Origin of the sequence: Isoptericola jiangsuensis, from assembly GCF_002563715.1 — a bacterium.
In the GTDB taxonomy this organism is placed as follows: Bacteria; Actinomycetota; Actinomycetes; order Actinomycetales; family Cellulomonadaceae; genus Isoptericola; species Isoptericola jiangsuensis.
The window spans coordinates 1991979-2215595 of record NZ_PDJJ01000001.1; the positions used below are offsets into that span (position 1 = coordinate 1991979).

General features: G+C 74.7%; 225 protein-coding genes, 1 tRNA gene, 3 pseudogenes and 2 riboswitches (2 of these 231 running past the window's edge). Of the genes and pseudogenes, 90 read left to right on the forward strand and 139 right to left on the reverse strand.

Translation table 11 applies throughout. The annotated features are described in order from the left end of the window. The 4 genes from opcA to tkt all read right to left on the reverse strand — a co-directional run. Positions 1 to 273 carry the 5' portion of a glucose-6-phosphate dehydrogenase assembly protein OpcA gene (gene opcA / locus ATJ88_RS08990; protein ID WP_098463538.1) on the reverse strand. The gene continues 663 nt to the left of window position 1, outside the view, so only the first 273 of its 936 coding nucleotides appear in the window; it begins with the start codon at positions 271 to 273; the stop codon falls past the left edge of the window. Between the two features lie 25 nt (positions 274 to 298). Next, a complete protein-coding gene (zwf, locus tag ATJ88_RS08995; RefSeq protein WP_098463539.1) occupies positions 299 to 1840 on the reverse strand; it encodes a glucose-6-phosphate dehydrogenase in 1542 nt (513 codons plus the stop codon). Between the two features lie 43 nt (positions 1841 to 1883). Then, positions 1884 to 3002 carry a transaldolase gene (gene tal, locus ATJ88_RS18555; protein ID WP_098463540.1) on the reverse strand — a complete coding sequence of 373 codons (1119 nt, stop codon included), beginning with the start codon at positions 3000 to 3002 and terminating at the stop codon, positions 1884 to 1886. Between the two features lie 110 nt (positions 3003 to 3112). Further along, positions 3113 to 5278 carry a transketolase gene (gene tkt / locus ATJ88_RS09005; RefSeq protein WP_098463541.1) on the reverse strand — a complete coding sequence of 722 codons (2166 nt, stop codon included), beginning with the start codon at positions 5276 to 5278 and terminating at the stop codon, positions 3113 to 3115. A 341-nt stretch (positions 5279 to 5619) separates the two neighbouring features. Here tkt and ATJ88_RS09010 point away from each other — a divergent pair, with 341 nt between their 5' ends. The 13 genes from ATJ88_RS09010 to ATJ88_RS09070 all read left to right on the forward strand — a co-directional run bounded on the left by ATJ88_RS09010 (position 5620) and on the right by ATJ88_RS09070 (position 17660). After that, a complete protein-coding gene (locus ATJ88_RS09010; protein ID WP_098463542.1) occupies positions 5620 to 6588 on the forward strand; it encodes a heme o synthase in 969 nt (322 codons plus the stop codon). Between the two features lie 79 nt (positions 6589 to 6667). Then, on the forward strand, positions 6668 to 7621 hold the full coding sequence (gene xerD / locus ATJ88_RS09015; RefSeq protein ID WP_098463543.1) for a site-specific tyrosine recombinase XerD: 954 nt from the start codon (positions 6668 to 6670) through the stop codon (positions 7619 to 7621). A gap of 104 nt (positions 7622 to 7725) precedes the next feature. Next, complete coding sequence (locus ATJ88_RS09020) at positions 7726 to 8634, forward strand: ParA family protein (protein WP_098463544.1); 909 nt, start codon at positions 7726 to 7728, stop codon at positions 8632 to 8634. Then, positions 8618 to 9532: a segregation and condensation protein A gene (locus tag ATJ88_RS09025; RefSeq protein WP_211287487.1), complete on the forward strand. Its 915-nt coding sequence runs from the start codon at positions 8618 to 8620 to the stop codon at positions 9530 to 9532. The genes ATJ88_RS09020 and ATJ88_RS09025 overlap by 17 nt, the downstream gene beginning before the upstream one ends. Further along, positions 9529 to 10245: an SMC-Scp complex subunit ScpB gene (gene scpB, locus ATJ88_RS09030; RefSeq protein WP_098463546.1), complete on the forward strand. Its 717-nt coding sequence runs from the start codon at positions 9529 to 9531 to the stop codon at positions 10243 to 10245. The genes ATJ88_RS09025 and scpB overlap by 4 nt, the downstream gene beginning before the upstream one ends. Positions 10246 to 10345: 100 nt before the next feature. Next, the gene (locus ATJ88_RS09035; RefSeq protein ID WP_098463547.1) at positions 10346 to 11155 is read left to right on the forward strand and encodes a pseudouridine synthase; all 810 of its coding nucleotides are present in this window, start codon (positions 10346 to 10348) and stop codon (positions 11153 to 11155) included. Between the two features lie 62 nt (positions 11156 to 11217). Further along, a complete protein-coding gene (gene cmk, locus ATJ88_RS09040; RefSeq protein WP_098463548.1) occupies positions 11218 to 11919 on the forward strand; it encodes a (d)CMP kinase in 702 nt (233 codons plus the stop codon). Positions 11920 to 12018: 99 nt separating this feature from the next. Next, entirely contained in the window at positions 12019 to 13530 is a 1512-nt protein-coding gene (gene der / locus ATJ88_RS09045; RefSeq protein ID WP_098465230.1) for a ribosome biogenesis GTPase Der, read from the forward strand. Between the two features lie 155 nt (positions 13531 to 13685). Then, a riboswitch (FMN riboswitch) is annotated at positions 13686 to 13817 on the forward strand. Between the two features lie 129 nt (positions 13818 to 13946). Further along, positions 13947 to 15053, forward strand: coding sequence for a bifunctional diaminohydroxyphosphoribosylaminopyrimidine deaminase/5-amino-6-(5-phosphoribosylamino)uracil reductase RibD (gene ribD, locus ATJ88_RS09050; protein ID WP_098463549.1), 1107 nt, complete (start codon positions 13947 to 13949; stop codon positions 15051 to 15053). Then, complete coding sequence (locus ATJ88_RS09055) at positions 15054 to 15689, forward strand: riboflavin synthase (RefSeq protein WP_098463550.1); 636 nt, start codon at positions 15054 to 15056, stop codon at positions 15687 to 15689. Continuing rightward, a complete protein-coding gene (locus ATJ88_RS09060; protein WP_098463551.1) occupies positions 15686 to 16963 on the forward strand; it encodes a bifunctional 3,4-dihydroxy-2-butanone-4-phosphate synthase/GTP cyclohydrolase II in 1278 nt (425 codons plus the stop codon). The genes ATJ88_RS09055 and ATJ88_RS09060 overlap by 4 nt, the downstream gene beginning before the upstream one ends. Then, on the forward strand, positions 16960 to 17454 hold the full coding sequence (gene ribH, locus ATJ88_RS09065) for a 6,7-dimethyl-8-ribityllumazine synthase (RefSeq protein WP_098463552.1): 495 nt from the start codon (positions 16960 to 16962) through the stop codon (positions 17452 to 17454). Before ATJ88_RS09060 ends, ribH begins: the two co-directional genes overlap by 4 nt. A 132-nt stretch (positions 17455 to 17586) precedes the next feature. Beyond that, a tRNA-Pro gene (locus tag ATJ88_RS09070) sits at positions 17587 to 17660 on the forward strand. A 196-nt stretch (positions 17661 to 17856) separates the two neighbouring features. Here ATJ88_RS09070 and ATJ88_RS09075 read toward each other — a convergent pair. The 10 genes from ATJ88_RS09075 to ATJ88_RS18330 form a co-directional block, all read right to left on the reverse strand. Then, positions 17857 to 18456, reverse strand: a complete 600-nt coding sequence (locus ATJ88_RS09075; protein ID WP_098463553.1) for a hypothetical protein — start codon at positions 18454 to 18456, stop codon at positions 17857 to 17859. 36 nt (positions 18457 to 18492) lie between these two features. Further along, the gene (locus tag ATJ88_RS09080; protein WP_141538640.1) at positions 18493 to 21012 is read right to left on the reverse strand and encodes a hypothetical protein; all 2520 of its coding nucleotides are present in this window, start codon (positions 21010 to 21012) and stop codon (positions 18493 to 18495) included. A gap of 5 nt (positions 21013 to 21017) precedes the next feature. Beyond that, the gene (locus tag ATJ88_RS09085) at positions 21018 to 22199 is read right to left on the reverse strand and encodes a hypothetical protein (protein WP_098463555.1); all 1182 of its coding nucleotides are present in this window, start codon (positions 22197 to 22199) and stop codon (positions 21018 to 21020) included. Between the two features lie 166 nt (positions 22200 to 22365). Next, positions 22366 to 23106 carry an AfsR/SARP family transcriptional regulator gene (locus ATJ88_RS09090; RefSeq protein ID WP_211287489.1) on the reverse strand — a complete coding sequence of 247 codons (741 nt, stop codon included), beginning with the start codon at positions 23104 to 23106 and terminating at the stop codon, positions 22366 to 22368. A 213-nt stretch (positions 23107 to 23319) separates the two neighbouring features. Next, positions 23320 to 23514, reverse strand: a complete 195-nt coding sequence (locus ATJ88_RS09095) for a hypothetical protein (protein ID WP_098463557.1) — start codon at positions 23512 to 23514, stop codon at positions 23320 to 23322. Between the two features lie 2 nt (positions 23515 to 23516). Next, positions 23517 to 24521, reverse strand: coding sequence for a peptidoglycan-binding protein (locus tag ATJ88_RS09100; protein ID WP_098463558.1), 1005 nt, complete (start codon positions 24519 to 24521; stop codon positions 23517 to 23519). Then, entirely contained in the window at positions 24518 to 25987 is a 1470-nt protein-coding gene (locus ATJ88_RS09105; RefSeq protein ID WP_098463559.1) for a hypothetical protein, read from the reverse strand. The genes ATJ88_RS09100 and ATJ88_RS09105 overlap by 4 nt, the downstream gene beginning before the upstream one ends. After that, positions 25984 to 27363, reverse strand: coding sequence for a CHAT domain-containing protein (locus ATJ88_RS09110; RefSeq protein ID WP_098463560.1), 1380 nt, complete (start codon positions 27361 to 27363; stop codon positions 25984 to 25986). The genes ATJ88_RS09105 and ATJ88_RS09110 overlap by 4 nt, the downstream gene beginning before the upstream one ends. Further along, on the reverse strand, positions 27360 to 28712 hold the full coding sequence (locus tag ATJ88_RS09115; RefSeq protein ID WP_098463561.1) for a hypothetical protein: 1353 nt from the start codon (positions 28710 to 28712) through the stop codon (positions 27360 to 27362). Before ATJ88_RS09115 ends, ATJ88_RS09110 begins: the two co-directional genes overlap by 4 nt. A gap of 30 nt (positions 28713 to 28742) precedes the next feature. Beyond that, a complete protein-coding gene (locus tag ATJ88_RS18330; protein ID WP_098463562.1) occupies positions 28743 to 30035 on the reverse strand; it encodes a hypothetical protein in 1293 nt (430 codons plus the stop codon). 173 nt (positions 30036 to 30208) lie between these two features. On the opposite strand from ATJ88_RS18330, the gene ATJ88_RS09125 reads away from it, so the two are divergent. The 5 genes from ATJ88_RS09125 (at position 30209) to ATJ88_RS09145 (ending at position 34561) form a co-directional block, all read left to right on the forward strand. Beyond that, positions 30209 to 30664 carry a Fur family transcriptional regulator gene (locus tag ATJ88_RS09125; RefSeq protein WP_098463563.1) on the forward strand — a complete coding sequence of 152 codons (456 nt, stop codon included), beginning with the start codon at positions 30209 to 30211 and terminating at the stop codon, positions 30662 to 30664. Between the two features lie 66 nt (positions 30665 to 30730). Then, complete coding sequence (gene katG, locus ATJ88_RS09130) at positions 30731 to 33007, forward strand: catalase/peroxidase HPI (protein WP_098463564.1); 2277 nt, start codon at positions 30731 to 30733, stop codon at positions 33005 to 33007. Positions 33008 to 33135: 128 nt separating this feature from the next. Beyond that, on the forward strand, positions 33136 to 33426 hold the full coding sequence (locus tag ATJ88_RS09135; protein ID WP_098463565.1) for a DUF1905 domain-containing protein: 291 nt from the start codon (positions 33136 to 33138) through the stop codon (positions 33424 to 33426). 78 nt (positions 33427 to 33504) lie between these two features. Next, positions 33505 to 34113, forward strand: coding sequence for a dihydrofolate reductase family protein (locus ATJ88_RS09140; protein ID WP_098463566.1), 609 nt, complete (start codon positions 33505 to 33507; stop codon positions 34111 to 34113). A 73-nt stretch (positions 34114 to 34186) separates the two neighbouring features. Further along, positions 34187 to 34561 carry a DUF2200 domain-containing protein gene (locus tag ATJ88_RS09145; RefSeq protein WP_098463567.1) on the forward strand — a complete coding sequence of 125 codons (375 nt, stop codon included), beginning with the start codon at positions 34187 to 34189 and terminating at the stop codon, positions 34559 to 34561. 10 nt (positions 34562 to 34571) lie between these two features. Here ATJ88_RS09145 and ATJ88_RS09150 read toward each other — a convergent pair whose 3' ends face one another. From ATJ88_RS09150 to ATJ88_RS09165, 4 genes are all read right to left on the reverse strand, one after another. Further along, positions 34572 to 35135, reverse strand: coding sequence for a dienelactone hydrolase family protein (locus ATJ88_RS09150; RefSeq protein ID WP_098463568.1), 564 nt, complete (start codon positions 35133 to 35135; stop codon positions 34572 to 34574). Positions 35136 to 35302: 167 nt separating this feature from the next. Next, on the reverse strand, positions 35303 to 36607 hold the full coding sequence (locus ATJ88_RS09155; RefSeq protein ID WP_211287490.1) for a glycosyl hydrolase family 18 protein: 1305 nt from the start codon (positions 36605 to 36607) through the stop codon (positions 35303 to 35305). 181 nt (positions 36608 to 36788) lie between these two features. Then, complete coding sequence (locus tag ATJ88_RS09160; protein WP_098465232.1) at positions 36789 to 37229, reverse strand: ScoMcrA-related endonuclease; 441 nt, start codon at positions 37227 to 37229, stop codon at positions 36789 to 36791. An 80-nt stretch (positions 37230 to 37309) separates the two neighbouring features. Further along, positions 37310 to 37591 (reverse strand): hypothetical protein, encoded by a 282-nt coding sequence (locus ATJ88_RS09165; RefSeq protein ID WP_141538641.1) that lies wholly within the window; start codon positions 37589 to 37591, stop codon positions 37310 to 37312. A 149-nt stretch (positions 37592 to 37740) separates the two neighbouring features. On the opposite strand from ATJ88_RS09165, the gene ATJ88_RS09170 reads away from it, so the two are divergent. The 4 genes from ATJ88_RS09170 to ATJ88_RS09185 all read left to right on the forward strand — a co-directional run bounded on the left by ATJ88_RS09170 (position 37741) and on the right by ATJ88_RS09185 (position 41128). After that, the gene (locus ATJ88_RS09170) at positions 37741 to 38334 is read left to right on the forward strand and encodes a DUF998 domain-containing protein (protein ID WP_098463570.1); all 594 of its coding nucleotides are present in this window, start codon (positions 37741 to 37743) and stop codon (positions 38332 to 38334) included. A gap of 39 nt (positions 38335 to 38373) precedes the next feature. Then, positions 38374 to 38814: a hypothetical protein gene (locus ATJ88_RS09175; RefSeq protein ID WP_098463571.1), complete on the forward strand. Its 441-nt coding sequence runs from the start codon at positions 38374 to 38376 to the stop codon at positions 38812 to 38814. A 69-nt stretch (positions 38815 to 38883) separates the two neighbouring features. Then, positions 38884 to 40287, forward strand: coding sequence for a copper resistance CopC/CopD family protein (locus ATJ88_RS09180; RefSeq protein ID WP_098463572.1), 1404 nt, complete (start codon positions 38884 to 38886; stop codon positions 40285 to 40287). 124 nt (positions 40288 to 40411) lie between these two features. Further along, the gene (locus tag ATJ88_RS09185) at positions 40412 to 41128 is read left to right on the forward strand and encodes a hemerythrin domain-containing protein (protein ID WP_098463573.1); all 717 of its coding nucleotides are present in this window, start codon (positions 40412 to 40414) and stop codon (positions 41126 to 41128) included. 15 nt (positions 41129 to 41143) lie between these two features. On the opposite strand, the gene ATJ88_RS09190 is transcribed toward ATJ88_RS09185, so the two are convergent. Next, positions 41144 to 41992 (reverse strand): LLM class F420-dependent oxidoreductase, encoded by an 849-nt coding sequence (locus ATJ88_RS09190; RefSeq protein ID WP_211287491.1) that lies wholly within the window; start codon positions 41990 to 41992, stop codon positions 41144 to 41146. A gap of 125 nt (positions 41993 to 42117) precedes the next feature. On the opposite strand from ATJ88_RS09190, the gene ATJ88_RS09195 reads away from it, so the two are divergent. Then, positions 42118 to 42744 carry a YitT family protein gene (locus ATJ88_RS09195; protein ID WP_141538642.1) on the forward strand — a complete coding sequence of 209 codons (627 nt, stop codon included), beginning with the start codon at positions 42118 to 42120 and terminating at the stop codon, positions 42742 to 42744. Positions 42745 to 42808: 64 nt separating this feature from the next. On the opposite strand, the gene ATJ88_RS09200 is transcribed toward ATJ88_RS09195, so the two are convergent. Further along, entirely contained in the window at positions 42809 to 43903 is a 1095-nt protein-coding gene (locus ATJ88_RS09200) for a pectinesterase family protein (protein WP_098463575.1), read from the reverse strand. A 145-nt stretch (positions 43904 to 44048) separates the two neighbouring features. Between ATJ88_RS09200 and ATJ88_RS09205 the strand changes: the two genes are divergently transcribed. From ATJ88_RS09205 to thiD, 6 genes are all read left to right on the forward strand, one after another. Next, entirely contained in the window at positions 44049 to 44537 is a 489-nt protein-coding gene (locus tag ATJ88_RS09205; RefSeq protein ID WP_098463576.1) for a MarR family winged helix-turn-helix transcriptional regulator, read from the forward strand. After that, complete coding sequence (locus tag ATJ88_RS09210) at positions 44534 to 44962, forward strand: organic hydroperoxide resistance protein (protein WP_098463577.1); 429 nt, start codon at positions 44534 to 44536, stop codon at positions 44960 to 44962. The genes ATJ88_RS09205 and ATJ88_RS09210 overlap by 4 nt, the downstream gene beginning before the upstream one ends. 130 nt (positions 44963 to 45092) lie before the next feature. Next, positions 45093 to 47522, forward strand: coding sequence for a glycoside hydrolase family 3 protein (locus ATJ88_RS09215; RefSeq protein ID WP_098463578.1), 2430 nt, complete (start codon positions 45093 to 45095; stop codon positions 47520 to 47522). A 192-nt stretch (positions 47523 to 47714) separates the two neighbouring features. Beyond that, positions 47715 to 49115 carry a hemolysin family protein gene (locus ATJ88_RS09220; protein ID WP_098463579.1) on the forward strand — a complete coding sequence of 467 codons (1401 nt, stop codon included), beginning with the start codon at positions 47715 to 47717 and terminating at the stop codon, positions 49113 to 49115. Further along, positions 49112 to 50122, forward strand: a complete 1011-nt coding sequence (locus ATJ88_RS09225) for a CNNM domain-containing protein (protein WP_098463580.1) — start codon at positions 49112 to 49114, stop codon at positions 50120 to 50122. The genes ATJ88_RS09220 and ATJ88_RS09225 overlap by 4 nt, the downstream gene beginning before the upstream one ends. A gap of 75 nt (positions 50123 to 50197) precedes the next feature. After that, a riboswitch (TPP riboswitch) is annotated at positions 50198 to 50290 on the forward strand. Then, on the forward strand, positions 50282 to 51133 hold the full coding sequence (thiD, locus tag ATJ88_RS09230; RefSeq protein ID WP_098463581.1) for a bifunctional hydroxymethylpyrimidine kinase/phosphomethylpyrimidine kinase: 852 nt from the start codon (positions 50282 to 50284) through the stop codon (positions 51131 to 51133). It overlaps the preceding riboswitch by 9 nt. Positions 51134 to 51148: 15 nt before the next feature. Here the strand turns inward: thiD and ATJ88_RS09235 are convergent, their stop codons facing one another. Beyond that, positions 51149 to 52558: a hypothetical protein gene (locus ATJ88_RS09235; protein WP_098463582.1), complete on the reverse strand. Its 1410-nt coding sequence runs from the start codon at positions 52556 to 52558 to the stop codon at positions 51149 to 51151. 157 nt (positions 52559 to 52715) lie between these two features. Here ATJ88_RS09235 and ATJ88_RS09240 point away from each other — a divergent pair, with 157 nt between their 5' ends. Next, positions 52716 to 54575, forward strand: coding sequence for an ABC transporter ATP-binding protein (locus ATJ88_RS09240; RefSeq protein ID WP_098463583.1), 1860 nt, complete (start codon positions 52716 to 52718; stop codon positions 54573 to 54575). Next, positions 54572 to 56428, forward strand: a complete 1857-nt coding sequence (locus tag ATJ88_RS09245) for an ABC transporter ATP-binding protein (protein ID WP_098463584.1) — start codon at positions 54572 to 54574, stop codon at positions 56426 to 56428. Before ATJ88_RS09240 ends, ATJ88_RS09245 begins: the two co-directional genes overlap by 4 nt. A gap of 13 nt (positions 56429 to 56441) precedes the next feature. On the opposite strand, the gene ATJ88_RS09250 is transcribed toward ATJ88_RS09245, so the two are convergent. After that, positions 56442 to 57392, reverse strand: a complete 951-nt coding sequence (locus ATJ88_RS09250; RefSeq protein WP_098463585.1) for a LysR family transcriptional regulator — start codon at positions 57390 to 57392, stop codon at positions 56442 to 56444. Positions 57393 to 57483: 91 nt separating this feature from the next. Here ATJ88_RS09250 and ATJ88_RS09255 point away from each other — a divergent pair, with 91 nt between their 5' ends. From ATJ88_RS09255 to ATJ88_RS09265, 3 genes are all read left to right on the forward strand, one after another. Continuing rightward, on the forward strand, positions 57484 to 58479 hold the full coding sequence (locus ATJ88_RS09255) for a threonine ammonia-lyase (RefSeq protein ID WP_098463586.1): 996 nt from the start codon (positions 57484 to 57486) through the stop codon (positions 58477 to 58479). A gap of 9 nt (positions 58480 to 58488) precedes the next feature. Beyond that, on the forward strand, positions 58489 to 59109 hold the full coding sequence (locus ATJ88_RS09260; RefSeq protein ID WP_098463587.1) for an L-threonylcarbamoyladenylate synthase: 621 nt from the start codon (positions 58489 to 58491) through the stop codon (positions 59107 to 59109). Between the two features lie 62 nt (positions 59110 to 59171). After that, positions 59172 to 60578, forward strand: coding sequence for a UTP--glucose-1-phosphate uridylyltransferase (locus ATJ88_RS09265; protein WP_098463588.1), 1407 nt, complete (start codon positions 59172 to 59174; stop codon positions 60576 to 60578). Here the strand turns inward: ATJ88_RS09265 and ATJ88_RS09270 are convergent. Then, complete coding sequence (locus tag ATJ88_RS09270) at positions 60556 to 61245, reverse strand: IMPACT family protein (protein WP_098463589.1); 690 nt, start codon at positions 61243 to 61245, stop codon at positions 60556 to 60558. The two genes, ATJ88_RS09265 and ATJ88_RS09270, sit on opposite strands and share 23 nt — an antisense overlap. A 71-nt stretch (positions 61246 to 61316) precedes the next feature. Between ATJ88_RS09270 and ATJ88_RS09275 the strand changes: the two genes are divergently transcribed. Continuing rightward, positions 61317 to 62000: a site-specific integrase gene (locus ATJ88_RS09275; protein WP_141538643.1), complete on the forward strand. Its 684-nt coding sequence runs from the start codon at positions 61317 to 61319 to the stop codon at positions 61998 to 62000. Positions 62001 to 62061: 61 nt separating this feature from the next. Here the strand turns inward: ATJ88_RS09275 and ATJ88_RS09280 are convergent, their stop codons facing one another. The 7 genes from ATJ88_RS09280 to ATJ88_RS09310 are packed head-to-tail and all read right to left on the reverse strand — an operon-like array spanning position 62062 to position 68031. Further along, positions 62062 to 62742 carry a GNAT family N-acetyltransferase gene (locus ATJ88_RS09280; RefSeq protein ID WP_098463590.1) on the reverse strand — a complete coding sequence of 227 codons (681 nt, stop codon included), beginning with the start codon at positions 62740 to 62742 and terminating at the stop codon, positions 62062 to 62064. Further along, complete coding sequence (locus tag ATJ88_RS09285) at positions 62739 to 63299, reverse strand: hypothetical protein (protein WP_098463591.1); 561 nt, start codon at positions 63297 to 63299, stop codon at positions 62739 to 62741. Before ATJ88_RS09285 ends, ATJ88_RS09280 begins: the two co-directional genes overlap by 4 nt. Further along, the gene (locus ATJ88_RS09290) at positions 63296 to 64690 is read right to left on the reverse strand and encodes a DUF58 domain-containing protein (protein ID WP_098463592.1); all 1395 of its coding nucleotides are present in this window, start codon (positions 64688 to 64690) and stop codon (positions 63296 to 63298) included. Before ATJ88_RS09290 ends, ATJ88_RS09285 begins: the two co-directional genes overlap by 4 nt. Next, positions 64687 to 65673, reverse strand: a complete 987-nt coding sequence (locus ATJ88_RS09295) for an AAA family ATPase (RefSeq protein ID WP_098463593.1) — start codon at positions 65671 to 65673, stop codon at positions 64687 to 64689. The genes ATJ88_RS09290 and ATJ88_RS09295 overlap by 4 nt, the downstream gene beginning before the upstream one ends. Next, on the reverse strand, positions 65670 to 66155 hold the full coding sequence (locus tag ATJ88_RS09300; RefSeq protein ID WP_098463594.1) for a hypothetical protein: 486 nt from the start codon (positions 66153 to 66155) through the stop codon (positions 65670 to 65672). The genes ATJ88_RS09295 and ATJ88_RS09300 overlap by 4 nt, the downstream gene beginning before the upstream one ends. After that, a complete protein-coding gene (locus tag ATJ88_RS09305; RefSeq protein WP_098463595.1) occupies positions 66152 to 66850 on the reverse strand; it encodes a DUF4129 domain-containing protein in 699 nt (232 codons plus the stop codon). Before ATJ88_RS09305 ends, ATJ88_RS09300 begins: the two co-directional genes overlap by 4 nt. After that, positions 66847 to 68031 (reverse strand): DUF3866 family protein, encoded by a 1185-nt coding sequence (locus ATJ88_RS09310; RefSeq protein WP_245852287.1) that lies wholly within the window; start codon positions 68029 to 68031, stop codon positions 66847 to 66849. Before ATJ88_RS09310 ends, ATJ88_RS09305 begins: the two co-directional genes overlap by 4 nt. A gap of 34 nt (positions 68032 to 68065) precedes the next feature. Here ATJ88_RS09310 and ATJ88_RS09315 point away from each other — a divergent pair, with 34 nt between their 5' ends. The 10 genes from ATJ88_RS09315 (at position 68066) to ATJ88_RS09360 (ending at position 79879) form a co-directional block, all read left to right on the forward strand. Beyond that, positions 68066 to 69103: a helix-turn-helix transcriptional regulator gene (locus ATJ88_RS09315; protein WP_098465235.1), complete on the forward strand. Its 1038-nt coding sequence runs from the start codon at positions 68066 to 68068 to the stop codon at positions 69101 to 69103. Further along, positions 69096 to 70070: a helix-turn-helix transcriptional regulator gene (locus ATJ88_RS09320; RefSeq protein WP_098463596.1), complete on the forward strand. Its 975-nt coding sequence runs from the start codon at positions 69096 to 69098 to the stop codon at positions 70068 to 70070. The genes ATJ88_RS09315 and ATJ88_RS09320 overlap by 8 nt, the downstream gene beginning before the upstream one ends. A gap of 10 nt (positions 70071 to 70080) precedes the next feature. Continuing rightward, a complete protein-coding gene (locus ATJ88_RS09325; protein ID WP_141538644.1) occupies positions 70081 to 70443 on the forward strand; it encodes a hypothetical protein in 363 nt (120 codons plus the stop codon). Between the two features lie 117 nt (positions 70444 to 70560). Continuing rightward, complete coding sequence (gene tatA / locus ATJ88_RS09330; protein ID WP_098465236.1) at positions 70561 to 70866, forward strand: Sec-independent protein translocase subunit TatA; 306 nt, start codon at positions 70561 to 70563, stop codon at positions 70864 to 70866. 11 nt (positions 70867 to 70877) lie between these two features. Next, entirely contained in the window at positions 70878 to 71651 is a 774-nt protein-coding gene (gene tatC / locus ATJ88_RS09335; RefSeq protein WP_245852290.1) for a twin-arginine translocase subunit TatC, read from the forward strand. A 19-nt stretch (positions 71652 to 71670) separates the two neighbouring features. Then, complete coding sequence (locus ATJ88_RS09340) at positions 71671 to 72726, forward strand: diacylglycerol/lipid kinase family protein (protein WP_098465238.1); 1056 nt, start codon at positions 71671 to 71673, stop codon at positions 72724 to 72726. A 9-nt stretch (positions 72727 to 72735) separates the two neighbouring features. Further along, a complete protein-coding gene (locus ATJ88_RS09345; RefSeq protein WP_098463598.1) occupies positions 72736 to 75573 on the forward strand; it encodes a DEAD/DEAH box helicase in 2838 nt (945 codons plus the stop codon). Between the two features lie 73 nt (positions 75574 to 75646). Further along, a complete protein-coding gene (locus tag ATJ88_RS09350) occupies positions 75647 to 77293 on the forward strand; it encodes an amidohydrolase (RefSeq protein ID WP_098463599.1) in 1647 nt (548 codons plus the stop codon). A 1-nt stretch (position 77294) separates the two neighbouring features. Then, positions 77295 to 79124 (forward strand): apolipoprotein N-acyltransferase, encoded by a 1830-nt coding sequence (gene lnt / locus ATJ88_RS09355; RefSeq protein ID WP_098463600.1) that lies wholly within the window; start codon positions 77295 to 77297, stop codon positions 79122 to 79124. Next, positions 79121 to 79879 carry a polyprenol monophosphomannose synthase gene (locus ATJ88_RS09360; protein WP_098463601.1) on the forward strand — a complete coding sequence of 253 codons (759 nt, stop codon included), beginning with the start codon at positions 79121 to 79123 and terminating at the stop codon, positions 79877 to 79879. Before lnt ends, ATJ88_RS09360 begins: the two co-directional genes overlap by 4 nt. A 145-nt stretch (positions 79880 to 80024) precedes the next feature. On the opposite strand, the gene ATJ88_RS09365 is transcribed toward ATJ88_RS09360, so the two are convergent. Next, entirely contained in the window at positions 80025 to 80369 is a 345-nt protein-coding gene (locus ATJ88_RS09365) for an RNA polymerase-binding protein RbpA (protein ID WP_068204838.1), read from the reverse strand. Between the two features lie 321 nt (positions 80370 to 80690). Between ATJ88_RS09365 and ATJ88_RS09370 the strand changes: the two genes are divergently transcribed. The 4 genes from ATJ88_RS09370 (at position 80691) to ATJ88_RS09385 (ending at position 83979) form a co-directional block, all read left to right on the forward strand. Then, positions 80691 to 81851: an LLM class flavin-dependent oxidoreductase gene (locus ATJ88_RS09370; protein ID WP_098463602.1), complete on the forward strand. Its 1161-nt coding sequence runs from the start codon at positions 80691 to 80693 to the stop codon at positions 81849 to 81851. Next, on the forward strand, positions 81848 to 82468 hold the full coding sequence (locus ATJ88_RS09375; protein WP_098463603.1) for an FMN reductase: 621 nt from the start codon (positions 81848 to 81850) through the stop codon (positions 82466 to 82468). Before ATJ88_RS09370 ends, ATJ88_RS09375 begins: the two co-directional genes overlap by 4 nt. A 66-nt stretch (positions 82469 to 82534) precedes the next feature. Then, positions 82535 to 83557: a UDP-glucose 4-epimerase GalE gene (gene galE / locus ATJ88_RS09380; protein ID WP_098463604.1), complete on the forward strand. Its 1023-nt coding sequence runs from the start codon at positions 82535 to 82537 to the stop codon at positions 83555 to 83557. A 140-nt stretch (positions 83558 to 83697) separates the two neighbouring features. Continuing rightward, positions 83698 to 83979 carry a hypothetical protein gene (locus ATJ88_RS09385; protein ID WP_098463605.1) on the forward strand — a complete coding sequence of 94 codons (282 nt, stop codon included), beginning with the start codon at positions 83698 to 83700 and terminating at the stop codon, positions 83977 to 83979. Positions 83980 to 84157: 178 nt separating this feature from the next. Here ATJ88_RS09385 and ald read toward each other — a convergent pair whose 3' ends face one another. Next, positions 84158 to 85270, reverse strand: coding sequence for an alanine dehydrogenase (ald, locus tag ATJ88_RS09390; RefSeq protein ID WP_098463606.1), 1113 nt, complete (start codon positions 85268 to 85270; stop codon positions 84158 to 84160). Between the two features lie 133 nt (positions 85271 to 85403). On the opposite strand from ald, the gene ATJ88_RS09395 reads away from it, so the two are divergent. Beyond that, the gene (locus ATJ88_RS09395) at positions 85404 to 85961 is read left to right on the forward strand and encodes an Lrp/AsnC family transcriptional regulator (RefSeq protein ID WP_098463607.1); all 558 of its coding nucleotides are present in this window, start codon (positions 85404 to 85406) and stop codon (positions 85959 to 85961) included. Positions 85962 to 85975: 14 nt separating this feature from the next. Here ATJ88_RS09395 and ATJ88_RS09400 read toward each other — a convergent pair whose 3' ends face one another. Both ATJ88_RS09400 and ATJ88_RS18560 read right to left on the reverse strand, forming a co-directional pair. After that, positions 85976 to 87094, reverse strand: a complete 1119-nt coding sequence (locus tag ATJ88_RS09400; RefSeq protein ID WP_098463608.1) for a DNA-binding protein — start codon at positions 87092 to 87094, stop codon at positions 85976 to 85978. A 463-nt stretch (positions 87095 to 87557) separates the two neighbouring features. Then, on the reverse strand, positions 87558 to 89009 hold the full coding sequence (locus ATJ88_RS18560; RefSeq protein ID WP_211287492.1) for a tyrosine-type recombinase/integrase: 1452 nt from the start codon (positions 89007 to 89009) through the stop codon (positions 87558 to 87560). A gap of 94 nt (positions 89010 to 89103) precedes the next feature. On the opposite strand from ATJ88_RS18560, the gene ATJ88_RS09410 reads away from it, so the two are divergent. After that, on the forward strand, positions 89104 to 89595 hold the full coding sequence (locus tag ATJ88_RS09410; protein WP_098465240.1) for an NUDIX hydrolase: 492 nt from the start codon (positions 89104 to 89106) through the stop codon (positions 89593 to 89595). Further along, positions 89592 to 90434, forward strand: a complete 843-nt coding sequence (locus ATJ88_RS09415; protein WP_098463609.1) for a DUF3626 domain-containing protein — start codon at positions 89592 to 89594, stop codon at positions 90432 to 90434. The genes ATJ88_RS09410 and ATJ88_RS09415 overlap by 4 nt, the downstream gene beginning before the upstream one ends. Positions 90435 to 90449: 15 nt before the next feature. On the opposite strand, the gene ATJ88_RS09420 is transcribed toward ATJ88_RS09415, so the two are convergent. The 4 genes from ATJ88_RS09420 to ATJ88_RS09435 form a co-directional block, all read right to left on the reverse strand. Next, the gene (locus ATJ88_RS09420) at positions 90450 to 90980 is read right to left on the reverse strand and encodes a DinB family protein (protein WP_098463610.1); all 531 of its coding nucleotides are present in this window, start codon (positions 90978 to 90980) and stop codon (positions 90450 to 90452) included. A gap of 64 nt (positions 90981 to 91044) precedes the next feature. Continuing rightward, positions 91045 to 91527: a GNAT family N-acetyltransferase gene (locus ATJ88_RS09425; RefSeq protein ID WP_245852291.1), complete on the reverse strand. Its 483-nt coding sequence runs from the start codon at positions 91525 to 91527 to the stop codon at positions 91045 to 91047. Then, positions 91524 to 92336: an alpha/beta fold hydrolase gene (locus ATJ88_RS09430; RefSeq protein WP_098465242.1), complete on the reverse strand. Its 813-nt coding sequence runs from the start codon at positions 92334 to 92336 to the stop codon at positions 91524 to 91526. The genes ATJ88_RS09425 and ATJ88_RS09430 overlap by 4 nt, the downstream gene beginning before the upstream one ends. A 106-nt stretch (positions 92337 to 92442) precedes the next feature. Further along, complete coding sequence (locus ATJ88_RS09435) at positions 92443 to 93297, reverse strand: phosphotransferase (protein ID WP_098463611.1); 855 nt, start codon at positions 93295 to 93297, stop codon at positions 92443 to 92445. A 112-nt stretch (positions 93298 to 93409) separates the two neighbouring features. Here ATJ88_RS09435 and ATJ88_RS09440 point away from each other — a divergent pair, with 112 nt between their 5' ends. The 5 genes from ATJ88_RS09440 (at position 93410) to ATJ88_RS09460 (ending at position 98505) form a co-directional block, all read left to right on the forward strand. Next, on the forward strand, positions 93410 to 93829 hold the full coding sequence (locus ATJ88_RS09440; protein ID WP_098463612.1) for an META domain-containing protein: 420 nt from the start codon (positions 93410 to 93412) through the stop codon (positions 93827 to 93829). Between the two features lie 167 nt (positions 93830 to 93996). Then, positions 93997 to 95019 (forward strand): alcohol dehydrogenase AdhP, encoded by a 1023-nt coding sequence (gene adhP / locus ATJ88_RS09445; protein WP_098463613.1) that lies wholly within the window; start codon positions 93997 to 93999, stop codon positions 95017 to 95019. A 131-nt stretch (positions 95020 to 95150) separates the two neighbouring features. Then, a complete protein-coding gene (locus tag ATJ88_RS09450) occupies positions 95151 to 95594 on the forward strand; it encodes a helix-turn-helix transcriptional regulator (protein WP_098463614.1) in 444 nt (147 codons plus the stop codon). 10 nt (positions 95595 to 95604) lie between these two features. Beyond that, positions 95605 to 96015: a VOC family protein gene (locus tag ATJ88_RS09455; protein WP_098465243.1), complete on the forward strand. Its 411-nt coding sequence runs from the start codon at positions 95605 to 95607 to the stop codon at positions 96013 to 96015. A gap of 117 nt (positions 96016 to 96132) precedes the next feature. Beyond that, complete coding sequence (locus ATJ88_RS09460) at positions 96133 to 98505, forward strand: excinuclease ABC subunit UvrA (protein ID WP_098463615.1); 2373 nt, start codon at positions 96133 to 96135, stop codon at positions 98503 to 98505. 57 nt (positions 98506 to 98562) lie between these two features. Here ATJ88_RS09460 and ATJ88_RS09465 read toward each other — a convergent pair whose 3' ends face one another. Genes ATJ88_RS09465 through ATJ88_RS09475 form a run of 3 tightly spaced genes read right to left on the reverse strand, consistent with a single transcriptional unit; the run spans position 98563 to position 99872 of the window. After that, positions 98563 to 99009, reverse strand: coding sequence for an SRPBCC family protein (locus ATJ88_RS09465; RefSeq protein ID WP_098463616.1), 447 nt, complete (start codon positions 99007 to 99009; stop codon positions 98563 to 98565). Between the two features lie 3 nt (positions 99010 to 99012). Beyond that, entirely contained in the window at positions 99013 to 99417 is a 405-nt protein-coding gene (locus ATJ88_RS09470; RefSeq protein WP_098463617.1) for an ArsR/SmtB family transcription factor, read from the reverse strand. Then, entirely contained in the window at positions 99414 to 99872 is a 459-nt protein-coding gene (locus ATJ88_RS09475; protein ID WP_098465244.1) for an SRPBCC domain-containing protein, read from the reverse strand. The genes ATJ88_RS09470 and ATJ88_RS09475 overlap by 4 nt, the downstream gene beginning before the upstream one ends. Before the next feature lie 1262 nt (positions 99873 to 101134). On the opposite strand from ATJ88_RS09475, the gene ATJ88_RS09480 reads away from it, so the two are divergent. Both ATJ88_RS09480 and ATJ88_RS09485 read left to right on the forward strand, forming a co-directional pair. Beyond that, complete coding sequence (locus ATJ88_RS09480) at positions 101135 to 102247, forward strand: tyrosine-type recombinase/integrase (protein ID WP_098463618.1); 1113 nt, start codon at positions 101135 to 101137, stop codon at positions 102245 to 102247. Positions 102248 to 102251: 4 nt separating this feature from the next. Next, positions 102252 to 103532: a phospholipase D-like domain-containing protein gene (locus tag ATJ88_RS09485; protein ID WP_245852294.1), complete on the forward strand. Its 1281-nt coding sequence runs from the start codon at positions 102252 to 102254 to the stop codon at positions 103530 to 103532. 70 nt (positions 103533 to 103602) lie between these two features. Here the strand turns inward: ATJ88_RS09485 and ATJ88_RS09490 are convergent, their stop codons facing one another. The 8 genes from ATJ88_RS09490 to clsA all read right to left on the reverse strand — a co-directional run bounded on the left by ATJ88_RS09490 (position 103603) and on the right by clsA (position 109333). Then, the gene (locus tag ATJ88_RS09490) at positions 103603 to 104190 is read right to left on the reverse strand and encodes a MerR family transcriptional regulator (RefSeq protein ID WP_098463619.1); all 588 of its coding nucleotides are present in this window, start codon (positions 104188 to 104190) and stop codon (positions 103603 to 103605) included. 185 nt (positions 104191 to 104375) lie between these two features. Continuing rightward, a complete protein-coding gene (locus ATJ88_RS09495; protein WP_098465246.1) occupies positions 104376 to 104882 on the reverse strand; it encodes a bifunctional nuclease family protein in 507 nt (168 codons plus the stop codon). Between the two features lie 107 nt (positions 104883 to 104989). Then, the gene (gene ftsR, locus ATJ88_RS09500) at positions 104990 to 105733 is read right to left on the reverse strand and encodes a transcriptional regulator FtsR (protein WP_245852295.1); all 744 of its coding nucleotides are present in this window, start codon (positions 105731 to 105733) and stop codon (positions 104990 to 104992) included. After that, on the reverse strand, positions 105730 to 106206 hold the full coding sequence (locus ATJ88_RS09505; protein ID WP_098463620.1) for an FHA domain-containing protein: 477 nt from the start codon (positions 106204 to 106206) through the stop codon (positions 105730 to 105732). The genes ftsR and ATJ88_RS09505 overlap by 4 nt, the downstream gene beginning before the upstream one ends. A gap of 100 nt (positions 106207 to 106306) precedes the next feature. After that, on the reverse strand, positions 106307 to 107548 hold the full coding sequence (locus tag ATJ88_RS09510) for a DUF881 domain-containing protein (protein WP_245852297.1): 1242 nt from the start codon (positions 107546 to 107548) through the stop codon (positions 106307 to 106309). Further along, positions 107545 to 107877 (reverse strand): small basic family protein, encoded by a 333-nt coding sequence (locus tag ATJ88_RS09515; RefSeq protein WP_098463622.1) that lies wholly within the window; start codon positions 107875 to 107877, stop codon positions 107545 to 107547. Before ATJ88_RS09515 ends, ATJ88_RS09510 begins: the two co-directional genes overlap by 4 nt. Beyond that, positions 107874 to 108698: a DUF881 domain-containing protein gene (locus tag ATJ88_RS09520; protein WP_098463623.1), complete on the reverse strand. Its 825-nt coding sequence runs from the start codon at positions 108696 to 108698 to the stop codon at positions 107874 to 107876. The genes ATJ88_RS09515 and ATJ88_RS09520 overlap by 4 nt, the downstream gene beginning before the upstream one ends. A gap of 32 nt (positions 108699 to 108730) precedes the next feature. After that, positions 108731 to 109333: a cardiolipin synthase ClsA gene (clsA, locus tag ATJ88_RS09525; protein ID WP_098463624.1), complete on the reverse strand. Its 603-nt coding sequence runs from the start codon at positions 109331 to 109333 to the stop codon at positions 108731 to 108733. A 261-nt stretch (positions 109334 to 109594) separates the two neighbouring features. Here clsA and ATJ88_RS09530 point away from each other — a divergent pair, with 261 nt between their 5' ends. Next, positions 109595 to 111430 carry a DEAD/DEAH box helicase gene (locus tag ATJ88_RS09530; protein ID WP_098463625.1) on the forward strand — a complete coding sequence of 612 codons (1836 nt, stop codon included), beginning with the start codon at positions 109595 to 109597 and terminating at the stop codon, positions 111428 to 111430. A 103-nt stretch (positions 111431 to 111533) separates the two neighbouring features. Here ATJ88_RS09530 and ATJ88_RS09535 read toward each other — a convergent pair whose 3' ends face one another. From ATJ88_RS09535 to rpe, 4 genes are all read right to left on the reverse strand, one after another. Continuing rightward, on the reverse strand, positions 111534 to 111992 hold the full coding sequence (locus ATJ88_RS09535) for a PH domain-containing protein (RefSeq protein WP_245852300.1): 459 nt from the start codon (positions 111990 to 111992) through the stop codon (positions 111534 to 111536). A gap of 2 nt (positions 111993 to 111994) precedes the next feature. After that, the gene (gene hisG / locus ATJ88_RS09540) at positions 111995 to 112843 is read right to left on the reverse strand and encodes an ATP phosphoribosyltransferase (RefSeq protein ID WP_098463626.1); all 849 of its coding nucleotides are present in this window, start codon (positions 112841 to 112843) and stop codon (positions 111995 to 111997) included. A gap of 70 nt (positions 112844 to 112913) precedes the next feature. Continuing rightward, positions 112914 to 113177, reverse strand: coding sequence for a phosphoribosyl-ATP diphosphatase (locus tag ATJ88_RS09545; RefSeq protein ID WP_098463627.1), 264 nt, complete (start codon positions 113175 to 113177; stop codon positions 112914 to 112916). A 158-nt stretch (positions 113178 to 113335) separates the two neighbouring features. Then, on the reverse strand, positions 113336 to 113998 hold the full coding sequence (rpe, locus tag ATJ88_RS09550; protein ID WP_098463628.1) for a ribulose-phosphate 3-epimerase: 663 nt from the start codon (positions 113996 to 113998) through the stop codon (positions 113336 to 113338). Positions 113999 to 114038: 40 nt separating this feature from the next. On the opposite strand from rpe, the gene ATJ88_RS09555 reads away from it, so the two are divergent. Continuing rightward, on the forward strand, positions 114039 to 114575 hold the full coding sequence (locus ATJ88_RS09555; protein ID WP_098463629.1) for a GNAT family N-acetyltransferase: 537 nt from the start codon (positions 114039 to 114041) through the stop codon (positions 114573 to 114575). A gap of 154 nt (positions 114576 to 114729) precedes the next feature. Here ATJ88_RS09555 and ATJ88_RS09560 read toward each other — a convergent pair whose 3' ends face one another. Together ATJ88_RS09560 and ATJ88_RS09565 are read right to left on the reverse strand one after the other, a co-directional pair. After that, positions 114730 to 116010, reverse strand: coding sequence for a type II toxin-antitoxin system HipA family toxin (locus ATJ88_RS09560; RefSeq protein ID WP_098463630.1), 1281 nt, complete (start codon positions 116008 to 116010; stop codon positions 114730 to 114732). After that, complete coding sequence (locus ATJ88_RS09565) at positions 115997 to 116245, reverse strand: helix-turn-helix domain-containing protein (protein ID WP_098463631.1); 249 nt, start codon at positions 116243 to 116245, stop codon at positions 115997 to 115999. The genes ATJ88_RS09560 and ATJ88_RS09565 overlap by 14 nt, the downstream gene beginning before the upstream one ends. Before the next feature lie 134 nt (positions 116246 to 116379). Here ATJ88_RS09565 and ATJ88_RS09570 point away from each other — a divergent pair, with 134 nt between their 5' ends. Then, positions 116380 to 117195 carry a hypothetical protein gene (locus ATJ88_RS09570; protein ID WP_098463632.1) on the forward strand — a complete coding sequence of 272 codons (816 nt, stop codon included), beginning with the start codon at positions 116380 to 116382 and terminating at the stop codon, positions 117193 to 117195. 12 nt (positions 117196 to 117207) lie between these two features. Here ATJ88_RS09570 and ATJ88_RS09575 read toward each other — a convergent pair whose 3' ends face one another. From ATJ88_RS09575 to ATJ88_RS09700, 27 genes and pseudogenes are all read right to left on the reverse strand, one after another. Then, positions 117208 to 118713 (reverse strand): RsmB/NOP family class I SAM-dependent RNA methyltransferase, encoded by a 1506-nt coding sequence (locus ATJ88_RS09575; RefSeq protein WP_098463633.1) that lies wholly within the window; start codon positions 118711 to 118713, stop codon positions 117208 to 117210. Next, on the reverse strand, positions 118710 to 119651 hold the full coding sequence (gene fmt, locus ATJ88_RS09580) for a methionyl-tRNA formyltransferase (RefSeq protein ID WP_098463634.1): 942 nt from the start codon (positions 119649 to 119651) through the stop codon (positions 118710 to 118712). The genes ATJ88_RS09575 and fmt overlap by 4 nt, the downstream gene beginning before the upstream one ends. A 59-nt stretch (positions 119652 to 119710) precedes the next feature. Beyond that, the gene (locus ATJ88_RS09585) at positions 119711 to 120340 is read right to left on the reverse strand and encodes an HAD family hydrolase (RefSeq protein ID WP_098463635.1); all 630 of its coding nucleotides are present in this window, start codon (positions 120338 to 120340) and stop codon (positions 119711 to 119713) included. Beyond that, positions 120340 to 122502 (reverse strand): primosomal protein N' family DNA-binding protein, encoded by a 2163-nt coding sequence (locus ATJ88_RS09590; protein ID WP_098463636.1) that lies wholly within the window; start codon positions 122500 to 122502, stop codon positions 120340 to 120342. The genes ATJ88_RS09585 and ATJ88_RS09590 overlap by 1 nt, the downstream gene beginning before the upstream one ends. 43 nt (positions 122503 to 122545) lie before the next feature. After that, a complete protein-coding gene (gene metK, locus ATJ88_RS09595) occupies positions 122546 to 123751 on the reverse strand; it encodes a methionine adenosyltransferase (RefSeq protein WP_098463637.1) in 1206 nt (401 codons plus the stop codon). Positions 123752 to 123826: 75 nt separating this feature from the next. After that, positions 123827 to 125056 (reverse strand): bifunctional phosphopantothenoylcysteine decarboxylase/phosphopantothenate--cysteine ligase CoaBC, encoded by a 1230-nt coding sequence (coaBC, locus tag ATJ88_RS09600; protein ID WP_098463638.1) that lies wholly within the window; start codon positions 125054 to 125056, stop codon positions 123827 to 123829. Positions 125057 to 125162: 106 nt separating this feature from the next. After that, a pseudogene (rpoZ, locus tag ATJ88_RS09605) lies at positions 125163 to 125426 on the reverse strand (DNA-directed RNA polymerase subunit omega); the annotation flags it as partial. A 94-nt stretch (positions 125427 to 125520) separates the two neighbouring features. Then, positions 125521 to 126195, reverse strand: coding sequence for a guanylate kinase (gmk, locus tag ATJ88_RS09610; protein ID WP_098463640.1), 675 nt, complete (start codon positions 126193 to 126195; stop codon positions 125521 to 125523). After that, positions 126188 to 126499 carry an integration host factor, actinobacterial type gene (gene mihF / locus ATJ88_RS09615; protein ID WP_068204820.1) on the reverse strand — a complete coding sequence of 104 codons (312 nt, stop codon included), beginning with the start codon at positions 126497 to 126499 and terminating at the stop codon, positions 126188 to 126190. Before mihF ends, gmk begins: the two co-directional genes overlap by 8 nt. Before the next feature lie 175 nt (positions 126500 to 126674). After that, positions 126675 to 127553, reverse strand: a complete 879-nt coding sequence (pyrF, locus tag ATJ88_RS09620) for an orotidine-5'-phosphate decarboxylase (protein ID WP_281255247.1) — start codon at positions 127551 to 127553, stop codon at positions 126675 to 126677. Continuing rightward, entirely contained in the window at positions 127550 to 130915 is a 3366-nt protein-coding gene (carB, locus tag ATJ88_RS09625; protein WP_098463641.1) for a carbamoyl-phosphate synthase large subunit, read from the reverse strand. The genes pyrF and carB overlap by 4 nt, the downstream gene beginning before the upstream one ends. After that, entirely contained in the window at positions 130915 to 132195 is a 1281-nt protein-coding gene (gene carA, locus ATJ88_RS09630; RefSeq protein ID WP_098463642.1) for a glutamine-hydrolyzing carbamoyl-phosphate synthase small subunit, read from the reverse strand. Before carA ends, carB begins: the two co-directional genes overlap by 1 nt. Beyond that, complete coding sequence (locus ATJ88_RS09635) at positions 132192 to 132755, reverse strand: PH-like domain-containing protein (protein ID WP_098463643.1); 564 nt, start codon at positions 132753 to 132755, stop codon at positions 132192 to 132194. Before ATJ88_RS09635 ends, carA begins: the two co-directional genes overlap by 4 nt. Then, positions 132752 to 134068 carry a dihydroorotase gene (locus tag ATJ88_RS09640; RefSeq protein WP_098463644.1) on the reverse strand — a complete coding sequence of 439 codons (1317 nt, stop codon included), beginning with the start codon at positions 134066 to 134068 and terminating at the stop codon, positions 132752 to 132754. The genes ATJ88_RS09635 and ATJ88_RS09640 overlap by 4 nt, the downstream gene beginning before the upstream one ends. Next, positions 134065 to 135054: an aspartate carbamoyltransferase catalytic subunit gene (locus ATJ88_RS09645; protein WP_098463645.1), complete on the reverse strand. Its 990-nt coding sequence runs from the start codon at positions 135052 to 135054 to the stop codon at positions 134065 to 134067. The genes ATJ88_RS09640 and ATJ88_RS09645 overlap by 4 nt, the downstream gene beginning before the upstream one ends. Further along, positions 135051 to 135665: a bifunctional pyr operon transcriptional regulator/uracil phosphoribosyltransferase PyrR gene (gene pyrR / locus ATJ88_RS09650; RefSeq protein ID WP_098465250.1), complete on the reverse strand. Its 615-nt coding sequence runs from the start codon at positions 135663 to 135665 to the stop codon at positions 135051 to 135053. Before pyrR ends, ATJ88_RS09645 begins: the two co-directional genes overlap by 4 nt. A gap of 157 nt (positions 135666 to 135822) precedes the next feature. Further along, the gene (gene nusB / locus ATJ88_RS09655) at positions 135823 to 136239 is read right to left on the reverse strand and encodes a transcription antitermination factor NusB (protein WP_098463646.1); all 417 of its coding nucleotides are present in this window, start codon (positions 136237 to 136239) and stop codon (positions 135823 to 135825) included. A 1-nt stretch (position 136240) separates the two neighbouring features. Next, entirely contained in the window at positions 136241 to 136804 is a 564-nt protein-coding gene (gene efp, locus ATJ88_RS09660) for an elongation factor P (RefSeq protein WP_098463647.1), read from the reverse strand. Positions 136805 to 136905: 101 nt separating this feature from the next. After that, positions 136906 to 137277 carry a hypothetical protein gene (locus ATJ88_RS09665; RefSeq protein ID WP_098463648.1) on the reverse strand — a complete coding sequence of 124 codons (372 nt, stop codon included), beginning with the start codon at positions 137275 to 137277 and terminating at the stop codon, positions 136906 to 136908. Beyond that, the gene (locus ATJ88_RS09670; RefSeq protein WP_245852307.1) at positions 137270 to 138019 is read right to left on the reverse strand and encodes a hypothetical protein; all 750 of its coding nucleotides are present in this window, start codon (positions 138017 to 138019) and stop codon (positions 137270 to 137272) included. The genes ATJ88_RS09665 and ATJ88_RS09670 overlap by 8 nt, the downstream gene beginning before the upstream one ends. 60 nt (positions 138020 to 138079) lie before the next feature. Then, complete coding sequence (locus tag ATJ88_RS09675; RefSeq protein ID WP_098463649.1) at positions 138080 to 138535, reverse strand: type II 3-dehydroquinate dehydratase; 456 nt, start codon at positions 138533 to 138535, stop codon at positions 138080 to 138082. A 71-nt stretch (positions 138536 to 138606) separates the two neighbouring features. Further along, positions 138607 to 138960 (reverse strand): iron chaperone, encoded by a 354-nt coding sequence (locus tag ATJ88_RS09680; RefSeq protein WP_098463650.1) that lies wholly within the window; start codon positions 138958 to 138960, stop codon positions 138607 to 138609. 91 nt (positions 138961 to 139051) lie between these two features. Continuing rightward, positions 139052 to 139303 (reverse strand): hypothetical protein, encoded by a 252-nt coding sequence (locus ATJ88_RS09685; protein WP_098463651.1) that lies wholly within the window; start codon positions 139301 to 139303, stop codon positions 139052 to 139054. Between the two features lie 4 nt (positions 139304 to 139307). After that, positions 139308 to 140489, reverse strand: coding sequence for an inorganic phosphate transporter (locus tag ATJ88_RS09690; RefSeq protein ID WP_098463652.1), 1182 nt, complete (start codon positions 140487 to 140489; stop codon positions 139308 to 139310). Positions 140490 to 140550: 61 nt separating this feature from the next. Continuing rightward, complete coding sequence (locus ATJ88_RS18770) at positions 140551 to 141252, reverse strand: MFS transporter (RefSeq protein ID WP_281255262.1); 702 nt, start codon at positions 141250 to 141252, stop codon at positions 140551 to 140553. Beyond that, positions 141219 to 141923 (reverse strand): annotated as a pseudogene (locus ATJ88_RS19110) (MFS transporter); the annotation flags it as partial. The pseudogene ATJ88_RS19110 and the gene ATJ88_RS18770, both read right to left, overlap by 34 nt. A 70-nt stretch (positions 141924 to 141993) precedes the next feature. Continuing rightward, positions 141994 to 142881 (reverse strand): oxygenase MpaB family protein, encoded by an 888-nt coding sequence (locus tag ATJ88_RS09700; protein ID WP_098463653.1) that lies wholly within the window; start codon positions 142879 to 142881, stop codon positions 141994 to 141996. A gap of 74 nt (positions 142882 to 142955) precedes the next feature. On the opposite strand from ATJ88_RS09700, the gene ATJ88_RS09705 reads away from it, so the two are divergent. Next, positions 142956 to 143936, forward strand: a complete 981-nt coding sequence (locus ATJ88_RS09705) for an alpha/beta hydrolase (RefSeq protein ID WP_245852310.1) — start codon at positions 142956 to 142958, stop codon at positions 143934 to 143936. Then, positions 143933 to 144721: a glycerophosphodiester phosphodiesterase family protein gene (locus ATJ88_RS09710; RefSeq protein WP_098463655.1), complete on the forward strand. Its 789-nt coding sequence runs from the start codon at positions 143933 to 143935 to the stop codon at positions 144719 to 144721. Before ATJ88_RS09705 ends, ATJ88_RS09710 begins: the two co-directional genes overlap by 4 nt. A gap of 3 nt (positions 144722 to 144724) precedes the next feature. Here ATJ88_RS09710 and aroB read toward each other — a convergent pair whose 3' ends face one another. The 11 genes from aroB to ATJ88_RS09765 all read right to left on the reverse strand — a co-directional run bounded on the left by aroB (position 144725) and on the right by ATJ88_RS09765 (position 156110). After that, positions 144725 to 145867 carry a 3-dehydroquinate synthase gene (gene aroB, locus ATJ88_RS09715; protein ID WP_098463656.1) on the reverse strand — a complete coding sequence of 381 codons (1143 nt, stop codon included), beginning with the start codon at positions 145865 to 145867 and terminating at the stop codon, positions 144725 to 144727. After that, positions 145864 to 146385, reverse strand: a complete 522-nt coding sequence (locus ATJ88_RS09720; RefSeq protein WP_098463657.1) for a shikimate kinase — start codon at positions 146383 to 146385, stop codon at positions 145864 to 145866. The genes aroB and ATJ88_RS09720 overlap by 4 nt, the downstream gene beginning before the upstream one ends. Next, on the reverse strand, positions 146382 to 147599 hold the full coding sequence (aroC, locus tag ATJ88_RS09725) for a chorismate synthase (protein ID WP_098463658.1): 1218 nt from the start codon (positions 147597 to 147599) through the stop codon (positions 146382 to 146384). Before aroC ends, ATJ88_RS09720 begins: the two co-directional genes overlap by 4 nt. Before the next feature lie 75 nt (positions 147600 to 147674). Beyond that, positions 147675 to 148556 (reverse strand): shikimate dehydrogenase, encoded by an 882-nt coding sequence (locus tag ATJ88_RS09730; protein WP_098463659.1) that lies wholly within the window; start codon positions 148554 to 148556, stop codon positions 147675 to 147677. Beyond that, the gene (gene mltG, locus ATJ88_RS09735) at positions 148556 to 149710 is read right to left on the reverse strand and encodes an endolytic transglycosylase MltG (protein ID WP_098463660.1); all 1155 of its coding nucleotides are present in this window, start codon (positions 149708 to 149710) and stop codon (positions 148556 to 148558) included. The genes ATJ88_RS09730 and mltG overlap by 1 nt, the downstream gene beginning before the upstream one ends. 37 nt (positions 149711 to 149747) lie before the next feature. Beyond that, complete coding sequence (gene ruvX / locus ATJ88_RS09740; protein ID WP_098463661.1) at positions 149748 to 150251, reverse strand: Holliday junction resolvase RuvX; 504 nt, start codon at positions 150249 to 150251, stop codon at positions 149748 to 149750. Next, complete coding sequence (gene alaS / locus ATJ88_RS09745) at positions 150244 to 152940, reverse strand: alanine--tRNA ligase (RefSeq protein WP_098463662.1); 2697 nt, start codon at positions 152938 to 152940, stop codon at positions 150244 to 150246. Before alaS ends, ruvX begins: the two co-directional genes overlap by 8 nt. 77 nt (positions 152941 to 153017) lie before the next feature. Further along, complete coding sequence (locus ATJ88_RS09750; protein WP_141538645.1) at positions 153018 to 153380, reverse strand: hypothetical protein; 363 nt, start codon at positions 153378 to 153380, stop codon at positions 153018 to 153020. Beyond that, the gene (locus ATJ88_RS09755) at positions 153377 to 153751 is read right to left on the reverse strand and encodes a DUF948 domain-containing protein (protein ID WP_098463664.1); all 375 of its coding nucleotides are present in this window, start codon (positions 153749 to 153751) and stop codon (positions 153377 to 153379) included. Before ATJ88_RS09755 ends, ATJ88_RS09750 begins: the two co-directional genes overlap by 4 nt. A gap of 103 nt (positions 153752 to 153854) precedes the next feature. After that, a complete protein-coding gene (rpsD, locus tag ATJ88_RS09760; protein WP_098463665.1) occupies positions 153855 to 154481 on the reverse strand; it encodes a 30S ribosomal protein S4 in 627 nt (208 codons plus the stop codon). A 240-nt stretch (positions 154482 to 154721) separates the two neighbouring features. Then, positions 154722 to 156110 (reverse strand): replication-associated recombination protein A, encoded by a 1389-nt coding sequence (locus ATJ88_RS09765; RefSeq protein WP_098463666.1) that lies wholly within the window; start codon positions 156108 to 156110, stop codon positions 154722 to 154724. A gap of 189 nt (positions 156111 to 156299) precedes the next feature. Here ATJ88_RS09765 and ATJ88_RS09770 point away from each other — a divergent pair, with 189 nt between their 5' ends. Together ATJ88_RS09770 and ATJ88_RS09775 are read left to right on the forward strand one after the other, a co-directional pair. Beyond that, positions 156300 to 158072: an SLC13 family permease gene (locus tag ATJ88_RS09770; protein WP_170023580.1), complete on the forward strand. Its 1773-nt coding sequence runs from the start codon at positions 156300 to 156302 to the stop codon at positions 158070 to 158072. A gap of 49 nt (positions 158073 to 158121) precedes the next feature. Further along, positions 158122 to 159594 (forward strand): annotated as a pseudogene (locus tag ATJ88_RS09775) (FAD-dependent monooxygenase); the annotation flags it as partial. A 12-nt stretch (positions 159595 to 159606) separates the two neighbouring features. Here ATJ88_RS09775 and ATJ88_RS09780 read toward each other — a convergent pair. Both ATJ88_RS09780 and aspS read right to left on the reverse strand, forming a co-directional pair. After that, on the reverse strand, positions 159607 to 160449 hold the full coding sequence (locus ATJ88_RS09780; RefSeq protein ID WP_245852313.1) for a GNAT family N-acetyltransferase: 843 nt from the start codon (positions 160447 to 160449) through the stop codon (positions 159607 to 159609). Beyond that, positions 160446 to 162245 (reverse strand): aspartate--tRNA ligase, encoded by a 1800-nt coding sequence (gene aspS, locus ATJ88_RS09785; protein WP_098463669.1) that lies wholly within the window; start codon positions 162243 to 162245, stop codon positions 160446 to 160448. Before aspS ends, ATJ88_RS09780 begins: the two co-directional genes overlap by 4 nt. A 257-nt stretch (positions 162246 to 162502) precedes the next feature. Between aspS and ATJ88_RS09790 the strand changes: the two genes are divergently transcribed. Together ATJ88_RS09790 and ATJ88_RS09795 are read left to right on the forward strand one after the other, a co-directional pair. Further along, positions 162503 to 162994 (forward strand): pyridoxamine 5'-phosphate oxidase family protein, encoded by a 492-nt coding sequence (locus tag ATJ88_RS09790; protein ID WP_098463670.1) that lies wholly within the window; start codon positions 162503 to 162505, stop codon positions 162992 to 162994. Positions 162995 to 162998: 4 nt separating this feature from the next. Next, complete coding sequence (locus ATJ88_RS09795) at positions 162999 to 163469, forward strand: PPOX class F420-dependent oxidoreductase (protein WP_098463671.1); 471 nt, start codon at positions 162999 to 163001, stop codon at positions 163467 to 163469. A gap of 3 nt (positions 163470 to 163472) precedes the next feature. Here the strand turns inward: ATJ88_RS09795 and ATJ88_RS09800 are convergent, their stop codons facing one another. Next, positions 163473 to 165170, reverse strand: coding sequence for a M16 family metallopeptidase (locus ATJ88_RS09800; protein ID WP_098463672.1), 1698 nt, complete (start codon positions 165168 to 165170; stop codon positions 163473 to 163475). Beyond that, complete coding sequence (locus ATJ88_RS09805) at positions 165167 to 166123, reverse strand: DUF4132 domain-containing protein (protein WP_098463673.1); 957 nt, start codon at positions 166121 to 166123, stop codon at positions 165167 to 165169. Before ATJ88_RS09805 ends, ATJ88_RS09800 begins: the two co-directional genes overlap by 4 nt. Before the next feature lie 296 nt (positions 166124 to 166419). On the opposite strand from ATJ88_RS09805, the gene ATJ88_RS09810 reads away from it, so the two are divergent. Next, positions 166420 to 166731, forward strand: coding sequence for a DUF1330 domain-containing protein (locus ATJ88_RS09810; protein WP_098463674.1), 312 nt, complete (start codon positions 166420 to 166422; stop codon positions 166729 to 166731). 27 nt (positions 166732 to 166758) lie between these two features. Here ATJ88_RS09810 and ATJ88_RS18335 read toward each other — a convergent pair whose 3' ends face one another. Then, positions 166759 to 168915 (reverse strand): intein-containing Rv2578c family radical SAM protein, encoded by a 2157-nt coding sequence (locus ATJ88_RS18335; RefSeq protein WP_170023581.1) that lies wholly within the window; start codon positions 168913 to 168915, stop codon positions 166759 to 166761. Then, positions 168912 to 169514, reverse strand: coding sequence for a hypothetical protein (locus ATJ88_RS09825; RefSeq protein ID WP_098463675.1), 603 nt, complete (start codon positions 169512 to 169514; stop codon positions 168912 to 168914). The genes ATJ88_RS18335 and ATJ88_RS09825 overlap by 4 nt, the downstream gene beginning before the upstream one ends. Before the next feature lie 135 nt (positions 169515 to 169649). Here ATJ88_RS09825 and ATJ88_RS09830 point away from each other — a divergent pair, with 135 nt between their 5' ends. Next, positions 169650 to 170093 (forward strand): VOC family protein, encoded by a 444-nt coding sequence (locus ATJ88_RS09830; RefSeq protein ID WP_342744844.1) that lies wholly within the window; start codon positions 169650 to 169652, stop codon positions 170091 to 170093. A gap of 60 nt (positions 170094 to 170153) precedes the next feature. Here ATJ88_RS09830 and hisS read toward each other — a convergent pair whose 3' ends face one another. Together hisS and ATJ88_RS09840 are read right to left on the reverse strand one after the other, a co-directional pair. Then, a complete protein-coding gene (hisS, locus tag ATJ88_RS09835) occupies positions 170154 to 171551 on the reverse strand; it encodes a histidine--tRNA ligase (protein ID WP_098463676.1) in 1398 nt (465 codons plus the stop codon). 60 nt (positions 171552 to 171611) lie between these two features. Then, complete coding sequence (locus tag ATJ88_RS09840; RefSeq protein WP_098463677.1) at positions 171612 to 172361, reverse strand: MBL fold metallo-hydrolase; 750 nt, start codon at positions 172359 to 172361, stop codon at positions 171612 to 171614. Between the two features lie 145 nt (positions 172362 to 172506). On the opposite strand from ATJ88_RS09840, the gene ATJ88_RS09845 reads away from it, so the two are divergent. The 4 genes from ATJ88_RS09845 (at position 172507) to ligD (ending at position 176932) form a co-directional block, all read left to right on the forward strand. Next, positions 172507 to 173304 (forward strand): peptidylprolyl isomerase, encoded by a 798-nt coding sequence (locus tag ATJ88_RS09845; RefSeq protein WP_098463678.1) that lies wholly within the window; start codon positions 172507 to 172509, stop codon positions 173302 to 173304. Beyond that, positions 173301 to 175049, forward strand: coding sequence for a DUF349 domain-containing protein (locus tag ATJ88_RS09850; protein WP_211287493.1), 1749 nt, complete (start codon positions 173301 to 173303; stop codon positions 175047 to 175049). Before ATJ88_RS09845 ends, ATJ88_RS09850 begins: the two co-directional genes overlap by 4 nt. Before the next feature lie 107 nt (positions 175050 to 175156). Further along, positions 175157 to 175786 (forward strand): hypothetical protein, encoded by a 630-nt coding sequence (locus tag ATJ88_RS09855; RefSeq protein ID WP_098463679.1) that lies wholly within the window; start codon positions 175157 to 175159, stop codon positions 175784 to 175786. A gap of 72 nt (positions 175787 to 175858) precedes the next feature. After that, a complete protein-coding gene (gene ligD, locus ATJ88_RS09860; protein ID WP_098463680.1) occupies positions 175859 to 176932 on the forward strand; it encodes a non-homologous end-joining DNA ligase in 1074 nt (357 codons plus the stop codon). A gap of 55 nt (positions 176933 to 176987) precedes the next feature. On the opposite strand, the gene ATJ88_RS09865 is transcribed toward ligD, so the two are convergent. The 19 genes from ATJ88_RS09865 to thrS form a co-directional block, all read right to left on the reverse strand. Next, on the reverse strand, positions 176988 to 178130 hold the full coding sequence (locus ATJ88_RS09865; RefSeq protein ID WP_098463681.1) for an ATP-dependent DNA ligase: 1143 nt from the start codon (positions 178128 to 178130) through the stop codon (positions 176988 to 176990). Positions 178131 to 178177: 47 nt separating this feature from the next. Continuing rightward, positions 178178 to 180559, reverse strand: a complete 2382-nt coding sequence (locus tag ATJ88_RS09870; protein ID WP_170023582.1) for a RelA/SpoT family protein — start codon at positions 180557 to 180559, stop codon at positions 178178 to 178180. Positions 180560 to 180561: 2 nt separating this feature from the next. Then, a complete protein-coding gene (locus ATJ88_RS09875; RefSeq protein WP_098463682.1) occupies positions 180562 to 181137 on the reverse strand; it encodes an adenine phosphoribosyltransferase in 576 nt (191 codons plus the stop codon). 3 nt (positions 181138 to 181140) lie between these two features. Continuing rightward, complete coding sequence (secF, locus tag ATJ88_RS09880) at positions 181141 to 182241, reverse strand: protein translocase subunit SecF (protein ID WP_098463683.1); 1101 nt, start codon at positions 182239 to 182241, stop codon at positions 181141 to 181143. After that, a complete protein-coding gene (gene secD / locus ATJ88_RS09885) occupies positions 182241 to 184166 on the reverse strand; it encodes a protein translocase subunit SecD (RefSeq protein ID WP_245852318.1) in 1926 nt (641 codons plus the stop codon). The genes secF and secD overlap by 1 nt, the downstream gene beginning before the upstream one ends. Before the next feature lie 81 nt (positions 184167 to 184247). After that, complete coding sequence (gene yajC, locus ATJ88_RS09890; RefSeq protein ID WP_245852320.1) at positions 184248 to 184676, reverse strand: preprotein translocase subunit YajC; 429 nt, start codon at positions 184674 to 184676, stop codon at positions 184248 to 184250. Between the two features lie 60 nt (positions 184677 to 184736). Then, positions 184737 to 185834 (reverse strand): Holliday junction branch migration DNA helicase RuvB, encoded by a 1098-nt coding sequence (ruvB, locus tag ATJ88_RS09895; RefSeq protein WP_098463685.1) that lies wholly within the window; start codon positions 185832 to 185834, stop codon positions 184737 to 184739. Beyond that, complete coding sequence (gene ruvA, locus ATJ88_RS09900) at positions 185827 to 186435, reverse strand: Holliday junction branch migration protein RuvA (RefSeq protein WP_098463686.1); 609 nt, start codon at positions 186433 to 186435, stop codon at positions 185827 to 185829. The genes ruvB and ruvA overlap by 8 nt, the downstream gene beginning before the upstream one ends. Continuing rightward, positions 186432 to 187025 (reverse strand): crossover junction endodeoxyribonuclease RuvC, encoded by a 594-nt coding sequence (gene ruvC / locus ATJ88_RS09905; RefSeq protein WP_098463687.1) that lies wholly within the window; start codon positions 187023 to 187025, stop codon positions 186432 to 186434. The genes ruvA and ruvC overlap by 4 nt, the downstream gene beginning before the upstream one ends. A gap of 154 nt (positions 187026 to 187179) precedes the next feature. Continuing rightward, positions 187180 to 187944 (reverse strand): YebC/PmpR family DNA-binding transcriptional regulator, encoded by a 765-nt coding sequence (locus tag ATJ88_RS09910; RefSeq protein ID WP_098463688.1) that lies wholly within the window; start codon positions 187942 to 187944, stop codon positions 187180 to 187182. Continuing rightward, the gene (gene pdxT, locus ATJ88_RS09915) at positions 187928 to 188584 is read right to left on the reverse strand and encodes a pyridoxal 5'-phosphate synthase glutaminase subunit PdxT (protein WP_098463689.1); all 657 of its coding nucleotides are present in this window, start codon (positions 188582 to 188584) and stop codon (positions 187928 to 187930) included. Before pdxT ends, ATJ88_RS09910 begins: the two co-directional genes overlap by 17 nt. Before the next feature lie 34 nt (positions 188585 to 188618). Next, the gene (locus ATJ88_RS09920) at positions 188619 to 189200 is read right to left on the reverse strand and encodes an NUDIX hydrolase (protein WP_098463690.1); all 582 of its coding nucleotides are present in this window, start codon (positions 189198 to 189200) and stop codon (positions 188619 to 188621) included. After that, entirely contained in the window at positions 189197 to 190120 is a 924-nt protein-coding gene (gene pdxS, locus ATJ88_RS09925) for a pyridoxal 5'-phosphate synthase lyase subunit PdxS (RefSeq protein ID WP_098463691.1), read from the reverse strand. The genes ATJ88_RS09920 and pdxS overlap by 4 nt, the downstream gene beginning before the upstream one ends. Positions 190121 to 190252: 132 nt before the next feature. Then, positions 190253 to 190843, reverse strand: coding sequence for a hypothetical protein (locus ATJ88_RS09930; RefSeq protein WP_098463692.1), 591 nt, complete (start codon positions 190841 to 190843; stop codon positions 190253 to 190255). Then, positions 190840 to 192054, reverse strand: a complete 1215-nt coding sequence (locus tag ATJ88_RS09935; protein WP_098465256.1) for a glycosyltransferase family 4 protein — start codon at positions 192052 to 192054, stop codon at positions 190840 to 190842. The genes ATJ88_RS09930 and ATJ88_RS09935 overlap by 4 nt, the downstream gene beginning before the upstream one ends. An 8-nt stretch (positions 192055 to 192062) precedes the next feature. Further along, the gene (locus tag ATJ88_RS09940) at positions 192063 to 193013 is read right to left on the reverse strand and encodes a phosphatidylinositol mannoside acyltransferase (RefSeq protein ID WP_098463693.1); all 951 of its coding nucleotides are present in this window, start codon (positions 193011 to 193013) and stop codon (positions 192063 to 192065) included. Beyond that, positions 193013 to 193639, reverse strand: a complete 627-nt coding sequence (gene pgsA / locus ATJ88_RS09945; RefSeq protein ID WP_098463694.1) for a phosphatidylinositol phosphate synthase — start codon at positions 193637 to 193639, stop codon at positions 193013 to 193015. Before pgsA ends, ATJ88_RS09940 begins: the two co-directional genes overlap by 1 nt. A gap of 71 nt (positions 193640 to 193710) precedes the next feature. Next, positions 193711 to 194247, reverse strand: a complete 537-nt coding sequence (locus ATJ88_RS09950) for an HIT family protein (protein ID WP_098465257.1) — start codon at positions 194245 to 194247, stop codon at positions 193711 to 193713. Between the two features lie 28 nt (positions 194248 to 194275). Next, positions 194276 to 196294 (reverse strand): threonine--tRNA ligase, encoded by a 2019-nt coding sequence (gene thrS, locus ATJ88_RS09955; protein WP_098463695.1) that lies wholly within the window; start codon positions 196292 to 196294, stop codon positions 194276 to 194278. Positions 196295 to 196563: 269 nt separating this feature from the next. Between thrS and ATJ88_RS09960 the strand changes: the two genes are divergently transcribed. The 3 genes from ATJ88_RS09960 (at position 196564) to ATJ88_RS19115 (ending at position 199070) form a co-directional block, all read left to right on the forward strand. After that, positions 196564 to 197046: an aromatic ring-opening dioxygenase LigA gene (locus ATJ88_RS09960; protein WP_098463696.1), complete on the forward strand. Its 483-nt coding sequence runs from the start codon at positions 196564 to 196566 to the stop codon at positions 197044 to 197046. Positions 197047 to 197136: 90 nt separating this feature from the next. Then, on the forward strand, positions 197137 to 197892 hold the full coding sequence (locus ATJ88_RS09965) for a uracil-DNA glycosylase (protein WP_098463697.1): 756 nt from the start codon (positions 197137 to 197139) through the stop codon (positions 197890 to 197892). 80 nt (positions 197893 to 197972) lie between these two features. Then, complete coding sequence (locus ATJ88_RS19115) at positions 197973 to 199070, forward strand: DinB family protein (protein WP_211287494.1); 1098 nt, start codon at positions 197973 to 197975, stop codon at positions 199068 to 199070. A gap of 27 nt (positions 199071 to 199097) precedes the next feature. Here the strand turns inward: ATJ88_RS19115 and ATJ88_RS09980 are convergent, their stop codons facing one another. From ATJ88_RS09980 to ATJ88_RS09995, 4 genes are all read right to left on the reverse strand, one after another. Further along, on the reverse strand, positions 199098 to 200459 hold the full coding sequence (locus tag ATJ88_RS09980; protein ID WP_211287495.1) for a chloride channel protein: 1362 nt from the start codon (positions 200457 to 200459) through the stop codon (positions 199098 to 199100). Between the two features lie 16 nt (positions 200460 to 200475). Further along, positions 200476 to 201708, reverse strand: a complete 1233-nt coding sequence (locus ATJ88_RS09985) for a cation:proton antiporter (RefSeq protein ID WP_211287496.1) — start codon at positions 201706 to 201708, stop codon at positions 200476 to 200478. Positions 201709 to 201835: 127 nt separating this feature from the next. Continuing rightward, a complete protein-coding gene (locus ATJ88_RS09990; protein ID WP_098463698.1) occupies positions 201836 to 202198 on the reverse strand; it encodes an SHOCT domain-containing protein in 363 nt (120 codons plus the stop codon). A gap of 1 nt (position 202199) precedes the next feature. Continuing rightward, positions 202200 to 202622, reverse strand: coding sequence for a DUF6325 family protein (locus ATJ88_RS09995; RefSeq protein WP_098463699.1), 423 nt, complete (start codon positions 202620 to 202622; stop codon positions 202200 to 202202). Positions 202623 to 202854: 232 nt separating this feature from the next. Between ATJ88_RS09995 and ATJ88_RS10000 the strand changes: the two genes are divergently transcribed. Further along, complete coding sequence (locus ATJ88_RS10000; protein WP_141538646.1) at positions 202855 to 203058, forward strand: hypothetical protein; 204 nt, start codon at positions 202855 to 202857, stop codon at positions 203056 to 203058. Positions 203059 to 203083: 25 nt separating this feature from the next. On the opposite strand, the gene ATJ88_RS10005 is transcribed toward ATJ88_RS10000, so the two are convergent. From ATJ88_RS10005 to ATJ88_RS10020, 4 genes are read right to left on the reverse strand one after another with little or no spacing between them, the layout of a single operon-like run. Next, positions 203084 to 203851 carry an anti-sigma factor gene (locus ATJ88_RS10005; protein ID WP_098463701.1) on the reverse strand — a complete coding sequence of 256 codons (768 nt, stop codon included), beginning with the start codon at positions 203849 to 203851 and terminating at the stop codon, positions 203084 to 203086. Beyond that, positions 203835 to 204422: an RNA polymerase sigma factor gene (locus ATJ88_RS10010; protein ID WP_170023583.1), complete on the reverse strand. Its 588-nt coding sequence runs from the start codon at positions 204420 to 204422 to the stop codon at positions 203835 to 203837. Before ATJ88_RS10010 ends, ATJ88_RS10005 begins: the two co-directional genes overlap by 17 nt. Positions 204423 to 204474: 52 nt before the next feature. Next, positions 204475 to 205269, reverse strand: coding sequence for a class F sortase (locus ATJ88_RS10015; RefSeq protein ID WP_098463703.1), 795 nt, complete (start codon positions 205267 to 205269; stop codon positions 204475 to 204477). Beyond that, positions 205266 to 206105 (reverse strand): DUF4397 domain-containing protein, encoded by an 840-nt coding sequence (locus ATJ88_RS10020; RefSeq protein ID WP_098463704.1) that lies wholly within the window; start codon positions 206103 to 206105, stop codon positions 205266 to 205268. The genes ATJ88_RS10015 and ATJ88_RS10020 overlap by 4 nt, the downstream gene beginning before the upstream one ends. A gap of 378 nt (positions 206106 to 206483) precedes the next feature. Between ATJ88_RS10020 and mvk the strand changes: the two genes are divergently transcribed. The 8 genes from mvk to ATJ88_RS10060 all read left to right on the forward strand — a co-directional run bounded on the left by mvk (position 206484) and on the right by ATJ88_RS10060 (position 215716). Beyond that, positions 206484 to 207518 carry a mevalonate kinase gene (mvk, locus tag ATJ88_RS10025; protein ID WP_098463705.1) on the forward strand — a complete coding sequence of 345 codons (1035 nt, stop codon included), beginning with the start codon at positions 206484 to 206486 and terminating at the stop codon, positions 207516 to 207518. Then, positions 207515 to 208498 carry a diphosphomevalonate decarboxylase gene (gene mvaD, locus ATJ88_RS10030; protein WP_098463706.1) on the forward strand — a complete coding sequence of 328 codons (984 nt, stop codon included), beginning with the start codon at positions 207515 to 207517 and terminating at the stop codon, positions 208496 to 208498. Before mvk ends, mvaD begins: the two co-directional genes overlap by 4 nt. Then, positions 208495 to 209589, forward strand: coding sequence for a phosphomevalonate kinase (locus ATJ88_RS10035; RefSeq protein WP_098463707.1), 1095 nt, complete (start codon positions 208495 to 208497; stop codon positions 209587 to 209589). Before mvaD ends, ATJ88_RS10035 begins: the two co-directional genes overlap by 4 nt. Further along, complete coding sequence (gene fni, locus ATJ88_RS10040) at positions 209582 to 210808, forward strand: type 2 isopentenyl-diphosphate Delta-isomerase (RefSeq protein WP_098463708.1); 1227 nt, start codon at positions 209582 to 209584, stop codon at positions 210806 to 210808. The genes ATJ88_RS10035 and fni overlap by 8 nt, the downstream gene beginning before the upstream one ends. After that, entirely contained in the window at positions 210801 to 211856 is a 1056-nt protein-coding gene (locus tag ATJ88_RS10045) for a hydroxymethylglutaryl-CoA reductase (RefSeq protein WP_098463709.1), read from the forward strand. Before fni ends, ATJ88_RS10045 begins: the two co-directional genes overlap by 8 nt. Further along, a complete protein-coding gene (locus ATJ88_RS10050) occupies positions 211853 to 213052 on the forward strand; it encodes a hydroxymethylglutaryl-CoA synthase (protein ID WP_245852326.1) in 1200 nt (399 codons plus the stop codon). Before ATJ88_RS10045 ends, ATJ88_RS10050 begins: the two co-directional genes overlap by 4 nt. Positions 213053 to 213223: 171 nt before the next feature. After that, positions 213224 to 215011, forward strand: a complete 1788-nt coding sequence (locus ATJ88_RS10055) for a ribonucleoside triphosphate reductase (protein WP_098463710.1) — start codon at positions 213224 to 213226, stop codon at positions 215009 to 215011. A gap of 3 nt (positions 215012 to 215014) precedes the next feature. Further along, a complete protein-coding gene (locus ATJ88_RS10060) occupies positions 215015 to 215716 on the forward strand; it encodes an anaerobic ribonucleoside-triphosphate reductase activating protein (protein ID WP_098463711.1) in 702 nt (233 codons plus the stop codon). 36 nt (positions 215717 to 215752) lie between these two features. Here the strand turns inward: ATJ88_RS10060 and ykgO are convergent, their stop codons facing one another. From ykgO to rpmB, 5 genes are read right to left on the reverse strand one after another with little or no spacing between them, the layout of a single operon-like run. Continuing rightward, positions 215753 to 215875: a type B 50S ribosomal protein L36 gene (gene ykgO / locus ATJ88_RS10065; protein ID WP_098463712.1), complete on the reverse strand. Its 123-nt coding sequence runs from the start codon at positions 215873 to 215875 to the stop codon at positions 215753 to 215755. After that, the gene (locus ATJ88_RS10070) at positions 215872 to 216153 is read right to left on the reverse strand and encodes a type B 50S ribosomal protein L31 (RefSeq protein WP_098463713.1); all 282 of its coding nucleotides are present in this window, start codon (positions 216151 to 216153) and stop codon (positions 215872 to 215874) included. Before ATJ88_RS10070 ends, ykgO begins: the two co-directional genes overlap by 4 nt. A 10-nt stretch (positions 216154 to 216163) precedes the next feature. Then, positions 216164 to 216469: a 30S ribosomal protein S14 gene (gene rpsN, locus ATJ88_RS10075; protein WP_098463714.1), complete on the reverse strand. Its 306-nt coding sequence runs from the start codon at positions 216467 to 216469 to the stop codon at positions 216164 to 216166. Then, positions 216469 to 216633 (reverse strand): 50S ribosomal protein L33, encoded by a 165-nt coding sequence (gene rpmG, locus ATJ88_RS10080; protein ID WP_098463715.1) that lies wholly within the window; start codon positions 216631 to 216633, stop codon positions 216469 to 216471. The genes rpsN and rpmG overlap by 1 nt, the downstream gene beginning before the upstream one ends. Then, on the reverse strand, positions 216633 to 216869 hold the full coding sequence (gene rpmB / locus ATJ88_RS10085; protein ID WP_098463716.1) for a 50S ribosomal protein L28: 237 nt from the start codon (positions 216867 to 216869) through the stop codon (positions 216633 to 216635). Before rpmB ends, rpmG begins: the two co-directional genes overlap by 1 nt. Positions 216870 to 216961: 92 nt before the next feature. On the opposite strand from rpmB, the gene ATJ88_RS10090 reads away from it, so the two are divergent. Further along, positions 216962 to 218107 carry a GTP-binding protein gene (locus ATJ88_RS10090; RefSeq protein WP_098463717.1) on the forward strand — a complete coding sequence of 382 codons (1146 nt, stop codon included), beginning with the start codon at positions 216962 to 216964 and terminating at the stop codon, positions 218105 to 218107. 27 nt (positions 218108 to 218134) lie between these two features. Here the strand turns inward: ATJ88_RS10090 and ATJ88_RS10095 are convergent, their stop codons facing one another. Continuing rightward, entirely contained in the window at positions 218135 to 218818 is a 684-nt protein-coding gene (locus tag ATJ88_RS10095; RefSeq protein ID WP_098465262.1) for a cation efflux transmembrane domain-containing protein, read from the reverse strand. Then, a complete protein-coding gene (locus tag ATJ88_RS10100; RefSeq protein ID WP_098465263.1) occupies positions 218815 to 219147 on the reverse strand; it encodes an ArsR/SmtB family transcription factor in 333 nt (110 codons plus the stop codon). The genes ATJ88_RS10095 and ATJ88_RS10100 overlap by 4 nt, the downstream gene beginning before the upstream one ends. A 112-nt stretch (positions 219148 to 219259) precedes the next feature. Between ATJ88_RS10100 and ATJ88_RS10105 the strand changes: the two genes are divergently transcribed. Further along, on the forward strand, positions 219260 to 219649 hold the full coding sequence (locus ATJ88_RS10105) for a RidA family protein (protein ID WP_098463718.1): 390 nt from the start codon (positions 219260 to 219262) through the stop codon (positions 219647 to 219649). 261 nt (positions 219650 to 219910) lie between these two features. On the opposite strand, the gene ATJ88_RS10110 is transcribed toward ATJ88_RS10105, so the two are convergent. Beyond that, positions 219911 to 220471: a CG0192-related protein gene (locus ATJ88_RS10110; RefSeq protein WP_098463719.1), complete on the reverse strand. Its 561-nt coding sequence runs from the start codon at positions 220469 to 220471 to the stop codon at positions 219911 to 219913. Between the two features lie 140 nt (positions 220472 to 220611). Between ATJ88_RS10110 and ATJ88_RS10115 the strand changes: the two genes are divergently transcribed. Continuing rightward, positions 220612 to 221088, forward strand: coding sequence for a peptidoglycan-binding domain-containing protein (locus tag ATJ88_RS10115; RefSeq protein WP_098463720.1), 477 nt, complete (start codon positions 220612 to 220614; stop codon positions 221086 to 221088). Positions 221089 to 221174: 86 nt separating this feature from the next. Here the strand turns inward: ATJ88_RS10115 and ATJ88_RS10120 are convergent, their stop codons facing one another. The 3 genes from ATJ88_RS10120 to ATJ88_RS18785 all read right to left on the reverse strand — a co-directional run bounded on the left by ATJ88_RS10120 (position 221175) and on the right by ATJ88_RS18785 (position 222933). Then, positions 221175 to 221444, reverse strand: a complete 270-nt coding sequence (locus ATJ88_RS10120) for a DUF7218 family protein (protein ID WP_098465264.1) — start codon at positions 221442 to 221444, stop codon at positions 221175 to 221177. Positions 221445 to 222232: 788 nt separating this feature from the next. Next, entirely contained in the window at positions 222233 to 222634 is a 402-nt protein-coding gene (locus ATJ88_RS10130) for a type II toxin-antitoxin system PemK/MazF family toxin (protein ID WP_342744845.1), read from the reverse strand. Beyond that, positions 222559 to 222933, reverse strand: coding sequence for a hypothetical protein (locus tag ATJ88_RS18785; protein ID WP_245852329.1), 375 nt, complete (start codon positions 222931 to 222933; stop codon positions 222559 to 222561). Before ATJ88_RS18785 ends, ATJ88_RS10130 begins: the two co-directional genes overlap by 76 nt. A 558-nt stretch (positions 222934 to 223491) precedes the next feature. Here ATJ88_RS18785 and ATJ88_RS18070 point away from each other — a divergent pair. Beyond that, positions 223492 to 223617 carry the 5' end (the start) of a hypothetical protein gene (locus tag ATJ88_RS18070; protein ID WP_141538647.1) on the forward strand. The gene runs 489 nt beyond the window's last position, so 126 of the gene's 615 nt are visible here — the first part of the coding sequence; its start codon is at positions 223492 to 223494; its stop codon lies beyond the right edge, outside the window.

Sequence of the window (223617 nt, forward strand, 5' to 3'; positions counted from 1 at the left end):
CTCGGACGCGCCCGCGTCGCCGCCGACGCGGATCTGGGCGTCCACGCGCCCGGTCGTCCCGACGCCGTCGAGCGGCGCGACGACGACCACGCGGCAGGGATGCTCGTGGCTGGCCTCGTTGGCGGCGTCGACGGCCCCCTCGACGTCCGCCTCGGCCGCGACGACCACGAGGGTGAGGACGCGGCCGAGGGCCACGGCACCGCCCTCGTCGCGGAGGTGGTCGAGGCGCTTGCTGACCTTGTTGGTCGTGGTGTCCGGCATGTCGATGATCATGGGAGTGCTCCTTCGTGCCGGCGGGTCAGGGTCGGCGCCAGGTGCGGCCGTCGCGGGCCATCATGGCGTCGGCGGACGGCGGGCCCCACGAGCCCGAGGGGTACGGCTCGGGGCGGCCCTTGCCGGCCCAGTGCTCGATCACCGGGTCGAGGATCTTCCAGGAGAGCTCGACCTCCTCGCGGGTGGGGAACAGCGGCGGGTCGCCGAGCAGCACGTCGAGGATGAGGCGCTCGTAGGCCTCGGGGGAGGACTCGGTGAACGAGTGCCCGTACCCGAAGTCCATGGTGACGTCGCGGACCTCCATGGCGGTGCCCGGCACCTTGGCGCCGAACCGCAGGGTGACGCCCTCGTCCGGCTGGACGCGGATGACGAGCGCGTTGCTGCCCAGGTCCGAGGTCAGGGACGACTCGAAGGGCAGGTGCGGCGCCTTCTTGAAGACGACCGCGACCTCGGTGACGCGGCGGCCCAGCCGCTTGCCGCTGCGCAGGTAGAACGGCACGCCCGCCCAGCGCCGGTTGTCGATGTCGAGGCGCACCGCCGCGTACGTCTCCGTCGTGGAGTCGGGGTTGAAGCCCTCCTCCTCGAGGAAGCCGACGACCTGCTCGCCGCCCTGCCACGCCGCGGCGTACTGCCCGCGCGCGGTGTGCCGCGACAGGTCGCGGGGGAGCCGGACGGACGACAGCACCTTGATCTTCTCGGCGCGCAGCGCGGCCGCGTCGAAGTTCACCGGCTCCTCCATCGCGACCAGCGCGAGGAGCTGCAGCAGGTGGTTCTGGATGACGTCGCGGGCGGCGCCCACGCCGTCGTAGTAGCTGGCGCGACCGCCGATGCCGATGTCCTCGGCCATCGTGATCTGGACGTGGTCCACGTAGCCGCTGTTCCACAGCGGCTCGAACATCTGGTTCGCGAAGCGCAGCGCCAGGATGTTCTGGACGGTCTCCTTGCCCAGGTAGTGGTCGATGCGGAACACCGACTCGGGGTCGAACACCTTGCTCACGACGCCGTCGAGCTCCTGGGCGGACGCCAGGTCGTGGCCGAACGGCTTCTCGATGACGACGCGCCGCCAGGCGTCCGGCTCGGAGCGGGACAGGCCCGAGCTGGACAGCTGCTCGCAGACCAGCGGGAACGCGCTGGGCGGCACCGACAGGTAGAAGGCGTGGTTGCCGCCCGTGCCGCGTTCCGCGTCGAGGTTCTCGACGGTGCGGCGCAGCTCCTCGAACGCCTCGGGGTCGTCGAAGCTGCCCTGCACGAACCGGATGCCCTCGGCGAGCTGCTGCCACGTCTCCTCGCGGAACGGCGTGCGCGCGTGCTCCTTGACGGCGTCGTGCACGACCTGCGCGAAGTCCTCGTCCGCCCAGTCGCGCCGGGCGAACCCGGTGAGCGCGAAGCCCGGCGGGAGCAGGCCCCGGTTGGCGAGGTCGTAGACCGCCGGCATCAGCTTCTTGCGCGACAGGTCGCCGGTGACCCCGAAGATGACCAGGCCGCAGGGGCCGGCGATCCTCGGGAGGCGAAGGTCGAGCGGGTCGCGCAGCGGGTTGTGCTCGGCGGTGATCTTGGCCGGTCTCACGGGTGCCCGTCTCCTCGGTTCTTCGGCGTGTGCGGGTGGGACGTCAGGCGCCGGCGGCGTCGAGGCCGGCCTTGGTCGTGGTGAGGAGCTCGTCCCAGCTGACCTCGAACTTGGTGACGCCCTCGTCCTCGAGCCGCGTCGTGACCTCCGCGATCGAGACGCCCTGCGCCTCCACGGCGGCGAGCGTGGCGGTCGCCTCGTCGGCGCGGCCCGTGACGGTGTCACCGGTGATCTCGCCGTGGTCGGCCACGGCGTCGAGCGTGCCCTGCGGCATGGTGTTGACCACGCCCGGGGCGACGAGCTCCGTGACGTACAGGGTGTCCGGGTAGTCGGGGTTCTTGACCCCGGTCGAGGCCCACAGCGGTCGCTGGGGGTGGGCGCCTGCGGCGGCGAGGGCCTGCCAGCGCTCGGAGGCGAAGACCTCGCCCGCGGCGGCGTAGGCGAGGCGGGCGTTCGCGATCGCCGCGGTGCCGCGCAGGGCGAGCGCCTCCGGGGTGCCGACGTCGTCCAGCGCCGCGTCGACCGCGGCGTCGACCCGGGACACGAAGAACGACGCGACCGAGCCGATCGGGGCGAGGTCGTGCCCGTTCTCCCGCGCCTGCTCCAGGCCCGCGAGGAACGCGTCCATGACGGCGCGGTACCGCTCGATGGAGAAGATGAGGGTGACGTTGACGCTGATCCCCTGGGCGAGGACCGCCGTGATCGCGGGCAGCCCCTCGACCGTGGCGGGGATCTTGATCATGACGTTCGGCCGGTCGACGGTGGCCCAGAGCCGCTGCGCGGTGGCCACGGTCGCGGCGGTGTCGCGCGCCAGTCGCGGGTCGACCTCGATCGAGACCCGGCCGTCCACGGTGCCGGTCGCGTCGTAGACGGGGCGCAGGACGTCGGCGGCCTGCCGGACGTCGTCGGTGGTGATGCGCTCGACGGCGTCCTCGACGTCGGTGCCGGAGAGCTCGGCCAGGGCGTCGTCGTAGGCGTCGCCGCCGGCGAGCGCGCCCGCGAAGATGGTGGGGTTCGTCGTCACGCCGACGACGCCGCGGGTGGCGACGAGCTCGGCGAGGTTGCCGGAGCGCAGGCGCTCGCGCGACAGGTCGTCGAGCCACACGGAGACCCCTGCTCGGGTCAGGTCCTCGACGGGTCCGGGGACGGTGGGCTGCGTCATCAGTGGTCCTCTCGTCGTACCTGTCCCGGCGGGGAGGCCGGCGCGGGGCCGGCCGGGGAGATCCCGAGGTGGGGCGCCGGGACGGGCCCCACCTCGGAATCTACGGCGCGTCAGGCGAGGTCGCCCGCGCCACCCTCGGTCGGGGCGGACGGACCGCCCGGGGTGTCGCCGCCGCGCGCGGCGGCGATCGACTCGCGCGCCGCGGCCGCGACGGCCTCGGCGGTGATGCCGAACTCGCGGTAGAGCGTCTGGTAGTCGGCCGACGCGCCGTAGTGCTCCAGCGAGACGGTCCGACCGGCGTCGCCGACGATGTCGCGCCAGCCCTGGGCGATGCCGGCCTCCACCGAGACACGGGCCTTCACCGACGGCGGCAGCACGGACTCGCGGTACGCGGCGTCCTGCTTGTCGAACCACTCACGGCTCGGCAGCGACACGACGCGGGCGGCGATGCCGTCCGCGGCGAGGAGGTCGCGCGCCTCGACGGCGAGCTGCACCTCGGAGCCGGTGCCGACCAGGACGACGTCGGGGGTGCCGTCCGTGTCGAGCAGCGTGTAACCGCCCTTGAGGGTGCCCTCGGCGCCGGCGTAGCCCTCGGTGCCGCGCGGGAACGTCGGGACGTTCTGGCGGGTGAGGATGATGCCGGCCGGGTTCGAGGTGTTCTCGATGATCCCGCGCCAGGCCCACGCGGTCTCGTTGGCGTCGGCGGGACGCACGACGTCGAGGCCGGGGATGGCGCGCAGCGCGGCCAGGTGCTCGACCGGCTGGTGGGTCGGGCCGTCCTCGCCGAGACCGATCGAGTCGTGCGTCCACACGAACGTCGTCGGGATCTCCATGAGCGCGGCCAGGCGGACCGAGGCGCGCATGTAGTCCGAGAACTGCAGGAACGTGCCGCCGTAGGGGCGCGTCAGGCCGTGCAGCACGATGCCGTTGAGGATCGAGCCCATGGCGTGCTCCCGGATCCCGAAGTGCAGGGTGCGGCCGTAGGGGTTGCCCGGGAACTTCTTCGTGGCGTGCTCGACCGGGATGAACGACTCGGCGCCGTCCATCGTGGTGTTGTTCGAGCCCGCGAGGTCGGCGGACCCGCCCCACAGCTCCGGCAGGACGTCCGCCAGGGCCGAGAGGACCTTGCCGGAGGCGGCGCGCGTCGCGACGCCCTTGGCGGAGGCCTCGAACTCGGGCAGGGCGTCGGCCCAGTCCTCGGGCAGCTCACGGGCCGTGAGGCGCTCCAGGAGCGCCGCGCCCGCGGGGGAGGCCGTGCGCCACGCGTCGAACGCGGTGTCCCACGCCTCGCGCTGCGCGGACTGGTGCTGCGCGACGGCGCGCGTGTGGGCGAGGACCTCGTCGTCGATGGCGAAGGTCGCCTGCGGGTCGAGGCCGAGCGCGGTCTTGAGGCCCGCGACCTCGTCGGCGCCCATCGCGGAGCCGTGGATGCCACCGGTGTTCTGCTTGGTGGGCGACGGCCAGCCGATGATGGTCCGCAGCGCGATGATCGACGGCTTGCCCGTCTCGGCGCGGGCCGCGTCCAGCGCGGCCGCGAGACCCTCGACGTCCTCGGCGTAGCCGGTGCCGCCGCCGGTCCAGTCGACGCGCTGGGTGTGCCAGCCGTACGCCGCGTACCGGGCCAGCACGTCCTCGGTGAACGCGATCTCGGTGTCGTCCTCGATCGAGATCTTGTTGTCGTCCCAGATCACGACGAGGTTGCCGAGCTGCTGCGTGCCGGCGAGCGACGACGCCTCGGAGGTGACGCCCTCCTGGAGGTCGCCGTCGGAGGCGATGACGTACACGTGGTGGTCGAACGGCGACGTGCCGGGCGCGGCGTCGGGGTCGAGCAGGCCCCGCTCGCGGCGCGACGCGTAGGCCATGCCCACCGCGCTGGCCAGGCCCTGGCCGAGCGGGCCGGTGGTGATCTCCACGCCCCGGGTGTGGCGGAACTCGGGGTGACCGGGGGTCTGCGAGCCCCACGTGCGCAGCGCGGCGATGTCGTCCATCTCCATGCCGTAGCCCGCCAGGAAGAGCTGCAGGTACAGCGTCAGGGACGAGTGGCCCGCCGACAGCACGAACCGGTCGCGGCCCACCCAGTGCGGGTCCGCCGGGTCGTGCCGCATCGTCTTCTGGAACAGCAGGTACGCCGCGGGGGCGAGCGAGATGGCGGTTCCGGGGTGACCGTTGCCGACCTTCTCGACGGCGTCGGCGGCCAGCGCCTTGATGGAGCTGACCGCGCGCGTGTCGAGGTCGGTCCACTCGAGGGGCGTCAGTTCGGGGTCGAACGCGTTCACGAATGCCTCTTTCCTGGCCCGAGGCGTCGCCCCGGGATGCTTGCTGTGCCGGTGCCGGGCGTGACGGTCCCGCCCGGCGGCGAGACACGTGCCGGGCGCACCGGACAGTTGCGGCGCGCTCGACGGCGCCAGTGCCCTGCGGTGTGCGACCTCCACACTAGCGTCGAGCGTTGCGCGGCGCGTTCACCATGGCAGAACGTCCCACGATGTGAGCGCCATCACCGGGTGGCGGCTGACATTTCTCACAGGGCGGACCGGCGGTCGCGGCAGGTGCAGGGTGCGCCGACGTCGTAGCATGGTCCCGCCCCAGTCCGCCCCCGTGATCGGAAGCCAGCACGCGCGTGAGCACATCCCGCAGCACGACGCCCACCCCGTCGACGCCGACCCGCGCCGCCGTGCACCGCCCCGACCCCACGGCCCGCAGCGGCTGGCGCGACCGCGTCGGCGCGTACGTGGCGCTGACCAAGCCCCGCATCATCGAGCTCCTGCTGGTCACCACGGTGCCCACGATGATCCTCGCGGAGAACGGCCTGCCGGACCTGTGGCTGGTGGTCAAGACGCTGATCGGCGGGGCGCTCGCGGCCGGCTCGGCCAACGCCTTCAACTGCTACCTCGACCGCGACATCGACTCGGTCATGAACCGCACCAAGCGCCGCCCGCTGGTGACCGGCGAGATCCGCTCGCGCGACGCCCTGATCTTCGCCACGGCCCTGGGCGTGGTCTCGCTCGTGTGGTTCGCCTGGCTGGTCAACGTCCCGGCCGCGTGGCTGACGTTCGCGGCCATCGCGATCTACGTCGTCGGCTACACGATGATCCTCAAGCGCCGCACGCCGCAGAACATCGTCTGGGGCGGCATCGCGGGCTGCATGCCGGTGTTCATCGGCTGGGCCGCCGTCACCGAGACCCTCAGCTGGGCGGCGCTGGCCCTGTTCGGCGTGATCTTCTTCTGGACGCCGCCGCACTACTGGCCGCTGTCGGTGAAGTTCAAGAAGGACTACGCCACCGCCGGCGTCCCCATGCTCCCCGTCGTCGCGTCCGACCGGCGCGTCGCCACCGAGATGGTGGGACACACCGTCGCGATGGTGGCCTGCTCGCTCGCCCTGGTGCCGCTGGCCGACATGTCGTGGGCGTACACGGTCGTCGCCGCGGGTCTGGGCGGCTGGTTCCTCTGGCTGACCCTCGCCATGCTGCGCAAGGCGCAGGGCCGCTCCTCGCGCGGTCCCGGCGCGATGAAGGTCTTCCACGCCTCCATCACGTACCTCACGCTGCTGTTCGTCGCCGTCGCCGTCGACGTCTTCCTGCCGTTCTGAGCCGCGTGCCGGCGCGCCCGACGGCACGCCGGACCGGCCCTGCGGCGGTGCGCACCGCCCGGCGGGGCATGATGGCCCGGTGAGCACCACCACCGGGAGACCGACCGCGCTGGACGCGGCGCTGGGCGACTACCTCGCCCACCTGCGGGTCGAACGGGGCCTCTCGGCGAACACCACCGCGGCCTACCGGCGCGACCTCGCCCGCTATAGCGCCTATCTCGCGTCGTGCGGCCGCGCGGACCTCGCGGCGGTCACCCCCGGGGACGTCGGCGACTACGTCAGCGTGCTGCGCGAGGGGTCCGACGGCGGGCGCGCGCTGTCCGCGGCGTCGGCCGCCCGGGCGCTCGCCGCGGTGCGCGGCCTCCACCGGTTCGCCCAGGCCGAGGGTCTCACCACCGACGACCCGTCGGCCCAGGTCACCGCGCCCAGCCAGCACCGCCGGCTCCCGCACGCCCTCAGCGTCGACGCCGTCGCCCGGTTGCTCGAGGCGGCCTCCACCGGTGACACCCCGACCGCGCTGCGCGACCGTGCGCTGCTGGAGCTGCTGTACTCCACGGGCGGCCGCATCAGCGAGGTCGTCGGGCTCGACGTCGACGACGTCACGCACGAGGACGCCGTCGTGAGGCTGCTCGGCAAGGGGAGCAAGGAGCGGGTCGTGCCCGTCGGCTCGTACGCGCGCGAGGCGGTGGACTCCTACCGGGTGCGCGCCCGACCCGTCCTGGTCTCCGCCGGTGCCGCGGCCGGGCGCGCCACGCCCGCGCTGTTCCTCAACTCCCGCGGGGCGCGGCTGTCCCGCCAGAGCGCGTGGGCCGTGCTGCAGCGCAGCGCCGAGCGTGCCGGCCTGGCCGAGCACGTCTCGCCGCACACGCTGCGGCACTCGTTCGCCACCCACCTGCTGTCGGGCGGCGCCGACGTGCGCGTCGTCCAGGAGCTGCTCGGCCACGCGTCGGTGACGACCACGCAGATCTACACGATGGTCACCCCCGACGCGCTGCGCGAGGTCTACGCCGCGGCGCACCCGCGTGCCCTGTGACGCCGCCGCGACGAAGGGGCGGCGCGCCGGGGGAGCACGGCGTCCCCGCCGGGGCCCGGTGTTAGCGTGACGGACGTGAGCGACGACCCGGGGGGAGCGACACGATGACGCAACCGGCGACTGCCGACACGCTGCCCGGGATCCCCGGGCACGAGGCGACCGAGGACCGACCCGCGACGGACGTCGTGGGACGCACCCTGCCGCACTACCCGGAACCGCCGGCGCGCAGCAGCCACGGCCCGGCCCGGATCGTGGCGATGTGCAACCAGAAGGGTGGCGTCGGCAAGACGACCACCACCATCAACCTGGGTGCCGCGCTCGCCGAGTACGGGCGGCGCGTGCTCCTGGTCGACTTCGACCCGCAGGGCGCCGCGTCCGTGGGCGTCGGCGTGAGCCCGCACGAGCTCGACCTCAGCGTCTACAACCTCGTCATGGAGCGGGGGGTCGACGTCGCGGACGTCGTGCGCCCCACCGCCATCGAGAACCTCGACGTCGTGCCGGCGAACATCGACCTGTCGGCGGCGGAGGTGCAGCTCGTCGGGGAGGTGGCCCGCGAGTCCGTGCTGTCCCGGGCCCTGCGGCCCGTGCAGGACGACTACGACGTCATCCTCGTCGACTGCCAGCCGTCGCTCGGCCTGCTGACCGTCAACGCGCTGACCGCGGCGCACGGCGTGCTCATCCCGCTGGAGTGCGAGTTCTTCGCGCTGCGCGGCGTGGCGCTGCTCGTGGAGACCATCGACAAGGTGCGCGACCGCCTCAACCCCGACCTCGAGGTGGACGGCATCCTGCCCACCATGTACGACTCGCGCACCCTGCACTCTCGCGAGGTCGTGGCGCGCGTCCACGAGGCGTTCGGTGACACGCTGCTGCACACCGTCATCGGGCGCACCGTGAAGTTCCCCGACGCCTCCGTCGCGGCCGAGCCCATCACCGCGTACGCGCCCACCCACGCCGGCGCCGCCGCGTACCGCCACCTGGCCCGTGAGCTCGTGGGTCGTGGCCGCATCGCCTGACGCGCCCGGCGGGCCCGCGGGACCGGACGCCCCGTCCGCCCCCGCCGCCCGCGCGGGCGCGTTCCAGGTCCACCTGGACAACTTCGACGGCCCGTTCGACCTGCTGCTGTCCCTCATCACGGCCCGTCGCCTCGACGTCACCGAGCTGGCGCTGGCGGAGGTCACCGACGACTTCGTCGCGCACATCCGCGCGTCCGAGGCGGCCGCGTCGGCGGCCGCCGACCGGGGCGAGGAGCACCCGTCGTGGGACCTGGGCACCGCGAGCGAGTTCCTCGTCGTGGCCGCCACCCTGCTCGACCTCAAGGCGGCCCGCCTCCTGCCGGGCCTGGTCGAGGAGGACGCGGACGACCTGGAGCTCCTGGAGGCCCGCGACCTGCTGTTCGCCCGCCTGCTCCAGTACCGGGCGTACAAGGAGGTCTCGGCGATCTTCGCCGAGCGGCTCGCCACCGAGGGGCGACGCGTCCCGCGCGGCGTGACCCTGGAGCCGCACCTCGCGGCGATGCTGCCGGACCTCGTCTGGACGCTCGACGGCGACCGCCTCGCGGCGCTCGCCGCCCGGGCCCTGGAGCCCAAGGCCCCGCCCGTCGTCGGGCTCGCCCACCTGCACGCCCCCGCCGTCAGCGTCCGCGAGCAGGCCGAGATCGTCGTGGCGCACCTGCGCCGCGAGCGCGTCGCCACGTTCCGGACGCTCACCGCGGGGGAGGAGAAGCTGGTCGTCGTGGCCCGGTTCCTCGCCCTGCTGGAGCTGTTCCGGGCCGGGCAGGTCGCGTTCGAGCAGGTCACCGCGCTCGGCGAGCTCACCGTGCGCTGGACCGGCGACACCGGCGACGCGCCGCCCGATGGCGGGGAGTACGACCGGTTCGAGGAGTTCGAGGGCGCCGTGGAGGGAGCCGCATGAGCCAGGACACCGCCACCGAGGCGCTCACGGGAGGCGCGGCCGGCACGGGCGCGGCACCCGACGCCACCGACTCGTCGACCGACCCGTCGACCGGCCGCGCCGCCGCCGGGTCGGCGACCAGCGCGCCCGACGTCGACGTCGACGACCTCCCCGGCGGCCTGGCCGCCGCCCTGGAGGCGATCCTCATGGTCGCCGAGCACCCCGTGCCCGTGCCGCGCCTCGCCGCCGCCGTGCAGCGACCCGCCCCCGTCGTCGCGGCCCTGCTCGCCGACCTCGCCGCCGAGTACCGCGGCGACACCGGGGGCCGCCCCCGCGGGTTCGAGCTCCGCGAGGGAGCCGAGGGCTGGCGGATCTACTCCCGTCCCGCGCTCGCGGACGTCGTGGGACGGTTCGTGCTGGACGGCCAGTCGTCGCGGCTCAGCCAGGCGGCGCTGGAGACGCTCGCCGTCATCGCCTACCGTCAACCGGTCACGCGCGGACAGGTGTCCGCGGTGCGCGGCGTCAACGTCGACGGGGTGGTGCGCACGCTGCTGGCCCGGGGGCTGGTGGCCGAGACCGGCCAGGACCCGACGTCGGGCGCGTCCCTGTTCGGCACGACGGGGGAGTTCCTCGACCGCATGGGCTGGACGTCCCTCGCCGAGCTCCCCGCCCTGGCCCCGCACCTGCCCGGTGTGGAGGGCGTCGGCGAGCTGGACGGTCTCGGCCTCGACTGACCGCGCTGAGGCGAGGATCACGGTCCCCGCGGCGCCGTCGTGGCCCGTACGGCGCCGATCCGTTGCTCATCCGGTGCCCGCTCCTGCGACAATGGACCCCATGCCCACGACACGCCGCGGCGGGAGCCGCCGCCCCCAGCGCCAGCAGAAGCCCGTCACCCCGCCCGTCGACGTCCACGACCCCGACGGCATCCGGTTGCAGAAGGTGCTCGCCCAGGCCGGTCTCGGGTCCCGCCGCGCCTGCGAGGACCTCATCGCGAGCGGCCGCGTCGAGGTCGACGGCCAGATCGTCACCGAGCTCGGCGTCCGCGTCGACCCGGCCAAGGCCGTGGTGCACGTCGACGGCATGCGCGTCCAGCTCGACCCCACCAAGATCACCCTGGCCGTGAACAAGCCCATCGGCATGGTCTCGACCATGAGCGACCCCGACGGCCGGCCCACCCTGGCGGACCTCGTCGCGGACCGCTCCGAGCGGCTGTTCCACGTCGGTCGCCTCGACGCGGACTCCGAGGGCCTGCTGCTGCTCACCAACGACGGCGAGCTCGGCAACCGCCTCGCGCACCCCAGCTACGAGATCGCCAAGACCTACCGCGTGCAGGTCGAGGGCCCCGAGTTCTACCCGCGGGTCGCCAAGCAGCTCACCGACGGCGTCGAGCTCGAGGACGGCGTGGCGCGCATGGACTCGGTCCGCGTCGTCGACGCGGTGCCCGGCCGCGCCATGCTGGAGGTCGTCCTGCACTCGGGTCGCAACCGTGTGGTGCGCCGCATGCTGGAGGAGGTCGGCTACCCGGTGACGCGCCTCGTGCGCACCCGGATCGGCCCGATCGCCCTGGGCGACCTCAAGGTCGGCCGCACCCGCGTGCTGGGTCGCACGGAGCTCGGCACGCTGATGCGCGCCGTCGACCTCTGACCCCGACCGTCCCCTTCACCGCCGAAGTCCCCGCCCCGGAGCGTCCCGGGGCGCCGAGCAGAATGCGAGCACCAGTGGTCACCATCGCCGTCGACGGCCCCTCCGGGTCCGGCAAGTCCAGCGTCTCCCGGGCGGTCGCCACCCGGCTCGGCCTGGCCTACCTCGACACCGGGGCCATGTACCGGGCCGCGACCCTGTGGTGCGTGCGCTCGGGCGTGCCGCTGGAGGACGCCGGCGCGGTGGCCGCCGCGGTCGTGGCGATGCCGCTGGAGATGGGCGTCGACCCGTCGGCCCCGACGGTCGTGCTCGCCGGCGACGACGTCGCCGAGGCGATCCGCACCACCGACGTCTCGTCCGTCGTGTCGCAGGTCGCGACCAACCTCGACGTGCGCGCCGAGCTGCGCCGCCGTCAGCGGGCCGTTATCGAGACCGAGGCCGTGGGCGGGTTCTCCGGCGGGCGGGGCGTCGTGGCCGAGGGCCGCGACATCACCACCGTCGTCGCGCCCGACGCCGACGCCCGGGTGCTGCTCACCGCCAGCGAGGAGGCGCGGCTGCGCCGCCGCTCCCTGGAGGTGCACGGCGCGGCCGACGCCGACGCCGTCGAGGCGACCAAGGACCAGGTGCTGCGCCGCGACCGCGACGACGCCACGGTCAGCCAGTTCCTCGTGGCCGCCGACGGCGTCGCGACGGTCGACTCGAGCGACCTCGACTTCGACCAGACCGTCGAGGCGGTCCTGGCGGTCGTCGAGCACGTCACCGCCTGACACCACCGGACACCCGCCCGGCCGGGCGTGACGCGACTCTCGTCACGCCCGGCCCCGCCATGTCGTGCCCTCGTCCGCGCACCTGGGACAATGGTCACCATGACCACCCCCGCCGACGGCCCCGACCTCACGCCTGCCGACGCCCCCGACGACGCCGCGCCCGCCGTGACGTACGCCGACGACGAGGCCCGCGAGCGGGCGCTGCGCGCCGGCCTGGAGGACTTCGACCTCGACGAGGCCGACCGCGCCCTCCTCGACGCCGACTGGGACGACCTCGACGCCGAGCCGGCGCCCCTGGCGCTGCCCGTCCTCGCCGTCGTCGGTCGGCCGAACGTCGGCAAGTCGACGCTCGTCAACCGCATCCTCGGCCGCCGCGAGGCCGTCGTCGAGGACACGCCGGGCGTGACGCGCGACCGGGTCAGCTACCCCGCGGAGTGGTCGGGCCGGGACTTCACGCTCGTCGACACCGGCGGCTGGGAGGTCGACGTCGCCGGCATCGACTCCAAGGTGGCCGAGCAGGCCGAGGTCGCGATCGCGCTCGCCGACGCCGTGGTGTTCGTCGTGGACGCCCAGGTCGGCGCCACCGCGAGCGACGAGCGCGTCGTGGAGCTGCTGCGCCGCGCCGGCAAGCCGGTCGTGCTGTGCGCCAACAAGGTGGACGGCCCCGCCGGCGAGGCGGACGCCGCGTTCTTGTGGTCCCTCGGCCTCGGCGAGCCCATGCCCGTGTCCGCCCTGCACGGGCGCGGCCTGGGCGACATGCTCGACGCCGTCCTCGACGTCCTGCCGGAGCACTCCGCCTACGGCGAGGTGCGTCCCGACGGTCCGCGGCGGGTCGCGCTGGTCGGCCGCCCGAACGTCGGCAAGTCGTCGCTGCTCAACAGGATCGCCGGGTCCGAGCGCGTCGTCGTCGACGAGCTCGCCGGCACCACCCGCGACCCCGTCGACGAGCTCGTCGAGATCAAGGGCATCCCGTACTGGTTCGTCGACACCGCGGGCATCCGCCGTCGCGTCCACCAGACGTCCGGCGCGGACTTCTACGCCTCCCTGCGCACGCAGGCCGCCATCGAGAAGGCGGAGGTCGCCGTCGTCCTCGTCGACGCGTCCGTGCCGCTCACCGAGCAGGACACCCGCGTCATCTCGCAGGTCGTGGATGCCGGGCGCGCGCTCGTCCTGGCGTACAACAAGTGGGACCTCATGGACGACGACCGCCGCCCCTACCTGGAGCGGGAGATCGAGCGGGACCTCGTGCAGATCACGTGGGCGCCGCGCGTCAACGTCTCCGCCCGCACCGGCTGGCACACCGACAAGCTGGTGCGCGCCCTGGAGACGTCGCTCGAGTCGTGGGACTACCGCATCCCGACCGGCCGCCTCAACGGGTTCCTCGGCGAGCTCGTGGCCGCCCACCCGCACCCGCTGCGCGGCGGCAAGCAGCCGCGCATCCTGTTCGCCACCCAGGCGTCCACGCGTCCGCCGCGGTTCGTCATCTTCGCCACGGGGTTCCTCGAGGCCGGCTACCGCCGGTTCATCGAGCGTCGCCTGCGCGAGGAGTTCGGCTTCGAGGGCACCCCGATCCAGGTCAGTGTCCGCGTGCGGGAGAAGCGCAAGCGCTGACCCCCGCCGTGCCGAGCAGGCGACGGGCGCCCGTCCGCTCAGCCGGACGGGCGCCTGTCGCCTTCTCGACGCCGGGGAGCACGCCAGGACTGTGACGTCCGTCTCGTCCCGTCCTTCGTGCTGAGGTGTAGTCTCGACCGCGAACGAGCAGATGCTCGCGTGCTCTGGGGTCGGTGAAACTCCGAACCGGCGGTGATAGTCCGCGACCCGGTCACCTCACGGTGACCGGTTGACCAGGTGGAACTCCTGGACCGACGGTCAAAGTCCGGATGGGAAGACGCACGCGACGGCCTCCGCCCGTCCACCGGCGTCGTGGTCCCGTCCGCGACCCCGGGTGCTGCTGCGCACCCGCCGGTGGTCGGACGGCGACGCCGTGCTACGCCCCAGGGTCCGCGACCGGACGACAGGGGCAGCACATGACCTCCGCCGACGTGGCGGCCTCCACCCTCCTGCCCGCGGAGCGGGACGCGCTGTCGCGCGCCCTGACGCTGGCGGCGACCGACGGCCTCGTGCTGGGCGCGAACCCGCGGGTCGGGTGCGTGCTCCTGGATGCCGACGGCGCCGTCCTCGCGGAGGGCTTCCACCGGGGTGCGGGCACGCCGCACGCCGAGGCCGTCGCCCTGGCGAACGCGCGGCACGCCCTCGGCGCGGACGCGCTGCGCGGCGCCACCGCCGTCGTCACCCTCGAACCGTGCGCCCACACCGGCCGCACCGGCCCCTGCGCGCACGCCCTGCGCGACGCCGGCGTCGCCCGGGTCGTGTACGCCCAGGGCGACCCCAACCCCGTCGCCGCGGGCGGCGCGCAGGTGCTGCGCGAGGACGGGATCGACGTCGTCGACGCCTCGGGGCTCCTCGACGACGACCTCGCGGGCCGGGTGCGGGACATCAACCGTGTCTGGAGCGCCGCCGTCGCCCTCGGCCGGCCGTACGTCACCTGGAAGGTCGCGGCCAGCCTCGACGGCCGCACCGCCGCCGCCGACGGCACCTCCCGCTGGATCACGTCCGTCGCCGCCCGCCGCGACGTCCACCGGCTGCGCGCGACCGTCGACACCGTGCTCGTCGGCACCGGCACCCTGCTCGCCGACGACCCCGCCCTCACCGTGCGAGGGGTCCCGGCCGCCCAGCCGCTGCGCGCCGTCATGGGGCTGCGCGACGTCCCGGCGGACGCCCGGCTCGCCGCGCCCGGCCCGGACGGCGCCGATGCCGTGCACCTGCGCACCCGCGACCCCCACCAGGCACTCGCCACGTTGTGGGACCACGACCGCCGCCACGTCCTGCTGGAGGGCGGCGCCACCCTCGCCGCCGCGTTCTGGCGCGCCGGGCTCGTCGACGAGGTCGTCGCCTACGTCGCCCCCGTCCTGCTCGGCGCCGGCCCGACCGCCGTCGCCGACCTCGGCATCACCACCATCACCGGCGCCGCCCGGCTCGACGTCGTCGACGTGACCCTGGTCGCGCCCGACGACGACGACGCCCCCGGCGACACCACCGTGCGGCTCACCCTGCGGCCGCGGAAGGAGCAGTAGATGTTCACCGGCATCGTCACCGAGCTCGGCACCGTCGTCGCCCTGGAGCGCACCACCGACGCCGCCCGACTCACCGTCCGCTCGCCCGGTGTCCTCGACGGCGTCCGGCACGGCGACTCGATCGCCGTGAACGGCTGCTGCCTCACCGTCGCCGCGCACGACGCCGACACCTGGACCGCCGACCTCATGGCCGAGACCCTGGACCGCACCACGCTCGGCGGCCTGCGCCCCGGCGACGTGGTCGACCTCGAGCCCGCGCTCGCCGTCGGCGACCGCCTCGGCGGGCACATCGTCCAGGGGCACGTCGACGGCGTCGGCACCGTGCTCGCCCGCACCCCGGGCGAACGCTGGGACGTCGTCGAGATCTCCCTGCCGGCCGACCTCGCGCGGTACGTCGTCGCCAAGGGCTCCGTCGCCGTCGACGGCGTCTCCCTCACCGTGGTCGCCGCGGGGGAGACGTCGTTCACCGTCAGCCTCATCCCCGAGACCCTCGCCCGCACGACGCTCGGCACCCGCGGAGTCGGCGACACCGTCAACCTGGAGACCGACGTGCTGGCCCGGCACGTCGAGCGTCTCCTGCAGTCCGGCGCGGCCGTCGGCACCCCCGCCATCCAGCCCGAGGAGGCCACCCTGTGAGCACCCGTCCCGACCTGGTCGCACGCGTCGAGCGCGCGATCGCCGCCGTCGCCGCCGGGCGGGCCGTCGTCGTCATGGACGACACCGACCGGGAGAACGAGGGCGACCTCATCCTCGCCGCCGAGGCCGCCACCCCCGAGCTCATGGGGTTCGTCGTCCGGCACACCAGCGGCCTCGTCTGCGTCGCCGCCGACGGCGCCACCCTCGACCGGCTCGCCCTGCCGCTCATGGTCACCGAGAACCGCGACGCCTACCGCACCGCCTACACCGTGACCGTCGACGCCGCTCACGGCGTCACCACCGGCATCTCCGCCGCCGACCGCGCCCTGACCGCCCGCACCCTCGCCGACCCGCACGCGACGCCCGGCGACCTCACCCGGCCCGGGCACGTCCTCCCGCTGCGCGCCCACGACGGCGGCGTGCTGGCCCGCCGCGGGCACACCGAGTCCGCCGTCGACCTCGCCCGCCTCGCCGGACGAGGCAGCGTCGGCGTCCTCGCCGAGCTCGTCCACGACGACGGCACCATGATGCGCCGCCCCGCACTCGTCGAGTTCGCCGCCGAGCACGGACTCGAGATCCTCTCCGTGGCCGACCTCGTCGCCTACCGGCATTCCACCGAGACCCTCGTGCAGCGCGTCGCCGTCACCCGCCTGCCCACCCGGCACGGCGACCTCACGGCCGTCGGCTACCGCGACGCCCTCACCGGCGTCGAGCACGTCGCCCTCGTCGCCGGCGACCTCGCGGCGCTCGCGGACGACGAACCCGTGCTCGCCCGCGTGCACTCCGAGTGCCTCACCGGCGACGCGTTCGGCTCGCTGCGCTGCGACTGCGGCCCCCAGCTCGACGCGTCCCTGCGGGCGGTCGTCGACGCCGGTCGCGGCGTGGTGGTCTACCTGCGCGGCCACGAGGGCCGCGGCATCGGCCTCGCCGCCAAGCTCACCGCCTACGCCCTGCAGGACGCCGGCCGCGACACCGTCGACGCCAACCTCGACCAGGGGCTGCCCGCCGACGCCCGCGAGTACACCGCCGCCGCGCACGTCCTGCGCGACCTCGGGATCGGCGCCGTGCGGCTCCTGACCAACAACCCCGACAAGGTGGATGGCCTGCGCGCCGGGGGAGCGGACGTCGTCGAACGCGTCCCGCTCGCCATCCACCCCGCCCCCGACAACGTCGCCTACCTGCGCACCAAGCGTGACCGCATGGGCCACGACCTGCCGAACCTCGAACCCGAAGGAGACACCATGACCACCGGACTCACCGAGGCCACCCGATGAGCGGCCACGGGGCGCCCGCCACGCGCGCCGTCGACTCCTCCGACCTGCGGGTCGCCGTCGTCGCCGCCTCCTGGCACGAGACCGTCATGGACGGCCTCGTCGACGGCGCGCTGCGCGCCTGCGCCGACCACGGCGTCACCCCCGACGTGCTGCGCGTCCCCGGCTCGTTCGAGCTGCCCGTCGCCGCCCAGGCCTGCGCCCGGGCGGGCTACGACGCGATCGTCGCGCTCGGCGTCGTGATCCGCGGCGGCACCCCCCACTTCGACTACGTGTGCGCCGCCGCCACCGACGGGCTCAACCGGGTCGCGCTCGACCACACCGTGCCCGTCGGGTTCGGCCTCCTCACCTGCGACGACGACGCCCAGGCGCTCGACCGCGCCGGCCTGGAGGGCTCCCGGGAGGACAAGGGGTACGAGGCGGCCGCCGCCGCGCTCGCCACCGCGCACGTCGTACGGGGCGTCCGCGCGGGTGCCCCCGTGCCCGTCGCATGACCCGTCCGGTGACCCCGGACACACCTCCCGGATCCGGTGCACGAACCACGTCCGGTCTGGGGTAGTATTTCGGTCGGCCCTCCGGGGCCGAACCGGCCAGTTTCTGGTGCTCCGGCACCAGGCCTAGCCGGACGGGCTGTGGCGCAGCTTGGTAGCGCACTTGACTGGGGGTCAAGGGGTCGCAGGTTCAAATCCTGTCAGCCCGACAGTGAAGGGCTCGGATCCGCATCGCGGATCCGAGCCCTTTGTCGTTCCGTGATCGTGGTGGCCGCCGTCCGCCCACAGGAGGCCGAGCGGCTCGTCGTCGGCGATCACCCCGGGCCGGTGACCGGGCCGCCGTGCCAGGCACGCGGACGGGCGCGGCCCCCCGTCCGTCCGGTCGTGGGCCGCGTCCGGCACGCATCAGGACGACGGTGTCCCGAAGTACTTGTCCAGGATGGGGGCGAGGTACTCGAACGCCTTCTGACCCTGCGCCAGCGAGCCTTCCAGGGCGATCTTGAGCGGGCCGTCGGCGACCTTCGCGAGGACGAGCTGCACGGCGTCGGCGACCAGCGTCCAGATGCTGTCGATGACGGTGGTCACGGCGTCGTTCCCCGACGGCGCGCTGGGGAAGTCGGGCAGGTTCGAGGGCGGGTCGACGGGGGCGAACGGCTGTCCCGCGTCGAGGTCGGCGATGGCCTGGAGGAAGGCCTGGTCCATGCCCTGGACGACGGTGTAGACGGCGCCGCACGCGGCCCAGACGTCCTGGGCGGCCTCGCGCTGGCCGGCCTTCGTCAGGGCGGTGTCGGCGCTGATCGCGGCGACCATGAGGGCCGACCCGCCCATCGCGAGGTAGCGGCTGTACGTGGTGTAGGCGGCGCAGGTGGTCGCGGCGGTCCCCGTCAGCGTGCTGTTGCAGGTCGGGGTGGCGGCGGCGGACAGCACGTGCACGGTCCGGTCCGCCGGGGGTGCCTCGGGCGCGACGGGCGGCCAGATGGTGAGCGGTGCGGTGGAGGTGGTCATGATGCGTCCTCGTCTCGTGCTCGATGGGGTGGGTGCTCACTGCGGGTCGAGGCCGGCGATCACCTCCTGGAGCTGGTCGACGACCTGCTGGCTGACGAGGTCGTTCGCGACGGTGACGGCCTGTCCGGTGGCCTTGTCCGTCATCGTGTAGCTGTCCTGCTGGGCGAGCCCGTCGGCGAGGTCGTGCAGGGCGGCGGCCAGCGCGGACGCCTGTGCGGTGACATCGGGGACGACGGTGCCGGTGAGAGTGGTGGTCGCGGCGGTGAGCGCCGCGGCGAGCCGCCCGCAGGGCAGGGCCTGGGCGTCGAGCTGAGCGAGGAGGCTGTTCACCTGTCCGGGTGGCGGGGTGGTGAGGGTGGTGGCGAGCTCCGTGAGGTCGTCGACGAGGCTGCCCGCCATCGCCCGGGTGGTGCCGGAGGTGGGGCAGGCGAGGTGGAACAGGCCTTGCAGGGGGTCGACGAGGGACTGCACGACACCGAGGATCCGGGCGACGTGCCCGGCGGCCGGGACGGCGCCGACGAGCCCGCGGGCGTCCTCGGTCACGGGGGCGAGAGCCGTGGCGTAGGTGTGCAGTGCCGCCGACAGGCCGGTGACGCCCGCCTCGACGGCGTCGAGCGTGGTCGCCAGGGTGGCCTGGCGCGCGGCGACCGACTGCGCGGCCGTCTCGATCTGGTCGTGCGCGGACGTCCAGCCGGTCAGGTCGGTGCCCTGGGTGGTGAGCTGCTGGTGGATGGCGTCCATCGTGGCGACGAGCTGTTCGGCGCCGAGCACCCAGCCGTCGGCACGGTGCACGGCGTCGGCGAGGGTGGCGGCGGTGGGCAGGTCGGCGACGTCCGCGGTGACGGCCTGCTCGACCGCCGCGATGGCGCGCAGGGCGTCCGGCAGCGTGGTGACGCAGGCCTTGACGTCGGTGGCCTGCTGGGCGACGAGGGCTTCCACGGGGTCCACGAGCGCGGTGAGGAACGCGAGGTCGAACGCGGTCAGGCTGGTGAGCAGGTCCGAGCAGACGTCGAACGTCGCGCCGAACTGCCCGAGCCCGGCCGCGAACGTGGCGGGCAGGTCGGCGCTCTGCCGGAACGCCGTGAGCGCCGAGGCGAGGGCGGTGGCGTCGGGCCCGATCTTGCCGAGCCGGCCGGTGAGGTCGCCGGCCCCGGCGACCATCGCGGCGGTGCGGGGCCACACGGCGGGGTCGACGGGGGCGACGGGCCAGGGGCCGGCGGTGGTCGCCCCGGCGAGAGCGGCCGGCCCGCCCGCGCGGACCTGCGCCAGGCTGACGGGAACGGTCCGGGGGTGGTCGGGGTGGAGCGGCGAGACCAGGGCCATCCGTTGCGGTGCGGTGCGCAGAGCACCGAGTGCGGGGGCACGGACGGCGGTGCTCCCGCCGCCGTTGCCGGTGAGGTCCGGAGCGCACACCGGGAAGTCCGGGAGCCCGCCGGTGCCGTCCGACAACCCGGCCCCGGTGATGGCGCCGAGCAGCTCGGAGGCGACGCTCTTCAACGTGCTGTCGTCCCCCTGCCGGAACTGGCTCATCGACGACCCGAAGGAGGTGTACGTCGACCCGGCCTGCTGGCCCGTGGCGGACCCGGCGGCCTGCTGCCCGGACGACAGCCCGCCCTGCTGGGCTCCCGCCTGCCCGACCGCGGACTTCAGCGAGGTGATCCCCAGCCAGCCCTCGACCTTCGCCTCGAGCCCGTCGAGGAGCGTCGACAGCCCGGTGGCCTTCAGCACCCAGTCGATGGCGGGCTTGAGCACGTGGTCGACGATCCACGCGATGGCGTCGAGAACCCAGCGCAGCGGGCCGATTGCGTTCTCGACCTTGCGGAACCCGCTCGCCACGGGGGACAGGGCGTCCGCCGCGGACTCGAAGGCGTGCAGGGTGTCCTGCACGCCCTGACCCATGCCGTCCGCGACGTCCTCGATCACCCCGACGACGGTCTCCAGGCCCGCGAACACCGGGCTCATCGCCTGCTCGAACGCGCCGAACGCCGTCCCGACGTCGTCGAGCACGGTGTTCAGCGTGTCGACGACCGCGGCGAGCCGGTCGCCGGGCTCGCTCCCCTCGAGGAACGGGACGAGCGTGCCGGCGATCTGCAGGAGGTAGTCGAGGATCTGCACGGTGTTGAGGTACTGCGGCACCTGGACGGTGAGCTCCTCCAGCACCTGCTGGACGTCCTTGATGCCCGTGTCGAGGTCGACGACCGTCACCCGCACGGGCTCCACGGTGGCCTTCGCCTCGTCGAGGAAGGAGGAGGCGTCGGACAGGAACCCGCCGGCCGCGTCGAAGACGGCGCTGGCGGGGGCCACGACGATGTCGACGAACGGCACGCCGTCCAGGGCGTCGGTGACGGCGGCGGCGGCCTCGACGAGCGCCGAGAGGTCCTGGACGGTCGTGTCGATGGTGCCGACGGCGCCGAGGGCGCTCGCGACGTCGCCGAGGAACCCCTCGACGTCCGCGAGGGGGCTGTCGGCGGCGACGTAGGGCGCGGCGCTCGTCAGGAGGTCCTTGAGGTCGCCGACGAGGGTCGCGAGGTCGGGTGCGGTGCTCTGCGTGGTCATCGTGCTCACCTCCTGTCCTGGTCGGCGCCGTCGAAGGCCGACACGACGCGTTGCGCGACCTTGCCGGGCACGGTGAGGGCGTCCAGGAGCAGGTCGGCGGCCACGGGGGAGTCGGCGGCGCTCGCGGCGAGGGTCCCGGTGAGCAGGTCGAGACGTCCCGGCGCGACCAGGCGGTCCGCGTGCTCGCCCAGCACGCGCGCCCCGAGGGTGAGCTGCTGGTGGCACTCGAGCCGCCAGCGGGCGTTCGTCATGGTGATCGCGGCGTCGTTGACGTCGTGGCGGTGCCCGGTGTCGTCGGACGGGTACCAGGGTGCCCAGGAGTCGCCACGGCCGAGGTGGACGGCCGACGGCGGGAACCCGGCCGCGTACATGAACAGGGTGCAGGGGAAGCAGGAGGCGAGCTTCGTGGTCCGGCGCCCGACGGCGATCTCGAACGGCGTGCACCAGGGGCCGCGGGCCACGGCCGAGTACACCATCTGGACCATGCCGTGGGTGTAGCCGACCACGCCGGGCACGTGCGGGTGGGGGCCTTCGATGCCCGGCACGGGGCTGCCGTCCGGCAGGAGCAGCAGACCCCACGGCTGGGTGTCCTGGTCGTTGTCCGGGCCGGGATAGGTGTACACGGGCGGTGCCCAGCGGTCCCCGTGGCCGTCGACGGGGACGTCGGCGCGCACCGTGCTGGTGACGCTGCCGGCGCGCCGCACCGGATCGTCGAGCAGCCCCGTGTACGCGCCGTAGCCCTGGTACCCGAGGGGTTCGGTGACGGACGCGGCGATCTGGCGCAGCTGTTCGGCCTCGGCGGTCGTGGGCACCGCGTTCCGGGTCGCGAACTGGCTGCGCGCGGCACCCGCGGCCCCCGTGATGAGGGCGGCCTGTTCCCAGGGCCGCGCCGGCGCGACGGCGACGGCGTCCGGTGCGCCGTCGGGCAGGTCGAGCACCCTGGTGCCCGCCAGCGCCCGGCGGACCAGGTCCACCGCGGCGGAGTTCACCGGTTCGTCGTCCGCGTCCTCGTAGACGAACTCGACGGGCTGGTTCGTGACCAGCCGCGCCGCGGTGAAGCCGACCAGCGCGGCCGTGAGGACGAGGTTCGCGTCGTCCACCGCCGTCGCGCTGACGCCGTAGGGGCCCGTCGCCGGTGCTGGTGCCGCCGTCCCGCCGAGAATGGTGTCGGTCCGTCGCAGTGCCACGGCTCCGCCCTCCTTCCGGGCCGGGGTCCGCGCCTCCGCGCCACCCGCCGGGGCGGGCCGGTGCGGGCGCCGGGCCGGGCCCGTCGTGCGCCGGTGGCCGTCGTCGGTGACGGCCGGGTCCCGCTCACGCTAGGCGGCGGGCGTCACCACGGACGTGGCCGGGTCGTCACCGTCGCGTCACCGACGACGGAGGAGGTGCACCGGCGTCGGGCAGGCCGTCGTGCAGCAGACGCTCCATGAGCGGCGACGGCGGCAGGCCCAGCTCGTCGGCGAGCAGCTCGCGGAAGCGGCGGTAGTGCCGGACGGCCTCGGCGACGTTGCCCTCGGCGAGGTGGATGCCCACGACGGCGCGGTGGGCGCTCTCGCGCAACGGCTCGGTCTCGACCGCGGCGAGGGCCGCCTCCATCGCCTCGCCGTACCGCTCCGCGCGAGTGAGGCGGCGGGCCAGGACCTCCAGGGCGTGCAGGCGCAGCTGGCGCAGCCGTTCCCGCTCGACCTCCACCCATGCGTCGCACCAGCCGGGCAGCAGCTCCCCGCCGGACATGTCCGCAGGGAGCCCGGTGGCGTCCTGCTCGGGGCACGACACGACCTCGTGGGCCCAGGCGCACAACCGGTGCACGTCCACGCCGACGCCGTCCGCGACGCGCAGCCGACCTCCGGCGGTGTCCAGCAGGCCCGGGGCGATCCGGTGCAGCCGCCACAGCGCGGAGCGGAGGTTCGCCTGGGCGGCGGACTCGGTGACGTCGGGCCACAGCCGCCCGGCGACGACACCGCGGTCCGGACGGTGGGTGAGGCTGACGTGGGCGACGAGGCGGCGCACCGCCGGGGGGAGCTCGGCGGAGGTCCCCGTGACGTGGAACCCGTCCAGCAACGTGATGTCGAGACCGGTGCTCCGTCCCGAGGTCACGACCCGGATGTCCGCTCTCGTCGAAGGGCCAACGATGACTCGTCGCTGGGTCCCCATTCAGCCAAAGAATCCGGCGGACCGCCACGCGGTCGTCGCGGCCGGGCAGGTGCCGGGCACCCGTTCGTGGGGTTGGTGACCCACGGCGCGGGGCGACACGGTGAACGGACGTCGACGTGCTGCCGACAGCGACCTCGGGTCGGTGGAGGGGCGCGATCATGCGGTCTCGGACGCGGCGGGCTCGACCACCAGGAGGGCGGCGTTCTCGGCCTCGTAGTCCTCGGACTCCTCGACGACGCCCGCCCGACGCCGGCGGGCCAGCAGGACGCAGGCGGCGGCGGTGGCGAGCCCGGCGGCGACGGGGAGCCACCGGCTCGGCACGCCGCGACGGTGGGTTGCGGTGGTGGTCATGGTCAGGCCTTCCGGATGAGGGCGGACACGGTGACGTCGCCGATGCTGGCGTCGTCGTCGACGCCGAGCCAGCGCTGGACCTGGCGCCACCGGGTGGCGAACACCGAACCGGCGACGCCGTCGACGGCCTTGCCGTCGAGCCCGGCGACCCGTTGGGCGATCTTGACCGCGGGCCCCTTGCTGCCGGTCCTGACGCCGTGGAGGGACGTGTACCAGGTGCGGGGGCCGACGACGCCGTCGGGTTCGAGCCCCGCGGCCTTCTGCCAGGCCGTGGTCGCCTCAGCGAGCGGGGCCCCGAAGCCCGTGCCGTCGGCGCCGGAGAACTGCCCCTCGGCCTCGAGGAACTCCTTCCACAGGGCGGTCCAGGCGGAGCGCCGGCTGCGCTGCTTGATGGTCGGGGGGCGTCGCGGCTTGCGGGTGGTGCCCGTCGCGGTGCGGGCGGATCGTGCCGAGGAGCGCCGCCGCGACGTGCGCCGAGCAGGACGGCGGTCCGCGGACGGGCTGTACACGAGGTGCCAGGGCTCGTCGACACGCCGCCCCTCGGTCTCGGTCCAGCCGTGGACCGCCAGGATGGGGAAGGCCTGGCCGCGCCGGCCGTTGCCGAACTCGCCCACCCCGCCGAAGTCGTTGACGTCCACCGCGAGACCCCACCCGTGGTTGGAGAAGCCCGGCACGGCGGCCGCGGCCCCGTCGACGCGCCCGTAGACGGCGCCGTCGTACTTGCGGTAGTCCCCGAACGGGCTGCGGGCGCCGCGCCGGTAGCGCTGGAGGAAGAAGGTGCGCTGCTCGTCGAGCGTGCGGGTCCAGCCGCGCACGGTGAGCTGCAGCCCGGTCTCCGCCTCGATCTGCTCGATCGCGCGGTTCCAGGAGTCGGCGGCGTCCTTGCGCAGGTAGGCCCGCGCCCGGCCGCTGGTGCCGTGCCGTCCGCTGGGCATCACCTCCGCCAGCATCGACGCCGGCAGCGAGCCGTTGCGGTAGCTGCGTCGTCCGAACCTCATCGTGGTCATGGCCGTGCCTCCGGGGGCGTGCGGGGGTGCGTCGCCGGGCCGGCCGGCGGCAGGGGGACGGCGACGGTGGGGTCGCCGAGGACGACGGTGCTCGTCCGGTCGTGGGCGGTGACGCGGCGGTAGACCATCGTCGCCAGGGGCGTCCGGGCGGCGGCGCCGAACGTCTCCTGGAAGGCGTGCTCCGCGTCGCGGTAGGACTGGAGCAGCGACGCGACGGGGTCGTAGTGCGGTTCCATGCAGTAGCCCACGGGCCGTCCGCTGAACAGCCGGTCGTACAGCGACCGGCGCAGCGAGTCGGTGAGGTCGGCCTGGTTGGGCGGGAACTCCAGCGTCCAGTTGAAGGTCGGCTCGACGTGGCCCACGAACGCGCGCAACGGCTGCTCGGCGCCGAGGAGCGCGCGGGGGAGCGGCGAGGTGGTCGCTCCCAGGCGGGCTATCCCGCGCAGGGTGTCCGCGAGCCGTCCGTCGACGAGGCCCTCGTACGCGGTGGGGCTGTCGGCACCGGCCGAGCAGCACGCCTGCGCGAACCACACGGCGCCGTCGGGCTGCCACCGGGACAGCAGGGTCTGCGGGTCCAGGAGCGCGTGGTCCTGGTCGACGAGCAGGCCGAGGTCGGCCCGCATCCGGTCGAGGTCCGCGAGCGGGCCGGTCTGCCCGTGGCTGCACGTGACGATCACGGCAGGGTGCAGCGACACCAGCGCGTCGGTGAGCGCCCCGACCGTCGCGGGGGCGCGGCGACCGTCGAGGAACGTGGGCGTCAGCTCGTCGTCGGCGGCGAACGTGTCGTGGAACTGCTGGGCGACGACGTCGCGCATGAGCGTGGTGATCTCGCCCGCCTGGTGGTCGACGGCCCAGACGAGGGGTGTGCTCCAGCTCGCGGTGGAGCCCGCCCACTCGCCGAGCAGGGCGTCGACGTACCGGGTCAGTGCGGGGCCCTCCAGGTCGAGCCGCCCGACGTACCGCACCGGGTTGAGGATGTACTGGACGCGCCACGGCACCTGCTCGGGGGAGCCGTAGACGAGCAGGTACATCGGCAGTCGGCCGGCGTCCGCTCCGGCGGGTGCCGCGGGCACGAAGACCTGCGCGTCGCCCGCGTAGTCCGTGAGCGTCCAGTCGGCGTAGCTGGTGCCCGGGCGGTACCGGAACACCCTGCCGCGGCGGGCGTCGACGAGGCGGCGCACGTCCTCGGGGAGGTCGACGAGGTCGACGAGCTCGTCGCGCGAGAGCCCGTCGGGCTCCCGGGCGACCACGCCCCAGCCGATGTCGGGGTGGCGCCAGTCCCACGGGTCCGGGGGGTGGGGGCGCATCGTCGGCTCGCCGAGCGTGAAGCGTCCGGCGAGCCACGAGGCGGGGTCGGCGACGAACGACCCGTCCGCGGTCGCGTCGCCGGTCCAGGCGTCCGCCTGCAGCCGGTACCCGTCGGCGAGCTCCGGGACGGCGGTGCCCGTGCCGGTGGTGCCGCTCACGGGGAGTCCTCCAGGTCGGCCGGGTCGATGCCCAGGGTGGCGGCGATCTCGTGCACGCGGGCCACGAGCGCCTCGCGGAACGCCTTGTCCGCCCCGCCGGGCGGCAGGGACGCCCGCACGGACAGCAGCGCGGTGAGCTCCAGCCGCAGCGCCCGGGCGTCGTCGGCCCCCTGACCGGGGGCGACCACTTGGAGGAGGAAGTCCTCCTTGCGCAGGTAGAGCGCGGGGACGGTCCACTCCCGCTCCTGCCCGGGGGCCGCGGTCGAGTTCAGCTCGGGCGTGGTGTAGAGCCGGTTGCGCGCGGTGGCCACGACGCACGCCCAGTCGAGGGCGGCGGTGCTGCCGTCGGGCGCGGCCGTGCGCGGACCGAGCTCGTCGAACAGGCTCCCGTACAGGCAGCGGGTCAGGTGGCGGGCGAGCTCGGAGCGGATGGGGGTCCGCATGCCGATCACGGCGTGGGTGCTGCCCTTGCTGACCAGCTCGCGGGCGAGGGACGTCAGGCCGTCGTCGTCGGGGGAGGCGGCGCCGGCGCAGCAGTTCAGCACCACCATCCAGAAGCCGCCGTCGGTGTTGCGGGTCAGCTCGGCGACCTGCTCCTTGTCCAGCACGAGGCCGGGTCCGGGTTCGCTGGCCAGCCAGTCCTGCCGCAGGGCGAGGCGGACCGTGCCGTCGGACGAGCCGTGGCAGAACAGGTGCAGCACGTGCGGCCGGAAGCCGCGCACGAGGCCCTGGAGGTCGTGGTAGTCGGGCGGCACCAGGTGCACGCCGGCGATCTCCGGCGCCTGCCCGGCGTCCACCTCCGCCTGGAGCCGCTCCGCGAGCTGCGCCTCGCCGAGCACCACCAGGAGCGACATCCGCGGGGTGCCGGCGGAGTCGACGGCGGCGGCGCGGAGCTCGGCGAGCTCGCGGTCGGCGGGGACGCCACCGCACGACAGGACGGCCACGACCCGCAGCGGCGGCGTGAGCTGGTACACCGGCACGCGCGGCTGACCGGACGTCACGACGCGGGCGAACGCGTACTTGGTGCTCAGCGCGAGGTACTGCTGGCCGTCGTCGTCGGGGAACCGCAGGGTCTCCCAGGCCAGGGAGTCGGTGCGGCTCTGCGGCAGGAGCTCCGCGCACACGCCGAACCGTCGCTCGGTGCTGGTGCGCGCGCCGGTGAGGTGGTCGCGCACGACGGTGTTGACCGACAGGGCCTCGTAGAGCAGCTTCCCGTAGAGAGCCTCGGCGTCCGCCGCCGGCGCGGACTGCGCGAGCGCGGGACAGGTGAAGACCTCCTCGTAGCGCTGCGGGTCGACGGGCTCGGCGAGCCCGACGAGCGGCACGGGCTCGTCGTTGCGCCCGAGCGCGCTGATCTGGAACACGACGCGGTTCACGGGGTGCCTCCAGGGTCGGGACGGTGCCGTGGAGCCGGGTCGTCCGGGACGTACCGGTCGAGCAGGCGCGCGACCTTGTCGAGCGCGGACACCGCGGCCGGGTCGGCCGCACGGTCGGCGGCGGCGGGCAGCCACGCCATCTGGAGCTGTTCGATGCTGCGGGCCGCGGACGCGACCCACGCGTCGGGCAGGTCGCGCGCGGCGGCCCGGGTGGCGTGGGGCAGGAGGGCCGACCCCCCGTCGTCGAGGAGCTGCATGTCGCTGGTCCAGGCCGTACCGTCGACCTCCACGTCGGCGTCGGTCACCGTGTCGAGGAACAACGGGTTGAGCCAGGCCGACACGGCGGGCAGCACGACCGCCTCGTCCCGGGGCGCCAGGACGGTGCGCAGAGCGGCGCCGAGCTGCGTCGCCGCCGGGTCGTCGGCGAGGTCGTGCACGGCCGTCAGCCCGGGGCGGAGCCGGGCGACGTCGTCGGCCAGCTCGCGCAGCCCGGAGGCGTCGTGGGACGAGGGCGGTGGCGCGAGGGTCAGGGCGACGGCACCGACCTGGGTCAGCACCTCGACCAGCTCCACCGACTCCACGACGGGCGGCTCCCCGCGGCGCCGGTGCACCGGGTCGGGCAGGGCGAGCGCACCTCGCCCGTCGGCGAGCAGCCCGGGCGCGACGACGTGCACCACGTCGAGCCGCGCGCCGTCGACCGTGTCGAGCACCCAGCGCAGCCAGGGGTGGGGGACGAGCTCGGTGGCGTGGTCCGTGGGCGGGGCGTCGGCCGCGGGAGGGCGGTGGACGAGGACATGGCCGGCGTCGCCGAGCCGTGCGGCGGTCTCGGACCACGAGCGCGCGCCGGTGAACACGTGCAGGGTGAGGCCGGGGACGTTCGCGGCGTACTGGTCCGCCAGGGCGACGGCGGTCCCGGCCGCGTCCGCGTCGTCGGCGACGAGCAGACCGACGGTGAGGCGGCCCTCGGGCCGCTGCGGCCGCACGGGGTGGAAGGGCAGCCGGTACAGCGGTCGGCCGAGGGGAGCGAGGAGTCGCTCCCAGGGGACGACCGGCAGCAGCCCTCGCGGGGACGGGATCTCCAGCCAGAGCGCGTTGTGCGGGCGCACGGGGGACGCGCCGAGGTCGGCCACCGCCGGGGTCAGCTCCGCGAGCAGCGCGGACGGCACGGTGAGCCGTGCCTCCGTCACCCGGGCGAAGACCGAGGTGGGCAGGCCGAGCTCCCGCAGCGTGCAGCGGACCACCTCCTTCGGGCGCCCCCGGCCGCGCACGGTGGCGAGCACGGCCTCGGCCGTCGCGGGGTCGAGCGTCACCCGCAGCGTCGGCAGGTCGATCTCGGTGCGAAGCGCCATCGCCATGACGTCCCCCTCGCCGGTCCCTCGTCAGTCCTGCTCGATCTGGCACAGGAGCGCCCAGGCGGTCTGGTCGCTCTCGACGTCCCCGTGGCCGGGGATGAAGGCGGTGCCGTCGACCTCGACCAGCCGGTGCGTGCCCGTGAGCGGGTAGGGCCCGCCGACGTCGGGCATCGGCAGCCGGACGAGCTCTCCGGGACCCGTGCCCTGCGGCCCGAAGCCGCCCAGGGCCGCGTACCTCGACACCCCGCCCGCGATCGCCGCCTCGCCCAGGTCGGACCGCCGGCGCAGGGCCAGGTGGAAGACCTTCGTCAGGGGCACGTCGTGCCGGGACCGCGTGGTGACGATCGGCAGGCGGACGCGCCGCATCGCGTCCCGGTAGCCGCCCGGACGGCCCCCGACGTCGGGCGCGAACGCGAGGGCGGACAGCGCCGGCTGGAGCAGGAGGACGGAGTCGACGGCCGGGACCGGCGGGGCGCCGTGGCAGACCGCGGACAGCACCACCCGGCACCCGTAGGAGTGGCCCACGAGGTGGAGACGGGGACCTGCTGCCACCAGGTCGCGGACGACCGGGCCGACCCCGCGGGCGCCCACCCGGCCGCCGCGGTCCTTCATGAGCCGGACCGTGGTGAGCCGGATCCCGTCGCGCAGCAGGGCGAAGGGGTCGAGCCCCGCGACGTCGGGGCCGGCGAGCTCCGTCTCGTCGTCGATGATGCCGCCGCGCCGGGCGGGCGGGGCAGGGGCGAGCGTCTGCCGGGTGTCCCGCCACACCTCGAGCAGCTCGGCACCGTCCACGGGCGCGTCGTCCGCGCCGGTCTCGTCGTCGGTGGGCAGCGTCGCCAGGATCTGCGCGGCGCGAGCGGCCCCGTCCTCGCCGGGCCCGGGGTCGGCGAGGAGCGCCCGCAGCTCGGCGACCTGGTCCGCCCCGAGGTCGTCGGCCAGGACGGCGAGCTCGGCGTCGAGGTCGTCGCCCGTGCCGCCGGCGATGTCCGGACCGCGCTCGTCCGGCATGACGAGCGCGGTGCTGGGCCAGATCACGCCGACGTGGACGGGCCGCCACGGTCGTCGCGGCGGCCCCTGGCGGCGCACGACGTCGTCGAGGTGGCCGAAGAACCGGTCGTAGCGGGAGGTCGCCGCCGCGAAGTCGTTGTTCCAGCCGTGGGAGAAGAGCACCACGTCGGTGGCGTCGCGCGCGGCCCGCAGGAGCGCCTCGAGCGACCGCGGCGAGGTGAGCCGCCCGTCCTTGTCGAACCGGAGGAGGTACACGGGGCCGGGGACGAGGTCTGCGTCCCGGGTCTTCCAGGGGATGGTCTCTGCGGACATGGCGTCGTCGATCCGTCGTTGGTCGAGGTGTTGCCCGAACGTGCCGACCTCGCGGTCGGGATGATCGCTGTCTCATGTGTTCGGAGCGTCGGGCGGAGCGCCTGATACGCGCCGGGCCAGGATCGGCCCGCGGTTTCTTGACTCATTCCAGAAAACAGGGCAGGGTGGCGGTCATGAGGACGACGATCGACGCGCGGCAGATGCTGAGGGAGGCATCCCTGCGGGTGACGCGCCCCCGCATCGCGGTGCTCGAGTCCGTCCACGGCCTGCCCCACGCCGACACCGACTCGATCATCGCGGACGTGCGCCGGGCACTGCCCGAGGTCTCCCACCAGACGGTCTACGACTCCCTGCGTGTGCTCAGCACCGCCGGGATCGTGCGCAAGATCCAGCCCGCGGGCTCCGTCGCGCGGTACGAGACCCGCGTGGGGGACAACCACCACCACGTCGTCTGCCGCGTGTGCGGCGTCGTGGAGGACGTCGACTGCGCCGTCGGCGAGACGGTCTGCCTCGCGCCGTCCGACGACCACGGCTTCCGGATCGACGAGGCCGAGGTCGTGTACTGGGGCCTGTGCCCCGCCTGCCGTGCGCAGGCCGCCTCGACGCCGACGCCCGACGCGCACGCCTGACCTGCGGTGCTCCTCGCCGAGCACGCTCACCATGCCCTGTCCCAGCATCAGACCGGAAGGACCCCCATGACCCAGGACCCCCACGGCATCGTCCCCGTGAGCGACGACGTCGAGCCCATCGGCGGCACCGGCGGCGAGGCCGCCGAGGCGGCGGGCGAGTGCCCCGTCATCCACGGTGAGCGCGCCCCCCACCCGACCGAGGGCGGCGGCAACCGCGGCTGGTGGCCCAACCAGCTCAACCTGCGCATGCTCGCGAAGAACCCCGCCGTCGGGAACCCGCTCGACGCCGGCTTCGACTACCGCGAGGCGTTCCTCGCCCTGGACCTGGCCGCGGTCAAGGCCGACGTCCAGGCGGTGCTGCACGACTCCCAGGACTGGTGGCCCGCCGACTTCGGCAACTACGGCCCGTTCATGATCCGCATGGCCTGGCACTCGGCCGGCACCTACCGGTCGTTCGACGGTCGCGGCGGCGGCGGCGAGGGCCAGCAGCGCTTCGCCCCGCTGAACTCCTGGCCCGACAACGTCAGCCTCGACAAGGCCCGCCGTCTGCTGTGGCCCGTCAAGAAGAAGTACGGCCAGTCGCTGTCCTGGGCCGACCTCATGATCCTCGCCGGCAACGTCGCGCTCGAGGACATGGGCTTCCCGACCTTCGGGTTCGGCGGCGGTCGCGCCGACGTGTGGGAGGCCGACCAGGACGTCTACTGGGGCCCCGAGACCACGTGGCTCGCGGACCAGCGCTACACCGGTGAGCGCGACCTGGAGGAGCCGCTGGCGGCCGTCCAGATGGGCCTCATCTACGTCAACCCCGAGGGCCCGAACGGCAACCCGGACCCGCTGGCCTCCGCCGTGGACGTCAAGGAGACGTTCCGCCGCATGGGCATGGACCTGGAGGAGACCGTCGCCCTCATCGCCGGCGGCCACACCTTCGGCAAGACCCACGGTGCCGCGTCCGACGAGCACCTGGACGCCGACCCGGAGGCCGCCGGCCTGGAGATGCAGGGCCTCGGCTGGAAGAACGCGCACGGCACGGGCGTCGGCGACGACACGACCACCTCGGGCCTGGAGGTCACCTGGACCTACCACCCGACCCGCTGGGACAACGAGTTCTTCCACATCCTGTTCGCGTACGAGTGGGAGCTCATGGAGTCCCCGGCCGGCGCGAAGCAGTGGCGTCCGAAGGACGACGGCGGCGCGGACATGGTCCCGCTCGCCCACTCCGACGGTCGGCGCGAGCCGCGCATGCTGACCTCCGACCTCGCGCTGCGCTTCGACCCGGAGCTCGAGCCGATCTCGCGGAAGTTCAAGGACGACCAGCAGGCGTTCACCGACGCGTTCGCCCGCGCCTGGTTCAAGCTCACCCACCGTGACATGGGCCCGAAGGTCCGCTACCTCGGCTCCGAGGTCCCGGCCGAGGACCTGCCCTGGCAGGACCCGCTGCCCGCCCGCACGGCCGCCGACCTCACCGACGACCAGCTCGCCGCGCTGAAGACGGCGATCGCCGGGTCCGGCCTGACCGTCGCGCAGCTCGTGTCCACCGCGTGGGCCGCGGCCTCGTCCTACCGTGACTCCGACAAGCGCGGCGGCGCCAACGGTGCCCGTATCCGCCTCGAGCCGCAGCGCTCCTGGGCGGTCAACAACCCCGACCAGCTCGGTGTCGTGCTCCCCGTCCTCGAGGGCGTCCAGCGTGACTTCGCCGAGCAGACCGGTGCCGAGGTCTCCCTGGCCGACGTCATCGTCCTCGCCGGCGGCGTGGGCGTCGAGCAGGCCGCGGCCGCCGCGGGCGTGCCCGTCGAGGTGCCGTTCGCCCAGGGCCGCGTCGACGCCACCCAGGAGCAGACCGACCTCGACCAGTTCGCCTGGCTCGAGCCCGTCGCCGACGGCTTCCGCAACTACGCGGGCAAGAGCCCGCTGCCCGCGGAGTACAGCCTGGTCGACCGCGCCAACCTGCTCGGCCTCTCCGCGCCGGAGATGACCGTGCTCGTCGGTGGCCTGCGCGTCCTCGGCGCCAACCACGACGGCTCCGCCTACGGCGTGTTCACCGACACCCCCGGCGTCCTGTCGAACGACTGGTTCGCGAACCTGCTCGACATGTCCACCGAGTGGAAGGCGCTCGACCCGGGCAAGCACGCCTACGCCGGGTTCGACCGCACCACCGGCGAGAAGAAGTGGGTCGGCACCCGCTCCGACCTCGTCTTCGGCTCGAACTCCGAGCTGCGCGCCCTCGCGGAGGTCTACGCCTCCGACGACGCGCAGCAGAAGTTCGTGACGGACTTCGTCGCCGCGTGGGTCAAGGTCATGAACGCCGACCGCTTCGACCTGCGCTACGCGGGCCTGTCCGCGTGACCTGAGTCTGCGGCTCCCCGACGCCCGGTACCCCCTTGCGGGGTGCCGGGCGTCGTCGTGCCCGCACCGATGAGTCCGCCGCCGCGCCCCGGTCGTACCGGCGTACCGACCTCGGACGAAGGAGCAGCATGACCACCACGCACGAGACCCTGGACCACACCTTCAGCGCGCCGATCGGCGTCGACGTCAAGGGGGAGGTGTGGCCGTGCGTCGAGGTGCCGGACGCACGCGGGCTGTTCGGGTCGCTGCGCGCGGTGCGGGTCGACGCGACCGTCGACGGCGTCGTGACCCTGCCGAACATCGGGCTCATGCCGACCGGTGGCGGCAGCCTCATGCTGTCGCTCAGCGCGAGGGTCCGCCGCACGCTCGGCAAGGACGTCGGGGACGTGGTGACCGTCCACCTCGCGCGCCCGGCCTGACGGCGTCCCGGCAGCGGCGATGAGTCCGCCGGTCCCGGGGCGTCCACCCTGGTGGGACGAGCCGAGAGGGGGAGAACCGTGGGAGACGTCGAGATCGAGCTGTTCTGCACGCTGGACCTGGTGGGGCAGGCGCCGGGCGGGCCGGACGAGGACCCGGCGGGCGGGTTCGCCTTCGGCGGCTGGCAGGCGCCGCTGCTGGACGACGTCGCGGGTGAGCAGGTGCGCGCCGCCTACGAGGGCACCGACGCCCTGCTGCTGGGCCGACGGACGTACGACATCTTCGCCGCCTACTGGCCGCACCAGGACGACGCGTTCGGGCGGCTGTTCAACCGCGTGCCGAAGTACGTCGCCACCCGCTCCGAGCCCGACCTGTCGTGGGCGGGGTCCTCCCGGCTCGGCACCGACCTGGTGTGCGAGGTGCACGCGCTGCGCGGGCGGCACGAGCACGTCAAGGTCGTGGGCAGCCTCGATCTCGTGCAGAGCCTCCTGGCGCACAGGCTGTTCGACCGGCTCGACCTGTGGGTGCACCCGATCGTCCTCGGTACCGGCAAGAGGGTGTTCGCGGGCGGCGAGGTCCCCACGAACCTGGAGCTGCTCCAGCCGCCGGTCGCCGGCCCGCGCGGCGCCGTGCTGCTGCGCTACGGCCTGCTCGACGGCGTCCCGGCCACGGGTGACATGACGGCCTGACGCGGCCGCCCTGCGGCCAGGGCGTGGGACCATGGAGCCCACGCCCTCCGGGCGACGCACGGAAGGACCCGACATGGCCGGACACCGCATCTTCGCGATGAGCTTCGCGAGCATTTACCCGCACTACGTGACGAAGGTGGAGCGCAAGGGCCACACCGTCGCCGAGCTGCACCAGGTCATCACCTGGCTGACGGGCTACGACGACGCGGGGATCGCCCGCGTCATCGCCGACGAGGTCACCATGGAGGAGTTCTTCGCCGCGACCCCGCGGTGGAACCCGCACGCCGCCCTCATCACGGGCGTGATCTGCGGCCACCGGGTCGAGGACATCGAGGACCCCCTGATGCAGAAGGTCCGCTACCTCGACAAGCTGGTCGACGAGGTGGCCCGCGGCAAGAAGATGTCGTCGATCCTGCGCGGCGGTGCCGAGGTCCCGCAGGCGTCCTGAGCAGGGTCGGTCACAGGGCGTCGAGCAGCTCGAGCACCCGGCGGGTCGCGAGCGCGGCGGCGTCGGGGTCGTGGTCCGGGTGGCCGGGCTCGGCGAACAGGTGGCCGGAGCCGGGGTAGACGAACAGCTCGCCGCCGGGGACGTCCGCGACGTACTCGTCCTCGGCCTCCGTTTCGCGCCACGGGTCGTCCGCGCTGACGTGCGCCTGGGAGGGCACGCCCTCCGGCCAGGTGGCGCCCCACCACGACGGGGCGACCGCGCCGTACAGGAAGAACGCCGCCCGGGCACCGGGTCGGCGCAGCACGCCCTCCGCGGCACGCGCGGCGCCCATCGACATGCCCCCGTGCACGATCCCTGCCGGGAGTCGGTCGACGAACGTCGCGGCGCGCTCGGCCAGCACGTCCTCCCCGACGACACCGGCGTGCGCGACGCCTTCCTCCACGGTGTCGAACACCTGCCCCTCGAACAGGTCGGGGAGGTGCACGACGTGGCCGTGCCCCCGCAGCACCTCGGCGAACGAGCGGACGCCGTCGGTCACCCCGCGGGCGTGGTGGAACAGCACGATCTCGGCCATGGCGGCAGAGTAGGCGCAGGGCGTGACGCTCGCCCGGCGCGCCGCGGACGACGCCGGCCCGGCGGGGGAGCGCGGCGTCGCGGGGGAGCGGGGACGCCGACGGCGCGGCACCGGGGAGGTGCCGCGCCGTCGGCGTGCTGCGGAGGTGCGGTGTGCGCCGTGCGCGCTCAGCAGGGGCCGAGGTCGCGCCAGACGCCCCACTGGCCGCTCTGCGTGGGGTTCTCGCCGGTCGTCCACCACTTGGCCTCGTACAGGCGGCCCTGGTGGGAGACGCGGTTGCCGCCGACGTAGACCTTCGACGCCGACCAGGCCGCCGCCGCGGTGCACGTGACCGGGGTCGTCGGGGACGGCGACGGGGTCGGGGTGGTCGTCGGGGTGGGCGTGCTGCTGGGGGTCGGGGTCGGCGTCGGGGTGGGGGTGGTGCCCGGGCCGCTCGCGAGCCGTGCGCCGATGGTGTTGGCGAGCTCGTAGTTGTTGGTCTTGTCCCAGTTGATCGACCAGGTCATGACGCCGCCGATCTTGCCGTACTGCTTGGCGGGCTTGAAGGCGCCGCAGCCGGTGCCCACCTCGAGGCAGTCGACGGCCTTGATGACGTTCGCCATCGGCTGGTAGCCGCCGCCCGCCGCGCGCGGGACGGCCGGGACGCCGATGCCGACCTGGTCGGGGCGCAGCCCCATCTCCAGCTGGATGCACGACAGCGCCGTGAGGAAGTCGACGGTGGCCTGCGAGTACACCTGCTGGTTGCAGCCCATCATGGTGCCCGAGTTGTAGTACTGGGTGTTGACGATCGTGAGGATGTCCTTGATGGCCAGGGTGAGCTGGTAGTAGCCCATGCTGGTCGCCTGGTAGTCGATCGTCTGCGGCGCCATCGCGATGATGAGGTCCGGCCCGGCCTTCGCCGACAGCTGGTGCAGGGCGTCCGCCATGTAGGTCGCGTTGATGCCGTGCTCGAGGTCGATGTCGACGCCGTCGAAGCCGTACTCCTGCATGAGGGCGTACGTGGTGTCGGCGAAGTTCTTCGCCTCGGTCGCGTTGGAGACGACGACGTTGCCGCGCTCGCCACCGACCGAGATGATCACCTTGCGGCCCTGGGCGCGGATCGCCGCCACGTCGGCCTTGAACTGGGCGACGGTGTATCCGCCGAGCTCGGCGGACGCCAGGTTGAACGTGATGCCGCCGGGCGTGCCCGTCTTGTTGTCGGCGAACGCGACCGCGACGAGGTTGTACGCCTGCGGGATCTCCGACAGCCGCATCGTCACCGAGCCGTTGTCGAAGTTGTGCCAGTAGCCGGTGAGCCACTGCTTGCCGGTGGCGGCCGTCGCGGCGGCCTCCACGGCGGGCGCCGACGACGCGGCGGGGGCGGCGGTGGCCGGGACGGCGGCCAGCGCGCCCGCTGCGGCCAGCGCGACGGCGGCGAGGCCGGTGGCGAGCGTCCGGGCGCGCCGCCCGGCCGGTCGGGTGGAGATCTTCACGACGGTCCTCCTGAGGTCGAGGGGCGCCCCTCACGGGGCGCCGGTCGCCCTCGACCGTAGGCGGCGCCCGGCACGCGCCGACATGAGGGATCGCCGCCGACTTGCGGCGCTCCCGTACGGGAGAACCCGTACGGGACGACCCGCCGTCAGCCCGGCCGGGCCGAAGGAGCGTCGTCGCGCGTCAGGCGCAGGTGTCGCAGACGCCCGTGGCGGGCAGCGCCATGTAGCAGGTGGGGCACAGGGCGGGCGGCTCCTCCGGCTCCGCGGCCTTGCGCGTCCGCGGTGCGGCCGGCGCCTTGGGGGTGCGCGTCGCCGCGCGGCGCGCCGGGGCGGTCGCGGCGGACCGGCCGCCGGACACCTCGAAGCCGCGCTTGGACAGCAGCGTGCCCACCGCGACCTTCCCGCCCGTCATCTCCTCGGGCAGCGCGGCACGGCCGGTCGCGTACCGGTGCGCGACGGCGAGGATCGCCGTCGCGTCGTACGCCCTGCCCTCGTGGGTGAGGGTGACGCCCGGCGTCGGGGTGAAGCCGTAGACGCCGAGGAACGCCGCCTCGCCGCGGTCGTCGTGCTCGGCGATCGCGGCGAGGACGTGACTGCTCGTGACGGAGGAGAAGGTGGCCATGGAGGGAGCGTAGGTCACGGACCTGAACACCCGGTGCGCCGTCGGGCCCTTCGTGGCCACCGCCACACGGGCATCGAGGGTCAGCCGGTGCAGGCGTCGATCGAGAGCCCCAGCGTCGTGGAGACGAACACCCCCAGGTCGGCCATCGTGGCGTCCGGACCCAGCGCCGCCCGCGCCAGGTTGCGCAGGCCCGCACGCGGTGTCGGCATCTGCGCCGAGTGCTCGCCCATCGCACCCATCTGGGCGAACACCGCCGAGGCCTGGCCCCAGCAGGACGGCTGCGGCGCGGCGGCGGCCGGTGCGGCGACGGCCGGCACGGCGAGCAGCACGGCGACGGCCGCGCCCACGGTCAGCTTCTTCATGACGTCCCCCTCGATCGGCGGCACCCCGCCCGCGTCGTCGCGGGCCGACGCTCGTCGGTGAGGCCGGCGGCGCCGCCCCTCGACCGTAGGCAGGTCGGGGCCGGCTCGCAGCGCGGGCCCCGGGCGTCCGCCGGTGGCATGGTGGCGTCGTGGACCGGATCTCGGCGAGGGTCGTCGTCGCCCTGCTCGCCCTCAGCGCGCTGTGCGTCGCGCTGGCACCCCTGGCCGTGCCGGACACGTACGACGCCGTGGAGCACTCGGTGAGCGAGTCCGGCGGGCAGGGTGTGCCGGGCGCCTGGGTCGCACGGTCCGGGTTCGTGCTGCTCGGCCTGGCGGTGCTGCTGGAGGCGTCGCGCTCCGCCCGAGCGTGGGGTCCGTGGGGCCGTGGCGCGCACGGGATCTACGGCGTCGGCATGATCGCCGTGGCGATCGTGTCCCACCGGGCCTGGTACCCGGCCTCCTGGGACGCCGTGGAGGACTCGTTGCACTCCGTGGCCGCGACGGCCGTCGGGTTCGCGTTCGTCGTCGGGGTGATCTCCGTCGGGGTGCGTCGGGGCCCGGGGGCGGGGCCGGTGCGCGTGCTGGACACCGTCGCCGTCGTCGCCTCCGTGCTGCTGCCGCTCGTCATGATCACCTGGCCGTCCGTCGAGGGCGCCGCCCAGCGCACGCTGTTCGCGGTCGGGTACACCTGGTACGCCGTGGAGGCCGTGCTGCTGGCACGGGAGGTCCCGCGCGCCGGATGACCGGCCGGGCGCGCCGTGCCCGCCCCGTAGGATCGCCGGATGACCGGCACGAGGAAGGCAGGCCCCGTCCTGCTGTCCGTCGTGGCCGCCGCCCTGGTGGCCGCGCTGCTGGTCATGTTCTCCGGGCACCGGTCCGCCGTCTCGCCGGTGCACGACGGGCACCTCGGCTCCGCGCCGCACACGCACGACGAGCCGGTGCCGCACCGGGGGATCGCCCTGGTCCTCGACGGGCACGTGGACCCCGGCCCCGACCACGACGCGGGTCGGACCGGCGACGACGACCCCGGCAGCGCGGTCGTGGCGTCCACCCTGATCGTCGCGGCGGTGCTCGGAGCGGTGGTCGCGCTCCTGACCGGTCGGCGCCCGCACGTCGGCAGCCTCGGGCTGCGCCGGCGACCCGGGCCGCCGGCCCCCGTCGCCCGGCCGGCCGGGACCCGGTGGCCGCCCGACCTCCTCGCCCTCGGGGTCAGCAGGACCTGAGCGGCGGCGCCCCCACCGAGCGCCCGCAGCCCGCGGCTCCCGCCGCGCCCGCCGTCCCCGAGAGGAACCATGACTGCCCGACCCATCGTGGCAGCGTTCAGCGCTGCCCTCGCCCTGCTCCTGATCACCCTGGGCGCGACGCCCGCCGCCGCCCACACCGCCCTGGACACCTCGGACCCCGCCGACGGATCGACGACCGACGGCGCCGTCACCCGGGTCGTCCTGACGTTCACCAGGCCCGTCACACCGCTCGGCGACGCCGTCGAGGTCGAGGGCCCCGACGGCCCCGTCACGGTGGAGGTGACCGCACGACAGGACGGCGCCGTGCTCGTGGCGACCCCGTCGGACGCGCTCACCGACGGCGAGTACCGGCTGGAGTGGACCGTGGCCGCGCAGGACGGCCATCCGCTGGACGGCACCGTCGCCTTCACCGTGGCGGGGGCCCCGGCCGAGCCGGAGGGCGGGGACGGCGGCGCCGCGTCGGAGCCCGCCACGCCCGGCCCGACGACGTCCGACGAAGCGCCGCACCCCGAGGACGCCGGTGCGTCCGCGGCCGACGGCAGCGCGTCGACCGCCGCGGCCGTGGGCGGGGTGCTCGCCCGCCTCGGCGGCGCGGCCGCGCTCTGGGGCCAGCTCGTCGGCCTCGGGGGACTCCTGTTCGCCGCGCTCGTGCTGCGCGGCACCGACCGCCGCGACGTCCCGGACGTCCTGCGCGTCGTGCGCTGGACGGGCGCCCTGGTCCTCGGCGGGCTCGTCCTGCGGCTCGCGGCCAGGGCCGTCGTCGTGGCCGGCGGTGAGCTCGGCGTCGCGCTGTCCGGGACCGGCCTCGCCGACGCGCTCGCGGGCAGCGCCCGCACCGTGTTCGCCCTCCAGGCGCTCGGAGCCCTCGCCGTGCTGGCCGGTGCGCGCCGCAGCCTGCCCGGTTCCTGGCTCGCCGTGGTCGGCGTCCTGCTCGCCACCGCCGGCCAGGTGCTCGACGGCCACTCCAACACCGGGACCCCGTGGTGGCTCGTCGTCGGGGTGGACGTCGCGCACCTGGCCGCGGCAGCCACCTGGATCGGCGGTGTCGTCATGATCGGCGTGGTGCTGCGCGCCCGTCGTGTCCAGGGTCGCTTCCTCGACGCCGGGCGGCTCGGCGCACGCTTCTCCACCGTCGGCGCGGTGGCCGTCGTGGTGGTCGGCGTCGCGGGCGTGCTCCTCGCCGTCGAGATCCTCGACCGGCCCGCCCAGCTCTGGGAGACCTCCTGGGGGCTCGTCCTCCTGGCCAAGGTCGCCGTCGTCGGGATCGTCGCCGCGTTCGGCGCGCACCAGCACTTCCGGGTGGTGCCCACCCTCGAGGCCCCGGGCCACGGGGCCCGGCGGGCCCACGCCGCCGCCGGCCGGCTCCAGCGCGGGGCCCGGTCCGAGACCACGCTGCTCGTCGTGGTCGTGGTGCTCACCGCCTGGCTGGTGGCCGCGTCGGTGCACGTCTGACCCGCCCGGGAGCCGGCACGTCGTGCGGCCCGGTATCACCGGGCACCGCGCGACCCTCCGTCCTGGTGGCGGCCCGCGCCGAGGACAGGCCTCGCGCGCCGTCGCGTCAGCACCGGGAGGCACCGTGACCGACTTCTACGTCGCCGCGCCGGGGGAGTCCTCGCCGCCCGTGCCGGACGGGCCGCGGCTGTGCCGCGGCGACGACATGCGGGTGGTCCACAACGCGTTCCTGTGGGGGTACGAGCGTGCGCCCGGGCTCGTGCGCGGGGTCGCCGCCGGCGACACCGTCCGCAGCGGGCTCGTGGGGCGCTGGCTCGGCGACCTCGACGCCACCCTGCACGTCCACCACGAGAGCGAGGACACCCTGCTGTGGGACCGCCTCGAGGGCAGGGCACCCGCGTGCGCGCTGCACGTCGGGCAGATGCGGGCCCACCACGCCCAGGTCCAGGCGCTCCTGCACGAGGCCGAGCCGCTGCTCACCTCGTGGCGGGACAGCGCCGACCCCGCCACCGGCGAACGGCTCGCGGACGCCTACGAGCGCATGCTCGCCGTGCTGCGGGTGCACCTGCGTCGCGAGGTCGTCGAGATGATCCCCGTCGTGGAGAAGGTGCTCACCGAGGCCGAGTGGCAGGAGCTGGGGGAGCACTCCATGCAGGCCATCCCGCGCTCGCGGCTCCTGCCCCAGATCGGCTTCATGATCACCGCGTCGCCCGACGCCGGACCGGCCATGCTCGACGACGCCCCCACGCCCGTGCGCTGGATGTACCGGCTGTTCGGTCGGCGCCAGTTCGAGCGGACGTTCCGCGACCTGTTCCCCGGGGAGCCGATCCCGCGCACCTGAGGCGCGGCCCCGAGGTCAGCCCGCGACGCGCAGGCGCGGCAGTTCGGCGACGACGTCGTCCAGGTGCCCGCGCAGGTCGCCGTCCGGGGGCAGCACCACGACGAACTCCGTGACACCGAGCGCCGCGTACCGCTCCACGAGTCCCGCGAGGTCGCCCAGCGCATGCTCGCGCAGGCGCAGCTGGACGGTGCGCCGGACCTCGGCCGGGTCGCGGCCGACGTCCGCGCAGTGCCGCTCCAGCACCTCGACCAGGCCGGCGAGCTGCTCGGGGGTGCTGGTCGTGTCGTTCCAGGCGTCCGCGTACCGCGCCACCAGGCGCAGCGTGCGCCGCGGCCCCGACCCGCCGACCCAGATCGGCGGGTGCGGGCGCTGCACCGGCTTCGGCTCCGCCACCGCGTCGGTGAGGCGGTAGTGCTCCCCGGCGAACGTCGTCGTCGGCTCCGTCCACAGGGAGCGCACGACCTGCAGCGCCTCCTCCAGCCGGTCCATCCGGGTGCGCACCGAGCCCAGGTCCAGCCCGTACATCGCGTGCTCGCGCTCGTTCCAGCCCGCGCCGATGCCGAACTCGAGGCGCCCGCCGGACAGGTGGTCCACCGTCGTCGCGAGCTTCGCCAGCATCCCCGGGTGGCGGTACGAGTTCCCCGACACCATGCAGCCGATCCGCACCCGCGTCGTGTCCACCGCCATCGCGGCCTGCATCGCCCACGCGTCGAAGATCGGCCGCGTCGGGTCGTCGCCGAGGGCCGCGATGTGGTCCATCACCCACACGTGGTCGAACCCCGCCTCGTCTGCCGTGCGCCACACCTCGCGGAACGACTCCACCGGGGCGTCCTGGGCCAGCTTGAGACCGAAGCGCAGCGTCATGCCCGCCATCCTGGCACGCGACCGCGGTCCGCTACGCTCGCTGCGGCGTCACCGCGCCGTACCCGAACCCGCCCGTACCAGGGCCGTGACACACCCCGGGCCCACCCCGCCCGCGCCGAGGAGACATGAGCACGCCACGCCCCGCCGACCCGACGGCCGCCGTCAAGCACTCGCTGTTCGAGGACGCCCTCGGCATCCTCACCGGGACCTTCGTCATCTCGCTCGGTCTGTACCTGCTGGAGTCGGTCTCCGCGGTCACCGGCGGTACCGCGGGGCTCTCGCTGCTCGTCAGCTACGTCCTCCCCGCGCCGTTCGCCGTCCTGTTCGTCCTGGTCAACCTGCCCTTCTTCCTGCTGGCGATCCGCATGAAGGGCTGGGACTTCACGCTGCGCACCGGCCTGTCCATCGCGCTCGTCTCCGGCTTCAGCACCCTGCACCCCGCGATGCTCGGGCACGTCGAGGTCGCACCCGCCTACGGCGTCGTCGCCGGCAACGTGCTGGCGGGCGTCGGGCTGCTCATCCTGTTCCGCCATCGTGCGAGCCTCGGCGGGTTCAACATCGTCGCCCTCGTCGCCCAGGACCGTCTCGGCTGGCGCGCAGGCTACGTCCAGATGGCCCTGGACACGGCGGTCGTGCTCGCGGCGGTCGCGGTCGTGCCCCCGGCCACCGTGCTGTTGTCCGTCCTCGGCGCCGTGCTGCTGAGCGTCATCCTCGCGGTGAACCACCGCCCCGGGCGCTACACCGGGTACTGAGCGCACCGGGCACGACGACGGGCCGCCTCCTGCCCCGGGGAGGCGGCCCGTCGTGCGTGCGGGGTCAGTGGCAGCGCTCGGTGCGCTGCGGTGCCCAGCCGTCGTCGCCGGACAGGTGGTCCGCGACCTCGTGGTCGCGCGCCTGCGCCCGCGTCAGCTGCGGGCGGTCCGCCGTGACGCGCGCGCCGGGGCCGGCGTTGCGGAACTCCGCGTTGCTGCCGGGCAGCCAGTCGTAGCCGGACATCGTGGTCCACGGGTCGTCCACGGCGAGGTGCTTGCCGAGCCAGGAGTCGCGTACGACGAGCCGCGGGTCGTTGTCCGGGGCGCTGCTCGGGTGCCACGGCCGGGCCAGGAAGTAGGACCCGTCGGCGGCGTTCGTGGTCAGGCGCGAGCCGATCACGAGGAACCCGTGGGCGAAGTCCTTCGAGGTGCTGGGCGCGAACACGTAGCCGTTGGGCGTGCTGTCCCGGCTCAGCGCTCGGATGGTCGTGTCCTCGATGACGGCGGTGGCGCGGCCGAAGACGAAGTCGACGTCGCCCTCGACGTAGCTGTCGCGGACGTACACGCGGGCGGGGACGTCCACGCTCGGGGTGTCGAGGTAGAGGGTGTCCTGGTTGCCGAGGAAGCGGACGTCGTCGAAGACGACCTTGTCCGCCCGGGTCTTCACGGCGACGGCCTGGCGGTTGGTGATCTCGGGGTGGGCGGCCTCGTCGAAGGCGTTCTCGAACGTCACCGCACGGGCCTGGAAGCCCTCGCCGGAGATCGTGACCGTGGCCGACCCGGAGGTGCCCCACGTGCCGCCCTCGGGCTTCGGGGTGCCCGCGGCGCGGTCGTCGGTGATGACGACGTCCCGCGGGTCGCCGGTGGCGCCGACGAACGTGAGGTTCGGGTGGGCGGCGTCGACGTCGACGCGGCCGGAGTACGTGCCGGGGCGGAGAAGGATCTCGACCCGTCCGGTCGAGCCGGTGGGCGCGAGGTCGACCGCCTCCTGGACGGTGGTGGCGTCGCCGCTGCCGTCGGGCGCGACCACGACGGTGGCCACGGGTTCCTCGACGCGGCCGGGGGAGTCGTGGGCCTGCGCGGGGAGCGTGGTGGCGCACAGGGCGCCGACGAGCAGGGTGGTGAGGGCGGCGGACGCGGCGGTGCGTCGGCAAGGCATCGTTGCCTCCTGGGGTACGGACGGTCCGGAGAAACCGGTTTCCTGCACCCTGGCACAGCCCGAGCGGCGCTGGCAAGCGCTGCCACCGGCACTGGCGCCCGGCGTATCGGTTGTGCGCAATTGAATAGTGTGCGACGGTTGTGCCGTGCCCGACTCCGGCGCCTCCCGCGCGCTCGACCCGCTGCTGTGCTTCGCCGTCTACTCCCTGGAGCGACGGATCACGAGGCTGTACGCCGACCTGCTCGCACCGTGGGGGCTGAGCTACCTGCAGTACGTGGTCGTCACCGCGCTCGGTGGGAACGCCGGCGCCGGGCTCACGGTGGGGGAGCTCGGAGCGGTGCTCGACCTCGACTCCGGCACGCTGTCGCCGCTGCTCAAGCGGCTCGAGGCGCGCGACGTCGTGCGGCGGACCCGGTCCACCGCCGACGAGCGGGTCGTCGTCGTCACCCTGACCGACGCCGGGCGCGCGCTGCACGAGGAGCTGGGCGACGTCCAGCGCTGCCTCGCCGAGCGGATGCCGCCCGACGAGCAGGCCGCGGTCGAGCTGCGCGACCAGCTCCGCCGCGCCAACGACTTCCTGGCCGGTCACGCCGGACCCGGCGCGACCACACGACACGAGGAGACCACAGCATGATCCAGACCATCGGCTACACCGCGGAGGCCCTGTCCACCGGAGCGGGCCGCGACGGCCACGTCCGGTCCGACGACGGGCGTGTCGACCTCGAGATGGCGCCCCCGAAGGGGCTCGGCGGATCGGGCGAGGGGTCCAACCCCGAACAGCTCTTCGCCGCCGGGTACGCCGCCTGCTTCCACTCGGCGCTGCAGGCCGTGGCCCGCCAGCAGAAGGTCGCGCTGGCCGACACCTCGGTGGGCGCGCGGGTCCACATCGGGGCGAACGGCGAGGGCGGGTTCGAGCTGGCGGTGGAGCTGGAGGTCGTCGTGCCCGGTGTCCCGCGCGAGCAGGCGCAGGCGCTCGCGGACGCCGCCGAGCAGGTCTGCCCGTACTCGAACGCCACCCGCGGCAACATCGACGTGACCGTCACGGTCGTCGAGGACTGAACCGCACCCGGGCGGCCCCGCGGGCAGGTCCCGCGGGGCCGCCGTGCGTCCGGTGCGACCGGCCCGCGGAGGCCCGGACGAGGGCCGGAGAAGGTGCCGGGCGCCACGTGCGCCGCGTACAGTACTCGGCGTGAACGAGCGCAGCGCAGGAATCGGTCAGGTCGGCGGCGAGGACCAGCTCGCGCAGGGACGCGTGCAGCTGAGGTCGAAGGACACGTGGATCCCCGACGGGCTGGGGGAGGTCTCGCGGCGGGCCGCGGCCGAGGGCGTGGTGCTGCTCAAGAACGAGCACGACGTGCTGCCGCTTTCTGGGAGCGCTCCCATCGCGGTGTTCGGCCGCGTCCAGGTCGACTACTTCACCGTCGGCTACGGCTCGGGCGGCGACGTCCGCCCGCCCTACAGCTGGAACCTCCTCGACGCGTTGCGCGCCGACCCCGCGCTCGAGGTGGACGCCGCGCTCGCCGAGCGCTACGAGACCTGGTGCGCCGCCCACCCCGTCGAGGCCGAGCCCGAGTGGGGCACCTGGCCGCGCTCGCACCCCGAGATGCCGCTCAGCGAGGCCGACATCGCCGAGGTCGCCGCCCGCACGCCCCTGGCGCTCGTCGTCGTCGGCCGCGCCGCCGGCGAGGCCCGCGAGCAGGCCCTCGAGGACGGCAGCTTCTTCCTCACCGACGACGAGCGCACCCTGCTCGCCCGGGTCGGCGCCGCCTTCGAGCGGACCGTCGTCGTGGTCGACACGGGCAACGTGATCGACCTGGCCTGGACGCGCGACGAGGCGCTCGACGCCGTGGTGCTGGCCTGGCAGGGCGGCATGGAGTCCGGGCGGGCCGTCGTCGACGTCCTCACCGGCGCCGTCCCCGCCGGCGGCCGCCTCACCGCGACCGTCGCGCACCGCTACGAGGACTACCCCACCCACGAGCACTTCGGCGCCGCCGATCACAACGAGTACGTCGAGGACGTCTACGTCGGCTACCGCTGGTTCGAGACCTTCGCGCCCGACGCCGTGCTCTACCCCTTCGGGTTCGGCCTGTCGTACACCACCTTCGACGTGCGCGACGTCGTCGTGGGCCGCGACGGCGACACCGTGACCGTCACCGCGCAGGTCGCGAACGCCGGCACCCACGACGGCACCGAGGTCGTCCAGGTCTACGTCCGCGCCCCGCACGGCCTGCTCGGCCGCCCCGCGCGCCACCTCGTGGGCTTCGCCAAGACCGCCGTGCTGCGCCCGGGCGACGTCACGTCGGTCGAGGTCGTGTTCGACCTCGCCGACGTCGCCGGCTACGACGACGCGGGCGTCACCGGGCACCGGTCGTCCTTCGTCCTGGAGGCCGGCACCTACGAGGTGCTCGTCGGCGCCGACGTGCGCGCCGCCCGCCCGGTCGGCGGTGTCGACGTCGAGGAGCTGCGCGTCGTGCGCACCCTGAGCGAGGTCGCGGCCCCGCGACCCGAGCACGCGTTCGAGCGCGTCGTGGCGCGCCCGGGCGAGCACGGCCTCGCCGAGCCGGGCGTGGAGAAGGTGCCGACGGCCACGGTGGCGCGGCGCGAGCGGGTCCTCGCCGGCCTGCCCGCCGCCCTGGAGCGCACCGGCGACGTCGGGATCGTGCTCGGCGACGTCGCGGCCGGGCGGGCGACCCTCGAGGCGTTCGTCGCGCAGCTCGACGACGACGAGCTGGAGGCCCTCACACGCGGCGACTTCACCATGGACTCCCCGCTGGGCGAGCCCGGCAACGCCGGCGCCCTGGGCGGCACGGTCGCCTCCCTGCGGGACAAGGGCGTGCCCGCCCTGACGACCACGGACGGCCCGGCCGGGATCCGCCTGGCCGTGCACACGGCGCTGCTGCCCTGCGGCACCGCGCTCGCCTCGACCTGGAACCCCGGCCTGGTGCGCGAGCTCAACGCGCTGCTGGGCGCCGAGATGGCGGCCAAGGGCTCGGACGTGCTGCTCGCGCCCGGGATGAACATCCAGCGCGACCCCCTGTGCGGACGCAACTTCGAGTACTTCTCGGAGGACCCCCTGGTGACCGGCCTCATGGCGGCCGCCACCGTCGACGGCATCCAGGGCGCCGGCCTGGCCGCCTGCCCCAAGCACTTCGCGGCGAACAACCAGGAGACCAACCGCGAGCACAACGACTCGCGCGTCTCCGAGCGGGCCCTGCGCGAGATCTACCTGCGCGGGTTCGAGATCTGCGTGACCCGGTCCGCGCCGCGCACGATCATGACGTCGTACAACAAGGTCAACGGGGTGTGGGCGCACTACCACCACGACCTCGTCACCACGGTGCTGCGCGAGGAGTGGGGCTACACCGGCGCCGTCATGACCGACTGGTGGATGCGCCCGGCGACCGACCCCGACTTCCCGGCGCTGACGAACGACGCCTACCGGGTGCGCGCCCAGGTGGACGTGCACATGCCCGGGGCCTGGCACCGCGACGACCGCCACGGTGACGGCTCCCTGCTGGCGTCCCTGCACGCCGACGACGGCATCACCCTGGGCGAGCTCCAGCGCACGGCCCGCAACGTGCTGCGCCTCGTGCTGTCGAGCCCCCGCGCCTCCGCCTGAGGCCGCGTCGCGCGTGCGGGTCGCGACGGACCGGGAACTTCCCGCGGCCGTCGTCGTTGGTGTCGGTGAACCCGTCACCGAGACGAGAGGCGTGGAAGCGCTCGTGAGCACCACCGGGTCGCCCGACGGCGACCGGAGCGACAGTCCGGACCCCGATCCCCGGCGCGACCGCGCCCGAGGGGAGGGGAGCACGTGCTGACCACCTGGCTGACCCTCCTCGGGGGTGTCGTGGCCACCGCCGTGATCATCGCGGCGAACGGCTACTTCGTGGCCCAGGAGTTCGCCTACATGTCCGTGGACAGGTCCCGGCTCGCGGCCCGGGCCGCGGCCGGGGACGCCGCCGCGGCCCGGGCGCTGACGGTCACCCGTCGCACCTCCTTCATGCTGTCCGGCGCCCAGCTCGGTATCACCGTGACCGGCCTGCTCGTCGGGTACGTCGCCGAGCCGCTCGTCGGCGCCTCGCTCGGCGAGCTCCTGGGCGGCGTCGGGGTGCCGGCCGGGGTCAGCGTCGCGGTCGGCACCGTCCTGGCGCTCGCCGCCTCGACCCTGGTGCAGATGATCTTCGGCGAGCTGTTCCCGAAGAACCTCGCGATCGCCGCCCCCGAACCGCTCGCGACGGGTCTCGCCCGGTCCACGCAGGTGTACCTGGCGGTCTTCGGCTGGCTCGTCACCGTGTTCGACCGCTCCGCCGACGCCCTGCTGCGCCTGGTGCGGATCGAGCCGGTCCACGACGTCGACTCCAGCGCCACGGCCGACGACCTGGAGCACATCGTCGCCGACTCCCGCGACAGCGGGGACCTGCCCGCCGACCTGTCGCTCGTCCTCGACCGCATCCTCGACTTCCCGCACCGCGACGTCGAGCACGCCATGGTGCCGCGCTCCCGGGTCGACGTCGTGGCGCCCGACCTCACCGTCGGCGAGGTCCGCGCCCTCATGGCGGTCGCGCACACCCGCTACCCGGTGATGGGCTCCGACGACGAGCCCGCCGGCGTGGTCCACCTGCTCGACGTGCTCGCCGCCGCCGACCACGACGCGCCCGCCGCGTCGATCATGCGGCCGCCCGTCGTCGTGCCGACCCTCATGCTGCTGCCCGACGCCCTGCGCGCGCTCGAGGACGCCGGCCAGGAGCTCGCGTGCGTCATCGACGAGTACGGCGGGTTCGTGGGCATCCTCACCGTGGAGGACCTGTCGGAGGAGGTCGCCGGCGAGATCACCGACGAGCACGACGCCGACCGGCCCCCGGACGTGGTCGCCGACGGCCCCGACGCCTGGCTCGCCGCGGGCGACGCCCATCTGGACGAGGTCGAGCGCGAGACCGGTCACGACCTGCCGCGCGGCGACTTCGAGACCCTCGCCGGGCTGCTCATCGCGGTGGCGGGCGGCCTGCCCGCGCGTGACGACGTCGTCGACGTCGAGCTGCCCGTCGACCCGGCCGACCTCGCGCTCGACTCCCCGCCCCGGCGCGTCCTGCGCGCCCACGTCGTGGACGTGGCGCGGCGCGTCCCCGCCCGGGTCCGCCTCACGCTGGAGGCCGGGCCGACCCCGGTCGGCGTCCCGGCCGCACCGTCCGACGCCGAGGGAGACCGGTCATGACCAACCCCTGGTTCGTGCTGGGCGCCACCATGGCGCTCATCGTCCTGAGCGCGTTCTTCGTGGTCATCGAGTTCGCGCTGCTGGGCGCCCGCCGGCACCGGCTGGAGGAGGCCGCGCCGACCAGCCGGGGAGCGCGCGCCGCCCTGCGGTCCACCCATGAGCTGACGACCATGCTCGCCGGGGCGCAGCTCGGCATCACCGTGTGCACGTTCGCGCTCGGCGCCGTCACCAAGCCGGCGGTCGACGCGTGGCTCACCCCCGTGCTGACGGCCACCGGCCTGCCCGCCTGGCTCGCCGACGTGCTCGCCTTCGCCCTCGCGCTGCTGGCGGTCACGTTCCTGCACCTCGTGGTCGGCGAGATGGCGCCCAAGTCGTGGGCCATCGCCCACCCGGAACGCGCCGCCGTGCTCGTCGCCCCCGTGGCGCGCTGGTACGTGTGGCCGTTCCGCCCGGTGCTCGCCTTCGCCAACGCCGTCGCGAACCGGCTCGTCCGACGCGTCGGGGTGGAGCCGGTCGAGAGCGCCGCGGTCGGCGGTCACGACGCCGCGACGATCCGGCACCTCGTCGAGCACTCGGCACGGGTCGGCGTGCTGGACGCCAGCGTGCGCTCGCCGCTGGCCGGGGCGATCGACCTCACCACCCGCACCGTCGGGTCGTTCCTGCGGCCCGGGAGCCGCCCGACCGCGGTCGCGCGGACGGCGACGGTCGCCGACGTGCAGGCGGCCGCGCGCGCGAGCGGGCACCTGCGGATCCTGGTGCAGTCCGGCGACCCCGGCCGGCCCGACGTCGTGCACGTGCGCGACACGCTCCTGGAGCCGCCGGCGCGCGCCGCGGCCGACCTCGCCCGGCCCGTCCACGTCGTCACGTCGCACGACCCGGTCCACGAGGCGCTCGCGGGCATGCGTCGCGTGAGCGAACAGCTGGCCGTCGTGGTCGACGACGGGGTGGTCGTCGGCGTGGTCACCCTCCACGACGTCCTCGGCCGGGTGGTCCCGCGACCCGCGTGACGCGGGCGCCGAGCGGTGCGGTGGCGACGGGGGCGGACGACCGGCGGGTCGCCCGCCCCCGTCGCGCTACGGTGGCGCCACGACACGGGGTGCGCCCACGGCGCTGAGATCACACCCGTCGAACCTGAGGCAGCTCGCACTGACGGAGGGATGTCGCCCATGACCCACCTGCCCCTGCCCGCCCCGCCCGTGCCGCGCGTCCTGGCGGTGGCCGGGTCCGACCCGTCCGGCGGCGCCGGGATCCAGGCCGACCTGAAGTCGATCGCCGCCGCCGGCGGGTACGGCATGGCCGCGGTCACCGCGCTGACCGCGCAGAGCACCCGCGGGGTGACCGGCGTGCACGTGCCACCGCCCGACTTCCTCGCCCTGCAGCTGTCCACCCTGACGGCGGACGTGACGCTCGACGCCGTGAAGATCGGCATGCTGGCCACCGCGGACGTCGCCGGCGTGGTGGCGACGTGGCTGGCCGACCAGCACGGCGCCCGGCCGCCCGTGGTGCTCGACCCGGTCATGGTGGCGACGTCCGGGGACCGGCTCCTCGACGACGCGGCCGAGGGGGCCGTGCGGGACCTCCTGCGCCACGCCGACGTCGTCACGCCGAACCTTCCGGAGCTCGCGGCGCTGCTCGACGAGCCGGTCGCGGGGGACTGGGACGCCGCGCTCGACCAGGCGGCCACGCTCGCCGCCCGGCACGACGTCCTCGTGGTGGCCAAGGGCGGTCACCTGGGCGGCCCGCACGCGCCCGACGCGCTCGTGGACGCCGACGGCCCCCGGACGGAGCTCGTCGCGCCGCGTGTGCGCACGAGGGCCGGGCACGGTACGGGCTGCTCGCTGTCCAGCGGGCTGGTGACCCGGTACGTGTCGACGGGCGACTGGGGAGCGGCGCTCGCGGCCACGAAGGAGTGGCTGACGCTCGCGCTGCGGCACGGCGCGGACCTGCAGGTGGGGACGGGGCGCGGCCCGGTGGACCACTTCGCCCACCTGCGGGGCGTCGCGGTGCCGGCGGGCTGACCCGCGGGCCGCGCGTCAGTCGAACATGTCACCGATGTCGTCGAGGATGCCGCCCAGCACCATGCCGCCGAGCACGGCACCGAACGCGCCGGAGCCGCCGCGCGGGCCGTGGCCGCCCCACTGCTGACCGCCGGCGTGCTGGGCACCCCAGTGCTGACCGGCGTGCGTGCGGGCGATGTCGCGGTGCGCGAGCGTCGCCGCCTCGGCGGCGAGGGCGGCGGCACGTCGGGCGGCGTCCACCGCGCGCTCCGGGTCGGACACGGCGCGGGCCGCGGACAGCTCGCGCTGCGCCTCGGCGAGGCGGGTCCGGGCGTCGGGCCCGACGGGTGCCCGGTAGTCGTCGACGACGGCGCGCGCGGCGGACACCTGGCGCTCGGCGTCGTCGAGGGCCGGGGCGAGCTGGGCGGTGGCCCGGCGGCTGCGGTCCTCCGACTCGAGGCGGACGCGCACGGCGTCGTCGAGGGCGGTGTTGGCCTCGCGGACCCGGGTCAGCGCCGCCACCGGGTCCTGCGGCTCCCCGGGCGCCGGCAGGTCGTCGAGCGCGGCCTGGAGCGCCGTGGCGGCGGCCTCGACCTCGACGGCGCCGGCGCGCTGCGGGGCGGGCAGGGCGCGGGCCTGCGCGAGCTCGCTGCGGGACTCGGCGACCATCGCCCCGAGCGCGGCCTCGGCCGTCAGGGCGTCGGCCTCGAAGTCGCGCACGGCCTTGAGCAGCCCCTGGGCCCGCACGACCGACTCGTCGGCCGCGCGGGCGGTCGCGGCGGCCTGGGTGGGCTCGCCGTCGTCGAGCTTGCGGCGGGCTGCGGCCAGGCCGCGGCCGGCGAACTCCAGCAGGCGCTCCGCCTGGGCGGGGTTGTCGGCCACGGGCCGCAGCGCGGAGGGCGCGTAGCGCGCGGCGAGCTCGTCGAGGTCGGTCCGGGCCTCGGGCAGGGCGGCTCGGACCCGCTCGACGTCGGCGGCGATCCGGTCGAGCGCCGCCGGGGTCGACCGCGCGGTGCGGCGGCGGTCGGCCAGCCCGGACTCGAGCGCGTCGAGCACGGCCTCGGCGTCCTGGCACAGCCCGAGGATGCGGGCGGACCACTCACGGCGCTCGGCGTCGGTGTCGGGGACGTGGTCGTGCAGGAGCTGGTTGAGGTGGAACGCCTCGCCGACGTGCTCGCGGGCCCGACGGACGTGGCCGGCGAGGTCCGCGGTCGCCTCCGTGCCGAGCTCGGCCTCGGCGAACGCCAGCTCGTCCTCGGCGAGGCGGGCGCGCTCGTCGGCGCGCACCAGCGCGGACCCGGCCCGGACGCCGAGCCGGTCGAGCTCGGCGGCGGTGGCGGCGTCGCGCGTACGACGGCGGCGCACCGACCACGCCACCACGGCCACCAGGGCCGTCACCACCAGCACCGCACCCGTGACCAGTCCGACGATCGCTGCTCCACCCATGCCCGGCATCGTACGGGCATCCCCGGGGCCCCGGGCGCGCCGTCCCCGGGGGGTGCCGCCGGTGGCGACGGGAAGGTGGGCGCGCCGCCGGCCGGGGGTGCCCAGCATCGGTGTGCCGAGGCAATCGAGAGGGTTCGCGGTGCCACAATGGACATCGATGACCCCCACCCCGGACCCGGACGGTCCTGCCGTCGCCCGCCCCTCCGCCGCCCCCGCCGGCTCCGAGCTCAGCACCCTCGCCTCGCTCCGCCGCCTGCTGCCGTTCGTCCGCCCCGCGCTCCCGCGGCTGATCGGCGGCCTGGTGGCCGCCCTCGGCGCCAGCCTCGCGGCGCTCGCCATCCCGCGCGTCCTCCAGGCGCTCGTCGAGGGCCCCCTCGCCGCCGGTGTCGCGACCGGCGACCGTGGCGCGCTCGTGTGGCCCACCCTCGCCGTCCTCGGCCTGGGGCTCGCCGAGGCGGGCCTGGTGCTCCTGCGCCGCAACCTCGTGATGTATCCCGGCACCCGGGTCGAGGCCGAGCTGCGGATCGCCCTGTTCCGCCACCTGCAGGAGCTTCCCGCGGCGTTCCACGACCGCTGGCCCGGCGGGCAGCTCCTCAGCCGTTCCATGGGCGACCTCGGCCTGCTGCGCCGGTGGCTCGTGTTCGGGCTCCTCCAGCTCGTCGTGTCCACCATCACCATCGTCGTCGGCGTCGGCTTCCTGCTGAGCACCGCCGGCTGGCTCGGCCTGGTCTACCTGGCGGGCGCCGTCCCCGTCACGGTCATCGCGTTCTGGTTCTCCCGCCGCTACCGCGTCATCGCGCGGCTGTCGCAGGACCAGTCCGGGGACCTCGCCACCACCGTCGAGGAGTCCGTCCACGGCATCCGCGTGCTCAAGGCGTTCGGCCGCCACCGCGAGGCCCTGGACTCGTTCACCGACCAGGCCGAGGAGCTGCGCCGCACCGAGCTGCGCAAGGCGTCCAACCAGGCGACGGTGACGACCTCGCTCCAGCTCGTCCCCGAGGCGACGCTCGCCGTGTGCCTCGTGCTTGGCGTGTGGCTCACCGCGTCCGGCGAGATCACCGTCGGCGCGCTGGCGGCGTTCTTCCTCACGGCCGCCGTCATCAACGGTCCCGTGGTCGACCTCGGCCAGACCCTGTCGATGACCCTCAACGCCCGCTCCGCCGTCGACCGGTACTTCCAGGTGCTCGACACCCCCAACCCACTGGCCGACCCCCCGCACCCCGCCCGCCTCGACGACGTCCGCGGCGACGTCGCGCTGCGCGACGTCACGTTCGCCCACGAGGACGGACCGCCCGTCCTGCGACACCTCGACCTGGACCTGCCCGCCGGCACCAGCACGGCCCTGGTGGGCCTCACCGGGTCCGGCAAGTCCACCCTGGCGATGCTCGTGCCGCGGATCCACGACGTCACCGGGGGCGCCGTCCTGCTCGACGGCGTCGACGTGCGTACCCTGCGCCGCCAGGACGTCCGCCGGGCCGTGGCGGTCGCCTTCGAGGACCCGACGCTGTTCTCCGCGACGGTGCGCGAGAACGTCCTGCTCGGCGCGGACCCCGACCTGCCCGACGACGCCCGCGACCGTCTTCTGCGCGAGTCGCTCGACATCGCGCAGGCCCACTTCGTGCGCGACCTGCCCGACGGCGTCGACACCCGCATCGGGGAGGAGGGGCACTCCCTGTCCGGCGGGCAGCGTCAGCGGCTCGCCCTGGCCCGCGCCATCGCGGCCCGGCCCCGCGTCCTCGTCCTCGACGACCCGCTGTCCGCCCTCGACGTCGCCACGGAGGAGGCGGTCACCCAGCGCCTGCGCCGCGTCCTGGCCGACACCACCAGCCTCGTCATCGCCCACCGGCCCTCCACCGTCGCGCTGGCGGACCGGGTCGCCGTGCTCGCCGACGGCCGCGTCACCGCCGTCGGCACCCACCGCGAGCTGCTGGCCACCGACGCCCACTACCGCCACGTCATCGCCTCGCTCGAGGACGACTGGGCCCGCCGCGAGGACACCGAGGAGGTCCGCCCGTGACCGCACCCGCCGACCACCGCCCCGACGCCGACCGCCCCGCGGCCCGCCGCCGCGCCACCACCGCCGCCGCGGACGACGCCACCACCCTCGACGCCGACACCTCGCGCGCGGTCCGCACCCGCTCGCTCGGCCTGCTCGGCGAGCTGCTCCGCCCCCGGTGGCGACCGCTCGCCTGGGCCGGGCTCCTCGTCGTGGTCAGCACAGCGGGCCAGGTCGCCGGCCCGCTGCTCGTCCAGGCCGCGATCGACACCGCCGTGCCCGCCCTCGTCGCCGACGACGCGCTGCCGCTGGTGGCGGTGGGCGGCGCCTACCTGCTGGCGGCCGCGCTGGGCGGCGTGTGCGCCGGCGCCTACGTGCGCGCCGCCTCCCGCGTCGCGCAGAGCGTCCTGCTGGAGCTGCGTCGCCGCGTGTTCCGCCACACGCAGCGGCTGTCCCTGGAGTTCCACGAGTCGTACACCTCGGGGCGCGTCATCTCCCGCCAGACCTCCGACCTGGAGGCGCTGCGCGAGCTCTTCGACGGCGGGCTCACCGGTGTCGTGTCCTCGCTCATGCTCATGGTCTTCACCGGTGCCGCGCTGTTCTGGGTGGACTGGCGCTCGGGCCTCGTGCTGCTGTGCGCCCTGCTGCCCGCGTGGGTGCTCACCCGCTGGTTCCAGCGGCGCTCGCAGCTGTACTACCGCGAGCAGCGCACCGCGTCCGCGCGCCTCATCGTGAAGTTCGTCGAGACGATGACGGGGATGCGCGCGGTGCAGGCGTTCCGTCGCGAGCCGGCGTCCGAGGCCGAGTACGCGCACCTCGGCGAGGAGTACCGGGACGCGAACCTGCGGATCTTCGGCGTCAACGGCCGCTACCAGCCCGGGCTGGTGCTCATCGGCAACGTCACCGTGGCGGTCGCGCTCGCGCTCGGCGGCTGGCGTGTCGTGGAGGGCACCCTGGACGTCGGCGCGCTGGTCGCGGTGCTGCTCTACGTCAAGCGGTTCTTCCAGCCCATCCAGCAGCTCGGCATGTTCTACAACGCCCTGCAGTCCGCCGTGGCCGCGCTGGAGAAGGTGTCGGGCCTGCTCGCCGAGGAGCCCACCGTCGCCGAGCCCCGCCACCCCGTGCCCCTGCCCGCGGCCCGCGGCGACGTCCACCTGCACGACGTGACGTTCCGGTACGGGGAGGGCCCGGTCGTGCTGCCGGACCTCGACCTGCACCTGCCCGCCGGGCAGACCGTCGCGCTGCTCGGCACCACCGGGGCGGGCAAGTCCACCGTGGCCAAGCTGGTCACCCGGTTCTACGACCCGTCGCAGGGCGCGGTGACGCTCGACGGCGTCGACCTGCGCGACCTGTCCACCACCGACCTGCGGCGCGCCGTGGTCATGGTGACCCAGGAGGCGTACCTGTTCAGCGGGTCGGTGCGGGAGAACATCGCGCTGGGCCGCCCCGACGCGACCGACGCCGAGGTCGAGGCCGCCGCCCGCGCGGTAGGGGTGCACGACTTCGTGACGTCGCTGCCCGACGGGTACGCCACCGACGTCAACAAGCGCGGCGGGCGGGTGTCGGCGGGGCAGCGCCAGCTCATCAGCTTCGCCCGTGCGTTCCTCGCCGACCCCGCCGTGCTGGTGCTCGACGAGGCGACGAGCTCGCTGGACGTGCCGGGGGAGCGGCTGGTGCAGGAGGGCCTGCGCACGCTGCTCGCGGACCGGACGGCGCTCGTCATCGCGCACCGCCTGTCCACGGTGGAGATCGCCGACCGGGTGCTCGTCATGGAGCACGGCCGGGTCGTCGAGGACGGTGCACCGGCCGAGCTGGCGGCCGCGGGTGGTCGCTACGCCGCGCTGCACGCGGCGTGGCGGGACTCGATCGCCTGAGGGACCGTGCGGGTCACGCCCCGGCCGCGACGAGCTGCTCGACGAGCGCCCGGGCCGGGGCGGACGGCTCGCCGACGGTGAGGGCCAGGACGTCGCGACGCGCTCCCGGCACGGGGGCGGTGACGACCTCGGGGTGGCGGTGCGCCCGCAGCGCCAGGCCGGGCAGCAGGCTGACGCCCGCGCCCGCGGCGACGAGCGCCTGCACCGCGACGTAGTCGTCCGTCTCGAACGAGATCCGCGGCGCGTACCCGGCGGTCGCGCACCGCGCGACGAGGTCCGCGCGGCAGCGCTCGCAGCCCGCGATCCACGTGGCGTCCTCGTAGCGGCGCAGCAGGCCCGTGCCCGACCCGTCGGCGGCTTCCTGCGCCGCCGAGGCGTCCGCCACCGGGCCGTCCGGGGCCGTCACGAGATGGACGGAGTCCTCCATCACCGGGGTCACGAGGAACGGCGTGAGGTCGTCGACGCTGCGTGCGTGACGCACGTCCGGGTGCTCGAACACGACGGCCACGTCGACCTCGCCCGAGCGCAGCGCGGCCACGGCCTCCGGCGGCTCCGCCTCGACCAGCGTGACGCCCAGCCCGGGGTGCGCGGCCCGCAGCCGCCGCACCGCGTCCGGCACCACGGTCGCCAGCGCCGACGGGAACGCGGCGAGGCGGACCCGCCCGGCCCGCAGCCCGGCCAGCGCGTCGAGCTCACGCTGCGCGGCGCCGACACGGGCGATGATCTCCTCGGCGCGGTCCGCCAGCATCCGGCCCGCCTCGGTGAGGCGCACGCCGCGCCCGGCGCGCTCCAGCAGCGGGATCCCGGCCTCCGCCTCCAGGCGCGACAGGTGGTGGCTCACCGACGGCTGCGCGTAGTGCAGCTCGCGCGCCGCCGCGGTGACGGACCCGGTGCGGGCCACGGCCGCGAGCACCCGCAACCGGGTGAGGTCGAGCTGGACGGCCGGGGGAGGGGCGTCGGTCATGGGACCAGCCTACGACCGATCGACGCACGTGATGCATCGGCGAGAAACCTGGCATTGGACCGATGGATCGGGTCGGCGCGATGCTGGACGCATGGACCAGCAGCCGCCCACCCCGAGCGACGTCCTCGCCGCGCGCCACCGCCTCGCCGGGCACGTCGTGCGCACCCCCGCCACCGCGTACCCCGCGCTCGACGACGTCGCGCACGCCGCCGGCGCCCACGACACCCGCCTCGTCGTCAAGCACGAGAACCTCCAGCGCACCGGCTCCTTCAAGGCCCGCGGCGCCCTCAACCTGCTCCTCCACCAGGGCGCTCCGCCCGCCGGGATCGTCGGCTACTCCACCGGCAACCACGCCCAGGCGCTCGCCCACGCCGCCCGCCAGGTCGGCGCACCCTGCACCATCGTCATGCCGCAGGCACCCAACCCCGTCAAGGAGCGCGCCGTGCGCGCCCTCGGCGCCGACGTCGTCCTGCACGGCGCCGACCTCACCACCGCCGCCGCCCACGCCGCCCACCTCGCCGCCGCGCGCGACGCCCGCCTCGTGTCCGCCGCCGACGAGCCCGACCTCGTCGCCGGCGTCGCCACCGCCACCCTCGAGCTCCTCGAGGACACCGGCCACCTCGACGTCCTCGTCGTCCCCGTCGGCGGCGGCTCCGGCGCCGCGGCCGCCTGCCTCGTGACGTCCGCGTTCGCCCCCCACGTCGACGTCGTGGGCGTCCAGGCCACCGGCGCCCCCGCCGCCCACGACTCCTGGCGCACCGGACACCTCGTCACCCGGCCGATCCGCACCCGCGCCGAGGGCCTGGCCACCGGACGCGGCTTCGCGCTCACCCAGGGCCTGATGCGCACCGGCCTCGCGGACTTCCTCCTCGTCGACGACGACGCGATCTCCCGCGCCCAGCACGCCTACCTCACCGCCGCGCGCACCGTCGCCGAGGGCGCCGGCGCCGCGGCGCTCGCGGCCGTGCTGACCCACCCGGACCGGTTCGCCGGGCGGCGCGTGGGCGTCGTGTGCAGCGGCGGCAACGCGTCGCCCGACGAGCTGCTGCGCGCGCTGACCAGCACCGGGACGGCCGTTCCGGCGTAGGGTGGCCGGATGGCACGCGTCGTCGACATCCACCCGATCGACCCCCAGCCCCGGGCCGTGCACCAGGTCGTGGACGCCCTGCGCGACGGGGCGCTCATCGCCTACCCGACGGACTCCGGGTACGCCCTGGGCTGCCAGGTCGGCCAGCACGACGGCACCGAACGGATCCGCCAGATCCGGCGCCTGGACGCGCGGCACCACTTCACGCTCGTCTGCTCGAGCTTCGCGCAGCTCGGCCAGCTCGTGCGGCTCGACAACGCCGAGTTCCGCGCGATCAAGGCCGCGACGCCGGGCCCCTACACGTTCGTCCTGCCGGCGACCGCGGAGGTGCCGCGCCGGCTCGCGCACCCGAAGAAGAAGACGGTGGGCGTGCGGATCCCCGACTCGCGCGTGGTGCGCGCCCTGCTGGACGAGCTCGGCGAGCCGCTGCTGTCCTCGACGCTCATCCTGCCCGACCACGACGAGCCGATGACGCAGGGCTGGGAGGTCGCCGACGCCCTCGACCACGTGGTCGACGTCGTCGTCGAGTCCGGGGACGTGGTCGCCGCGCCGACGACGGTGGTGGACTTCTCCGCGGGCTACCCCGAGGTGGTGCGCGTCGGCGCGGGGGACCCGTCGCCGTTCGAGTGACCGGTGCGACCGCGTCCCGGGCCGTTCACCCGCGCGACACGCCGTCGGGCTAGGGTGCGGGCATGAGCGATCGCGGACTCGAGCTGGCCCAGGACAAGATGCGGGCGGCGGGCGTGGTGCCCGCCGCGGTGGACGTCTTCACGCGCTTCTACCGGTTGCTGGAGGAGGACGTCAGCGGCTACGTGCGCGAGGCCGACGTGGAGCCCCTGACGGACCTGCCCCGGCACGCCGACCTGACGATCGGCCCCGACGAGGCGGCCGCGGCGCTGGCCCGCACGGCGATCATCAAGCTCAACGGCGGGCTCGGCACGTCGATGGGCATGGACAAGGCCAAGTCGCTGCTCACCGTGCGCCGCACCAGCGAGGGCGAGGACCTCACGTTCCTCGACGTCATCGTGCGGCAGGTGCGGGCGGCGCGGGCCGCGACGGGCGCGCGGCTGCCGCTGGTGCTCATGAACTCGTTCCGCACGCAGGACGACACCCTGGCGGCGCTGGCGCCGTACGACGACGTCGCCGTCGACGGGCTGCCGCTGGACTTCCTGCAGAACCGCGAGCCGAAGCTGCGTGCCGACACCCTGGAGCCGGTGGAGTGGCCGGACGACCCCACGCTCGAGTGGTGCCCGCCGGGCCACGGCGACCTCTACCCGGCGCTGCACGCCCACGGGGTCGTGCGCGCCCTCCTTGACGCCGGCTTCCGGTACGCGAGCGTGTCGAACTCCGACAACCTGGGCGCGGCCCCGGACGCGGAGATCGCGGCCTGGTTCGCCGCGTCGGGCGCGCCGTACGCGGCCGAGATGTGCCTCAAGACGCCCGCCGACGTCAAGGGCGGCCAGCTGGTGGTGCGCACGGCCGACGGACGCATCATCCAGCGTGAGACGGCGCAGACCCACCCGGACGACATGGACGTCTCGCTCGACCCGGAGCGGCACCGCTACTTCCACACGAACAACCTGTGGTTCGACCTGGAGGCCCTGGCCGCCGAGCTGGAGCGCACCGGCGGTGTCCTGGAGCTGCCCCTGATCCGCAACGTCAAGACGGTCGACCCGACGGACTCCTCCTCGCCCGAGGTGGTGCAGATCGAGTCGGCGATGGGTGCGGCCGTGGCGGTGTTCGAGGGCGCGACGGCCATCGAGGTGGGCCGCGAGCGGTTCCTGCCGGTCAAGACGACGAACGACCTGCTCCTGCTGCGCTCCGACGTCTACGAGCTCACCGACCAGTACCACGTCGTGGCGCAGGTCCCCGCGCCGCTGGTGCGGCTGTCGAAGACGTACAAGACGATCGGCGCGTTCGACGAGCGCTTCCCGGCCGGCCCGCCGTCGCTGCGCGGTGCCACGGGCCTGACGGTCGACGGCGACTGGACGTTCGGCGCGGACGTCGTCGCCGAGAGCGACGCGGCACTGGGCGCACCCGACGGGGGAGCGGGCACCGTGCCGGACGGTGCGAGGGTCACCGCGTCCGGGATCGCCTGACGTCCACCACGCGCTGCGCCCCGACCTCGGGGCGCAGCGCGCCGCCGCCCACCGCGCCGACGTCGTCGCGGAGGCGGTCGAGGGCGGACGGCGGTACGAGCAGCCGCAGACGGGCCGAGGAGCCGTAGTGCGTGTCCTCGACGACGGCGTCGTGGTGCGCGGCCCAGTCCCGCAGGACGTTCTCGACGCGTCCGGCGTCGGCGTGCGGGACGTCGAGGGCCACCTCGACGAGGCGACGCCGGTCGAGCACCACCCCCTGCCGCTCCGCCTCCTCGAGGGCGGCCGCGACCGACCCGGAGTAGGCCCGCACGAGCCCGCCGGCGCCCAGCAGGACGCCGCCGAACCAGCGCGTGACCACGGCGACGACGTCGGTGGTGCGCCGGTGCCGCAGGACCTCGAGCATGGGCACGCCCGCGGTGCCCGACGGCTCGCCGTCGTCGGTGGAGCGCTGCACGCCGGCGTCGGTGCCGAGCACGAGGGCGACGCAGTGGTGGCGGGCGTCCCAGTGCTGCTTGCGGAGGCGCGCGACGACGTCGTCCGCCTCCTCGGGCGTCCGCACGGGCTCCAGGTGGGCGAGGAACCGTGACCGCTTGACGACGAGCTCGTGGGTGACGACCTCGGCGAGCGTGCAGGGGAGGTCGGGGTCCGGGGCCGGTGCGGTGGTCACGGGACGAGGCTATCCGCGACACGCCGGCAGCTTGTCACGGAGAAAAGTGTGCCAAGCGGGAGGATGGCCCCATGACCAGCGACGACGCCCTTCCCGAAGCACCGACGAGCGCTCCGGCCCGGTACCCGCGTCCCACCGTCGGGCTCGACGAGGCCGAGTGGGTGTGGCGGCACCTGGGCGTCGAGGCGCTGCGACCCGACGGCAAGCCGGAGACGGTGCGGCTCGCGGTGATCGCGGGCCTGACCCGGGCGACGGGGGCCCGCTACGGGGACCTACTGCGGGTGCGGGTGGAGGACCTCGACCTCGGCCCGGCGGGCGCCGCCGGCCGGGGCCGGGTGGCGGGGGAGCGGGCTTCGGTCGAGGGCAGGGTGCTCGTGCGGCACGGGAAGCACCGCACGCTGCGTCGGCACCGGCTGCCGTCCGACGTCCTGGTGGTGCTGCGGCACTGGATGACGGTGCGGGAGGAGCTCGCGGCCGAGCTGGAGGGTTCGGTGCCGCGCGCGCTGCTGCTCACGGTCCACCACACGCACGACAACGGGACCACGGTGGCCTCGGGCCTGCCGATCACCCGACAGGGGCTGGTGCTGTCGTGGCGACGCTTCGTGCTGCGCACGAACGCCCGGTTCGGGGCGGCCAGGCCGCCGCTGCCCACCCGGTTCGAGCAGGTGCGGCGGGCCTGGTGCGACGCGGGCGTGCCCGACCTGGGCACGGAGGTGGCCGAGGTGCTGCCGGCGTCATCCGATGCTCAAGAATAAATAGTGTGCCAAGCACCGACAAAGCCCCAGTCACCGCCCGGTGCGCGACCGCGCGGCGCCCCTACCGGGTCGCCAGGCCGAGCAGGGGAGCCTCGGCCCGGTGCGACGGCAGCTCGGAGAACCCCAGCCGGTCGTAGAACGCGCGGGCCGCGACATTCTTCGGGTCGTAGCCGAGGTGCACGCCCGGCACGCCCTGCTCGGCGAGCGCGCCGAGCAGCGTGTCCATGAGGCGTCGGCCGAGGCCGCGACCCTGCGCGTCGGGCACCAGGTCGATGTGCAGGTGCGCCGGGTGGGTCTCGAGCTCGCCGCCGCGCAGGCCGCGGACCATCCGGCCGGGGTCGGTGCCGTCGCGCACGAGCGCAGCCTCGCTGTACCCGGGCGTCGGCCCCGACGACGGACGCGCCTGCGGGTGCCGCTCGCGGAACAGCGGCGACCAGGACGTCTCCCACCAGTCGGCGAAGCCGGCCGTGTCCGCCACCGCGATGATGTAGCCGAGCATCCGGCCGTCGTCGACGCGCAGCGGGTCGTCGTCCGCGGCGGCGCCGGGCTCGACCACGACGAAAGCGAGGTCGGGCGAGTGGTCCACGTAGGGCAGGGCGTACACGTCGGGCATGAGGCTGTCGTCCGAGTACAGGCCGCGCGCGTCGCCGCCGCCGGCAGCGGTGCGGACGCACACCTCGGCCACCGCCGCGCGGTCGCCGGGACGGTACGGACGGATCTCCAGGTCGGTCATGGCGGTCATCGTCGCAGGAGAACGACCACCAGCACCAACAGCGCCCCACCACCGAGGACGACCGGCACGGGCGACGCGTCGCCGACGAACCACGAGGCCACGGCCCCGGCGACGAGGGCAGCCGCCGTCACCACGAGGTCCCGCCCCGTCGCCCGCGCGAGCGCCGCGACCTCGACCCGTGCGGCCCCACCGATCTCCTGGGCCCACCACGCACCGCGCAGGGTGGCGTGACCCAGCGGCGCCATCCACCAGACGGCGGGATCGAACGGCGCAGCCGGCGAGCCCAGGAGCACGGCCGCGGTCAGGCAGAGCACGGCCAGGGCAGGTCCTCGCCCGGGCCGTGCCAGGAGCCACAGCAGCAGCACCCCGCCGATCGTGCCGACGAGCCCGGTCACCCCGGACGGCACCCGAGTGACGGCGGCGACGACGAGCAGCGCCGGCGGGACCAGCGCGGCCAGCCGGAGCACGACGCCGGGCACCGCCGGCCCGTGGGCGACGTCGACGACCGGCAGGGGACGGTCCGCGCGGCGCGCCCGCCACGCGCGGATCTCCGCGGTGACGCTCATCGTCCGCCTCCGGTCGCGGTACGGCGGCCGGGCGGTCCCGCGTGGTGCCGCTCGTCGGCGCGCACGACGGCCTCGAGCCGGGCGGCCGCGCGACTGCGGTCGGCCCCGGCCCACGGCAGGACGACGACGCCCTCGGCCACGAGCCGGTCCACGCGGTCGCGACGTTCCATGGACGTGACCCGCCAGGCGATGCGCAGGTGCTCCTCCGCGACGGGGTGGACGCGCGGGAGCGTGTCGACCACGACCACCCGGTGCCCCTGCTCGCGCCAGGCTCGCACGACGTGCAGCACCTCGTCGTCGAGGAGCGTCGAGAACAGGTACACGACGGCGTCGGCGGGCAGCCGCGGGGCGCGGAGTCGTCGCGACGGGTCGCCCAGCGGGCTGGCGAGGGCCAGGCCGTGCAGCACGCGACGGAGGTGGCGGCGACCGGCCGCCGGGGGCAGCGGCCGCCGACGACGCCCGAGGTCCTCCAGCCCGACCCGGTCCCCGGCGTCGACGACGGCTCCGGCGACGGACGCCGCCGCGTGCCGGGCGAGGTCGAGCGACGTCGGCTCGTCGACGCGGCGCGGGCCGCTGCCCCGCCAGGTGCGCAGGTCGGGGCCGACGTCGTCACGGGAGTCGAGCACGAGCATGGTGGTGGCCTCGGCGGTGGCCTGGGTGCGGCGGACGTACAGCTCGTCGAGGTCGGCGGAGCGGCGCGCGGTGGTGCGCCAGTCGATGCGCCGCAGGCGGTCGCCGGGCACGAACGGGTGGATGTCGCGCAGCTCGTCGCCGGACCCGAGCCGCCGCGAGGTGTGCGGTCCGGTGAGGCCGCGCAGTCGGGGCGGCAGGGGCACCCGGCCGAGCGGCATCGCGGCGGGCAGGACGAGCGAGTCGGGGGCGCCCGCCCGCACGGGGTCCTCCGCGGTGGCGCCGCCGGGCCCGTGCCCGCGGACGTCCGCGACGAACGTCGGCTGCGGGCCGGTGCGCACGGTCGACAGGTGCAGCGTGAGCTCGCGGCGTCGGGCCGCTACGACGAGCTCCGCAGGCCGGTGCCCGGGGGCGGCGACGCGCACCTGCACCAGCTCCGCCCCGGGCGGGGGGTCGACGGTGAGGACGGCGCCCAGCCGGCCGGGCTCGGCCGTCGGCGCGGAGGTCAACGTGGCCGTGGTGGCACGGTCCGCGGTGCCGCCGGTCCAGGCGCCCGGGCGGCCCGTCCACGCGGCGGACAGCAGCACGGGCACGCCGAGCAGGGCGACGTCGGCCCGTCCCGCCAGGAGCCCCAGCGTGAGCAGGGCGGCGCCGACGACGAGCGCGCCGACCCCGGCCGGGGTCCGGCGCCAGACCGGCTCGTCCGGCTGCCGGAGACCCCGGTCGCGGGCGGCGTCCCGGGCCGTCGTGCCGAAGCTCACCGGCCGTGCCCCACCGTGGCCGGACCGGGCACCGTGGCCAGGAGCTCGGTGACGACGTCCTCGGGTCGCACGGCGGACGCCCAGGCCGTGGGCGTCAGGGTGAGCCGGTGGGCCAGCACCGGCACCGCGACGCGCTTGACGTCCTCGGGGAGCACGTGGTCGCGGCCGTCGAGGACCGCCACGGCCCGGCCCAGGAGCAGCAGGTTCTGGGACCCGCGGGGCGACGCCCCGACCTCGAGCGCGGCGTGCCCGCGGGTCGCGGCCGCCAGGTCCACGCAGTAGCGCGCCACGTCGGGGTCGACGTCCACGGCCTCCACCCCCGCCTGCATGGCCAGGACGGTGGCGGGGTCCACGACGGCCCGCACCGGGGCGGCCTCCTGGCGTCGCTCCACCCGGCGCAGCAGCACCTGGAGCTCCTGCGCGGCGTCCGGGTAGCCGACGGCGAGCCGCACCATGAACCGGTCGAGCTGCGCCTCGGGCAGCGGGTACGTGCCCTCGTACTCGACGGGGTTGGACGTCGCCACCACGTGGAAGGGCCGCGGCAGGGACCGTGTCACGCCCTCGGACGACACCTGCCGCTCCGCCATCGCCTCCAGCAGCGCCGACTGCGTCTTGGGTGCCGTCCGATTGATCTCGTCGGCGAGGAACAGCCCCGTGAACACCGGCCCGGGCCGGAACACGAACTCGCGCGTCGCCGGGTCGAACACGCTGGATCCCGTGACGTCGCTCGGCAGCAGGTCCGGCGTGCACTGCAGCCGGGCGAAGTCGAGGCCCAGCGCCGTCGCCAGCGACCGCGCGGCCAGCGTCTTGCCCAGCCCCGGCACGTCCTCGAACAGCACGTGCCCGCCCGCCAGCACCGCCGCGAGCGCCAGCTCGAGGGTGTCGCGCATGCCGACGACGGCGGTGGAGACCTCGTCGAGGACGTCGTGGGCGCGGGCGGTGATGTCGGGTACGGGCAGGGGGGTGGGGTGGGGGGTGGTCATCGGCGCGGCCTTCCGGGGGTGGGGTCGGGGGTGTGGGGGGTGAGGTCGTCGAGCGCGTCGAGCCAGTGGTGCAGGGTGCGGGGGGTGGGTGGGCGGCGGGAGGTGAGGCCGGCGAGGACGTCGGGGCCGAGGAGTCGGGCGGCGCGGGGGTGGTGGGTGGGGTCGTCGAGGTCGATGCCGTGGTGGGCGAGGCGGTGGGTGGCGATGGCGTGGACGCGGCGGGTGACGCGGGCGGAGACGCGGCCGTCGCGGGTGAAGGCGGCCCAGCCGAGGTCGGAGAGGTCGTGGCGGGCGCCGTGGCGGGTCTCGTCGGGGGGTGCGGGCCAGGTGGCCTGGTCGCCGTCGTCGAGGTGGCGCCAGAGGTGGGTGGCGGTGAGGGCGGTGAGGGGGAGGAGGAGGGCGTGGGTGGGGTCGAGGGTGCGGGTGGTGGCGAGCAGGAGGGCGGTGAGGGTGGCGAGGGTCCAGGGGAGGTGGCGTCTCATGGGTGCTCGTCGAGGGTGCGGGCGATGGTGGTCAGGGCGGTGCGTGCGGTGGTGACGTCGTCGTCGGTGACGGGGTGGTGGGTGAAGCGGGCGTGCTGATAGAGGGTGCGCAGGGTGGTGAGCTGGGGGGCGGGTGCGGGGGTGGTGGCGAGGACGGCGGTGGTGAACTCGGTGGTGGTCTGGGCGGGGTCGCGGGTGGTGCCGGCGTGGGCGGCGGCTTCCTCGAGGGCGACCCAGGCGGCGATGACGCCGTCGGTGGGGGTGGTGGCGTCGTCGAGGTGGGCGAGGGCGCGGGTGACGGCGTCGGTGAGCTCGGGGACGGTGAGGGCGGGCTGGGTGGTGGCGAGGTCGTGGCCGGGGTCGAGCTGGTCGGGCTCGTGGGGGCTCGGTGGGGTGTCGCGCAGGGCGGTGAGGAGGCGGCGGCCGGCCCACCACAGCAGGAGGGCGAGGACGAGCCCGGCGAGGACGAGCAGGAGGGTGACGAGGGTGTCGTCGGGCGGGGTGGGTTCGGTGGGTGCGGCCGACGGGGTGGGGGCGGGGCTGGTGGTGGGGGTGTCGAGGTCGGGGCGCAGGTCGAGGGCGAGGGTGGGGAGGCGGAGGTCCCAGGGGGTGGCGGTGGCGGCGCCGACGAGGGCGAGGGTGGTCAGGCCCAGGAGCGCGGCCGGGTGGGTGAGGCGGTCGCGCGGGCTGGTCACCGCAGGTCCTGGGCGTGGCTGCCGGCGAGGGCGGCGGTGACGAAGGCGGCGGGGTCGTCGTCGAGGCGGCGGCCCATGGTGGAGAGGGTGACGGGGGTGTCGCGGAGCGCGTCGAGGAGGTCGGTGCCGGCGGGGGCGTCGACGAGGTGGTGGCGGTCGGGAAGGGTGCGGGCCTGGGTGCCGATGCGGGCGGTGAGGGCGGGTCCCCAGGCGGGGTGCTGCTCGAGGGCGGGGTGGGGGCGGGGGACGACGACGTCGGCTCCGGCGAGGGCGACGCGGCCGTAGGCGGTGAGGGAGTGGTGGGAGATGCCGAGGTGGCGGTCGCGGGGGTCGGCTCCTGACACCCGCAGGGAGGCGACCGCGTGTCCGCCGAGGGTGGCGATCGCGTTGACGGCGTCGCCCGCGGCGACGCCGGAGAAGCCCCAGCGGGTGCCGGTGCCGAGGTTGCCGGGTCCTTGGGCGACGACGGCGAGGTCGGCGCCGGTGACGTGGCGGGCGGCGAGGAGGCCGGTGTGCACGGTGACGGCCTCGTGGTCGCCGCCGTAGGCCTGCCCGACGGTGATGGTGGTGTCGATCCAGCGGGCGTCGCGCAGCGCGGCGACGGTGCGGGAGAACGCGGCGGGCAGGGCGCCGCCGTCGGTCATGACGTAGGCGATGCGCGGGGCGGGGCGGCCGGCGCGGGCGGCGGCGTGGCGGGCGCCGGCGACGACGGCGGGCAGGGCGGAGTGGAGGTCGGCGACGACGACGGGCAGCCCGTCGAGGTCGTCGGCGTCGCGCAGGGCGGCGTGGTGGTCGGACTCCTGCTCGTCGACGCCGAGGACGAGGGCCTGCAGGGGGGTGTAGCGGGCCTTGACGAGGTGGCCGGGGCCGGGGGGCGGGTCGGCGGGCAGGGCGTCGGCGTCGGCGGGGGCGACGACGAGGGCGTACCCGCCGGTGCCGAGGCCGCGGGCGAGGGCGGAGACGTTGAGGGCGAGGTGGTCGCCGACGTCGGGGTCCCCGACGAGGTCGGTGTAGGCCAGGGCGCGGACGTCGTCGCCGGCGGCGCGGTCCGCGAGCGCCTGGTCGAGGGTGACGGTGAGCTCGCGGGCGCCGGTCCAGGTGCGTCCGCGGGCGCGGACGGTGCCGGTGCGCCAGGTGAGGTGGTCGGCGGTGCGGGGGTGGTTCGTCGGCCCTGTCGTCACCCGTGGAAGCGTACCGGGCACTACGGTGGAGCCGATGGTTGAGGACCTGGGGGCGCCGACGCGTCCGGACGAGCGGTTGTTGAACCTTGTCATCGCGTTGCTGAACACGTCGGTGTCGATGACGAAGCAGCAGGTGCGGGCGAGCGTGCACGGGTACGACCAGGCGGCCTCGACGGAGGCGTTCGAGCGGATGTTCGAGCGGGACAAGGACTCGTTGCGGGCGTTGGGCGTGCCGGTGGTCACGGTGGAGGGTGGCGGGCACAGCGACGAGGTGGGGTACCGGATCGACGCGGAGGCGTACGCGTTGGGTCCGGTGGACCTGACGGCGGCGGAGCTGGGTGTGGTGGCGCTGGCGGCGCAGCTGTGGTCGGACAAGACGTTGCGGACGGACATGTCGCGGGCGTTGACGAAGCTGGCGGCGGCGGGTGGTGGTGCGGCGGTGGACGACGCGGTGGCGGGTCTGGCGCCGCGGGTGCGGGCGGCGGGTGACGCGTACGGGCCGTTGCTGGAGGCGATCTCGCAGCGGCGGCGGGTGACGTTCCGGTACCGGGCGGCGTCCACGGGCGAGGTGCGGGTGCGGCGGGTGGAGCCGTGGCGGATCGCGGCGCGTGGCGGGGGCTGGTACGTGGTGGGTCATGACCTGGACCGGGGTGCGGTGCGGGTGTTCCGGTTGTCGCGGGTGGACGGTCGGGTGCGGTTGGAGGGTGAGGCGGGGGCGTTCGTGGTGCCGGACGGGGTGGACGTGGACGCGGCCCTGGGTGCGGGGCTGGGGGTGGAGCGGGTGGCGGTGCTGGGGGTGCTGCCGGAGCGGGCGTCGGCGTTGCGGGCGCGGGCGGTGCCGGTGCCGGGTGACGTGGTGGTGCCGGGGGGCTGGGCGGGGCGTGACGTGGTGTGCGTGCCGTTCCGGTCGTCGGGGGCGATGGCGGACGAGGTGGCGGGGTACGGGGACGCGGTGGTGGTGGGTGGTCCGCCCGGGTTGCGGGACGAGGTGCTGCGGCGGTTGCGCGCGGCGGCGGGTCTGGCGGGTCGCGCGGGTGTCGACGGTGGGGGTCGGGAGGGTTCTGATGGCTGAGCGGGCGGACGACCGGCTGGTGCGGCTGCTGGGGATCGTGGCGTTCCTGGACGGTGCGGGGCCGGTGCGGGTGGAGGAGCTGGCGGAGCGGTTCGGGGTGTCCCCGGAGCGGATCCGGCAGGACATCGACGCGTTGTGGGTGTCGGGGACGCCGGGGTACATGCCGGACGACCTGATCGACTTCGACGCGTACTCGTTGGAGGCGGGTCTGGTGAGCCTGACGCAGGGTCGGGGGCTGACGCGGCCGCTGCGGTTGGGGACGCGGGAGGCGGTGGCGCTGGTGGCGGCGTTGCGGGCGATGAGCACGACGCCCGCGGTGGTGGCGGACCCGGCTCGTGCGGCGGTGGTCGCGTCGGCGTTGGAGAAGCTGACGGCGGCGACGGGGGAGGCCGCGGCGGCGCTGGACGTGCGGCTCGGCGGCGACGGCGACCCGGAGGTGCTGGCGGCGGTGACGCGGGCGCTGGGGGCCGGGCGGCGTGTGCGGCTGCGGTACGTGGACGCGGGTGACGTGACGTCGGTGCGGGACGTGGATCCGTGGCAGCTGGTGACGCAGTCGGACGCGACGTACCTGGTGGGGTGGTGCCACCGGGCGGCGGGGCGGCGCACGTTCCGCCTGGACCGGGTGCTGGGCGCGCAGGTGCTGGACGAGGGTCTGTCGCACGCGCCGCAGGGTGCGGTGGTGGACGTGTTCGCGCAGGTCGCCTCGGAGGCGAGCCGGTCGCCGCGGGTGGCGACGCTGCGGTTGGCGTCCGCGGCGCGCTGGGTCGCGGAGGAGGTGCCGGTGGAGTCGGTGCAGGACCTGCCGGACGGGTCGTTCGAGGTGCGGCTGCGGGTGACGAACCCGGCGTGGCTGGCGCGGCTGCTGCTGACGAACGCGCCGCACGTGGTCGCGGTGGACCCGCCGGACGTGGCGCGGGACGTGGCGGCCGCCGCGTCGGCGGCGCTGGCGGCGTACGGCGAGTCGTAGGCTGGCGTCCGTGGACGGATGGGTGTGGGTGCTGCTGGCGGTGGCCGCGGCCGGGTTCCTGGGCTGGGTGGTCTGGGGCGTGGTCGCGGCGGGGCTGCGGCTGCTGCGGCAGGGCGCCCGGTCGGCGCAGGTGCTGGGCGACGGCACCGAGCGGATCGGCGACGCGGTGGCCCGCGCGCAGGAGCAGCGCGCCTCGTCCGGCCCGACGATGTTCGACGACCGTGCGGTGCTGCGCGACCGGGTGCGGGCGCTGCGGACGGCCCGCCGGCAACGGGTCGCGGAGCGGCGCGCCCGGCAGGAGCCGGTGTGGCTCTCGTGGCGGGAGTCGACCTGGCTGGAGCGTCGCACGGCGTCGCGGCGGAACGGCACGTGAACGTGCGGTGACGTCCGCGAACGGGTCGGCCGGGCGTGTTCCGGACGTCCCGGCACCCGGCCTACACTGGCCGCAGGTGCCCGTTCGGGCGCCGTGAACCTGCCTGGAGTGAAGGCCGTGAGAATCCTCGAGAGCCCTGCCGTCCTGGTCGCGCTGATCGTGCTGGTCATCGTGCTGTTCGGTGCGAAGCGTCTGCCCGACGTCGCCAAGAGCGTCGGCTCCTCGCTGAAGATCTTCAAGAAGGAGGTCAAGGACCTGCGCGACGACGAGGGCCAGGCCGCGCCGACGCAGCCTGCCCCCACGACGACCACGGCCCCGACCTCCCCGGTCGCGCCGATCGTGCCGGCCCCGACCTCGGACTCCCCGACCCGGCCCGCCGACGCCGGCTCCGCGCAGAGCGGCACCGAGTCCACGACCAGCTGAGAGGCCGCACCATGCCCCGCACCCCCCGGGACCCCGAGGGGCGCATGCCGCTGCGCGAGCACCTCGTCGAGGTCCGCAAGAGGGTCGTGCGCATCGCGTTGGGTCTCCTGCTGGGCGCGATCCTCGGCTGGATCGTCTACGACCCGCTGCTGGACGCGCTCGTGGAGCCCCTGGCGCGGGCGTCGGCGGAGCGCGGCGCGCTCATCGGCCTGAACTTCGACGGCGTCGCCACGGCGATCGACATCCACTTCAAGGTCGCGCTGTTCCTCGGCGTCATCGTGTCGAGCCCGTGGTGGCTCTACCAGGTGTTCGCGTTCGTCAACCCGGGCCTGACCCGCGCCGAGCGCAAGTACGTGTACGGGTTCCTCGCCGCGGCGGTGCCGATGTTCCTCGCGGGCGTCGTCATGGCGTGGCTGGTCCTGCCGTCGGTGGTGCTGGTCCTCAACTCGTTCGTGCCCGAGGGCAACGCGAACCTCATCGGCGCGCAGCTCTACCTCTCCTTCGTCATGCGCCTCGTCCTGGCGTGCGGCATCGCGTTCCTCGTGCCCGTGTTCATGGTGGTGCTCAACCTCATGGGCGTCGTGACGGGACGCACGTGGCTCGCGGGCTGGCGGTGGGCGATCCTCGTGTCGTTCGTCTTCGCCGCGATGGTCACCCCCACCCTGGACGTCATGACGATGTTCGGGCTGGCCGCCCCGATCTGCGTGCTCTACTTCGCCGCGACGGGGCTCTGCCTCCTGCACGACCGGCGTGCCGCCCGGCGCCGTGTCGCGCCCGTCGAGTGACCGGCGCGCCGGGGCGCCGGTGAACGACGTCCCGGCCCGGCGCCGGGTCGGGGTCGCCGTCAACCCGACGGCCGCCGGCGGGCGCGGCCTCGACACCGGCCGGTTCGTCGCCGCCCGGCTGCGCTCCGCGGGCCTCGACGTCACCGACCTCACCGGCCGCGACGCCGTCGACGCCACCGCCCGCGCCACGACCGCCGTCCGCGACGGCGCCGTGGACGCCCTCGTCGTCGTCGGCGGCGACGGCATGGTGCACGTCGGCGTGCAGGCCGTCGCCGGCACCGGCGTGCCCCTGGGCGTCGTGGCCGCGGGCACCGGCAACGACTTCGCGGCCGCGCACCGGCTGCCCGTGCGCCACGCCGAGACCGCCGTCGAGGGACTCCTGGCCGCCCTGGCCACCGGCCACGTCCGCCCCGTCGACGCGATCTCCGTCACCGGCCCCGCCGGCGGCCGCTGGGTCGCCGGTGCCGTCTCGGCGGGCCTGGACGCCGCCGTCAACCAGCGCGCCAACACCCTGCCCGCCCGTGTGCCGGCCCGGTACGCGTTGTCCGCGCTCGCGGAGATCGCCGGGTTCCGCGCCTGGGCGTACGACCTCACCTTCACCGGGGTCGTCGCCGCCGGCGACCTGCCCCTGGCCCCCGGCCCGGACGACACCGCCCGCTGGCGCGGCCGCGCCGCGCTGGTCACCGCCGCGAACATCCACCGCATCGGCGGCGGCATCCGCGTCGCCCCCGACGCGCGCACCGACGACGGCCTCCTCGACGTCGTCGTGGCGCCCGTCCTGACCCGGGCGGCCGCCGCCACCATCTTCCCGTCGATGTTCTCCGGCCGGCACGTGCGCCGCCGCGACGTGCACGTCGTACGGGCCCGCGCCGTCACCATCGCCGCCGCCGGTCCCGGCCCGGACGTCCCGGGCCCGCGCGCCACAGGCCACCACGCCGCCGCGGACCTGCCGCTCGCCCACGGCGACGGGGAGGCGCTGGGTCCGCTGCCCGTCACCGCGCGGGCCGTGCCCGCCGCGGTGCTCCTGCTGGCCACCCCCGGTGCGCCGTCCGGGAGCGTCGCCGCCGCGCCGTAGGCTGACGCCATGGCCGAACCCACTCCCGCCGAGCGCTACGCCGCCGCGAAGGCCCGCACCACCCGGGCCAAGGCCGACGCCGGGGAGCTCGGCCGGTTCCGCACCCTGCTCGACTTCGAGCTCGACGACTTCCAGGCCGACGCCTGCGCCGCCCTCGAGGCGGGTCGCGGGGTCCTGGTCGCCGCGCCCACGGGCGCCGGCAAGACCGTCGTCGGGGAGTTCGCCGTGCACCTGGCCCTCACCGGCGGCGGCAAGGCGTTCTACACCACGCCCATCAAGGCGCTCAGCAACCAGAAGTACCACGACCTCGTGCGCCGCCACGGCGCCGAGAACGTCGGCCTCCTCACCGGGGACACCGCCATCAACTCCGACGCGTCCGTGGTCGTCATGACCACCGAGGTGCTGCGCAACATGCTGTACTCCGGCTCCACCGCGCTGGAGGGCCTCGCGTTCGTCGTCATGGACGAGGTGCACTACCTCGCCGACCGGTTCCGCGGGCCCGTCTGGGAAGAGGTGATCATCCACCTGCCCGACCACGTGCAGCTCGTGTCCCTGTCCGCGACCGTGTCCAACGCCGAGGAGTTCGGCGACTGGCTCGCCACCGTGCGCGGCGACACCGTCGTCGTGGTCAGCGAGCGCCGCCCGGTGCCGCTGTGGCAGCACGTGGTGACGTCGTCGCCGGAGCAGCGGGGCGCGCCGCGCATGTTCGACCTGTACGCCGGGCACGTGGACCCGACCGACCCGGGGCCGAACCCGCCGATCGACCCGGACCTGGCGCGGGTGTTCCGCACGCACGCCCGCTCGGGCGGCGGTCGCGGTCCGGGACGCGGCAAGGGCGACCGCGGGTACCGGGGCAAGGGCGGGCGCACGGAGTCCGGTGCGGTGGCGCAGCGGCGCACGCCGCGCCGGCACGCGGTGGTGGAGTCGCTGGACGAGGCGGCGCTGCTGCCGGCGATCTACTTCATCTTCTCCCGCGCGGGCTGCGAGGGTGCGGTGGAGCAGTGCCTGCGGGCGGGGCTGCGGCTGACGGACGCGGAGGAGGAGGCGCAGATCCGGCGGATCGTCGAGGAGCGCACGATCACGGTGCCGCCGGAGGACCTCGACGTCCTCGGGTTCTGGCAGTGGCAGCACGCGCTGTCCCGGGGGATCGCGGCGCACCACGCGGGGCTGCTGCCGGTGTTCAAGGAGACGGTGGAGGAGCTGTTCGCGCGCGGTCTGGTGAAGGTCGTGTTCGCCACGGAGACCCTGGCGCTGGGCATCAACATGCCGGCGCGGTCGGTGGTGCTGGAGAAGCTGGTCAAGTGGGACGGCAGCGCGCACCAGCCGGTCACGCCGGGGGAGTACACGCAGCTGACGGGCCGGGCGGGGCGTCGCGGGATCGACGTCGAGGGGCACGCCGTCGTGGTGGACCACGAGGGCCTGGACCCGGTGGCGCTGGCCGGTCTGGCGTCGCGGCGCCTGTACCCGCTGCGGTCGAGCTTCCGCCCGACGTACAACATGGCGGTCAACCTGGTGGGTCAGGTGGGCGCCGAGCGGGCGCGGGAGGTCCTGGAGACGTCGTTCGCGCAGTTCCAGGCGGACCGTGGCGTGGTGGGGCTGGCCAAGCAGGCGCAGGCGCACGCGGAGGCCCTGGAGGGGTACCGCGAGGCGATGTCGTGCGACCGGGGCGACTTCGCGCAGTACGCGGGGTTGCGCCGGCAGATCTCCGACCGGGAGAAGGAGCTGTCGCGCGCGGCGCAGGGTGCGCGGCGCGCGGACGCGGTGGCGTCGTTGTCGGGGCTGCGGCGCGGTGACGTGGTGGAGGTGCCGTCGGGTCGGCGGCGCGGCTACGTCGTGGTGCTGGACCCCGGGACGCACGAGGGCGGGTTCGACGGGCCGCGTCCGACGGTGCTGACCCAGGAGCGGCAGGTCAAGAAGCTGACCCTGGCGGACGTGCCGGACGGGGTGCGGTCGGTGGCGCGGGTGCGGATCCCGAAGGCGTTCAACCCGCGCAAGCCGGACTCGCGGCGGGATCTGGCGTCGTCGATGCGGGCGGCGCTGGGGGCGAGCGCGGGCGCCGGGGAGGGGCGCGGCGGCGGACGCCGGCACGGCGCGGACGCGGCGACGGACCGGGAGCTGGCGCGGCTGCGGGCGGCGCTGCGGGCGCACCCGTGCCACGGCTGCCCGGACCGGGAGGACCACGCGCGGTGGGCGCAGCGCGCCGACACCCTCGCGCGCGAGCACGACAAGCTGGTGCAGCGCATCCACGGGCGCACCGGGTCGATCGCGCGGGTGTTCGACCGCACGTGCGACGTGCTGGGCGAGCTGGGCTACCTGGAGCGGCGCGACCGCGTCGTGCACGTGACCGACGCCGGGCGGCGGCTGGGGCGGCTGTACGCGGAGGACGACCTGCTGCTGGCCGAGTGCCTGCGCCTGGGCGTGTGGGACTCCCTCAACCCGGCCGAGCTCGCCGCGGCGGTGTCGGCGGTGGTGTACGCCTCGCGCCGCGAGGAGGGGTCGGTGCACGTGCCGGGCGGGCCGGAGGGTCGCCTCGCCCGGGCGGTGGACGCCACGGCGGACGTGTGGGCGCGGCTGCAGGACCTGGAGTCCGCGCACGGCCTGGAGGTGACCGGCCCCCTGGACGCGGGCCTGGTGGCGCCGGTGCACCGGTGGGCGTCGGGACGCAGCCTGGAGACGGTGCTGCGCGGCACGGACGTCGCCGCGGGCGACTTCGTGCGGTGGTGCAAGCAGGTCGTGGACGTCCTCGACCAGCTCGCCTCGGCGGCACCCCGCCCGGCCGTGCGGGCGGCGGCGCGCGCCGCGCAGGACGCCGTGCTGCGCGGCGTCGTGGCGCACTCGGTGGTGTGACGTGCCCCGCCGCCCCGGGTGAGGTGTCCCGGCGGCGCCGGAGCCGGTCGCGTGGTGCTCTAGGCTTTCGGCCGTGACCTCCACGCTTTACCACAACGGTGTCGTCCACTCGTCCGCGGACCCGTTCGCCGAGGCGATCCTCGTCGACGACGGCGTGGTCACCTGGCTGGGTGCGCAGGACACCGCCACGGGGCTCGCCGCGCGGGCCGACGAGGTGGTCGACCTCGGCGGCGCCCTCGTCACCCCCGGGTTCGTCGACGCGCACGTGCACGTCCTGGCCACGGGCCTCGCCCTGGAGTCGGTGGACGCCGCGGCCGCCGCCGACCCGGCCGCCGTCCTCGGGCTCCTCGCCGACGCGGCGCGGGCGCTGGAGGCCGCCGACCCGGCCGGGACGCGCGTCCTGCTCGTGGCCGGGGTCGACCCGGCGCTGCGGCCCGCCCTGGCCGACCTCGACGCCGCCACGGGCGGGCGCCCCACCCTGGCGGCCACGACCGACGGCGGCGCCGTCGTGTCGACGTCGCTGGCGGCCCGCTGCGGCCTCGACCGCGACCCCGCGTGGACGGGCGGACCCGACGGGGACGGCGTGGTGGACCGCGCGACGCACGAGCGGCTGCGCGCGTACCTGCCCGCCCTCGACCCGGGCCTGCGCGAGCGCGCCACCACCGCGGCGCTGCGGCACGCCGCCGCGCGCGGCGTGGTGTCCGTGCACGAGATGTCCACCCCCGCGCTGGACACCCGGGCCGGGCTCGCCGACCTGGTGCGCCTCACCACCGCGGACCCGACCCTGCCGCACGTCGTGGCCTACCGCGCCGAGCTGTGCACCACGCCCGAGCAGGCCGCCGCGCTGCGCGCCGAGCTGCCGTTCCTCACCGGGATCGCCGGGGACCTCGCCGTCGACGGCACCCTGGCCGACCGCACCGCCGCGCTGCGCAGCCCGTACGCCGACCTGCCGCACGGGCCCGGCTCCACCGACGCGTCCGGCGCCCTGGCGCTCACCGCCGAGCAGATCGCCGCGCACCTGCTCGCCAGCCAGTCCGCCGGCCTGCAGGGCGGCTTCCACGTCCTGGGCGACCGCGCCATGGACGAGCTGACGCGCGCCCTGGACCTGGCCTCCGAGGCGTCGGGCACCGGACCGTTGCGGGCCGGGCACCACCGCGTCGAAGGTGCCCTGTTCGTGGACGCGGCCGCGCTGGCCACCCTGCTGCTGCACGGGATCGCGCTGTCCATCCAGCCCGCCTACGACTCCACCTGGGGCGGCCCGGACGGCATGTACGCCGCCCGGCTCGGCGGCCCGCGCGCCGCCAACCTGTCCCCGTTCGCCGACCTGGCGGGCGCCGGCGTGCCGCTGGCGTTCGGGTCGGACTCCCCGACCACCCCGCTCGACCCGTGGCAGGCGGTGCGGGCCGCCGTCGGGCACGCCGACCCCACCCAGCGCATCAGCGCCCGGTCCGCGTTCCGCGCGCACTCGCGCGGCGGCTGGCGCCTGGCCGGGCTCGACCACACCGGCGCGGGCGAGCTGCGGGTCGGCGCGCCCGCCCACCTGGCGGTCTGGCGGGCCGAGCACCTCACCGTGCAGGCCGCCCCCGGACGGCTGTCGCAGTGGAACCCCGAGGCCGCGGCCGGGCAGCCCCTCCTGCCGGACCTCGCCGACGACGCCCCCGCCCCGCGGTGCCTGCGCACCGTGCGCGACGGCGTCGTGACGTTCGACGAGCTCGACTGACGTGGCCGCCGCCGACGGCGCCACGAGCGCCCGCCCCGCCCCGTCCCGCCCCGCCGGTGCGCCCCGCCCGCGCCGTGCACGGTCCGGCCCGTCGCGGGGCGTGAGCCTGCTGCTGGCCGTCGCGGCGGGCGCCTGCCTGTGGGCGGCGTTCCCCGACGCAGGCTGGTGGCCGGCCGCGTTCGTCGGGGTCGGGCTGCTCTGGGCGGCGCTGCAGGGCGAGGGGCCACGGGCCGCGGGCCGGAACCTGCTCGTGGGGCTCGCGGCCGGGCTGACGTTCTGGTTCCCGCACATCTGGTGGGCGAACATCGCCACGGACACCGTGCCGTGGGTGGCGCTGTCCGTGATGGAGGCGCTGTTCCTCGCGGGGTTCGGCGTGCTGTGGACGGGGGTGCGGCGGCTGCCGCTGCTGCGCCCGGCCCGGCCCGGCGCGTCGCGGGCACGCCGGATCGGCGGGCCCGTCGCCCACGCGGCGGCGTTCGCGCTGGTCTTCGTCGCGGTCGAGCAGTGGCGCTCGGAGATGCCCTTCGGCGGGTTCCCGTGGGGACGCCTCGCGTGGGCGATGGTCGACGCCCCCACGGGGCGCGCGGCGTGGCTCGGCGGCACCACCCTGGTGACGTTCCTCGTGGCGTTCGTCGGCGTCCTGCTTGCCCTGGCCGTCGCCCGGGTCATCGCCGCCGTGACCGCCCGGCGGCGCGGCGCGCAGGACGCGCACGGCGACCCGGCGGACGCGGCCGCCACCGGTCCGGGTGCCAAGGGCTCCGCCACGCACGGGGTGAGCGCCGGCGTGCTCGTCGCCGTCGCGGCGGTGGCCGCGCTGTTCCCCGCGCTGCTGCCGCTGCCCGCGGGCGACGACCCGGCCGCACCGGTCGCCACCGCCGACCTCGACACCCGCACCGTCGACGCGGACGTCGCGACCCACGAGGGACCGGGACCGGTGCTGCGCGTCGGGGCCGTGCAGGGCAACGTGGCCGAGCCGGGGCTCGGGTCGTTCGCGAACCGCGCCGAGGTGCTGAACAACCACCTGGAGGGCACGTACGCGCTCGCGCAGCGCGACGCGGACCTCGACGTCGTGCTGTGGCCGGAGAACGGCTCCGACCTCGACCCGCAGGAGGTCCCGGAGGTCGCGACGGCCCTCGACGACGCCGCCGAGGCCGTCGGCGCGCCGATCCTCGTCGGGGCGCAGGAGTTCCCCGCCACGGGAGGCCGGTACAACGTGTCCCTGCTGTGGCAGGCGGGCGAGGGTGTCACCGGCCGGTACGCCAAGCAGCACCCCGCACCGTTCGGGGAGTACATCCCCCTGCGGTCGTTCGTGCGGATCTTCTCCGCCGAGGTCGACCGCGTCACCAACGACATGCTGCCCGGCACCGAGCCGGCCGTGATCGACCTGCCCCGCGCCGACGGCCCCGCCGTCCCGATGGCGACCGTCATCTGCTTCGAGGTCGCGTACGACGAGATCGTGCGCGACGCCGTGCAGCGCGGCGCCCAGGTCCTCGTCGTGCCCACGAACAACGCCTCCTTCGGGTACTCCGCGGAGTCGACGCAGCAGCTGCAGATGACGCGCATGCAGGCGATGACGACCGGGCGCGCCGCCGTGCAGGTCTCCACCGTCGGGGTCTCGGGCGTCGTCGCCCCCGACGGCACCCTCGTGGCAAGCACCGACCTGTTCACCGCGGACGAGATCGTCGCCGAGCTCCCGCTGCGCACCACCCTCACCCCCGCCGTGCGGGCCGGCTACTGGCCCGGCTGGCTGGCGGGAGTGGCGGCGGCGGCGCTGGTCGTGGCAGGGTTCGCCTCTGGACTGCGGAGCCGACGCCTCGAGGAGGACGCGTGAGGACCCTGGTGATCATCCCGACGTACGACGAGCGGGAGTCCCTGCCGGTGACCCTCGGGAGGCTTCGCGCCGCCGTGCCGGACGCCGACGTGCTCGTCGTGGACGACGCGTCCCCGGACGGCACCGGGCAGTGGGCCGACGAGGCCGCCGCGACCGACCCGGCCGTGCACGTGCTGCACCGTCGCGGCAAGGGCGGGCTCGGCGCCGCGTACGTCGCCGGGTTCGCGTGGGGCCTCGAGCGCGGCTACGACGTCCTGTGCGAGATGGACGCCGACGGCTCCCACCGGCCCGAGGAGCTGCCCCGCCTGCTGGAGCGGTCCGCCGCCGCCGACCAGCCCGCGCTCGTCATCGGGTCACGGTGGGTGCCCGGCGGGCAGGTCGTCAACTGGCCGTGGCACCGCATGGTCCTGTCGCGGGGCGGCAACACGTACGTGCGCCTCGCGCTCGGCATCGGCGTCAAGGACGCCACCGGCGGCTACCGGGCGTTCCGCGCCGCCACGCTGCGCGGCCTCGACCTGCCGTCGGTGGAGTCCCACGGCTACTGCTTCCAGGTCGACATGACGTGGCGGGTGCTGCGCGGCGGCGGCACCGTCGCGGAGGTGCCGATCACGTTCGTCGAGCGCACCGCCGGGGTGTCGAAGATGTCCCGCTCGATCGTCGTCGAGGCGCTCACCAAGGTCACCGGCTGGGGTGCCGCGCACCGGTGGGCGCAGCTGCGCGGCCGCGAGCGCCGCACCGTCACCACGCGCGCCTGACCCGGGGCGGTCCCGGGCACGACGAAGGGCGCCGCTCCCGTGGGGGAGCGGCGCCCTTCGTCGTCGGTACGGACGGTTCCGCTACCGCGTCACCTCCGGCTCAGGCAGGGCGAGTGCCGCCCGAGCCTGCGGTTCCGCCACCGGCTCAGGCGGAGCGGCGGAGCTTGCCGGCGCGCAGCAGCTCCAGGCGCTCGTCGAGGAGCTCCTCGAGCTCGGAGACGGTGCGGCGCTCGAGCAGCATGTCCCAGTGGGTGCGCTGCGGCTTGGTGGGCTTGGCCTCGGGACGCTCGGCGTCGCGCAGGAGCGCCTCGCCACCGCACTGGCACTCCCACAGCGGGGGCACCTCGGCCTCGGTGGAGAACGGCAGGATGATGGTGTGGCCGTTGGGGCAGTCGTAGTGCGCCTGGAACCGCGGGGCGAAGTCCACGCCCTCGTCGGACTCCATGCTCTTGCTGCCGATGCTCATGCCACGCAGGGAGCGGTCGGGCATGTCGTCCTCCACTGGTCGAGGGGTTGGGGGGGCCTTGGGTGCCAACGCGCTGCCGACGACGGTTGTTCCGTGCGGGCGTGAAGGTCCGGTGAAGCGTACCGGCGTCCCGGGGTGCCGGGACGCCGTGGTCGGGACCAGGGTCGCCGGGCCCGCGTCCGGACGCAAGTCGGAGGGGCCCCGCAGGGGGTGGTTGTGGGTGAGGTCACCCGGCCCGGTCACGGCGTCGCGCTGCGGCGGCCCGCGGGTCGGGAACAATGGGGGATGCCTCCTGGTTGGGGCGGGTACATGCAAACGCATGGACCTTCAGGAAGGGAGCCCGCCGTGCAGTTCGGCATCTTCTCCGTCTCCGACGTCACGACCGACCCGACGACGGGGCACACGCCCGACGACACCGAACGTGTCCGGGCGATGCTGACCATCGCCCGCCACGCGGACGAGGCCGGTCTGGACGTCTTCGCCACGGGGGAGCACCACAACCCCCCGTTCGTCGCCTCCAGCCCGACGACGATGCTCGGCTACCTCGCCGGCGTGACCAAGAACATCACGCTGTCGACGGCGACCACGCTCATCACCACCAACGACCCCGTGCGCCTCGCCGAGGAGTACGCGATGCTCCAGGTGATCTCCGGTGGCCGCATGGACCTCATGATGGGCCGCGGCAACACCGGGCCCGTCTACCCCTGGTTCGGCCAGGACATCCGCAACGGCATCCCGCTCGCCATCGAGAACTACGCGTTGCTGCGCCGGCTGTGGACCGAGGACGTCGTGGACTGGGAGGGCAAGTTCCGCACCCCCCTGCAGGGCTTCACCGCCACCCCCCGCCCCCTGGACGGCGTGCCGCCGTTCGTGTGGCACGGCTCCATCCGCTCCCCGGAGATCGCCGAGCAGGCCGCCTACTACGGCGACGGGTTCCTGCACAACAACATCTTCTGGCCGATGCACCACACCCGGCAGATGGTGCGGTTCTACCGCCAGCGCTACGAGCACTACGGGCACGGTCGCGCCGACCAGGCCGTCGTCGGGCTCGGCGGGCAGGTGTTCGTCCGCAAGAACTCCCAGGACGCCGTCCGTGAGTTCCGCCCCTACTTCGACGTCGCCCCCGTCTACGGCCACGGCCCGTCCCTGGAGGACTTCTCCGCCCAGACGCCCCTGACCGTCGGGTCCCCGCAGCAGGTCATCGACCGCTACGGCGCGTTCGTCGACGAGGTCGGCTACTACCAGCGCCAGATGTTCCTCGTCGACCACGCCGGGCTGCCCCTCAAGACCGTCCTGGAGCAGATCGACCTCCTCGCCGGCGAGATCGTGCCCGCCCTGCGCACCATCGTCGAGGCCAAGCGCCCCGCCGACGACGTCCCGCTGAACCCGCCCACCCACGCCGAGCGCGTCGCCGCCGCCCGGGCCGCCGGCCGCACCGGCGCCACCCACGTCGGCGACGGCAGCGACGACGTCACCGGCCGTCGTGCCGAGGAGGAGGTCCGATGAACGCCACCCGCACCCTCGTGGTCGTCGCCGCCGGGCTGTCCCAGCCGTCCTCGACCCGCCTGCTCGCCGACCGCCTCACCGCCGCCACCCGCGACGCCCTCGAGCTCGAGGGGTACACCGTGCAGGTCGAGGTCGTGGAGCTGCGCGAGCACGCCCACGCGATCGTCGACGCCATGCTCACCGGGTTCCCGTCCGGCGACCTCGCCGCCGCCCTGGAGACGATCGCCCGCGCCGACGGGCTGATCCTGGTGACCCCGCTGTTCACCACCACCTACTCGGGGCTGTTCAAGTCGTTCCTCGACATCCTCGACACCGAGGTCCTCACCGGCATGCCGGTGCTGCTCGGCGCCACCGGCGGCACCCCGCGTCACTCCCTGGCGCTGGAGTACTCCCTGCGGCCCCTGCTCACCTACCTGCACGCCGACGTCGTCACCACCAGCGTGTTCGCCGCCACCGACGACTGGGCGGGCGACCCGGAGACCGCCGGGGCGCTCACCCGCCGCATCGACCGGGGCGGGCGCGAGCTCGCCGTGGCGGTGGGGCGCTCGCGGCGCACCGGCCCGGTCGACCCGTTCGCCGCGACGCCCGACTTCACCGACCTGCTCGGCGGGAGCTGAGCCGGTCGGCCACGGTCCCCGTGACCGGCACCGACGCAGGCCCGCGACGTCGATAGGCTGACTCCTATGCGCGTACTGGTCTCCGGCGGTGCCGGTTACATCGGGTCCCACACCGTGCTCTCGCTCGTCGCAGCGGGGCACGACGTCGTCGTGGTCGACGACTACTCCAACTCCAAGCCCACCGTCGTGGGCCGTCTCGAGGCGCTGTCCGGCGTGCACGTGCCCGTGCACGCCATCGACCTCACCGACGCCGGCAAGACCGAGCGGCTCTTCGCGCAGGAGCGGATCGACGCCGTCGTCCACTTCGCGGGCTACAAGGCCGTGGGGGAGTCCGTGGCCAAGCCGCTGGACTACTACCGCAACAACCTCGACTCCACGCTCTCCCTGCTGGAGGCGATGCGCCGCCACGACGTCCACCGCCTCGTGTTCTCCTCCTCGGCGACCGTCTACGGCGAGCACGCCCCCGTGCCGTACACCGAGGACTACGAGCACCTGTCGTCCTCCTCGCCGTACGGGCAGACCAAGGTGATGATCGAGCGGATCATGACCGACGTCGCCGCCGCCGACCCGCGCCTGCGCGTCGCGCTGCTGCGCTACTTCAACCCCGTCGGCGCGCACCCCTCCGGCCAGATCGGCGAGGACCCGCAGGGCATCCCCAACAACCTCATGCCGTTCATCGCGCAGGTCGCCGTCGGGCGCCGCGACAAGCTCACCGTGTTCGGCGACGACTACCCGACCGCCGACGGCACGTGCGAGCGCGACTACCTGCACGTCGAGGACCTCGCCGCCGGGCACGTCGCCGCCCTGGAGCACCTCGACGACATGGTCGCCCCGGTGCGCGCGTTCAACCTCGGCACCGGCACCGGCACGTCCGTGCTCGCGATGATCCAGGCGTTCGAGCGCGCCGTCGGACGCGAGCTGCCCTACGAGGTCGGCCCGCGCCGCGCCGGCGACCTGCCCGCCTTCTGGGCCGACCCCACCCGCGCCCAGACCGAGCTCGGCTGGCAGGCCGTCAAGACGATCGACGACATGTGCGCCGACACGTGGCGCTGGCAGCAGGCCAACCCCCAGGGCTTCCCCGACGCCTGACCGTGCCGTCCGCCCCGGCCCGCGCTCGCGGCCGGGGCGGACGCGCCCACCCGGACGCGGCGCCCTGACCTGCCCGGACGTCCACCCGTCGGTGCCGCCCCGGTCTTGCGTGCGACGTCGCGCGGCGCGAGGATGTGCCCATGTCCGACGCCGCACACCCCGCCCCTCGCTGGGACCCGGGTGCCCGCTACCGCACCTCGACGCTGCGCCCCGCCGAACCCGGCCACCTCGCCGGCCGGCTCGTGCGCGGCCCCGCCGTGCGCACCGCGGTGTTCGACCGCCCCGTGTGGCGCGCCGACCTCGGCCACGGTGGCGTCGCCACCGCCGTCGGGAGCGTCGTGGCCGCCTACCGCCGCGGCGTCGTGGACACCTCCGGCCTCGTGCGCGCCGTCGGCCGCGCGCTCGGACGCACCGACCGCTGACGGCCCCTCGACGCACGGCCGACGCACGAACGCTCGCGACGACAAGTCGACCGGTCCGCGCACCGATGCCCTGCGACCCACCGGGGTCGCAGGGCATCGTCGCGCCACGGCCCGGCAGCGCCCCGCACGATGACGCGACGCGGCGGCGTCGCACCGGGCCGGCACGCCAGGCGTCCGGTCACAGCACCTCGTCGAGCCCCACGTGACGCAGCGACAGCGCGCCCGCGACCGCCGGGTGCACCACCTGGCCGTCGTGCGTGTTCAGCCCCGCCGCGAGCGCCGCGTCACCGCGCGACGCCTCGCGCCACCCGGCGTCCGCGAGCGCCACCGCGTACGGCAGGGTGACGTTCGTCAGCGCGTACGTCGACGTCCGCGCCACCGCGCCGGGCATGTTCGCCACGCAGTAGAAGACGGTGTCGTGCACCCGGTAGGTGGGACGGTCGTGGGTGGTGGCGTGGGAGTCCTCGAAGCAGCCGCCCTGGTCGATCGCGACGTCGACCAGCACCGACCCGGGGCGCATCGCGGCGACCAGCTCGTTGCTCACCAGCACCGGCGCCTTCGCGCCCGGCACGAGCACGGCACCGACGACGAGGTCGGCCTCGAGCACCGCCTCGGTGACGGTCAGCCGGTTCGAGGCGAGGGTCTGCACCCGCCCGCCCAGCTCCCGGTCCGCGGCGCGCAGCACGTCGACGTTCCGGTCGAGCAGGGTGACGCGGGCACCCATGCCCGCGGCGACGCGCGCCGCGTTCATGCCGGACACCCCGGCACCGATCACCACGACGTGCCCCGCGGCGACGCCCGGCACCCCGCCGAGCAGCACCCCGCGCCCCCCGGCGGCGTTCTGCAGGGTGGCGGCCCCGACCTGCGTGGCCAGGCGCCCCGCGACCTCCGACATGGGGGCGAGCAGCGGCAGTGCGCCCGAGGCCGTCTGCACCGTCTCGTAGGCGATCGCCGTGACCCGGCGGGCCAGCAGCTCCTCGGCGAGCGCCTTGTCCGCGGCCAGGTGCAGGTAGGTGAACAGGGTCTGCCCCTCGCGCAGGTGCCCGTACTCGGACGCGACCGGCTCCTTGACCTTGAGCACGAGCTCCCCGGCGTCCCAGGTGGTGGCGGCGTCCGGGGTGAGGCGCGCCCCCGCGGCGACGAAGTCGTCGTCGCTGATCCCGGCGCCGAGCCCGGCCCCGGCCTGGACGTGCACGCGGTGCCCGCGCACGGTGAGCTCGTGCACGCCGGCCGGGGTGATCGCCACCCGGCCCTCGTGGTTCTTGACTTCGGTGGGGACGGAGACGTCCATGGGTCCGCCTTCAGGTCGGGCTCGGTGTGCGAGCAGGCTCCAACGGTCGGGGTGTGACCGCGATCACCACCAGTGTGAGGCACCTGTTCGGCAGATCGACGCCGATCGGTCAATCCTTCGGTAGATTGACGTCATGGTGTCAGAATCTTCGAGACGCCCGACCGTGGCGGGCACCCCGGCGCACGATCTGCGGAACCGGCTCGCCGGCCACTCCGGCCTCGAGCGCCGCCCCGAACGCTCCGTGCGCCTCGACGACGTCGACCACCGCATCCTCGCGGCGCTCGCGGACGACGCCCGCCTGGCGAACAACGCGCTGGCCGCGCGGGTGGGGGTGGCGCCGTCGACGTGCCTGGCGCGGGTGCGCCGGCTGCGTGACGAGGGCGTGATCCGCGGCTTCCACGTGGACGTCGACCCGGCCCGCGCCGGGCGGCCCCTGCAGGCGATCGTCGCGGTGCGGATGCACGGTGCGGCACGCGCGCACCTGCAGCAGTTCGCGCGCGAGCTCGTGGCGCTGCCCGGCGTGCTCGACGTGTTCCTCCTCGGCGGTGCGCACGACTTCTTCGTGCACGTGGCCGCGCCCGACACCGACGGTCTCAACGAGTTCGTCATCACGAACCTGTCGGCGAACCCCGGGGTCGCGCTCACGGAGACCAACCTCGTGTTCCAGCACGCGCGGGGCGCCTGGGCCTGAGCTGACCCGCCGGGTCAGGCGTCCCGGTGCTCGCGCGCGGACAGCACCGCGCGCAGGCCCGCGGCCTCGCCCTCGGCCTGGGCGCGGGCGGCGGCCTGCACGGCCCGGTCCCGCTCCGCCTCGACCGCCTGCTCGCGGGCCTCGCGCAACGCGTCGCGCAGCGCCTGGACCTCGCCGTCGAGGCGGGCGGCGTCCACGCGGGCGGACTGCGCGTCCCCCTCGGCGACGGCGGCGTCCTGACGGGCACGCGCCACCTCGGCGCGGGCGTCGTCGAGGCGGGAGCGCAGGTCGTCGGCGGCGCGGCGTTCCGCGCCGACCTGCTCGTCGGCACGGACGTGGTCGCGCTCGGCGGCCGCGCGTGCCTCGTCGGCGACGGCCAGGCGGCGCCGCAGGTCGTCGACCTCGCCGTCCCGGGCGGCGAGGATGGCACGCAGCTCGTCGGCGGTGGCGGCGGACCGCACCGCGGCGCCGTCGGCGGTGCGGCGCGCGGTGGTCTCGCCGGCGAGCCGCGCGGCCAGGTCGTCGGCGCGGGCGTCGGCGAGCCCGGCCTCGGCCCGCGCCGTGGCGAGCTGCTCGCGGACGTCGTCGAGGTCGGCCGCGAGGAGCAGGGTGTCCGTGCGGGCCGCCTCCACGTCGACCCGGGCGCGGGCCAGGTCCTCCTCGTGCGTGTCGTGCGCCCGGACGACGGCCTCGCGCCACAGCACACCGACGCCCCGCTCGACCACCTGGGTGAGCGCTGCCGGCACCGGCGGGGTGCGGGCGGCGTCGGCCGTGGCGGCGGCCCGCTCGGCACGCCAGGTGCGCAGGTGCTCGGTGGCCAGCGCGTTGGAGCAGCCCGCCCGGTCGCGCACCGTGGCGACGGTCACCTGACCGCCCTCGGCGGCGAGGGCGTCGGCCGCGGCGAAGACCCGTTCGCGCGGCCCGGCCGACAGGGTCGTCACCGCGCCGGCGGCTCGTGTCGCCTGGTCGGCCGCGGCGACCTGCTCGCCGGCGGGCGGACCTGCGTCGTGGCCCGCACGCTCCCGGGGATCGGGGAGCGTCGCGACGGGCGGCCGGCCGGGAGCGTCCGCGGGGGCGGGTCCGGTGGACTCGTCCGGCCGGGTCGGCGGGGCGGTGGTCGGCTCGACGGGCATGGGGTCACCTCGGGGTGGTCGGCTCGACGGGCATGGGGTCACCTCGGGGTGGTCGGCTCGACGGGCATGGGGTCACCTCGGGGTGGTCGGCTCGACGGGCATGGGGGTCACCTCGGGGTGGTCGGCTCGACGGGCATGGGGGTCACCTCGGGGTGGTCGGCTCGACGGGCATGGGGGTCACCTCGGGGTGGTCGGGCGTGCGGTCAAGGGGGCGATCGGGCGTGAACGAGGGCGGTGCGGTGACGCCGGGCCGGGGTGGACGTCCTCCGGCGACGGCGCGCAGGAGACGTCTGGGACAGCTCGGCGGCGTCCCCCTGCCCTGTCGGAGAGCCGTCGGAGCGGAGTAGTAGGCGGAGTAGGGCGATCCTACGGCGATTCCTCCCTTTTGTCTGCCGACACCCGCTTTTCCAAAGCGGGTGCGCAAAGGCGCGTTGAGCATCGTGGCGAACCCCGTTTGTGCAGGTCAGAGGGCTGCGACGGCACGCAGCGGGGACACCCCGGCCGGGTTCGCGGTCGCCTCGGTGAGCACATGGTGTGCATCGGTTGTCGCGTCGTGCGCCGCGAACTGCGCGGACATCGCCTCGCCCAGCCGGTCGAGGTCGTCCTCGAACAGACCGGCGTAGGTGCGCAGCGTCAGCACGGGGGACTCGTGCCCGAGTAGCCGCTGCACGGCCTTGACGGTGGCGCCGCCCGCGATCGCCAGGGACGCGGCCGTGTGCCGCAGGTCGTGCAGGGTCAAGGTGGCGAAGTCCTCCGCGCCGGGCGCCAGGGTCACGCGCGCCACGGCCGCGAGCGCCCGGGTGCGCGAGATGCGCTGCGCCCGGTCCAGGTGGTCGCGCGCCGCCCGGTCGGCCTCGACGAGCGCCTGCCAGGTGGCGGCACCCACGACGCCGTCGACCCGCAGGCCCGCCCGGCGCTGCACCTCGCGCACCGCGACGAGGGTGCCCGCGTCGAACAGGCCGCTGACGGGCACGCCGAGGAGCTCCTGCAGGGTGGACACCGCGCCGCCCGCCGCACGGACCGCGGGTCGGAACGCGTGCCGGTCGAAGCTCTCCCGACGCAGCGGCGCCCCGGACCGCCCGGTGAACAGCAGGTCCGGTCCGCCGGCCAGCAGCGCCTCGACGTCACCGGCGAGCACGCCGGGCAGCGGCACCTCGCGGCGGGCGTGCGTCTTGGTGTCGCCGAGCAGGACGGTGCCGTCGTCGAGGCGGGTGTACGCGCGCTCCACGGTGACGCGCCGGCGCAGCAGGTCCACGTCGCCGCCGCGCAGCGCCGACACCTCGCCCCAGCGCAGCCCCGTCAGGCCCGCCAGGAGCACCAGGGTGCGGGCCTGCGGCGTCCCGGCGGCGTCCGCGACCCGCCGCAGCTGCTCGTGCGACAGGTACCGGTGCGGCTTCGTCTTGGGGGCGCGGGGCAGCGACGGCACCCGCCCCGAGGGCGTGCGCGCCGGGTTCGACGTCAGGCGCCGCGCGTCCACCGCGCCGTCGAGGAGCGCCACCAGGAGGCGCACCGCGTCGCGGCGCCGCGCCGGGGACGCGACCTGCCCCGTGCGGGGCGCCGTCATCGTCGCCGCCCACCGCGCCACGTCGTCGTGCGCGACCTGCCGCAGCGGGGTGTCGCCGAACGTCGGCGCCACCAGGGACGCGAACCGCTCCCGCTCGGCCTCAAGCGTGCGCGGCGCCCGGTCCACGCGGCCCGCCTGCCACGCGACGAACCAGTCGCCCACCGTCGCGGTGCCCGACCGGGGGTCCACCCACTCGCCGCGCTTTCCCGCCTCCTCGGCCCGCCGCGCCTCCGCGAGCGCGTCACGCCGCGACCGGAACGCGCGCGTGCTGCGCAGCCGCCCGTCCACCCGGAACCGCCCCACGTGAGCGGTCGACCCGTCGCGCGCGGTCCGCTTCTCGGTGTACGCCATGAGGCGGACCCTACCGGTCGCCCACGACGCGCTGACCAGCAGCAAGACACCCCCCGTGGACGCGGCGCGGGCACCGGCCCGCTACCGTGGACCGGTGCCCGCCACCGTCGTGACCAGCCGACCCGACGCCCCCTGGCTCCCGCCCGGCGGGCGCGCCGACGTCGTCCTCGACCCGGACGGCGCGCCACCCGCCCCCACCGGCCTGGTGCGGCTGCTGCTGCGCAGCGGCGACGACGTGTTCTGCGTGCCCCGCGACGGCGGCACCGGACGCCTCGACCTGCCGACCTGCGTCGTCCCCGACCACGACGACGGCCGCACCGCGGCACTCGGGCTGGCGCGCGCCGTCCTCGGCCGCGACGTCGTGCCGACCATGGTGGGGTACGTCCGCAACGAGGTCCTCCTGCCAGGCGCCGCGTCAGGGAACTATCCGTGGCCCGCCCCCGTGTGCCACTTCACCGTCTGGCAGGCGACCGGCACCCCGCACCTGCCCGGCACGTGGCTGCCCACCGACGCCGCCTCACCGTTGGCCGACCGGCACTGGTGGCCGCTCCTGGCCGCACCGTCGCGGCTTGCCGTCACGTCATGACGGCCCCGCCCTGGCAGTCGGCGGTCGCGCACGTGCGCACCCTCGCCGCCGGTCCGCCGCTGCCGCCGGAGGCGCGCGTCGTGGTGCACTTCCACCCCGACGCGCCGGCCGCACCGGAGCGGACCGTGCTCGAGGCGATCGTCGCGGACGGCGTCTACCGCAGCCAGTTCGAGACCGGGACGAGCAACGGCGGCCTGACCGCCCACCGCGGCGGTGACCGCTGGGCGTGGGAGAGCCGCCTGTTCGGTCGCGCCTACGACACCGCCCCGTCCGGCGAGCGTCCCCGCTACGGCGCGCTGGCCCTCCACGACGACCCCTACGGCGCCGCGCCCCGCTTCGGGTCCTGCCACCTGCGGCTGCAACCCCACGTCCTGGCACGGACCACGTTCTGCTTCCCCGACAGCGCCCACGACCCGCACCGGTTCGGCACGGTCGACCGCTGCGACCTGCCCGCCGCGCTGGCCGCCGCCCCGCCCGCGGATCCTCTCGACCGGTACGTCGAGGCGCACGTGCACGGCGGCGTCCGCCTCGCCGAGGACGTCCAGGCGATCGTGCTCGACCCGTCCTACCGTGGAACGGCGCTCGCGGACGTCGCGGCGGGAGCCGGTGTGGCGGTGCGGTGGCATGCGGGGTACCGGACGTCGGTCGCCTCGCTCGACCCGGCCTATCGAGGACGGGAACCGGTGCGTCTCGCCGCACGGATCGCCGGGCAGGGCCTCCTCACACCCGCCCGCATGGGGTCGTGGCGGGCCCGGGACGACGTCGACGCCCGGGCCCTCAAGCAGGTGTGGCACCTGCTGGCCCGCTTCGGGCGGGCCGCCCCGCACCGCGCCGGGTGAGGCGGCGGGCGCCGTTCAGACGCCGGTGGACCCGTCGACGGCCTCGCGCAGGAGGTCGGCGTGGCCGAGGTGGCGGGCGTACTCCTGGACGAGGTGCAGCAGGATCCAGCGCAGCGGGACGGGCCCGTCCTCGTCCGGGTTCACCGCGAGGTCGTCGAGGTCGGCGCCCGCGACGATGCGTTCGGTGATCCGCTGGGTCTCGTCGAGCCAGGCGAACAGGTCGGCGGGGTCGTCCGCGGCCGCGGTCGTGAACGTCCAGCCCTCGTCCCCGTCGGGGTCCCACTGCGCGAACCACGACGGGCGCTCCACACCGCCGGCGAACGTGAGGTTGACCCAGCCCGCCTCGACGACGGTGAGGTGCTTGAGCAGCCCGCCGAGGGACAGGTCGCTGGGTGCGTGCCGCCGGGCGAGCTGTTCGGCGTCGAGGCCGGAGCACTTCCACCGCAGCGTGTCCCGCGCCCAGGCGAGGTAGCCGACGTAGAGGTCCTTCTCACCGGCGTCGCGGGCGTAGCTCGCGCGGTCCTGCGGATCGGTGACGGTCGTCATCGTCCGACGGTAGCGCCGGCGGCGCCCGCACGTCCCCTGGTCGGGGTGGCGGCCGCCGGGCGGGTCACAGGGGCGCGGCCACCAGGGTCATCGTCATGAACACGCTGTTCGGGTCCGGGCCGTAGTGCGCGAACGGTCCGCACTCGACGAACCCGCGCCGCGCGTACAGGGCGCGTGCCGGCGCGAAGAACGGTTCGGCGCCCGTCTCCAGGCTGACGCGCACGTACCCGCGCTCCTGGGCGAGGTCGAGGAGCCGGTCCAGCACCGCCGACGCGACGCCCTGCCCGCGCGCCGCGCGCAGGGTCCGCATCGACTTCAGCTCGCCGTGCCCGCCCGGGCCCGCCTCGATCTCGCGCAGCGCCCCGCAGCCCAGCAGGGCGCCGTCGTCGTCGCGCGCCGTGACGAACCGGACCGACGGCACCGCGAGCGCCGACGCCTCCAGGGCGTGCACGGACTCGGGGGGAGAGGTGGCCCGCATCTCGGCCAGGTGCTCGTCGAGGAGCAGCTGGACGTCGTCGCGCAGGGGGGAGTCCAGGGAGACGTTCACGACGTCATCGTCCGACGCGGATGTGTCGCGAATGTTGCGTCGCCGACGAGCTCGTCCAGGAGCGTGGCGGCGGCCGCGGGGTCCTCGAGGCAGGGCAGGTGCCCGGCCCAGGCGAGGCGGCGGGACCGGGCGCCGGGGATCGTGGCGACGAGGTGGTCGGCCACGGCCCGGAAGTGCGGCAGGTCGTGCCGGCCGGCCACGACGGTCGTGGGCACGTCCAGGGCCTCGGGCCGCACCTCGACGCGGCGGGCGCTGCCGGGCTCCACGCCGCGGGCGGCGGCGTCGGCCTCGGCGGCGAGCTGCACGTCGAACGCGCGACGCTGCAGGGTCGTGAGCGTCGTGCGCGCGGCGGCGTCCGCGGCGGGTCCGAGCCACGTGTCGACGTTCAGCGTCACCGCGCCCGCCACGTCACCGCCCGTGAGCAGGGCGTCCTCCCGGGCACCGAACCGTGCGAGGCGTTCGTCGCCGGCGTCGAACCCGCGCAGGGCGGGGGACAGCAGCACCAGGGCAGCCACACGCTCCGGGTGCAGGGTGGCCAGCTCCAGCGCGACCCGGCCGCCGTGACTGTTGCCCACCACCACCGCGGACGTCATGCCCACGTGGTCCATGACGGCGGCGACGTCGTCGGCGTCCGCGTACGGCTCGTGCGGCAGCGGCGAGGCGCCGAAGCCGCGCAGGTCGGGGCTCAGCACCCGCCGGGACGCGGCGAGGGCGGGCACCACCCGATCCCAGAGGCGGCGGTCACCGACCCCGGCGTGCAGCAGGACGACGTCGGGGCCGGCACCGGCCAGGTCGTGGGCGAGGATCACCACCGCATCGTAGTGCGGGCCACGGCGGTGCCCGCCCGGCCCCACCAGGGCGGACGCGGCGCGGCCGGGAACCGGGCCCGGTCCGCGGACCCGCTCTCGTGCCCGGTCAGCGACCCGCGTCGGCGAGCGCCGCCGCGATCATGCGGTGCCCCTGCGCCTCGAACTCCGTGTCCCCGACGAGGTGCGCCCACGCGGCCGTCCCGATCGCCTCGCGCAGCAGCACCCGCCGCCACGCCGACCCGTCGGGCCAGGGCGCGCCGTACCCCTCGACGAACGCGTCGCGCAGCGCACCCGGCGCCGCGAGCTGCTGCCGGGCGAGACGCGCGAGGTCCGTGCGCGCGGGCCGCCACTGCGCCCTGCCGAGATCGATGACCCGCACCGTCCGGTCGTCGACCACCCAGTTGCGCGGCTGGAAGTCCCCGTGGGTGGGCACCACCCGCACCGGAGGATGCTCGTGGGAGCGCAGCACGGCCCGCAGCCGCGCCACCACGTCCCCGGCGATCCGGTGCGGACCGTCCAGCCACGCCAGCGCACGGGCGTCCTCCGCCGACTCCCAGTCCCCGTCGACCCGCGACCCCAGGCCGTGCAGCTCCGCCAGCAGCCGACCCGCCTGCCGGTACGTGTCCGGCGTCCGCTCCGCCCGGTCGCCCTCGACCAGCCGCCCGTCCAGCCACACCGTGGCCAGCAGCCGCCGCTCCCGGTCCGCGTGCAGCAGCCGCGGCCACCGCCCCGCCGGCGCCAGGGGAGCGAGCCACTGCTCGTGCGCCGCGATCTCCCGCGCCAGGTGATGGTCCCGCGGCCCCGCCGCCTTGAGCGCGACGTCCGGCCCGTCCGGGCGCGCCAGGCGCAGCACCCGCGTCGACGTCAACCCCCACGAGGCGTCCGCCACGACCTCCACCTCGCCGAACCAGCGCGCGACCAGGGCACGCTGCGCATCGTCCAGGCCCGCCAGGGAGGTCATCGCCGCAGGGTACCGGTCCCCGGGAGGTCCCCGGCGAAGCCCACCACGCCGCGCGGGCGCGCGCCCCGCCGCCTCCCCGCTCGCCCCCAGGGGCGGCCACTAGCCTGACCGCGTGACCCCCCGACACGCCCTCACCCTGACCTCCCTCACCCTGACCGCCACGGCGGCGCTCGCGGCCTGCAGCCCTGCGCCGGACCTGTCCGGTCGCACGTTCGTGGCGCTCGACGCCACGGGGGAGCGGCTGGTCGACGGATCGCGCGTGGTGCTCGCGTTCCGCGAGGACGCCGTCGGCGCGCAGCCGGGCTGCAACAGCATGTCGGCGCCTGCCACGTGGGACGACGGGGTGCTGCGCCTGACGGGCGGACTCACCTCGACGCGGATGGCGTGCACGGACGAGCTGATGGCGCAGGACGACTGGTTCGCGGCCCTGCTCGCCGCGTCGCCGACCCTGGACCTGCAGGACGGCGTGCTGACCCTCGGCGGTGAGGACGTCACCGTGACCCTCGTCGAGGAGGCCGCCGAGGAGTCCTGAGCGGGCAGGTGTGACCTCTCGGGCGGGGGAGGATCACACCGTCGACGGTGGTGTGGTCAGACCATAGCCGTTAGAGTGGAGGCAACGTCAGGACGGGGCCCGCCGCACGACGGCCGGACCCCGCCACGCCACACCGCAAGGTCCGACCCCAGGAGGTCACCATGGCCATGAAGGCAGCCGTCGTCACCGAGTTCCGCGCCCCCCTCGCCGTCACCGACGTCGACCTCCCCACCCCCGGCCCGGGCCAGGCCCTCGTCAAGGTCCTGTACTCCGGCGTCTGCCACACCGACCTCCACGCCGCGCACGGCGACTGGCCCGTCAAGCCGACCCCGCCCTTCATCCCCGGCCACGAGGGCGTCGGCGAGGTCGTCGCCGTCGGTGACGGCGTCACCCGGATGAAGGTCGGCGACACCGTCGGCAACGCCTGGCTGTGGAGCGCCTGCGGCGAGTGCGAGTTCTGCGAGACCGGCCGCGAGACCCTCTGCCCGAACCAGCAGAACGGCGGCTACTCCGTCGACGGCTCCTTCGGCCAGTACATGCTCGTCGACGCCACCTACGCCCCGATCGTGCCCGCCGGCGTCGACCTCGCCGCCGCCGCGCCGATCCTGTGCGCCGGCGTCACCGTGTACAAGGGCCTCAAGGAGTCCGAGGTCAAGCCCGGCCAGTGGGTCCTCATCTCCGGCATCGGCGGACTCGGCCACATCGCCGTGCAGTACGCCCGCGCCATGGGCATGCGCGTCGTCGCCGTCGACGTCTCCGACGACAAGCTCGCCCTGGCCCGCAAGCACGGCGCCGAGGCGACCGTCAACGCCCTCACCGAGACCGACGTCGTCGCCACGATCCAGGAGGTCACCGGCGGTGGCGCCCACGGCGGCCTCGTGACCGCCGTCAACGGCAAGGCGTTCCCGCAGGCCGTCGGCGGACTGCGCCGCGGCGGCACCGTCTCCCTCGTGGGCCTGCCCCCGGAGCAGTTCGGCCTCGACATCTTCTCCACCGTCCTGTTCGGGCTGACCGTGCGAGGCTCCATCGTCGGCACCCGCAAGGACATGGCCGAGGCCCTCGACTTCTTCGCCCGCGGCCTCATCGACCCCACCTACACCGTCCGCCCCCTGGCGGACATCAACGCCATCTTCGACGAGATGCTGGACGGCAAGATCGACGGCCGCATCGTCATGGACATGCACGCCTGACCAGGCGTGCACCGCGCTCCCACCTCCCTTCCCCTCACCGGGAGCGCACCGACGGCCGGACCTGCACCCGCAGGTCCGGCCGTTCGACGTCCCCGACGACCCCGTACGCCCCGGCGTGGCAGCATCGACCCATGACCCGCACCGCCGCCGACCAGCGGCTGCGCGACCTCGCCGTCCTGCGCCGCGTCCGCGACCGCATCGACCGCGACCACGCCCAGCCCCTGGACGTCACCGCGCTCGCCGCCGACGCCGGGATGTCGGCCGGGCACCTCAGCCGGCAGTTCCGCGCCGCGTACGGCGAGTCGCCGTACAGCTACCTCATGACCCGCCGCGTCGAGCGGGCGATGGCGCTGCTGCGCCGCGGCGACCTGTCCGTCACCGAGGTGTGCTTCGCCGTGGGGTCCAGCTCGCTGGGCACGTTCACCACCCGGTTCACCGAGCTGGTCGGCATGCCGCCGGGGGAGTACCGGCGCCGCGCCGCCGCCGCCGCCGCCCACGAGCTGCCCTCCTGCGTCACCAAGCAGGTCACCCGACCGGTCAGGAATCGAGAAGCGCCGCCACGGGCCCAGCCCTAGCGTGGACGGCATGGACCTCACCCTGCACACCACGTTCCTGCCCCACACCGACCCCGAGGCGTCCCTGCGCTTCTACCGCGACCTGCTGGGCTTCGAGCTCACCCAGGACGTCGGCCAGGGCGACATGCGCTGGCTCACGTTCGTCGCGCCGACCCAGCCGGGCGTCCGCCTCGTCCTCACCCCGCCCGTCGCCGACCCCGGCGTGAGCGACGACGAACGCCGCACCGTCGTCGAGCTCATGGCCAAGGGCGTCTACCAGTCGATCATCCTCGCCACGAAGGACCTCGACGGCACCTTCGCCCGCCTCCAGGGCTCCGACGTCGAGGTCGTCTCCGAGCCGACCGACCAGCCGTGGGGCGTGCGCGACTGCGCGTTCCGCGACCCCGCCGGCAACATGGTCCGCATCGACCAGGTGGCCTGACCACCCCGTCCGGCGCACCCGCGCGACCACCCACCCGCCGACTCCCGCCGGACGTCGGCCCCCGCCACTAGCCTGGACCCGACCGGTCGACGCCCTCCGACGAAGGAGCCCCCACCCATGGCCGCACCCGCCGAGCACCCCGCCGACACCCACGACACCATCCGCGTCGCCGGCGCCCGCGAGAACAACCTGCGCGACGTCACCGTCGACCTGCCCAAGCGACGCCTCACCGTCTTCACCGGCGTCTCCGGCTCCGGCAAGAGCTCGCTCGTGTTCGCCACCATCGCCGCCGAGTCCCGCCGCCTCATCGACGAGACCTACCCGACGTTCCTGCAGGGCTTCATGCCGTCCCTGCCCCGCCCCGACGTCGACTCCCTGTCCGGCATCACCACCGCCATCCTCGTCGACCAGGAACGCCTCGGCGCCAACGTCCGCTCCACCGTCGGCACCGTCACCGACGCCAACGCCATGCTGCGCCACCTCTACAGCCGCATCGGCGACCCCTACGTCGGCCCGCCCCCCGCCTTCTCCTTCAACATCCTCACCGCCAAGGCCAGCGGCGTCATGAGCACCGAGAAGGCCGGGGGAGGCACCGAGAAGAAGATCGTCCGCGAACAGGTCTACCTCGGCGGCATGTGCCCCGAGTGCGAAGGCCGCGGCACCGTCTCCGACCTCGACCTGTCCGTCATCATCGACGAGACCAGGTCCCTCAACGACGGCGCCATCCTCGTACCCGGCTACAAGGCCGACGGCTGGATGGTGCGCGGCTTCTCCGAGTCCGGGTTCGTCGACGGCGACAAGCCCATCAAGGACTACACCGACACCGAACGCCACGACCTGCTCCACCGCGACAAGGGCAAGGTCAAGGCCCTCGGCATGAACATGACCTACCAGGGCCTCATCCCCAAGCTCCGCGAGTCCCTGTTCTCCAAGGACCCCGACTCCCTCCAGCCCCACCTGCGCCGCTTCGTCGAGGCCGCCGCCGTCTTCGCCCCCTGCCCCGCCTGCGACGGCACCCGCCTCAACGACTCCGCCCGCTCCGCCAAGGTGGCCGGGCGCAACATCGCCGAGGTCTGCCGGATGCAGATCACCGACGCCGCCGACTGGGTCCGCAGCATCGACGACCCCGGCGTCGCCCCCCTCGTCCGGGCGCTCGCCGACCTCTTCGACTCCTTCACCGAGATCGGCCTCGGCTACCTCTCCCTCGACCGGCCGTCCGGCACCCTGTCCGGGGGAGAGGCGCAACGCGTCAAGATGATCCGCCACCTCGGCTCCGCCCTCACCGACGTCACCTACGTCTTCGACGAACCCACCATCGGCCTGCACCCCCACGACATCGCCCGCATGAACACCCTCCTGCTCGACCTGCGCGACAAGGGCAACACCGTCCTCGTCGTCGAGCACAAGCCCGAGACCATCGCCATCGCCGACCACGTCGTCGACCTCGGCCCCGGCGCCGGCACCGACGGCGGCACCATCTGCTACGAAGGCACCGTCGACGGCCTGCGCGCCTCCGACACCCTCACCGGCCGCCACCTCGACGACCGCGCCCACCTCAAGGACACCGTCCGCACACCCACCGGCACGATCGAGATCCGCGACGCCCGCCAGAACAACCTCCGCGGCATCGACGTCGACCTCCCCACCGGCGTCCTCACCGTCGTCACCGGCGTCGCCGGGTCCGGCAAGAGCTCCCTCGTCCACGGCAACCTCGCCGGACGCGACGACGTCGTCGTCGTCGACCAGGGCGCCATCAAGGGCTCCCGCCGCTCCAACCCCGCCACCTACACCGGCCTCCTCGAACCCATCCGCAAGGCCTTCGCCAAGGCCAACGACGTCAAGCCCGCCCTCTTCAGCGCCAACTCCGAGGGCGCCTGCCCCACCTGCAAGGGCAACGGCCGCATCTACACCGAGCTCGGCTTCATGGAGACCGTCGAGACCCCCTGCGAGGACTGCGGCGGCAAGCGGTTCCAGGCCGCCGTCCTCGACTACACCCTCGCCGGCAAGAACATCGCCGACGTCCTCGACCTCTCCGTCACCCAGGCCCACGACTTCTTCTCCACCGGCGACGCCAAGATCCCCGCCGTCCGCACCCTGCTCGGCCACCTGCGCGACGTCGGACTCGGCTACATCCGCCTCGGCCAACCCCTCAACACCCTCTCCGGCGGCGAACGCCAACGCCTCAAGCTCGCCATGCACATGGGGGAGAAGGGCGGCACCTACGTCCTCGACGAACCCACCACCGGCCTCCACCTCGCCGACGTCGCCCACCTCCTACGGCTCCTCGACACCCTCGTCGACGCCGGCAAGACCGTCATCGTCATCGAGCACCACCAGGCCGTCATGGCCCACGCCGACCACATCCTCGACCTCGGCCCCGGCGCCGGGCACGACGGCGGCACCATCGTCTTCGAAGGCACCCCCGCCCAGCTCGTGGCCGCCCGGTCCACGCTGACAGGGGAGCACCTCGCCGACTACGTGAGCGCCTGACCACCCCCGCACCACGGGCCCGGCACCACCACGGTGCCGGGCCCGTCGCGCACCCGCTCAGTGCCAGTCGCTGATCGCCACGTCCCGCGGCGCCGGCGCACCCACCCCCTGCTCCACCACCCCCTTCAGACTCATCAGGAACGTCGCCCACTTCGTCGAGCAGTGATGCATGAACTCCACCGGCTCCGCCCACCCCGTGTGCGCGAACAGCACCACCGTCCACCCCGCCTCCTCCCGCACGTCCCACGACACGTGCGTCCCCACCCACTCCGGCGGACCGTCCACCACCTCCCACACCACCCGCCGACCCGGCTCGCTCACCAGCACCCGCATGTCGAAACCACCCAACGACCCGAACCGGAACGCCACCACCTCCCCGACCCCCGTGCCACCCGACACGTCCTCGGTCCACCACCGGGCCAGACCCTCCACCGTCGTCAACGCCTCGAACACCTCGGCGCTCGCGGACCCCTTCACACCGATGCGGTGCAGGATGTCGACCATCGCTCAGCCCTCCTGAGGCTCGTCCGTGCTCTCCTGCGGACCCGGCGCGGGGGAGCGGTCCTGCTCCTGCGACCCGTCCAGGTCCTGCTGGATCGCCTCCGCGATCCGCCGGACGCGCGACAGCCGCGCGTCCCATGCCGCCCCGACGTCCGCGAGCTGCGCCATGGCACGGCGCAGCTGCGCCTCGTCGAGGCGGAACTGCTTCTGACGACCCACCGTGACCGCGTGCACCAGACCGGCGCGCTCCAGCACCAGCAGGTGCTTCGCCACCGCCTGCCGCGTCACCGGGAGCACGCCGGCCAGGCTGGTGGCCGTGCTCGCGCCCTGACCCACCAGGACGTCCAGCATCCGGCGCCGGGTCGGGTCGCCGAGGGCCGACCACAGCTCGTCGTCGACCGTCGTGCTCATGCGCTCACCTCCAGCTGCTCGGCGTAGCGGGGGAGCAGGGGCAGGAAGTGGTCCCAGCCCGCCACGTGGTCCTCGTAGGCCGCGACGACCTGGGCCTCCGCCCAGCCGCGCTCCCGGAACCCGGTCTCCGTCATGGACAGCCGCGTCCCGGTGCCCTGCGGCTCGAGCTCGAACACGACGAGGAACGAGTTGCCGCGCGCGGCCTGCTCGCCGTCGTCGTGGGTCCAGCGGAAGGCGAACCGGCGCGGCGGGTCGACCTCGAGAACCGTGAACCGCTGGGTGATCGTGGCGTCGTCCGTGGCGAATCCGATGGTGCCCGTGCCGCCGGGTTCGACGGGGTAGTCGGCCTCGTCGGGCCACCAGCGGCGCACGTGCTCGGGCTCGCTGACGACGGCGAACACCACCTCGGGTGTCGCCTCGACGTAGAGCTGTCTCTCGATCGTGCCCATCTCCATGACGCCCACCCTTCTCGCAACTACAGGTTGCACAACACGGTAGACCTGGATCCAGGGGAGCGCAACCATCGGTTGCAGAACATGTTCGTCGACGGCTGCAGACGGGCACGAGGCGAGGACGGCGGCGCCGTGGCGCTGTTGGCGCGGGCGGCCGCGCCCTGGACCCGGCCGGGTGACGAGCGACGCCACGCCGGACGCGCCGCACGAAGGCGAGGTAGGCAGCAACGCATGCGGTGACGTGAGCGCTGGGACGTGCACCGACCGACGGAGACGTCCGGGGCGCGCCGGAACGGCCACTTCTGGCGACCATCTGGCGTGCCGATAATGCGCATTATGTCATTACGCCGGAAGAAGGGCTCCAGCGCCGCTCCCCGCGGACGCCCCGACCTGCGGCACGGACGTCGACCGGCACCGGTGCGCTGCGCCGCACCTCGCAGGGACACCGTCGCCCGCCGGGACGGCACCGCTGCGTCGTCGTGGGCTCCGGCGCACGCCGCCGCTGACGCGCGGCGAGCTGTCGCCACGACACCGGGCGCACGACGCGTCGCTCGTGGATCGATGCGCCATCTGCTCACGGCGTCCGGGCGGTGTGCGTGCGCGCGACGCTGTCGGCGCGGTTCTGCGCCATTGCCGACGACGCACGCGCGGCATGCGCGGCCCTGCAGCGCCGGACCTGCCCGTGGGCCACCCTCCCGGTCGGGCCCTCCCCTTCCGGCCGAGACCACCCAGGACGGCGAGGGCGTGACGGACGACCGGTGTCAGGACGGCGGAGGGCGACCGGCGGGCCTTGTCGCGCCGACTGCGGCCCGACAGGGACAGCCTGCGGTCTGGCACACCCCGGCTCGACGGGCGTAGAGTGAAACGGACAGAACAGTCAAACCATTGTGTATAGCACAACACAGCGGTTTCGGACGAGGTCCGGCAGCCCTCGCGCGCCACCCGCCGACCTCACCCTCCTCGCTCATCGGGCACCCTTCCACGCCCTCCCGAGGGCCCGGCGGTCACGCCCTCCCAAGTTGACCCGCTGTCCGCGCCCGCTCCACCCCAGGGCGTCCGCGCCGCCGGTCCGGTGCCACGCGCACCCGCCGCTCCTCCCCCGGCGCCCCTGCCCCCGACGGTCGTTACCGCGCGCACTCCGGTCCGCGCGCCCGCCCGACCGGGTCGGTCACCAGCCCGCCGGCGATGCCGGGCCCGCCTTGTCAGGGCCTCCCCCTACGATCGGGACGTCGTCGCAGGTCAACCGTCGAGAGGAACCACCACCCGTGGTCGCACCACCCCGGCTCGAGCTGCTGTCGGTCGCGCAGGCGGCCGACCGCTACCTCACCTCCGTCCGGGTGGAGACCGTCCGCGGGGTCCTGTCCCCCGCGACCGAACGGTCGTACGTCCGCGACGTGACCGAGCTCGTCGGGCTCCTCGGCGGCGACCGCGTCCTGGACGACGTGACCGGCGACGACGTCGACGACGCCCTCGTGCGCTACCAGGCCCGCGCCGACGGCCGCTACAGCGACCCGCGCCGCAAGCGCGGTCCGGGGCGCTCCACCGCCACCGTGAACCGCTTCCGCCAGTCCGTCACGCGGTTCTTCGGCCACGCGGTACGGCAGTGCTGGGTCCAGGCGGACCCCATGCAGTGGGCCGCACCACCGGCGAAGGTCCGCGAACGGCTCCGCACCGAACGCACCGCCCTGTCCGCGTCCGCCGCACAGGCGCTGCTGGCCAGCGTCGACACCCCGGCCGCGGCACCGACCCCCACGGTCCGCACCCGCTCCGACCACGCCCTCGGGCTGCGCGACCGCCTCGTCGTGGCGCTCCTGGTGGTCCTGGGGCCCCGCGTCTCCGAGCTGGTGCGCGCCGACGTCGTCGACCTCGTCCGCGAGCCCGAGGGCACGGTGTGGCGGATCGTCGGCAAGGGCGGCACGCCCCGCACCGTCGCGCTCAGCACGCCCCTGGCAGCCCTCCTCGAGGACTACCTCACCACGCTCCGACCCCGCCTCGCTGCGCGCCGCCCCGACGACGACGACGCGCAGCGCGCCCTCCTGCTGTCCTGGCGCGGCCGCCGCCTCGAGGCCCAGGCCGTCCGGGACCTCCTCACCCGCGCCGTGGCACGCATGCCCGAGCCGTACCGGCGCCCCGCCACCCCGCACGCCCTGCGCCACACCACCGCGACTTTGCTCGTCGCGGACGGCTGGGACGTCAAGGTCGTCGCCGAGCTCCTCGGCCACGCCTCGATCGCGACCACCGGCGTCTACCTCGACCGCATCGACGGCGAGCTGGCCGCCGCGATCCGCACGCACCCCCTGGCGCAGTCCCTGGGAGCAACCTCACCTGCTCCGGAACCGCTCCCACCGGGCGCCACGGCGGACGGCTCGCTACGGTGACCCTGTGCCCGACGCCCCTCGCTCGCCCCTCGTCCCGATCCACGTCGACATCGACTGGCAGCGCGTGCGCAAGATCGTGTCACGCACCGCGCTGCTGGCGGCAGCCATCCCCCTGACCGCCGGCGCGACCGTCATGGCCATCGACAAGATCCGTGGCCAGCGCTACCCCCTCGACGCCCGGTTCCCCACGGCACCCCCGTCGGACACCCAGATCGAGGACACGACCGCCACCGTCTACACCTACGGCGCCGACCTCTACGAGGCGATGCTCGAGGCCATCGGCGAGGCCAAGCACACCGTCTTCCTCGAGACGTACATCTGGAAGGGCGACCCCACCGGAGCACGCTTCAAGGAAGCGGTGTCCGACGCCGCCCGCCGCGGCGTGCAGGTCTACGTCATCTTCGACGGGTTCGCGAACCTCGTGGTGCCGCCGTCGTTCTACGTCTTCCCGCCGCAGGTGCACGTGCTGCGCTTCCCCGCCCTGCGCGCCGGCCTCCTCACCCTCAACGTGCGCCACTCGGGCCGCGACCACCGCAAGATCCTCGTCGTGGACGACGAGGTCGCGTTCGTCGGCGGCTACAACATCGGCGAGCTGTACGCCACGAAGTGGCGCGACACGCACCTGCGCCTGCGCGGCCCCGCCGCGTGGGAGCTGCGCAACGCGTTCGTCGACTTCTGGAACCGCTGGCGCGGCGCCAAGCACCCCGTGCTGCGCGACCGCGGCGCCGAGCACTGGCAGCCGCAGCTGCGTGCCGCCCGCAACGCCCCCAGCGAGCTCGTCTTCCCCATCCGCGGCATCTACCTCGACGCGATCGACCGCGCCACCCACCACATCTACATCACCCAGGCCTACTTCATCCCCGACCGGGACATCCTCGACGCCCTCCTCGCCGCCGCCGCGCGCGGCGTCGACGTGCGGGTCCTCGTCCCGGAGCGCTCCAACCACGGCCTCGCGGACTGGCTGGCCCGCGGCCGCTACACCAAGCTCCTGCGCGGCGGCGTGCGGATCATGCTCTACCAGGGCGCCATGGTGCACGCGAAGACCGCCACGATCGACGGCCGCTGGTCCACCGTCGGCACCGCCAACATCGACCGGCTCAGCCTCACGGGGAACTACGAGATCAACCTCGAGATCGTCGACGAGGGCGTCGCGGGGAAGCTCGAGGACGTGTTCCGCATGGACGAGTCCAACTCCCGCGAGCTGACCTACGAGGAGTGGGCCGGCCGGTCCCCGCTCAACAAGATCGCGGAGAAGATCCTGGAGCCGCTCGAACCGCTGCTCTGAGGCCGGTCCGGCGCTCGCGGCCCGCGGGAGCGCCGGACGTCCGGGGCCGGCGACGTGCGGTCGGTCGGGGTCAGACGGCGTCGCGGGCGCGGCGGCGGGCGGCGAGCTCGTCGTCCGGGTGGAACAGCTCGTCCTCGCCGTCGTCGAGCGTCTCGGTGGGCATCTGCGACAGGGTGCCCTCGATCTCGCGCCACACGCGGCCCACGGCGATGCCGAAGACGCCCTGCCCGCCCTGGACGAGGTCGACGACCTCGTCGGGCGACGTGCACTCGTACACCGACGCCCCGTCGCTCATGAGCGTGATCTGCGCGAGGTCGTCGACGCCGCGTTCGCGCAGGTGGGTGACCGCGGTGCGGATCTGCTGCAGCGAGACCCCGGTGTCGAGGAGGCGCTTGACGATCTTGAGCACGAGGACGTCGCGGAAGCTGTAGAGGCGATGGGTGCCGGAGCCGGTCGCGGGTCGGATCGAGGGCTCGACGAGCCCGGTGCGCGCCCAGTAGTCGAGCTGGCGGTAGGTGATGCCGGCGACGCGGCACGCGGTGGTCCCGCGGTAGCCGGTGCCCGGGTCCTGCTCCGTGAGGTCCTCCCCGAACAGCAGTCCCTGTGCGCCGATCGAGGGTGCGCCGAGCTGCGCGCTGGCCTCACTCCTGCTGTCCACTGTGCCTCCCGAGATGTCGCTTCCACGCTAGGACGGTGCCGTGGGGCCGTCAACGATGTCGCGTCCTGCGGGCCCGGCGTGTCGGGACGCTGTTGCTGAAGCGTGACCGGAGCCGCAAGCCCTGACCCTGAGGTGGAGGGTGCGGTCCCCACGGTACCGCCAAACCTTGAAGTTCCACCTGAGGGTCAAGGTGGCGTGTCGTCGGGGCTGGGTTCCACCGGTCCCCCGCCGGTCGTGAAGTCCTCGGGCTGGACGTGGTCGAGGAAGTCGCGGAACTTCTCCACCTCGCGCTGCTGGGCGAGGTCGACGACCTCCACCCCGGCCGACGCCACGACCTCCGCCGAGCAGAGGACGGGGCTTCCCGTCCGCACGGCCAGGGCGATGGCGTCCGAGGCGCGCGAGTCGAGGCGCACCCCGGTGGACAGCACGAGCTCGGCGAAGAAGATCCCGCCGTCCAGCGCCACGATCTCGACACGGTCGAGGTCGACCCCGACGGCGCCGAGGAGGTCGCGCAGCAGGTCGTGGGTCATGGGACGGGGCGTGGTCACCCCGGCCTGCGCCATCGCGATGGCCGACGCCTCCCGGGCGCCGATGACGATGGGCACGGCGAGCTCGGCCGCGGCGTCGAGCAGGACGACCACGATCTCCTGGTCCTGCTGCTGCCTGACACCGAGCACCTCGACCGGGACCATCGGGGCCTGGGACCCGCCGTCGCTCTCCACCCGATCCACGGTACGACGATGTGCCGCGGCCCGCCGGGCGCCCCCGGGCGGCGGGCCCGGGGTTGGTGGAGCGTGGTCTACGTGAGGTCGGTGGTGCCCTGGCGGACCCACGTGGTGTGCAGGCGGGCGAGCAGGTCGCCGAGCTCGTCGGCGATCTCCTGCGCCTGCGCGCGGCCCTGCTCGGTCTGCTGGCTGCGGTAGGGCGCCACGACCTGGTCGACGAGGCCGACGTGCCGTTCCGCGGAGGACCGCAGGGGGCGCAGGTGGCGCGGTTCGATGCCGTGGGCGGCGAGCCGCACCGTCAGCCGCACCACGTCGGGCGCCGACGGGTCGAGGACGCCGGACGTCTCCCGGAGCACGCCGGAGTCGACGAGGTGCTGCACGAACTCGTCGGTGGTGTCGGTCGCCTCGGCGACCAGCGGCACGGTCCAGCGGCGCCGACCCCCGGCCGCCGAGCCCGCCTGCGCGGCGACCCGCGGTGCCGGCGCCGGGGCGGGCTCGCCGGCGTCCATCGCGGCCAGGTGCTCCTTGATGACCTTCAGCGGCAGGTACGAGTCACGCTGCTCGGCCAGGACGAACCGCAGCCGCTCGACGTCCGCGGGGCTGTACTGCCGGTACCCGGCCGGGGTCCGCACCGGGGTGATGAGGCCCTGCTCCTCGAGGAACCGCAGCTTGGAGTGCGACACCGCGGGGAAGTCGCCGCGCAGCTGCGCCAGCACCTCCGAGATGCGCATCGACGCGTGCCGGGAGATGCCCGGCGGCCACGGCTCGGGGGCGTCGTCCGGATCCGGAGCGTGCCACGCCCCGGACGCCGTCGTCACGAGGCCGGCGCCTGGGAACCCCGCGGCGCCTGCGGGCTGGCGTGGAACGACATGCGGAACTTGCCGATCTGCACCTCGTCGCCCGTCGTGAGAGGGGCGACGTCGATCCGCTGCCGGTTGAGGTACGTGCCGTTGAGCGACCCGATGTCCCGCACCACGAACCGGTCGCCGTCGCGGACGAACTCCGCGTGCTTGCGCGACACCGTCACGTCGTCGAGGAAGACGTCCGCGTGCTCGCTCCGCCCGGCGACGGACCGCTCGGAGTCCAGGAGGAAGCGTTCGCCGATCGCGCCCGACCCGTACTGCACCACCAGGAGTGCCGAGTGCCGCGGGAGGGCCGCCACGGCCGCCGCCTCCTCCGCGGTCAACGGGATGCGCGGGTTCTGCTCCTCGGCGGGCGCCCCGATCCGGCCGAGGTGAGCCGTCGTGTCGACGCCTGCCTCGTGCGGCGGAAGTGCGCGGGGGTCCGTCATCAGTCCTCCTGCTGGATCGTGCTGTCCGACGTGCGCCGTCGTCGCTTCAACCTACCCCGTCCCGGGGCCGGTCGTGAAGCCGGGACGTGCCACGACGTCATCATTCATCCGGGTCGGACGGCGTCGCGTACTGCGGCTCGGAGGGCTCGCGGACCGCGGTCACCTCGACCTCGTCGTGCTCCGTCGTCGTCGCCTCCGCACCCGCGGTCCGCAGCGTCGCCAGGGCGCCACCGGGGATCTCGAGCGCCGGGTTGAGCGTCGCCGGGTCACCGATGACGGTCCACCGGTACGGGGCGTCCAGCGCCACGCCGTCCACCACCACGCCGGCGTCCCCGTCGAGGAACCACGTGGAGGTGACCAGACGCACCCCGTTGAGCTCCACGACCTCCGCGCCCGCGTTGCGCAGCTCCTCGAGCACGTTGAAGAGCTTCGCGGCCTCCAGGACGCCCTGCGGGTCCCGCACCACGATCTCGATGCCCGGCCCCACGGCCGGCAGCCGGCCCGACAGGATCCCCTCCGACGCGGCCCGCTGCTCGGCCAGGTCGAGCGCCGCCTGCGCCTGCCCCGTGCCCGACGCCAGCTCGTCGCGGGTCCGCGTCAGGTCCGCCACCTCGTCGGACAGCCGCTCCGAACGCTGCGTCACCTCGTCCAGCAGCCGCACCAGGTCGTCCTGCCGCGCCGACGACAGCGGGTCCTGCGCCGACTGCTGCACCTGCACCACCAGGGCGAACCCCAGCAGGCCGCACAGCAGCGCCGCCAGCCCCTGGGAACGCGTCAGCTCGGGGCGCAGCGCGGCCCCCAGCGCGGCCCAGCCCGTCCGACGCGGCGCCTGCGCCTCCCCGGCGGTCCCTCCCGCGGGCGGGTCGTCCGTCCCCGGCTCCTCCCGCTCCGGGCCGGGACCGGCGGATCCCGGGCCGTCCGGCACGTCGTCGACCTCCGGACCGGGCAGCGGGGCCCAGACCGGTCCGGCGACACCGGTCGCACCCGGCCCGGCCTCGCCGGACGCCACGTCCTCGCCCTCGGGCCGGACGTCCTCGGCGACGAGGTCGGCCCCGACACCCTCACCGTCACCCGGCGCAGAGTCCGCGCTCCGCGCGTCCCGAGCGCTGGACGCGCCCTCCCCCGCCGAGTCGGCGGTGTCACCGGCAGCGCTCGACGCGCTCGGCACCTCGGGACTGCCCGACAGGTCAGGCGCGCCCTGTCCGTGCGTCCCCGGTTCACGGCCGTCCGCCGCACCGTGACCCACGTCGGCACCCGCCACCGCCGCCGCACCGTCGTCCGGCACCGGCGACCCTCCCGACGGCTCCTCCGGCATCCCCGTCCCGCCCGTCCGCACGCTCACGCCTTGAACAGGTGCCGACGGATCGCGGCAGCGTTGGAGAAGATCCGGATGCCCAGCACCACGACCACCGCCGTCGACAGCTGCGCACCCACACCCAGCTGGTCACCCAGGAACACGATGAACGCCGCCACCAGCACGTTCGACAGGAACGACACGACGAACACCTTGTCGTCGAACAACCCGTCCAGCCGCGCCCGCAGACCACCGAACAACGCGTCCAGCGCAGCGACCACCGCGATCGGGAGATACGGCTGCAACCCGACCGGGACGGTCGGCTGCAGCACCAGACCGGCCACCACGCCGATCACGAGGCCGACGACGGCGATCATGGACTCTCCTCCTCGGAATCACCGGCGTCGTCCGACACCGGCTCGGCAAACCTCAACGACTGCTGACCACCGCTGGACAACGACAGCTCGTCCGCCACGTCCACACCGGTCCTGATCCCCCACTGCGACGACAACAGTTGCGTGTACGCCGGCGCACCCGTCCGAGCGTACGCAGCCTGCAGCTCTTCCGGGTCACCCACGGCCTCGACCACGTAGTCCGGACCCGGCAACGGCACCAGGTCCACCATGATCGCCTCACCCGCGTGCCGGATCGCCGACAACGACGTCAACCGCTCCCCACCCACGCTGATCGCCTCCGCACCTGACGCCCACAACGCGTTGACCACCGTCTGCAGGTCCACCGCCTGCACCCGCGAGCTCGACGCCGACCCGTTCTCGTCCAACCGGTCACCGTCCGACACCGTCACCACCAGACCCGGACCCGACACCGCCTCCGCACCCGTCACCACACCGTCCAGCCGCAGGTCGTCCAGCAGACCCTGGTCACGCGCCGCCAGCACCTGCTGCTGCAACGCCGCGATCTCCCGCGACAGCTCCGCCGACGCCGCCCGCGACGCCTCCACCTGAGCCTGCCGGTCCACGATCTCCTGCTCCAGCAGCTCACGCGCCTCCACGGCACCCGACGGCGCTCGCAGCTGCATCGCCGCCGCCGTCGTCATCAGACCGAGCAGCACCGCCACCAGGATCAGCAGCACCGTCCCCGCACCGCGTCCCGGCGCCCCGCCGGCCGCACGCCGCTGCGCCGCCTCCGCGTACCCCGGGTCGAGCGGCTTCTCCATCACCTCGACCAGCAGCGTCATCGACTCGTCCGGCCGCCGCCGCGCCGGCGCCGTCACGAGCCCGCCCCCGCGCCGTCACGCACCAGCTCACGCGTACGCGCCACGTACTGCAGACCCGCCCACCAGTACAGGCCGATCCCCCACCACGTGAACGCCCAGCCCAGCACCACCGCCACGTCGCCCACCACACCCGGCGAACCCGCCAGGAGCAGCAGCGGGAACGCGTACAGCAGCGCGAACGTCGCCGCCTTGCCCACGAACGACACCGGCAACGGCCCGTACCCGCGCCGCGCCAGTACCGGCACCAGGCACGTCAGCATCAGGTCACGCGCCAGCACCGCCACCACCACCCACCACGGCACCAGGTCACGCCACGCCAGACCCACCAGCGTCACCAGGATGAACAACCGGTCCGCCACCGGGTCCAGCATCTGCCCCAGCTTCGTCACCTGGTCCCACCGTCGCGCCAGGAACCCGTCCAACCAGTCGCTCACCCCGGACACCGCGAGCACCACCAGCGCCCACACGTCCTGCCCGGACACGATGAGGACCGCGAACACCGGTACGAGCGCCAGCCGCACCATGCTCACGGCGTTCGGCACGGTCCACACCGCCGATCCCGCCTGTCTCGCTGCTTGCACCCTCACCACCTGCATCGACCCCGGAGCCTGCGCCGACATCCTACGCAGGACCGGCACCACCGTGCGTCAGTGGGCAAACTCACCGACCCCCACCCTGCCGCCCGCCACCGGAGCCGCGTAGGATGGGGCGATCCCCTCGGAGTTCGTCGTCCTCCCGCGTGTTCCCAGTTCCCCGGTCACAGAAACCGGGCCGTTGTGTGTGTACGGGACCCAGCGACCGCCTCGCCTCGGCGACGCAGGACTCCCCACACCACCGACGAAACGGTCACCCACGCGATGAGCAACGACACCACCATGCCCACCGAGACCCAGCCGACCTTCAGCGACCTCGCCCTGCCCGCAGCACTGCAGGCCGCCGTCGACGACCTCGGCTTCACCACCCCCTCCCCCATCCAGGCGCAGGCCATCCCGCCGCTCCTCGCCGGCCGCGACATCACCGGCGTCGCCCAGACCGGCACCGGCAAGACCGCCGCCTTCGGCATCCCCCTGCTCGCCGCCGTCGACGCCGACGCCCCCGTCGCCCGCGGCCACGTCCAGGCACTCGTCCTGACCCCCACCCGCGAGCTCGCCCTCCAGGTCGCCGACGCCATCTCCACCTTCGCGTCCCACCTGCCCGGCGTCCGCGTCCTGCCCGTCTACGGCGGCTCCCCCTACCAGCCCCAGCAGTACGCCCTGCGCGACGGCGTCCACGTCGTCGTCGGCACCCCCGGCCGCGTCATGGACCACATGGAGCGCGGCGCCCTCGTCCTCGACCAGGTCAAGGTCCTCGTCCTCGACGAGGCCGACGAGATGCTCCGCATGGGCTTCGCCGAGGACGTCGAGACCATCTTCGGCCAGGCCCCCGAGCGCCGACAGGTCGCCCTCTTCTCCGCGACCATGCCCCCCGCCATCCGCGCCGTCGCCGACACCCACCTCACCGACCCGGTGCAGATCAGCATCGCCCCCCAGTCGACCACCACCGAGAACGTCGAGCAGACCTACGCCGTCGTCCCGTTCCGCCACAAGGTCGGCTCCCTCCTGCGCGTCCTCGCCACCTCCGACGCCGACGCCACCATCGTCTTCACCCGCACCCGCGCCGCCGCCGAGGAGGTCGGCTCCGCCCTCGTCGAGCGCGGCGTCTCCGCCGCCACCATCTCCGGCGACGTCGCCCAGAAGGAACGCGAGAAGATCGTCGAGCGCCTCCGCTCCGGCGCCCTCGACGTCCTCGTCGCCACCGACGTCGCCGCTCGCGGCCTCGACGTCGAGCGCATCGGCCTCGTCGTCAACTTCGACATTCCCCGCGAGGCCGAGGCCTACGTCCACCGCATCGGCCGCACCGGCCGCGCCGGACGCTCCGGCCGCGCCCTCTCCTTCGTCACGCCCCAGGAACGCGGCAAGCTCAAGCACATCGAGCGCACCATCCGCGCCCGCCTCACCGAGGTCGAGATCCCCTCGCCCCGCGACGTCTCCGCGCACCGCGCCCAGACGCTCCTCGGCACCGTCCCCGCCCGCGTCGAGGCCGGTCGCCTCGACCTCTACACCGAGCTCCTCACCGCACAGCTCGCCACCACCGAGGACGGCGCCACCGGCACCGACCCCCTCCAGGTCGCCGCAGCCCTCCTGGCGCTCGCGGTCGGCGACGACGGCCCGCAGCACCGTGCCGCGCAGGAGGAGCACGAGAAGGAGCGTGCCGAGGTCAAGGGCGGCCGCACCCGGGAGACGCACCGCGCCGAGCGCGTGGACCGCGACGGCGACCGCACCGGGCGCCACCCGCGCTCCGAGCGTGGCCGCGACGACCGTCGTGACGACCGTGGCCGCGGCATCCGCCGTCCCGCCGAGGGCACGCGGTACCGCATCTCCGTGGGCCACACGCACGGCGCCCAGCCCCGCGGCATCGTCGGCGCGCTGACGAACGAGGGCGGCCTGCGCGGCGCCGACATCGGCAAGATCGACATCTTCGGCAACTTCTCGCTGGTCGACATCACGACGCCGCTGGACGACAACCAGATGCACCGGCTCGGCCGCGCCAACGTCGCGGGCCGCCAGCTGCGCATCGCCCTCGACAAGGGCGCGCCGGAGCGCCGGGCGCCCCGCACCGAGCGTCCCGAGCGTCGCCCGGCCCGCCAGTACTGAGCCCGCCCCGGCCGGGGCCGCGCGGCCTCGGCCCGGACAGCACGAAGGACGCCCCGCAGGTCATGTGACCTGCGGGGCGTCCTTCGTACGTCCCGCGCCCCCCTCAGGACGGGTCGGGCGCCTCGCCGAGCTCGCGCACGAGGCCGCGCAGCCGGCGGGCCTGTGCCATGCCGCGCTCGCCGTCGGCGCGCTGGATCGCCATGACCGCCAGCGTGCCGCCGTCCGCGAGGTCGAGGATCACCCAGGAGTCGTCACGCTCGAGGCGCACCTCGACGATCTCCGGCCACTCGACGCGACGCGTCCGGACGACGTTGCGCACGGTCAGACCGTCCCGGTCCGGCCGTGCGTGCACCCCGCCGAGCCGCCACAGCAGCCACAGCGCGCCCAGGGCGAAGACGACGAAGGCACCCCGCGTCCCCGCGTCGAGCAGCACCCCGTCCGGCACGAGGACCGCGATCGCGAGGCTCCCCCCGACCGCGACCGTCCCGGTGACCACGACGGCGACCTGCGTCCACCACGGACGGAAGACGCGGAACCGCGGGTCCTCGCCGGTGGTGGCCACGGTCAGAGGCGGCAGGCGTGGATCGACGTGACGATGATGCCGCGCGCGCCGACGTCGTAGAGGGCGTCCATGACGCGGTTCGTCTCCGACCGGCGCACCATCGACCGCACCGCGGCGGACTGCCCGTTGTGCAGCGGGGAGACGGTGGGCGACTCGAAGCCGGGCGTCACGGCCACGGCGGCGTCCACCAGCTCGATCGGCACGTCGTAGTCCATGAGCACGTACTCGCGGGCGGTGAGCACACCCTGGAGCCGGCGCGTGAGGATCTCCAGCCCGTCGGGGACGGCGTTCCCTGCCCGCCGGATGAGGACGGCCTCCGAGCGCAGGATCGGCTCGCCGAACACCTCGAGACCGGCGGCGCGGAGCGTCGTGCCGGTCTCCACGACGTCCGCGATGACGTCCGCGACCCCGAGCTGCACCGAGCTCTCCACCGCACCGTCGAGGTGGACGATGGCGGCCGGCTCGACACCCTGCGCCGCGAGGTGGGACGCGACGAGGGTGGTGTACGAGGACGCGACCCGCCTGCCGGCGATCTGCGCGACGTCGGTCACGGTCCCGGCCGGCGCGGCGAACCGGAACGTCGACCCGGCGAAACCGAGGCCGAGGTGCTCGACGGCGTCGGCACCGGAGTCGAGGAGCAGGTCGCGGCCGGTGATGCCGACGTCGACGGTGCCCGCGCCGACGTAGACGGCGACGTCGCGGGGGCGCAGGAAGAAGAACTCGACGCCGTTGTCGGCGTCGGTCAGGACCAGCTCGCGGGTGTCGCGGCGCTGGCGGTAGCCCGCCTCGCGGAGCATGTCGGTGGCGGGGGCGGACAGGGATCCCTTGTTGGGGACGGCGATGCGGAGCATCTCGGGCAACCTCTTCGTTCGGTGGGCGGGACGTGCGGGCCGTGCGCGTCGCGGCAGCGGTGCCGGACGCTCACAGATGCGCGTACACGTCCTCCAGGGTGAGGCCCTTGGCCAGCATCAGCACCTGCAGGTGGTACAGGAGCTGGGAGATCTCCTCGGCGGCGGCCGCGTCCGTCTCGTGCTCGGCGGCCATCCACACCTCGGCGGCCTCCTCGACGATCTTCTTGCCGATCGCATGGACGCCGGCGTCCAGCTCGGCGACGGTCCCGGACCCGGCGGGTCGGGTCACGGCCTTCTCGGAGAGCTCGGCGAACAGGGAGTCGAAGGTCTTCACCCCACCACCCTAGACGGGTCGACCTCCCCGGGTCTGGGCTGGTCCGGTGTGCGGGACGCACGTCACAGGGTTTCCGATGCGCTTGGCACACTATTTCTACCGGGAGAGAAGGTCGGGCGAGGTGCTCCCCCGCCCGACCCGACGACCGCGGCGGCCGCTCAGTGCACGTGCGCCGACGCCATGTCCCGCAGGACCGCGATCTCGGCCGGCACGCTCTCCGCCCCGTAGACGGCCGAACCCGCCACGAACACGTTCGCCCCCGCCTCCGCGGCCCGCTCGATCGTCTCCCGGGACACTCCCCCGTCGACCTGGACGTGGACGTCGAGCCCCGCCTCGCTCACCGCACGGCGCACCCGACGGATCTTCGGCAGCGTCCCGTCGATGAACGACTGCCCACCGAAGCCCGGCTCCACCGTCATCACCAGGATCATGTCGACCTCGCCCAGCAGGTCCAGGAACGGCTCCACGGGCGTCGCCGGCCGCAGCGCCAGCCCCGCGCGGGCGCCCAGCCGGCGCAGCTCGCGCGCGAGCCGCACGGGAGCCTGCGCCGCCTCCGCGTGGAACGTCACGGACGCCGCACCCGCCTCCGCGTACGCCGGGGCCCACCGGTCCGGGTCAGCGATCATCAGGTGGCCGTCCACCGGCACCGGCGACACCTGCACGAGGCGCTCGAACACCGGCAGCCCCAGCGTCAGGTTCGGCACGAAGTGGTTGTCCATGACGTCGACGTGGGCGTAGTCCGCGGTCGAGATGGCGTGCAGGTCGCGCTCGAGGTTCGCGAAGTCGGCCGACAGGATGCTCGGGTTGATCAGCGCAGGCATGCGCCCAGCCTAGGACGCCCGGACGCTAGGCTCCCGCGGTGTGACCACCGCCCCCTCCCCCGCGCCGGGCGGCGCCCGCCCCCGGGTCCGCGCCGCCACCCCGGACGACCTCACCATCGTCGCGGCGATCTTCGCCCCGTACGTCCGCACCACCGCCGTGACGTTCGACGAGGAGCCGCCGACCGCCGAGCAGTGGGACGCCCGCCTGGCCGACGCCCGGACACGCGGCCTGCCGTTCCTCGTCGCCGAGCTCGACGGAGAGGTCGTCGGGTACGCCTACGCGTCGCCGTGGCGCCCCAAGGCCGCCTACCGGCACACGGTGGAGGACACGATCTACCTCGCGCCCGAGGCCCAGGGGCGCGGTGTCGGCACCCGCCTGCTGTCCGCGCTCCTGGACGCCTGCACGGCGGCGGGGGTCCGGCAGGTCGTCGCCGTCATCGCGGACGACCCGGCCGCCGCGGGGTCCATCCCCCTGCACCGCCGGTTCGGGTTCGCCCCCGCCGGGACGCTCCAGGACGTCGGGTTCAAGCGCGGCCGGTGGGTGAGCACGGTCCTCATGCAGCGCACGCTCCACTGATCGCCGCCCGCCCGTCAGGGCCGGGCCACGTCGCCCGAGGGGTCCACGGGCCCCGCAGACGCGTCCGCGCGCGCCCGGAGCCCTCGGACCCGGTGGCTCCGGGGCGCCCTGCGAAGGCCCCGGGCTGCTCTGCGGGGCCCGGCGGCTGCTGGTGTCAGTCGAGCGAGGCCCGGAGGGCGTCCGTGCGCTCCTCGACGGTGCGCCACGCCTCGGGCGGCACGCCGGGGTGCGCGGCGCGGTCGATCTCGCCGAGCGCACCCCGCAGGGCGTCGAGGGTGGAGTCCACGACCCGGAGGGCGCGCCGTCGCGGCAGGCCCCACGAGACGCCCTCGGCGACGAGGTCGGCGCCGGTGAGCGCGTCCATGTCCCGCTCGCCCGCCACGTCCATCGCGAACACGCGCGACGCGTGGTCGTGGTGCAGGTGCATCGAGACGTCGTAGGCCGGGGCGAGGGCGACCGTGCCGTTCTCGCGGCGCAGGAGCGAGACGTTCTTGGCGTGCGCGTCGGTGTTCCCGACGGCGAGGTTGAGGGCCGTCAGCGCCAGCAGCGGGTCCGGGCGGGCGCCGTCGTCGCGCAGCACCTGCGCGATCGCGGCGAGCGAGGGGATGGCCCGCCCGTGCTGGAACTTGCGCTCCGGGTCGCGGGTGTTGATGCCGAGCGCCTGGGCACCGTCCTCCTGGTGGACGCGGCGCAGGCCCCCCGGAGCGGCCTCGTCGGGGACCCGGTCGTACCGGGACACGACGATGCACCGCATGTCGTCGAACGTCTCGACGTGGGCGTCGATCGAGGTGAGGCCGACACGTCGGGCGAGGTCGAGGGCCGCGGCCTCGGTGTCGACGAGGTCGGCCGTGGGCGAGTCCGCGGCGCGGGCGACCTTGAGGATGTGGGTCGTGGGCTGGTCCGGGGCCGCCTTGAACCAGGCTTCTCCGGTGCGGACGAGGCCGATCTTCGGCTCCATGCCCGGCAGGGAGCTGGTGAGGTGCTGGCTGCGTCCCTGCCCTCCGGCTCGCGCGACGCTCGCGCGCAGGAGCGCGGCGACGTCGGCGTCGTCGAGAGGGCGCGCGACGTCGGTGCCGGTGCGGGGTCGGGTACCCACGGGGACGAACTGGAGCGCGCCGACGGTGTCGCCCCCGTACGCGCCGAAGAAGCCGACGACGTCCTCCGGGTCGACGCCGGCGTCCATCGCCATGTGGTCACGGACCCGTCCCTCGGGCATGAGCCCGTCCAGCCAGGCCGTGACGCGCGCCGGCGGCGGGGCACCGTCGGGGTCCATGGGCAGCAGGTGGGAGAGCACACGGGCGCCGTACCCCCACCGCGCGACGGCGTCGGGGTCCCACGCGAGCTCGACCCGGGGGGCGGCGCGGCCGACGTCGCGCGCGGTGAACCGGGCGACCCGGCTGCCGTACAGCCAGGCGTCGAGCTCAGGCGTCAGCATCGGCGCTCCGCTCGCGCAGGCGCACCTCGATGTCGAGCTCGTCGAAGATCTCGAAGAGGCGGTTGATGTAGAGGTTTCCGTCGCCGCCCTCGACCTCGGAGACGTACTGGCGGGTCAGGCCGAGCTCGTCCGCGAGCGCCGTCTGGCTGAGTCCGTGGCGGCGGCGGGCCTGGGCGACGAAGCGTCCGAGGTCGCGGGGGCTGCGTGCGTGGGTCCAGCGGTCGGGCGTGGTCATGGTGCTCCGGTGTCAGGTTTTCCTTGCACGGTCGCCTGTCAGCATATCCCGACAGCGGGGATCGTGCCAGCAAAACCTGGCATGCGGTCCGATCTGCGGCGCCAGGGTGCCGCCCACCGGAACGAGGAGGACAGGTGGGTCGACCGACCGAGCGTCGCCCCGGCGGAGCGACGATGCCGGGCCAGGACGTCCTGGTCGGGCCGCCGACCGGTGGGTGGCGGGCCCGGCGTTCCGCGATGGAGCGTGCCTCCACGCGGGACCTGTGGACGTTCCTCGTCGCCGTGGTGTGCTTCACGGCCGTCCTGGGCTGGTGGTCGGTCGAGCACGTCGTGCACCCGGGCTGGGCCGTCGCCGGGAACGATCCCCTGGTGGACGCGAAGATCCTCCTCGTCGCGGCGGGCGACGTGGTCGTCCTGCACGCCTGGCCGCTGGCGGTCCCTGCGGTGCGGGTGCTGCGCGCACGTGGCCGGTGGGTCGTCCCTCCGGCCGTGCTGCGCGGCCTGGTGGTCCGTACCGGGCGCACCGGACCCGTCGGGCGCACGGTGGCGTCGTGCGTCGTGCTCCCCGTGGTGGTGACGGTCGTGGCGGTCGGCCTCGTGGTCGGGACGTGGGAGCGGGGGCGCGTGCTGGCGTCGTCCGGGGTGGAGGCGCGGGCGACGGTCGTCTCGGTCGACTGGGGACGGTGGACCGACGGACGGCTCACGGTGGACGTCGCGGGGTACGAGCGGGTGACGCTGACGTCCTGGGACGGGTTCCCGCGGCGTGGCGGGGAGATCGACGTGGTCGTGGACCCGGGCGATCCGTCACGGGCCGCCCAGTCCGGTGCGGGGGTGTGGGGCCTGCTGGAGCGGTCGGCGGTCGTCGCGGCCGGTGCGGGGGCGGTGACGACGTGCCTGCTGGTCCCGGCGGCGCTGACCGGCCTGGTGCAGCGCCGCCGGGGCGGTGGGTGACGGGGAGGGGGGTCAGCGGCGGCGCAGCAGGGTGAGGTGCATGGCGTCGGTGCCGTGGACGTGCGGCCAGAGCTGGACGTCGAGGCCGTGGGCTCCCCCGTCGTCGGCACCCAGGTCGATCGACGCCCCGGGGACGAGGACGTCGCGCACGGCGGCGCGGGCGTCGAGCCGCTCGACGTCGTCGCGGCGACGCAGGACGTCGTCGACGACGTGCCGGGTCTCCGCCAGGTGCGGGGAGCACGTCACGTACGCCACCACTCCCCCGGGGCGGACGGCGTCGAGCGCGGAGGCCAGGAGCTCGGCCTGCAGGCCGGTGAGGGTGCCGAGGTCGGCAGGGGTGCGCCGCCAGCGGGACTCGGGGCGGCGGCGCAGGGCGCCGAGGCCGGTGCAGGGCGCGTCCACCAGGACGCGGTCGTAGAGACCCGGCTCGTCGTCACCCACCGCGCGACCGTCGCCGGTGCGGACGTCGACGACGCCGTCGGGCAGGGCGCGCACGCCCCGGCGCACGAGGCGGGCCCGGTGCGGCTGCACCTCGTTGGCCACCAGGGTGGCGTCACGCTGCGCGGCGAGCGCACCGAGGAGCGCGGCCTTGCCACCGGGGCCGGCGCACAGGTCGAGCCAGCGGGCGTCCGGGCCGTCGAGGGGCACGGCGGCCAGAGCCAGGGTGACGAGCTGGGAGCCCTCGTCCTGCACGCCCCCACGACCGTCGGCGACCGCGGGCAGGGCGGCGGGGTCGGCGCCGGAGGCGAGGACCCGCGCGGACGGGGCGAGGCGTCCGGCCTCGAGGCGGGCGTCGGAGCCGTCCGCGAGCGCCGCCGGGTCGACGAGGCCGGGGCGGGCGACCAGGGTCACGCGGGGAGCGGTGTTGTCGGCCTCGAGGAGGTCGGCGACCTCGCCGGCATCGCGGCCGTTGCCGTGCAGGGCCTCGCGCAGGGCGCGGGTGATCCACACGGGGTGGGAGCCGACGGTCGCCAGCGCGGTCACCTGGTCGGGGGCGTCGTCGCGCAGGCGGTCGAGCCACTCGGCGAGGGTGGTGCGGCCGACCTTGCGCAGGACGGCGTTGACCATCTGGGCGGGGCCGGCGCCCACGCGGTCGCGGGCGAGGCCGACGGTCTCGGAGACGGCGGCGTGAGCGGGCACGCGCATGCCGAGGAGCTGGTGGGCGCCCAGACGCAGCACGTCGAGGACGTCGGGGTCGAGGCGGTCGAGGGGCCGGTCGACGCAGGCGGCGAGGATGGCGTCGTAGCGGCCGCGCAGGCGCAGGGTGCCGTAGCAGACCTCGGTGGCGAACGCGGCGTCGCGGCCCGTCAGGCCGCGCTCGCGCAGCAGGGGCGGCAGGACGAGGTTGGCGTAGGCGTCGGACGCGTCGACCTCGCGCAGCACGTCGAACGCGGCGGTGCGGGCGGGGTCGGTGCGGCGGCTGCGCTGCGAGGGCGCCTGGCCGCTGCGGTGGCCGCGGCCCTGGGAGCGGGCGGCGCCGCGCTGGCGGCCCCGGTCGTCGCGGCGGTCGTCGCTCATCGGGTCTCCCCCAGTCGGCCGGTCTCCACGACGGTGCGTCCTGCGCCGCGGGCCCAGTCGGCGGCGGCCATGGGCTTCTTGCCGACGGGCTGGACGTCGCCGAGGGCGACGGCGTGGGTGGCGGTGCCGACGAGCACCTCCTGCTTGCCGGCGCGCAGGACGCCGGGGGCGAGGTCGGTGACGTCGGGGCGGGGGGCGACGGGGCCGAGGCCGAGGCGGGCGCCGTCGGGCAGGGTGGTCCAGGCGCCGGGGGCGGGGGTGACGGCGCGGACGCGGCGGTCGACCGCGAGCGCCGGGTCGTCCCAGCGCACGAGGGCGTCGTCGCGGGTGATCTTGGGGGCGTAGGAGGCGCCCTCGGGGCTCTGCGGGGCGGGCGCGAGGTCTCCGGTGGCGAGGGCGTCGAGGGTGGCGACGAGCAGGTGGGCGCCGGAGTCGGCGAGCCGGCCCAGGAGGTCGCCGGTGGTGTCGCGGGGGCGGATGGTCTCGGTGGTGGTGCCGAGCACCGGGCCGGTGTCCATGCCCTCGTCGAGGAGGAACGTGGTGGCGCCGGTGACCTCGTCCCCGGCGAGGACGGCGTGCTGCACGGGGGCGGCGCCGCGCCAGGCGGGCAGGACGGAGAAGTGCAGGTTCACCCAGCCGAGGCGGGGCACGGCGAGGACCTCGGGGCGCAGGAGGTGGCCGTAGGCGACGACGGGTGCGGCGTCGACGTCGAGGTCGCGCAGGCGGGCGACGAACTCCTCGCCGCGCGGGACGTCGGTGAGCACGGGGATCCCGGCCTCCTCGGCGGCGACGCGTACGGGGCTGGGCACGAGGCGGCGGCCGCGCCCGGCGGGGGCGTCGGCGCGGGTGAGGACGGCGACGACCTCGTGGTCGGAGGCGAGGAGCGCCCGCAGGGCGGGCACGGCGGGTTCGGGGGTTCCGGCGAAGAGGAGACGCACCGGGCAAGTCTAGGCCGCGGGGCCGCCGCTCCCCGGGCGGCGGGTGCTCGCCGGGGAGGTCAGGGGCGTGCGACGGGCAGCCCGAGCTCTGCGAGCGCCGTGCGCAGGGCGGGGGTGCCGGTGAACACCACGCCGTGGAACCCGGCGGTGCGGGCGCCCGTGACGTTGGCCTCGACGTCGTCGACGAACACGGTGCGGGCGGGGTCGAGGGCGAAGCGCGCGGCGGCGAGGCGGAAGATCGCGGGGTCGGGCTTGGCGAGGCCCTCGCGGCCGGAGACGAGGACGTCGAGCAGGAGGCCGATGGCGGGGGCGGCGGGCTCGGCGTGGTGGTAGGTGTCGGCGGCCCAGTTGGTGAGCCCGTACACGGGCACCCCGGCGGCGCGGAGCTCGGTGACGAGCTGGTGGCTGCCGGGGACGGGGCCGGCGAGGGTGCCGGCGTACTCGCGGACGTAGCGGGCCGCCAGGGGGGCGAGGTGGGGTGCGGTGGCCTCGAGGTGGGCGACGGCGTCGGCCCAGGTGCGTCCGGCGTCCTGGGCGTGGTTGAACGCGGCGAAGTCGACCTCGTCCTTCCAGGCGGCGAGCTCGGTGGCCTCGACGCCGGTGAACGCGCCGTCGGGGTGCCAGCGCACGAGGACGTTGCCGAGGTCGAGCACGACGGCGTCGACCCGGCGGGCGGCGGGACCGGTCATCAGAGCATCTCCGGGGGGTCGAGCTGGACGCGGACGCGCCCGCCCTCGCGGCGGGCGGAGCGGACGGCGAGGGAGGCGCGCAGGCGCCGGGCGAGGTCGAGGCCGTCGGTGAGCGGGACGCGGGCGACGACGCGGACCTGCTCGTCGAGGCGGGCGGCGTCGTCGGGCACGGGGACGGGGCCGAGCACGGCGTCGGGCGGCAGGTCGAGGCGTCCGACGACGGCGCGCACGGCGTCGGGGTCCCCGGTGACGGCGGCGACGCGGACGGCGGGCGGCAGGTCGAGCTCGCGGCGTTCGGCGAGCTCGCGGTCGGCCAGGCCCGCGGGGTCGGCGCGCACGAGGGCGGCCGTGGGGGCGGGGGCGGCGTCCCCGACGAGGAGGACCTGCCCGTCGGGCCGGACGAGGGCGGCGGCGGCGAGCCAGCGGTGCGCGGCGTCCGTGGCGGTGGTCAGGGCGGTGCCGGCGGTCGACACGGCGGCGTCCAGCAGCAGGGCGGCGACGTAGCCGTCGTCCGCGACGGGCTCGGCGCCGGGGGTGGCGACCACGATGGCGGGGCGGGCGGGCACGTGGTCGAGGACCCCGCCGGGCGCGGTGGAGGCGGACACCTTCACGGGCACGCCGCTGAAGGCGCGGCCCAGCTCCTCGGCGGTGCGCTCGGACCCGACGCGCACGGCGCGCAGGCGGGTGTCGCCGCACTCGGGGCACTGCCAGCCCGCGGCCAGGCGCCCGCACCACGTGCACTGGGGGGCGCTGCCGTGCCGCGCCATGCCGAGGGGACCGTGGCAGGCGGTGCAGCGGGCGGCGGTGCGGCAGCGCCCGCACGCGACCGTGGGGACGTACCCGGCGCGCGGCACCTGGACGAGCACCGGACCGTGGGCGAGCGCGTCCTTCGCGGCGCGCCACGCGGCCGACGGCAGTCGCGCCCCCGCCCCGGCGCCCTCCCGGGCGAGCTCGACCGACGTCAGGGCGCGCACCCGCGGCGAGCGGGCGCGCAGCACGTCGCGGGGCGCCGCGATCTCGTGGGCCCACCCGCGCGCGACGAGGGCCTGGGCCTGCACGGTGCGGCCCGGGGACGCCACGAGCAGCGCGGCACCCTCGAGCTCGCTGCGCAGCGCCAGGACGTCCCGGGCGTGCGGGTAGGGGGCGTGCGGCTCGGCGAGGATCTCCTCCCCGTCGCCCCACAGCACCACCAGGCCGAGGGCGGGCACCGGCGCCCACACGGCCGCCCGGGTACCCACCACGACCGACGCCAGCCCGTGCCGCGCCCGCAGGAACGCCCGGTAGCGGGGCGCGGGACCGTCGTCGGCCTGCAGGCGCACCACGTCCGCCACCCCGGCGGCCTCGACCGCGTCCGCGAGCAGGGCGACGTCGCGGGCGTCGGGCACGACCACGAGCGCCCGCCGGCCCCCGACCACCGTGGCCCGCACCGCCTGCGCCACGGCAGCCGCCCAGTGCGGCACGCGCGCCACGTCCGACCCCGGCGCGGCGTGCAGGCCCGGCAGAGGGGTCCACACGGCCCGTGGAGCCTCGCCGGCCAGGACCCGGCGGCAGAACGCCTCCCCGCCCCGGTACGGCGCCCAGACGGCCGCGAAGCCGTCCCCGGCGGGCTGCGGGGGGACGGGCGGACCGACGAGGGCGGCACCGTCGTCGCCGTCGCCCGTGGCGTCCTCCGTGCCGGCGGTGGGCAGGTCCGCGCCCGCGGCGAGCCCGGCGAGCACCTCGCCCTCGACGCGGGCGTGCCGCGGCGGCACCGCCAGGCGCAGCACGTCCGCCACGGTGCCCGCGCACCGCTCCGCCACCCGGCGGGCCAGCTCCAGCACCGGCGCGGTCAGCACCGGGTCGGGCGACACCACGCGGCGCAGGGGCTGCAGGCGACCGTCGTGGTCCGACTCCGCGAGCCGCGCCACGACGAACCCGCCGACCTCCTGCGGGCCGAACCGGGCCCGCACCCGCACCCCCGGCACCGCGGCGTGCGCCATCGGCGCGGGCACCAGGTAGTCGTACTCACGGTCCAGGTGCGCGGGCTGCAGGTCGAGCACCACCCGGGCCACCGGGTCGACCTCGGCGACGGGCACGGGGCCCGCGGGACGGCGCCGCCGGGGCGCCCCGACGTCGTCGAGCCCGAGCAGCGCGGGCTGCTCGGGCTCGTCACGGGAGGTCACGGGGCTATGCAACCACGGACCGCCGACGCAGGTCGCGCCGCGGTCACACGGCGGCGCGCAGCGCCTCCACGCGGTCCGTGCGCTCCCAGGTGAAGCCCTCGACGTCGCGGCCGAAGTGCCCGTAGGCGGCCGTCGCGGCGTACACCGGCCGCAGCAGGTCCAGGTCGCGGATGATCGCGGCCGGGCGCAGGTCGAACACGTCGCGGATCGCGGCCTCGATGCGGGCCGGGTCGACCTGCGCGGTGCCGAACGTCTCGACGTACAGGCCCACCGGGTGCGCCTTGCCGATCGCGTACGCCACCTGCACCTCGCAGCGGCGCGCCAGGCCCGCCGCGACCACGTTCTTCGCGACCCAGCGCATCGCGTACGCCGCCGAGCGGTCCACCTTCGAGGGGTCCTTGCCGGAGAACGCGCCGCCGCCGTGGCGGGCCATCCCGCCGTACGTGTCGACGATGATCTTGCGGCCCGTCAGCCCGGCGTCGCCCTGCGGGCCGCCGACGACGAACTTGCCGGTCGGGTTGACGATGACGCGCGCGTCGGCGACGTCCAGCCCGCACTCCGCGGCGACCTGCGCCACGACCGGGTCGATGACGTGGTCGCTGACGTTGACCAGCAGCTTGTCCTGCTCGACGTCGGCGTCGTGCTGGGTGGACAGCACCACGGTGTCGAGGCGGACCGGGCGGTCGCCGTCGTAGCCGACCGTGACCTGCGTCTTGCCGTCGGGGCGCAGCCCGAGCACCTCGCCGGTGCGGCGCACCTCCGCGAGCCGCTCGGCCAGCCGGTGCGCGAGGAAGATCGGCAGCGGCATGAGGGAGGGCGTCTCGTCGGTCGCGTACCCGAACATCAGACCCTGGTCGCCGGCGCCCTGGGCGTCCAGCGGGTCGACGTCGGAGGCGTCCGTGCGGCGCTCCAGGGCCTCGTCGACGCCCTGCGCGATGTCGGGCGACTGCGCGCCGATCGACACGGACACGCCGCACGAGTCGCCGTCGAACCCGATGGTCGACGACGTGTAGCCGATCCCCCGCACGACCTCGCGGACGATCTGCGGGATCTCCACGTACGCGGAGGTCGTGACCTCGCCGGCCACGTGCACCAGACCGGTCGTCACCATCGTCTCGACGGCGACGCGCGAGGCCGGGTCCTGGGCGAGGAGGGCGTCGAGGATCGCGTCCGAGATCTGGTCGCACACCTTGTCCGGGTGTCCCTCGGTGACGGACTCGGAGGTGAACAGGCGCAGGGCGTGGGTCATGCGGGCCAGCCTACGGCGCGAACCCCCGCGACGGGACCCGTCGGTCCCGAAATTCGCCCACCATCCGAGATTGTCTCAGATGGTGGACGAGATGCTGCTCACGGCGTCCCACACGGCGTCCGCGACCTCGCGCTTCGACCCCGCGGCCACGGCCACCGTCTCCCCCGCACCGTCGACGATCGTCACGTCGTTGTCCGCGGTGCCGAAGCCCAGCGCGTGCCCCACGGCGTTCACCACGAGCAGGTCCGCGCCCTTGCGACGGGCCTTGGCCCGGCCGTGCTCCAGCACCGTGCCGTCGTCGTCGCCCGTCTCCGCGGCGAACCCGACCACGACCTGCCCCGCGCGGAGCCGGTCCGTCGCCAGCTCGGCCAGGACGTCCGGGTTCTCGACGAGCTCGATCGGGGCCGGCGCGCGGCCGGCGACCTTCTTGATCTTCGCCCCGGGCGCCGTCGCGGGCCGGAAGTCCGCCACGGCCGCCGCCATCACCACGACGTCCGCCGTCGTGGCGGCGCCGCGCACCGCGGACCGCAGCTCCGCCGTGCTCGACACCTCGACCACGTCGGCCCCGGCGCGGCGCAGGGGCGCCAGCAGGTCGTCCGCGAGGTTCGCCGCGACCAGCGTCACCCGGGCGCCCCGTGCCAGCGCCGCGGCCGCGAGGGCCACGCCCTGCCGGCCGCTGGACCGGTTGCCGATGAACCGCACGGGATCGATCGGCTCACGCGTGCCGCCCGCCGACACCACGACGTGCCGGCCCGCGAGGTCCGCGGTCGACGCCCGACGACGTTCCGCGGCCGCCAGCGCGACCCGGGCGATCTCCTCCGGCTCGGGCAGCCGACCCGGGCCGGTGTCCGCGCCCGTCAGGCGACCGCTCGCCGGGTCGACCACCACCACGCCGCGCGCCCGCAGCGTCGCGACGTTCGCGCGCGTCGCCGGGTGCTCCCACATCTCGGTGTGCATGGCCGGGGCCATCACCACGGGGCAGCGGGCCGTCAGCAGCGTCGAGGTCAGCAGGTCGTCCGCGCGGCCGGCCGCCGCGCGCGCCAGGAGGTCCGCCGTCGCGGGCGCCACGACCACGAGGTCCGCGCCCTGGCCGAGCGCCACGTGCTGGACCTTGTCGACGTCCTCGAACACCTCGGCCGTCACGGGCTCGCCGGACAGGGCCTCGAACGTCGGGGCGCCGACGAACCGCAGCGCGGACGCCGTGGGCACGACGCGCACGGCGTGCCCCTGCTCGCGCAGCAGCCGCAGCAGCAGCACGGCCTTGTACGCGGCGATGCCGCCGCTGACTCCCAGCAGGATCCTCATGCGGCGGCGGGGTGCGTCAGACGATCTCGTCGCCGACGACGTGCGCGGACGCCGACGGCTCCTCGCCGGCGACCTGGTCCGCGCCGAGCGCGAACGGGACGTCGACGGGCTCGGCGGCGGGCTGCGCCGTGAGCAGGCCGGCGTTGATCTCGCGCATCGCGATCGACAGCGGCTTCTCCTGGTTGCGGGTCTCGACCAGCGGGCCGACGTTCTCCAGGAGGCCCTCGTTGAGCTGGGCGTAGTACGCGTTGATCTGGCGGGCGCGCTTCGCCGCGTAGAGCACGAGGCCGTACTTCGACTCGCTGCGCGAGAGCAGGTCGTCGATCGGCGGGTCGGTGATACCGATGGGCTGCGGGGTGGTTCCGGCCATCACTGCCTCCAAGCAGACGTGGGGACCGGTGGCCGCGGGTCGTGCCCCGGCCACCGGGAAGTCATGGGGTTTCGAACGGACAGTCTACCCGTCCTCAGCCGGCGACCTGCGAGGTCGGCGACGTGGCGCCCGTCTCTGCGCCCGGTCCGGGGTCCGCGCCCAGCAGGCGGGCCAGCGCGTCGGTGGCGCGCGTCACGTCGTCGTTGACGATCGTGACGTCGAACTCGGCCTCCGCCGCCATCTCCACGCGTGCGGTCGCCAGCCGGCGCTCGCGCTCCTCGGCGTCCTCGGTGCCACGACCGACCAGGCGGCGCACGAGCTCGTCGAAGCTCGGCGGGGCGAGGAACACGAACTGCGCGTCCAGGCCGCTGCGTGCGACCGCCTCGCGCACCTGCCGGGCGCCCTGCAGGTCGATCTCCAGCAGCGTGGGGCGGCCGGCGGCGAGGTGCTCCACGACGGGCCCGCGCGGCGTGCCGTAGCGGTGCCGGCCGTGCACGACCGCCCACTCGAGCATCTCGCCGTCCGCGACCATGCGGTCGAACTCCTCGGGCGTGACGAACAGGTAGTGCACACCGTGCACCTCGCCGGGCCGGGCGGGTCGCGTCGTCGCCGACACCGACAGCCACACCTGCGGGTAGCGGGCCCGGATGTCCGCGGACACCGTGCCCTTGCCGACGGCGGTCGGCCCGGCGAGGACGGTCAGCCGCGCGGTGCCCGGGTGGTCGTGATCAGCCGGAACGCCGGCGGGTGAAGCGGAAATCTCAGCCAAACCTCTCGATGAGCGCCGACGCCTGGTGCGGTCCCAGGCCACGGACGCGGCGGGTCTCGGCGATCCCGATCTCTTCCATGATCGCCCGGGCCTTCACCTTACCGACTCCGGGGAGCGACTCGAGCAGGGAGACGACCTTGAGCTTGCCCACGACGTCGTCCGTCCTGCCCTCCTCGATCACCTCCTTGAGCGACCCCTGGGAGTACTTCAGGCGGTTCTTGATCTCGGCGCGCACCCGACGCGCCTCGGCAGCCTTCTCGAGAGCCGCCGCACGCTGTTCCGGGGTGAGAGGAGGAAGGGCCACGCAAGTCACCTACTTCGTCGGACCGACAGTTGCACTGCTCACTCGAAAGTAGCCACGACCTGCGGCAGCGGCAATCGCTGGGGCCCCCTGCGGGCAAATCCGCACGGCCCCGGCCGCGACATTCGGGACCGAACGTCCCCAACCGGGCGAACCACGCCCGGTCGGGGACGCCCGGTCAGCCGGCGGGACGCAGCGCGGCCCGGACCTCGGCGGCCGCGGACGCGGCGGCCCGCCGCAGGTCGTCGGCGGTGGGACCGGCGCCCAGCACCCCCCGCGAGGAGGACGCGAGCACCTGGCCGCGGGCCGCGCCGAACACGGCCGACAGCTCGCGCTCCCCCGCTCCCTGGGCGCCGACGCCCGGCGCCAGGAGCGGGCCGTTGACGGCCGTCAGGTCCGTGCCCGTGGCGCGGGCGGCGTCCCCGACGGTCGCGCCGACCACGAGGCCGACCGAGCCCAGGGGGTCGGCGCCCGCGTTGAGGGCCGCGGCCTGCGCGGCCACCGACGCGGCGACGCTGGTGCCGGCCGCGCCGACGGCGTGCTGCACCTCGTGGCCCTCCGGGTTGGAGGTGAGGCACAGCACGAACACGCCGCGGCCGGTGGCGGTCGCCCGCTCCAGCGCCGGGGCCAGCGACCCGAAGCCGAGGTACGGCGAGAGCGTCACGGCGTCCCCGGCGAGCGGGGAGCCGTCCGCGAGGAACGCGTCCGCGTAGCCGGCCATGGTGGAGCCGATGTCGCCGCGCTTGGCGTCGACGATCGAGAGGGTCCCCGCGGCGCGCGCCGCGGCGATCACCTCCTCCAGGACCGCCAGGCCCGCGGAGCCGTGCCGCTCGAAGAACGCCGCCTGCGGCTTGACCGCGGCCACCCGGCCGCCCAGCGCCTCGACGACCCGCAGCGAGAACTCGCGCAGCCCCGCCACGGAGTCGTCCAGGCCCCACGCGGCGAGCAGCGACGCGTGCGGGTCGATGCCGACGCAGAGCGGACCGTGGTCGTCCATCGCGGCGGCGAGGCGCGCCCCGAACGGGACGACCTCCGCCGGGGCGGACGCCGTCGTCACGACGCCACCGCCGCGCGGCGCGCGACCGTGGCCGCGGTGTGCTCCTGGAGGCTGGCGACCTCGAACGGCCCGCCGAGCACCGCCTCGATGCCCTGCACCGCCGCGGCGAGCTGGTCCACCGTGGTGACGATCGGCTTGTCCGCGGCGGTCGTGGCGGCACGGATCTCGTAGCCGTCGGCGCGCGCACCCTGGCCCGACGGGGAGTTGACCACCAGGTCGACCTCGCCGGCGGTGATGAGATCCACGATCGTGGGCTCGCCGTCGGCCGACGGGCCCTGCGAGTACTTGCGCACCGCGCGGGCCGTGATGCCGTTGCGGGCCAGCACCTGCGCGGTGCCGGCGGTGGCCAGCACCTCGAAGCCGAGGTCCGCGAGCCGCTTCACCGGGAAGACGATGGAGCGCTTGTCCCGGTCCGCGACGGAGACGAAGACCGTGCCCGAGGTCGGCAGGCCGCCGAACGCCGCCGCCTGCGACTTGGCGAAGGCGTGCGGGAAGTCCTTGTCGAAGCCCATGACCTCGCCCGTGGAGCGCATCTCCGGCCCGAGCACGGTGTCGACCACGAGGCCCTCCGCGGTGCGGAACCGCTTGAAGGGCAGCACGGCCTCCTTGACCGCCAGCGGGGCGCCCAGGTCGAGCGTGCCGCCGTCGCCCTCGGCGGGCAGCACGCCGGCCGCCCGCAGCTCGGCGATCGACTCGCCCGCCATGACGCGGGCCGCGGCCTTGGCCAGCGACGTGCCGGTGGCCTTGGACACGAACGGCACCGTGCGCGAGGCGCGCGGGTTCGCCTCCAGGACGTACAGCACGTCGGACACGAGGGCGTACTGGACGTTGAGCAGGCCCCGCACCCCCACGCCCTTCGCGATCGCCTCGGTCGAGCGACGGATCCGCTCGATCTCGGCCTCGCTCAGCGACACCGGGGGCAGCACGCAGGCGGAGTCGCCGGAGTGGATGCCGGCCTCCTCGATGTGCTCCATGACGCCGCCGAGGAACAGCTCGGTGCCGTCGTAGAGCGCGTCGACGTCGATCTCCATCGCGTCGTCGAGGAAGCGGTCGATGAGCAGCGGCGCGGGCAGCGTGCCCGGCGCGCGGTGCGACACGGCCGCGGCGGCCGCCGCCTCCAGCGCTCGCTCGACGTAGCCGGTGAGCTGCTCGGAGGAGTAGACGATCTCCATGCCCCGGCCGCCCAGCACGTAGGAGGGGCGCACGAGCACCGGGTAGCCGATGCGCTCGGCGACCTCCGTGGCCTGGCTCAGCGAGCGGGCCGTGCCGAACGCGGGCGCCGGGAGCCCGGCGTCCTCCAGCACCTGGCCGAACACGCCGCGGTCCTCGGCGGCGTCGATCGCCTCCGGCGACGTGCCGAGGATCGGCAGGCCCGCGTCGGCGAGGCGCTGCGCGAGCGACAGCGGCGTCTGGCCGCCGAGGGTGACGATGATCCCCTTGACGGGGCCGGCGGCGAGCTCGGCCTGGTACACCTCGAGGACGTCCTCGAAGGTCAGCGGCTCGAAGTACAGGCGGTCGGAGGTGTCGTAGTCGGTCGAGACCGTCTCCGGGTTGCAGTTCACCATGACCGTCTCGTAGCGGTCCTTGAGGGTGAGCGCCGCGTGCACGCACGAGTAGTCGAACTCGATGCCCTGGCCGATGCGGTTCGGGCCCGAGCCGAGGATGATGATCGCCTCCCGCTCGCGCGGCGCCACCTCGGTCTCGGTGTCGTAGGACGAGTAGTGGTACGGCGTGCGGGCCGCGAACTCCGCGGCGCACGTGTCGACCGTCTTGAACACCGGGCGCACCCCGAGGGCGTGACGCGCCTCGCGCACGGCCGCCTCGCCGCCCGCACCCATGCCGCGCAGGGCCGCGACCTGGACGTCGGACAGCCCGTGCCGCTTGGCCAGGCGCAGCAGGTCGGCGCTGAGGGCGTCGGCGGAGCGGACCTCCTCGGCGACCTCGTTCATCAGCAGGATCTGGTCGAGGAACCACGGGTCGATCTTCGTCGCGTCGAACACCTGCTCCAGCGTGGCGTGCCCGGCGACGACCGCGCGCAGCGCCTGCTGCACGCCCACCATCCGGTACTCCGTGGGGCGGACGATCTCGGCGAGCAGCGCGTCGAGCTCGGCACCGGCCGGGGCGTCGCCGTCCCAGTGGAACGTCACGCCGGACTTGTCGATGCTGCGCAGCGCCTTGCCGAGCGCCTCGGTGAAGTTGCGGCCCAGCGCCATGGCCTCGCCGACGGACTTCATCGTGGTGGTCAGCGTGCCGTCCGCGGCCGGGAACTTCTCGAACGCGAACCGCGGCACCTTGACCACGACGTAGTCGAGCGTCGGCTCGAAGCTCGCCGGGGTGACCTGCGTGATGTCGTTCGGGATCTCGTCGAGGGTGTAGCCGACGGCGAGCTTCGCGGCGATCTTCGCGATCGGGAAGCCGGTCGCCTTCGACGCCAGCGCCGAGGAGCGCGACACGCGCGGGTTCATCTCGATGACGATGACGCGGCCCGTGTCCGGGTCGACGGCGAACTGGATGTTGCAGCCGCCGGTGTCGACGCCGACCTCGCGGATGACCGCGATGCCGATGTCGCGCAGCTTCTGGTACTCGCGGTCGGTGAGCGTCATCGCCGGGGCGACCGTCACCGAGTCGCCGGTGTGCACGCCCACCGGGTCGACGTTCTCGATGGAGCAGACGACCACCACGTTGTCGTTGCGGTCGCGCATGAGCTCCAGCTCGTACTCCTTCCAGCCGAGGATGGACTCCTCCAGGAGCACCTCGGTGGTCGGCGAGTAGTGCAGGCCCTGGCCGACGATGCGGCGCAGGTCCGTCTCGTCGTAGGCGAAGCCGGAGCCGAGGCCGCCCATCGTGAAGGACGGGCGCACGACCATCGGGTAGCCGAGCTGGTCGACGGCCGCGAGCGCCTCGTCGATCGTGTGGACGATGACGGAGCGGGCGGACTCGCCGCCGCACTTGGCCACGACGTCCTTGAACTGCTGGCGGTCCTCGCCCTTCTGGATGGCGGGGATGTTCGCGCCGATGAGCTCGACGCCGTACTCGGCCAGGACGCCGGCCTCGTCGAGGGCGATGGCGGCGTTGAGGGCCGTCTGCCCGCCGAGGGTCGGCAGGAGCGCGTCGGGGCGCTCCTTGGCGATGATCGTGGTGAGGACCTCGGTGGTGATCGGCTCGACGTAGGTGGCGTCGGCGAACTCCGGGTCGGTCATGATCGTGGCCGGGTTGGAGTTGACGAGGATGACGCGCAGGCCCTCCTCCTTGAGCACGCGGCAGGCCTGCGTGCCGGAGTAGTCGAACTCGCACGCCTGGCCGATGACGATCGGGCCGGACCCGATGACCAGGACGGAGGAGAGGTCGGAACGGCGGGGCATCAGTTCTCCTTCGAGCCGGCGGGGGCGGCGGCCTGCTCGCCGAGCGCGGCGAGGGCGGCGTCCGGCACGGTGACGGGCCGGCGGGTGGTCATGAGCTCGACGAAGCGGTCGAACAGGTAGGTGCTGTCGTGGGGTCCGGCCGCGGCCTCCGGGTGGTACTGCACGGAGAACGCGGGGACGTCGAGCGCGGTGAGGCCCTCGACCACGCGGTCGTTGAGGCCGACGTGGGACACGATGACGCGGCCGTAGGCGGCGTCGTCGGTGCGCGCGGCGTCGTGCGGCGCGGTGCTCACGGCGTCCACGGGGGCGTCGACGGCGAACCCGTGGTTGTGCGCGGTGACCTCCACCTTGCCCGTGGTGCGGTCCATGACGGGCTGGTTGATGCCGCGGTGGCCGTACCCGAGCTTGTAGGTGCCGTAGCCGAGCGCGCGGCCGAGCAGCTGGTTGCCGAAGCAGATGCCGAAGAACGGGATGCGGCGGTCGAGGACCTCGCGCAGCAGCTCGACCTCGGCGGTCGCGGCGGACGGGTCGCCGGGGCCGTTGGAGAAGAACACGCCGGCGGGGGCGTCGGTCGGCAGCAGGGCGGTGACGTCGTCGATGGTCGTGGACTGCGGGACCACGTGGACGCGGACGCCACGCTCGGCGAGGCGGGCCGGCGTCATGGCCTTGATGCCGAGGTCGACGGCGACGACGGTCGCGACGGGCTCGGCGCCGGCGAACTCGCCGGCGGGCTCGACGGTGTACGGCTCGGTGGTGGAGACCTCGCGGGCGAGGTCGGCGCCGGCCATCGCGGGGGCGCCCTTCACCTCGGCGACCAGGTCGGCGACGTCGCGCTCGACGCCGCCCTCGACCAGGGCCTCGCCGGAGAAGATGCCGGCGCGCATGACGCCGAGCTCGCGCAGGTGACGGGTCAGGTGGCGGGTGTCGACGCCGGAGATGCCGACGACGTCCTGCGCGGCGAGGTCGTCCTCGAGCGTGCCGGTGGCGCGCCAGGACGACATGCGGCGCGCGGGGTCGCGCAGCACGTAGCCCGCGACCCAGATGCGGCCCGACTCGGGGTCGTCGGCGTTGATGCCCGTGTTGCCGACGTGGGGGGCCGTCATGACGACGATCTGCCGGTGGTAGGACGGGTCGGTGAGGGTCTCCTGGTAGCCGGTCATGCCGGTGTTGAAGACGATCTCGCCGAGGGTGACGCCGCGGGCGCCGTAGGCGTGGCCGCGGGCGACGGTGCCGTCCTCGAGGACGAGGACCGCCGGTTCGGTGCTGGTGGTGGTGCTCACTGCGGATCCTTCGCGGTCGGCGTGGACGGGAGGAGGGGGCGGAGGGCGTCGAGGACGCGGGCCGTGTCGGCGTGGTGGCGCAGGCGCAGGCCGGTGTCGAGGACGGTCGGCTCGGCGGTGGCGTCGGGGCCTGCCGGGTCCGGGACCTGCCAGGTGATGACGGCGAGCCCGTCGCGGCCGACGAACTTGCCGGCCATGCCGGGGGCGGTGCCGACGCCGCGCAGGGCGTCGGCGGGCACGAACAGGGGCCCGGTGCCGTCCCGGTCGACGACGACGCCGCCGGCGTAGACGGTGACCTCGGCCTGGGCGCGGTCGCCGAGGCCGTGGGCGCCGACGCGGGCGAGCCAGTCGCCGTGCAGCGTGCTGGACACGTACACGCAGTCCAGGGGCCCGAGGAGGGTGTCACCGAGCGCGCCGTCGACCAGCGGGGGGCCGGGCGGGGCGGACACGACGTGCCGGGAGCGGGACGCGATCCGGCGGCGCCCCGTCAGGACGGCCAGCAGCAGGACGACGCCGAGGACCACCCAGATCCCCACGGCGACGGGCAGCGGGAGGTTCACCGGGCGTCCACCGCCTCGACCGGGGCGCCGTCCAGGACGGTGGCGCGCCCGCGCAGGAACGTCGCCACGACGCGGCCCGGCAGCTCGTGGCCGGCGAACGGCGTGTTCGCGCTGGCGGTGACCTGCTCGGCGCCGACGACGGTGCGGCGCGCGGCCGGGTCGACGAGCGTGAGGTTGGCGGGCTCCCCGACCTCGATGGGGCGGCCGTGCTGCGCCTCGACCCGGCCGATGCGGGCCGGGTTGGCGGACATCACGCGCGCCACGTCCGCCCAGGTGAGGCGGCCGGAGTCGACCATGGTGGCCTGCACGACGGACAGGGCGGTCTCGAGCCCGGTCATGCCGAACGCGGCCGCCGGCCACTCGCAGTCCTTGTCCTCGCGCGCGTGCGGCGCGTGGTCGGTCGCGACGATGTCGATCGTGCCGTCCGCCAGGCCCGCGCGGACCGCCTCGACGTCCGCCGCGGTGCGCAGCGGCGGGTTCACCTTGTAGGTGGCGTCGTAGGTGCGCGCCAGCTCGTCGGTGAGGATGAGGTGGTGCGGGGTGACCTCCGCGGTGACGTCGATGCCGCGCGCCTTGGCCCAGCGCACGATCTCGACCGACCCGGCCGTCGACAGGTGGCACACGTGCAGGCGGGAGCCGACGTGCTCGGCGAGCAGCACGTCGCGGGCGATGATCGCCTCCTCGGCGACCGCGGGCCAGCCGGTGAGGCCGATCGCCGCGGACACGACGCCCTCGTTCATCTGGGCGCCCTCGGTGAGGCGGGGCTCCTGGGCGTGCTGGGCGACGACGCCGTCGAACGCCTTGACGTACTCCAGCGCGCGCCGCATGAGGACGGGGTCGTGCACGCACCGGCCGTCGTCGGAGAAGACGCGCACGCGGGCGGCGGAGTCGGCCATGGCGCCGAGCTCGGCGAGACGCTCGCCGTCCAGGCCCACGGTGACCGCCCCGACGGGGTGGACGTCGACCCAGCCGGACTCCTGGCCGAGCCGCCACACCTGCTCCACGACGCCGGCGGTGTCCGCCACGGGCGAGGTGTTGGCCATGGCGTGCACGGCGGTGAACCCGCCGGCGGCGGCGGCGCGGGTGCCGGACTCGACCGTCTCGGCGTCCTCGCGGCCGGGCTCGCGCAGGTGGGTGTGCAGGTCGACCAGGCCGGGCAGCAGGACGTGCCCGGCGGCCTCGACCACCGTCGCGCCGTCCGTGGCGGCGGTGCCGGGGGCCGCGATCTCGGCGACGACACCGTCGCGCAGGACGACGTCGACGGGCTCGCCGCCGAGCGGACGGACCTCGCGCAGGACGTAGATGGTGCTCACGGGGTGTTCCCTTCCGCCGAGGTGTCCCCGGCCATCAGCAGGTAGAGGGCGGCCATCCGCACGGCGACGCCGTTGGCGACCTGCTCGACGATCACGGCGCGGTCGGAGTCCGCCGCCTCGGCGGAGATCTCCAGGCCGCGGTTCATCGGACCGGGGTGCATGACGATCGCGTGCTCGGGCAGCCGGGCCAGGCGTCGCGCGTCGAGTCCGTAGTAGCGGGTGTACTCGCGCGGGCTGGGGAAGAACGCGCCCGCCCCGCCGGACATCCGCTCGCGCTGCACGCGCAGCATCATGACGGCGTCGGGCCGGACCTGGTCGATCGTCTCGTCCAGCGAGTACGACACGTGGCACGGCCACGTCTCCACCCCCACCGGCACGAGGGTCGGCGGCGCGACCAGCGTGACCTCGGCGCCGAGCGTGTGCAGCAGCGCGACGTTGGCGCGCGCCACGCGCGAGTGCAGGACGTCGCCGACGATGACGACCCGCAGGCCCGCCAGGTCCGCCCCGACACCCTGCCCGGCTCCGCCGCGCAGACCCACCAGGTGACGGCGGATCGTGAACGCGTCCAGCAGCGCCTGGGTGGGGTGCATGTGCGTGCCGTCGCCCGCGTTGAGGACCGCGGCGTCCAGCCAGCCGCCGTGCGCGAGCTGGTACGGCGCGCCCGAGGCCCAGTGCCGCACGACGACCGCGTCGGCGCCCATCGCGTGCAGCGTCAGCGCGGTGTCCTTGAGCGACTCCCCCTTGGACACGCTGGAGCCCTTGGCGGAGAAGTTGATGACGTCCGCCGACAGCCGCTTGGCCGCCGCCTCGAACGAGATGCGGGTGCGCGTGGAGTCCTCGAAGAACAGGTTGACCACGGTGCGGCCGCGCAGCGTCGGGAGCTTCTTGATCTCCCGCGACTGCGTCGCCGCCATCTGCGCGGCCGTGTCCAGCAGGAGGACCGCCTCGTCCTTGGACAGGTCGGCGGTGGACAGCAGGTGCTTCATCGGGTCGCCCCCTGGTCGTCGGTGCGCCCGGAGATCACCACGGCGTCGTCGACGTCGTCGACCTCGGCCAGGCGGACCCGGACCCGCTCGCTCGTGGCCGTGGGCAGGTTCTTGCCGACGAAGTCCGGCCGGATCGGCAGCTCGCGGTGGCCGCGGTCCACCAGGCAGGCCAGGCGCACGGCGCGCGGACGACCGAGGTCGCCCAGCGCGTCGAGCGCCGCGCGGATCGTGCGGCCCGAGTACAGGACGTCGTCGACGAGCACCACGGTGCGGCCCTCGATGCCGACGTCGGGCAGCCGGGTGACGCCCACGGAACGCGTCGGGTGGCGTCGCAGGTCGTCGCGGTACATGGTCACGTCGAGCTCGCCCGTGCGGGCGGCCGCGTCGAAGGTGGGGTCGATCTGGGCCAGGCGCGTCGCGAGACGGCGGGCCAGGGTGACGCCACGGGTGGGGATGCCCAGCAGGACCACGTCGTCGGTGCCCTTGGCACGCTCGACGATCTCGTGGGCGATCCGGGTGAGGGCGCGAGCGACGTCGCTCGCACCGAGGACGGTCGTGCCGTCGCTCTGCGCATCGGGCTGCACTGCGGGCAGGGCTTCGCCAGGGTTCACCACAGGACTCCTTGCCGCCTCACGGGACGGGATTAAAGGGGTGTCGGTCGTTCGCCACCTTAACCCGTCGCCCGGGGACGACGAAGCCGACGCCCGCCATGCGGGCGTCGGCTTGGTCACACCGGTGTCGGGCCCCGCCTCTCGGGGCGGCCCGACCTCAGTCCAGCAGCGTCGGCTTGACGTCGAGCAGCCGGCCCAGCAGGCCGTTGACGAAGCCCGGCGAGTCGTCCGTGGACAGCTCGCGGGCCAGGTCGACCGCCTCGTCCACCGCGACGGCGTCCGGGACCTCGTCGTTGTAGAGGAGCTCGAAGGCGCCCACGCGCAGCAGCGCACGGTCGACCGCGGGCATGCGGGCGAGCGTCCACTCCCGCGAGTACGTCTCGAGCAGCTCGTCGATGCGCTCGCGGTGGGCGACCACACCCTCGACGAGGTCGACGGTGTACTGCGGGACGGCCGCCTCGGTGTGCGGCTCGATCACGCGGTCCTGCAGGAGGACCAACGGGTCGATCTCGCGCTGCTCCGCCTCGAAGAGGATGTCGGCGGCGCGCTTGCGGGCCTTCGTGCGTGCGCCCACCTCAGTCGTTCACGCGGCCCAGGTACGACCCGTCACGCGTGTCGACCTTGACCTTCGTGCCCTGCTCGAGGAACAGCGGGACCTGGATCTGGGCGCCGGTCTCCAGCGTGGCGGGCTTGGTGCCGCCGGTGGAGCGGTCGCCCTGCAGGCCGGGCTCGGTGTAGGTGATCTCCAGGACCACCGAGGCGGGCAGCTCGACGTACAGCGGGGTGCCGTCGTTCTGCGCGACCATGACGCTCATGCCCTCGAGCATGTAGTTCTTCGCGTCGCCGACGGTGCCCGCGGCGACGTTGATCTGGTCGTAGGTGTCCGTGTCCATGAAGACGTAGTCGTCGCCGTCCATGTACAGGTACTGGAAGTCGCGACGGTCGACGCTGGCGGTCTCGATCTTGGCGCCCGCGTTGAACGTCTTGTCGACGACCTTGCCCGACAGCACGTTCTTCATCTTCGTGCGGACGAACGCGCCACCCTTGCCCGGCTTCACGTGCTGGAACTCGAGGATGCTCCAGAGCTGGCCGTCGATGCGCAGCACGGTGCCGTTCTTGATGTCGTTGGAGGTTGCCACGTGGTAGTCAGTCCTCGGCAGGTCTCGGTGTCGGATGGGGCTCGTCCGGTGCGGGGCCCTCCCGGAGGGGTCGGCCCGGCGCCACGAACGGCCCGCACATTCTACAGGGCGTCGAGGAGCGCGTGCCCCCCGAGCCCCGCGGCGGCCGCCCAGACGAGCGACGCGAGCGATCCCACGACGAACCGCTCCCCCGCCACGGGGTGCTCGCGCAGCTCGGGCAGGCGCCCCAGCGCCTTGACCGCCACGACCACGGCGACCCCCTCGGGGTAGCCGGCCAGGATCGTCCCGGTGATGGCCAGGCGCTCCAGCAGGCCGATCCAGGCGCCGTTGCCGAGGACCGCCAGGGCCTCGGCGCGCGCCTGCGCCTCCGCCTCCGCGTGCCGCAGCACCAGCGGCACCACCCACGTCCCGCCGCCCACGCCCACGCCCAGCGCCGCGAGGCCGATCCCCGCCGCCGCCCACACCTCACCCATCCGTGGCTCCCTCGTCCTCGTCGTCGCCGCGTCCCGTCGCGGCCCATGGTGGCCCGTCCTCGCCCGCACCGCCACGGTCGGAGGCGGTGGCGGCCGCGTCGGCCGCCCGCAGCAGGCGACGCGCCAGCGGGTGCGCCGCCTGCTCCTCGGACCACAGCGCGGTGCGGAGCCGCTGGCTGACGGCCTGCTCGCTGATGCCGAGCGTGCGGGCGACGGCGCGCTGGGGCGCCGCCTCGCCGGCGGCGGCGCCGAGGCCGTCGACCGCCTCCCACCCGGCGTCCGAGCGGCGGGCGGCCACGGCGCCCAGCAGCCGCAGGAGCGCCCGGCAGTCCGCGGCGACCGTCGCGCCGGGCTCGGCGTCGTCCCCGACGACCGTCACCGGGACGGCGTTGCCCCGCCGGCGCGCGTCCTCGACGGCGGTCCGCGCCCGCACGAACGCGGGGCCGGAGGCCGCACGCGAGTGGTCGGGCAGCGGGCGGGTGACGTCGCCCACGCCCACCCCGACCGACCACCCGCCGGCGCGCAGCAGCGCCGCGACGACGTCGACGCCGAGTCGGGCGCCGGCGTCGTCGCCGGCGAGGACCCCCTGGACCTCGTCCCCGACGGTGCGCTCGAACGGCAGGACGAGCCCGGGGTCGGGCGCGCCGTCCGTTCGGGTGCGGGCGTCGAGCAGCGCGAGCACCTGCGGGACCAGGTCACCGCGTCGGGTGCTGTCCTGCTGGTCGGCCGTCACGACGATCATGGCTTCACCCTAGAGCCTTGATCATTACCTATCAAGGTCAGGGACCTGATCGGCGCTGGTCTAGGCGGAGAGCTTGTGCGCCACGGCGTGCAGCGCGAGCCGGTACGAGTCGAACCCGAAGCCCGCGACGGTGCCCGTCGCGATGCCCGCGACCACCGAGTAGTGCCGGAACGACTCCCGTGCCGCGGGGTTGGACAGGTGGACCTCCACCAGCAGCAGGCCCGACGTCGTCACCTGCGCGGCCGCGTCCCGCAGCGCGTAGCTGTAGTGGGTGAAGGCTGCCGGGTTGAGCACGACGTGCGCACGCACGTCCACCGCCTCGTGGAGCCAGCCCACGAGCTGCGACTCGTCGTCGGTCTGGCGGACGTCGACGGTCAGGCCGAGCCCGTCGCCCCACACCGCCGCCTCCCGGGCGAGGTCGGTCAGGGAGGCGTGCCCGTAGATCTCCGGCTCGCGGACACCGAGCCGGCCCAGGTTGGGACCGTTGAGGACGAGGACGTGGGGTGCGTGCGCCATGGCACGTGAGCCTAGCCACTCCGTCGGCGCGCGACCCCGCCGGGTCGACGCGTGGACGCTCCCCTGCCGGGTCAGCCCTCGGCGGCGTCGATCTCGTCGCGGCGCGCGGCCACGAGCCGGTCCACGACGTCCACCGGCAGCGGGGCCGCCCGGTCGAGCGACACCGAGCCCTTGGTGGTGCGCAGCCCGGCGAGCGCGTCCGCCGCCTGCTCGATGACGGCGGGGCTGAACGGGTACACCCCGACGTGCTTCGCGGTGGCCATAGCGCTGACGAGCGGTCGTTCCCGGTAGCGCAGCGCGGGCATGCCGTAGCTGCGGCCCTCGGTGGCGTCGGGGACGAGCTCCCGGGCACGGGCGTACACCCCGGCGACGAGGTCGTGGTCGGCGCCCGTGAGGGCCGTGACGTAGTCGGTGACGTCTCCCATCGCCTCATCGTGCCCCGGGACCCCGGGGCGCGCGCCGCGAGCGGCGCCGCGTCCGGCGCCGCCCCGCGGTGCCGCATGCCGTGCGGCGCGGTCAGCCGCCGGTGACGATGAGGGCCAGGCCCCCGACGACGAGCGTGGCGACGAGCGCGAAGCAGGTCCCCGCGAGCAGCCGGCCGGAGGTGGTGGGCGGCGTGGTCCACACGGTGCCGTCCTCGGACACGCGGCGGCCGCGGCCGAGCGCCGCCATGCCCGCGGCGAACAGGGTCGGGGCGCCGACCCCCACCACGAGGCCGCCGAGGGTGACGCGCCAGATCGCGTCGAGGGTGTCGCGCAGCAGGTCCACGACGTCACTCCTCCGGGTGCCGCGCGGAGGCCGGGGCGAGCTCGCCGTCCCAGTCCTCCGTGACGTTGGTGAGGTCGACCTTCTCGCGCTGGGCGCGCAGCCACAGCAGGGTGGACAGCGCGATCAGCACGGCGACGAGGACGAGCGGGCCGGCGACCCCGCCGACGGCCGTGAGGAGCAGCCAGCACACGGCGCCGACCGCGGCGGACGCGGGCAGGGTGATGATCCAGGCGGCGGCCATGCGGCGTGCGAGGGCCCAGCGGACCACGCCGCCGCTGCCCAGGCCGGTGCCGAGGATGGAGCCGGTCGCGACGTGGGTGGTGGACAGCGCCATGCCGAGCTGGGAGGAGGTGAGGACGATGGCGGCCGAGGACGCCTCGGCGGCCATCCCCTGCGGCGGGGAGAGCTCGACGAGACCCTTGCCCATGGTGCGGATGACGCGCCAGCCGCCGACGTAGGTGCCGGTGGCGATCGCGAGGGCGCAGGAGAGCTTGACCCAGGTCGGGACGGCGTCGAGGTCCGTCCAGGAGCCGTACCCGATGAGGGCCAGGGTGATCAGGCCCATGGTCTTCTGGGCGTCGTTGGTGCCGTGGGACAGCGCGACGAGGGACGCGGTGCCGATCTGCCCCCACCGGAAGCCCCGCTCCTGCGCGCGTCCGGGGACGCGCGCCGTCAGCCGCAGGACGCACCAGATGCCGAGGGCGGCCACGAGCATCGCGACGAACGGCGCGACGAGGGCGGGGATGACGACGTCCTCCAGCACGCCGACCCACTGCACCCCGCTCACGCCGACGGCGACCAGGGCGGCGCCGATGAGGCCGCCGAACATGGCGTGCGACGAGCTGGAGGGCAGGCCGAGGTACCAGGTGGCGAGGTTCCACAGGATGGCGCCGACCAGTCCCGCGAGGAGGATCTCCAGGATCGGGGTGCCCATGAGGCCAGGGACGGGCGCGCCGTCCTCGCCCTGGATGCGCAGGACGTCGTTGGTGACGGTGAGCGCGACCTGCACGGACAGGAACGCGCCGACGAGGTTGAGCACGGCCGCGAGCGCCACCGCGGTGCGGGGCTTGAGCGCCCGGGTGGCGATGGAGGTCGCCATGGCGTTGGCGGTGTCGTGGAAGCCGTTGGTGAAGTCGAAGGCGAGCGCGGTGAGCACCACCACCACCAGCAGCACGAGCTCGGTCACCCGCCAGTATCAGCACACGGCGGCCGGGTCCGCTCCTGGGGGCGAGGGTTCGTGGTGGACGTCACCGCTCGGTGGGGTCGGTGACGACGAGCATGAGGACGAGGCCGGCGAGCAGGACGACGGCGATGCCGAGAGCGCCCCAGATGGTGGCGCCGGTGAGGGCGATGATGACGGTCCACAGCGCGGGGGTGAGGAAGGAGACGGCGCGGCCGGTGGTGGCGTAGAGGCCGAAGATCTCGGACTCGTGGCCGGGCGGGGTGACGCGCACGAGGAAGGAGCGGGAGGCGGACTGGGCGGGCCCGACGAAGAGGGTGAGGGCGAGTCCGGCGACCCAGAAGACGGGCTTGCCGACGGGCAGCAGGACGACGACGGCGAGGATGCACACGACGAGGGCGGCGAGCGACCACAGGATGACGGAGCGAGCGCCGAGGCGGTCGTCGAGGCGTCCGGCGAGGATGGTGCTGATGCCGGCGAGGAGGTTGGCGAGGGCGCCGAAGAGGAGGACCTCGTCGTCGGTGAAGCGGTAGGAGACGGCGGCGACGATGGCGCCGAAGGTGAAGACGCCGGCGAGCCCGTCGCGGTAGACGGCGCTGGCGGCGAGGAACCAGAAGGTGGTGCGGGAGGTGCGGTAGAGGTGGGCGACGTCGCGGACGAGCTGGACGTAGCCCGCGAAGAACCCGACGCGGGCGCGGTCGGGGGCGGGCGGCGCCTCGGGGACCAGCGGAACAGGGGCCAGGCGAAGGCGAGGGCCCAGACGGCGCAGCCGACGGCGATGAGGCGGAAGCCCATGCCGTCGTCGGTGCTCATCCCGAAGAAGTCGAGTGAGGTGACGGCGACGACGAGCAGGAGGGCGACGATGCCGCCGATGTACCCCATCCCCCAGCCGAGGCCGGAGACGCGGCCGAAGGTCGCCGGGGAGGACACCTGGGTGAGCATGGCGTTGTAGTTCACGCCGGCGATCTCGGAGGCGACGCTGCCGAGGGAGACGAGCGCGGCGCCGAGCACGAAGTAGGCGGGGTCGGCGCGGACGAACCCGAGGCCGAACATCGCGGCGACGAGCAGGAGGGTGCCGCCGGCGACCCAGGCCTTGCGGCGTCCGGCGACGTCGGCGCGGCGGCCGAGGACGGGGGCCAGCACGGCGACGAGGATCCCGCCGACGGTGATCCAGAGGCCGAGGCCGCTGGTGAGCCCGGCCAGGGCGCGCTCGTGGACGGGGTCGGTGTCGGGCAGGGCCGCGACGGCCGGGTCCAGGAACTCGTCGGTGGTGAGGTACAGCGCGGTGAAGACGAACGTGAGGACGACCGTGTTGAACGGCTGCGTGGCCCAGTCCCACAGCGCCCACGACCAGACGCGGCGGCGACGCTCCCCCGCCGGCAGCGCGTCGATCGGGTGGGTGGCGTGGCCGGACGGCATCGTCGGCGTGGCGTCGCTCATGTCGGCAGAGTCTGCACCACGCGGGTGCACGGCGGGTAGACCCCGGGTGTCGCGTCGTGAGGGCCGCGCGTCAGGACGGGGGCGTCGGGGGCGGCGGGTCGCCCGCGAGCGCCCACCGGATCGCGCGGGTGGCGACCTGTCCTCCCTGGCGGGCGACGGCGCCGGGCAGGCGCAGGTGGCGGGGTGCGGGCACGAGGCGGCGGGCGTCGGCGGGCAGCGACGACCAGGCGGCCCCGGCGAGGAGCGCGTAGAACCCGCGCACCGCCCACGGCAGCGGCGGCTCGGTGAGCAGGAAGCGGGCGATGTCGTCGGAGGCGGGGGTGCGGGCCAGGGCGGGGCGGTGCCGGTCGAGGGCGGCGCGCAGGGCGGCCCGGTCCCGGGGCGGGTCGAGGACGCCGAGGCGGGCCGCGACGGTGGCGGTCTGGGCGAGGTAGGCGTCGCAGCCCGGCCCGTCGAGGGGGCGGGCGCCGTGCCGCTGGTGGGTGAGCAGGAAGCTGTCGACCTCGGCGACGTGGACCCAGTCGAGCAGCTCGGGGTCGTCGGCGGCGTACGGGGTGCCGTCGGGGGCGGTCCCCCGGACGCGGACGTGCACGGCCCGGACGACGTCCACGGCCCGCTGGGCGTCGTCGACCGTCGCGAACGTCGTCTCGGCGAGGAACGTGCTGGTGCGGCCGAGGCGCCCCCAGGGGTCGTCGCGGTAGTCGGAGTGGTCGGCGATGGCGGCGACGGCGAGCGGGTGCAGGGACTGCAGCAGCAGGGCGCGCAGCCCGCCGACGAACATCGCGGCGTCCCCGTGCACGCGCGCGACCGCGGAGTCGGGGGCGAACCAGCGGGGGCCGGGCGTGCCGTGGATGCGTTCGCGACGGGCCCTGCCCTCGGCGCCGCCGGAGACCTGCTCGAAGACGAGGCGGCCGGCCCGGCGGCGGAGCGGGCCGGTGGCGGCGGGCGTGCGGTTCATGCGCCCAGCATGCCGCCGCGTCCGTGGTGCGTCGAGCGCGGGCCGTGCGCGACCGGTCGTCGTACCGTGTGCGGGTGAGCGCACCTGCACGACCTGGCCGGACGTCCCTCGCACCGCCGCGCTGGGAGGCGGACGTGCTGCTGCCCGGCTACCTCGCGGCGCCGGTGGGTCCGGCGACGCTGGTGCGCCCGGAGCGGGAGCCGGACGATCCGCGGGGCGTCGTGCTGCACCTGCACGGCTACAACGACTACTTCTTCCAGACGCACCTGGTGGACGCCCTCGCCGACGCCGGGTTCGCCTGCTGGGCGGTGGACCTGCGCCGGGCGGGCCGGTCGGTGCTGCGCGCGCCGGACGAGTGGCCGGCGCACTGGACGGCGTCGCTGCCGGAGTTCTGGGCGGACCTGGACGCCGCGGTGGCCGCCGTCCGGGCCGCGCACCCGGGGGTGCCGCTGGCGGTGCACGCCCACTCCACGGGCGGCCTCACCGCGGCGACGTGGGCGCACGCCCGCGGCGGCGACGGCCCGGACGCCCTGGTGCTGGACTCGCCGTTCCTCGACCTGGACGGCTCGTGGCTGGCGCGGACGGTGCGCACGGGGCTGCTGGAGGTCCTGGGGCGCACCCGCCCCCTGGCGGTGGTGAGCACGCACCCGTCGGTCTACGCGACCTACCAGCACGTGAGCAACGGCGGCCGGTGGGACTTCGACACGCGGCTCAAGCGGCCCGAGGGCCAGCCCGCGCGGGCGGCGTGGCTGCGCACCGTGCGGCAGGGGCAGCTGCGCGTGGCGCGGGGCCTGGGGATCGCCTGCCCGGTACTGGTGGGGCGCACCGCGGAGTCGGGGCCGGACCGGGCGGACAACCCGCGGCTGGACGCGCAGGACACCGTGCTGGACACCGTGCGGATCGGGCACCTCGCGCCCCGGCTCGGGGCGGACGTGACCCAGCTCGTCGTGGACGGCGGCGTGCACGACCTCACGCTGTCCGCGGACGGGCCCCGCACCGAGTACCTGACCGGGGTGACGGAGTTCCTGGACCGGTCCCTGGCCGGCGCGCGATGAGCGCCCGGGAGCGGCGGGCGCCGCACCCGTACTTCCGTGCCGACGGCCCCGTGGCGCTCGCGCACCGCGGGTTCTCCCACGGGCGGGAGAACCTGGAGAACTCGATGGCGGCGTTCGCCGCGGCCGTGGACCTGGGCTACCGGTACGTCGAGACGGACGCGCACGGCACGGCCGACGGGGTCGCGGTCGCGCTGCACGACGCGTCGCTCGACCGGACCACCGACGGTGCGGGCCTGGTCGCGGACCTGCCGTGGGACGTCGTGCGGCGCGCCCGGATCGGCGGCACCGAGCCGGTGCCGCGTCTCGACGACCTCCTGGGCGCGTGGCCGGACCTGCGGGTGAACGTCGACGTCAAGGGCGACTCGGGCGTCGCGCCCGTCGCCGACGCGATCGAGGCGACGGCAGCCCACGACCGCGTGTGCGTGACGTCGTTCGACGTGGGCCGCCGACGCGCGACCCTGTCGCGCCTGTCGCGGCCCGTGGCGACCAGCGCGGGCCGCAGAGAGGTGCTGGGCTTCCTCGCGGGCGCCCGCCTGCGCGTCGACCCGCTGGTGCGCCTCGCCCTGCGCCGGGTGGACGCCCTGCAGGTGCCGGTCGCCCAGGGCCTCACCGTGGTCGACGCGCGCACCGTGGCCGCCGCGCACCGGGCCGGGCGGCACGTGCACGTCTGGACGGTCGACGACCCCGCCGAGATGCGCCGCCTGCTCGACCTCGGCGTCGACGGGATCGTCACCGACCGCGCGGACCTGCTGCGCGGCGTGCTGCGGGCCCGCGGGCAGTGGTGAGGCTCAGAGGCCGAGCTGGACGGTGACGCCGGGGCGGCCCGTCGGGGGCTCCTTGGAGATCTCCGCGTAGGCCGCGGCGAGCAGCGTCGGGTCGGGGCCCTCCAGCCGGACGGGCTTGGCGACGTCGTCCAGGACGACGAACCGCAGCAGGTCCCCGCGGGCCTTCTTGTCGCGCCGCATCGCAGCCATGAGCTGGTCCCAGCGGTCCCCGCGGTAGGTGGTGGGCAGGCCGACGGCGGTGAGGATCTCCCGGTGCCGGTCCACGACGGCGTCGTCCAGCTTCCCGGCGAGCCGCCCGAGCTCGGCGGCGAACACCATGCCGACCGCGACGGCGGACCCGTGGCGGAGCTGGTAGCGCTCCACGAGCTCGATGGCGTGCCCGAGCGTGTGCCCGTAGTTGAGGATCTCGCGCAGGCCCTGCTCCGTGAGGTCCTCCCCCACGACGCGCGCCTTGACCCGCACGGATCGCTCGATGAGCTCGGCCAGCACCGCCCACGTCTCGTCGGTGGCGTCCGCGCCGGCCCAGCCGCGGATCGCGTCCGCGTGCTCGGTGACGAGCTCCAGGATGCGCTCGTCGGCGATGAAGCCGGTCTTGACCACCTCGGCCATGCCCGCCACGAGGTCCCACCGGTCGAGGGACTCCAGGGCCGCCAGGTCGCACAGCACCCCCGCCGGCGGGTGGAACGCCCCGACGAGGTTCTTGCCCTCGGCCGTGTTGATGCCCGTCTTGCCGCCGACGGCCGCGTCGACCATCGCCAGCAGGGTCGTGGGCACGTGCACGACCTTGATGCCGCGCAGCCACGTCGCCGCGACGAACCCGGCGAGGTCCGTCGTCGCGCCGCCGCCGACCGCCACGATCGCGTCGGACCGCGTGAAGTCCGCCTGCCCGAGGACCTGCCAGCAGAACGCCGCCACCTGGGCGGTCTTCTGCTCCTCCGCGTCCGGCAGCTCGACCGCGAACGCCTCGTAGCCCTGCGCGACGAGGTCCTCGCGGACCGCCTCGCCCGTGCTGGACAGCGACGCCGGGTGCATGACGAGCACGCGGCGCACGTCCCGGCCGAGCAGCCCGGGCAGCTCGCCGAGCAGGTGCCGGCCGATGACGACGTCGTAGGGCTGGTCGCCGGTCACGGTGACGCGGACGGTCATGCGGGGATCTCCTTGAGGATCGCGGCGGCCACGTCGTCGGCGGTGACGCCGTCCGACGTCACGTGCACGGTCGCGAGCCGCTCGTAGGTGGGGCGGCGGGCCTGCATGAGCTCGGCCCAACGCGCCCGGGGGTTGCCGACCAGCAGCGGCCGGGCCTGGTTGAAGCCGACACGCGGTGCGGCGTGCGCGAGCGACACGTCGAGGAACACCACCACGCCGCCCGCTCCCGCGTACGCCGCCAGGGCGTCCTGCGTGGAGGCGTCCATGACGGCCCCGCCGCCGAGGGCGAGGACGCCGTCGTGCTCGGTCAGCGCGGTGGCGACCGCCGCCCGCTCCAGCTCGCGGAACCGGGGCTCGCCGTCGTCGACGAAGACGTCGGCCACGGACTTGCCCGCGACCTGCTCGACGTCCGCGTCGGTGTCCCGGAAGCCGCCGTCCAGACGGCGGGCCAGGATCCGGCCCACCGTCGTCTTGCCGCTGCCGGGCGGGCCCATGAGGACGACCCGCGGCGCGGTCATCGCTGCAGCTCGGGGATCGCGGCCAGGTACGACTCGACGTTGCGGCGCACCTCGGCCACCGAGTCGCCTCCGAACTTCTCCAGCACCGCCTGCGCGAGCTCGAGCGCGACCATCGCCTCCGCCACGACCGCGGCCGGCGGCACCGCGCACACGTCGGAGCGCTGGTGGTGGGCCGTCACCGCCTCGCCCGTGGCGACGTCGACCGTCGCGAGCGCGCGCGGCACCGTCGAGATCGGCTTCATCGCGGCGGAGACCCGCAGGACCTCGCCGTTGGACATGCCGCCCTCGATGCCGCCCGCACGGTTGGTGCGGCGACGGATCCGGCCGTCGGCGTCCCGCTCGATCTCGTCGTGGGCCGCCGAGCCGCGCCGCTGCGCCGTGCGGAACCCGTCGCCCACCGCGACGCCCTTGATCGCCTGGATGCCCATGAGGGCCCCGGCCAGGCGGGCGTCGAGGCGGCGGTCGCCGTGCACGTACGTGCCCAGCCCGGTCGGCACGCCGTACGCGAGCACCTCGACGACGCCGCCCAGGGTGTCGCCGTCCTTGTGGCAGGCGTCGATCTCCGCGACCATCGCCTCGCTGGACGGGCCGTGGAAGCAGCGCACCGGGTCCGCGTCGAGCGCCGCCAGGTCGTCCGGCGTCGGCAGGTCGGCACCCTCGGGCACCTCGACGGGGCCGATCGACGTCACGTGGCTCACCAGCCGGATGCCCGCGGCCTGCTCGAGGAACTTCGCGGCCGCCGTGCCGAGGGCGACGCGCGTCGCGGTCTCGCGGGCGCTCGCCCGCTCCAGCACCGGCCGCGCGTCGTCGAACCCGTACTTGCGCATGCCCACCAGGTCCGCGTGCCCGGGGCGGGGACGCGTGAGGGGACGGTTCCGGGCGATCTCGCGCTCGTCGCCCGTGCCGGCGTCGACCAGCAGCGCCTCGCGCGGCACCGGGTCGGCGGACATGACGTCGGTCCACTTCGGCCACTCGGTGTTGCCCACCTCGATGGCGAGCGGGCCGCCCTGCGTCACACCGTGGCGCAGACCGCCGAGGACGCGCACCGCGTCCTTCTCGAACTTCATGCGCGCACCGCGGCCGTAGCCGAGACGGCGGCGCGCGAGGGCGTCCTGGATGTCGGCCGTCACCAGCTCGACGCCCGCGGGCAGCCCTTCCATGACGCCCACGAGGGCCTGACCGTGCGACTCTCCCGAGGTCAACCAGCGCAGCATGGTCGTGATTCTTTCACGCCCGCGGCCGCGCCCCGGCCGGTGGCCGGATGCCGGACGACGGCCGACGGCGTCCCGTCAGGCGGCCTCGGCGGCCAGGACGCCCCGCAGCGCGGCGTCCATCGCCGCCTCCGGGCCCGGACGACCGGTCATCAGCCGCACCTGTTCGACCGCCTGGTGCAGCAGCATCCGCTCGCCGCCCACGACCGTCCCGCCGAGCGCCTCGTACGCCCGGGACAGGGCCGTGGGACGCGGGTCGTAGACGACGTCGAGCAGGACGCCGGAGGCCTGCGCGCCACGGGCGCGCAGCGCGTCCGCGACGGGGTCGGCGGCGTACGCCGGCATCGTCGAGACGACGACGTCGGCGCCCGTCACCACGGCGGGGGTGGCGGCGAGGTCGAGCACCTCGTAGCGGGGCGTCACGCCCATGCGCGCCGCCGCGTCCTGCAGGGCCGCGGCCCGGGCGAGGCTCCGCACCAGCACGCGCGGGCTCGTGCAGCCGAGCTCACCGAGGGCCGCCAGCGTGGACGCGGCGGTCGCTCCCCCGCCCAGCACCACGGCGTCCGCCACGGTGACGTCCCGTGAACCGTGCCGGGCCACGAAGCCCTCCCGGATCGCCGTCACCAGGCCGTACACGTCCGTGTTGGTGCCCGTGAGCGTCACCCCGCACCGCGTGGGACCCACCAGCACCGTGTTCACCGCCCCGACGGCCACGGCCAGCGGGTCGACGTGGTCCACGATGTCCATGACCGCCTGCTTGAGCGGCATCGTCACGCTCAGGCCCGCCCAGCCGAGGTCGAGGCCCCGCACCAGGGCGGGGAGCTGATCGACGGTGGTGTCGATCGCCGTGTACTGCCACCCCTCCAGCCCGAGGGCGTCGTAGGCGGCCGTGTGCAGGACAGGTGACAGCGAGTGCGCGACCGGGTGCCCGAGCACCGCCGCGCGGCGGGGAGGCGTCATCAGGAGCCGTTCGCCGCCTGCCAGGCGCGGAGCTCCGAGACGTTCTGCTCGTGCTCGGCCCAGGTCTCCGCGAACTTCGTCTCGCCCGTGTCCAGGTTGACCGCGGTCCAGAAGATCCAGTCGCCGTCGGCCGGGTCGGCCACCGCCTCCACCGACGCGGCACCGGGGTTCGCGATGGGGCCCGGGGGCAGGCCGCCGTGCTGGTAGGTGTTGTACGGGTTGCTCGCGTCGCGCGTGTCGTCACGGGTCAGCTCGGTGCCCGAGATGCCCAGGCCGTACGCGACCGCCGCGTCGATCTCGAGGCGCTGGCCGATCTCGAGACGGTTCTCGATCGCGCGCGCCATCTTGGGCCGGTCCGGGGCGTACTTGGCCTCACGTTCGACGAGCGACGCCTTGATGATCGTGTCCTGCCAGTCGTCCTTCGCGATGCCGAGCGACTCGAGCTCGGTCCGCGTCTGGTCCACCATCGTCGACAACAGGTCGACCGCGGTGTCACCGGGCTGGACCGTGTAGGTCTTGGGGAACAGCCAGCCCTCGACGAGCCCACCGGCCTGCTTCGGGAGCCCGATCTGCTTCGGCGCGTCCAGCGCGGCCTCGAGGTCCTCGCGCGGGATGTCGGTCACGGACGTGATCTTGTCGACCACCTGGGTGACCGTGTACCCCTCGGGGATCGTCACGACCGTCTCGATCTTCTCGTTCGCGACGAGCTGCTGCACGGCACCCGCCGCGCTCATCTGCGTGAGGAGCTCGTACGTGCCCGGCTGGATGCCGGACGCCCCGGGCGTGGTCTCGAACGCCTCGTTGAACGCGCCCACGCTCGCCACGACGCCCGCGTCGACCAGCTCCTGGCCCATCATCGCGCCCGTGGCACCCTCGGGGATCTCGACCTGCACCGGGTCGACGCCCGGGCCGGGGTAGTCCTCGGCCTTCGTCTCCCAGGGCCACTCGAAGCCCGCGAGGGAGGATCCCATGCGGTCGAGCAGGAGGTAGCCGCCGATCCCGAGACCGCCGAGGAGCAGGACCAGGATGACCGCCGTACGCTGCTGTCGACGACGCTTGCGCTTACGGGCGGCACGCTTGCCGGCCGCAGACCGCCCCCGCGACGTCGGCGGTGCCTGTCGCTGGATCGTGGAGGGCTCGAAGAGGTCCGTCACGCCTGGAAGTCCTTCGGGTCGTCGGGGTGTCGCGGGCTCAGCGCGTCTCGACCAGCTCGCCGATCCGGTCGCCCGAGACCCGCTCCGCGTCGAGTGCGTGTTGCAGAATGATAACGGCTGCTGCCTGGTCGATGACAGACCGGTGCCGGGATGTCCGCTTTCCGGCCGCCCGGAGGTTCGCGTGGGCCGACACCGTCGTCATCCGTTCGTCGACGAGGTGCACGGGCACGGGCGCGACCACCCGGGCCAGCCGGCCCGCGAACTCGCGGGCGTCGGCGGTCGCGGCACCCTCGTTGCCCGACAGGTGCCGCGGCAGCCCCACGTAGACGACGGCGGCGAACCGGTCGGAGACCTCCGCCGCGATCCGGGCGACGTCCGCCGTGACGGACGGCGCGCCGTCGGCGCCGCGCGGGACGTCGGCCACGCGCGGCACCGTCTCGACGGGCGTCGCCACGAGCCCGTCGGGGTCGGAGCCGGCGAGCCCGATCCGGGCCTTGCCGACGTCGACCCCGATCCGGGCCCCGCGCGGGAGGTCAGGCACCCACGGCCGCCTTCACCTGCGCCGTCACGCCCTCGAGCGCGGCAGGCACGGCGGAGACGTCCGAGCCGCCGCCCTGGGCCAGGTCCGGCTTGCCGCCGCCACCGCCGCCGAGGGTCGCGGCCGCGGCCTTGACGAAGTCGCCCGCGCGCAGGCCCGCGTCGCGCGCGCCGGAGTTCGTCGCGACGACGACCAGGGGACGCCCGTTGGACGCGCCCGCGACCGCGACGACGGCCGGGTCGGACTCGCCGAGTCGGCCGCGCACGTCGAGCACGAGGGTGCGCAGGTCGTCGGCGGAGCCGACCTCGCCGGCGTCGTGCGTGACGACGCGGACGTCGCCCACGCGCGGCGCCTCCGTCGCGAGCGTCGCGGCGACCGCGAGCAGCTGGCCCTGGCGCAGGGTCGCGAGCTCCTTCTCGGTGTCCTTCAGGCGCGCCAGGAGCGAGCCGACGCGGTCGGCGAGCTCGTCGGGTCGCGTGTTGAGCAGGCCCGTGAGCTGGCCCACCAGGGCGTGCTCCTTCGCGTGGAAGCCGTACGCGCCGTCACCGACGAGCGCGTCGACCCGTCGCACGCCGGAGCCGATGGACGACTCGCCCAGCAGCGCGACGCGGCCGAGCTCGCCGGTGGCCTTGACGTGCGTGCCGCCGCAGAGCTCGCGCGACCAGTCGCCGCCGATCGACACGACGCGGACGTTCTCGCCGTACTTCTCGCCGAACAGCGCCATGGCACCCAGCTCGCGGGCCCTGGCGATGTTCATCGTCGCGTCGGTGACCTCGAGGTTCTCGGTCAGGCGCGTGTTGACGCGCTCCTCGATCTCGCTCAGCGCGGAGGCCGGCACCGCCGCCGGGGAGCGGAAGTCGAACCGGATGCGGCTCGGGGCGTTCTCCGAGCCGGCCTGCGTGCGGTCCTCGCCGACGAGCTCGTGCAGCGCCTTGTGGATCATGTGCGTCGCGGAGTGCGCGCGGCTGATCGCCACACGGCGGCTCGTGTCGATGGCGGCCGTGCCGGGGTCGCCGACCGCGACCGTGCCGTCCGTCAGGCGACCCCGGTGGACGGTGAGGCCCGCGATCGGGCGCTGGACGTCGTCCACCTCGATCGTGGCGCCGCCGTCGAGCACGATCGTGCCCTGGTCCGCGAGCTGGCCGCCCGCCTCCGCGTAGAACGGCGTCCGGTCGAGCACGACCTCGACGTCCGCGGGGGCCGAGACCACCGGTGCGGGGGTGCCGTCGACGAGGAGGCCGACGACGTGCACCGCGGCCCGGGTGTCGCCGTAGCCGAGGAACTCGACGGGCGTCGTCAGCTCCTTCTGGAGGTGCTCGTAGGCGCGCAGGTCGGCGTGGCCGGTCTTCTTGGCGAGCGCGTCGGCGCGGGCGCGACGCTTCTGCTCCGCCATGAGGTCGCGGAACGCCTTCTCGTCCACCTGGACGCCCTGCTCGGCCGCCATCTCGAGCGTGAGGTCGATGGGGAAGCCGTAGGTGTCGTGGAGCTGGAACGCCTCCGCGCCGCCCAGCACGGCGGTGCCGCCGTCGGCGGACGCCTTGACCCGCTGCACGGCGGTGTCGAGGATCGTCGTGCCGGCGGTCAGGGTGCGGCGGAACGCGTCCTCCTCGCCGTAGGCGACCTGGCTGATCGTGTCGAAGCTCGCCTCGAGCTCCGGGTACGACGCCTTCATGGCGTCCTTCGACACGGGCAGCAGCAGGGGCAGCGCCTCGTCCTCGACGCCCAGCAGCCGCACGGCGCGGACCGCGCGGCGGATGAGGCGGCGCAGCACGTAGCCGCGGCCCTCGTTCGCCGGGCGGACGCCGTCACCGATGACCATGAGGGCCGAGCGCACGTGGTCGGCGATGACGCGCATGCGCACGTCGTCCTCGGGGTCCGCGCCGTAGCGGCGGCCCGTGAGCTCCTCGACGGTGGAGATGACGGGGTAGACCTCGTCGATCTCGTAGAGGTTCTCCTTGCCCTGCAGCAGGTACGCGATGCGCTCCAGGCCGGCACCGGTGTCGATGGCCTTCTGGTCGAGCTCGCCGAGCAGGGGGTAGTTCTTGCCCTGGCCCTCGCCGCGCACGAACTGGTCGAACACGAGGTTCCAGATCTCCAGGTAGCGGTCGCCGCCCGGGTCGACCGTGCCGCCCTCTGCCTCCGGCCCGTAGGCGGGGCCGCGGTCGTAGTGCCACTCCGCGCAGGGGCCGGCGGGGCCCGGCTGGCCCGTGTCCCAGAAGTTCTCCTCGCGCGGCAGGCGCACGATGTGCTTCGGGTCCAGGCCGATGGTCTTCGTCAGCGCGTCGTAGGACTCGTGGTCCTCGTTCCACAGGGTGACCCAGAGGCGGTCGCCGTCGAGGCCGTAGCCGCCCTTGTCCTGCTCCGAGGTCAGCAGCTCCCAGGCGAAGTCGATCGCGCCGGCCTTGAAGTAGTCGCCGAACGAGAAGTTGCCGTTCATCTGGAAGAACGTGCCGTGCCGCGTGGTGCGGCCCACGTTCTCGATGTCGTTGGTGCGGATGCACTTCTGCACGCTCGCCACGCGCGGCCACGGCGCCGGCTCCGTCCCGAGGATGTACGGGATGAAGGGCACCATGCCGGCGATCGTGAAGAGGATCGACGGGTCCGGGGAGACCAGGGAGACGCTCGGGACCACCTGGTGGTCCTTCGAGGCGAAGTAGTCGAGCCAACGCTGGCGGATGTCGGCGGTGCGCATGGTGTCCTTCGGGAGAGAGATGGAGGGCAGGCCTGGGACCATTGTCGCGCGTCGGCGCGGGTGCTCCGGACCCGGGGTCAGAACGAGTAGCCGAGCTCGTCCTCGTCGGCGCGCGTGGCGGCCTCGGGGTCGACGGCCGGGGTGCCGGCGGCGTGCTTGGGGTGGACGTCGCGGGCGGCCCGCACGTCGTCGGGGTGGGCCTGGCCCTCGGCCAGGAGCGCCGCGACCAGCTCGGCCTCGCGGGCGTCCCGCGCCACGGTGAACTCGCGGCGGAACGTGGCCAGGAACGAGGCGGAGCGCTGCGACACGTCGCGGCCCAGCCCCTCGGCACGGTCCGCGACCGCCTGGGGCGTGTAGCGGGCCACCACGCGACGACCCTTCGTCACGACGACCACCGTGACGGTCACCCCGACGCCGACCCAGAACAGGCGGCGGATCACCGCGCGTCCTTCGCCGACGCCGAGCGCCACGCCTTCGCGAAGCCCTCACGGACGCCGTAGGAGAACGAGGCGACCTTGACCAGCGGACGCCCCAGCGTGGAGGCGTACAGCCCGGCGAGGGCGGACACGTTCTCGCTGACCTGCGCCGCCGAGGTCGTGATGGCGTCGACCTTCACGAGCTGCTCGTTCGTCGAGGCGACGGTGGTGGCGGCCTCGTCGAGGATCGGCACGGAGTGCTCGGTGAGCTCGCGGATCGACCGGGAGGTCTCGTCGAGGGCTCGACCCAGCTTGATCAGCGGGACGGCCAGGAAGCCGACGAGCAGGACGAACGCGATGGCGGCCACCAGACCGGCCACGTCGCCAACGGACATTCTCATCTCCTCGTCTCGGGTGCGTCGCCACCCTATCCAACGACGGACGCCCCGTCCCCGGAGCGGGGACGGGGCGTCGTGCCTGCTGCGCGCGTGGACGCGATCAGCGGGCGTAGAACTCGACGACCAGCTGGACGTCGCAGGTCACGGGGACCTCGGCGCGCTTCGGCGCACGGGTCAGCGTGGCCGACAGCTTCTCGAGCGAGACGTCCAGGTAGCCCGGGAGCTCCGGCAGCACGTCGCGGTGCGCGCCGGCGGCGGCGACCTGGAACGGCGTGGTCGCCTGGGACTTCGGCTTGACCTGGATGGTCTGGCCCGGCTTCACGCGGAACGACGGACGGTCGACGATCTTGCCGTCCACCAGGATGTGACGGTGGGTCACGGCCTGGCGGGCCTGCAGGATCGTGCGGCCGAAGCCGGCGCGGAGCACGAGCGCGTCGAGGCGGGTCTCGAGGTCCTCGACCATGACCTCACCGGTCAGACCCGGGTGCTTGCGGGCGTTCTCGTAGACCTTGAGCAGCTGCTTCTCGCGCAGCATGTACTGGGCGCGCAGGCGCTGCTTCTCACGGAGGCGGACCGCGTAGTCCGACTCGGTGCGCTTGCGGGCGCGGCCGTGCTCACCCGGGGGGTACGGGCGCTTCTCGAAGTGGCGCACGGCCTTCGGGGTCAGGGGGATGCCCAGCTTGCGGCTGAGGCGCACCTGACGGCGAGACTTGGTGACAGCAGTCATGCGTGTCTTCCTGTCCTGTCGTGATGGAAAAGGTCACACCCGAGACGATCCGAGGGAAGGTCGGGTGCGGGACCAGCCGACGGAACCGTGCCCGGCGGATGCCGGACGGGGTTCGCAGGGCCGAGGTCCCAGGCGGTCGCCCGTGAGGGCAACCTGAACATCCTAGCAGCCTGCCGGTGCGGGTCCGGGCGCCGTGACCGACGTCTCTCGCCCGCCCGGCCACGGCGCCGCGCCCGGCGCTCAGCGGTCGCCGTCGAGGATCTCCCGGACCCGCGCCAGCCGGTCGGCGACCTGACGCTCGAACCCGCGGTCCGTCGGCTCGTAGTAGCGGCGCCCGGCGAGCTCGTCCGGCAGGTACTGCTGGGCGGCCACGCCGTGCGGCTCGTCGTGGGAGTACACGTACCCCGCGCCGTGGCCCAGCTGCTTCGCCCCCGGGTAGTGCGCGTCGCGCAGGTGGGCCGGCACCGTGCCGATCCGCCCCGCGGCCACGTCCGCGAGCGCCGCCCCGATCCCGGCGTAGGCACGGTTGGACTTGGGTGCGGTGGCGAGGTGCACGACGGCCTCGGCGAGGACGATGCGGCCCTCCGGCATGCCGATGAGCTGGACCGCCTGGGCGGCGGCCACGGCGGTCTGGAGGGCGGAGGGGTCCGCCATGCCGACGTCCTCCGCGGCGGAGATGACCAGGCGGCGCGCGATGAAGCGCGGGTCCTCCCCCGCGGCGACCATGCGGGCGAGGTAGTGCAGGGCGGCGTCGACGTCGGAGCCGCGGATCGACTTGATGAACGCGGACACGACGTCGTAGTGCTGGTCGCCGTCGCGGTCGTAGCGGACGGCGGCGACGTCGACGGCGCGCTCGACGGTGGCGAGGTCGACGACGGCGGGGCCGGGGTCGGTGGACTCGCGGGCGTCGCCGAGGGCGGCGCCGGCGGCGGCCTCGAGGACGGTCAGGGCCTTGCGGGCGTCGCCGCCGGCCATGCGGACGAGCTGGTCGAGGGCGTCGTCGTCGAGCACGACGGTGCCGTCGAGCCCGCGTCCGTCGGCGACGGCGCGCTCGACGAGCCCGCGGACGTCCTCGGCCGCGAGGGGGCGCAGGGTGAGCAGGAGGGAGCGGGACAGCAGGGGCGAGTTGACGGAGAACGAGGGGTTCTCGGTGGTGGCGGCCACGAGGGTGACCCAGCGGTTCTCGACGCTGGGCAGGAGGGCGTCCTGCTGGGTCTTGGAGAACCGGTGCACCTCGTCGATGAACAGGACGGTCTCCTCGCCGCCGGTGGCGAGGCGGCGGCGGGCGTCCTCGACGACCTGGCGTACGTCCTTGACGCCCGCGGTGACGGCGGACAGCTCGACGAAGCGGCGTCCGGCGCTGGTGGCGACGAGGTAGGCGAGGGTGGTCTTGCCCACGCCGGGCGGGCCCCAGAGGATGACTGACCCGGGGGCGGCGCGGCGGGCGGCGTCGTCGGCGGGCTCGACGAGGCGGCGCAGCGGGGAGCCGGGGACGAGGAGGTGCCCCTGTCCCGTCACCTCGTCGAGGGTGGCGGGCCGCATGCGCACGGCCAGCGGGGCCCCGGCCCCGGCCCGCGCGGTGACCGGCGTGCCGTGCGTGCCGGTGGTCGCGGTGTCGAACAGGTCCATGCGGCGAGCCTAGTTCGGGTGTCCGACGTCGTGGCGCGCCGGTGGGGGTGGCGGGGGCCGGGGCGGGCTGCCGGGGCCGGGCGGGGATGAGGGGCGTGGTCGTCGGCTGCTAGCGTTCGCGACGCACCACCGCCTGCTCCCGCAGGCCGATACCCGCCCTCACCGCTCGGAATGACGGGAGCACCCCGCATGACCCTCGACGCCTGGATCACGCTCGCCGTGATCGTGGCCGTGCTGGCCGTCCTCGTGCGGGGCCGCGTGTCCCCGGCCGTGACCGTGTTCGGTGGCGCGGTCGTCGTCATGGTGACCGGGGTCGTCACGCCCGACGAGGCGTTCTCCGGGTTCTCCAACTCCGCGCCGCTGACCGTCGCGGCGCTCTACGTGCTGGCGGCCGGCATCGAGAAGACGGGCGCCCTGTCGGTGGTGATGCAGAACACGCTCGGCGACCGGGGGACGTACCGCCTGCCGCTGCTGCGGACCCTCACGCCCACGATGGCGGCGTCGGCGTTCCTCAACAACACCCCGATCGTGGCGATGCTCGTCCCCGAGGTGACCTCGTGGGCGCGGCGGCGCGGGCTGTCGGTGTCGAAGTTCCTCATGCCCGTCTCGTACGCGGCGATCCTCGGCGGCCTGCTGACGGTGATCGGCACGTCCACGAACCTCGTGGTCTCCGGGCAGATGTCCGCGCTCGGCCTGGAGGAGATGGGCTTCTTCGAGATCGGGAAGGTCGGCCTGCCGATCGCGCTCGTCGGGCTGGTCCTCATGGTCGTCCTCGCGCCCGTGCTGCTGCCGGGCCGGCGTTCGGTCCGCACCGAGATCGAGGAGGAGGGCCGGCGGTTCTCGGTCGAGATGATCGTGGAGCCCGGCGGGCCGATCGACGGTCGCACGGTCGAGGAGGCGAACCTGCGCGACCTGTCGGGCCTGTTCCTGGCGTCCGTCGACCGCGGTGACACCGTCATCGCCCCGGTCCGCCCGGAGACGGTGCTGCGCGGCGGCAACCGGCTGCACTTCGTCGGCGCGATCGAGCGGGTGGTGGACCTGCAGGAGATGCGGGGGCTGCGCTCGGCGGAGATGCACCACGTGATGGACCTGGGCGAGCCCTCGGTGCGGTACTTCGAGGCGGTCGTGGGGTCGCGCTCCCCGCTGGTGGGACGCACGCTCAAGGACGTCGGCTTCCGCGCGATGTACCAGGCCGCGGTGCTCGGGATCCACCGGTCGGGACGTCTGGTCGAGGGGACGCTCGGCACCGAGCGCATCCGCCTCGGGGACACGCTCGTGCTCGTCAGCGACCCGGACTTCAAGTCCCGCTGGCGCGACCGGGCCGACTTCCTGCTCGTCGCCGAGCTCGACGGCAAGGCGCCGACCACCGCCTCGCGCGCGTGGCTGCCGGTGACGCTGCTGCTCGCCGTCGTCGTGCTCGCCGCCACCGGGCTCGTGCCGATCCTCAGCGGTTCCCTCGTCGCCGCCATCGTCCTGGTGGGTGCCAAGGTCCTCACCCCGCTGGAGGCGCGTCGCGCCATCGACCTCGAGGTGATCGTCGTCATCGCGTCGGCGTTCGGGCTGGCGGCGGCGATGCAGGCGTCCGGGCTCGCCGAGCTGGTCGCCGGCGGGCTGGTCGACGCGTTCGGCGACTTCGGCCACTACGGCGTCCTGCTGGGGCTGGTGCTGGCCACCGTGCTGCTCACCGAGCTCATCACGAACAACGCCGCCGCGCTGCTCATGCTGCCGGTCGCGGTGACGACGGCGGGGGCGGCCGGGATGGACCCGCGCGGCGCGGCCATCGCCGTGGCCGTGGCCGCGTCGGCGTCGTTCCTGTCCCCCATCGGCTACCAGACCAACATGATGGTCTACGGCCCCGGCGGCTACCGGTTCACCGACTACGCCCGGTTCGGCTGGGTGTTCACGGTCGTCGCGGTGGCGATCACCGTCCTGCTCGTGCCGGTGCTCTGGCCCGCGGGCTGACCCCGGGCCCTGCCCGAGACGTGGCGGGAGCCGGGGCGTCCGGCGTACCGTCGACGGCGTGAGCCGTCCCGCCGACGCACCGCCCGACACCGACGTGCTGGTGGTGGGCGCGGGCCCCACCGGCCTGCTGCTGGCCGGCGACCTCGCCGGCGCCGGCGTGCGGGTGACCGTGCTGGAGAAGCGGCCCGCCGGGCTGAGCAACCTCACGCGCGCCTTCGCGGTGCACGCCCGCACCCTGGAGGTCCTGGACGCCCGCGGGCTCGCCGACGAGCTGGTCCCGACCGGAACCCCCGTCCGCGCGGTGCGCGTCTTCGAGGGCGCCGAGGTCCCCCTGGACGCGCTGCCCAGCCGGTTCCCGCTCGTGCTCGTCACCCCCCAGTACGAGGTGGAGCGTCTGCTGCGCCGCCGCGCGCTCGACGCCGGGGCGCGGCTCCTGCACGACCATCGCGTGACCGGCCTCGCCCAGGACGAGGGCGGCGTCCGGGTGGACGTGACCGGTCCGGACGGCGCCCGCTCCCTCGCCGGTGCCTGGCTCGTGGGGACCGACGGTGTCCGGTCGACCGTGCGCGACGCGCTCGGCGTGCCGTTCCCGGGTCGCACGGTGATCCGCGCCATGATCCTCGCCGACGTCCGGCTCGACCGCCCTCCGCCGGACGTCCTGACCGTCGCCTCCCGGGACGGCGACCTGGGCTTCCTCGCGCCGTTCGGGGACGGCTGGTACCGGTTCATCGGGTGGCGCGGGGAACGGGACCTCGACGACCCCGTCACCCTCGACGAGGTCCGGGACGTCGCCCGGGCGACGCTCGGCGACGACCACGGCATGCACGACCTGCGGTACGGGGACCGGTTCGCCGCCGACGAGCGCCAGGTGCGCGACTACCGGTCCGGACGGGTGCTGCTCGCGGGGGACGCCGCCCACGCGCACAGCCCGGCGGGCGGCATGGGCATGAACACCGGCCTGCAGGACGCCGCCAACCTGTCGTGGCGGCTGGCCGCGACCCTGCGGGGCGCCGACGCCGCGGTGCTCGACGGGTACCAGGCCGAGCGCCACCCGGTCGGCGCGGCCGTCGTACGGGCCTCGGGCGGCATCCTGCGCCTGGCGACCCTGGGCGGCCGGCGCGGGCGCGTCGCGCGGGGCGCCGTCGCCACCGCGCTCGCCCACGTCCCACCGATGCGCCGCCGCGGGGCGCTGCTGGTGTCCGGCATCGGCATCTCCTACCGCGCGCCCACGGGGGCCCACCCGCAGGTGGGGCAGCGCGTGCCCGACCTCGCGCTCGTGCCCGGCCCCCACGGCGAGCGTCTCGCCGAGGCCCTGCGCGCCGGCCGGTTCGTGCTCGTCGTGCCGCGGCGGGACGAGCACGACGGCGTGACCGCCCCACCGGCGCGGGCGCCCCTGACCCCCGGGGAGACGGACGCCGCCGACCGGGTCACGGTGCGGCGCTCGGACGACCGGCGCAGCGTCCTGCTCGTGCGCCCCGACGGCCACCTGGCGTGGACGGACGCGTCGGGTCGGGAACGCTGACCCGCGGCCGCGTCAACGCTCCGGCCGCCAGCTCTCGAACTCCTGGACGCGGGCGAACCCGAGACGCTCGTAGACGCGGCGCGCCGCGTCGTTGTGCGCGTACATCCCGAGGGTGACCATCGCGACCTCGGCCAGCCCGGCGCGGGTCGCGGCCGCGGTGACCGCCGCGGCGATCCCCCGGCCCCGGAACGCCGGGTCGGTGCCGACCGACCCCAGCACCCAGGGCTGACCCGGGACCCGTCGCGACGCCCCGGCGACGCCCCGCACCGTCCCGTCGTCGTCGAGCCAGCCCCACCAGCGCGAGCGCGGCTCGTCGAGGGAGAGCTCGCCGTGCGGGTTCGCGACGGCGAGGCAGGCCGCCGCGCCGTGCCGGTGGGTGGCGTCCAGCTCGACCACCCGGTCCTCGCCCGGCTGCACGGCCGGGGAGGTGGTCGTGCCGTACCAGTCCCACGCGCTGACCGGCAGCCGGTCGAACGGCGCCGGGACACGGTGCCCCGCCGCGGCGAGCCCCGCGAGCTCCGCGTGCGTGCCCCGCGGCGCGGACACGCGGGTCACGGTGCCGAGCGCGGTCCCCGCGGCGACGACCAGCCGTGCGGCGGCCCCCGGCTCGCCGAGACCCAGCACGCTCGCCGCGTCGTCGTCGTGCTCCACCGCGAAGGGTCGCAGCCCGTCCGTGCGCACGCGCCAGCGCAGTCGCACGAGCAGTGCGTCGTCGTCCGCCCACACGTGCGAGGCGTCCCACCCGTCGTGCGCCTGCTCGGCGACGACGACGGGGTGGGACGCCCACCGCGGGGACAGGCTCGCCCCGGCGACCGAGGTCACCGGGGCGAGCCGTGCGACGTCGAGCGTCGTCACGCCTCCGCGGCCGCGTCGGCCTGCTTCTTCTCGGGGGCGCCGTCGACGCCGGCCTCCTTGCGCTGCTCCGGGGTGATCGGGGCGGGCGCGTCGGTCAGCGGGTCGTAGCCGCCGCCCGACTTCGGGAACGCGATGACGTCGCGGATCGACGGCGACTTCGTCAGCAGGGCGACGATGCGGTCCCAGCCGAACGCGATGCCGCCGTGCGGCGGGGCGCCGAACTTGAAGGCGTCGAGGAGGAAGCCGAACTTCTCCTGCGCCTCGTCGGGGCCGATGCCCATGACGTCGAAGACGCGCTCCTGCACGTCGCGGCGGTGGATACGGATCGAGCCGCCGCCGATCTCGTTGCCGTTGCAGACGATGTCGTAGGCGTACGCCAGCGCGTTGCCCGGGTCCGACTCGAACGAGTCGAGCCACTCCGGCTTCGGGGAGGTGAAGGCGTGGTGCACGGCGGTCCAGGCGGAGCTGCCGAGCGCGACGTCGCCCTCGTCGACGGCCTCGCCGGTCGGCTTGAACAGCGGCGCGTCCACGACCCACACGAACGCCCACGCGTCCTCGTCGACCTGCCCGGTGCGGTGCGCGATCTCGACGCGGGCCGCGCCCAGCAGGGCGCGCGAGTCGGCGGTCTTGCCCGCGGCGAAGAACACCGCGTCTCCCGGCTGCGCGCCGGTCGCGGCGGCGAGGCCCTCGCGCTCGGCGTCCGACAGGTTCTTCGCGACGGGGCCGCCGAGCGTGCCGTCCGCGGCGAACGTCACGTAGGCGAGGCCCCGTGCACCGCGCTGCTTGGCCCACTCCTGCCACGCGTCGAACTGGCGGCGCGGCTGGTCGGCACCGCCCGGCATGACGACCGCACCCACGTACTCCGCCTGGAACACACGGAACGGCGTCTGCGCGAAGTACTCGGTGAGCTCCACCAGCGGGTTGCCGAAGCGCAGGTCCGGCTTGTCCGAGCCGTACAGGCGCATCGCGTCCGCGAACGTCATGCGGGCGATCGGCGTCGGGATCTCGACGTCGATCAGCTTCCACAGCGCGACGAGGATCTGCTCGGCCAGCGCGATGACGTCGTCCTGGTCGACGAAGCTCATCTCGACGTCGAGCTGCGTGAACTCCGGCTGCCGGTCGGCGCGGAAGTCCTCGTCGCGGTAGCAGCGGGCGATCTGGTAGTAGCGCTCCAGGCCGCCCACCATGAGGAGCTGCTTGAACAGCTGCGGGCTCTGCGGCAGCGCGTACCAGGAGCCGGGCGCCAGGCGCGCGGGGACCAGGAAGTCGCGGGCGCCCTCCGGGGTGGAGCGCGTCAGGGTCGGCGTCTCGACCTCGACGAAGTCGTGCTGCCCGAGCACCTCGCGCGCCGCCGCGTTGACCTTCGAGCGCAGGCGCAGCGCGTTCGACGTCACCGGGCGACGGATGTCGAGGTAGCGGTGCGCCAGGCGCGCCTCCTCGCCGACCGTCTCGGTGTCCGCGAGCGCCGTGGAGACCTGGAACGGCAGCGGCGCGGACTCGTTGAGCACGACCACGTCGTTCGCGATGAGCTCGACGTCGCCGGTGGCGAGGTTCGCGTTCGCGTTGCCCTCGGGGCGCGCCGACACCTCGCCGGTCACCTGGAGGACGAACTCGGCGCGCAGCGGGTGCGCGACCGCCTCGTCGCGGATGACGACCTGGGCGATGCCCGACGCGTCACGCAGGTCGATGAAGGCCACTCCCCCGTGATCCCGGCGGCGATCGACCCACCCGGTGAGGGTGACGGTCTGGCCGATGTGCTCGGCCCGCAGTGAGCCGGCCTGGTGGGTGCGGAGCACGGAGGGGTCCTTTCGTGGCGGGTGGTGGCGTCGCCCGGGGCGACAGCGGCGTGGTCGTGGCGACACGCCCGCACGATTCTAGTCGGTGGGGACGCGGGCACGTCCCGTCGGCCCGGGTGGGCGGGCGCCCACCTCTCGGGGCCCGTGCCGGTCGACCTGGCGGCGGGTCGCCCGGCGTCGCTAGCCTCCCAGGACGGACGGGCGGAGAGGTCCCGTGGACCGACGTCGTGACCCCGACCCGAGGAAGGACCCGCACCATGAGCACCGACCCACCGGCGCCCCCGGGGGCGCCCACCGGAGCGGGGCCGCTCCGGCTCGCCGACGTCGCCCGGTTCGTCCGGGAGCGGGCCGACGGCGTCCTGACGACCCTCGGCCCCGACGGCGGACCCCAGGCCGCCTACCTCTCGCTCACCGCGACGGAGCGGGGCGAGCTGGTGCTCGACGCGCGGGTGACGTCGCGCACCGTGCGCAACGTCCGCCGGGACCCCCGGGTCGCCGTCGTGTGCGGCGGCGCCGACGGCGTGACCCTCCAGGCGGAGGGGCTCGCCGAGGAGGTGCACGGCGAGGAGCGGCGACGCTGCGCCGACGTCTACCGGGCGGCGTTCCCGCGGTTCGCCGGCTCGCTGGCCGACCCGGGGATCGCCGTGGTGCGGGTGTCGCTCACGTGGGCCCGGCTCGGCGACTACCGCGGCGTGGCCCCCGTCCTGCGGGAGACGACCCCCGACGGCACGCACGACGACGTAGGTTGAGGTCATGGCACGACGCATCGCGACGAACACCCGGGTCGACCGGGACGACCTCCTGCAGTTCCTGCGCTCCCGGCGCCACGGCATCCTCGTCACCACGCGCGGTGACGGCTCCCCACAGCTCAGCCCGGTGGCGTACGGCGTCGACGGCGAGGGCCGCGTCGTCGTCTCCACGTACCCGGACCGGGCCAAGGCGGTGAACCTGCGGCGGCGGCCGGCCGCCTCGCTGCTGGCGCTGGGCGACGACTTCGACGACGCCTGGGTGCAGGTGGACGGCACCGCCGAGGTGCTCGACCTGCCCGACTCGGTGGAGCCCCTGGTGGAGTACTACCGGGTCGCGGCCGGCCAGGAGCACCCCGACTGGGACGAGTACCGCCAGGCCATGGTCGACCAGGGCAAGTCGCTGGTGCGGGTCACGATCGAGCGGTGGGGGCCGGTCGCCACCGGCGGTTTCCCGCCGCGGCTCGCCGACGCCTGAGCCCTACCGCCTCCTCGTCCTGCGCCGCCGTCCGAACACCCGGGCGAACCAGACGGAGCCGACGCCGACGGTCAGGCCGACCGCGGCGACCTCCCACCCGTCCGGCAGGAGGGCGGTCAGCATCCCGAAGAGCATCAGCAGGCCGACGAGCATGCCGAAGGCTCGCACCACGGCCACGAGCGCCCGCCACAGGAACGACCAGGCGCGCCGGGCTCGCGGCGGCGGCGTCGGTGCCGGGGCGGGCGCCGAGGTCCGGCGCACGACGACCCGCCCCGGGACGCGCGCGTCGATCTCGCGGGCCACGACCTCGGTGGTCAGCCCCGTGTAGCGGGGCCGGTCGACCATGACCCTCGTGCCGTCGGTCCCGATGAGGTGCCGTCGACCGTCGGGCCAGGCCAGCATGACGGCCAGCTCGTCGAACAGGACGGTCCGGGGCCCGTCGTCGGTCAGCAGGCTGACGCCCTCGACCCCCAGGACGAGCCGAGCGCGGTCCGGCTCGGGCTCGGACCAGGTCGTGCCGACCACGGCACGCTCCGAGCGGTCCGCGGCGGGCCCCATCCCCGCCCAGGCGGCCCCCCGCGGCGTCCCCCGCAGCAGGGCGGTGCTCCAGATCGCGTCCGCGACCCGCCGGACCACGGCGGCGTCCACCGCCTCGATCCTGGCGCGGGTCTCGTCGTCGTCCGGCACCTCGGTCCCGAGGAGCACCGCCAGCGCGTGGGCGGGCAGCTCGGCGGCGGGGTCCTGGCGCTGCTCGCTCTCGGCGAGCAGCGCCGTCCGGGTCTCGGACAGCTCCTGCGGGGTCGGTCCGGTGAACCGCAACCGCGCCAGGAGATCGACGACGGCACCGACGGCCGCGCCCTGGTCGTCGTCGCGCGCGTCCGCGTAGACGGTGACCGCCGCGGTCGTGGCGTCGCGCGGGGTGTAGTCGGCGTCGGCGACGTACGCCACGCCCTCCTCGCGGAGCTCGGTGAACAGCGCCCGACCGGCGAGACGCGCGACGAAGCGGGCCTCCACCGACCGGTCGACGACGGCGTCGAGCACGACACCGTCCGTGCCGGTCGAGAAGTAGGCGGGGTAGGTCCCCACCGTGTCCGTGTCCGGCACCGGGTACCGTTCCCCGGCGGGCAGGTCGAGCCGGAGACCGGCGGGGACGGCGTCGGCCGTGAGGAAGGCGACGGCGTTGCCCCGCGTGAACCGTTCGGCGACCCACGCGCGGACGTCCTGCGGCCCGACCTCCGTGAGCCCGAGCTCGCGGTAGCCGGCGATGCCGTGCCCGCGTGCCCCGTACCGGTAGATCCGGGACGCGTCGAGCATCCGGTCCCCGCGGCTCGCGGCCTCCGCCTCGAGGACCTTCCGCTCGACGTCGATCCGGCCCACGGGCAGGTCGCGCAGCCGGTCGCACACCGCGTCGAGGAAGGTGACGACCTCCTGGAGGGAACCGGTCGCGTGGAACGCCGTCCACACGTCGCCCGTCTGCCCGTTCTGGTGCACGCCGGCCCGCGGGACGCCGTGCAGCGCGAGGTGCTCGACGAGATGCGTGATCCCGGAGCGGGCCAGCGGCTCGTCCGCCTGGCCGACCCGGAACAGCAGGCCGCCGGTCACCGCACCGTCGGTCGGCGCCAGCAGCACCGGCAGCCCGGCCACCTCGACCATCGTCACCCCGTCGCGCAGGGTGCCCGTCGTGGACCCGTCGACGCTCATCGTGCACCTCCGGCCTTGAGTGCCGTCCGACGGCGGCGCAGGTACTCGCGGCCCGGGCCGGCCGTGTAGCACCATCCCGAGTCGGTCGGCGCGTCCCCGAGCGCTTCGAAGTGCGCGTGCGCGGCCGCCGGGCGTCCCCCGACGGAGAGGAGCATCGCCAGCTCGCTGTGGGCGTGGCTCGTGGCGGTCGACGGCGTCGACCTCTCGTGGAGCACGGACCGCGCGGCCGCTGCCTCGATCTCGTCCAGGACGTCCCCCGTCAGCGCGCCGTCCTTGTCCTCCAGCCATCGTTCGACGTGCACGGCGGCCACGAGAGCGGCCGACGGGTGCCCGTCGGGGGCGGCGGCGGCCCGCTCCCGCGCGAAACCGAAGGCGTCCTCCCACGATCCCGACCACTTGGGGCAGAGCTGCTGGACCAGCGACCGCTGCGCCCAGGTGCGGTGCGGGTCGAGCGCCTCCACCCGGGCGTAGCGGCGGCGTGCCTCCGCCAGGCCGAGCTCGAGCCCGCGCGCCGTGGTCAGCCGGGCGTCCCACGCCGGCGTGTGGTCCGGGTGCCGGCCGCAGACCTCGACGAGCGTCCGTTCGGCGGCCTCCAGGTCCGCGGAGAACATCCGCCACCCCTCGCGGGTCACCGTCGACGCCCGGCCGCTGCCACGGGCGCGCCAGGCGGTCACGGTGAGCCGGGCGGCGCGGAGCGTCCCGAGCACCGGGTCCGCGGGCTGCGCGGCCAGGGCGGCCCGCCAGGGGCCGTCGAGCTCGTCGATCTCGGCGAGGAGACAGTGGGCGACGGTGGCCTGCTCGTCGCCACCGAGGCGCACCAGCGCGTCGTGCACCGTGGCGACGTCCCCGGACCGTGCCGCGGCGCGCAACGGTTGCAGGTCCGGCTCGCACCTCCACGGATCGAAGTCCGGCTCGGTGGTCCGCTTCGTCGGTGCCGTCGACACCCCGCCCATCGGCGCTCCTCACGTCGGGCCCCGGGCGGCTCGGTACACCGCGACACCGGGACGCGCGGACCCTATCAGCGACATATGACACATCTGCGCCCACGGCACCCAGAACGGACATCGCGGGGCGACGCGGCGGGAGGTGGACGCCACCGCTCCCCGGCTGGTCGCGCGACGGGTCGTCCCCCGGGATCCTCCGCACGGACACCCTGCGGTCCTCCGGCGCGGCTCGCCGACGCCCGAGCCCGGGCGGGCGAAGATCGTCCCAGGGGCGGCACGGCGCCGTCCCGCGATGGAGGTGGACGATGGCGATCACCCTGTGCGTGCTGCTCTGGGCGGCCGAGGGCGAGGGCGAGACGCTCGCCGCGTACGAGTCGGAGGCGCTGACGCTGGTGCCGAGGCACGGGGGGCGTGTGCTGCAGCGGGTGACCAACGTGGCGCACACAGACGACGCGGCGCACGGCGGCGTGCAGCCCACCGAGGTGCAGATCATCGAGATGCCCGACGAGGACGCCCTGGCCGCGTACATCGCCGACCCGGACCGGGTGGGCCGGGTGGAGGTCCGCGACCGCGCCGTCGCCCGCACCGAGATCCTGCGGGTGCGGCCCGTCGACTGAGAACGGGCACCGACGCCCGGTCGCGGCTCAGAACAGGGTCGGGCCGCGACCGGGCACGGGCGGCGGCTCCCCCGCGGCCGACGGCTCGACGACGGAGCCCGCCGGGTAGTCGCCGTCGTCGTGGGGCCGCAGGTCGTCGGTGTGGCGGCCGGTCGCCCCGGATCGGGCGCGATGCCCGGAGCGCGCGAACCCTCGTTCCTCGAGCAGGGGCTGCACCCGCTCCCACAGCCAGTCGCGATATCCGGTCAGCGGGTACGTGCCGCGCGTGAACACCCGGCCGTACCCGTCGACGAGGTGCGGGTGGTCCCGGGCGAGCCACTGGAGGTACCACTCGCGGGTGCCCGGCTTGAGGTGGAGCGGCACCACGGTGACCCCGGAGGCACCGGCGTCGGCAATGTCGTCGAGCAGCCGGCGCAGGTGGTCGCGGGAGTCCGTCAGCCACGGCAGCACGGGCGCGACCATGACCCCGCAGGGCAGCCCCGCCTCCCGCACGGCACGCACCAGCGCGAGCCTCGCCCGTGGTGTCGGCGTCCCCGGCTCGACCGCCTGCTGGAGCTCCTCGTCGGCGAAGGCGAGCGACACCCCGAGCCCGATCTCCACCCGCTGCGACGCCTCCACCAGCAGCGGCAGGTCCCGGCGCAGCAGCGTCCCCTTGGTGAGGATCGAGAACGGCGTGCCGGAGTCCGCGAGCGCCCCGATGATCCCCGGCATGAGCCGGTAGCGTCCCTCCGCCCGCTGGTACGGGTCGGTGTTGGTGCCGAGAGCGACGGGCTCGCGTCGCCACGACGGACGGGAGAGCTCCGCGCGCAGCACCTGGTCGACGTTCGTCTTGACGACGACCTGGGAGTCGAAGTCCGCCCCCGCGTCCAGGTCGAGGTACTGGTGGGTCGGGCGGGCGAAGCAGTTGTGCGCGATCACTCCGTTGGCGATGAAGTCGCCGGTACCGGTCGTGATGTCCACCATCTCCTCGGTCCGGTGGAGGTCCTCGATGGACGCCACGCCCAGATCCGTCGTCGATTTCACCGAGGTTCCCTGAACGGCGAGGTTTCGCGAGATGGCGGGCCGTGCCAGGCGGAAGAACCGCTGCCGCGCCGGCAGTCCACCGGTCACGCGCACGACGGCGACACCGTTCGGTCGAGGCGGCTCGAGGACATGTGTCACTCCCAGGCGCACCATCGCCCGACAGATCTGGTCGAGAATCTCGCGGTCCTTGTTGGAGATCCGCAGGACTCCGCGCGCGCAGGACCCTTCCGCGTCGAAGATGCCGCCGAGGAACCCTCGGTACCACTCGTCGGTGGGAGCGTCCGGCCAGTCGATCAACGCGTTGATGCGCGCGAAGTCCGCGCGGCGCCCGCTGTGCAGCGCGGTCATGCTTCGACGGGTCGGGCTCGCCGGGGCGAAGGCGCGGCGACGGACGACGATCCCCTCCGCCTCGAGGTAGTCGGCCGACCGGTCGAGGACCTCGTCGTCGGCCAGAGCGAGCCGGAACATCGTGACACGGCAGGTCCCGCCCGACTTCCTCGGATACGTTCCGTCGAACAGCATGGCGTCCCCCCGGAGCATCCCGGTCAGATAGCCGCGCCGATAGTCGGGCCCGTGCGTTCCGTGGACGACCGGAGGGAGCCCGCTCGACCCGAAGCCCATCAACGAGTCGTTCCCGGTCAGGTACGGACGCCGGCCCGCACCGGGGGGCGCGGGCCGGAGGTGCTTCCAGCCGCGACCCCGGGCGAGGAACCGGTGGTCGTCGCTCGCGACGATCACGGTGCCGTCGCGGAGCGTCAGCCGGTGCGCCGGCTTCCTGGACCTCCAGGTCGCCTCCACGGTGGTCGTGACGTAACGCCGATATCGCCCTTCGCGTCGGGTACCGACGATCTCGTCACCGACGACGATCTCGCCGATGGGCTTCTGACGCCCGTCGGCCATCAGCACCAACGTGGTGGGCGACACGCAGTAGGCACACGCATGGCTGCATCCGCGGTAGGGGTTCACCGTCCACCGGAACGGCATCCGGGACGCCTCGGGCACCTTGGACAGCGCGCTCCTGGCGTGCACCTCGTGGAAGGTGACCCCGGCGAACTCCGGGGTGGTGACGCTGCGGACGAGCCCGAGGCGGGCGAGACCCGCCCGTTCGAGGCCGGGCAGGGCGCCGTCGTCAGCGCTGAGCGCCTGCCCGTCCCATCTCATGCCGCTATTCGAACACCCGTTCGATCGACTGTCAACGCCGCGTCGACGGCTCGGGCACCCGCTCCCCCGTCGGGGCGCTCCGGCGCGTACTGCTTGAGGTCGCCCTCGAACAGCACGGCGCCGGGCACGTCGCGCAGCGTCTGCGGGCGGACCTCCCAGCGCGGGACGCCGAGGTCGCACACACCCGCGTGGCGCAGCACGTGGTAGACGAACTCGGAGCAGAAGTACCGGTTGCCGTCCTCCGTGCCGCGCCCGACGAGGCCCCGCAGCAGACCGGGCGTGTTGTACGAGTAGGTGTGGCCGTCGAGGAGGAACCGGCCGATCTCCGCGCCGACGGCGTCCCGCTGGCCGTCCGTGGCGGGCACCTCGAGGACGAGGCCGGGCAGGGTGTCCATGGAGCGGTAGACGTCGTCGTCGAGCCGTTCCCGCTTGAAGCAGCCGACGAACGGGTTGCGGGCACGGCGGCGACCGAAGCTGAACATGAGGTCGAGGGTCGGGTCGAGCGCGAGGGCCGCGTGCGTGTAGTCGTCGCCCGTCGCGATGCGGATCGTCCGGGACAGGACCGTGCTGCTGCGGGACAGGACGACGTAGACGCTCATGCGCCCGACCGTAGCGGTTCGCGGACCACGTCCGTGCAGGTCACCGTGAAGATCAGGGGGATCTTCAGGGTGACCTCCGGTACCCGGCGGGGGTGTCCCCGAGGGTCTCCGGGTCCACCGGCCGATGAGTCCGGCGTGCCCGGCAGGTCGCTGCTGGTGTCCCGGCGGCACGCGCCGGGCACGAAGGAGGCCACCGTGATCACCGTCCAGCAGGCGTTCAGCAGCTTCAGCGTCGACGACCTCGACGCGGCGGAGGCGTTCTACCGGGACGTGCTCGGGCTCGACGTCCGGCGCACGCCGATGGGCCTGGAGCTCGACGTCACGGGTGGCACGCCCGTGTTCGTCTACCCCAAGGGCCCGGCGCACGCGCCGGCCAGCCACACCGTGCTCAACCTCGTCGTCGCCGACGTCGGCGCGGCGGCGCGCGACCTCGCCGGGCGCGGCGTCACGCTGGAGCGCTACCCCGGGACGCCGCACGACGCCGACGGCGTGGTGCGCAGCGACGACCCGTCGCAGGGACCCACCATCGGGTGGCTGCTCGACCCGGCCGGCAACACGGTCGCGCTGATCGAGGCGTGACGACGTCGGCCCGCCCGCCGGTCGGTGCGGGGCGCGGGACGCCGCCGTCGGGACCGGGACTCAGCCGGCGGCGGGGACGACCCGCGGCCACAGGTCGGCCGCGGGCGGCTCCCACGCGCCGGCGTCGGCGTCGACCTGCTCGCCCGAGCGGATGTCCTTGACCTGGTCGGGGCCGGTCGCGCCGTCCTCGCCGGTGGCGCCGAGGAACCACACGAACGGGATGCCGCGGCGGTCGGCGTACCGGATCTGCTTGCCGAACCTCGCGGCGGTGGGCGCGACGTCGGCCGGGATCCCGCGGGCGCGCAGCGCCGCGGCGACGGCGTCGGAGCGGTCGCGGGACTCCTCGTCGAGCACGGCCACGAGGACCGCGGTGGGGACGCCGCGGGTCGCGGCGACGAGGCCGGCGGACAGCAGGCGCGACACGAGGCGGGACACACCGATGGACAGGCCCACGCCCGGGTAGGTGTTCTTCCCGTCCGAGGCGAGGGTGTCGTAGCGGCCGCCCGAGCAGATCGAGCCGAGCTGCTCGTGCCCCACCAGGACCGTCTCGTAGACCGAGCCCGTGTAGTAGTCGAGGCCGCGGGCGATCTTGAGGTCCGCCACGACGACGCCCGGCGCGCGGCGGGCCGCCGCCTCGACGAGGGCGCCGAGCTCGGCCAGGCCGGTCTCCAGCAGCTCGGTGCCGGCACCGTACGAGACCGCGAGCGCCCGCACCCGGTCGATCACGGTGGCGTCGGAGCCGGAGATCGCGGCGAGCTCGAGGCAGGCCCTCGCCTGCTCGGCGGTGGCGCCCTGCTCGGCGACGAGGAGCGCGGCCACGGCGTCGGCGCCGATCTTGTCGAGCTTGTCGACCTGGCGCAGCACGCCCTCGACGTCGTCGAGGCCGAGGCCGCGGTAGAAGCCCTCGGCGACCTTGCGGTTGTTGACGAGGATGCGGACCTCGGGGACACCGATCTCGCGCAGCGCGCCGAGCGCCTCGGCCATGACCAGCGGCAGCTCGACCTCGAAGTGGTACGGCAGGTCGCCGGCGCCGACGACGTCGATGTCGGCCTGCGCGAACTCGCGGAAGCGGCCGTCCTGGGGGCGCTCGCCGCGCCACACCTTCTGGATCTGGAAGCGCTTGAAGGGGAAGGCGAGGCGGCCGGCGTTCTCCAGCACGTAGCGGGCGAACGGCACGGTGAGGTCGAAGTGCAGGCCGAGCTGCTTGTCGCCCCTGTCCGACGACGCGGCACCTGCGGCGTCGTCGGTCTCGTCGTGGAGGCGGCGCAGGACGTACACCTCCTTGGAGGTCTCCCCCTTGCGCAGCAGCTGGTCGAGGGGTTCGACGGCGCGGGTCTCGATGCCCGCGAACCCGTGCAGCTCGAAGGTGCGGCGCAGCACGTCGAGCACGTGCTGCTCGACGATGCGCCCGTCGGGCAGCCATTCGGGGAATCCGGAGAGCGGGGTGACGCGAGCCATGGGTGAGATCTTCCCAGATCCTGGCGGTGCCCGTGGACGCGGCCGCGCGTCCGGGACGCGTCAGCGGGGCAGGAAGGGGTTGGTCGCGAGCTCGCGCGCCACGGTGCTGGTGGGTCCGTGGCCGGGCAGGACGACGTGCCGGGGCGGCAGGGCGGGGACGACGTCGCGCAGCGTGGCGAGCATCGCCTCGACGTCGGCGCCGGGCAGGTCGGTGCGGCCCACGCCGCCGGCGAACAGCACGTCACCGGTGAGGACGACGCCGGTGACCTCGGCGTCGGCGTCGGCGGCTGCCGGACCGTCCAGGAGGTAGAGGGTGGAGCCCTCGGTGTGGCCGGGCGCGTGCAGGGCGCGCAGGCGCACGTCGCCGGCGGTGAGGTCGGTGACGGCGCCGTCGAAGGGCTCGACGCGCCCCGGCGCCCGGAAGTCCCGCGGCGTGACGCCGTAGGCGTCGAGGGCCTCGACGAGGGCCTCGCTCACGCTCGCGGCGGGTGCGTCGAGCGCGGCGCCGAGGCCGATGGTGCCGAACGGGTCGGCGACGCGGTAGGCGTCCGCGGCGTGCAGGCGCAGGGGGACGTCGTAGCGGTCGCAGAGCTCGGCGGCGTCCCACGTGTGGTCGACGTGGCCGTGCGTGACCAGCACCGCGCGCGGCACGAGACCCTGGTCGCTGACGAGGCGGTCGACCTGCCCGGCGGTGCCGGCGCCCGGGTCGACGACGACGCAGTCGCGCCTGCCGTCGTCATGAGCCTGCGCGGCCACGACGACGCAGCAGTTGGTGCCGAACACCGGGGCGACCACGACGTGCACGTCCATGGCGCCACCGTAGCCGTTCGGGCACCCCGGGCGGGACGTCGCCCGCGCCGTCGGGCCGTTCGGGCGGTTCCGCGGTGATCCGAGCCCTAGACTGTCGCAGGCGCACGGATTCGTGCGCGTGACGATCCGGGGAGGACGACCGACGGTGGCGCCCAGCAAGCGTGAGCGCGAGTACGCCCGCAAGCGGCAGGCGAAGTGGGACGAGCGACGACGGACGAAGCAGGAGCGCACGCGTCGCGTCGGCGTGATCGTGGCGATCCTCGCGATCCTCGCCCTCGTCGCCGGCGGCGCGGTCGCCATCGGCCTCGCCTCGGGCGACGACCCGCAGCCCGGCGCGACGACGGCGTCGACCGCCCCGGCGGGCGCGTGCCCGGCCGGCGCGACCGAGGCCCGCCCGGGCGGCGGCTCCGCACCGGACCCGTCGGCGGCCGAGGACCGCGCCTGGACCGTCGCCCTCGACCTGTGCGTCGACGGCACGACGGACACGATCGAGCTCGAGCTCGACGGCGCGGACGCGCCGCAGGCGGTCGCCAGCTTCGTGTCCCTGGCGCAGGACGGCTACTTCGACGGCACCCAGTGCCACCGGCTCACCACGCAGGGCATCCACGTCCTGCAGTGCGGTGACCCGACGGCGACCGGCACGGGCGGCCCGGGGTACTCCTTCGGGCCCGTGGAGAACGCGCCCGCCGACGACGTCTACCCCGCGGGGACCCTCGCCATGGCGCGCCAGGGCGGCAACGCCGAGTCGATGGGTTCCCAGTTCTTCCTCGTGTACGAGGACTCGACCATCCCGTCCGACGCAGCCGGCGGGTACACGGTGTTCGGCACCGTGACGTCCGGCCTGGACACGATCCAGGCAGTCGCTGACGCGGGCACGATCGACGGTTCCGGTGACGGTTCCCCGATCAGCCCCGTCATCATCGAAGGAGTGGAGACCCAGTGAGCGAGAGCACCCCCGGCGCGACCGGCCCCGAGGACGACGTCGCCGCGGAGCAGACAGCGGTCGAGGCTCCGACCCCCGCCGAGACCGAGGTGGCCGCTGACGCGCCCGCGTCCGTCGAGGACGCCCCCGAGGCGGTGACCGAGGCCGTCGAGGCGTCCGAGGCGCCCGCCGCCGAGGACGCGGTCGAGGCGGCCCCGGCCGACGCGGCGGAGGTCCGGCAGCCCGCCCCGGTCGACGACGCCCCGGCGGCGACGGAGGACTCCGAGGACGCGGCACCGGCAGCACCCGAGGCTCCCGCGGCGCCCGCCGCCGGGCAGGCGCCCGCCGCCGAGCAGGCGCCGGCCCCGGCAGCGCCCGCCGCGCCGAGGCCCCGCCCTCGTCCCGGCGCGCCCAAGCCGTCCGCGATCCGCCGCGCCAAGCCGGCCGACGCCCCGCAGGCCGCCGCCGCGCCGCCGGCACCGGCCCCGGTGGTCCACGACGCCGAGGAGTCCGCGGCCGCCGCGGCGTTCGGCCGGGTCGAGGAGGACGGCACGGTCCACGTCCGCGAGGCTGCGGGCGAGCGCGTCGTCGGGCAGTACCCCGACGTCCCCGCCGACGAGGCCATGGCGCTGTACACGCGTCGCTACCTCGACCTCGTCGCGAAGGTCGCCCTGTTCGAGGCCCGCCTCGACAGCGCCGACCTGTCCGTGCGCGAGATCGACCAGACGCTCACCAAGCTGGCCGACGAGACCGCCGAGCCCGCCGCGGTGGGCGACCTCGACGGCCTGCGGTCGCGCGTCGAGGCCCTGCGCGGGCGGGCCGCCGAGCGGCGCGCCGCGCTCGAGTCCGAGCGGGCCGCCGCGAAGGAGGCCGCCGTCGCGGCGCGCACCGAGATCGTGGAGGCCGCCGAGCGCATCGCCGAGACCGACCCCGCGAAGATGCAGTGGCGTCCCGCCGGCGAGGAGCTGCGCAACCTCCTGGACCAGTGGAAGGAGGCGCAGCGCAACGGGCCGCGCATCGACCGGCCGAGCGAGGAGGCGCTGTGGAAGCGGTTCAGCCACGCGCGCACCGCGTTCGACCGTGAGCGCCGCCACTACTTCGCCGACCTGGAGCAGCGCAACACCTCGGCCAAGGCCGCCAAGGAGCGCATCGTCGCCGAGGCGGAGGCCATCCAGGGGTCGACCGACTGGGGCGTCACCGCGGGCCAGTACCGCGACCTCATGGCGCAGTGGAAGTCCGCCGGCCGGGCCAACCGCAAGGACGACGACGCCCTGTGGGCGCGGTTCCGCGCCGCCCAGGACGCGTTCTTCGGGGCGCGCGACGCCGCGAACGCGGCGATCGACGCCGAGTACGGCGAGAACCTCGTCGTCAAGGAGGCCCTGCTGGTCGAGGCCGAGGCCCTCGTGCCGGTGCAGGACCTCGCCGCGGCCAAGGAGCGCCTGCGCGACATCCAGGACCGCTGGGAGGAGGCGGGCAAGGTGCCGCGCGGCGACGTGCAGCGCGTCGAGGCGCGCCTGCGCGCCGTCGAGAGCGCCGTGCGCGACGCCGAGGACGCCCGCTGGAAGCGGACGAACCCCGAGACGCGTGCCCGGGCCGAGGGCGCGGCCGCCCAGCTCGAGGACGCCATCACCGGTCTCGAGGCCGACCTCGAGCGCGCCCGCGCCGCGGGCGACCAGCGCAAGGTCGCCGAGCTCGAGTCCGCCGTCGCGGCGCGCCGCGCGTGGCTGGAGCAGGTCGTGCGGGCCGCCGAGGACTCGCGCGGCTGACGCCACCGTGTGGACGGCGTCGACCGTCCACAGCCACCGTCGTGGCCCGGCCCCGTGCCGGGCCACGACGGCTAGCGTCGCAGGGTGCCCGCCCCCGGAGGTGCCCCGTGACCGTCGACCCACCGCTCGCCGTCCCCGACCTGACGCACGGGCGCGGCGACCCACGCCGGGTCGGTGACCTGCTGCTGCGGGACGATCCCGCCCCCGTGCTGGTGCGACCGTCCGACGTGGGCGGAACCGTCGCCTGGCAGGTGCTCGTGCGCGACGGCGTCCTCGAGGTGCTGCGCGGCGACGTCGCCTGCGTGAGCGCCACCCGGATCGACCCTGCGCTGCGCGCCGGCACCCTGCGGGGCGCCGTACCCACCGGCGCCGTCGTCACCGGCCGGACCGCCGCCTGGGTCCACACCGGGGCCGGCCGCCCGGACTCCCTGGACCTCGCCTGCCACCCCGGCGGCCGCCGCCCCTCGCGGCCCCGCGGCGCCCGCCTGTGGCAGGCGCCGCTGCTCGCCCCCGACGTCCGCGTCGTGGCCGGGGTCCGGCTCACCACGCCCGACCGCACCGCCGTCGAGCTGGCTCTGCACGACGACGGGTCCACCGAGCTGCTGGTCGCCCTCGCCGCGGCGGGGACCGACCTGGACGCCGTGCGGCGCGCCGTCGTGCTGCGCCCCCGGGTGGGTGTGGGCGTCCGGCGCAACGCGGTCGCCGTCGTCGACGCGGCCCGCGCCGCCGCCTGCTGAGACGGGACCCGCCCATCGCTCCCCGAGCGCCCGCCAGGGGCGCAGGCAGCGTCGTCGGCGTAGCGTGTGGCCATGGCGTCCACCACCGCGGTCGAGGTCGAGGCCGGCGACCGGCACGTGCGCGTGTCCAGCCCCGACCGGGTCGTCTTCCCCGACCTGGGGTTCACCAAGCTCGACGTCGTGCGGTTCTTCCTCGACGTCGGCGACGGCATCCTGGGTGCCCTCCTGGACCGTCCCACCACGCTGGAGCGCTGGCCGAAGGGCTTCTTCGAGGGCGCCGTCATGGCCACCCGCGCGGACTCCCACGGCGACGCCTTCTACCAGAAGCGGGTGCCCAAGGGCGCCCCCGACTACGTGACGACCGCGCGGATCGCGTTCCCGTCCGGTCGCACCGCCGACGAGGTCGCGCCCTCCGAGCTCGCGGTCGTCGCGTGGGCCGCGCAGATGGGCACCCTCACGTTCCACCCCTGGCCGGTGCGCCGCACGGACGTCGAGGCCGTCGACCAGCTCCGCATCGACCTCGACCCGCAGCCCGGCACCGACTTCGACGACGCCGCGACCGCCGCGCTCGCCCTGCGGGAGCTCCTCGACGAGCTCGGGCTGACGGGCTACCCCAAGACCTCCGGTGGTCGCGGCCTGCACGTCTTCGTCCCGCTGGCCCCCCGCTGGTCGTTCGTCCAGGCCCGCCGCGCCACCATCGCCGTCGGCCGCGAGCTGGAGCGGCGCATGCCGGACCAGGTGACGACGCGCTGGTGGAAGGAGGAGCGCGGGGAGAGGATCTTCGTCGACTACAACCAGATGGCCCGCGACCGCACCATCGCGTCCGCGTACTCCCTGCGCCCCAACCGTCGCGCCACCGTGTCGACACCGCTGGAGTGGGACGAGGTGCCGCACGTCCACCCGGACGACTTCACCCTGGCGACCGTCCCGGCCAGGTTCGCCGCCAAGGGCGACCTGTTCGCGCCGCTGCGCGCCGACCGCGACCCGGCGCTGGACTGCTCCCTGGACGGCGCGCTCGAACTCGCGCGCCGCGACGAGGAGGAGCACGGTCTCGGCGACCTGCCCTATCCCCCCGAGTACCCGAAGATGCCGGGCGAGCCCAAGCGGGTCCAGCCCAGCCGCGCCAAGGACCGCGCCGCGGACTGAGCCCGGACCCGACTGACGGCACGAGCTGTCGCCCCCGTTGCGGGTCCGGGGGTGGTCACGTGGTACCGGGCACCCCCGGCAGCAGGTCCGCCAGGTCGTAACCCACCGGCTCCTCGAGCTGGTCGTACGTGCACGACGCCGGGTCCCGGTCGGGCCGCCAGCGCTTGAGCTGGGCCGTGTGCCGGAACCGGCTCCCCTCCATGTGGTCGTAGCCGACCTCCAGGACCCGTTCGACGCGCAGGGGCGTGAACGACAGGTCCTTGCCCGCGCTCCAGCGCGACTGGGCACCGGGCCGCCGCTCCCCCGCGGTGCCGTCCGCGACCGCCGGGTCCTGCCAGTCGGCCCACGGGTGCTCGGCCGCCGCCGGCGTCCCGGGTTCGACGACCAGCCCGGCGAGCTCATCGTGCAGCTCTGCCCGGCGGGCGGCCGTGAACGACGACGTGACGCCGACGAACTGGAGGTCCCCGCCCCGGTAGAGGCCCAGCAGCAGGGACCCGATCAACGGACGCCCCGGGGTCGAGGTCTTGTGCAGCCGGTACCCGGCCAGCACGACGTCGGCCGTCCGCGCGTGCTTGATCTTCAGCATCGACCGCTTGTTCGGCTCGTACGGGCCGTCGGTCCGTTTGGCGACCACACCGTCGAGCCCCGCGCCCTCGAACGTCTCGAACCAGCGCCGCGCCACCGCCGCGTCGGTGGTGCGTGGCGTGGCGTGCACCTGCGGGCCGGACAGCCCGAGCCCGTCGAGCGCCGCGAGCCGGTCCGCGAGCGGGCGGGGGGTGAGGTCCTCGTCGTCGAGGGCGAGCACGTCGAACACGACGAGGCCGGCCGGGACCTCGGCGGAGAGCATCCGGACCCGCGACTCCGCCGGGTGGATGCGCTGGCTCAGCGTGTCGAAGTCGAGCCGTGCCGGGTCGCCGGGCGCCGTCCCCGGCCGGGCGACGACGATCTCGCCGTCCACCACGCACCGGGACGGCAGGGCCTCGCGGACCGCGTCGACCACCTCGGGGAAGTAGCGCTCCATCGGGCGCCCGTTGCGCGAGTCGAGACGCACCTCGTCGCCGTCGCGGTACACGATCGCGCGGAACCCGTCCCACTTCGGCTCGTACACCCACGTCGGGCCGTCGGCGGGCTGGTCGGGGATGTCCGGCACCGCCCGGGCCAGCATGGGACGCAGCGGCGGCGAGATCGGCAGGTCCATGCCTGCGAACCTACGACCTGCCGCCCACGTCCGCGCGGCCGGGCCGCTCAGGCCCCCGCGTGCGCGACGTCGGCCGCCTTGGTGCCCGTGATCCGGTAGACGTCGAAGACGCCGTCGATCTTGCGGACGGCGGCGAGGACCTGCTGCAGGTGCGCGGGCTCCGCCATCTCGAACACGAAGCGGGACAGCGCGATCCGGTCCGTCGAGGTCGACACCGTGGCCGAGAGGATGTTGACGTGGTGGTCGGACAGCACACGCGTGACGTCCGAGAGCAGCCGCGAGCGGTCGAGTGCCTCGACCTGGATCTGCACGAGGAACATCGTGTTCGACCCGGCGCTCCACGACACGTCGACGATCCGCTCCGGCTGGGACCGCAGCGGGACGACGTTCGCGCAGTCCGCCCGGTGCACGCTCACACCGGCGCCGCGCGTCACGAACCCGACGATGTCGTCGCCCGGCACCGGGGTGCAGCACTTGGCGAGCTTCACCCAGATGTCGTCGACGCCCTTGACCACGATGCCGGGATCGCCCGTGGACCGGCTGCGCCGGGCGGTGCTGCCGGGCAGCGCGACCTCGGCGGTGTCCTCCGCGGTGCCGTCCTCGCCGCCGAGGGACTTCACGAGCGTCTCGACGACGTGCTGCGCGGAGGTGTTGTTCTCCCCCACCGCTGCGTAGAGGGCGGTCACGTCGTCGTAGCGCAGGTCGTTGGCGACCCCGAGGAGCGCCTCGTGGCTCAGCAGGCGCTGGATCGGCAGGTTCTGCTTGCGCATCGCCCGCGTGATCGCCTCCTTGCCGCGCTCGATCGCCTCGTCGCGCCGCTCCTTGGTGAACCACTGCCGGATCTTGTTGCGCGCCCGACCGGACTTGACGAACGCGAGCCAGTCCTGCGACGGGCCCGCCGAGTCCGCCTTGGAGGTGAGGACCTCGACCACGTCGCCGTTCTGCAGCGACGAGTCGAGCGGCACCAGCCGGCCGTTGACGCGCGCCCCCATCGTGCGGTGGCCCACCTCGGTGTGCACCGAGTAGGCGAAGTCGACCGGCGTCGCCCCGGCGGGCAGCGCCATGACCTCGCCCTTGGGCGTGAACACGTACACCTCGGCCGCGCCGATCTCGTAGCGCAGCGAGTCGAGGAACTCGCCCGGGTCGGCGGTCTCACGCTGCCAGTCGACGAGCTGGCGCAGCCAGGTCATGTCGTTGGCGCGCGGATCACCCTTGCCACCGGCGCCCTGGCGGGCCGTCTCCTTGTACTTCCAGTGCGCCGCGACGCCGTACTCGGCCCGGCGGTGCATGTCGTGGGTGCGGATCTGGATCTCGACCGGCTTGCCGCCCGGCCCCACGACCGTCGTGTGCAACGACTGGTACATGTTGAACTTCGGCATCGCGATGTAGTCCTTGAACCGGCCCGGGACCGGGTTCCACCGCGCGTGCAGCGCACCGAGCGCCGCGTAGCAGTCGCGCACCGTGTCCACCAGGACGCGCGTACCGACGAGGTCGTAGATCTCCGCGAAGTCGTGCCCGCGCACGATCATCTTCTGGTAGATCGAGTAGTAGTGCTTGGGGCGGCCCGTGACCGTCGCCTTGATCTTCGCGCCCCGCAGGTCGGCGGCGATCTGCTCGCGCACCACCCCGAGGTACTCCTCGCGCGCCGGAGCCCGCTCCGCCACGAGGTGCACGATCTCGTCGTACACCTTGGGGTAGAGGGTCTGGAAGGACAGGTCCTCCAGCTCCCACTTGATCGTGTTCATGCCGAGCCGGTGCGCGAGCGGCGCGTAGATCTCCAGCGTCTCGCGCGCCTTGCGCGACGCCGACGACCCCGACACGTACTTCCAGGTCCGGGCGTTGTGGAGCCGGTCCGCGAGCTTGATGACCAGCACGCGGATGTCCTTGGCCATCGCCACGACCATCTTGCGGACGGTCTCGGCCTGTGCCGCGTCCCCGTACTTCACCTTGTCGAGCTTCGTCACGCCGTCGACCAGCATGGCGATCTCGGACCCGAAGTCCTTGGTCAGGTCGTCCAGCGAGTACGAGGTGTCCTCGACGGTGTCGTGCAGGAGCGCGGCGGCCAGCGTGGCCCCGTCGAACCCCAGCTCGGCGAGGATCGTCGCCACCGCGACCGGGTGCGTGATGTACGGGTCGCCGGACTTGCGCTGCTGACCGCGGTGCGCCTTCTCCGCGGTCGCGTAGGCCCGCTCCAGCATCCCCAGGTCGCTCTTGGGGTGGTTCGTGCGGACGGCCTGCAGCAGCGGCTCGAGCGCGGGCGTGTTGAGCGGCGCGCCGCGCACGCCGAGGCGCACCAGACGGTTGCGCACACCACGACCTGACCCGCTCCCCGAGGTGCGGGACGCGTCGGACGAGCTCCTGACCTGCGTGTCGTCGCTCACGAGCACCTCCTTCGACCAGCGTCGTTCGGACGACGTCCGGGAGGGCAAGTCTACGACTCCACCCGCAGCAGGGTCTCCACCGTCCGTCCCGCGAGCCGGTCGCGGCCCCCGAGGCCCGCCAGCTCCATGAGGAACGCGAGCGCGACGACGTGACCGCCGCAGCGTTCCACCAGGCTGGCGGCGGCGCGGGCGGTGCCACCCGTGGCGAGCACGTCGTCCACCAGCAGGACCCGGGAGCCCTCCGGCAGCGTGCCGCTGCGCAGCTCGATCGACGCCGTGCCGTACTCCAGCGCGTAGTCCTCCCGGACCACCGGCGGCGGCAGCTTGCCCGCCTTGCGCAGCGGGACGAACCCGACCCCCAGGCGTGTCGCCAGCGGGGCGCCCAGCAGGAAGCCGCGGGCCTCCATGCCGGCCACGACGTCCACGCCGCCGTCCGCGTCGACCAGGGCGGCGAAGGCGTCGACCACGTCGGTCAGCGCCGGGCCGTCGGCCAGCAGCGGCGTGATGTCGCGGAACACGACCGGGGGGTGCGGGTAGTCCGGGACGTCACGGATGAGCGCCCGGATCTCCGCCGCGCGGGCCGGGCCGAGCCCGGCCAGCGCGACCACGGAGATGTCGTCCGTCATGGGTCAGTGACCCCGACGCCGGCGCGGCTGCGCCGTGTTGCCCTGGTGGTGACCCGGGATGAGCTGCGCCCGGCCGGCGGCCGCCGCGGCGAGCTCGGCCTCGTGACCGCCCTCGGTGCTGAGGTCCGCGCGGGCCGCGAGGACCGACGCCGTGTGCGCGGCGATCTTCGGCTCCTTCTCACGCAGCGTCACGTCGAGCGGCGTCGCGAGGAAGATCGAGGACGCCGCACCCACGGCGATGCCCACGAAGAGGGACAGGGACAGGTCGCGCAGCGTGCCCGCACCCAGCCAGAACGCCCCCACGAAGAGGATGCCCGCGACGGGCAGGAGCGCCACGACCGAGGTGTTGATGGACCGGACGAGAGTCTGGTTGACGGCGAGGTTCGCCCGCTCGGCGTAGGTGCTGCGGGACTGCTCCAGCACGCCCGTCGTGTTCTCGCGGACCTTGTCGAAGACGACCATCTTGTCGTAGAGGGAGAAGCCGAGGATCGTCAGGAAGCCGATGATCGTGGACGGCGTGACCTCCCAGCCGATGAGCGCGTAGACGCCCGCCGAGATGAGCAGGTCGCACAGCATCGCGACGATGCCCGCCACGGCCATGCGCCAGGCGCGGAAGTAGATCGCCATGAAGGCCGCGGCCAGCAGGACGAACACCACCACGCCCCACAGCGCGCGCTCCGACACCGACTGGCCCCAGACCGGGCCGACGAAGGACACGTCGACCGACGCGGCGTCGACACCGTAGGCGTCGGCCAGGGCGTCCGTGACCTCGGAGGTCTCGGCGGCGTCGAGCTCGACGGTCTGCACGCGCACCGAGCTGTCACCGATGACGGCGACGCGCGGCTCCTCGTCGGGCAGGACGTCGTGCACGGCGTCGGTCCCCACGGACTGCTCCGTCGTCGACACCGCGGTCAACGTGAACTGGGTGCCGCCGCGGAAGTCGATGCCGAGCGTCAGACCCTTGGTGAGCAGGATGACGATCGAGGCGAGCGCGAGCGCACCGACGATCGAGAACCAGAGGCCACGACGGCCCACGATCGGGTAGGACCTGCGGCCCGTGTAGAGGTCGTTGCCCCACCGCGCGAAGTTCATGCTGCCGGCCATCAGCGGCTCTCCTCGTTCTCGCCGGACCCGGCGTCCTTCGTGGCTGCCTGGTCGTCCTGCTCCGCCGAGGCGGCGGCACGCCGCTCGGCGGCCCTGCGCTCGGCGATCGTCATGCGCTGCCCGCCGTCGGCGGGACGAGCCACCGATGCACCGGCCAGCACCGGCTCCGGGTCGCCGACCGTCTCGACACCGGCCGTGGCCGGGGTCTCGACGCGGCCGGCACCGACGTAACGGGGACCGCTGGTGGCGCGCAGGCGCTCCGGCGACAGCCCGGACCAGGAGTGACCGTCCCGGAAGAACGGGACCTTGGTCAGGACCTGGAGGGTCGGGTGCGTGAACCAGAAGACCACGGCGATGTCGATGACGGTCGTCAGACCGAGGGTGAACGCGAAGCCCTGGACACCGCCGACGGCCAGGAAGTACAGCACGACGGCCGAGATGAGGGTGACGGACTTCGCGGCCAGCACCGTGCGCTTGGCACGCTTCCAGCCGCGCTCGACCGCCATCGACATCGAGCGACCGTCACGCATCTCGTCACGGATGCGCTCGAAGTACACGATGAACGAGTCGGCGGTGAAGCCGATCGCGACGATGAGGCCCGCGACGCCGGCCAGCGAGAGGCGGTAGCCCATCTGCCAGGACAGGATCGCGATGGCCAGGTACGTGATGATGCCGGCGATGACCAGCGACCCCACGGTGACCAGACCGAGCAGGCGGTACTGGAACAGCGAGTAGACGACGACCAGCGCGAGACCGATGAGGCCGGCGATGAGGCCGTTGCGGAGCTGCTCCGAGCCGAGCGTCGCGGAGATCGTCTCCTGGCTCTGCACCTCGTAGGCGATCGGCAGGGAGCCGAAGCTCAGCTGGTTCGCGAGGGTCGCGGCGGTGTCCCGCGTGAAGCTGCCGGAGATCGTCGCGTTGCCGTCGGTGATGACGACGCCCGTGTCGAGCGACGGGGCCGAGACGACGAGACCGTCGAGGACCATCGCGAACTGGTTGCGCGGCGACTCGAGGCCCTGCAGACGCTGGGTCGTCTCGCGGAACTCCGCGGTGCCCTCGGTGTCGAAGCCGATGAACACGCCCCACTCGTTGGTGACCGAGCCGTTGGGGCCCGGCACCAGGCCGGAGCTCGCGCTGTCCAGGTGGACGCCGTCGACCTCCATCGGCCCGAGGATGTACTTCAGCATCGAGCCGTCGTTGGAGCACGCGACCAGGACGGTGTCCGCGTCGTCGCCGCCGCCACCGACGAGGTTCGCCGGGTCGGTGCAGTCCAGCGCGTCGAACTTCTCCTGCACGGCGGGCGTGATCTGCGCCAGGTCGGACGGGTCCGTCGGGTCGACGTCGGCCGCCTCCTGCGCGATCCGCGCGTCGACGTCGTCGCTCGACGCGGCGTCGTCACCCTCGGCGGCCGCGTCACCCTCGGTGGCCGCGTCCCCCTCGGCGGTGGCGTCGTCGCCCTCGGCGGTGGCGTCGTCGCCCTCGGCCGCGTCGGCCGGGAGGCCGACGGCGTAGGTGAGGACCGGACGGAAGCGCATCTGCGCCGGCTGGGAGACGAGGTCGATGGTGGACTGGTCCACCTCACCGGGGATGGAGACGACGATGTTCTCGCCACCCTGGTTGACGATCTCGGCCTCGGAGACGCCGGAGGAGTCGATGCGCTGACGGATGACGTTGATCGACTCGTCGATCGCCTCGGCGGTGATCTCCGACCCGTCCGTGGACCGCGGGGTCAGGATGACTTGCGTCCCGCCCTGCAGGTCGAGCGCGAGCCCGGGCGCGAAGCTCGCGCCGTCCGGGTTGTCGTCGCTCTTCGGGTCCAGGTAGACCCCGAGGGCGAGTGCCGCGAACGGCAGCACCATCGTCAGGATCGCGAAGACCACGAGCGTGCGTACAGGACGCGACCGCCGCGTGCTGGAGTTGGCCACTTGGTTCTCTTCCCGTGTGCGTGCCGTCGGGTGACGGTCGCGTGATGGCGTCGGCCGGGGGCTGCCCGGCCGACGCAGAGGTCACTTGCCCTCGGTGTCGCCCTCGTCCCGACGCTGCTTCTCCCGGTACTCCCGCTGGGCGGTGTCCAGGCCGGACAGGTCGTCGGGAACCTCGACGGCACCGTGTGCGGACGTGATGCTACCCGCATCCGCTGTGTCGTCCGCCACCTCCGCCTCGTCGGCCTCGACGGGCGGGTCGATCTTGCGGGCGATGGCCGCGCGGAGCCACCGGGTCTGCATGCCGGGCGTCGACTCGATGGTGACGATGTCGCGCGCCTCGTCCACCTCGACGACGGTGCCGACCATTCCCGAACCGGTCATGACCTCCTGGCCCGGCACGAGCGAGGACCGGAACTCGGCCTGCTGCTTCTGCTGCTTGCGCGTCCGCGAGCTCATGAACAGCATGAGGCCGGCGAGCACGGCGAAGAGGATGATGATCGAGGGGTCCACGGGGAGTCAGTCCTTCGGTCGTTCGGATGTGCGTACCAGTCTAGGGGCCGCGGTGCGACCTCAGACCTCGTCGAACAACGCGCGGGACCGGGAGGCGGTTCCCTCGTCCGGCGACCCTGCCGCCCACGTGCCCGCCGGTGGCTCCAGCCCGAGGTGCTGCCAGGCCGACGTCGTGGCGACGCGGCCGCGCGGCGTGCGTGCCACCAGTCCCTCGCGGACCAGGTAGGGCTCGGCCACCGTCTCGACCGTGTCGGGCTCCTCCCCCACGGTCATGGCCAGCGTCGACAGCCCGACCGGGCCGCCGCCGAACCGGCGGCACAAAGCGGTCAGGACGGCCCGGTCGAGCCGGTCCAGGCCGATGGGGTCCACCTCGTAGACCTCCAGGGCGGAGCGCGCGGCCCGCAGGTCGAGGATGCCGTCGCCGCGGACCTGCGCCCAGTCCCGCACGCGGCGCAGCAGACGGTTCGCGATGCGCGGGGTACCGCGCGAGCGACCGGCGATCTCGTGGGCCGCCTCGTGCTGCACGTCGACCCCGAGCAGCCCGGCGGAGCGCAGGATGACGCGCTCCAGCTCGGGGGCGGAGTAGAAGTCGAGATGCCCGGTGAAGCCGAACCGGTCGCGCAGCGGCGCGGGCAGCAGACCGGACCGGGTCGTCGCCCCCACGACCGTGAACGGCGGCAGCGCGAGCGGGATCGCGCTCGCCCCCGCCCCCTTGCCGACGACCACGTCGACGCGGAAGTCCTCCATCGCGACGTACAGGAGCTCCTCGGCGGGGCGGGCGAGGCGGTGGATCTCGTCGATGAACAGCACCTCGCCCTCCTCCAGGGAGGACAGCACGGCCGCGAGGTCGCCCGCGTGCTGGATCGCCGGGCCGCTCGTGACGCGCAAGGACGTGCCCAGCTCGGCCGCGATGATCATCGCGAGCGTCGTCTTGCCGAGGCCCGGCGGGCCGGACAGCAGGACGTGGTCCGGCGCCGCGGCACGCGCGAGCGACGCCTGCAGCACCAAGGAGAGCTGGTCGCGCACGACCCGCTGCCCGACGAACTCCTCCAGCCGCTTGGGACGCAGGGCCGCCTCGGCGGCACGCTCGACGTCGTCGGCGCCTCCCCCGACGATCCGGCCGCCGAGGTCCTGCGGGTCGAGCGCGCCCTCAGCCACGCGGACCCAGCCTGCGCAGGGCGGCCCGCAGCGTCGCCGGCACCTCGTCCTCGGCGACCGTCTCCGTCCCCGCGTCCGCGAGCACCTTCTCGACGGCGTCCTGGGCGACCTTCGCGGTCCAGCCCAGACCCACCAGCGCCTCGACCACCTGGTCGCGGCGGTCCACCGGCACGGACGGCGCGGCCGTGCCGCCGTCCCCCGGGGCGCCGAGCTTGCCCGACAGCTCCAGCACGATGCGCTGGGCGCTCTTGACGCCGATGCCGGGCACCCGCCGCAGGGCGGCGGTGTCCTCGGCCTCGATCGCGCGCCGCAGCGCGTCCGGCGTCAGCACGGCGAGCATCGCCAGCGCGATCCGCGGGCCGACGCCCGACACCGACTGGGCGGTCTCGAACACCTCGCGCTCGTCGACGTCCGCGAACCCGTACAGCGTCATCGAGTCCTCGCGCACCACCATCGTGGTGTGGACCCGCGCCTGCTCGCCCGGGCGCAGCGCGGCGAGCGTCGCCGGAGTGGAGTGCACCAGGTAGCCGACACCACCCACGTCGAGCACGACGCTGCCCAACGACACCACGGACACCGTGCCGGTCAACGAAGCGATCACCGGACCTGCTCCCTTCCTCGAACACCCGTACGATACCGCGACCGCGCCTGCTGCTCCGCCGCCGCCCACGCGCGCTGCGCGGGCGTGGTCTCGTGCCGGTCCCCGCCCTGCAGCGCCCCGGCGGGCCGCCACAGGTGCGTCACCGCCAGCGCCAGCGCGTCCGCGGCGTCCGCCGGCTCCGGCGCCACGGCCAGGCCGAGGATGGAGGCGATCATCTTCTGCACCTGCGCCTTGTCGGCCCGGCCCGACCCCGTCACCGCGGCCTTGACCTCGCTCGGCGTGTGCAGCGCCACCGGGACCCCGCGCCGCGCGGCCGCCACCATCGCCAGCCCCGCCACCTGCGCCGTGCCCATCACCGTGCCGCGGTTGTTCTGCGCGAACACGCGCTCCACCGCCACGACGTCCGGCACGTGCTCGTCCAGCCACGAGTCCAGCCCGCGGGAGATCTCCAGCAGCCGCAGGTCCGTGGTCGTCTCCGGCGCCGTCCTCAGCACCCCGACCCCGACCAGCACCGCCCGCCGGCCCGGACGGGAGTCGACCACCCCCACACCGCACCGGGTCAGGCCCGGGTCCACTCCCAGCACTCGCACCGCGTCACTGTCTCACGCAGCACCGACAGACGCGTCGAGGCTCGCCCCGCGGGGGGCGAGCCTCGACGACACGGACCGGCCGGACGACCCGAACCCGGCGCGCCGCGGCCGAGATGCCTCGTCCCTCGGCCCTCAGCCTCCGCTGCGCTCCGGGTCAGTCCTCGTCGGCGTCGAGCTCCGCCATGACCTCGTCGGACGCGTCGAAGTTCGCGTAGACGTTCTGCACGTCGTCGCTGTCCTCGAGGGCGTCGATGAGGCGGAGGATCTTGCGGGCGCCGTCGGCGTCGACCTCGACCTGCATGGACGGGTGCCAGACGGAGTCGGCGGAGTCGTACTCGATGCCGGCGTCGACGATGGCGGAGCGCACCGCGACGAGGTCGGAGGCGTCGGACAGGACCTCGATGACCTCACCGGCGTCGGTGACCTCCTCCGCGCCGGCCTCGAGGGCGGCGAGCATGACGTCGTCCTCGGTGACGCCGTCGGCCTTGGGGACGACGACGAGGCCCTTGCGGGAGAACAGGTACGACACGGAGCCCGGGTCGGCGAGGTTGCCGCCGTTGCGGGAGAACGCGAGCCGGACCTCGGAGGCGGCGCGGTTCTTGTTGTCGGTGAGGCACTCGACGAGGACGGCGATGCCGTTGGTGCCGTAGCCCTCGTACATGATCGTCTGGTAGTCGACGGCGTCGGCGCCCTCGCCGGACCCGCGCTTGACGGCGCGGTCGATGTTGTCGTTGGGGACCGACGACTTCTTCGCCTTCTGGATCGCGTCGAACAGCGTGGGGTTGCCCGCGGGGTCGCCCCCGCCGGTGCGCGCCGCGACCTCGATGTTCTTGATGAGCTTCGCGAAGAGCTTGCCGCGCTTGGCGTCGATCGCGGCCTTCTTGTGCTTGGTCGTGGCCCACTTAGAGTGACCGGACATGACCTGACTGACTCCTTCGCGATTCGGTGACAAGGCGGACGAACAGGGCGTGCACGCGCCAGTCCCCGGTGACCTCCGGGTGGAACGCGGTGGCGAGCAGCCGTCCGGACCGTACGGCCACGATCTTACCGGCGGCCTCGCCGAGCGTGGCACCGGAGACCGAGACGTCCGGGATGCGGGCGAGGACGTCGACGCCGGGACCGGCCTGCTCGACCCACGGGGCGCGGATGAACACGGACCGCACGGGGCCGCCGTCGACGCCCTCGACGGCGAGGTCCGCCTCGAAGGAGTCGACCTGGCGCCCGAACGCGTTGCGGCGCACGGTGACGTCGAGGCCGCCGAGGGTCTGCTGGCCCTCGATGCCGCCCTCGATGCGGTCGGCGAGCAGGATCATGCCGGCGCAGGACCCGTAGACGGGCAGTTCCGCGGCGACGGCGTCGCGCACGGGGTCGCGCAGCTCGAAGATCCGCAGCAGCTTGTCGATGGTGGTCGACTCCCCGCCCGGCAGCACGAGGCCGTCGACGGCCTCCAGCTCGCGGGTGCGGCGCACGGGCACGGCCCGCGCCCCGGCGGCCTCGAGGGCGTGGACGTGCTCGCGCACGTCGCCCTGCAGGGCGAGGACTCCGATGGTCGTGGTCACCGCGGCAGTGTACGCAGGTCCCGGTGGTCGGCCGTCACCCGGCGACGTCGTCGAGGTCGAGGTCGTCGTCGTTCTCGACGCCGAGGTGCACGACCGTACCGTCCCAGCCGGACGCGAGACGTTCGACGACGTCCGGCAGGCTGGGCGGGAACACCTCGAGCGGCTGCGCGCGCAGCTCGGCGGCGCTCAGCCAGCGCATCTCGTCGAGGACGTCGCGCTCGACGTCGGTCCAGCCGTCCCGGGTGGGCTCGTGGTCGCCGACGCGCGCGACGAAGAACACCTCGTCCTGCCGGCAGGTCTCGGCGAGGAACCGGAAGATCCCGGCCCGGGTCATGACGGGGCCCTCGAGGTCGTCCGCGGCGAGGTGGAGCCCCGCCTCCTCGCGGACCTCGCGCAGCGCCGCGTCGACGGCGGACTCCCCCGCGTCGATGCCGCCGCCGACGGTGAACCACCAGGACCGTTCGGGCTGGTCGGCGTCGTGGCCGCGGACCAGCAGGGCGCGGCCCGCGTCGTCGAGGACGATGACGCGGGCCGCGCTCCGGTGGCGCAGACCGTCGTCCCCCAGCACCCAGTCGGGGCCGAGAGACGACGTCTGCGCCGGAGGGCCGGACGTCACCAGCCGCGCTCCGCGAGGCGCACCGGCTCGGGCTGCTCGTCGACGTTGATGCCGACCATGGCCTCGCCGAGGCCGCGCGAGACCTTCGCGAGGACGTCGGGGTCGTCGTGGAACGTGGTGGCCTGGACGATGGCCTTCGCCCGGGCGACGGGGTCGCCCGACTTGAAGATGCCGGAGCCGACGAACACGCCCTCGGCGCCGAGCTGCATCATCATCGCGGCGTCCGCGGGGGTGGCGATGCCGCCGGCGGTGAACAGCACGACGGGGAGCTTGCCGGTGCGGGCGACCTCGGCGACGAGCTCGTAGGGGGCCTGGAGCTCCTTGGCCGCGACGAACAGCTCGTCCTCGGGCAGGGAGGCGAGGCGGCGGATCTGCGCGCGGATCTGGCGCATGTGCGTCGTCGCGTTGGAGACGTCGCCGGTGCCGGCCTCGCCCTTGGAGCGGATCATCGCCGCACCTTCGGTGATGCGGCGCAGCGCCTCGCCCAGGTTGGTGGCACCGCACACGAACGGCACGGTGAACTGCCACTTGTCGATGTGGTGGGCGTAGTCGGCGGGGGTGAGCACCTCGGACTCGTCGACGTAGTCGACGCCGAGGGACTGCAGCACCTGCGCCTCGACGAAGTGCCCGATGCGGGCCTTCGCCATGACGGGGATGGAGACGGCCTCGATGATGCCGTCGATCATGTCCGGGTCGCTCATGCGCGCGACACCGCCCTGGGCACGGATGTCCGCGGGCACCCGCTCGAGGGCCATGACGGCCACCGCGCCGGCGTCCTCGGCGATCTTCGCCTGCTCCGGGGTGACGACGTCCATGATGACGCCGCCCTTGAGCATCTCGGCCATGCCCCGCTTCACGCGGGCAGTGCCCACCTCGCCGACGCCCGTGGCAGGGACGGGGGTACCGGTGGTCTCGCTCAACGCAACCTCACAGCGCTCGTCGTCGCACGCCGGGCGGCAGCGCCGCGGCCGTGCGGGCGTGGTGCCACGCCCTGCTGCCATCCTACGGTCGTCGCGCACCGCCCGGTCCCCGGCCTCCACGACCCGGGACGGTCAGGGGTGGTCGAGCCCGGCGGGGAGCTGGTCGTCGAGCTCGACCGTGCGCGGCAGCGGGGCACGGCCCGCCAGCCGCAGCCACCGCACGACGCGCGGCCGGCGGGCACGCTGCGCCTGCGCGACGGCCTCGTTGTGGAAGCGGCGGGCGAGCTGGGCCCGGTAGGCGGCCGAGGCGAGGTCACCCACGAGGCGTCCGCCCGGGTCGGAGGACCCCACGGCCTCGAGCGTCTCGTCGTCGAGGACGGAGCGCAGGGTGACCGACAGCGCCGACTCGGCGCGCTCGCGGGTCGGGGTGAGCCCGGACAGCGAGAAGGCCTCCGCCGTGGACGGCTCCGCGGGGCGCTCCCCCTCGTCGACGACCGCGAACGCGGCGTCCGCGACGAGGACCGCGCTGGCCGGGTCCAGGAGGCCGGAGGAGGCCAGGTCGACCGATGCCCGGGCCCGGCGGTCGAGCTGGGCGAGCAGCGCGAGCCGGGAGGCGACGACCTTGCGGTGCAGCCGGTCCAGCCGGGAGGCGGACACCCACACCGACCACAGGGCGAGAGCCGCCACGACGACGGTCAGCAGCGCGACCTCGGACCAGCTCACGACGTGCCTCCGGCCTGGCTGCGGTTGCGGCGTCCGAGCAGCCACGGGGTGCGGGTGGCCAGGAGGTCCTGGCGCACGGTGCCGTCCCCCAGCGCCTCGCCGGCCGCGACCGCCATCTCGTAGACGGCCTGCACCTGGTCGGTCACGGTGGACCAGTCGAAGTGCCGGACGAACCGGTGGGCGCGCTCGCGCCGCTCGGCGGTCCCGTCGGGGTCGGCGAGCGCGGCGAGCACGGCCGCGGCGAGGTCGGCGGGCTCGCCGGTGCGGAACAGACATCCCGCGGCGCCGTCGTCCAGCACGCGCCGGAACGCGCCGAGGTCGCTGGCGACGACGCCGGTCCCGGCGCTCATGGCCTCGACGAGGACGATGCCGAAGCTCTCGCCGCCGGTCTGGGGGGCGACGTACAGGTCGGCGGAACGCAGCAGGGCCGCCTTGTCGGCGTCGCTGACGCCGCCGAGCCACTCGAAGGAGCCGGCGTGCCGGCCGAGCGCGGCCTCGGCGTCCGCGCGGCCGGTGTCGCCGCGACCGGCGACGAGGAACCGGGTGCCGGGCCGCTCGGCCAGGATCGCGGGGGCGGCGGCCGCGAGCACCTGGAGTCCCTTGCGGGGCTCGTCGAGGCGACCGAGGAACGCGACGGTCGGCGCGTCGGGGGTGCCCTGCCAGCGCGGGTCCGGCTCCCCGACGGCGAACTGGTCGACGTAGACCCCGTTGGGCACGACGACCGCGTCGCCACCGAGGTGGTCGACGAGGGTGCGCCGGGCGTCCTCGGACACGGCGATGCGGGCGGAGATCTTCTCGAGCGACTGCCGCAGCAGCGGGTGGGCGACCTGCAGGGCCCGCGAGCGGACCTGCGAGGTGTGAAAGGTCGCCACGACCGGCCCCTCGGCGACCCAGAGCGCCAGCATGGACAGCGAGGGCGTCATCGGCTCGTGCAGGTGCAGCACGTCGAAGTCGCCGGCGTCGATCCAGCGGCGGACACGGGCGGCGGCGCGCGGCCCGAACGCGAGTCGCGCGACGGACCCGTTGTAGCGCACGGGCAGGGCGCGCCCGGCGGGGGTGACGACGTCCGGCACCTCGGTGTCGTCGTCCGCGGGGGCGAGGACGGACACGTGGTGGCCGCGGTCGCGCAGCGCCTCGGCCAGGTCGCGGACGTGGAACTGGACGCCGCCGGGGGCGTCGAACGAGTAGGGGCAGACGATGCCCACGCGCAGCGGCTCCATCAGCCCTCCCCCGCCTTCGCGCGGGTCGCGGCGTAGCGGTCGGGGTCGAGGTCCTCCACGAACACCTTCTGCAGCATGTGCCAGTCGGCGGTGTGCTCGGCGACGAACCCGGCGAACACGTCCACCCAGCCCTGCGTCATGACGGCGACCTGTGTGCGGTGGTCGGCGTCCGCGGGACGGGGCACTGCGGGGTGGAACTTCAGGACGATGCCCCACGCGCTCCCGGCGCGGCGGCGACGCTCGCCGCGGAGCCGCTCGTGGAAGATCACCGTCGGCACCAGCGCGACGTCGCCGGCGACGGCGAGCGCGGCGGGACCGGCCGCCACCCGGGCGCGGCGTCCGCACAGGTCGACCTCCAGACCGCTCGCGGTGAGGTCGCGGTCGGCGAGCAGCGGCAGGAGCCGGCCCCCGTCCCGCGCACCGCGGACGAGCGCCCGGAAGACGCCGTCGTCACCGAGACCGAGCACGTCGATGCCGATCGAGCGGCGGAACGCGACGAACTCCTCGTAGAGCGCGGGCGGCTCGAGCCGTTCGGCGACGGTGAGGACGCGGGCGAGGTGCGGGCTGGCCCAGGCGCCGGCGAGGTCCCAGTTCCCGGTGTGCCCCAGGGCGAGCACCGCCGACCGGCCGTCGGCGAGCGCCGCGCGGGCGTGCTCCTCGCCCTCGACCCGCACCCGCGCGTCGACCTGGTCGGGGGTGAGCCGCTGCAGGGTGAACGCCTCGCGGAAGTAGCGCAGGTAGCGGCGCATGCCCTCGCGGGACAGGCGGCGCACCTCGCGCGGGGTGAGCTCGGGGCGGACCCGCGCGTAGTTGGCCTCGAGGCGGCGGATCCCGGCGCCGCGGCGCAGCCAGGTGACGTCCGCGGCGACACGGCAGCCGGCCCGCAGGACGGGCTCCGGCACCCGGCCGGCGTGGCGCCAGGCGAACGCGTAGAGCGCGGCGACGTCCATCAGGCCTCCTCGGGCGCGGTGACGAGCTGGCGGCGGACGGTGGTGACGCGCTGGGCGACCGTGACGAGGCTGGCGACGGCCAGCAGCCCCAGGACGACGACGAGCACCGGGACGGGCAGCCCCACCGGGACGGCGGCGACGGGCACGAGGGCGACGACGAGGCGGTCCGTGCGCTCGGCGATCCCGACGGCGGCGGTGGCCCCCACGGACTCGGCGCGGGCGCGGGCGTACGGCACGACGGAGCCGAGGACGAGGCACGCCAGGGCGGCGCACGCACCGGCCACGGCCCACGGCTCCTCGGGGTGCAGCACGAACCACAGGGTGATGCCGGCGAACACCGCGCCGTCCGAGACGCGGTCGAGGGTGGAGTCGAGGAACGCGCCCCACGGACCGGTGCGACCGCTGAGGCGCGCCATGACGCCGTCGAGGGAGTCGGTGAGTGCGAACAGGCCGATGAGCACCGCGCCGGGCAGCAGGTGCCCGGTGGGCAGCAGGGTCAGCGCCAGGACCGTCACGACGACGGTCCCCGTGATCGTCACGGCGTCGGGCGAGACGCCCCACCGGGTCAGCAGCGTCGCCGGCGGGGTGAACAGGCGCTGCATGGTGGCCCGCAGGCGGCCGAACATGGGGGTGCTCCTCGGTCGTGGTCACGCGGCCGGCGCGCAGCCGGCGGGGCCAGGCTAGCGCCCCCGGTCGCTCAGGCGGTGGGCCACGCCGCGGCGAGCCGCTCGCGGGTGTCGGCCAGCAGCTCGGGCAACGACTTGGTGCGCGCCACGACCGGCAGGAAGTTGGAGTCGCCGGGCCACCGGGGCACGACGTGCTGGTGCAGGTGCGCGGCGATGCCGGCACCGGCGACCTCGCCCTGGTTCATCCCGAGGTTGAACCCGGCCGGGGCGTAGACGGCCCGCACGACGCGCATGGCGCGCTGCGTCATGGCCGCGAGCTCGTGGGTCTCGGCGTCGGTGAGGTCGGTGTAGTCCGACACGTGCCGGTACGGCAGCACCATCAGATGGGCGCTGTTGTACGGGTACAGGTTGAGCACGGCGTAGCAGTCCGCCCCGCGGGCGACGACGAGGCCGTCCTCGTCGTCGCCCGCCGGGATGCGGCAGAACGGGCAGCTCTCCGGGGTGGGGTCGGCGGGTTTGTCCTGCCCGCCGATGTACACCAGGCGGTGCGGGGTCCACAGCCGCTGCAGGTCGTCCTGCGGCGGGCCGAAGCGGTCCGCCGGCACCATCTCGGGGCCGTCCGTCGGGTGGGTCACGTCAGACCTGCTCGCGCTCGCGGACGGCCTTGACGATGCGCGCGACCGCGTCCGCCACGGGCACGCCGTTCTCCTGGGTGCCGTCACGGAACCGGAACGAGACCGCCCCGGCCTCGACGTCCTCGCCACCGGCGATGAGCACGAACGGCACCTTCTCCTTGGAGGCGTTGCGGATCTTCTTGCCGAACCGGTCGTCGGACAGGTCGACCTCCGCGCGGACCCCCTGCGCGGCGAGCTGCGCGACGACGTCCTTGAGGTAGTCGTCGAACGCCTCGGCGACGGGCACGGCGAGCACCTGCACGGGCGCGAGCCAGGCGGGGAACTGCCCTGCGTAGTGCTCGATGAGCACGCCCATGAACCGCTCGATGGAGCCGAACTTCGCCGAGTGGATCATCACGGGCTGCTGCTTGGTGCCGTCGGGCGCGGTGTACTCCAGGCCGAACCGGGCGGGCTGGTTGAAGTCGTACTGCACGGTGCCCATCTGCCAGGTGCGGCCGATGGCGTCCTTCGCCTGGACGGAGATCTTCGGGCCGTAGAAGGCGGCGCCGCCCGGGTCGGGCACGAGCTCGAGGCCCGACTCGCGGCCCACCTGCTCGAGCACGGCGGTCGCCTTGACCCAGTCCTCGTCCGAGCCGACGAACTTGTCCGGCTTGGAGTCGTCGCGGGTCGACAGCTCGAGGTAGAAGTCGTCGAGACCGAAGTCCTTGAGCACGCTGAGCATGAAGTCGAGCAGGTGCTTGACCTCGCCGGGCGCCTGCTCGGGGGTGACGTAGGAGTGCGAGTCGTCCTGGGTCAGGCCGCGTACGCGGGTCAGGCCCTGGACCACGCCGCCCTTCTCGTAGCGGTACACCGAGCCGAACTCGAACAGCCGGATCGGCAGCTCGCGGTAGGAGCGGCCGCGGCTGGAGAAGATGAGGTTGTGCATCGGGCAGTTCATCGCCTTGAGGCGGTAGTTCTGCGCCGTGCTGGACTCCTCCCCCGACCCGTCGCTGAACTGCATGCTCGGGAACATGGTGTCCGCGTAGTACGGCAGGTGGCCCGAGGTGAAGAAGAGGTCCTCCTTCGAGATGTGCGGGGTGCCCACGTAGGAGAACCCCTCCTCGATGTGCCGCTGGCGGACGTAGTCCTCCATGACCCGCTTGATGACGCCACCCTTGGGGTGGAACAGCGGCAGGCCGGAGCCGACCGCGTCGTTGAAGGAGAACAGGTCCATCTCGGTGCCGAGGCGGCGGTGGTCGCGGCGCTCCGCCTCCGCGAGCCGCTCCAGGTAGGCCTTGAGGCCGTCCTTCGACGGCCACGCGGTGCCGTACACGCGCTGGAGCTGGTTGTTCTTCTGGTCGCCGCGCCAGTAGGCGGCGGCCGAGCGCATGAGCTGCACGCCCTGGCCGATCAGCCGGGTGGAGGGCAGGTGCGGCCCGCGGCAGAGGTCCTTCCAGACCACCGTCTCGGACTCGCGGCCGGCGCCGCGGACGTTGTCGTAGATCGTGAGCTCGCCGCCGCCGACCTCGACGGAGCTGCCGTCCTCGTCGGACGAGCCGCCCTTGAGCCCGATGAGCTCGAGCTTGTAGGGCTCGCCGGCGAGCTCGGCGCGCGCCTCGTCCTCGGTGACGACGCGGCGGCGGAAGGTCTGGCCCTCCTTGATGATCCGCGCCATCGCCTTGTCGAGGGCCTTGAGGTCCTCGGGGGTGAACGGGGTCTCGACGTCGAAGTCGTAGTAGAAGCCGTCGGTGACCGGCGGGCCGATGCCGAGCTTCGCGTCGGGGTTGACCTGCTGCACGGCCTGGGCGAGGACGTGGGCGGCGCTGTGGCGCAGCACGGCCAGACCGTCCGGGGAGTCGATCGTCACGGGCTCGACGACGGTGCCGGGCTCGAGCTCGCGCGACAGGTCGAGGAGCTCGCCGTCGACGCGGACCACGACGACGTCCTTGCGGTCGGCGAAGAGCTCGGCGCCCGTCGTCGTGGTCTCCACGGTCACCGCGGTCAGGACTTCGGCGGGCTGCGGAGGTGCGACGTCGGACACGGTGGTGCTCCTTGTGGTCTGCGGAAGGGTTCGGCGCCGTGACGGCGTCGAGGATCCACCTGGCGGTGGCGCCCCTCGATGGTACCGACCTGGCGCCCCGGACGACGACGTGGCCTCTCGCCACCACGGTCCATGCTTTGTGAAGGACTTCACATGCATACGCCTTCCCAGGTCAGAGCGTGTGGTCATACCATAGAGCCAGGCGCCGGACCCGACGCCGAAGCACCCCGACCGTCCACCGGCGGCCGGACCATCGGAGGGGAAGAACCATGACCAGCACCGCCCGCACCGGCAATCGCACCGCCCGTCTCGTCGGCCTCATCGGCATCGTCGCCGGCGTCGTGATGATCCTCGCGGGAGCGACCACCTGGGTCACGGTGAGCTCGCAGCTCGACGCGCAGAACATCACGGTCTCGGAGGACGCCGACTTCCTCGCCGGCGACACCGTCGACGGCCCCTTCTCGGCCTACGCCCAGGCGCAGATCATCGACCACCACGCCCTCGAGGCCACCGGCGGCAAGACGTACGCCGAGCTCGACCGTGAGGACCCGCTGCGCGACACCGCGATGAACGCCTCGTTCCTGCGGGCCTCGCTGTTCACCTCGGTCGTCGCCTACGGCGTCAGCGCGCTGGTCATCGGCCTCGGCGTCCTTTTCGGCCTGTTCGGGTGGGCGCTGCGCGGCCTCGGTGCCGAGCCCGCCGCCGCGGTCGCCACGACCGGCCCGCGCCCCACGGTCACCCAGGGCGTCTGACCCACCGGTCCCGTCGGCCCCGCTCCCCTCCCCGAGGAGCGGGGCCTTCGTGCGTCTGCACGTCGGCCCGCCGTCGGCCAGCATGGGAGGGTGCCCCGCCACCCCGCCCCGGACGACGCCACCTACCCGGACCTCGTACGACAGGCACGTTCGCCGGCCGAGCTCGACTCCCACCTCGTCGCCTGCCGCGCCTGCCCGCGCCTCGTCGCCTGGCGCGAGGAGGTCGGCGCCACCCGCCGGCGGGCCCACCGTGACGACACCTACTGGGCACGACCGGTGCCGGGCTTCGGCGACGACCGCGCCCGGATCGTCGTCGTCGGCCTCGCCCCCGCCGCCCACGGCGCCAACCGGACCGGCCGCATGTTCACGGGCGACCGCAGCGGCGACGTCCTGTTCGCGGCGCTGCACCGGGCCGGGCTGGCGAACCAGGCGACGTCGGTGCACGCCGACGACGGTCTGCGCCTCACCGGCGCCCGGGTCACCGCCCCGGTGCGCTGCGCGCCGCCCGACAACCGGCCCACCCCCGACGAGCGCCGTCGGTGCGCGCCGTACCTCGACCGCGAGCTGGCGCTCCTCGCGCCGACCGTCCGCGTCCTGGTGCTGCTCGGCGGGTTCGGCTGGCAGGCCACGCTCGCGACGCTCGCCGACCAGGGCTGGGGCGTCCCGCGGCCCCGCCCCCGGTTCGGCCACGGCGCGGAGGTGGTCGTCGAGCACCCCGACGGGCGACCTGCCCTGAGGCTGCTCGGCTGCTACCACGTGTCGCAGCAGAACACCTTCACCGGCCGGCTCACCCCCGCCATGCTGGACGACGTCCTCGCCCGCGCGGTCGCGCTCGCCGGGACCTGATCGCCGCCCGCCCGCCGCGGCCCCGCCTCGGCCCGGGAAATCCGGCGACCGCCACCCGCGCCCGCGGCTACGCTCGCGCCATGACCCCCCGTCCCCCTCGTGTCACCGTGCTCTCCGGCCCTTCCGGTGCCGGCAAGACGACGGTGTCCGCTCTGCTCGCCGCCGACGCCGGTCGGGCCACGGTGAACCTCACGACCGACACCTTCTACACCGCGGTGGCCACCGGGTTCGTGCCGCCCCACCTCGACGGTTCCGCCCACCAGAACGCCGTCGTGGTGGACGCCGTGGTCGCGGCCGTCGGCGCCTGGGCGCGCGGCGGGTACGACGTGGTCGTCGACGGCGTCGTGGGGACCGCGTTCCTGCGCCCGTTCCGCCGGGCCGCCGCCCGCGAGGGCTGGGACCTGCGGTACGTGGTGCTGCGCCCGGCGCTCGACGTCGTCCTGGCCCGCGGCACCGCCCGGACCGGGACGGGCGACCTGCGCGACGAGGCCGCCCTGCGGTCCGTGCACGCCCTGTTCGACGACCTCGACGACCTGCCCGGCCACGTCGTGGACACCGGTGCGCAGGACGCGCGCACCACCGCGGACCGCGTGCGCGCCGACCTCGACGCGGGTGGGTTCCGGGTCGCTGCCCCGACCGCCCCGGTGCCCACGCCGGACCGCGTCGATCCGCCGCTGCGCGGTGACGAGGTCGCCACCCTGCGCGCGTTCCTCGACTACCACCGCGACACCCTGCGCCGGAAGGTGTCCGGGCTGGACGCTGCCGGTCTCGGCACGCCGCTGGCCCCGTCCTCGATGACGCTGGGCGGGCTGCTCAAGCACCTGACGTACGTCGAGTCGCACTGGTTCGCCGTGATCCTCGCCGGGGCCGACCCCCTGCCGCCGTTCGACGCCGTCGACTGGGCGGCCGATCCCGACTGGGAGTGGCACAGCGCGGCGGACGACTCCCCCGCGGAGCTGCGCGAGCTGTTCGACGCGGCCGTGGCGGCGTCCGACGTCCGCCTGGACGCCGCTCTCGCGGCCGGCGGCCCCGACACGCTCAGCGCCCGCGAGAGCCGGCACCACGGCGGCCGCTTCTCGGTGCGCTGGATCCTGGTGCACATGGTCGAGGAGTACGCCCGCCACAACGGTCACGCGGACCTCCTGCGGGAGGCCCTCGACGGTCAGGTCGGCGAGTAGACGGCGCGGTCGGGCGGCCCGGGGGCCTCAGCGCCCGGAGGCGGCGGACGCGGCCGAGGCCGCCGACCGGCCCTCGCGCCGCGGGCGCAGGACGTACTGCTCCGCGAAGAACGCGATCACGACGGCGATGAGGACCACCGGGGTCATCTGCGGTGCGGCCGGGCCGAGGAGGATCACCACGAGGACCGCGGAGGCGACGGGGAACGGCAGCACGGCTGCCGTCGCGGCCGCCATGCCCGCGCTCATCGCGGGGATGGGGCCGAAGCCCGGCAGCCCGGAGAACGCCAGGCCCGCCGCCGCGCCCAGCAGGATCGCCGGAAAGATCGGGCCACCGCGCAGGGCCCCCATCGACACGCCGTAGCCGACGGCCTTGAAGGCGACCAGGGCGATCAGCACGGGCACCGACCAGGCGGCGGGGTCCGAGGCGAGCGGTGCCAGCATGGACTGCCCCGACATCGTCACCTCCGCCGGGGAACGGCCGGTGATCAGGGCGTACGCACCGGCCGCCAGACCGACGACGAGCGCGGCGCCCAGCGCGGCCGTGAACGGGTGTCGCGCGGCCACCGCCTTGCTCCACTCGCCGAGGCGGAAGACGAAGCGGACCCCGACGGCGATGACCAGCGCCAGGGGCAGCGTCCACAGCACGTCCGCGAGGTCGAGGCGTTCGGGCGCGTCGATCTCGGGCAGCGCGAGCGACGAGATGCCGAACCCCGTCCAGTGCCCGAGCCCGGTGAACACCAGCGCGCCGACGCCCGACGACAGCAGGCACGGCAGCACGACGCGGGCGAGCCGCGGTCCGGCGATCCCCGCGGCCTCGAGCACGAACACGGCGGCGATCAGCGGGCTGCCGAAGATCGCGGCGAGCGCCGCGGAGGCGCCTGCCGCGGTGACGAGCCCGATCGCGGTCGGGTCCTCCAGCCGGGCCACGGGCCGCACGAAGATCATGGCGAAGGCGCACCCGAGCGCGAGCAGCGGGGCCTCGGGGCCGAGCACCGCGCCGAGCGGGAGACCGCCCAGGGCGGCGAGGAGGATGCCCGGGACGAACCGGGCCGGCACCGGGGCGATGCTCAGGCCGTCGATCGGCACGTGCCCGCCGTGGCCGGGGAGCCACCTCACGGCGACGCCGACCAGGACCCCGCCCAGGGCGAGCCACGGGAGCGCGTACCACCAGGGGGCGACGTCCATGCCGAGCGCCTCGGGCAGCTGCTCCCACACCGCGTGCTCCATCCAGTGGAGCAGGGCGAGGAACCCGAAGGCCACGAGCGACACGGGGATGCCGACGCCGGCCGCCAGGAGCAGGAGACGGAGGTAGCCGCGCTCGCGTGCCACGCGCTGCTCGGCGGAGAGCGGGTCCTGCTCGGCGGGCTCGGCCGCGGCGTCCTGGGTCACGGGTGCTCCGTCTCGCTCAGAGCGCGTCGTCGCGCTGCGTGGGGTGGGTGTCGTCGGCGGCGGGGACGGCCCGGCCACCGCTGCTGGGCAGCCGCTGCATGCGGGCGGCGCTGATCGGGAAGACGAGCACGGAGAGCATGCCGGCGGCGACGAGCGCGGCGGCGTGGGCCTCGGGGAGCTCGCCGGCGTCGACGCCGACGGCGGTGACGACGACGATGAGGGGCAGGCCGGTGGCGGACAGGGTGCCGAGCGCGGCGGCGTCCCGCTTGCCGAGGCCGCGACGGTGCGCGACGAAGGTGGGCACGCCGCGCACGAGGAGGAACAGCACCGTGTACAGCGGCACGGTGAGCAGGACGCGCGGGTCCGCGGCGAGGGACGCGACGTCGAGGGTGACGCCGCTCATCACGAAGAAGACGGGGATGAGGAAGCCGAACCCGATGCCCTCGAGGCGCGACTCGACGACGTGGGTCTCGATCGGGTCCGACGACGACAGGAACAGGTGCACGAGGATGCCGGCGGTGAACGCGCCCAGGACGGGGTCGAGACCGAGGGCGGACGCGGCGGCGAACATCGCCACGACGACGAAGACGCAGAGCCGGACGGCCACCTGGGAGCTGGTGCCGAGCGTGGCGGTGACGAGGCGGCCGAGGCGGGGGTGCCGGGGCTGGCGGGCGAGGATCGCCCCGGTGACGGCGAGCGCGGCGAAGGCGAGCAGCAGCAGGAGCGTCTCGGCGGGCCGGTCGCCGGACAGGATGAAGGCGATGGCGAGGATGGGGCCGAACTCCCCGACGGTGCCGACGGCCAGGACGCGGTCGCCGAACGGGGTGCCGCTCTGCCCGGCGTCGCGCACGATCGGCAGGATGACGCCGAGGGCGGTGGTGGTCAGGGCGAGGCCGACGACGAGCCCGGCGTGCGGGCCCGCGATCCAGAGCCCGACCGCGAGGCCGAGCGCGAGGGAGGCGGCCCAGCTCACGGCGGCGCGGCGCAGCGGCCCGCCGCGGATGCGGGAGAACTCGATCTCGTACCCGGCGAGGAACATCAGGAAGGCCAGGCCGAGGTCGCTGAGCGCCTCGACGACGTCGTTGGGCTGGACCAGGCCGAGCAGCGTGGGCCCCACGACGATGCCGAGCAGGATCTCCACCACGACGGACGGGACCCGGATCCACGGTTCGACCCGGTCCACGACGAACGGGGCGAGCACGGCCACACCGGCGATCACGGCCAGCATGGTCACGGTGTCGGTCGACACGGGCGAAACCTCTCTTTCGGGGCGTCCGTCGCCGTCGTGCCGAGCATAGGCGCGCAGGCCCGGGACGCCACCGGAACAGCCGCCGGGCCCCTGCACCGCAGGGTGCAGGGGCCCGGTCGGTCGGACGTCAGCCGAGGATCTTGGCCTTGGCGGCCGCGAACTCCGCGTCGGTGAGCAGTCCGGCGGTGCGCATCTCGCCGAGCTGCTGGAGCTGGGCCATGGTGTCGCCGCCCCCTCCGGCCGGCGCCACCTGCGGCGCGGGCTGCTGCTGGGCGAGCTGGGCCTGCTGCTGCGCGATCATCTGCTGCATCTGCTGCTGCTGGGCGTACTGCGCCTGCTGCGCGTCGTAGGCGTCCGCGGCCGCGCGCTGGTCGGCGCGCGACGCGGCCCGGTTGTTCATGCCACGGCTCACCGCGTTCGCCGTGCCGGTGATGACCGCGGTGCGCGCCATCGTGCCGATCAGGCCCGGGCGTCCCATCCGTCCGACCATGTCACTCCTCCTCCTCGCTGATGAGGGCCACCAGCTCCTCGACGGCGGCTGGCGGCACGGTCGTCATCTCGACGATACGTCCGCCCTTCGCGCGGATCGCGCCGGTGAGGCCCTCGGCCCACGTGTGCTCGAAGACGAGCATGCCGACGGCGGTGCCGGGCTCGAGGTCGTCGGCGATCGCCGCGACGTCGTCCTCGGCGAGCAGGCCGCTCGGCTCGCCCACGAGGTCGCCGAGCTCGGCGCCGGCGTCCACCGCCTCGAACCACTCGATGTCGCCCGCGGCGTCCTTGCGGACGGCGAGTGCGTCGACGACGTTGATGGTCCCTGCGTCCTGCAGGCGGCTCAGCTCGGCGACGATCTCGCCGGTGAACTCGCTGTCGCCGAACTCCACGATGAGGAGCTCGACGGGTGCGCTGACGTTCATGTCCTGCCTCTCCGTCGGACGGTCCCGGGCGATCGCCTCCGTCCCGCCGACGTCGGCGGGACGGGCGGCCGAAGCTGCTGGTCACCCGGCTCGATCATCGGGGCGCCACGGACCGGCCGCAACAGGAGGCGTGGCGGGTCGTCGGTGACGTCTCGGGGGTGTCGTGTGAGACGACTGTGAAGGCTGTCGTGTCGTGCCCGACACGCCGACGGGGCGGTCGCAGAATCGTGGCGTGCGCTCCACCGAGACCCCCATCTTCGACGCCCTGGCCCGCGAGTTCGAGTCCCACCGTCCCCTGCTGCACGTGGCCCGTGCGCTGGGCGGCGACCCTCTCGGCGACCCGTTGTCGCACACGCACGCGTTCGACGTCTCCTACGCCGCCCAGGGCTCCGGCGCGCTGCCGCGGCGCGCGCGTCAGGACGCGGGCCGGGCCTGACCCGGCGCGGTCGCCGGGCCCGACCTCACGCGGGGTCGAGCGCGCCGCGCACGATCGAGTCGCCCGAGTGCACCGGGTCGCCGTCGTAGGGCTCGGCCGACACGTCGACAACGGAGTACTTCTCCAGGTCGAGGCCGTCCGGGACGGGGAAGGTCCCCTCGTCGTCGTCCAGGACGCCGAGGCTCACCATGCCGCTGAGGTCCGCGGCGAGCAGCCACACCTCGCGGTAGGCGTCCCCGGTCACGGTGCCGTCGGCGACGTGCACGACGACCTCCCGCACGCCGTCGGGGTCCTCCTCCACGACGGCGGTGCCGGTCGAGCCCGGCCAGCCGGGCAGCGGCTCGAGGGCCGCCGACGCGACGGCGACGGGTGCCGGGGCGGGCGCGGGGGTACGCCCCCGTTCCCACACCACGCCGCCGGCGACACCGACGACGAGCGCCGCGGCCGCGGCCGCCCCGGCACGGACGAACGTCCGGCGCCGGCGGGAGGCGAGGTCCACGACGGTCGTGACCGGCGGTGCGTCCGGTGTCCCGGGCACGGCGGCGGGCCGCGGCGGCGCCGACGGGGCGCCGGCGTCCGCGCGCACCTCGGCACGCACCCGCTCCCACACCTCGGCCGGCGGCGCGACCAACGGGCCGGCCTCCCGACCGACCTCCGCCGCCCGGGCGAGGGCGTCGTGCTCGGCACGGCACGCGGCGCAGCCGCTCAGGTGCGCGCGGTCCGCGGGCGAGCCGAGGTCGTCCTCGCCCAGCGCCCAGAGCGCCAGGACCTCGGGGTCAACGTGCTGCACCATCCACCTCCAACCGTGCTCGTAGCCTGCCCAGGCTGCGCCGGACGTGACTCTTCACCGTACCCAGCGGCAGCGCCAGCTCCTCGGCGATCTGCGCGTGGGTGAGGTCCCGGTAGAACGCGAGGCGCAGGATGCTGCGCGCCGGGTCGCCCAACCGGTCCAGCTCGTCCGCGACGACCGCCCGGTCGAGCACCGGCGCGGACACCGGGTCGTGCTCCCCCACCGGGTTGGGTGCGTACGCCTCGGCGGCCTGCCGCTGGCGGCGCTGCCGCTCCCGCGCCGCGTGGACGTCCGCGACCTTGTGCCGCGTGATGCCGAGCAGCCAGGTCGACAGCCGCGCCCGCGCGGGGTCGTAGGTGGCCCGCGAGCGCCAGGCCGCCACGAACACCTGCTGCGTGACGTCCTCGGCGTCGGCGGCCTCCGCGAGCGAGCGCAGCGCGACGGTGTGGACCAGCGGCGACCAGCGGCGGTAGGCAGCCGCGAGGCCGTCCTCCGTCCCGGTCGCGAACGCCGCCGCGACGGCGTCGTCCTCGGTCGTGGTCGGGGGCCCGGCACCCTCGGCCCGAGTGGTCACGGCACCTCCGTCGTCGGGCGCCGGTCCGCCCCGGCGCGCTCCTGGTGACAACCTAGCGGTCGGAGCGGCCTGGAGCACCGGGCACCGCCGTGACGACGAGGTTGTCCTCGTAGCTGCCCGCGGCGGCGTCCCAGCGGCCGCCGCAGGTGATCAGGACGAGTCGCGGGTCCCCGCCGCGCTCGAACAGGGCGTCGAGCGGGACCGTGCTCTTGTCGTACCGGCGCACGTCGGTGACGCGGTACCGGTACCGCGTCCCGTCGGCGTCGACGACCGTGACCCGCTGCCCCGGCCGGGCGGTGGCGAGCGCCGCGAACGCGCCGACGCCGTCGGAGGTGTCGACGTGGGACGCGATGACGACGTTGCCCTCGTCCTGCCCGGGGGCGGCGCCGTAGCGGTACCAGCCGGCCACGTCGCCCGAGCCGGGCAGCTCCATGGACCCGTCGGGGTCCACGCCGACGGCGCGGACGGGGACGTCGAGCGTGGAGTCGACGACGACGCGGACGGGCCGCGCCACCGGGTCCGCCGGCGCGAGGTCGGCCGACCGGACGGGCACGTCGGGGACGGTGCCCGTGGCGGAGCCGGCCGCCGGGCGGGGGTCGGTCCCGCGTCCGCCCGGCGGCCGGGGCTCACCGGTGGCCGCCGGGGCTCCGGCGACGACGGCCGTGCGCACCTCGGGGGCCGTCGCGCGCGGGACCTCGGTCCCGACGCCCCGGCCGCCGAGCAGCCCCACGACGGCGACGACGGCCGCCAGCACACCGGTGCCGACGACGACCGCCCAGCGCCGCGGACCGCCGCGGCGGACCAGGCGTCGGGCCCGGTCCGCCACGGCGGTGCGCTGCGTGCTCACTCGTCGTCGTGGCGTGCCGCGACCGCGGTGCGCAGCCCGCCGATGCCGATGACGACGAACAGCAGGCCGAGCGCGCCGACGACCGTCCACACCAGGGGCCAGCTCGTGGCGGCCGCCTCGCCGGTCGTGCCCGCGTCGACCCCGTCGGGGCTCGAATGCATCCCCTCGACGGTCTGCGTGGCGAGCGCGAGGGTGTCGTCGTCGAGCGATCCCCAGGCGTACACGATCGTGTTCACGCCCTCGGCGACGTCGACGTCGGCCGGCCCGAGCACGGGCTCGGTGGTCCCGGCGGCCGCGACGGCCGCGGGGACCGTGCCGGCGGGCAGGTCGAGGACCGCCTCGTCGGGGTTCTCCAGGCCTTCGATCACGGGGTCGTCGCCGGCGAGCACGTCGACGGCCGGCGCCGCGGCGACGTGCCGCACGGTGAGGCGGCCCTCCCCGGCGGCGATGTCGGAGGTGTCGTTCGTGAAGAGCGACGCCGTGGGTGCGCCGTCGACGTCGAGGTGGGCGACCGCGGTGTAGCTGGTCCCGCCCTCCAGCGGCAGGTCGACCGGCCCGATGACGGGGTCGGAGTCGTCCTCCGCGTCGGCGGCGGTGACGGCCACCGAGTACGTGCCGGCGGGCAGCTCCAGCGGCCCGGCCAGGTCGCCGGGTGCGAAGTCGTCGAGGGTCAGCTCGCCGTCGACCCAGACGTCCACGGTGGTGTCGGGCACGCCGTGCAGGACGGAGAGCATGGCGTCGCCGTCGGCCGCGGCGGCGGGCGAGGCCAGCGCCGCGGCGGTGGTGGTCGCCAGGACCGCCAGACCGAGCGTCGTCGCACGTCGGTGGTTGCGCATCGTTACCTCCTGGTTCGGGCCCGCCGTCGTCGGCGGGCTCTGTGCTGTCACCTGGTGTTCGCCGCGAGCAGCCCTGCTGGATGCATCTGCATGAAAAAACTTCGAGAGCACCTGTCGTGGGCGCGTCCGGTCCACCGGCAGGTCCGACCGGCCGGCCGCACGCCACCGCCCCGGGGCCGGTCGTGGCGGCCGCGGCACGTGAAGAGTTCGCATCGATCGGTGTCCGGGACGCCCCGGATGTCGTTCGACGGTCCCGGGGTCGAGTAACGTCGTCCGAGCGCACGCAGGGGCAGGCGCCGGTGCGCCGCGCCCCCGACCCGGGAACCGTCCCGGCGACCGGGCGCACCCACGACGACGACAGGTGAGGAGAGGGGGACGGTGAGCGCGCAGCAGCTCAGCGCGGACCGGCCCGGGCGGGCCACGCACGGCGGGTCCGGCACCGGCACCGCGCACGGCAAGACGATCCTCCTCGGCGAGCACGCCGTGGTCTACGGGTCGCCCGCGATCGCCGTCCCGCTCCCCCGCCTGGCCGCTCGGGCGCACGTCGACCTCGACGCCCCCGCCGCCACGCTCACCACGTCGCTGTGGACCGGTCCGCTCGGTGACGCGCCCGCCCGGCTCGCCCCCACGCTCACCGCGCTGCGCACCACGCTGGCCGCCCTGCGACCCCGCGACGCCGCCGCGCTGGAGGCCACCGCTGCGCTGCACGTCACCAGCGACGTGCCGCACGAGCGCGGCCTCGGGTCCAGCGCCGCGGTGGCCGCCGCCGTCGTCCGCTCCGTGGCGGCCGCCCTGCGGCACCCACTCGACCCCGACGAGCTGCACGAGCTCGTGCAGGCGTCCGAGCGGGTCGCGCACGGCTCCCCCAGCGGCCTCGACGCGCGCAGCGTCGTCGCCGACGGCCCCCTGTGGTTCCACCACGGCGAGGCACGCCTGCTGCCCGTCGGTGTCGACGGCGTGCTCGTCGTCGCGGACACCGGTGTCGCCGGGGACACGCGCTCGGCCGTCGCCGGGGTCCGCGCCCGCCGGGACGCCGACCCCGCGGCCGCCCGGGCGCTCGACCGGCTCGGCGACCTCGTCACCGCGGGCCGCGACGGCCTCGCCGCGGGCGACCTGGACGCCGTCGGGTCCGTCATGGACGAGGCCCACGGCCTGCTGGCCGACCTCACCGTCTCCAGCCCCGAGCTCGACGGGCTCACCGCCGCCGCACGCGCGGCCGGGGCGCTCGGCGCCAAGCTCACCGGCGGGGGACGCGGCGGCTGCGCCGTCGCGCTCTGCGCCGACCCGACGACCGCGGCGGACGTCGCGGCGGCGGTGACCGCCGCCGGCGCCACCGGCGTGTGGACGTCGCCGCTCACCCCGACCACCGCCGACCAGCCCATCAGCCCGACCGGGAGCACGCCCACCGCATGACCGCCGCCACCGCCCGCGCCTACCCGAACATCGCCCTGGTCAAGTACTGGGGCAAGCAGGACGCGGCGCTCAACCTCCCCGCCACCGGCAGCCTCTCGCTGACGCTGGACGTCTTCCCCACCACGACGACCGTCGAGCTCGTCGACGGCCCCGAGGACGCGTTCTCGCTCAACGGCGCCGTCGCCACCGGCACGCCCGCCGCGCGCGTCTTCGCGTTCCTCGACCTCGTGCGCGAGCGCGCCGGGTCCACGGCCCGCGCCCGCGTCGAGTCCGTCAACGCCGGCCCCACGGGTGCCGGGCTGGCGTCGTCGGCCTCCGGCTTCGCCGCCCTCGCGGCCGCCGCGAGCGCCGCGTACGGCCTGCCGCTCGACACGGCGTCGCTCAGCCGCCTGGCGCGGCGCGGCTCCGGGTCGGCCGCCCGGTCGATCCTGCCCGGGGTGTCGGTGTGGCACGCGGGCGACGACGCGTCGTCGTACGCCGAGCCCGTCGAGGCCCCCGAGCTGGCGATGGTCGTGGCGACGGTCGACGGCGGCCCGAAGGCCGTGTCCAGCCGCGAGGCGATGAACCGCACGGCCGCGACGTCGCCGTACTACGACGGCTGGGTCACCTCGACGCGCGAGACCCTCGACGAGATGCTCGCCGCCGCCCGGCGCGGCGACTACACGCGCATGGGCGAGCTGACCGAGCTGTCCGCCCTGCGCATGCACGCGTCGATCCAGGCCTGCGACCCGCCGGTGCGCTACCTCGTGCCCGCGAGCGTCGCCCTGTTCGACCGCGTGGCCGCGCTGCGCGCCGAGGGCGTCGAGGCGTACGCGACCGCGGACGCGGGCCCGAACGTCGTGGCGCTGTGCCGGCCCGCCGACCGCGAGGCGGTCGCGGCGGCGCTGCGCGACTCCGGCCTGGCCGGCGAGGTCACGGTGGCCGGGTCCGGGCCCGGGGTCGAGGTGTCGCAGGCCGAACCCGCCGGGGCCGCCTCGTGATCAGCGTCTCGGCGCCCGGCAAGCTGTTCGTCGCCGGGGAGTACGCCGTCGTCGAGCCGGGCCAGCCCGCGGTGCTCGTGGCCGTGGACCGCTACCTCACGGTGCACCTGCGGGAGAGCGTCGAGGCGGGCACCGTGCACTCGCCGGAGTACGGGCGCCTGCCCCTGGTGTGGCGTCGCGACGGCGACGGCGTTGCCATCGACGTCGAGCACCACCCCTACGACTACGTCATGTCCGTCATCACCCTGGTGGAGCGGCTGCGGGCCGAGCGGGGCGTCGCACCCCGGTTCTTCGACCTGCGGATCGACAGCCAGCTCGACGACGCGTCGGGCCGCAAGTTCGGTCTCGGGTCGTCGGCCGCGGTGACGGTCGCGACGGTGCGGGCCCTGGACGGGTTCTACGGTCTGGGCCTGACCCGCCGCGCGGCGTTCCAGCTGGCGCTGCTCGCCACCGTGCGGGTGGCGCCGACGGCGTCGGGCGGCGACCTCGCGGCGAGCACGTTCGGCGGGTGGATCCGCTACTCGGCGCCGGACCGCGCGCGGCTGCGCGCCCGGCTCGACGACGGCACGTCGCTGACCACGCTCCTGGCGGACGCCGAGGCCTGGGAGGGACTGAGCCTGCGCCGCCTCACGCCGCCGGCCGCGCTGCGGCTGCTGGTCGGGTGGACGGGCAGCCCGGCCTCCACGGAGCGGCTGGTGGACCAGGTGCAGCGCCGCCACCGGGCGGGCGCCTACGACCAGGACGCGTTCCTCGCGGAGTCCCGCGACGCCGTCGACGCCCTCACGGCCGCGCTGGACGCGGGCGACGACGAGGCGGCGGCCGCCGCGCTGCGGACCGCGCGCGGCGTCATCCGGCGCCTGGGCGCCGCCACCGGCCTCGCCATCGAGACCGACGGGCTGAGCACGCTGGCCGACGTCGCCGAGGCCGCGGGCGCGGCCGGCAAGTCGTCCGGCGCGGGCGGCGGCGACTGCGGGATCGTGCTCGCCCCCGACACCGCGGACGTCGGCCGGATCATGCAGGGCTGGGAGGCGCACGACATCCGCCACCTGGCGATCTCCGTGCACCCGGACGCCGGGGGCGTCGATGACTGAGCCGACCCCGCGGCCGGACGCCGCCGCGTCCTTCGCCCCGCCGCCGCCCGACCCGGCGCGCGCGGGCCGCAAGGACGAGCACGTGCGGCTCGCCGCCGGGCAGCAGGCCGCCATGGCGGCGGGCGCCGGACCCCGCAACGACTTCGACGACGTCGAGCTCGTGCACCACGCGCTCGACGGCGTCGACCCCGCCGGCGTCGACCTGGGCACCGACGTCGGCCCGTGGCGCTGGCCGCTGCCGGTGTACGTCAACGGGATGACGGGCGGCAGCGTCGCGACCGGTCGCCTCAACCGCGCGATCGGCATCGCGGCCCGCGTCACCGGCGTGCCCGTGGCGACCGGGTCGGTCAGCGCCGGGCTGGACGACGCCGGGGCTCGCGCCACCTTCACGGTGATGCGCGAGGAGAACCCCGACGGGTTCGTCATGGCGAACCTCGGCGCCGACCGCACCCCCGACGACGCCGTCCGCGCCGTCGAGATGCTCCGCGCCGACGCCCTGCAGGTGCACCTCAACGCCGCGCAGGAGACGGTGATGCCCGAGGGCAGCCGCCGCTTCGACACCTGGGCGCGCAACGTCGCCGCGATCTGCGCGGCCTCCCCCGTGCCCGTGGTCGTCAAGGAGGTCGGCGCCGGCCTCAGCGGCCGCACCCTGGCGCGGCTCGCCGGGCTCGGCGTCACCGTCGCGGACGTCGGTGGACGCGGCGGCACCGACTTCGTCGGCGTCGAGAACGACCGTCGCCCCACCCGCGACCTCGCCTACCTGCGCGGCTGGGGCCAGTCCGCCGTCGTCTGCCTGCTCGACGCCCCCACCGGCGCTCCCCACCTGCTGGCCTCCGGCGGCGTGCGCACCCCGCTCGACGTCGTGCGCGCCCTCGCGCTCGGCGCCCGCGCCGCCGGGGTCGCCGGCCGGTTCCTGCGCGTCCTCCTGGACGACGGCGAACCCCCGCGCGACGCCGCCGCGACCGACCGTGCGGCCGCGCGCCTCGTCGAGGAGATCGAGGTGTGGCGCGACCACCTCGTCGCCCTCCACGGCCTCCTCGGGGCGCCCACCCCGGCCGACCTCGTCACCACCGACGTCCTCCTGCGGGGTACCGTGCGGGAGACCGCCGCCCTGCGCGGGACCGACGTCGGCGCCCTCACGCGGCGTTCCGCCGCCCGGCCCGTCCCCGACCTGAACCGCGACCTCACCGCCCGTCACGATGGAGCACCGCATGCCTGACACCGTCACCCCGATCCCCACCCGCTGGGTCGGGCCGATCCGTGTGAGCGGCAACGCCGTCACCGGGGAGATCGAGGTGCCGCTGGCCACCTACGAGACGCCCCTGTGGCCGTCCGTGGGCCGTGGCGCCCGCGTGTCGCGCCTCGTCGAGAGCGGCATCACCTGCACCGTCGTCGACGAGCGCATGGCGCGCTCCATCCTGCTCGTCGCCCCCGACGGCGCCACCGCGTACGCGGCCTCGGTCGACATCAAGGGCCGCCTCGCGGAGCTGCAGGCGCTCGTCACCACGCAGAGCCGGTTCGCGAAGCTCATCGAGGTGCGCGACGAGATCGTCGGCAACCTGCTGTACCTGCGCCTGGAGTTCACCACCGGCGACGCGTCCGGCCACAACATGGTGACGCAGGCCGCCGACCTCATCCTGAACCACCTGCTGGCCGCCGACCCGCGGCTCGCCTACGGGTCGGTCTCGGGCAACTTCTGCACCGACAAGAAGGCCAGCGCCGTCAACGGTCTGCTCGGGCGCGGCAAGAACGTCGTCGCGGAGATCCTCGTCCCCGCCGACCTCGTCACCAAGCAGCTGCGCACCACCGCGGAGCGCGTCGTCGAGCTCAACACCCGCAAGAACCTCGTCGGCGGCATCGCGGCCGGCTCGCTGCGGTCCGCGAACGCGCACTACGCGAACATGCTCCTCGCGTTCTACCTCGCCACCGGCCAGGACGCCGCGAACATCGTCGAGGGCTCCCAGGGCATCACCTACGCCGAGGCCCGCGGCGAGGACCTGTACTTCTCCTGCACGCTGCCGAACCTCATCGTGGGGACCGTCGGCAACGGCAAGGACCTGCCCGTCGTCGAGGACGCCATGGAGCGCCTCGGCTGCCGGGAGGACCGCGAGCCGGGCGCCAACGCCCGGCGGCTCGCCGCGCTCATCGCGGCGAGCGTGCTGTGCGGCGAGCTGTCGCTCATGGCCGCGCAGACCAACCCCGGCGAGCTCATGGCCGCGCACCTGCGGCTCGAGCGTCGCCGCCAGGACGCCGGGAGCGTCGCGTGAACACCCTTCCCACCCCCGGCCCGACCCACGAGGCGACGATGATCGGCATCAGCGACCTGTCCCTGGCCACCGGCCACCACGTGCTCGACCTGGCGCACCTCGCCCAGGCCAACGGCACCGACCCCGCGAAGTACCGGGTCGGCCTCGGCCAGGACGAGATGAGCGTCCTGGCGCCCGACGAGGACGTCGTCACGCTCGCCGCCGCCGCCGCGCTGCCCGTCGTGCAGCGTCACGGCACCGACCGGATCCGCACCCTGCTGGTCGCCACCGAGTCCGGCGTCGACCAGTCGAAGTCCGTCGGCGTGTGGGTCCACCGCCTCCTCGGTCTGCCGTCGTCCGTGCGCACCGTCGAGCTCAAGCAGGCGTGCTACGGCGGCGCCGCCGCGCTCCAGGCCGCGCTCGGCATCGTCGCGCGCGACCCGCGCCAGCAGGTGCTCGTCGTCGCCACGGACGTCGCCCGCTACGACGTCGAGACCGCCGCCGAGCCCACCCAGGGTGCCGGCGCCGTCGCGATGCTCGTCGAGGCCGACCCCGCGCTCGTCGCGATCGACCCCGTGTCCGGCGTGCACACCTCCGACGTCGACGACTTCTGGCGCCCCAACGACCACGCCTCCGCCGTGGTCGACGGCCGCCTGTCCGTGTCGGCCTACCTCGACGCCCTCACCGGCGCCTGGGACGACTACCGCGCCCAGGGCGGTCACCCGATCGAGGACATCGCCCGGTTCTGCTACCACCAGCCGTTCACGCGGATGGCGACCAAGGCGCACCGCAAGCTCGCCCAGCACACCGGCGTCGACCTGGACGAGGTGCTGCTCGAGCCCACCACCCGCTACAACCGGCGGCTCGGCAACTCCTACACGGCGTCCCTGTGGGCCGCGCTGACGGCCCTGCTCGACGACCCCACCGACCTGACCGGGGAGCGCATCGCGCTGTTCTCCTACGGCTCCGGCGCCGTCGGGGAGCTCATCACCGGCGTCGTGCGCGACGGCTACCGCGCGCACCTGCGCGCCGACGACAACGCCCGCTCCCTCGACGAGCGCAAGCCCGTCGACCTCGCCACGTACCGTGCCCTGCACGCGGCTGCCGGCGCGCGCGGCAGCGAGGACCACGACGTCCCCGTCTCGACGTCCGCACCGTTCCGGTTCGCCGGGGTGCGCGGCCTCGCCCGCCGCTACGAGGGCGGCGCGCAGGCCTGACGGCCCGTCCGTGAAGGGCGCCGGGTGGTGGAACCACCCGGCGCCCTTCGTCGTGCCGGGAAGGTGACGGCGCGTCCGATCCACGTCACCGCGGCGGTCCGCGTGTCGGGCGGGCTCCGGGGATAGCGTGAACCCACGTTTGTGAAGCCTTTCACAAGATAGGGGTCTCGGATGGGCACGCTGATCGACGCGACGGCCACGGTGCGCGAGTACGTCGAACGGGAGGACTGGCGGGTCGCGGCGAACGCGAACCAGGGCTACTCGCTCGGCGGGCTGGTGCTCAACGCCGCGGGCAAGACCATCGCGAACTACTGGCTCGACGAGGTGCTGCCGCCGGACCTCGCGACCGCGCACCGCGAGGGCGACGTGCACGTGCACGACCTCGACGTGCTGGGCGGCTACTGCGCCGGCTGGTCCTTGCGCCGGCTCCTGTCCGAGGGGTTCGGCGGGGTGCCGGGCGCGGTGACGTCCCGCCCGCCGAAGCACCTGGGCTCGGCCCTCGGGCAGATCGTCAACTTCTTCGGCACGCTGCAGAACGAGTGGGCGGGCGCCCAGGCGTTCAGCTCGTTCGACACCCTGCTCGCGCCCTACGTGCACGTCGACGGCCTCACGGCCGAGCAGGTGCACCAGGAGATCCAGGAGTTCGTGCACAACCTCAACGTGCCGTCGCGGTGGGGCACGCAGACGCCGTTCACGAACCTCACGTTCGACCTGACGTGCCCCGACGACCTCGCGGGCGAGCACCCCGTCGTCGGCGACCGGGTCCTGGACGTCACGTACGGCGACCTGCGCCACGAGTCGGACCTCGTCAACCGGGCGTTCGTCGACGTGATGACGGCGGGCGACGCCGCGGGGCGCGTGTTCACGTTCCCCGTCCCGACGTACAACATCACCGCCGACTTCGACTGGGACTCCCCCGTGGCGGACGCCATCTTCGCGATGACGGCCCGGTACGGGACGCCGTACTTCCAGAACTTCGTCAGCTCGGACATGAAGCCGGGCGACGTGCGGTCCATGTGCTGCCGGCTCCAGCTCGACCTGCGCGAGCTCCTGGCGCGCGGCAACGGCCTGTTCGGCTCCGGCGAGCAGACGGGGTCGATCGGGGTGGTCACCCTCAACTGCGCGCGTCTCGGGTACCGGTTCGGCACGGACCGCGCCGCGCTGCTCGCCGAGGTCGACCGGCTGGTCGACCTGGCCGCGGAAGGCCTGGAGGCGCGGCGCGCGACGGTGCAGGAGCTGATGGACCGCGGCCTGTACCCGTACACGCGCCGGTACCTCGGCACCCTGGACGCGCACTTCTCGACGATCGGGGTCAACGGCGTCAACGAGATGATCCGCAACGCCACGCAGGACGCCGAGGACATCAGCACCTCCTTCGGGCACGCGTTCGCGGTGGCGCTCCTGGAGCACGTCCGCGAGCGCCTCGTGGCGGTCCAGGAACGCACCGGGCACCTGTACAACCTCGAGGCGACACCGGCGGAGGGCACGACGTACCGGTTCGCCCGGGCGGACCGCGCCCGGTTCCCCGGCATCCTGCAGGCGGGGTCGGACGCCCAGCCGTACTACACGAACTCGACGCAGCTGCCCGTGGGGTTCACGGACGACCCGTTCGAGGCCCTGGCCCGTCAGGACGAGCTCCAGCGGCTCTACACGGGCGGCACGGTGCTGCACCTGTACATGGGCGCCGAGATGTCCGACGTGGCGACGTGCAAGGCGCTGGTGCGCCGGGCGCTGGAGAACCACCGGCTGCCGTACCTGACGGTGACGCCGACGTTCTCCGTCTGCGCGACCCACGGCTACCTGTCCGGCGAGGTGCCGGCGTGCCCGTCGTGCGGCGCGGACACCGAGGTGTGGACCCGCGTGATGGGCTACTTCCGTCCCGTGGCGTCGTTCAACACGGGCAAGCAGGGCGAGCACGCCGAGCGCGTGCCGTTCCGCGAGGCGTTCGTGGGGGTGTGAGCGGTGCCGACACGTCAGTCCCCGCCGCTGCGCCTGGCAGGGTTCGTCCCCTTCTCCCCCGTGGACCGGCCCGGTCGGCTGGTCGCGACGGCGTTCACGCAGGGCTGCCCGTGGCGGTGCACGTACTGCCACAACCCGTCGTTGCAGGAGGTGCGGCGCCCACCCGGTGCGACGTGGCAGGAGGTGCTCGACCACCTGGGCCGACGTCGCGGGCTGCTCGACGGGCTGGTGGTGTCCGGTGGCGAGCCCACGCTGCAGCCGGGCCTGCCCGACGCGTGCCGGGACGTGCACGACCTCGGGCTGGAGGTCGGTCTGCACACGGGTGGGGCGTGGCCGGACCGGCTGGCCCGGGTGCTGCCGCACGTGGACTGGGTGGCGCTCGACATCAAGGCGCCGCCGCGGCGGTACGCGCGGGTGACGGGCGCCGGTCCCTCGGGGGCGGCGGCCTGGCGGTCGCTCGGCCTCGTGCTGGCGTCGGGCGTGGACCACGAGGTCCGCACGACGGTCGACCCGACGGTGCACTCGCGCGAGGACGTCCTGGCGATCGGTGCGTGGCTGACCGGTGCCGGCGTGGAGCGGTGGGTGCTCCAGGAGGCGCGACCGGACGGCGCCGACCCGCTGTGGGCGCGTCGGCTGCGGGGTCGCCGGCTCGCCGACGTGCTGCGCGACGACGACCTGCCCGGCGTGGAGCGCCGGGTGGCGTGAAGGGCGGGGCCGGTCGCCCGGCCCCGCCCCTCGCGGTCAGCCCTGACGGGCCTTGAACCGCGGGTTCTGCTTGTTGATGACGTAGGTCCGGCCGCGGCGGCGGACGACCTTGGAGCCGGGCGCGAGCTTGAGCGACCGCAGCGAGGAGCGCACCTTCATCGCGCGGACCTCGTCCCGTAGCGCTGGTTGAACTTCTCCACGCGTCCGGCCGTGTCGACGACGCGGGCGCTGCCGGTCCAGAACGGGTGGGACGCGCTGGAGATCTCGACGTCGACGACGGGGTAGGTGCGCCCGTCCTCCCACTCGACGGTGCGGGTCGGCACGCCGGGGCCGGAGGGGGTGCTCCCGGCCAGGGTGGACCGGGTGAGGAACGCGAACCCGGCGGCGGCGTCGCGGAACACGACGGGGCCGTAGGCGGGGTGGATGGTCTTCTTCATGGTCTCTCCTTCACCAGCTGGACGTGGTGACGCCCGGCAGCTCGCCCCGGTGCGCCATCGCCCGGAGCCGGAGGCGGGACAGCCCGAACGTGCGGTGGTAGCCGCGCGGGCGGCCGTCGACGACGTCGCGGTGGCGCAGGCGGACCCGGCTCGCGTCGCGGGGCTGGCGCTGCAGCGCCATGACGGCGGCGGCGCGCTCCTCGGGCGAGGACGTCGGGGACGCGACGATCTTCTTGAGGACGGCGCGCCGTGCGGCGTGCCGTGCGACGACCTCGGCACGGCGGGCGTTCGCCGCGATCTTCGAGCTCTTGGCCATCAGCGCTCCTCGCGGAAGTCGACGTGGCGGCGGGCGACGCGGTCGTACTTCGTGAGCACGAGCCGGTCGGGGTCGTTGCGGCGGTTCTTGCGGGTCACGTAGGTGACGCCGGTACCGGCCGTCGAGCGGAGCTTGACGATCGGGCGGAGGTCGTTGCGGGCCATCAGACCTTCTCTCCTCGGGCGTGGATGCGGGCGACGACGACGTCGATGCCGTGACGGTCGATCGTGCGGATTCCCCGCGCGCTGACGCGCAGGGTGACGTGGCGCCCCAGGCTGGGTACCCGGTAGCGCTTGGACTGGATGTTCGGGTCCCAGCGGCGCTTGGTGCGCACGTGGGACCGGGAGACGGAGTGGCCGAACCCCGGGACGGTCCCCAGGACCTGGCATCGGGCGGACATGGCGCCCCCTTCTGTCGCTGCTGTTGAGAACGGTTCTCAGCAGAGCTAGAGTCTCACACAACTGATAAGCGTTCTCAACAACAGGAGTGGCCTTGTCCGCATTCCCGCACGACGAACCCGTCGCCCTCAGCGTCCTCGTGGCGGTCGACCCGGTGCTCCAGGAAGCCGCCGCCACCGGGCTCGCGCTCGACGCGCCCCGCACCGTGACGGTCCGCCACGACCTCACCGGCGACGACGGCGTCCTGCGCCGCGTCGTGCTCGACGCCGGCGGCGTGCTCGAGGACGAGCAGGTCCCCCTCGAGCACACCTGCCTGTCGTGCTGCGTCCGCGAGGACGCGGTGCCCACGCTGCGCCGGCTCGCCGCCGACGGCCGCTGGGACGACATCGTGCTGGCGCTGCCCACCACGGCCGAGCCCCTGCCCGTCGTCCGGGCCCTCGGGGCCGAGACCTCCCCCGGCGGCGCACTGATCGGCTGCCGCCTCGCCACCACCTTCGCCGTCGTCGACCTCGACACGCTCGAGGACGACCTGCTGGGCGCCACGCTCTGCGGCGAGCGGGGCCTGGCGCTCGCCGCCGACGACGAGCGCTCCGTCGGCGAGGCGCTCGCCGCGCAGCTCGAGCAGGTCGACCTGGTGGTCACCACCGGGGACGCGGCCACCGGGTCCGGGCTCGTCGACCGGCTCCGCGGACGGGGCACGCGTCGCCTCGAACCGCTGCACGCGCTGCGCGCCGCCGACCTCGCCGCGGGCCGCCACGACGCCGTCGCCGCCGAGCGCCGCGCGCACCCGCTGGCCGCCCGCACAGCGGCCGCGCCCGGGACGCCCGCCCGGCCGGACGACCGCAGCTGGACCCTCGTGCTCACCGCCGCCCGACCCCTGCACCCCGAACGGCTCCTCGCGCGGGTCGAGGACCTCGGCACGGGCCCCCTCCGGGCCCGCGGCGTGTTCCGCGTCGCCAACCGCCCCGACTCGGCGTGCCTGTGGGACGGCGCCGGCGGGCAGACGTTCCTCGCCGACCTCGGCCCCTGGGAGCACGCCGCCGCCGGGGCCGCGCCGACGACGCGCCTGTGCGTCGTCGGCGCGGGCGACCCCTCCGACGCCGACCTCCTGCGCCGCCGGATCGTCGCCGCGTTCGACGCGGTCGTCGCCACCCCGGACGAGGTCGCCGACGGCGGGCTCGCCTGGCTCGGGGCCCCCGACGTGCTGGCACCCTGGCTCGGCGACCGCTCCCCCGCCTGACCCGCGCCGGGACCGCTCCGGGACGGGTCAGGGCGCGCAGCACCCGTCGTCGCGGTGGCCACCGCCGGCCGCGACGACGGGGGTCCGGCACGCGTCCCCCCGCCACGCCTCGACGCCCTCGCGGACCGCGAACGCCGCGATGACCAGCGCGGCGACGGGGTCCGCCCAGGTCCAGCCGAGCGTCGGACCCAGGACGAGGCCGACGAGCAGCACCACCGACAGCCAGGCGCACAGCAGGGTCTGCTTGGAGTCGGCGACGGCGGACGCCGAGCCGAGCTCGCGGCCCGCGCGCCGCTCGACCCAGGACAGGGCGGGCATCACCGCGGTGCTCACGGCGGCCAGCACGATGCCGACGGTCGAGTGCGCGGGCTCGGCCGCCCCGAGCAGGGTGCGCACGGCGTCCACGGTCACGAACAGCGCCAGGCCGAGGAACGACACCGCGACGAGCCGCAGGGCCGCACGCTCCCGGCGCCGGGGGTCCGGGGCGGCGAACTGCCAGGCGACTGCTGCGGCGGAGAGCACCTCGACGACCGAGTCGAGCCCGAACGCGACGAGCGCCGCGGACGACGCGGCGCGTCCCGCCGCGATCGCGACGACGGCCTCGACGACGTTGTAGGCGATGGTGGCCGCCACGACACGCCGGACGCGGCGTTCCAGGACGGCGCGACGGGCCGGTGCCGGCGGCGAGGCGTGCGGGCTGCCGGTCGTCATGAGCAGGTGCAGCCCTGGGCCGAGCAGCACGTCGGGTCGACGGCGACGACGAGGCGGACGAGGTCGTCGAGCGCGGGCGCGAGGTGCGGGTCGGCGAGCCGGTACCAGGTGCGCCGCCCGTCGGGGACGGCCTCGACCAGCCCGCACCCGCGCAGGCAGGCGAGCTGGTTCGACATGACCTGGCGGGAGACGCCGAACGCGTCGGCGAGGTCCGACGGGTAGGCGGGCGCTTCCCGCAGGGCGAGGAGGACCCTGGTCCGGGTCTCGTCCGACAGGGCGTACCCGAGGCGGGCGAGGGCCGCCGTGTGGGTCAGTGTGACCGTCTCCATGGTGGCGACCATACACGCTGCGCTGAATTCAGGAACCCATGGATCATGAGCGAAGGGCGCCTCGTGTCGGTGGCGCGCGACACCCTGGGACCACGACCGGGAGGAGCCCCTCATGACCGCACGACCCGTACCCGTCGACCCGCCGGAGATCCCGACCAGCCCGGCGTTCGCCCAGGGGATGATCCTGCCCGCCGGCCGCACGCTGTACGTCGGCGGCCAGAACGGCGTGGACGCGCACGGCACACTGCTCGAGGGCCTGGGCCCGCAGACGGAGCAGGCGCTGCGCAACGTGCTCGCCGTGCTCGCCGCCGCCGGCACGGACGCCGAGCACGTCGCGAAGCTGACGATCTTCCTCACGTCGGGCGTGGACCCGACCGCCGCCTACGCCGCGTCCGCGGCCGTGTGGCGGCACCGCACCGCCGTGACCGTCGTCAGCGTGCCGCCGTCCCGCCCGGGCGTGCTCGTGGAGATCGAGGCCGTGGCGACCGTCCCGGAGCACTGACCCGGGCGCCCACCTTCTCGGCGCCGCGGACACCTCCGACGGCGTCATCGCCGACGAGCCCTACCTCGGGTTCGACGGCAGCTGGAAGCAGGAGTCCGGCGACGGCAACGTCCTGCAGAACGGCTTCACCTACCCCGACCGCACCTGGAAGCCGGGCGCGCACGAGGTCACGAAGCAGAACCAGGACCTCAAGGTCACGCAGTCACCCTGGCCATCCCCTCCGGCGTGGGGCCCCCGCGGACCGGTCCCGGCCGGAGCCGCTCAGACCAGGCGGACCAGGACCGTGGGCGTCGGGCGCCCCGGCCACGTGCCGGCCAGCAGCGGGCCGGTCGCCGACGCGGCGGGCTCGCCGGGCTCCCGTTCCACGACCACGCGGGCACCCGGCGGCACGTCGACGCCGTCGCCCCGCACGTCCATGGTGGGTTCGCGTCGCTCCGGGCCGTCCGGCGTCTGCACGAGCAGCTCCGCCTGGCCGTCGCCCTCGCGCACCACCCGCGCAAGCTCGGCGACGTACACCGGGTCGCCCACCGCGTCGTACACCCACCGGGTGCCCAGCACCGAGTGCTCCATGGCGCCCACCAGCCACGCGTCGGCACCCGCCAGCGGCGCCGCACGGTACGTCAGCGGCACGTGCACGGTGCGGCCGTCGACCTCCACCAGGTGGGACTCGATCCCCACCTCCCCCGCCGGGTCGTCGAACCGGTACGCCGCGACCGGCACGACGGCGTCCACCTCCCCGTCGAACCATGCCTGACCCGGCAGCCAGGTCGCGAGGAGCTCCGTCTTCGTGGGCGTGAGGGTCGCCCGGTGCAGGATTGCCATGCGGTCATCCCACCACAGCACCCCGCGGGACGGCCCGGTCCCGGCCGAACCGGATGTGAGCAGGACCGGCCGGCGGGATCGTGGGGGGCGGCAGCGTTCGACGACAGCCCACCGCCGTCGCAGCATGGAACGAAGAGCCGGTGCACCGCCGGCACCAGAACCGCTCGGTGCCCGTCGGGGCCCCGACCTTCTTCGACCCGCGGCCCGGGGGCTCACCGGCCAGTCACGCCGCCCTCGACAACTGCCACGGGAAGATGGTCACCACCCACGCCTCGACGAACCGGATCGGCATCGACACGGTCGCGCTGTGGGAGAGCTTCGGCGACGACTACCTGGGCTGGACGAGCCGGCTCCACGGCGTCGCGCTGCCCGTCGGCCGGGTGATGCCCACGGTCCGCCAGGACTCGCGCAACGTCACCGTGAAGGTGCTGAAGCAGCGCATGGCGGCCCACGGCTTCGCACCGACGGGACGCTCCGCCTCGTGGAAGCGGGGCGACGGCAGCAAACTGTTCGGCAAGGAGCTCGACGACCTGGTCCGGGCGTTCCAGAAGGAGTCGGACCAGGAGATCGAAGGCGTCGCGGGAGACGACACCTGGACCGCCCTCATGAAGGGCTGACGGTCCCCGGCGGCGCCGTGACCGGCCCGTCCCGGCGACCTGACGATCCGCGGCGTCGGGCGCCGCGCGCGTGCCCGCGCCGGAAGTCAGCGCGAGCGCAGGGCCTCGATCAGCTCCGCCTTGCGCACACCCGACCGGCCCTCGACGCCGAGCTCCGCGGCGCGGCGGCGCAGGTCGTCGACCGTCCAGTCGTCGTAGGAGCCGGCCTCGCCGCCGCGCGCACCGACCGTGCCGCGCCCCTGCGCCGCCGCGGCGTTGGCTGTCCGCGCGGACTTCTCCTTGCTGTTGCCCTCGTCGCGGAGCTTCTCGTACAGCTCGTCGTCCTTCACGCTCGGTCCGGGGTCCCGTCGTGGCATGTCCGTCTCCTCCTCGTTCCGGTCGTCGCGCCGGTCACGTCCGTCAGCCGCGCTGGTCGGCGGGGCGCGCACCGGGCTCGATCAGCGTGACGCGCGCACCAGGCAGCAGCTCCTGACACAGCGCCTCCGGCCACCCGTTCACGCCCCACCTCGTGGCGACGTGCACGCCGTCGCGGCCCGGGCGGTGCGTCCGGCCACCGAGAAGTCGCCGATCAGGTCCCCGCCTCCGTCCGTGAGCTGGTCCAGGAACACCTCCGTCGCCGTGATCGCACCGAGGAGGTTCACCTCCGATCATGGCGCGGTAGTCGGCGCTCTGCTAGTGCCCGCGCGGTCGCCGCGCCACCCCCGACTACGCCCCGGTGATCACCGCGACGCGTGACGTGTTCTGGTACAAGTCGTTCCCTCGTTCTTGTGGAGCCAGCAGTGCTCGACCCCGGTAGAAATGCGAAAGCCCTCTGACCAGCATTTCTGCTGTTCAGAGGGCCTTTCCGATGTGGGCGATACTGGGATCGAACCAGTGACCTCTTCGGTGTGAAGGCAAACAGACCACCGAACCCGTCCCCCTGAACCGCAGAAACACGCCGTTCCCGTTCACCCCCGTCCGTCCGTGCTCGAACCCGTAAGCCAGCAGATGAACCAGCAGCCGAGGCCGGGCTGGACCGGACGTTCCCTCGCGGGCTCGCTCCTGTGAGACGAAGGACCCACCCACCAGGGAGCCCTCCGCATTCAACGTCACCCGCGGGCGTGCCAGGCGCTCCGCCGATATCGGCCCGGGCACCGATCCCGGATCACAGGTCCTCCACGGGAAGCCCGAGATAACGGGCAACTGCCTCCTCCACGATGGCGAGCTCATCAGCCGACAGGTAGTCGACGAGATCCGCGCCGACATACGAGACGTCGACAGCGCGCATCTGGTCGACGAGGAACACCGTGTCACGGCCTGCCACCTCGAACTGCGGACGGAAGGACAACGGCGCAGCGGACGTCGAGGTCGGCACGATCGTCACGACCGACCACGGAGCCTCAGACGGAGACAGCACCAGGCCGTACCGTCTCCCACCCTGCTCATGCCCCCGACCCGAACCCAGATCGACGGGATACACCGCCCCGCGGATCACCAGGCGTCCGGCTCGTCGTTCAAGTTCTCGTCCCGATGGGCGAGCATGTCCGCGCGAGCCCGCTCGAGCCACCGCTCCTGTACCAGCAGCCGCAGACCGTGGCGCAGCGCATCGGACGCCGTGACACCCTCCGCGCCCAGCTCGTCCAGCACGCGCCGCTCGTCCACCGTCGGGCGGAAGCTCACCGGCGCCACCTTCTTCTCCCCCACCACGGTCGCTTCCGCTGTGCCACCGGACGGCAGGTAGCGCGATGCCCGGGCCTCGACCTGGCCATGGGAGACCCTGCCGCCACGTCCCGCGACCTTGGTCGACCTGCCCACAGAAGCAGGCCGGGGAGCATCGGAGGCAGCAGTTCGTCGCTTCGTGGTCATGCCCTCACTCTACGCAGGGTCCTACATTTGTCCTACGCACCGCTCCCCGAGATCGGGCGACCCGTGACGGCCACCCGCACTCTCGATCGTCAACCAAACTCGGGCAGACCCGGATGACGTGGTGCCGCCGCACTCAAACACGGTCCGTGTCTCGCCGATCCATCCGGTGAGGTCGGCGCGAACTGTGCCCGTCCGCCGGTGATCCAGGGTGGAAGTGGGAATGTTCCCTGGGCCTTCTTCTTGATGGCCAGCGCAGCCTTGACTGCATGCTCGCTCCGCAGTGGTGGGGCGAGACTTTCTCCGATCCTGTGGCCAACCTCGTCGCGCGCTGTGCCCGCGATGGCGACGTGGACAACGAGCCTGACGAGCTCGGGCGGAAGCGGCCGGAAGCCAAGCTCATCCGCGCAGCCGAACTTCACCCCGCTCCATAAGTGTCCGCATTCTGGACATCAGGTTGCCCCGCTCAATCACCCCCGTAAGCTTTCGCGCACAGGGGTTCATCGATGGAGATCAACTGGAGGTCCAATGTTTAGTACTGTACGGCGTAGAATTGCGCTTGTGTCGACTGTGCTGATCGCCGCGGTGACGGCCACTGTTGCTCCAGCGTCAGCGTCGGCCGTTGCTGTCGATGACAGCCCTGGCCTGACGGTGCGTGCAGGTGGCCAGGAATGGACTATCGAGGAG

Bases quoted from the DNA above. Each gene is read 5' to 3' on its own strand.
- tal (WP_098463540.1), bottom strand. From the start codon at position 3,002: ATGACGCAGCCCACCGTCCCCGGACCCGTCGAGGACCTGACCCGAGCA.
- ATJ88_RS09020 (WP_098463544.1), top strand. From the start codon at position 7,726: ATGACGCAACCGGCGACTGCCGACACGCTGCCCGGGATCCCCGGGCAC.
- scpB (WP_098463546.1), top strand. From the start codon at position 9,529: ATGAGCCAGGACACCGCCACCGAGGCGCTCACGGGAGGCGCGGCCGGC.
- ATJ88_RS09035 (WP_098463547.1), top strand. From the start codon at position 10,346: ATGCCCACGACACGCCGCGGCGGGAGCCGCCGCCCCCAGCGCCAGCAG.
- cmk (WP_098463548.1), top strand. From the start codon at position 11,218: ATGCGAGCACCAGTGGTCACCATCGCCGTCGACGGCCCCTCCGGGTCC.
- der (WP_098465230.1), top strand. From the start codon at position 12,019: ATGACCACCCCCGCCGACGGCCCCGACCTCACGCCTGCCGACGCCCCC.
- ribD (WP_098463549.1), top strand. From the start codon at position 13,947: ATGACCTCCGCCGACGTGGCGGCCTCCACCCTCCTGCCCGCGGAGCGG.
- ATJ88_RS09055 (WP_098463550.1), top strand. From the start codon at position 15,054: ATGTTCACCGGCATCGTCACCGAGCTCGGCACCGTCGTCGCCCTGGAG.
- ribH (WP_098463552.1), top strand. From the start codon at position 16,960: ATGAGCGGCCACGGGGCGCCCGCCACGCGCGCCGTCGACTCCTCCGAC.
- ATJ88_RS09075 (WP_098463553.1), bottom strand. From the start codon at position 18,456: ATGACCACCTCCACCGCACCGCTCACCATCTGGCCGCCCGTCGCGCCC.
- ATJ88_RS09080 (WP_141538640.1), bottom strand. From the start codon at position 21,012: ATGACCACGCAGAGCACCGCACCCGACCTCGCGACCCTCGTCGGCGAC.
- ATJ88_RS09095 (WP_098463557.1), bottom strand. From the start codon at position 23,514: ATGACCACCACCGCAACCCACCGTCGCGGCGTGCCGAGCCGGTGGCTC.
- ATJ88_RS09100 (WP_098463558.1), bottom strand. From the start codon at position 24,521: ATGACCACGATGAGGTTCGGACGACGCAGCTACCGCAACGGCTCGCTG.
- ATJ88_RS09115 (WP_098463561.1), bottom strand. From the start codon at position 28,712: ATGGCGCTTCGCACCGAGATCGACCTGCCGACGCTGCGGGTGACGCTC.
- ATJ88_RS18330 (WP_098463562.1), bottom strand. From the start codon at position 30,035: ATGTCCGCAGAGACCATCCCCTGGAAGACCCGGGACGCAGACCTCGTC.
- ATJ88_RS09125 (WP_098463563.1), top strand. From the start codon at position 30,209: ATGAGGACGACGATCGACGCGCGGCAGATGCTGAGGGAGGCATCCCTG.
- katG (WP_098463564.1), top strand. From the start codon at position 30,731: ATGACCCAGGACCCCCACGGCATCGTCCCCGTGAGCGACGACGTCGAG.
- ATJ88_RS09135 (WP_098463565.1), top strand. From the start codon at position 33,136: ATGACCACCACGCACGAGACCCTGGACCACACCTTCAGCGCGCCGATC.
- ATJ88_RS09145 (WP_098463567.1), top strand. From the start codon at position 34,187: ATGGCCGGACACCGCATCTTCGCGATGAGCTTCGCGAGCATTTACCCG.
- ATJ88_RS09150 (WP_098463568.1), bottom strand. From the start codon at position 35,135: ATGGCCGAGATCGTGCTGTTCCACCACGCCCGCGGGGTGACCGACGGC.
- ATJ88_RS09160 (WP_098465232.1), bottom strand. From the start codon at position 37,229: ATGGCCACCTTCTCCTCCGTCACGAGCAGTCACGTCCTCGCCGCGATC.
- ATJ88_RS09165 (WP_141538641.1), bottom strand. From the start codon at position 37,591: ATGAAGAAGCTGACCGTGGGCGCGGCCGTCGCCGTGCTGCTCGCCGTG.
- ATJ88_RS09175 (WP_098463571.1), top strand. From the start codon at position 38,374: ATGACCGGCACGAGGAAGGCAGGCCCCGTCCTGCTGTCCGTCGTGGCC.
- ATJ88_RS09180 (WP_098463572.1), top strand. From the start codon at position 38,884: ATGACTGCCCGACCCATCGTGGCAGCGTTCAGCGCTGCCCTCGCCCTG.
- ATJ88_RS09190 (WP_211287491.1), bottom strand. From the start codon at position 41,992: ATGACGCTGCGCTTCGGTCTCAAGCTGGCCCAGGACGCCCCGGTGGAG.
- ATJ88_RS09195 (WP_141538642.1), top strand. From the start codon at position 42,118: ATGAGCACGCCACGCCCCGCCGACCCGACGGCCGCCGTCAAGCACTCG.
- ATJ88_RS09200 (WP_098463575.1), bottom strand. From the start codon at position 43,903: ATGCCTTGCCGACGCACCGCCGCGTCCGCCGCCCTCACCACCCTGCTC.
- ATJ88_RS09210 (WP_098463577.1), top strand. From the start codon at position 44,534: ATGATCCAGACCATCGGCTACACCGCGGAGGCCCTGTCCACCGGAGCG.
- ATJ88_RS09225 (WP_098463580.1), top strand. From the start codon at position 49,112: ATGACCAACCCCTGGTTCGTGCTGGGCGCCACCATGGCGCTCATCGTC.
- thiD (WP_098463581.1), top strand. From the start codon at position 50,282: ATGACCCACCTGCCCCTGCCCGCCCCGCCCGTGCCGCGCGTCCTGGCG.
- ATJ88_RS09235 (WP_098463582.1), bottom strand. From the start codon at position 52,558: ATGGGTGGAGCAGCGATCGTCGGACTGGTCACGGGTGCGGTGCTGGTG.
- ATJ88_RS09240 (WP_098463583.1), top strand. From the start codon at position 52,716: ATGACCCCCACCCCGGACCCGGACGGTCCTGCCGTCGCCCGCCCCTCC.
- ATJ88_RS09250 (WP_098463585.1), bottom strand. From the start codon at position 57,392: ATGACCGACGCCCCTCCCCCGGCCGTCCAGCTCGACCTCACCCGGTTG.
- ATJ88_RS09255 (WP_098463586.1), top strand. From the start codon at position 57,484: ATGGACCAGCAGCCGCCCACCCCGAGCGACGTCCTCGCCGCGCGCCAC.
- ATJ88_RS09260 (WP_098463587.1), top strand. From the start codon at position 58,489: ATGGCACGCGTCGTCGACATCCACCCGATCGACCCCCAGCCCCGGGCC.
- ATJ88_RS09265 (WP_098463588.1), top strand. From the start codon at position 59,172: ATGAGCGATCGCGGACTCGAGCTGGCCCAGGACAAGATGCGGGCGGCG.
- ATJ88_RS09275 (WP_141538643.1), top strand. From the start codon at position 61,317: ATGACCAGCGACGACGCCCTTCCCGAAGCACCGACGAGCGCTCCGGCC.
- ATJ88_RS09280 (WP_098463590.1), bottom strand. From the start codon at position 62,742: ATGACCGCCATGACCGACCTGGAGATCCGTCCGTACCGTCCCGGCGAC.
- ATJ88_RS09285 (WP_098463591.1), bottom strand. From the start codon at position 63,299: ATGAGCGTCACCGCGGAGATCCGCGCGTGGCGGGCGCGCCGCGCGGAC.
- ATJ88_RS09295 (WP_098463593.1), bottom strand. From the start codon at position 65,673: ATGACCACCCCCCACCCCACCCCCCTGCCCGTACCCGACATCACCGCC.
- ATJ88_RS09300 (WP_098463594.1), bottom strand. From the start codon at position 66,155: ATGAGACGCCACCTCCCCTGGACCCTCGCCACCCTCACCGCCCTCCTG.
- ATJ88_RS09315 (WP_098465235.1), top strand. From the start codon at position 68,066: ATGGTTGAGGACCTGGGGGCGCCGACGCGTCCGGACGAGCGGTTGTTG.
- ATJ88_RS09320 (WP_098463596.1), top strand. From the start codon at position 69,096: ATGGCTGAGCGGGCGGACGACCGGCTGGTGCGGCTGCTGGGGATCGTG.
- tatC (WP_245852290.1), top strand. From the start codon at position 70,878: ATGCCCCGCACCCCCCGGGACCCCGAGGGGCGCATGCCGCTGCGCGAG.
- ATJ88_RS09345 (WP_098463598.1), top strand. From the start codon at position 72,736: ATGGCCGAACCCACTCCCGCCGAGCGCTACGCCGCCGCGAAGGCCCGC.
- ATJ88_RS09365 (WP_068204838.1), bottom strand. From the start codon at position 80,369: ATGCCCGACCGCTCCCTGCGTGGCATGAGCATCGGCAGCAAGAGCATG.
- ATJ88_RS09375 (WP_098463603.1), top strand. From the start codon at position 81,848: ATGAACGCCACCCGCACCCTCGTGGTCGTCGCCGCCGGGCTGTCCCAG.
- galE (WP_098463604.1), top strand. From the start codon at position 82,535: ATGCGCGTACTGGTCTCCGGCGGTGCCGGTTACATCGGGTCCCACACC.
- ATJ88_RS09385 (WP_098463605.1), top strand. From the start codon at position 83,698: ATGTCCGACGCCGCACACCCCGCCCCTCGCTGGGACCCGGGTGCCCGC.
- ald (WP_098463606.1), bottom strand. From the start codon at position 85,270: ATGGACGTCTCCGTCCCCACCGAAGTCAAGAACCACGAGGGCCGGGTG.
- ATJ88_RS09395 (WP_098463607.1), top strand. From the start codon at position 85,404: ATGGTGTCAGAATCTTCGAGACGCCCGACCGTGGCGGGCACCCCGGCG.
- ATJ88_RS09400 (WP_098463608.1), bottom strand. From the start codon at position 87,094: ATGCCCGTCGAGCCGACCACCGCCCCGCCGACCCGGCCGGACGAGTCC.
- ATJ88_RS18560 (WP_211287492.1), bottom strand. From the start codon at position 89,009: ATGGCGTACACCGAGAAGCGGACCGCGCGCGACGGGTCGACCGCTCAC.
- ATJ88_RS09415 (WP_098463609.1), top strand. From the start codon at position 89,592: ATGACGGCCCCGCCCTGGCAGTCGGCGGTCGCGCACGTGCGCACCCTC.
- ATJ88_RS09420 (WP_098463610.1), bottom strand. From the start codon at position 90,980: ATGACGACCGTCACCGATCCGCAGGACCGCGCGAGCTACGCCCGCGAC.
- ATJ88_RS09435 (WP_098463611.1), bottom strand. From the start codon at position 93,297: ATGACCTCCCTGGCGGGCCTGGACGATGCGCAGCGTGCCCTGGTCGCG.
- adhP (WP_098463613.1), top strand. From the start codon at position 93,997: ATGAAGGCAGCCGTCGTCACCGAGTTCCGCGCCCCCCTCGCCGTCACC.
- ATJ88_RS09450 (WP_098463614.1), top strand. From the start codon at position 95,151: ATGACCCGCACCGCCGCCGACCAGCGGCTGCGCGACCTCGCCGTCCTG.
- ATJ88_RS09455 (WP_098465243.1), top strand. From the start codon at position 95,605: ATGGACCTCACCCTGCACACCACGTTCCTGCCCCACACCGACCCCGAG.
- ATJ88_RS09460 (WP_098463615.1), top strand. From the start codon at position 96,133: ATGGCCGCACCCGCCGAGCACCCCGCCGACACCCACGACACCATCCGC.
- ATJ88_RS09465 (WP_098463616.1), bottom strand. From the start codon at position 99,009: ATGGTCGACATCCTGCACCGCATCGGTGTGAAGGGGTCCGCGAGCGCC.
- ATJ88_RS09470 (WP_098463617.1), bottom strand. From the start codon at position 99,417: ATGAGCACGACGGTCGACGACGAGCTGTGGTCGGCCCTCGGCGACCCG.
- ATJ88_RS09475 (WP_098465244.1), bottom strand. From the start codon at position 99,872: ATGGAGATGGGCACGATCGAGAGACAGCTCTACGTCGAGGCGACACCC.
- ATJ88_RS09495 (WP_098465246.1), bottom strand. From the start codon at position 104,882: ATGGTCCCGGTCGAGGTGCTCGGTGTCAGGCAGCAGCAGGACCAGGAG.
- ATJ88_RS09505 (WP_098463620.1), bottom strand. From the start codon at position 106,206: ATGACGGACCCCCGCGCACTTCCGCCGCACGAGGCAGGCGTCGACACG.
- ATJ88_RS09515 (WP_098463622.1), bottom strand. From the start codon at position 107,877: ATGATCGCCGTCGTCGGCCTCGTGATCGGCGTGGTGGCCGGTCTGGTG.
- ATJ88_RS09520 (WP_098463623.1), bottom strand. From the start codon at position 108,698: ATGACGCTGCTGGTCGAGGTGATGGAGAAGCCGCTCGACCCGGGGTAC.
- clsA (WP_098463624.1), bottom strand. From the start codon at position 109,333: ATGCAGGTGGTGAGGGTGCAAGCAGCGAGACAGGCGGGATCGGCGGTG.
- ATJ88_RS09530 (WP_098463625.1), top strand. From the start codon at position 109,595: ATGAGCAACGACACCACCATGCCCACCGAGACCCAGCCGACCTTCAGC.
- hisG (WP_098463626.1), bottom strand. From the start codon at position 112,843: ATGCTCCGCATCGCCGTCCCCAACAAGGGATCCCTGTCCGCCCCCGCC.
- rpe (WP_098463628.1), bottom strand. From the start codon at position 113,998: ATGCCTGCGCTGATCAACCCGAGCATCCTGTCGGCCGACTTCGCGAAC.
- ATJ88_RS09560 (WP_098463630.1), bottom strand. From the start codon at position 116,010: ATGCTGACGCCTGAGCTCGACGCCTGGCTGTACGGCAGCCGGGTCGCC.
- ATJ88_RS09565 (WP_098463631.1), bottom strand. From the start codon at position 116,245: ATGACCACGCCCGACCGCTGGACCCACGCACGCAGCCCCCGCGACCTC.
- ATJ88_RS09575 (WP_098463633.1), bottom strand. From the start codon at position 118,713: ATGAGCGACGACCGCCGCGACGACCGGGGCCGCCAGCGCGGCGCCGCC.
- ATJ88_RS09585 (WP_098463635.1), bottom strand. From the start codon at position 120,340: ATGACCGGTCCCGCCGCCCGCCGGGTCGACGCCGTCGTGCTCGACCTC.
- metK (WP_098463637.1), bottom strand. From the start codon at position 123,751: ATGACCCACGCCCTGCGCCTGTTCACCTCCGAGTCCGTCACCGAGGGA.
- coaBC (WP_098463638.1), bottom strand. From the start codon at position 125,056: ATGAGGATCCTGCTGGGAGTCAGCGGCGGCATCGCCGCGTACAAGGCC.
- carB (WP_098463641.1), bottom strand. From the start codon at position 130,915: ATGCCCCGCCGTTCCGACCTCTCCTCCGTCCTGGTCATCGGGTCCGGC.
- ATJ88_RS09645 (WP_098463645.1), bottom strand. From the start codon at position 135,054: ATGAAGCACCTGCTGTCCACCGCCGACCTGTCCAAGGACGAGGCGGTC.
- ATJ88_RS09665 (WP_098463648.1), bottom strand. From the start codon at position 137,277: ATGGGTGAGGTGTGGGCGGCGGCGGGGATCGGCCTCGCGGCGCTGGGC.
- ATJ88_RS09670 (WP_245852307.1), bottom strand. From the start codon at position 138,019: ATGATCGTCGTGACGGCCGACCAGCAGGACAGCACCCGACGCGGTGAC.
- ATJ88_RS09675 (WP_098463649.1), bottom strand. From the start codon at position 138,535: ATGGCGCACGCACCCCACGTCCTCGTCCTCAACGGTCCCAACCTGGGC.
- ATJ88_RS09680 (WP_098463650.1), bottom strand. From the start codon at position 138,960: ATGGGAGACGTCACCGACTACGTCACGGCCCTCACGGGCGCCGACCAC.
- ATJ88_RS09700 (WP_098463653.1), bottom strand. From the start codon at position 142,881: ATGAACCGCACGCCCGCCGCCACCGGCCCGCTCCGCCGCCGGGCCGGC.
- ATJ88_RS09710 (WP_098463655.1), top strand. From the start codon at position 143,933: ATGAGCGCCCGGGAGCGGCGGGCGCCGCACCCGTACTTCCGTGCCGAC.
- aroB (WP_098463656.1), bottom strand. From the start codon at position 145,867: ATGACCGTCCGCGTCACCGTGACCGGCGACCAGCCCTACGACGTCGTC.
- ATJ88_RS09720 (WP_098463657.1), bottom strand. From the start codon at position 146,385: ATGACCGCGCCGCGGGTCGTCCTCATGGGCCCGCCCGGCAGCGGCAAG.
- aroC (WP_098463658.1), bottom strand. From the start codon at position 147,599: ATGCTGCGCTGGTTGACCTCGGGAGAGTCGCACGGTCAGGCCCTCGTG.
- ATJ88_RS09730 (WP_098463659.1), bottom strand. From the start codon at position 148,556: ATGACGCCTCCCCGCCGCGCGGCGGTGCTCGGGCACCCGGTCGCGCAC.
- alaS (WP_098463662.1), bottom strand. From the start codon at position 152,940: ATGCGCACCGCCGACATCCGCCAGCGTTGGCTCGACTACTTCGCCTCG.
- ATJ88_RS09755 (WP_098463664.1), bottom strand. From the start codon at position 153,751: ATGTCCGTTGGCGACGTGGCCGGTCTGGTGGCCGCCATCGCGTTCGTC.
- rpsD (WP_098463665.1), bottom strand. From the start codon at position 154,481: ATGACTGCTGTCACCAAGTCTCGCCGTCAGGTGCGCCTCAGCCGCAAG.
- ATJ88_RS09765 (WP_098463666.1), bottom strand. From the start codon at position 156,110: ATGGACCTGTTCGACACCGCGACCACCGGCACGCACGGCACGCCGGTC.
- ATJ88_RS09770 (WP_170023580.1), top strand. From the start codon at position 156,300: ATGACCCTCGACGCCTGGATCACGCTCGCCGTGATCGTGGCCGTGCTG.
- ATJ88_RS09790 (WP_098463670.1), top strand. From the start codon at position 162,503: ATGAGCACCGACCCACCGGCGCCCCCGGGGGCGCCCACCGGAGCGGGG.
- ATJ88_RS09795 (WP_098463671.1), top strand. From the start codon at position 162,999: ATGGCACGACGCATCGCGACGAACACCCGGGTCGACCGGGACGACCTC.
- ATJ88_RS09800 (WP_098463672.1), bottom strand. From the start codon at position 165,170: ATGAGCGTCGACGGGTCCACGACGGGCACCCTGCGCGACGGGGTGACG.
- ATJ88_RS09805 (WP_098463673.1), bottom strand. From the start codon at position 166,123: ATGGGCGGGGTGTCGACGGCACCGACGAAGCGGACCACCGAGCCGGAC.
- ATJ88_RS09810 (WP_098463674.1), top strand. From the start codon at position 166,420: ATGGCGATCACCCTGTGCGTGCTGCTCTGGGCGGCCGAGGGCGAGGGC.
- ATJ88_RS18335 (WP_170023581.1), bottom strand. From the start codon at position 168,915: ATGAGATGGGACGGGCAGGCGCTCAGCGCTGACGACGGCGCCCTGCCC.
- ATJ88_RS09825 (WP_098463675.1), bottom strand. From the start codon at position 169,514: ATGAGCGTCTACGTCGTCCTGTCCCGCAGCAGCACGGTCCTGTCCCGG.
- hisS (WP_098463676.1), bottom strand. From the start codon at position 171,551: ATGGCTCGCGTCACCCCGCTCTCCGGATTCCCCGAATGGCTGCCCGAC.
- ATJ88_RS09840 (WP_098463677.1), bottom strand. From the start codon at position 172,361: ATGGACGTGCACGTCGTGGTCGCCCCGGTGTTCGGCACCAACTGCTGC.
- ligD (WP_098463680.1), top strand. From the start codon at position 175,859: ATGGCGTCCACCACCGCGGTCGAGGTCGAGGCCGGCGACCGGCACGTG.
- ATJ88_RS09865 (WP_098463681.1), bottom strand. From the start codon at position 178,130: ATGGACCTGCCGATCTCGCCGCCGCTGCGTCCCATGCTGGCCCGGGCG.
- ATJ88_RS09875 (WP_098463682.1), bottom strand. From the start codon at position 181,137: ATGACGGACGACATCTCCGTGGTCGCGCTGGCCGGGCTCGGCCCGGCC.
- secF (WP_098463683.1), bottom strand. From the start codon at position 182,241: ATGGCCGGCAGCATGAACTTCGCGCGGTGGGGCAACGACCTCTACACG.
- ATJ88_RS09910 (WP_098463688.1), bottom strand. From the start codon at position 187,944: ATGTCCGGTCACTCTAAGTGGGCCACGACCAAGCACAAGAAGGCCGCG.
- ATJ88_RS09940 (WP_098463693.1), bottom strand. From the start codon at position 193,013: ATGGACGTCGCCGCGCTCTACGCGTTCGCCTGGCGCCACGCCGGCCGG.
- pgsA (WP_098463694.1), bottom strand. From the start codon at position 193,639: ATGTTCGGCCGCCTGCGGGCCACCATGCAGCGCCTGTTCACCCCGCCG.
- ATJ88_RS09950 (WP_098465257.1), bottom strand. From the start codon at position 194,247: ATGGTGCCGGCGGACCGCTTCGGCCCGCCGCAGGACGACCTGCAGCGG.
- ATJ88_RS09960 (WP_098463696.1), top strand. From the start codon at position 196,564: ATGACCAGCACCGCCCGCACCGGCAATCGCACCGCCCGTCTCGTCGGC.
- ATJ88_RS19115 (WP_211287494.1), top strand. From the start codon at position 197,973: ATGACCCCCCGTCCCCCTCGTGTCACCGTGCTCTCCGGCCCTTCCGGT.
- ATJ88_RS09990 (WP_098463698.1), bottom strand. From the start codon at position 202,198: ATGGTCGGACGGATGGGACGCCCGGGCCTGATCGGCACGATGGCGCGC.
- ATJ88_RS09995 (WP_098463699.1), bottom strand. From the start codon at position 202,622: ATGAACGTCAGCGCACCCGTCGAGCTCCTCATCGTGGAGTTCGGCGAC.
- ATJ88_RS10005 (WP_098463701.1), bottom strand. From the start codon at position 203,851: ATGGTGCAGCACGTTGACCCCGAGGTCCTGGCGCTCTGGGCGCTGGGC.
- ATJ88_RS10020 (WP_098463704.1), bottom strand. From the start codon at position 206,105: ATGCGCAACCACCGACGTGCGACGACGCTCGGTCTGGCGGTCCTGGCG.
- mvaD (WP_098463706.1), top strand. From the start codon at position 207,515: ATGACCGCCGCCACCGCCCGCGCCTACCCGAACATCGCCCTGGTCAAG.
- fni (WP_098463708.1), top strand. From the start codon at position 209,582: ATGACTGAGCCGACCCCGCGGCCGGACGCCGCCGCGTCCTTCGCCCCG.
- ATJ88_RS10045 (WP_098463709.1), top strand. From the start codon at position 210,801: ATGCCTGACACCGTCACCCCGATCCCCACCCGCTGGGTCGGGCCGATC.
- ATJ88_RS10055 (WP_098463710.1), top strand. From the start codon at position 213,224: ATGGGCACGCTGATCGACGCGACGGCCACGGTGCGCGAGTACGTCGAA.
- ykgO (WP_098463712.1), bottom strand. From the start codon at position 215,875: ATGAAGGTGCGCTCCTCGCTGCGGTCGCTCAAGCTCGCGCCCGGCTCC.
- ATJ88_RS10070 (WP_098463713.1), bottom strand. From the start codon at position 216,153: ATGAAGAAGACCATCCACCCCGCCTACGGCCCCGTCGTGTTCCGCGAC.
- rpsN (WP_098463714.1), bottom strand. From the start codon at position 216,469: ATGGCCAAGAGCTCGAAGATCGCGGCGAACGCCCGCCGTGCCGAGGTC.
- rpmG (WP_098463715.1), bottom strand. From the start codon at position 216,633: ATGGCCCGCAACGACCTCCGCCCGATCGTCAAGCTCCGCTCGACGGCC.
- rpmB (WP_098463716.1), bottom strand. From the start codon at position 216,869: ATGTCCGCCCGATGCCAGGTCCTGGGGACCGTCCCGGGGTTCGGCCAC.
- ATJ88_RS10095 (WP_098465262.1), bottom strand. From the start codon at position 218,818: ATGACGACCGGCAGCCCGCACGCCTCGCCGCCGGCACCGGCCCGTCGC.
- ATJ88_RS10100 (WP_098465263.1), bottom strand. From the start codon at position 219,147: ATGGAGACGGTCACACTGACCCACACGGCGGCCCTCGCCCGCCTCGGG.
- ATJ88_RS10105 (WP_098463718.1), top strand. From the start codon at position 219,260: ATGACCGCACGACCCGTACCCGTCGACCCGCCGGAGATCCCGACCAGC.
- ATJ88_RS10110 (WP_098463719.1), bottom strand. From the start codon at position 220,471: ATGGCAATCCTGCACCGGGCGACCCTCACGCCCACGAAGACGGAGCTC.
- ATJ88_RS10120 (WP_098465264.1), bottom strand. From the start codon at position 221,444: ATGCCACGACGGGACCCCGGACCGAGCGTGAAGGACGACGAGCTGTAC.
- ATJ88_RS18785 (WP_245852329.1), bottom strand. From the start codon at position 222,933: ATGACCACGAAGCGACGAACTGCTGCCTCCGATGCTCCCCGGCCTGCT.